Consider the following 230,686-nt stretch of genomic DNA (forward strand, 5'->3'; position numbering starts at 1 on the left):
CATTAGCTTTTTTAGGAGCTAATCCCGCTATCCGTTACAATCTTTCGTGCCGAACCCCGGCACAAAAGGATTTTCACTACTATCGGGGCTAAAAAACACCAGGCTATGTACGAATTACTTTTTTGGAGATATTTAGAAGAGGTTTACCTAAACCATCAGGAAGTTTATGAAGCTCTTGTAGAAAAAGAACACGTTGAAGGTCTTGAAACGCTTCCGGTTGAGGTGATCATGAACAGAATCGCTTCGGTATTCTCTAAATGGGAAAAAGTCGATGAAAACAGCTGGCAAAATACTTCAGGAAAAGGCGCTTTTCAGGTAATCACAACACCTCAAAGTGTCAAAATCGACTGTTACGGAACCGAAGGCAAAACCATGAATAAATTGGTAGAGGTGATGGAAGAATTCAAATGTCCGTTATATGATCCGCAAGTTCCCGAGCGTTATGATGAAATGAGTGAATAAGTAATCTTGATATTATACTATTTGTAAATTGATAAAAAAAACACTCGTATTTATAACTTCTATTTTCCTGAGTATTATCATTGCAATGTTTTATGGTGCAATTCACAATCAATTTACATATTCTGTTTCTAATGAGTTTTTTACAGAAGTATTGTTTGAAAGATTTGGCTTTGTTCAATATGGTCAGGACACTCCGCGATTAACAGCTTCAATAATTGGTGCCTGGTCAACTTGGTGGATGGGATTAATCTCAGGTCTTGTATTTACCATTATAAGCTTATTTTATTCAAATATCAGGCAAATGATAAAAAGCATAAAACAGGCAACTTTAGTTATCTTAGGGACATCAATTACATTTGGTTTGATAGGATTATGTTATGGGTTTCTTGGTTTTTCAAGATTATATTCGACTTGCTGTTTTCCACTTCAAATTCATAATGTAAAAAGTTTTATTGCAGTTTCTGAGATGCATAGTTTTAGTTATTTAGGAGGCGCAGTGGGATTATTTCTGGGAATCCTTTGGCAAATTAAAGGCATTAAGGATAATAAACGATTTCATTAATTTGATGTATAACTTTACGAATCTTTGAGTATTTTTTTTGATATTAGTGAAATAGTTATAATACATAACATAAATATTTTATAGATTAGTAAGTGTAGTCCCTACGGGACAATTTTACGGATCCTCCTTTTGTTTTCTACCAATATATAACTCCTATCGGAGTAAGTATTTTGTTAAAGAAAATATCAGGTAATTAAATTTAAATTAGATCCACGAATATGTCAATAAAAGTAAACATATTGTAGAAATTAGATGTCGCTAAATCTAGATCAACGAAATATACCAAACAAAATAATTATATCTTAGAGATTAGATATTGGGAGATGTAAATCAACGAAATATGACAATCAAAGTAAAATATATCGTAGACATTAGATGTTGTGGAGATGTAGATCAACGAAATATACCAAGCAAAATAATTATCTCGTAGAGATTAAATATTGGTAGAAACATATTTTACGAATTCCTCATTTGTCCCGTAGGGACAACATTAGTAAACCAGAAAACACTAACATTAAAGTTTTTTTTAATCTTTAAAATCAATTTTATCTGTCGCAAAAAATAAAAAAATGAATATAAATTTCAATTTCTCAGACAATATAATCCTGGAAGACGAACAAGTTTTATTACGTCCATTACAAGAATCCGATGTCTATAATCTATTAGAAATTTCGATCAATGAACCCGAAACCTGGAAATATTCATTAGTTGGAGCAGACGGAAAAGAAAATCTGATCAAATACATTCAATCGGCAATAAAAAACCGAGAAGATAAAAGAGAATTTCCGTTTATTGTCTTCGATAAAAAAACTCAAAAATACGCGGGTTCAACGCGATTTTACGATATGAATCTGGAGTTCAAAACCCTTCAGTTAGGATTTACCTGGTATGGTTCAGCTTTTAGAGGAACCGGACTCAACAAACATTGCAAATATTTATTACTTCAATTTGCTTTCGAAACACTTGGAATGGAACGCGTAGAATTTCGTGCTGATAACGCTAACGAACGAAGTATTGCCGCCATGAAAAGTATTGGCTGTAAAGTCGAAGGCGTTCTAAGAAATCATATGCCAACAATAAATAAAGAAATACGCCGTGATTCGATCGTTTTAAGTATTCTTAGAAACGAGTGGTTCGATGAGGTAAAAGAAAACCTAAAACAAAAACTCTAACAAAGAACCGCAGCTTCGATCCATATTATAGGGCTGGACTTTAGTCCAGTTTAGATATAAATAATAAATAATGATTTGGCCATTCCCATTCCCATTTCCATTCCCATTCCCATTCCCATTTTGGAATTTGGAATTTGGAATTAAAAAAATTGAAATTTAATCTTTGCTATCCATCCTGCAAAATAAGACCTTGTTCTTTTCTTATTTTTACAACTAAATTATCAATGTGGGTTTTTATTTTTTGAGGTAATAAATTCCAGTCTTTATCTTTTTTGAAATTTCTGCAGTAATCCAGGTCACATTCTACAGCCCGTATTACATATTTTTTGTTTTTATAGACAGTAATAATTTTAACGCGTCTTATTCCTCCATACTCCGTTTTTGTTCCGTACACAATTACAGGATCTATGTAGCCATCGCCATCAAGATCTTTTGTGTTGCAATATTTTGTCCAGAACCAAATCGTAGTTTCTTTTGGATCAGTGGGTTCAAGCAGATCGTTGATTCTCCATTTTTCAAGAAAACCCCCATGATCAGCCATGACACATATTGCCTGAATTTTAGTGTTTAAAGTGTCATTTTGAGTAATATTCTTTTTGTTTTCACACAAAAGCAATTCATACACACCACTTTTATCATCTAATTCAAATGCTTTATAAATCGGGAAATCAGAAAGTTGATTGAGCTCCTTTTGATTGATTTCTTGTTTTGTCAATCTGTAACTGTCTGTTTTTTGCGAAAAACCAAATGTAGTATAAGAAAGCATTAGAAATAAAATGTAATTTTTCATATATAAATGATGTTTTTGAATAGTTCAAAGATATTTAAAAGCATTTTAGTCTGGAACAATTTATATTTTTTAAAAAGCATATTTTATTGTAATTTTCTATCCTGAAATTATTGGTAAATCGTTTTAGTAAATATCTGATACAGCTTTTAGGCAAAAAACAATGATTAAAAAATATCTTATGAATAGAATAAATTGCAAAAGTTTTCTTTTTGGATTGTCATTTTTGATGTTTGGTTATGGTGCAAATGCACAGAAAAAAACAATCGGGAAACGCAATCTGATTCAGTACGTTGATCCCATGATTGGCACGGCAAAAATGGGGCACACTTACCCTGGAGCAACGGTTCCGTTTGGGAGTGTGCAGTTAAGTCCGGAAACCGATACGATTGCTTACAGTTTAAACGGAAAATACAATGGCGATGTCTATAAATTTTGTGCGGGATATCAATACGAAGACAAAACGATTGTGGGATTTAGTCACACCCATTTTAGCGGAACAGGACATTCTGATTTAGGAGATTTTTTGATTATGCCCACAACCGGAAAACTGCAATTGAATCCGGGAGTAGCTTCAAAACCATTATCGGGTTATCGATCTGCGTTTTCACATACAACCGAAAAAGCAGAGCCTGCATATTACAGCGTCTTTCTTGAAGATCATAAAATTAAGGCTGAACTTACGGCAACAACGCGAGTTGGAATGCATCAATATACGTTTCCAAAGTCAGATGAAGCGCATATTATTCTCGATTTGACCTCCGGAATTTACAATTACGATAAAAAGAATGTCTGGACATTTGTTCGCGTTGAGAACGATACTCTGATTACAGGATATCGCCAGACTAATGGTTGGGCGAGAACCAGAACAGTTTATTTTGCCATGTCTTTTAGTAAGCCAATTAAAAGCTACGGACAAGCGCCTCTTGAAAAAAGTGTCTACAAAGGTTTTTGGGGAAGGTTTGATCAAACCAAAAACTTTCCAGAAATGGCAGGTCAGAACCTGAAATTGTTTTTTGATTTTAATACTGAAGAAGGAGAGAAAATCAAAATAAAAATGGCTTTATCTCCTGTAAGTTCTGCCGGAGCATTGGAGAATATGAAAAAGGAAGTTCCGGGTTGGGATTTTGAAAAGGTAAAAAAACAAAGTCAGGAAGTTTGGAATAACGAATTGAATAAAATTCAGATTGAAACTATTCAGAAAGAAGATTTAGTCAATTTCTATACATCAATGTATCATGCCTTTTTGGGTCCAACAGAATACATGGATTTAGACGGAAACTATAAAGGTCTGGATATGAACGTTCATAAGGCGGAGAACTTTAAAAATTATACGAGTTATTCTTTGTGGGATACTTATAGAGCTTTACATCCTTTATTTAATTTGGTTCAGCCCGCCCGAAACTCAGATATGATCAGTTCGATGTTGGCGCATTCAGATCAAAGTGTGCACAAAATGCTGCCAATCTGGTCGCATTATGCCAATGAGAATTGGTGCATGATTGGTTATCATTCTGTTTCAGTAATTGCTGATGCGATTGTAAAAGGGAATGGAAATTTTGACAGAGAAAAAGCACTTCAGGCTTGTGTTAATACGGCTAAAGTGCCTTATTATGACGGGTTAGAGTATTATATGAAAATGGGGTATGTTCCGGAAGATAAAAACGGATCTTCGGTTTCTAAAACCTTAGAATATGCTTATGATGATTGGGCGATTGCTCAGGCAGCAAAAAAGTTAGGGAAAACCGATGTTTATAACGAATTCATCGAAAGATCTAAAAATTATAAGAACGTTTACGATTCTAAAACTGGTTTTATGCGTCCTAAATTAAATGACGGAACTTTCAAAAAAGAGTTTGATCCATTAGACACGCACGGACAAGGTTTTATCGAAGGAAATTCATGGAATTATAGTTTGTATGTTCCGCAGGATCCTACCGAAATGATCAAAATGATGGGAGGAAATGATAAGTTTAACGTAAGATTAGATTCTTTGTTCAGTATGCATTTGCCGGATAAATATTTTGAAAACACAGAAGATATTACAAGAGAAGGAATCATTGGGAACTATGTTCACGGAAATGAGCCTTCGCATCATGTAGTTTATTTATACAATTGGACAAATTCGCCCTGGAAAGCACAAGACAAAATCAGAATGATCCTGAAAAAAATGTACCGAAATGGTGCTGACGGTTTAGGCGGAAATGACGATTTTGGGCAAATGAGTGCCTGGTATATTTTTAGCAGTTTAGGATTTTACCCAGTTGCGCCGGGTTCTGATGAATATGCATTGGGAAGTCCGTTGGTAAAGAAAGCTGTTTTTAATTTAGATAACGGAAAAACTTATGAAGTTGAAACCGTAAATCAATCGGATAAAAATGTGTTTGTGAGTAAAGTACTTTTGAACGGAAAACAATTAGACAAACCTTTCTTAAAACATGCAGATGTTATTAATGGTGGGAAAATTACGTTTTATATGAGTGCCAAACCGAATAAGAAGAATTATTAAAATTAAAGTTTGCCCACGGATTTATCGGGCTAAACGGATTTATACTGATTTCATTTTAGTGTCACCCTGTTCATTCGGCCATTTAGAATTATTAGCAAGTTAAATTTTGATATGAAAAAGAACATAATAATTGAAAATGTAGGTGTTTGTATGGATGGTGGGACTCTTATATTAGAAATAAAAAAGAATCAATCAACCTTTTATGAAGTTCAATTTGTACAAAAAGTTATTTTTTCAAGTCGGGCTTTGAGGGAGCAATTACCAGGCAGTCTGGTTTTGAATGAAAAGGAGGTTGAAATAAGATCAGAATTGGAAAAAGAAATACTTTCAGAGATTAAATCTGCTGAATTTGGAACAAAGATATCTGAAAAAGAAAGAGGTTCTTTAAAACAAATAATTTCAGAGCACATAGATTTTGTTGAATCTGAAGATTATATAAAAGTTGCTAAAAAAGTTGGACGAATAAAATAACAATATAATTCGTAATTAAGTTTTTTAGTTTTAGAATAATTGATAAAAAGTAAACAATATGGTTTAGTTTGCAAAAACTTCCCGAAATTTGCACTTTAAATAAAAGTAAATATGAAAATAAATCTAAAATCAGGAATTGATAAATTGCTTTTCGGAATGAAGCAAAATGATGTAACGGCTGCTTTGGGAAAACCGGACAAAAATTATGTAGACGAAGATGACAATGTGATTTTTGTATACAATGCACACAAAATCAGATTGACATTTTATCAGGAAGAAGACTTGAAATTAGGTTATTTAGTAGCTTCAAGCAATGATCTTGAAGTTTTCGGGTTCAAGTTAATCGGAAGAAAAATTGCGGATGTAAAGAAAGATTTGGCAACAAAAGAAATTACAAAATACACTCAGGAAACTTTTGATACTTTCGAGAACTATTTCAATGAAGACAATTGGTTTATTCTTCAAACAGAATTCGACGAAGTGGTAAAGTTCGAAATCGGTGCGATTATCAACGGTAAAGACGAGTTTGACTGGAAGTTTCCGGTGAAGAAATAAGCATGATTTTGTCAGAGTGAGCGAAGGGAGAAATCACACGCGTAAATCGACAAAGATTGGCGAACTACTTTGCGGAATTTCTAGTGTGATTTCTCCCTTCGGTCGAAATGACAAATAGGACTTAAATAAACAAAAAAAACCGACAATCACTTGTCGGTTTTTTTATGTTCAGATGAAAAGAAATTATCCTTTTAACCATGCATTTTTAAGTTTCTCTTTTGAAGCATCAGTTGCTTTAAAAGTTTCTTTTTCTTCAAATGGTACTTTCACGGTTCCTTTTACAGTTTCTTCTTTACCATTACGTTTTATTTTAAGCGTAATCGGATCGTTTTCTTTCCAGTTTTCACTTTCAGAAATCAAGTCGTAAATGTTATCTAAGTTGTATGTTTTTCCGTTTACAGCAACGATTACATCGCCGGCTTTAAGCTTTAAGTTCGTAAAGAATACATTCAGGTCAACATCAGGACGTACGCTTATTATTTTAGTCGCCGGATCAACACCAATATAAGGAGTTTGTCCTTTGATGAAAATTGATGCCGGAACTTTTTCAGACGCTTTTGTAACGCCCACTTTTGCCAAATAAAAATCGTATGGAATTGGCGTTGTTCCTGCTACATATTTATTTAAGAATTCGCCAACTTCAGGATAAGTCAATTCTGTAATTTTAGCAAAAAGTTCATTGTCATTAAATGGTTTTTCAACACCATATTCGTTTGCTAATTTATGCATCAGGTCCAGAATACCTCGTTCGCCATTACTTTTTTCTCTGATGATAATGTCAATACACATCCCAATTAAAGCTCCTTTTTGATACACATTTAAGTATTGGTCTTTGTAAGGCTGTACCAATACGTTTGCACTCATTTTGGTAAATGACATGGTATCGTTTAACGTTTTTGCTTCTTCGATTTTGCCTGCAATACGGGTATAGAATTCGTTTTCATCAATTAAACCCTGATTGATTTGAAAAAGATTCGCAAAATATTCTGTTACACCTTCATACATCCATAAATGCTCAGACATTTTTGGTGCGTTATAATCAAAATACTGAATCTCTTTTGAGTGCACAGTAAGTGGAGTCACAATATGAAAAAACTCATGAGAAACGACATCTTTCATCGATTCTATCAGTTTTTCTTTTGGCATAGATTCCGGCAGAACAACTGTAGTTGCTGTAGGATGTTCAAGAGCTCCAAAACCGTGTGCATCATCTTTTGCCATACTTGACAAATACAATAAAACGGTATATTTTTTAGTTGCATTTACTTTGCCTAAAAAGTTTTTTTGCGCCGTCATTATGGTTTTCATTTCCGGGGTAATACTTTCAGCAGTAAATTTTCCGGTAGGAGAGTAAACAGCGATCAGGATATCCATCCCGTTTACGTTAAAAGTGGTGTAATCCGGTTTAGAATACATGATTGGGTTTTCGACCAGAACTGCATAACGAGGTGTCGTAAAAACGTCGCTTGTATTGCTGGCATCTTCATCTGTCATTGAAGTTGCTCCCCAAAGTGTTTCAGGGTGGGTAATGGTAACTTTGTACGGAATATCTAATTTATCCTGAAAGTAACCTACAAAACCGTGTGTATTGATCATGAAGTTAATTCCTGCATTAATGTTGGTTCCGGCTGGCGAAAAAATATCGTCATTACCAAATCCCGTTCCTTTTTCAGTATCAAAAGTATCATTTACTAAGTAAGTGATTTTTTTTAATTTTTTTGCATCAGAAATCGACCATGAATTATCATCGATTCTTTTTACTGTCAAAGGATTTTCTTTAGCATCAAAAGCTTTAAAATCTTCTGAATTTTTACCGTAGTTATCTGTAGAATAGGTGCCCGGAACTGTTTTAGGGATACTATAAATTATTTCGTCGGTTTTGATTTGTGGAGGCGTAACAGTTACCAAAACTTTATCGTCTTTTACATCGATAAGATTAATGGTAACATCTACAACATTGCTTTTTGCAGCGCCGGATGAACTTCCTGTTTTACAGCTCCAAAGTGTTACTGCAAGAACCAAGGTATAAAGTATTTTTTTCATTTGTTTGCGTTTAGTTATTTGTATTTGACTTGTAATGTCTGAAAAAGTTACATTGACATTAAAAATATAAAAAAAACTCCTGAATTTCAGGAGTTCTGTCTTAGTCTAGTTTGTTTTTTATATAATATTTACCATCCAAATCTTCATCAAAATCATCTATTTTAACGGGTTTTGGTTTTGGTTTATTTGCAACTGCCTTCTTTTTCCACATCTCAAATTTTTCAAGTGGCATCTTCTTTTTCATGATTTCCAGAACTTCTTTTTCTGCCAATCCAAATTCCTTTTTAATGATCTCAAATGGATTTTTTTCTTCTAAGGCTAACGAAACAAGTTTTTCGGTTTGTTCCCAATTCAATTCTTTACGGTTACTCTTTTTCATCACGTGAAAATTAATTCAAAATAGGTGTTAATGATTAATAGATTGATTTTCAATTTAAGTATCAATATTAATAAAAAAAATAATTAGTTGGTGCGATGTGGGAGTTTTTTTTTAATGATTTTAACTGTTTTTTATGGATCTTGATTTTTGAAACGGAATTTGCAATAAATTTTTCAATTTATTGTTCTCTTCGGCTGTCATGTGAGTGTCTAATCCATAAATTAATTCTTCTTTTGGCAAGGTGGTAAAAGTGCCAAAAAGACGATCCCAAACCGAAAAAATATTTCCGTAATTGCTATCTGTGTAGGGCAGCACATAATGATGATGAACTTTATGCATATTGGGAGAAATGATAAAATAACTTAAAAAAATATCTAATTTATTGGGTAAAGAAATATTCGCATGATTGAACTGCGAAAAAATAACAGATAAACTTTGATATAAGAATACCATCCACATTGGGCTTCCTACTATTAATACACCCAGAGTTGTAAAAACGAAACGAATGACACTTTCTCCGGGATGATGTCTGTTGGCAGTTGTTGTATCAATCCAGGTATCAGTATGATGTACAATATGAAACCTCCATAAAAATTTTATCTTGTGCTGAACAAGATGTGCTAAATAAGCTCCAATCAGGTCTAATAAAAGTAATCCGATAATGATGTAAAGCCATATTGGTATTTGAGGCAGCCAATTCAGGATTCCAAAATGATTTTTAGTTGCCCAATTTGCAGTTTGAATCAGGATGAAAGCAAGAACAAAATTGACAATTATAGTGGTAAATGTCAGAAAGAAGTTAATTCCTGCGTGCTGCCACTTTTGATATTTCATTTGAAACAATGGGAAAGTGTTTTCTATTAACCAAAACACAGTGATTCCGCCAACCAAAATTAAGCTTCGGTGCAAAGACGGGATCGTACTAAAATATGCTGTAATATCATTCATAAATTAAAAAAATTAGATTAATAAAGTTTTAATCTGTTTGTTATGAGTAGATTGTTCTGAATTATTGGCATATAAAAAAGAGAAAACCAAATATAAATATATTCGATTTTCTCTTTAAAATGTAAATTATAGTGTGAAATATTTTATGATTTTTTAATGAGGCTTATTATAAACAATAATACCCAGGCGCCTCCAACAGCAATTAAAATTTGCCAAAGAAGACCTCCGCCTCCAATACCAAGATTACCGGCGATCCAGCCACCAATAACTCCGCCAACAATTCCAACAATAATATTACCCAGCAGTCCAAATCCTGCTCCTTTCCAGATCTGACCAGCCAGCCATCCGGAAATTGCTCCTATAAGTAAAAAATACAAGAATGCCATATGATTTTTTTTTAAGTTACAAGTAGATTTGATTAAGCCGGATCGTGATTCTGTAATAATGTTTTATACAGAAAACCGGCTACAATTGCTCCTAAAATTGGTGCAACCCAAAATAACCAGACTTGAGACAATGGTTGTCCACCAGCAAATATCGCTTGCGATAAAGATCTTGCAGGGTTTACAGAAGTATTCGTGATTGGAATACTGATTAAGTGAATTAAAGTTAGTGCTAAACCAATTGCAATACCGGCAAATTTGCCATTAGCAAACTTATCTGTAGCACCAAGAATGACCAATAAGAAAAATAAAGTAAGCACAAATTCAGCTATAAAAGCAGATTGCAATGAATAGCCATCAGGAGAAAAATCTCCGTATCCGTTCGAGGCAAAGACTCCGGCTTTTGTATTGTCGATTGCATGGCCAGCTTTACCTGTCCAGATAATAAATAACGTTCCGGCAGCAGCAAGAGCGCCAATACACTGCGAAATAATATAAGGTAACAAATCTTTTGCAGGAAATCTTCCTCCGGCCCATAAACCAAATGATACGGCAGGATTAAAATGTCCGCCCGAAATGTGTCCAACGGCATATGCCATTGTTAAAACAGTTAAACCAAAAGCCAGCGCAACACCAGCATATCCAATTCCTAACGTAGGAACTCCAGCGGCAAAAAGAGCGCTTCCACAACCTCCAAAAACTAGCCAATAAGTTCCAAAAAACTCTGCAAATAATTTTTTCATAATAAAATAATTTTAATTAATAGTTGATTGTTAAAGGGTATATTGGTATGCCCAAAAAATCAAAACGATCTGTAGGGGCAAGCGTACAAATAAAATCCACTTTGGTAAACTAAAACTTGCTTTTTTATTTTGATACATGAAAAGATTGGCAGGAAATACAGCAATTAACAATGCTATAATTCCCCATGCAGCAAAATGCATAGTAAAGGGAACAATTAAAAGGATGCCTAATATAAATTCGGCACCTCCGCTTAAAATATTTATTAATTTGGGGTTTGAAAAAAAAGGCGGAATGATTTTTATGTACATTCCGGGGTTTCGAAAATGATTTAGTCCGGCAATAATATAGAGCAGTGCCATTAAATATAAATGCCAGGGTAAATTCATGATATGTAATTGTTTATCACGAATTTATAAAAAAATTAACAATTATTACATTACAAGTAGTTTTTTTTTAACAACACATAAAATAAGTTAATTTTTACGCTTGAAATTTACATTCATAATAATGATGGCAAGAATAATTAAAACGATCCCAATCCATTGAGAAAGAATTACTTGTTCATCTAATAATACATAAGCCATCATTACAGAAACAGGAAGTTCAAGTGCAGAAACGATACTTCCCAATCCAATTCCGGTTAAGGGAAAACCTGCAGTCATTAACATTGGAGGAATAATAGTTCCGAATAAGGCAAGGATAATTCCCCATTTCATAAAAATCTCAAAGTTAAAAGGAGTAACCTGAGTAGCAATTGCAAACGAAAATACAATTATGGAACCTCCTAAAAGCATGTATAAACTTCTTTGTGCAGACGAAATCTCTGTAGCAACGCTATTTGCAGTAAACATAGTTGTAGTAAAAGATGCAGCTGCCAAAACTCCCCATGCAAGGCCGCGCCAGTCCAGAACTACATCATTATGAATGATATTGGTGGCTAAAACGGTACCAACAAGCACTATAAGTACAGCAATTACTTTTTGTTTAGAAGGCAGTTTCTTTTCTAAAATCATTTCAAGTAATACACCCATCCAAACGGTTTGCATTAATAAAACGATACCAATCGAAACCGGAATATATTTTACGGCTAAGTAATAAAACAAACTTGTCATTCCTAACGAAGTTCCTGCAATCATTAAGCTTAAAATATTTTTTTTGGTTGCTTTTTTAACTTTGTCTTTGTGTTTAATTTTCTGGAATGCATTGATTATTAAAATACCAATGATTCCTAATATGAATTGAGATGTAGTTACTTCGGCAGTGGTGTATCCTTCTGTATAGGCCATTTTTACAAAAGTGGCTAACATTCCGTAAGTTGTAGCGCCTATTGCTACTAAAAATACTCCCTTTAATACGTTGTTTTGTGACATCTTAACTTGTTTGATTAAAAAATTAAAGCCGGCAAAGGTAAGTTATTTTGTTTAGGATTTAATAAAATATGAGTACAAACATTATTATGCATTTAGTTTTATACTTGATTTCTATTGTATAATTATGAATTTGACAGGATTACATGAAAATAAGAAACCCATCAAAAAATTATATTTTGATGGGTTTGACTTTCTATGATAAGGTAAAAAAACTATTTTGCGGCAGGTTGAGTCTGATATGTTTCGATTTCGAAAATCAAAGTCGAATTTGGCGGAATTACACCTCCGGCACCTTTTTCTCCGTAAGCTAAGTTTGAAGGAAGAAAGAAAATTGCTTTTTCTCCGTCAGTCATCATATCTAATGCTTCGATAAAACCAGGAATCATTCCGTCTTTTTTACCTACAGAAAACGGAAAAGCCTGATATCCTTTTTGGGCATCACGGTTTGCATCGTATTTACCATAAGCTTTTGCTACGCTTGCTATACTGCTGTCAAAAAGATTTCCATCTTCAAAATATCCTGCATAGTGAAAATAAATGTTTGATCCTTCAGCTCCTTTTATACCAGTTCCTTTTTTAGTAATTACATATTTTAAACCAGATGCAGTTGTTGTAGCTTTAGCTTTATTAGCAGCAAAATAAGCAAGTTTTTCAGTCACTACTTTTTGAGAATCAGCTTTTTTAGCTTCTTGTTTTTTTGCATCATCTGCTAAAACTTTTACGGCATTGAATTTTTTAGCGGCATCACCTTTTCTGGTAATGGTAATTTTTGTCATAATATCATCCTGCACAATTTTGTTTACATTGTCCATTCCTGAAACTACATGACCAAAAATAGTATGTTTTCCGTTTAACCATGGGGTTTCTTTGTGCGTGATGAAAAACTGGCTGCCGTTTGTAGCAGGCCCTGAATTTGCCATAGCAAGAACGCCTCCTTTTTCAAATTTAAGTTCTTCTACGAATTCATCTTTAAAAGCAAATCCCGGGCCTCCTGAACCATTTCCGTCCGGATCTCCACCCTGAATCATAAAATCATTGATTACCCTATGAAATTTTAAACCGTCATAAAAAGGCTTGCCTTTAAGTTTTTCTACTTTTACATTAGGATTATTTCCTTCTGCCAAAGAGATAAAGTTAGCAACGGTTACAGGAGTTTTTACATACTCTAAAGATAAAACGATGTCGCCTTTTGTAGTTGATATCGTGGCAAAAATACCATCGTTAGGATTTGTAGCAGGTGCTGCTTTTGCTGCAGTTTTAGCTGCCGGAGCCTTTGGTTTTGCCACAGGCTTTTTTGTCTGAGCCTGAATATTTACTACTGCCAGGCAAAATAAAAATAAAAATTTAAACTTCATTATGTTAAGGATTTACGTTTATGTTAATCTTTTATATATAATTATTGTGGCTTTTCTAATAATTGTATTTCGAAAATAATGTTCGCATTTGGCGGGATAACTCCTCCGGCTCCGGTTGTTCCGTAAGCTAAATGAGAAGGAATAAAAAGAATCGCTTTATCTCCAAATGAAAGTTGTTCGATTCCTTCAATAAATCCGGGAATCATACCGTCTTTACGGCCTGCCTGAAACGGTATTGGCTGGTAACCGTGTTGTTCTGCTCTTGCTGCATCAAATTTTCCAAAAGCTTTATTAACGTCTTCAACGCTAGAGTCAAACAAAGTACCATCTTCAAGAAAACCTGAATAGTTAATGTATAATTGAGCTCCTGCAGCAGGTTTTTTACCTGTTCCTTTTTCGGTAATTAAATATTCTAAACCTGAACTTGTTTTAGTTGTTTTTGGTTTCACAGAAGCAAAATAGGCTACTTTTTCTTTTTGAGCTCCGCTATATTTACCTTTTTCTTTAGCAATTTCTGAAAAATAATCGCTAAATACTTTTACTGAATCAAACTTTTTAGCAGCTTCTCCATTTCTTATAATAGTTACGGCAACAATAGTATCACCTTGTTTTACCTGATTTACAACTTCCTGACCTTTTTCTACAACATGGCCAAAAATCGTATGTTTTCCGTCTAACCACGGAGTCTCAACATGTGTGATAAAGAATTGACTGCTGTTGGTTCCCGGACCATTATTAGCCATTGCTAAAACACCCGCTTTGTCAAATTTTAAATCTGTAATCTCATCTTTAAACTTATATCCTGTATCTCCTGAACCAGTTCCTTCTGGATCTCCGGTCTGAATCATGAAATCCTCGATAACTCTATGAAATTTTAGTCCGTTATAAAAAGGTTTATTTTTTAAGTAATCCTTTGCAACAAACTCATTTTTACCTTCGGCCAAGGTTACAAAATTGGCCACTGTTACAGGTGCTTTTTTATAATCTAATTCTACAATAATATGTCCTTTATTAGTTTCAATATCAGCATATAAACCATCAGGTAAGTTGCTGTGCTCGTCCTTACAAGAATATAATGAGCTAACAGTAACAGCTAGTAATAATAAAATACTCTTTTTCATTTTTAAAATGTTGTTTTTATGGGTTTATTGTATCTTTTTTCGTTGGGGCTGCAGCTTTTGGAGCTACGGTTTTTGGTGCTGAATTTTGAACTTGTCCTGTTGCAGGTGCAGTTTTTGCTGTTGGGTCCGGTACAAAATTACGAAGCGTAACAGTACAGATCAAAGACTGATTTGGACCTATTTTTTTGTTATCTCCATGATATCCGTAAGCAATATGCGAAGGAAACAGGAATGTTACAGTTTCATTTTTATGCATCATTTTAATACCATCACGTAATCCCATCATGATATCTTGCTTGTCTACATAATAAGTCTGCGGACCAAGATCAGCTTCAGAGTAAATAATTTTACCGTTTATGTCTTTTACTTCCAGATTAAAATAAGCGATATCTCCTTTTCTTGGTGTTGCAGTATCTGTCGTATTTTGTTCGTCATAATACAGCCAATATCCCTTTCTTGTGGCGTAATATTTTATCTTGGGATTACTTTTGATTATTTTTTTAATCACATCCTCTTCATTGGCTACCAGTTTTTTATTACGGTCAGCCGATTTTTTCATAAAAGTACCGGAAGCTTGAGAAATAGGGCGTCTCGCTTCTTCGTGTTGTTTACAGCTTACCAATAAAACAGCAAAAAACAGGGTATAGATGCTTCGTTTTAAGTAGTTCATATGAGGTTATATTTTTAGTTTATTTACTAAATCTTCAAACTTCTTCAGGGTTTCTTCCATCGAAACTTCTGATCTTCCACCAGCAGCATTGCTATGTCCGCCACCATTAAAGTGATCTCTTGCAAATTGGTTTACATCAAAACCTCCTTGCGAACGGAAAGAAATCTTGATGATCTTTTCGTCTTTATTTTCGATAAAAATAGCAGTAAAAACAATACCTTTTATACTAAGGCCATAATTTACGATGCCTTCAGTATCACCTTTTACATAATTAAATGAATCCAGTTCTGCCTGAGTAAGCGACATATATGAAGTTTTATGTGCTTCCAGCACTTTCATATTCTGTAATGCGCGACCCAATAATTGCAAACGGCTGTATGAACTGTTATCGAATAATAAAATTGGAATCTGTGTATTTTCAACTCCCAGATCAATTAATTCAGCAATGATCCTATGCGTGTTTCCCGTTGTTCCCGGAAAACGAAATGAACCAGAATCAGTTAATATTCCAGTATAAATGCATGTTGCAATAGTTTTGTCGATATCTTCTTTTTTTCCTAAAAAAGAAATGAAGTTATAAACCATCTCGCAAGTCGATCCAAATGAAGTATCAGAATACGTATAGGCAGCATAATCATCCGGTTTTTGATGATGATCGATCATAATAAACGGAGCCGTAAGCTTCGTTAAAGTATGTTCCATTTCACCCGTACGATGAAAAGCATTAAAGTCGAGTGTAAAGATTAACTCAGCTTCTTCTAATATTTTGGTACAGTTTTCAGTGTCTTTTTCAAAGATTTTTACCGTTTCAGAACCTGGTAGCCAGGCTAAAAAATCAGGGAAATCGTTTGGCGCAATCACAGTTGGATGATGATTGTTTTTTAATAAAAAATGGTATAAACCTAAGGTTGAACCCATAGCATCACCGTCAGGACCTCTATGCGGAATTATGGCGATTTTCTTTGGGGTTGCGAGTAACAATTGTATCGCTTGAATATCTTGTATTTTCATAGTGTGCGAATTTACATTTTTTTAATGTAATGTTGAAATCATTTTACAGATTAACACACTTTTATGTCGGTTGTGAATTGTAAGATGTAAATTGTAGGTTTTGAAATTTTATTTTGCAGAGATTCTCAAAGAAATCGCAGAGATTCAAAAAAGAAATGGAAAGAAGATTAATTTGGTTTCTTTTGGAATTTGGAATTTAATTTTTGGAATTTAAATTGGTACGCGGATGAAACAGATTCGCTAAAGCAAAAACGCAGATTTAAACGGATTTTTTAGTGCTGGATTTATTTTGTTAGAAAATTATAAATCCAAAATATTCAATTGATTGTTTGGTGTTTAATGTGTTGAAAATATAAAATGATTCGTTGAGTTTGCACTGAAAACTGAGACTGTAACTATGACTAAGAAAGAGACTGAGACTGAAAACTGAAAACTGCGGCTAAAAAACTATATTAAAACCATTTCTGGTACAACTTATATTTTGCTCCCTTAACAATTTGTGATTTATAAATTCCCACAGAACCTGAAGAAAAATAAGCGATTGTACAAGCGATAGCAATGAAAATCCCGGGTTGAATGCCAAAAAGTTCCATACCCATAATCGTGCAGGCGATAGGAGTGTGGGTAGCTCCTGAAAAGACAGCTACAAAGCCTAAACCAGCCAGGAATGCAATTGGCAGCGGAATAATTAATGACAAAGCACTTCCTAAAGTAGCACCTACAAAAAATAAAGGAGTTACTTCTCCGCCCTTAAAACCTGCTCCTAAAGTAAATCCGGTAAACAAAATCTTAAGCAGGAAATCATACCATGGGTTGGCATTTGAAAAGGAATCTACAATTACCGGAACGCCTAATCCGGCGAATTTTGTAAACCCAAAACCTGCAATCGCAATCGCTAAAATAATTCCGCCAATAAATGGGCGTAATGGGGGATATTTAATGTTTTTTGAAAAAATAGAACTCCAAAAGTGAGTACTTCTCGAAAAGAGCAAAGCGGCCAAACCAGATAAAAAGCCAATTATAATCACATAAAATAAAGTGGTCGGGCTAATTTCTGGAACGACAGGAATGCTGTAATGCGTATGTTTTATCTGCCAGAATTCGACAGTAAAATAAGCTGTGTACGCCACCAGAAAAGATAAGATAATACTTTTTAGATTGATTTTGCTGAAATATAAAACTTCTAAGGCAAAAATAGCTCCAGCGATAGGAGTTCCAAAAACGGATGCGAAACCAGCACTGATTCCAAGGATAATTAAAATTTTGCGTTCAGCATTGTCTAAATTAAAAAGTCTGGTAAACTGGTCAGCAATTGCGCCGCCCATTTGTACGGCAGTTCCTTCACGACCTGCAGAACCTCCAAATAAATGTGTGAGTAAGGTTCCTAAAAGTACCAGAGGAGCCATCTTAAACGGAATAACTTTTTTGGGCGTTTCATATTCTTCCAATAATAAATTATTTCCCTTTACAACAGATTCGCCCCAATAATAGTAACTCAGCCCCACTAATAATCCTCCAAAAGGTAAAAGCCAGATAATCCAGTCGTGGTGAATTCTAAATTGTGTAACCCATTCCAGGGCAACTAAGAAAAACGCAGACGCAGATCCTGAAAAAACACCTATAAAAATGCATATCAAAATCCATTTGAAAGTGGTCAGGAATATATCTTTTAGTTTTGAAAATACCATTAATTGTAAAAAGTTTTTTGCCACGAATTTCACGAATTTTCACGAATTTTCACGAATTAAAGCCTCTTAATTAAAAAAAAACCAAAAAATATTTTTAAATCTTTTAATCTGTGGCAAAAAAATATTCGCAGCAAAAAAAAAATTATCCCTGCACTACAGCTGTAAATTCAATTTCAACTAAATATTCAGGTGCCACCAGTTTACTGATTTCATAAAAACCCGTTGTAGGTTTTATATCTTTAAAAAATGAAGCGTGAGCTCTTGCCACTTCTTCAAAAGAAGTGATATCCGTTGTAAAGATTCTGGTTCTGATGACATCTTTCATTCCAACATTCAGATCTTCCAAAACTTTTTCAACACGTTCCAGGATGTTATAGGTTTGAGCATAAGCATCGTCAGCTTTTACTTTTTCGCCATCAACAATTGCTACAGTTCCAGAAACTTCGATGATATTGCCAATTCTTACCGCACGGCAATATCCCATTTTGTCTTCCCAAGGTGATCCTGTTAAGATATTTTCTCTTTTCATTTCTTCTATTTTATAGAATTTGTTTTATTTCTTTAAAATCAAATTCAGGTTAGTTAATTTCGCTGCAATTTATAAAATATGAGGATGAAAAGGAGTACGATTCATTTGAAATCCCTTCGTAAATCATTCTTTTTTGTGATATTTTTTGGGGACAGAATTATTTTTCTTCGCCTGTTGAGCGTAATGCTAAAAAAATGTTTTAACACATAGAAATATAGATATAACGCCTCTTTTACACCAACAATAGCTATGTTTCTATGTGTTAAAATTAATTTGAACAAAATATCTTCCTTATTCTATTTGATAGTGTTCATAAAGGCGAAGTTTATTTTGAGTAGCTGTAAGATTTTGTTGCAGGACTTCGATTTTATTTAATAAGTTGGCGATCGCGTCAATACCTTCTAAGTTAATTTTAAGATCATAATGAAGGCGGATCATTTTCTCGACAGCTGGCAATTGTTCAGGTTGTAGATATTCGTCTTCTTCGAGAATAATAATTTGCACCAACCCATAATTGTGTAAATCTGTTATAAACGTATTGTCAATTTCGTGATACAGACAAAACTGTTTTATTTGAATTAAGTTTTTACTATTCATGATTTCTTAATTTAGCTAATTCCTGGAATAATTCTTTTTCTTTTGCGGATAAGTTTGTTGGGATTTTTATGGTATACGTGATGTATAAATCTCCAAATTGATTTTCTTTTTTATAAATAGGAAAACCTTTTCCCTTCAATTTAACCTTCGTTCCCGGCTGAGTTTCCGGAACTACTTTTATTTTTACTTTTCCATCAAAAGTATTTACATAGATTTCTCCACCTAATATTGCGGTGTATAGATCAAGATCAACATCGGCGTATAAATTATTGCCTTCTCGTTTAAAATCGGAGTTATTTTCAATTGAAAAAGTAATGTATAAATCGCCATTAGGTCCGCCGTTTGCTCCCGGTGCACCATGATTTGGAATTTTTATAATTTGCCCGTTTTCAACTCCTGCCGGAATTGTAATTCGGATATTTTTACCGTTTACAGTCAGGTTTTGTTTGTGAGTTGTATAAGCAGCTGTAAGATCTAATTGTAATTCGGCATTAAAATCCTGTCCTCTGTATTTTGCCTGTCCTCTTGAGCTCCTTCCTGCAGAACCATACATAGAATTGAAGAAATCAGAAAAATCGCCACCGGCAAAATCGCCTCCAAAATCTGAATAACTCTGACCTCCGTCTTGTTGTTGTGTTGAATATTGTTGCTGGTTAGGATCGTAACCAGCTTTTTCGAACTCATCAGCATGTTTCCAGTCTTTTCCGTATTTATCGTATTTTTTGCGATTTTCAGGATTACTCAAAACTTCATTTGCTTCATTTATTTCCTTGAATTTTTTCTCGGCTTCCTTATCATTCGGATTCAAATCAGGATGATATTTGCGGGCTAATTTTCGATATGCTTTTTTGATCTCAGCTTCTGTAGCTGATTTCGTGATTCCTAATGCTTTATAATAGTCAATGTAATCCATTTGCTTGTGTTTTAATAAAGATAAATTAAAGCCTTGAAGTTAAGGAATAAGTTGCTAATTATCAAAATCATGAAGCTCTTTTTAATATAAAAAATCGGATAAAAAAATCGGATGCTGTTTTTGGTAATATTTGATTTTAATTTGGGCTTCTTGTTTTTTGGCAGGTTTTTTGATTCCAAAAAATTGCCTAATATATTGTTATAATAGTCTTAAAGTTGTAGAGCCAAACTAAATTATGCTATTTTTGTGATGCTATACTTTGATTTTATAAAAATTATAAAAGCCGATTCGATAATACTTTTTCAATGAAGCACATTTTATTTTTCATATTATTTTTTACAGCTGTCACCGTATCAGCTCAAACTGAATTTAGTACTAAATTCAAGAGTATTCCGGCACCTAAGTTTAGTGCAAAACCCAAAAAAGTGCCTTTGCCGGAAGTCAAAGATCCTCAGGCTGATAATATGGATATGCCAAGTATTAAGACGCCAAATGTTTTTGAACATACCAGTATTACTCCCAAATCTCAATTGCAGGTAGGAGCAGAGAAAAGTAAATTTACCATGTCTACAGAAACTGAATTTGCCAATCCGGGAGATCGTTTTGTACCTAAAATGGAGAAAGATCTGGACAAAGCATTAAAAGATGCCGGACTAAAAGAAGGTCGTGGACAATTGGTGAGGCGAAATATTTCGTTAGGAGATTTTAGAACAAAATCGAAATTTTTTATTGTGAAACTAAGGGATTTTGGTGCAATCGATGGTGACCTGGTAAAAGTATCTTCTAATGATAAAGTGATTAAAGACCAGATATTTTTAGAATCCAATTTTAAAGAAGTCAAGATTATGCTGGACAACGGCTTTAATAAATTAGATTTTGAAGCGTTAAATATTGGTTCCCTTGGTGGAAATACTGCCGAAATCAGGGTTTATGATGACAAAGGACAATTGGTTACCAATGATTATTGGGACAATCTTGCAGCAGGTTTTAAAGCTTCGATAGTAGTTACTAAAGAAGAATAAAACAGCTAATTGCTTTTACATAAAAAAAACATAGTCCCTGGGCTTTGGTCAATGTCATTAATTTAAGCTTTTTTAAGGCAATTATCACCAACCAATTTTCAAACAAATAGTCGCTTGATTTTTAATCGTTTAGTTTATTTACTAGTATTGAATACGCGTAATAAGATGGCTTTAGCCAAATCAAGTATTTTTGGTTAAAGCCATTCAGATTGATATTATATTAACTCCAGCTAAAGCTGGAGCCAATTCAAAAAAAACTTAACTTAATGAAATCGAACGTCGGGATGGGATGTATTATAAATAAGCGAATCGTCTGGTTTTGGGTTTCAAATAGCTATGTTTCTATGTGTTTCAATTGTATTTTCTGTCTCTTGCTTATTCTTTTGCAATGACAAGTTCATTTTTCTCTTCACCGGTTTCTTTCAGCATAAAACTTACTATAACAGCAATTGAGATTCCTATAATCCAGAATAAACCTGCTTGCTGAAAATGAAGCGTTTTATCAAGATTACTTGCAAGGGTTTTGCCAAATAGGTGACTGAATAATGGACTTAAAAGTGTTGTAACTCCAAAAGTTATAAAGTTAATAGCTCCTGTAGCACTTCCTTTTACATGATCGGGATTCGCTTCTTTGATTATAGAATAGGGAATCATTGCGGCTCCGGAAGCGACGCCTAATAAAAACATACTGATTTTTACAGGAAGCACGTCCGGGAAATACAATAGCTGGACGAAACTTAAAATCATCATTACTGCACCAAATATTAAGACGGGTTTTCGTTTTTTTATCTTATCTGTAATATATCCCAATAGCGGACATCCGAATACCCAGCCAAAAGCTACCATTGCACTAGAAATTGTTGCCGTATGAAAATCTAAAGCTCTGTCTTTCTGAAAAAAGTCAACGGCCCACGTCATGGCAAAGATAGTTGTAGGCGCAAATAATAATCCTGAAACTATACCGCATAACCATGATTGCGGATTACTAAAAACAATTTTGTAAGGACTTAATATGCCTCGTTTCTTTTGATCGGGTACTGTCTTTTCTTCAATTCTGTTTGCAGGAGTTATAAACCAAAGTCCAAAAGCAACAATGATAGTAAAGATTCCAACGGATAACCAAAAGGTATTAATATCCATTCCTTTTTCAATCAAAGGCCCTACAACAAATTGTCCTGCTGAGCCTCCAAGCATTCCAAAACATTGTGTAAATCCAATTGCAGTCGCCAAAGATTTTGCCGAAAAACCTTTACTGGCAAGATATACACAACCGGGAAACGCAAAGGCACATCCGGCGCCCTGAAATAATCGTCCTGTTACACCACTAAATTGACTTGAAATCATGAATAGTAAACATCCACTTCCTAAAATAAGCGCTCCGGCAAAAAGCGAGTATTTTGCTCCAAAACGATCCAAAGCAATTCCTGCAATTAAACTACAGGTAGAATAGGTGTAATAATAAGTTCCAATTATGGTTACCAGTCTTATCTCACTGACAGAAAAACTATGAGAAAGCTCCGGGAGCATTACTGCAGGAGCAGAGCGTATTACATAATCTAAAAAATAGAAAACCAAACCAAATACCCATGCGATCACGTAATATTTGGTGTATGATTTATTAGTATTGATATCCATAAAATATATTTCTTTTTATTTGAGGTGTAGGTATTAAAATGAACACGAATTTCATGAATTTGCACAAAACTAAATGGAGAAATTTTGTTTGTGAAATTAATTCTACAAATTGAATTTCACAAATTGAATAAGTGAAAATTAGTGAAATTCGTGTTTAAATCTGTTTTTAAATGCCTTCTTTCAGGTGTTTGTAATTGGATTTAACAGTGTCGAAAACTTCATCCATTTTGCCGCCAAGCATTAATCTCGTCATTGATTTTGCCATACCTACCACTTGTTCCCATTCTACTTTTGGAGGCATTGCAAGGGCATTTGGATTAGTAAAGATATTCAGTAAAACAGGACCGTTATGCAGGAATGCATTTTCAATTGCTCCCTGAACCTCTTCGGGTTTGTGAACATTTACACCCTGAAAACCCATTGCCTGAGCAATCAGTCCAAAATCAGGATTGACCATATCAGTTTCGTTATCTGGCAGTCCGCCAACTTCCATCTCCAGTTTTACCATCCCCAAAGCACGATTATTAAAGACAATAATTTTAATGGGAATATTATATTGTTTAATGGTTGCTAAATCTCCTAAAAGCATCGACAAGCCGCCATCACCACACATAGCAATAACTTGTCTTTCAGGGTGTGCGAGTGCTGCACCAATCGCCATTGGCATTGCATTGGCCATCGATCCGTGATTAAACGAGCCCAGCATTGTTCGTTCTCCTGTGCCTTTTATAAAACGGGCTCCCCAAACGCAGGTCATTCCGGTATCAACCGTAAAAATGGCATCTTTAGTTGCTAATTTATCGATAATATGTGCCACATATTCCGGTTGAATGGTGTCTTCTCCGCCGTTATCTTTAATATAGATGTTCATGTTTTCTTTTACACTGGCATAAAATTTAAGTTGTGCCTGTAAAAAACTATCATCTGTTTTGTTTTCTAATAATGGTAATAAAGCTTCAATGGTATCGCCCACATCACCGCATAATCCCATATAGAGATTGGCTCTTCGTCCTAAACGTTCCGTGCTGGTGTCGATTTGAATGATTTTATTATCTGTAGGCATGAATTTATCATAGGGAAAATCAGTTCCTAATAATAAAACCAAATGAGACTCATGCATGCTGTGATAAGCAGAAGGCTGCCCGAGTAAACCTGTCATTCCTATTTCGTTAGGATTATTGGGTTGGATGCTCATTTTTCCTCTAAAAGAATATCCTACAGGCGCTTTGATATGTTGTGATAATTGTACGACCTGATCGTGTGCTTTGTCAGAACCAATTCCGCAGAATAAAGTGATTTTTGTACTTTCGTTTATAGCTTTTGCTAAATGTTGTAATTCCTGATCAGAAGGTCGGATAACGGGATTACAATGAAAATACTGAGTCGAAATATTGCTTTCAACCGCTTTTAACTCAGAAACATCTCCGGGTAAACCAATAACAGCGACACCTTTTTTGCCTAATGCATGTTGTATGGCGGTTTGTATAATTCGCGGGGCTTGCTCAGCAGTCATAATCATTTGATTATAGTAACTGCAATCGTCAAAAAGTTTGATTGTGTTTGTTTCCTGAAAATAATCCATACCCATTTCGTGGGTATTTATGGTGGATGCGATGGCTAACAAAGGCACATGTGAGCGATGTGCATCGTATAAACCATTTATTAAATGAACATGTCCGGGACCGCAACTTCCGGCGCAAACCGCAAAACCATCCAATTCAGCTTCGGCAGCTGCGGCATAAGCGCCAACTTCTTCATGCCGAACATGAATCCATTTTATCTTTCCGTTTCTTCGTATTGCATCATTAAAATGATTTAAACTATCGCCGGTAACCGCATAAACGCGTTTTACACCAGCTTCTACCAACATGTCAACTAATTGTTCTGCAACTATTTTACTCATGGATTATATTTTTAAAATTAATATTAGATCGTATAAACATTGGTTATGGTTTACTTTCTTAATGATTACTTTTTAAGATAAACTGGGTTATGATGTAAAAATGATTTGGTATGGTCTTATAAATTTAAGGATTTTTTTTGAAGATTCTGAGAGACTAAGGTTCTAAGTTACTAAGTTTTTTTTTGAAGGCACAAAGCGACAAAGGTTCAAAGGGACAAAGTTTTTTTTTTAGGTTCAAAGCAACAGAGGTTCAAAGGGACAAAGTTTTTGCACTTTGTTTACCTCTGTCCCTAAACTTCGGGATTGTTGCTTTGCAACTCAGTCCCTACGGGCAATGTCATTAAGTTAAGGGGGAATCTATAAAATTATTTAACAGTTTAATCAAGAAAATAATTAGAAAAATCCGTTTTTACCAGCGTTTTCGCTTTAGCGAATCAGTAAAATCAGCGTCTAATTTTGACGCGGATAAGAGAGATTTACTTCGTAAAAACGCGGATAAAAACGGATTTGAGCTGCAATAATTTTATTAAAAGCTTAACCTTAGCAACTCATTCCCGAAGCCTCGGGATAGCAGCTTTTAGAAAGGATCTGCCGTTACTCTGAACTTCATATCTGCTTTTACGGTTACATCTTTCGTAAGGGTTTCTTTTAGGGTAACTTTTGTTCTTATTTTATATTTATCAGCTTTAATGTATTGATCTAATCGGGCATCGGTACAAATTAAGTCAATTGTATTCGTGCTGGAATTGATATTGTCCTGATAAGCCAGTTCTATTTCATCAGAATCTGTTGTTGAGATGTATAAATGTATGGACTTTAAAAATGTAAATGTTTTATCTGAAGGATCAGTGATTGATAATTTAAGCGATTTTATTTTGACATCTTTTACTAAACCTGCCTTGGTTTTATTGTTTTGAAATTCGGCTGAAGAATTTGTCGTAACATCTGGTGTAATAATCTCTGATGGCAGATTGACAGGAAAAGTGCTTTGAATTTTAATCGAGGTTGAGTTAGAAATATTAAAACTCAATAGGTCATCAACGGTACTGCAAGAATTTAAAAATAAAGACAATAAAAGGGTAATGACAATTAATTTTGATTTCATAGGTATGGTTTTTTCTTAAATACGATTTTTGGCGAGTTATGGTTTTTTTTGAAGGTACTAAGATTTGAAGGTTCTAAGGGATTAAGTTTTTCTTTTTTTAGGTTCAAAGCGGCAATCCCGAAGCTTCGGGATAAAAGAATAAAGAAAAGACTTAATAAAATTGTAGATTCTAAACCTCTGAACCTTTGTCCCTTTGAATATTTATACCTAAAAATCGGAACAATGAAAAAAAATATTATTTTTTCACAGTTCCGATTTTTCATTTTGGAATATAAAAAGTATTTTTGCGCATGCAACACAACGTACTTATTTTAGATTTCGGATCGCAATATACTCAGCTTATTGCGCGTAGAGTTCGCGAATTAAATATATTCTGCGAAATTTTCCCTTACAATCACTTTCCTAGTGATTTATCACCTTATAAAGCCGTAATTTTAGGAGGAAGCCCATTTTCTGTTCGCGGAGAAGATGCTCCACATCCTGATTTATCTCAAATTCGAGGCAAGCTTCCCTTATTGGCAGTTTGTTACGGAGCACAATACCTGGCCCACTTTAGCGGTGGAGAAGTAGCGGCTTCGAATACCAGAGAATATGGCAGAGCTAATTTGTCTTATATTAAGGAAGGAGAAACTTTCTTTAACGGAGTTTCAGAAAACAGCCAGGTTTGGATGAGTCATAGCGATAGTATCAAGGCTTTACCAACAAATGCAGTAAAATTGGCAAGTACTCACGATGTAGAATTTGCAGCTTACAAAATTGAAGGAGAAACGACATATGCTATTCAGTATCATCCGGAAGTTTTCCATTCTACAGATGGATCAAAAATGCTGAAAAACTTTCTTGTAGATATTGCCGAAGTTCCTCAAAACTTTACACCAGGTGCTTTCGTAGAAGAAATGGTGGGAGAATTAAAAGAGAAATTAGGAAACGATAAAGTGGTTTTAGGACTTTCTGGCGGAGTAGATTCTACTGTTGCGGCAGTTTTATTGCACCAGGCTATCGGTAAAAACTTGTATTGTATTTTTGTAAATAACGGTTTATTACGTAAAAATGAATTCCAAAATGTATTAGATCAATACAAAGGAATGGGATTGAACGTAAAAGGAGTAGATGCCGGAGATCGTTTTTTAGGTGAATTAGCCGGAATTAGTGATCCTGAAACCAAACGTAAAACAATTGGTCGTGTATTTATCGAAGTTTTTGATGATGAATCACACTTAATCGAAGACGTAAAATGGTTGGCACAAGGAACTATTTATCCAGACGTAATCGAATCTGTATCTGTAAAAGGACCATCGGCAACAATTAAATCGCACCATAACGTGGGTGGATTGCCGGATTATATGAAATTAAAAATTGTAGAACCACTTAGAATGTTGTTTAAAGACGAAGTTCGAAGAGTTGGGGCTACTTTAGGAATAGATCCTGAATTATTAGGACGACACCCTTTCCCGGGACCAGGATTATCAATTAGAATTTTAGGAGATATTACTCCTGAGAAAGTTCAAATCCTTCAAGATGTTGATGCCGTTTTTATCGACGGATTAAAATCTTGGGGACTTTATGACAAAGTTTGGCAGGCCGGAGCAATTTTACTTCCGGTAAATAGTGTTGGTGTGATGGGCGATGAGCGTACTTACGAAAAAGTAGTAGCGCTTAGAGCTGTAGAATCTACTGACGGTATGACTGCTGACTGGGTTCATTTGCCTTATGATTTCTTAATGAAGGTGTCTAATGACATCATCAATAAAGTAAAAGGGGTAAATCGTGTGGTTTACGATATCAGTTCAAAACCGCCAGCAACAATTGAGTGGGAATAAACTATATTTCAAATTAAGGCGTTACATTTGTAACGCCTTAATTTTTTATAACCTACTATTTATGAGAGAACTTTTAAAGATTTCTCTTGTGCTTATTTTGTCTTTTAATAAGATAATTGCGCAAGATTCGATAATTGAACACAAAATTCAAAAGGGAGAAACTGCTTATTTTATTGCCCAAAAATATAAGGTTTCTATTGATGAAATTTACAAACTCAACCCTGAGTCGCAAAACGGAATCAAAGACAATCAAATTATTAAGATTCCCGTTCACTTCGTAGAAAAAGAAAATTCAAACCAGCAAATTACCCATATTGTTGGTGCAAAAGAAACTCTTTTTGGCTTATCAAAACAATACAATGTTTCGGTTGAAACCCTTCAGAATACAAATCCGGTTCTTGCCAACGGACTTCAGATTGGTCAGGAATTAATTATTCCTAGTGCAGTAAATCTTCCAAAAACTGAAATTATAACTTCTTCAAAGGCAATTCATCAGGTTGTTGCCAAGGAATCCTTATTTAGTATTGCGAGACAATATAACGTTTCTGTTCAGGATTTAGAAAATTTAAACAAAGACCTTCTTATTAACGGATTGCAGATTGGTCAGGCAATTTCAATTCCAAACAAAAGAAAAACTTTAGACGGAAGAGTTCGCGTGATTAATCAGGAAACTATTTTTCATGTGGTTGTACCTAAGGAGACCAAATTTTCGATTGCTAAAAAATACGGTATCTCAATCGATCAGTTAGAATCTCAGAATCCTGAAATTGTAAACGGACTCATTGTTGGCAATAAATTAGCGATCAATACTAAGGAAGTAAAACCGGCAAATGAAGGTGAAGAACTGATGCTGGCTCTTGCAGAAAAACAAGTTGTAGTTGAAAAAGGTAAAGCCAAGACAGTTGAACTTGAAGATCTAAAGGACCGATTGGTGGTTCAGAAAGAAATGAACCAGAAAATTATAAAGATTAATGATTTAAAATTGAATCTGAATGATATGAACGGTTCGAGAGAAAATTCAGTCGAAAAATTGCGATTGGTTCTCGAAGCGAATAAAAATGTGCAGGATATTTTAATGGCAAAATTAGATTCGTTAGTCAACACAATGAATAATGATTTAGTTGATTTAAAAAGAATGGATATTTTGAATGTGGATGAATCAAAGAGATTAGAGAAACAATCTTATCAAAGCATTGGAAAAACAAGTGAATTATCTTCTCAATTAAAGAAAGAACTGGCTGAAAACCGAAAGGTATACGCTGGCTTAATGAATAAAGTAGAAAAAATTGCGCTTGAAGAGAATCAGGAATACAAGAAGAAAATTAGGGAAAACGAAAAGAATAATAATGTAGCATCTTTACAGCAACGTCTTTCGCTGGAAGATGTAAAGCGGTATAAAATACAGCAGGAGCAAGGCGATGCACAAAATCAAATTTTGATTGCCAAAATCGATTCGCTGGATACTCAAAAAACAATTGAAATAAAACGTCATATTAGTAAAGCCACCTATTATAGTATGGAAGCACGAAAGTTTGATGATAAATTAGCCTTGCTAAAATTGAAAAAGTATCAGGATGAGGCGATTAAAAATCAGGATAAAACCAAGTCAGCAGAAAATTCAAAACAAGTTTCACTGGAAGAAATGCAGCGCGAGCTAAAAGAAAATCCGCTTAGAGCCGATAAAACGGTTAAGGTTGAAGTTTATGATAATCTTAGAGAAGTTTCAAACGGCTATTACTTAGTTTTAGGTATATTTACAGACTCTTCTTTAAGAGATAAGTTCATTATGAAACTCATTGATTCTGGTGATTTTAACGCTAGTTTCTTCTTTAATATAAACAGCCTTTCGTACTATGTTTACTCAGATAAGTACCAAAATATGGAAGAAGTGCTCTATAAATGCAAGAAAAAAGAAGAAGATGAGTTATATAAAGAGATAATTATTGCTAAGGTAGAAATTGATCTTAGATAATAATTTGCGCAGAATTAACAAGTGGCAGGAATCTTGCTTTTAAGAAAAATTAGTAACTTGTTTTTGAATTAAAAATTAAATTGTTTTAAGTCTTATTTATGAAATATTATTCAACATTATTATTTCTTGTTTTTTTTGTAACATTTTCTGCTTTCTCACAAGAGAAGGTCATTAAATATACCGTTGCGAATGGAGAAACTATTAACCAAATTGCTGTAAAATTTAAGGTTACACCTTATGATATTTATGCACTAAATCCAGATGCGAGAAGAGGGATTTCAGCCAATACAGTTTTGATGATTCCAGCCAGTAGTACAAAATCTGCTGCGGTTAAGCCTGAAACAGCTGTGGCAAAATCGGTTAATAATACAAAAGAAATAATTCATGAGGTACAACCAAAGGAGACTTTTTACAGTATCGAAAAAAAATATGGTATCTCTGACGGAGCTCTGAAAGCTGCAAATCCTTTTTTAGAAAAAACTGGTGTTCAGATTGGACAGAAACTGGTGATTCCTGCAAAAGGATCAACTGCGAAACCTGTATCAGCAACTGAAAAAACGGTTAAAGAGAAAGTTCAGGAAAAATATGTATATCATGATGTTGTAGCAAAAGAAACTAAGTTTTCGATCGCAAAACAATACGGAATAACAATTGAAGAATTAGAAAAACGCAATCCTGAAATTGTTTCTAATTTGCCAATTGGTTACCGATTAACGATAAAAGGAAAAGCTCCTAAAGCTGAAACATCAGTTCCGGCAGTTACCAATGCTGTAAAACCGGCTGAAACTTCTAAAAAAGCGACTAGCTATATGGAGTATCAGGTAAAACCAAAAGAAACTTTTTATAGTTTAGGAAGAACATTTCATATTACTCAGGAAGAACTGACGGCATTAAACCCGGCGCTTGCTGAAGGTGTAAAAGAAGGAATGGTTTTAAAAGTTCCTGCAGGATATTTAGCACCATCTCCAATTATTGCACAACAGCAACCTGTAGCACCAGCAATTGAAAAACAAGCAGAAAATACCGGAGGTGGTATACAAATAGTAGATCGTGTAAAATCTGAAACAGTTTCTGCTAATCCAGAAGTGGTGGAGCTGACTAAAAAGAGAGGTGAAAACGAACGTAAAAAATTAGTTTTATTATTGCCATTCAATTTAGCTAAAATGCAAAATGATACAACAAGTACAGCTACACGTATTAAAAATGATAAGTTTTTGAATATGACTCTTGACTTTTATTCAGGAGCAATGATGGCAATTGATTCTGCAAAAACTTTAAAATTACCAATTGATGTTGCGATTTATGATTCTCAGGAAACTAAAACGACATCGAATGTTTCGAATTTAATCTCTCAAAACAAATTGCAGGATGCCAATGCGATTATCGGACCATTTTATCAAAACAATGCAGAGGCTACAGCCAATTCATTACGTATGTATAATGTTCCTGTAATTTCTCCATTGTCTAAAGATAAGGCAAATCCAATCGATAATTTGTACCAGACAATCCCTTCGAATGATGTTGTAAGAAATGCCATTTTTGATTATATGCGTTCTAAAAACGGAAACATAGTGGCTGTTGTAGATAAAAAGAAAGAATCAGTAATTAGTTATATCAAACAAAACCAAAAAGGAGTTGTTTTTGCTGCTTTGACAGAAACAGGCGGTTTGGATGTAGCCAATCTAAAAAGTTTGCTGTTACCAAACAGAATGAACTATGTAGTAATGGAAACAGGAAATACTGCTATGGTAAAAGCGACTATAAAAGCGCTGATTGATGCTAAAAAAACATGTCAGGTACAACTGGTTATTTTAGAGCCAAACAGTACGCTTGATACGGATGAAATTAGTTTTGATAATTTAGTACAACTAAAATTAATGTATCCTTCTGTAACCCGCGAAAGTGATGAGCCAGGAGTTTTAATTTTTGATAAAGAATACAGATTAAAAAATAAAGTGAACCCTAATACATATGCAACACGCGGATTTGATGTGACTTTTGATACGATGATGCGTTTGGTACAAGGAAAAACATATCAGGAAACAGCAGATTTAATGACAACGGAACAGGTTGACAATAAATTTCAATTTTATAAAAAAGAAGATGGCGGACACGCCAATAAAGGAGTATACATTTTATATTACGATACCGACTTAACTTTAAAAGTAGCAAATTAATGACATCAAAAGTAACCTATTTAGGAGATTTAAGAACAAAATCAATTCATGTGCAATCAGGAAGCGAAATCATCTCTGATGCACCATTAGATAATAACGGAAAAGGAGAAGCTTTTTCGCCAACAGATACAGTTGCAAATGCTTTAGCAAGTTGCATGATGACGATCATGGGAATTAAAGCTCGTGATTTAAATGTAGATTTTATTGGTTCGACTGCCGAAGTAACGAAAATAATGAATGCTGAACCAAGAAGAATTGGGGCAATCGAAATTGTTTTTGACATGCAGGGTGTTGACGATGAAAAAAACAAAACTATCTTAGAAAGAGCAGCAATGACTTGTCCGGTGTTTTTAAGTTTAAGCTCAGAAATTGAAAAGAAAATTACTTTTAACTGGAAGTAGTTTTAAGAATTAAATATATCAAAAAGCCATTCGACATCGAATGGCTTTTTGATTTAATTTATAAACCTTTTTCAGGTTTTAGATCTTCCAGGATAGGAGTAAGGATCGACTTTACAATTTTCTGAATGGTTTCATTTTTTTGTTCAAAAATCACAATAGTGTTTTTGCCTTTTTTAAGCCAGCATCCCGGTAAGTATAATGTTTGCTGAGGACCAACACTCCAATATCTGCCAATGTTTATTCCGTTTATAAAAACAATTCCTTTGCCCCAATCCCGCATGTCCAGAAATGTATCTCCGGTTTTAGCAAGATTAAATGAGCCTTGGTATAAAGTGGGACGGTTGGGTTTCGCAGAGTTTTTATAAGACGTTAGATCAGGCGCGTCAGTCATAGGTAATTTATACATCTTCCAGTCTCCGGTAATTGTTTCTCCGTTAATAATTACAGGGCTGATAATTCCTTTATTGTTGTCATTAATTTGTGAACCATAATTAATACGGCCCATATTTTCAACTACAATATCCAGAGTAGCATTAAAGGGAACCTCAATTTCACAATCGTACTTTTTATAGTAACGATTCAATTCAGCCACTTTTTTTCCGTTAACATAAACGATGGCATAATCACGTAATCCTTTTAATTCTAATTTTCCGCTAATAGGCTGTGTGAATTTTTTACTATACCAAACATAACCGTCACCTTGATTTAATTGTTCAAATGTTAGTAGGTTGGCCTCAATTACCGGAGTTATTTTTGATTTTAAATCAGCTAAATCAACGGCACTTGTTAATGTAATATTCGGAATTGTAATTACGGGTATTTTTGCGGGAACATTTGGCGTTTTATCTGTTTTTAAGATTTCTCTTAAAGCATTGTATTTAGGAGTTGCCCATCCGGCCTCACTAATTGGAGCATCATAATCGTAAGAAGTCATGTCAGGCTGAATGTCGTGTTCTTTATCATAGTTTGCACCTGATGTAAAGCCAAAGTTTGTTCCTCCGTGCACCATATAATAATTAAAAGAAACCTGATTGTCTAAATATTTCTTTGTCTGGCGCACTGTTTCTTCTGGAGTTTGTGTTGGGAAAGGTTCTGCCCAATGATCCAGCCAGCCCGGATAAAATTCAGCAACCATATAGGGTCCCTGACCATTATTGAATTTATTGACAACTTCTTTTAGTTTGGTGATATCACTTTCGCCATTGGCAGTTGGTAAAGCACCGGGAAGAGCCCCGCCTTCAAACAACCAACTTCCGTCTGAAGTAAAGAAAGGAACTTCAAAACCAATATCTTTTAACTGCTGAAAAACGGCTGCGCTGTATTTTTTGTGGTCAGCCAACGCAATATCTTTACGTTGCGCAACATAAGAACCAAATTCATTTTCGCCCTGCACCATAATAATAGGTCCGCCTTTGGTAATTTGTAAAGCTGCGACCTGATTATATAGTTCGGTAAAATAGGCTTTTGTAGCGGCTAAATATGCTGCATTGTTGCCGCGAATAACCATGTTGGGCACATTTTGTAAAAACCACGGATAACCGCCAAATTCCCATTCGGCACATACATACGGACCCGGACGAAGAATGACAAATAAACCTTCTTCCTGCGCTGTTTTGATATATTCAGCTAAGTTTTTATTTCCGGTTTTAAAATCCCAAACTCCCGGAGCTATTTCGTGATAATTCCAGAAAACATAGGTTGCAACGGCATTTAACCCCATTGCTTTCATCATTTTTAAGCGATGACGCCAGTAAGGCTGAGGAATTCTTGAATAATGCATTTCACCGGAATGAATTTGAACCGGTTTTCCATCCAGTAAAAAATTTCCATCTTTTATAGCAAAAGTTTGCTTTTGCTGTGCCGATACAGCGAATAAAAGAAAGAAAGTAAAAAGGAAGGCAAGGTAAACTTTTTTCATTTTTTATTATTTTAAGTATTACTTGGGCAATTTGTATAACTAAAGAAGAGAGCGCTCAGAATTGCGCTCTCTTAGTGCTACTAACTAACCAATAAATATTTACTCTGAAAACTCTAATTTTTGCGTTTAGTTTTTTGTGTTTAGGTTGAAAGTTGTAAGGAATTATTCTTTTTTTGAAAGTACCTCTCTAATGAACCAGATAAGAGAGGGCTTCAAAAAACAAACAATATTTAAAAAATACTAATTGCAAGACAACCTTACTTGACTCTAAAGTTGCCTAATATTTTTGGTTGTTAAATTTTTTAATGATTGGATTTACATGATTTTTTGTATCCTCATCTAATGCCGCTAAAGCTTTGTCAGCTTCGTCAGTTGAGAATTTTGATAATCCGCAGATTCCGGCAGCAATTACATTATACGATTGATTTTTGGTACTTTCAATTATTAATGTTTTATATGAATTATCATTTGTCGAAGCTAATTTTATAATTGCAGCTGCTCGTGCAATTGTCTTTTTATCGTTTTTAGCAATGTTCAGCAAGGTTTTTATTGCAGCATCTTTTATTTGATTATCCCCTAAGTCAATTGCTTTAATACTAAGTACTCTCAAATCATCTTGTTGATCTTCTAAACCTGCCAATACTATCAATTGTGCTTCATGGCTTTTATCTTTTGAAGCAAATTTTATAGCTTCAATTCGATTATAATACGATGGGACCTTTTTGTATTGATACCAATAATCGGCTACTTTTTTGTTATCGATAACCTGACCAACCAAAATTTTGTCAGGATCAAGATCTATAAAATCCGGTTGTGACGGAATGTCATAACTGAAATTTTGTTCGCGTTTTTCAATCAAAATATCTTTTCTGATTTTAGTTCCGTTTACATAAAAATCAACTTTAAGAGGAAGTGTAAAGGTCTGAACCGAATTATCCTGAACTTGTTTTACCGCAATTGTAGCTTTTCCGTTGGCATATCCGTATTCAATATTCAGGATTGGATTTCCTCCCTGATAATACCATTGGTTAAAATAAGGACTCCAGTCTTTTCCGGTTATTTCTTCCATTGATAAACGCAATTGATGTGTTTCTCCTGATTTATAAGCGTTAGTGGTCAAATAATGATTAAGTGATTTGAAAAACGCTGCATCGCCCATTTGGTTTTTTGCTGCATATAATATGATAGAACCTTTTGAGTAGCTGATATTATCAAACATATCATCTCTGTTTTTATAATGAAAACGAGCTAAAGGCGGACTTATTCCATCTTTGGATGAACGCAAACAGTTTTGTAGTTTTTCATAACGAGATCGGTCTTCTGCATCTTGTCCTGCATCATGACCATGCCAAAGTACTTCTCCAAAAGTGGCAAACGATTCGTTCATGGTCAAGTTCGACCAGGATTCAGCGGTTACATAATCTCCAAACCATTGGTGAAAAAGTTCATGTGCAACAGTACTTTCCTGATTATCATCCAATAATTCCCTTTCAGTTTTCTGTACATATTCCCCGTGTAAAGTGGCAGAAGTATTTTCCATTGCACCCGAGAAATAATCTCTGCAAACAATTTGTGCGTATTTTGCCCAAGGATATTCTACGTCTAACATTTTGCTATAGAAGTTCATCATATCTGGAGTTTTTCCGAAGATCTGTTTGGCGTAAGGCGCATATTTTGGCTCCAGATAATAATTTACTTCTTTACCATTATAAGAGTCTTTGTAGATTTTGAAATCTCCAACAGCCATCATAAATAAGTACGGAGCGTTGGGTTGTTCCATTTTCCAGATATCCGTTCTGGTTCCGTTTTTATTGTCTTTTTGCGAAGCCAATTTACCGTTAGATAAAGTCGTGTATTTAGATTGGACTGTCATTGCAATCTCAGATGTTGTTTTCTGGTTCGGTTTGTCAATCGTAGGAAACCAGCACGAAGAAGCTTCAGTTTCGCCTTGCGTCCAGATTTGTACCGGTTTATCGCCTTTTCCGTCAGGATTTACAAAATACAATCCTTTTGAATCCGTGATAGATTCACCGCCTTTTGTTTTTAGTTCCTCTGGTTTTGCGGTATAATTAATGAAAAGTGTATACTTTTCTGTGCTTTTGTATTTTCTGTTTAAAGTGATAAAAAGCTGTTCGTTATCATACGTATATTTTAACGGAATAGTTTTTTTTCCATCGATAATAGCAATTTCTTTAAAGTCCATTCCTTTGGCGTCTAAAGTAAGAGAATCGGTTTCGTAAAAGTGAGGTTTTAGCGTCAGCCACTCTTTTCCGTACAAATAGCGTTTGCCATAATCAAAAGAGACTTCTAGTTTGGTGTGAACTAAATCATTCACTTTTAATGCCGTAACTCTATAAATAGATAATGGATCTTTGATTTGGTCTGCACTTTGAGCCATTGTTTTTTGACCTATCAGGCAGATAAGGCTAAAAAAGGAATATTTTATAAATAGCTTGTTCATTTTATTTTTTTGTAAAGTTTATTTTTTCGGTAAGTGTATTTTTTAAACACATAGCTATATGTGATTTATTTTGAGTGAAACATCTTTTTAAAATGCTATAAACTATGTTTCTATGCGTTTAAATAGTATGCTCAACAGCGCTTAAAGTTTTTCGATAATTCGTACTTCACCATCTTTTTCATCCGCAGTTAAAATATCTGATGGTTGTTTCGTGTAAACCAATAAACTCCATTGAACAATTTTATTGTCCGGATATAATTTAGCCTGATTTTGGAGCCATTCTTTTGCTTTTTGTGCTGACGAAGTTTTCTCGATCGCCCAGGCAGAAACCAATTGATTTGCCGGTAAAAAATTCAATACAGTGTTGTCTAGTTTTGGCTCAAAAGAAACAATTTTTTGTAATGATTCCGTTGCCTTGTTATTATTACCAAGACTTGTATAACAGAGATAATCCATCCAGTTTTCCATTCTTTCGTCGATATCCTGCTCATATGGTTTTCCTACCCCTAAGTTTTGAGGCCACAACTTCGCATCAGCAATAAATTGCAAAGCTTTTTTGTATTGCTTGTTTTTCATTTCTGCCAAAGCCTGCATTAATTTCGCTTCATGATGTAATTGTCTTCCTGCTGTGGCTCCTTCAAATGGGAGAATTTCCAGTTTGGTAAGGAAAGCATCTGCAGCAGCATATTTTTTATTCAATAACAATGTTTTAGCATACAACATTCCCAGTAAATAATTCTCTTTATGTTTTTTGTAAAATGGTTCCGTAACAGCCAATGCTTTATCATATTGTTTTTGGATAATATAATGTTCTGCCAATAATTTATAATACCTCCAACCTTGATTGTCTAGTTTAATGGCTTGCTGAAGACTGGAAATTACCAATTGAGAATCATCTTTGAACAAGGAAGCTTTCGCAGCATAAAATGCAGGATCGTTTGGCTGATTAGCGCATTGTAAAAACAAATCTTTCGCCTTTACAATATTATTACGATTCCATTCGATCAATCCCAGATGGTATTTTAATTGCCATTGCTTATTTTTTGTAATTAAGTCTTCAAGAATAACAGCCGTTTCTCCTCGGAAAGGAAAACTAATTCCGGGTTGAATTTTGCTCAAATCAACTGCTTTATTTTCCAGAAATGCTTTCCAATATATGATTTCAGGATTTGGAGCTGCAAGAGAAAAAACTTTTAAAGCTTCCTCTTTACGTCCTAATTGCTCGTACCAAATTCCTAATTCAAGATAGGTTTGTTCCGGCATTTCATTTTTTATTAAAGAAGCGAAATGTTCTTTTGATGCATCTGATTTGTCCCAAAGAAACTTTTCAAAACCAACAAAATGATTTAGAGGATCAACAGTATTAATCTTATTTAGAGTTTCGGTTGCTTTTGATGTGTTATTTTGCAGGCGATAGATTACGGCTAATAATTGCAAACTTTCTAAATTATATTGATTGCTCAACAGACTTTTCTCCGCATATTCAAGAGCTTTTGTCTGATCATTTTCACTAAAATAAATTTTACTTAAAGCCGTAAAAGCCGGACTGCGAAATTCAACACTTGAGGCAGCAATATCAAAACCATCTTTTGCATCGATGCTGTTTCCTAAATGTAAATTTGCAAGACCATAATAATAATTGGCGGCAGGATCGTAAGTATTTATTGCCAAAGCTTTGCTTGCCGAAACAACTGCTTCTTTATATTGCAATTTGCGAATTTGTAAAGAGGCAAGATCTGACAGAGCAGGAGCATAGTTTGAATCTTTTTTAAGACATTCGTTTAACTTTTCTTCTGCTTTTATATAGTCTTTAAAGGCAATATAATTTTTTCCCTGAAGGTATAATCCATAAACCGAATTGTTGTCAAAATCTTTAGGGATTTCTACCGGACGATTCAGGTTTCCATCTTCGGGAGCTGAATTCCAAACCAGTTTATTTTCGCCAAGTGTTAATCTTAATTTATTCTCGTCAACCGTAACCTGAATCGAATCTTTGAATAATTGCAGGGTATTAACCGAAATATCTTTAGAATAAATTTTCTTTCCGTCATCAAAAATTTCCAGTTTTTCATTTAGTTTCTGAAGTGGAGAAAAATAAATTTTCAACCAGCCATTTTCATTTTTTACGTTTACGGCACCATAATTATTGGCTTTTACAAAACCCTTAGTTTGTTTTACCGGAAACCAATATTCAGTCCAGGAATCCGTTTGATAAGGGGCGAAAGAGCGTTGTTTGAATGGGGTGTAAATGCTGTTTTCGCTCGCCTGATTGAACAATCTTCCGCTTTGTACTTCTACATATTGACCATCAGTATCAGTTAATAATTTTTCCCAAATCATGCCTTGTTGTGACAATCCCCAGATCCATATTTTTTTACCGGGTTTGTCATCGTGATTGCCATATCGTCCCATCCCAAAATCTTCGTCGTGATAATATCCGCCAAAGAAATCATCATACTTAGCAAATACGTGATAGGATTTGTAACCGCCAAAATCATTGTTTTTATAAAATGACAAATCTTTGCCATTTTCTTTATCAATTGGCCAAGGCTTATGCTCGCCGTTATGACCAATATAACTTTGACCTGGATAAATAAATTGTAAATCGTTTGAAGCTTTAATTCCTGTGTTCATCCAGGTATAATAAGGCTGTTCTGCTTCTGTTGAGTTGAACCAAAATGAATTTGTAGTAAAATAAGCTTTGTCTTTTGGTAAATTGATGTCTAGTTTCCACGAAGTTCGGGTCAATAAATCTAACACTCCAATCACGCAACTTACACTTCCGTCTTCTCTGGTGATGGTGGTATAATCTACCGGAGTAGCGCAATTAGGCGTGTGTCCAATAATACCATAATTGCCTTCAACACCACCGCTTGTCCACGGACCTCGCATTGCGATATCCCTAAATTTGATGACATGATTGTTGTAGACAAAATCTTTTCCGGTAGACTTTTCTATCGCCGACCAGACTTTTCCACCAATTTCAGGAAGAATCGTTAATTTGATATAATCGTTTTCTAATTCGATTACTTTCCATTCCTTCTGAACCGGTTTATCTGTAAAACCATCAAAACGGAAATACGGATAGGTTTTGGTATCTGGTTTAGGAATTGGATCCGGATCTGAAAATGGATAGGTGGTGAATACTTTTTTGTATTCCTTTATGGTTGGTTTATTTTGTGCGTTGACAAACAGGCTTCCAAAGAGCAAAATGGATATAAATGGTTTTAGTTTCATATGGAGCTATTTTTGGTTTTTTAGATAGTATGAAGTCCCAGCGGGACGTTATATTTATAGAAATAAAAATTTATTTCAGTTAAACCCCCATCGGGGGTGACATATTTTTGGCAATTATAATAAAAGCCTATATATCGCTGCGCTGGAGCTTTTGACTCAACCGTATAAATTTGGCTATAAATATTACGCTCCGCCGGAGCTAATAAAAAAAATAATTTGTGCTAATTAGCGGAATTTGTGTTATTAAATTCCACTAATGATTTATTATTAATATGAATCAAGATTTGAAATGTGCCTTTAGGTACTAAATTTTGGTAGAAAAAATGAATTGAGATAAATTTAGCGTGCCGTAGGTACGAAATGATTATCGTTTTGTCGCGTACCTACGACACGCCTACGTATTCGAATCGAATTTTTTCTACCAACATTTAGTGCCTAACGGCACAAAAAATATACATTCAATTCTTCATTACTTAACAATCAATAACCACCCTTTTCCTTTTGTTACCGGTATTTCGTCCGTTGCAGTAAATGTTTGAGCAGGTTGGAACTTTGTAATTTCAGGAGCTATGATTGTTGCTTTTGCAGGATTGATACCTAGTTTTTTCCAATCGATATTCAGTTTTACTTTTACATCAGTATCTGCCCAGCTTGCAATAGAAATTAAAGCCGTTCCGTTCTTTCTGTAAACTGTTGCTAATACTTTATCATTAGAAGTTTTTACAGGACAATTTTCACTCCAATAACCAATCATTTCAGAACCTTTGATTCCAAAAGTGTCCCATAATTTCCAGATGGCTCTTGGATCTGCGTTACCGCTCCATGGTAATCTGTTTGTCATTCCGTAAACCATTCCTCTCCAGGGATTTCCTCCGTCTTGCAGCATTTCGCCCATTAACCCAAACGGGATTCCGCTTACTTCCGTTAAGAAAAAGTCAGGTTGGCCTTTTTCATAATCAAAATATTCTCCAAACCATAGTTTATTTACATAAGGAAAGTGTTCCATATATAAATTGGCACTATTATTAAATCCGTCACTTTTGTTGTACTGATTTGCACTGTGTAAATCGATAATTCCCGGATGTCCGTCTTTTGTTAATACTCTTTTTACACGTTTCATTGTGATCCTGTCAAAAGCAACATCATCAAGATAAATACCGTCAATACCAACGTTTTGAGTCAGCCAGTTCATTCCTTCAACATAATAATTGTGCCAACGGTTCATACCGCTATTTACGATTGCTGCATCTTTTATTTCGGGAACAAACCAGGCTGCGATATAATCATCGCCAACATGTTCCTGTAACCATGAGAATCCGCCGCCTTTTCCAGGAGAATAAATTTCATGACCTAAACTTCTTAAAGCAAAAGTTTCATAAGCTTTATTAGAAACTTCTCTAACGGTATTGTAAATCTTAACTTTTAATCCTTTTTCATGTGCTTCATCGATATAACTTTTCATCTTTTTAAATTCAATAAAAGGATAATTAATATAAGGATTAATCGCGTTTGCATGGTGTATATTGATTACGGTTGCACCAGTTTGAGCAATAGAATCGATTGGGCTGTATTTGTGATAGAATTTAGTATCCCATTGAAAATCTGTGTTTATAGTATGGAATGGTGTAATTAGCAATGTAAAGTTGTAATACAAAATATCTCCTTTTTTCATGCTTCGGGCTCCACTATACGCATTTACCAAAACTGATTTTTGGTTGGGTGTAATCGTGATTCCGCCTTTGTTATCGTTACCCCAGGAAGTTGGTAATAATAAAGGTTTTTGCAAATAGAAATTGGTGTTTAACGGACGGCTGTATTTTTCGTCTCTTAAAGAAAATTGCAATCCTGAGTTTACATTTCCAATCCATGCACCATCTTGATTCTTGTGTGCTACATCCCATTTCCAGTCAAAAGCTGCAGGACGATCGCCTCCTTTTTGACCTAGTCCCATCATGTATTTTGCAGAGGAAGGCTGAAATGGCATTTGAAAATTAATATCATTAAAAGCTGCATCTTCAAGAGCTGTAATTTTTACTGTATAATGTAAAAAACCATCAAATTCAATTGAAGCATTTACATCCATTTGAAGTGATTGAGAGGTAGAAGTACTTTCCCACGAAACAGTTCCTGCTTCTTTTTTAGTGAATTTGATTCCTGTATTTTTCCATTTTAAAGTTTCTTTTCCTGCAGCATCTATAAAATGAAATACTATTGGCGCACTCAAAATATCATTTGCTTTTGTACTTGTAGTAGTCATTTCAGGAGTAAAGAAAGTTTGAATCTGGGTTGGAAAACCATTCGTTCCTAAAATCAATTTTCTGCCTAATAAAGATATTTCGCTATCTTTTACGATTAATGGGGTATAAGGTGCAATTACTGTATTTTCCTGGGCTAAAGTTGAGTTTAACCATTTAAGGCGTGTCATTTTTTCCGGAGAATCGATTCCTCCGTTTTTAGTAACCTCATTTTTTACAGTTATCTTAAGTGTAATTGCGGTAGATTTTCCATCAGCGGTAACGGTCGCTTTTCCTGTATAATTTCCTGCAGCAGCAGTTTGGGGAACATCGATTCCGCACCACAATGCCTGTACTTTTCCTTTTGAAACGGCAACGTTTGCAGCAAAAAGATTTCCATCATATTTTACTCCATCTGTATTAATACAATTGATATTTTTTGATGAAATGGTTTCTCCGTTACTACTTTTTAAATCCGAAAAAGTAACTTTTACATCTTTTAAATCCTGCAAAGCATAAACACCTAATTGAAATGCCAGATATTCGCCTTTTAATGCCGTATCTGAAAAAGTGCTTTGAACTCCTTTTTGAATCCATCTTTGTGGTAAATCATTTTTCATTCGGATAGAAAACAATCTGTCTTCCGGAAAAACAAGAAATGTGTTGCTGCTGTTTTTAGCAATAAGATCTTTAGTTTCAGCCGCAGTTGCAATTACTTCCATAGGATAAAAACTATTGAAAGCATTTATACTCTGAATTTCTGTAACGGTACAATTATCAGCTGCATTTGATTTTATTTTAGACAACCATTGTGCATCTGCTTTATTTTCTGGTTTGGCATAAACTCCTTTAGGATAATTAGCATCACCTTCGTCAATATAGGGCATATAATACACGTAATAAGTTCCTTTTCCTGAAACAGGTTCAAAGAAAATCGTTCCGTTTTCTCGATTGATATTCTCTGTTTTTGTATTAAGGATTTCTTTACCTGTAGCATCCTGAACAATAATTTTTTTGAGTTCCGGATTTTCATCCCTTCTGCGCCATTCGATTGTAGTTTTGGCAACATTTCCTGTACCGGAAAATGCGACTACAACACGATGATTTCCTAACATATTAGGATTCCAGCTGTCATTGCCATCCGTGTATTTGATTTGTGCAGCCAATGGAATACTGACAATGCAAAGGCACATAATCAAAAGTCTACTTAAAATTGGCGTGTTTTTTAGATTTGCTTTCATTTTATATAATGTTCAAGTTAAGTGTATGCTTATTTTTAAAAAATTTAGTAAACGGCTTTCCATCCATTTTTTTTCCAATAGGCGATAATAGGTTTGTATGGACCGTATTTATGTTGCTCTTCAGAAAAATTATCATTAAAAGGGCTGTGTGCATAATCAATTGGTTTACCCATTTTATTAGGATAGTCAAATGTTTTGGGATTTGGCCTTGAGTGTATCGCATCATCATTTACATAAGCAGCAATATCAAGTGCTTCAATATCTGTAAGGTATGGTTTTCCTGGTGTTACTTTATCATAAGGCATATTGCTTTTCAGCCACTGTGCCTGTTTGATTACTCTGTGCATGCTCGAACCCGGCTGGTATCCATATTCGCCCCAAAGCGGAGGATAAGTATAGCCTGATTTGTCAGCATTATATTGTCCTTCGCCATTATTTCCGTGGCAGCGGGCACAATTTTCAACAAACAAAGCTTTTCCTCTTTCGGGACTTGCGGCTACATCAGGAAATTCTATTTCTAAGTTTTTAGCCCCTTTAAAATCACCATCTTTTGGAACAAATTTGCTGATCCATTTAAAATAAGATAAAAAAGCGACCATTTCTTTTCCGTCAAGCGGAAGTGGTTTTCCGGAGTGCGGACGCATAATGCAATTGTTAACGCGTTCTGCAAGTGTGAGAACCTTATTTTCACGTCCGCGATATTGCGGATAATTATCGTGAGACGACATTAAATTGAAAGCATAGGGTTTTGTACCCGCATCCTGATGACAATTGGTACAATTCATTTTATTGCCTAAATATTTTCCTTTTATGCCATTTGGACCAATATAATAAGCTGTTTTTAGCATCAATTCTTTTCCGTAACGTACTGATTCTCCAAATTCGTCATTCGAAATTTTCGATGTATCAATAGTGATATACGAATCATCATCGGCAGTTTTTGCCGCCAATGTTTGTGAATTTGAAGTATGGCAGGAATTGAAAACAACAATTGGCAATGCTGAAAATAGACCAATAAGAATTATTTTTTTCATGTTTACTATTTTTAATCTATGTTGTATCCTAAGAGGTTTTCAAAACCTGTTAGGTATTTTTTTATATTGTTATACCCACAATTTTTTGAAACGTAAAAGGTATTTATGCAAATCAAAAGTAAAATGTGCCTTTAGGTACGCAATACCTATCATTTTGTTGTGTACCTGCGGCACGCTTAAAATTATTCAATTCATATTTTCTACCAACACTTAGTGCCTAACGGCACATATTTATCTAATTGAAAAGAAATGGTTTCATCTTTTCTTCCGGAATAAACTCTACGCGATATGGCGGAATTTCAGATTCTAAGGCCCAGATTAAAACACCTTGTTTATTAGTCAAAACAGTAATATGTCGTTTTGAACAACAAACTAAAATGGTTTCTTTGTCAATCATATAAGCACTTCCCATTCTGTCATTGTAAATATCTTTTGGTAGTTTTATCTGGAAATCGAGCTTTACTGATTTTTCTTTTTCATCTACTTTTAAGGCAAAGACAGAGGATTGTTTTTTATCGACGCCATTATCAAAAAACAGCAAACTTCCTTCGGGATCTATGTGTGCGGCATGTGCCTGAGAAAAATTACTATCGTCAGACATTTTCATATTTCCTCCTTTACCTAATTTCCAAAGAACTTTTCCGGTTTTAGAATCGACTTTCCAAATTTGACCGTTGTTATAAAAAGAGATCAGAAAATTTCCGTCTTTATCATAATTCAGGCTGTTCGCATGCGTCCAGTCCTTTTTTGTTTTTAGTAAATTTTTATCTTTCATTGGATCTAAATCATCAAAAACGCTCCATTTCCAGAGTTGTTTTCCTTTTTTATCCAAAATTAAAATTCCGTCGCCGTTGATCGTATCGTTCTTTTTTCCTCCAATAGAACTTAAATCCATTATCTTTTGATCTACGGTTATCGTAACAATTTCGTTAGCTGATTTTTTTATGATTTCATGATGAATCACTTGTTTAAAATCACCTTGTCCTTTTTTAATATGGGTTAACGTATCACCTTGCAAATTGATTTCAAGAATCTCGCTTCCGTAACTTGTTGGTTCATCATTTTTTCCTAAAATGGCAATAATGCTTTGCTCTTTTGTAAAATGAGTAACTTTAAATCCTGTTCCTTCGACAGTATGGTACCATCTTAAATTTCCTTTATAATCTACAATGTAAGCAACTCCCGGAGTTTCTCTTTTCGCCAAAAGCATAAAGCCTTTTTTGAAATTCTCAGGTAATAATTTGGGTTTAGGGCAATTTGCCTTGAATTGTTTTTGCAACCATTCTGGTAATTTTCGAGACTTAAAAGTGTATACTTTACTTGTATTTTTCTCTTGGTTCTCGATAGTAATCAATTGATAACTATAATTTGTTTCCGGTCTAATATTACAAAGTACCAAAGAGTGGAAGAGACCTGTTTTTGAAACCGGACTTGTTATCTTATTTTTTATTCCTTCTTGATCAGACCAATATTCTGCAAATACCTGAACATTGTCATTCGTAGTAACATCAATCTGAATCTTCAATTCGTTGTTGCTATGAGTTCCAATCGTAATATTTTTGATAAGATTGCCCTGATTCTTAGAACAGCTTACAAATGCAAGCAGTACCAAAATAAAACTCCACTTTATTATAAATTTTTTGATCATCTGAAAGGCATCTTTATGAAAAAGAAAAGTACTTTTTTTTATAAATAATCAAGAATAGACAGCTTTAAAAGTCTGCCTATTCCTGATTGGACTTTTTTTATTGTCTGTCGGCGTTACTTAATTTAGGATTAAGATCGACCTGACTTTGCGGATAAGTATAATACTTATTTTGCGGCATTTTGACTTGTGCTGCTTCACCCACTCTTAGGTGATACGCATTGACAAGAACATCATATTTGTTCATTCTGATTAAATCCTGACGGCGTTTTCCTTCAAAGAAAAATTCCCATCCTCTTTCTTGTAAAATAGCATCTCTTAATGATGATTGCGTGTAATCTGATAGAACTAAAAGTTTAGCATGTGATCTTGCTTTTACTTTATTGATAAGATCTATCGCTTCTGTTGTTGGTCCGCTAATTTCGTTCAAAGCTTCGGCTCTGCTTAATAATACATCAGCATAACGCAATATGTTTACACTATGACCATCATAATAAGTAGTAGTTTCATCATCTGCGTATTTTCTGGTTGATACATCCGGCATATAAAGTTCGCCTTTTGGTGGTTGAGCGCCTAACGTAGGTGCTTGTTTGTGCAGTAAACCATCGCTGCCCATAAACTCAGGAAAAAAGCATTCTTTTCTTTCGTCTTCATTACCAAACGTGTTGAAGAAATCCCAGTTTACAGTATAATATTGCCATCTGTTTTGAACAACCGGATGATCCGTTGGCCCAAAGTGATTCAACAATTCCGTTCCGTTTGTATTGGCATCACTCAATGAAGAAAATATGTTTTCGCTGCACCATTTATTACTTTCTTTAAACAAACCTAAATAAGTAGGGAAAAGGCTGTACTCGTTTAGATTCATTACTTGTTGTGTCAAAGTAGCTACTTTAGGCCAATCATGACTGCGCAGATATAGTTTTGCCAATAAGGTAAGAGATGCACCTTTTGTAGCGCGTCCTACATCATTAGTTCCATAAATAGCATTTTCTTTGTAGTTAACAGGTAATACATCGGCAGCTTCAGTCAATTCTTTTATAATAAAAGTATCAATTTCTTCTACAGATGTTGGAGGTGTTTGATCTAAATAATTAGGATTTCCCAAATTAGCTTCGGTGATTAGAATTACCGGACCCCATGCATCCGTTAAATCCATATAAGCTGATGCTCTTAAGAACTTTGCTTCGGCTATAAATTGAGCTTTTTCGGCGGCTGTAATTCCACTCATTTTTGTAATGTTGAAGATCGCAAAGTTGGCATTGGCAATCAACTTATACATTGATTTCCAATCTTCCAGAAGTAAGCCGTTTGTCGAACTCCATGTACCTAAAGACAATTGTCCCGGATCTCCACCAAATTGACAATGTCCTAAATCTGTTGCAATATCTGTCAAAGCGAAGTGTCTTGTAGCCCAATACGAAAAGTTATCTCCCACAGATGGTCCTTTTAATCTGCCATAAATAGAATTGATCGACGCAATGGCATCTGATTTAGTTTGAAAACCATTGGTATTGGTCAAATTACTATACACCGTAGGCTCAAGATCCTGATTGCACGAAAATTGTGCACCGGCGGTAAGTAAAAGCAATAGTATTGTATATTTTTTCATTTTAATAAATTTAATGTTACTAAAAAAGCTTTTTAGACTAGTGAATTGCGACTTTTATTCCTAAAATAAACGTTCTTGAAGCCGGGAATGAGTTAAAATCGATTCCTCCGCCTAAGTTTTGTTTTGTAATATCAGTAGCAGAAAAATGCCCATTTACCTCAGGATCATTTCCAGAATACTTAGTAATCGTTAGTAAATTCTGACCTATAGCATACAATCTTATACTATCTATAAACTTCGCTTGTTTTAGTACACTTTCCGGAATAGAATATCCAATAGAAACATTTTTCAGACGGATATAAGAAGCATCTTCAACAAATTTTGAATTCACATAACTTCCGTATTTACTTTTGTAGTAACCATCTCTCGGAATGTCTGTGTTTTCATTTGTACCGGCAACCCAACGATTCAAAGCATCTGTACTTGTAGAGGATTCACCTACCATTTTAGTCATATTATAAACAGAATAATCGAAAGCTCCCTGAAAGAAAATATTCAAATCAAAGTTTCCAAATCTAAAATCATTGTTTAATCCGGCAGTGTAATGTGGCGTAGAATTTCCCAAATATGTTCTGTCATCCGCATTTATAACTCCGTCGCCATTAACATCTACATATTTTGGATCTCCAGCTACAGAAAGAGGCTGAGCGGCATAAGTTTCTCCGGTTTTGATTACTCCCGCATATTTATAGCCGTATAGTTCACCCATTTCTTTTCCGGGTACCAATCTTGTAAATTCCTGACCGGAAACAGTACCGCTTGGGTTAGAAGTATTGGCACTAATAATTTTAACATTGTCAGCAAGCGATATAATTTCCTGCTTATTATAGGCAACATTTAAGGATGTTGTCCAGGTAAATTTATCATTTCTGAAATTTGTACTGCTAATACCCAATTCGATTCCTCGGTTTTGTATTGTTCCTGAGTTGACTCTTTGAACATCAAATCCCCACCATCCTCCAACAGGAACATTTAAAAGGGCATCAGTCGTTCTTTTTTCGTAAACATCTATTGTTGCGGTAAGTTTGTCGTTGAAGAATCCCATATCCAGACCAAAGTTGGTTTGAGCAGTTTGTTCCCATTTCAAATCCGGGTTTGCCAGGTTATTTGGTTCTGTACCACCAACAAAATTGCCCGGACCAATTGTTACTCCCCAAGAGGTTAGTCTGTTCATATAAGCATAATCTCCAATACCGTCATTTCCTGTAATACCATAACTGGCTCTTAACTTAAGCTCAGAGAAAGTATTTAATTTTTGAATAAACGATTCATTTGTCATTTTCCAGGCAATGGCTCCTGAAGGGAAAATTCCGAATTTATTGTTTGGACCAAAACGGGAAGATCCATCTTTTCTAATCGTAAACGAAAGTAAATACTTATCATCAAAAGCATAATTTAATCTACTAAAGTATGAAGTAAGTTTAGTCTCTGTTTTTTCAGTTTCAGGTTTCAAATAAACCGCTGCACCCTGAAGGTTATAGTACGTCAACAAATCGTTAGAAAAACCGGAACCCGAAGCTTTCATTCGCTCATAAGTATCTTTTTGGTTTGATGTTCCTATCATTGCAGAGAAAGAATGTTGCTCTTTTATATTGAATTTATAGGTTAAATATTGTTCAGTACTCCATCTAAAATAGGTTTTGTTCTCCTCAGATCCGGTTCCGTTTAGAGCAGCTCCGGCAACCAGTGTTCTGGGAGTATATTTTCCCTGAATGTTTTCCTGCCATTCAGCACCTGCTCCAAAATGATACGTTAGACCTTTAATGATTTCGTAATCCAAAAACATATTTCCGTTCACCAATCTGTTGATAGTATGATCTGTTGGTTCCAATAAAAGTGCTAATGCATTGTCTTTTCCCTGATATTTATAGTACGATCCGTCGGCATTATAAATAGGAAGATTAGGAGCAGCAGTTTGGATAGAATACATTGGAGATAAAATATTGTCCCCAAAGTCACTATTATGACCTTCACTTGAAGCGCCATATACATTGACCCCCATATTTAATTTTTCGTTAAATCTTTTCTCGCTACCCATTCTCACAGTATATCGGGTAAAATCTGTATTCTCTAAAGCACCTGTTTGTTTTAAATAATTTCCGGAAAGAAAAAATTTAGAAGTTTTATCGCTTCCGCTAAAAGTAATCGTTCTGTTGATTACTTCTCCCGGACGGGTTGCCGCCTTAAACCAGTTGGTATTTGCAACAGGAAAACTTGATGGAAAAACCGGAGGTCTGCCGTTTTCAACTGCAATTGCATTCTGGATATCGGCATATTGTTGTCCGTTTAATAAAGAGGGTTCCTTGATTATACTCTGAAAACCATCTGAAATTTCCGCTTCAACCTGCATTTTACCTGATTTTCCTTTTTTAGTTGTAATTAAAATTACCCCATTTCCACCTCGTGCACCATAAATAGCGGTAGACGAAGCATCTTTTAAGATCTGGATGTTTTCAATATCATTTGGACTAATTTGTGCACCTGTACTTGTAATAAATCCGTCAACAACATACAATGGCGCATTAGAAGTATTCAGTGAGTTTCCTCCTCTAATCACAATCGACGGGCTGCTTCCCGGAGCATAACTGTTTTGTTGTACCTGAACTCCAGAGGCACGACCTTGCAAAGCCTGACCAACATTAGAAATTGTTCCGCCTAAGTTTAAATTGTCTTTACCAATAGAACTTACAGAACCTGTTAAATCTTTTTTCTTTGCTTTACCGTAACCTACGACAACTTCTTCTAATTTTTGTCCCACTTCTTTTAGTACAACTTTTAGAGGAGCGCTTCCAATGGTTACTTCCTGATCTTCCATACCAATGTATGTTACGATCAGTTTAGTCACATTATCAGCAACCGTAATGGCAAAGCTTCCGTCAACATCTGTTTGCACACCATTGGCGCTGCCTTTTACAATAACGTTTGCACCGGCAATAGGTAATCCGTTTTGATCCGTTACTTTTCCTTTTACGGTTTTTTCAAAAAATATCGAAGTACTGTTTTTGTATGATGTATTTATTGATGTAGCCGCTGAAGCTTGAAATGTAAAAGCTAATAAGGAAAGAAGTGTGAGTTTGATTTCTTTACCAGCCAGATTGTTAATCCGAAAATCTCTAGGTTTTTTTTGGGTTAATAATTTCATACTTTAAATGGTTTTGGTTAATGATTAATTTGTTCTTTTTGTTTGTAAGTTTTAGATTTCTTTTTTTACTGGAAAATTCATTTTGTGTGTTATTTGGTTTTTAATAAAATTGTTCCTTCTTATAAAATTGCGACTTCGTTTTCTGAATCTAATTGTTGGTTATTTTTTCTGTTTTTATTTGTTTTCGAAGTGCAAAATCCTCCTTAAAAATTTCTTAATTAACTTAGTTTTAAGATTAATACCTGACGAAACTATCGATTATATTTTTATTAAACAAGAAAAAACAATAAAAATGTGCTCGAACACACAAAATTAATGTTCTCGAGCACATAAAATTATGTAAAACGTTTTTTTTGACTTAAAATCGTACGATTCGTTTAGAATATTTTAGAAATAAAAGACCTTCTGGATTTGAGGTTTTTTTATGCTAAATTGTTATTTGGTTTTATTGTAATTGAATTTTATGTAAAACATTATGAATTTCGCAACTATAGAATTGAATGATTCATAATTAAAAGGTTTTTCTTATAGGTTTATTTGGCAGTAAAATGACCTTTATCAGATTTTATTAAAGGGATTGTTAAGCTTAATTTTCATTAATACGAAACCTCCTAAAAATTGACCAGAAAAAGGATGGTTTTTTAGATGATATTCAGAATTTTGAAAATTAAATAATCATAAAAATTAAGATTAAAAAAGAAGGGTAAAGGGTAAGTCATTTTAGGAGAGAAAGGATCCCAAAATTCTAAATTTAATTTGGGGGATATGAAGTAAATTAATAACCGGTTTTTTGTTTTTATTTCGCTTTTTAAAAAAAAGGTATTTAAAAATCTCATTGTTGATTATCAAAGAAATAGACAAAAAAAGGGAAAGGATACTTATTCAAGTATCCTTTCCCTGCTTGTGTGCCCAGCATGGGCGATAACTCTAGGGTGTAAGTCCCGAACACACCTTTACAGTGGGAAGTGTTAGCTGAATGCAAGGGTGTCCATCGCGAGGTGGAATCTGAAGGAAGCAATAGGCAAACTCTTGGCCTGACGGAGAGAAACTATATACAAGGCCAGAAATGTTGGATAAAGTTGCAAGCCAAACTGAAGTCCCAAACTGTACGGAAGCATGATGGTAAATATAGCAGGCATATGAGAGGAAAGTTATCGTTCTTACCTGGGGAGGTCTTATAGACATAGGGAAGTTTTTTTTTTACAGCACTATGGATTAACAATTGCTATAAGAAGTCAGCAGAGGTCATAGTAGGTACTGGAAATGAGTACTGAAGGACTGAACTTAATTAAGTGAGTAGTAAATGAATGTTACCCATGAAGGAACGAATGCAGAAAATATCAAAGAATTTTGATAACTGTCTTGGGAAGGATAGGACGGAATCCGACAGCTACCAGGGAGTGCAGACCTTTATTGGGATAGCTGAAAACAACCTCACAGAAGTACATTTAGGTCAGGGGAAACTCTTAGAGCTAATCCTAAGTTCCCCCAATATGAATCTGGCTTATAAAAGAGTCAGATCCAATAAAGGAAGTTTTGGAATAGACAAGTTGTCCACTGAGAATTTATTAGAATGGCTCTTAGAACATAAAGAGTTGTTGATTGAATCGCTAGAGAACGGGAAATACAAACCTCAGGCCGTTCGAAGAGTTGAGATACCTAAAGAGGGAGGTAAAACAAGGTCACTTGGTATCCCTAGTGTTGTAGACCGCCTAGTCCAACAAAGTATTGCCCAAATCCTAACCCCTATTTACGAACAAGAATTCCTTACAAGCAGCCATGGCTTTAGACCTAAAAGAGGTTGCCATACTGCTTTGAAAGAAGTAGAAAATCACCTCAATGATAAGTACAGTTATGTAGTGGATCTAGACTTAGAGAAATTCTTTGACACTGTGAATCACAGTAGGCTTATAGAACTACTATCAAAGAAAGTCAAAGACCCACGAGTGATATCACTTATCCATAAATATCTCAGAGCTGGTGTTGTTGTGGGGAACAAATTCGAAGAAAGTGTACTGGGTGTTCCTCAAGGCGGTCCATTAAGTCCATTGTTGAGCAATATAATGCTTCACGAATTGGATAAAGAGCTGGCTAGACGCGGACATCGATTTGTACGTTATGCAGATGATTGCTTAATCTTCTGTAAAAGCAAGAGAGCATGTCTTCGTGTCAAAGAAAGTATAACTGCGTTTATTGAAAGCGTATTATACTTAAGGGTAAACAAGGAGAAAACTACGGTTGGGTATATAAAAGGAAAGAAATTCCTTGGATATAGCTTCTATAACAAAAGTAAAGGGAAATGGGGGCTATGTGTACATCCAAAGAGTTATAGTAAACTCAAAGACAGGTTAAAGGAAATTACTAACCGCAGTAATGGTATGGGGTATCAAAAGACCAAAGAACTCTTACGATATTACTTGCAGGGTTGGGTATCCTATTTTAAACTAGCCGATATGTCAGGCAAGATTAAACGTATAGATGAATGGCTTCGATTTAGAATACGAATGTTGATATGGAAAAGCTGGAAGAAGATAAGTACTAAATACAACAATCTTCGAAAGATTGGAGTTAAAGACAATCAGGCTTATCAATGGGCTAATACTCGAAAGGGATATTGTCGAACTGCGCTGAGTCCAATTCTACAAACAACTCTATCAACACGAACACTAAGCAAAGCAGGATATACGTTCCTGACTGACATGTACCTAAAATGTATCGTAAATTAAGAACCGCCTTGGTACGGATCCGTATGCCAGGTGGTGTGGAAGGTCACCTAGGGAACTAATCCCTAGGTTCCTATCCGATTGCTAACCACCAAAATATTTACTCTGAAAACTCTAATTTTTGTAATTTATTCCAGCCTCCACGAGTGAAATCAGGAATTTCTACAGGAACAGAACCTTTATCCAGAGAAATTTCTGTTAACGGACCTAAACAAGACCATTCTGCAAGATCGTAAACATCCATATCAAGCGGAAGTCCTTTTTGCAGGCAGTGAATTAATCTGTAATCCATTACGAAATCCATTCCGCCGTGACCGCCTACTTTTTTAGCCTGCTCTTCAATGTCTTTAACGATCGGATGTTTGTATTTTGCCATTAGTGCTTTTTTAACCTCTTCAGGAACAAAAGAGTGTGCGCTTAGTTTTTCGTGATTTGGTTTTACATCATCGCCTAATGCTGCACCATCTAAGGCATAACCTTCTAACGGATATTTGTTTGCAAAACCTTTCGTTCCGCTTAACTGATACATTCTGCTGTATGGTCGGGGAGAAGTAACGTCATGCTGAATTTGGATTGTTTTTCCGTTTTCGGTACGAATCATTGTCATAGTGTGATCTCCGTTTCTAAAATCTTTAATTTCCTGTCCCGATTTTTCTTTGATATAGGCAGGATTTCCAACTGCTTTTGTATCCATAGAAACCAGGAAATTCATTTTGTCACCACGATGAATATTCAATGCCTGACACGCTGGCCCCATCCCATGAGTCGCATAAACATCACCGCGGTGTTTAATGTTGTAATCCATTCTCCAGTTGTTCCAGTATTCGCCCCAAAAAGGCTGAAGTCCGTGAATGTATGATCCTTCGGCATGAAGAATTTCTCCAAATAATCCTTGCTGTGCCATATTTAATGTCGTCAATTCGAAGAAATCGTAAACGCAATTTTCAAGCTGCATACAGTGTTTACGTGTTTTCTCAGAAGTATCAATAAGATCCCAGATTTCTTTCATGGTCATTGCTCCCGGAACTTCAATGGCAACGTGTTTACCGTCTTTCATTGCCTGAACTCCAATTAATGCATGGTGTTTCCAATCTGTAGCGATATAGACTAAATCTACGTTTGGTAATGCCGTTACTTTTTTCCAGGCATTTTCATCTCCAAAAAATTCCTGTGCTTTAGGAAGTCCTTGTTTGGTTAAAATCTCATTGGCTGATTGTGTATTTTTTTCTGACATATCACAAAGTGCAACTATTTCTACACCAGGAATATGTGTCATGCGTTCTACTGCTCCCGGGCCACGCATTCCTAAACCAATAAAAGCCACACGAACTGTTGGAATTGGTGCTGTAGCCAAACGCAAAACATCTTGCTGACCTTTAGGGCGGGTTGGTGTTTTGGTCTTAATCATTTGTGCCGATGCAATTGTTCCTGCAAACAAAATGCAAACGACTAACATGAATTTTAAAATAGTAGTTCTCATAATTTAATTAATTTGATTTGAAATAATGATAATCTGAATACAAATTATCAGGCAAAATTGTTTTTTGTTATTGTTATTGTTTCGTTTTTAGAATCTCTCTTTTTAAGGTAAATTCGAAAAATTTATTTCTGGTTTTTTATGGTTTAAAGGTCTTGTGAAAGTAGTTTTTGGTGTGGTGTAATTATTGAAAAAGCCTCCGTTTTTTAAATAAAAGTAATCCTTATCAAGTCCGCCGGCAAAATCCATTCGATATCCTTTTGTACCAGTATTATCTGTTGTAAAACGTACTGAATTTATTTCGACCCAAATATCTTTATCATCGCAAACCCATTGATTGTTGAATAGTACTTTACGCGATAAATCGCCTTGTTCCGGAATAAAATTTTCTAAAAACGAATGAAACCTTTTAAGATAAGTACTGGTTTCAGGACGATTAAAACTCGCTATTAACAGCCATTTCTGCAGTTCTGGTGCATAAAAATAGGCAGTGTAAGTAGTTGTATTATTGTTTTGAGGAAACCCTTGTAATAAAAACTTATAAGTCGTTCCTGCTTTCCAATTGTACTTGAGGTAGCTTTGACCTCCTGAGCCTTCATTACCAAATTCTCCGGTGTGTACATTATCGCCTTTTTTTAGCATTTTAATCTTGTGGGTTTCCGGAATACTTGCGGGATCATCTGTTGTAAATGGACTCCAGACAGAGAATAAAACTCTTCTTTCTGAGGCTGAATTTACCTGGATGCCAAAATACCCTTCGCCAAAACCATTCGCCATAAAATAGGAACCTATTTTGTCTTCGTTTTCGGGAACGGTAAGTTCGTTATAATACCACTTTGCTTTTATATTTTCAGGAACCTGATAGTTTAAATGAACTGATGGTCCGCGGCGTCCCCAATGATAAAAGTTGCCTTCGTTGTTGGGTACATAAGATATTTTTACGTTATCATCACTTGAAATTGTTAAGCGGTCAATAGACGGAAATTGTTCTCCGGTTTTATTAATTCCTTTTATTTTTAGCGCAACGTAACCTTCCTTATTTATCTTCCAGGATCCTATTGCAATCGCTTTTTTTGAGGCGGTAAATTTTACTTTTTTCGATTCATTATTGATCGAAAATTCCAATTCTGATTTTCCAAAAACCTGTACAGATTCTTCTACAGTAATTTGAAATGTTCCCGCTTTAGAAACTCTGAAATAAACGGTAAAAAACTCTTCAGGATTTTTCCAGTTTTCAATGCCATTATCAGTAACAGTATTGTTTTCGTCCTCGTGTTTAGAGCTGTAAGCATTGCCGGCAAGTGGCAGCGAAATTTTGACTTTTGGATTTTCTATGTTCATTGTTTTTATCACCTTTTCTTTGCCTGAAGCAACAGAAAAGAACATTAAAAAAGACGCAAGATAGAGATAGAATATTTTTTTCATTTTACAGGGAATTAAGTTTTTTTTGAAATTCCTCTCTAATCAAACCAAATTAGAGAGGCTTCAAAAAACAAAACTACTTCTAAACAATTATGGGTTTTGAGTCAGAGTTCCCGGATAGGCATTAATTTCTGACTGCGGAATATATTGTACGACTCTTAAGCTTGAAGCTGGCCAGTCGATCATTGGTAAATGTGGACCAGGATAATGACGTGTCATAGTCTGACCATTTCTGTACACATCATAACCTCTATGTGCTTCAAATGCGAGTTCTAACTGACGTTCTTCATCTACTCGCTGTACAGCATTTGTATTGTCTAATGATGTATAACCTCCACCAACAATCGATCTTTCTCGAATAATGTTTAAGTTGGCTAAAGCGCTATTATAATCTCCTTTTTTTACATAGGCTTCCGCCATATTCAAATACATCTCGGCCAATCTTGAAATAGAAGGAGAGTAAAGGTGAGAGTCATTATTTTGCAAAGAACACTTAGTAATGTAATACATAGGATATACACGATTTAATAACATCATATAATCTTTTTCTCCTGTATAGGTTTTGCCTTCATATAGAATCGAATATTGATTTTCGGCTGCGTTTACTGGGGTTAAGTTATAATCAACAGTTCCTATTGTGATATAAAATGTACCATTAGAATTTGTTTTCAAAGGCTGTTGCATATAGTTATAACCAGTTTGTGTGCCGCCGGTATTCTTGATGTCATAAATAAAACGGAATGCCTGAGTTTTGTTTCCTGCATCGTCTGTTGTGTACTGAGGATCGATAAAAGCCCAACGAGCATCTTTTTTTAAACCTGATTTTCTTAATAAATCCAGGTATTTTGCACTCGCATACATTTCGCCCCAGCCCTGGCCTTGAATATTAGCATACATACCACCAATTCCGTAATAATGATCGTAGCCTGAAAATTCTGACGCTACTCTTTTAACGGCAAAAATAGTTTCGGTTTGTTCATTAGAATCCGGTGCATAAGTATTGAATTTCATAAAACTGTCGCGGTTTAGTAATTTATACTTTCCGCTTGTAATTACTTTATTAGCATATTCAATAGATTGTGTTGCATATTCCTGATTCGGATTTTCATAGGTACCACTCATATATAAGTATACCCTGGAGAGCATTGCCTGAGCAGCTTCCTTACCGGCATACGATGCTGATTTGTCAACGGTCATTAGAGATTCAGCTTTTTTTAAATCGCTGATGGCTTGTGCGTAAGTATCTTTTACTGTTGATCTGTCAGGTAGCGTTAGATTGATTAAGTCTGCCGGTAAACCATTTACAATTGGCACTCCTAAATTAGTTTCAGGAGATTGTGAGTAAGGTCTCCCGTAAGTACGGCAGAGGTAAAAATAAATCATACCTCTTAAATAATAGGCTTCACCAAGCTGTTGGTTAACAGCAGGACTTTCTCCCTCTGACATCATTTTGATCAAATCACTTGATTGCGAAACAATTTTATAGCTGTTATTCCAGAAAACAGATAATCTGTCATTGTTAGGAATATGTTGATAGGAGATAAATGAGTAAAATGAATCTGTAGAAGTTCCTCTAATCATGATATTATCGCCAGGATATTCTCCAAGTCTGTGCATAACATCAGACCATCCTTTTAATTGCGCGTAACAGCCATTTAATAAAACCTCTACAGCCGCTACTTTATCTTGTTCTATTTTGTCTTTTGTGTATGCATTAAAAGGTTCTCTGTCTAAATCACATGAGGACAGGAAACTAATTGCCATACATAATATAAATATCTTTTTCATGATTTTGTTTTAAAGAGTTAAGTTAAGTCCCAATACAATTTTGCGAGTTGAAGGATACACATGCGTTGCAACACCAGAAATAATATATTGCTGTGTTGTACTATTGTAAGTAGGAGGAAGCTCAGGATCTACACCGGAATAATGACTAATGGTAAAAAGATTCTCTCCGGCGATGTACAATCTCAGGTTTGAGATATGAAGGCGTTGAATAGGTACATTATATCCAAAAGTAATACTTCGCATTTTTAAGTACGTTCCGGTTTCTAAGAAACGTGAAGAAGCTTTGTTAGACTGACTATTGTTGTCATAAAGTGCCTGTGGATGTGTTGCGATATCACCCGGTTTTTCCCAACGGCTCCATCCGCTATGCAGTTTCATTTGGTTTCTGTCATTATAAGCACCATCTGAATCAAATTCGGCTCTGGCATAATTATAAATTTCGCCCCCAACAGAATAGCTAAAAATCGCCGAAAAATCGAAATTCTTATAATTTAAGCTGGTAGAGAACCCTCCAAAAAAGTCCGGAGTATACGTTCCTATTGCTTTTTGATTTTTAGAAGCCTCACCGTAATTGCTCGTTTTTATACGCTCTCCGGCAGCATCTGTAGTGTACCATTGTGGTTTTCCGTTTGTGGGATCAACACCAGCCCATTCTGTTAAGTACCAACTGTCAACATCTTTTCCGGGAGTTAATAATTTGCTTGCTGAACCGGCAACACCGCTGCCATCTCCTACAATAATTTGTTGTTTGTCTCCGTACAGATTTGTTACCTTGTTTTTATTGGTACCGATATTAGCATCTACAGACCAGTTAAAATTATCGCCTTTAATGATATCAACATTAACCGAAGCTTCAAAACCTCGATTGTTTACCGCACCTACATTTCTCCAGATACCCGTAACCCCAATAACTCCCGGAAGCGGTACATAGTATAATAGATCAGAAGTATTTTTATTGTAATAGTCCAAAGTAATGTTTACTCGTTTAAAGAAGCTTACATCTAAACCAACTCCGCTTGTAAAAGTTTTTTCCCAGCTCAAATCAGGATTAGCCAATTGCGAGATTAAAGCTCCCGGGGTTTCATTATAACTATTTTTCGAAAAAGAGTACAAAGGTAGATGAGGATACAAACTTTCTGGTCGATTTCCTACAGAGCCATAACTGGCTCTAAGTTTTAAGTTATTGATATAGCCCGCGTGAAAGAAAGCTTCGTTATGAATGTTCCATCCGCCACTTATAGAGTAAAAGTTACCATATTGTGCATTTTTACCAAAGTTAGATGCTCCGTCACGACGAAAAGACACCTGCGCCAAATAACGATTATCATACGAATAATTTACATTCGATAATAAAGATTGCACCGCCCATTGTTGTCTTCCGCCGCCTACTTTTTCAGGAACAGCGGCAGCATCAGGAGCTATAATTCCGGGAGGAATTCCAGTAGCTACTCCTTGAGTAAATTTTCGGTTATATTCATTCCACTCATAACCGGCAACAGCGTTAAAAGTATGTTTGCCAAATGATTTATTGAATTTTAATAATTGATTGGTATAGATTCTATTGTAATTATCCACGTTATCTTCGATCCTGCCTTTCACAGCTAAACCGTTAGAAGATCTGGGATCTGTATAAGCAGTTGAGTTTGAATTGCTAAAAATGTAATTGTTTACAGAAGAGAAAGTCAGCCAGCTTGTGAATTTAAGGTCGAAATCAAGATTCGCTCTCACTAAATAGGTTTCAGATTCAGCATAATTCCATTGCAAATCATACAAATAATTTGATCCGGTGGTGTTTACCCAAGTTGGGTTTGGAGCATTTCCCACCAAAGAACCATCTTCCAGATAAGGACTATCCCAAGGCATATTTCCGTACAAAGCTCCAACGCTATGTTGTTTATCATTAGTTGATTCTCTGGTTAGATTAATTTGTGGTCTTAAGGCAAACCAACTGATTGGTTTATACTCAAATTTCATAAGGCCATTGTACTTTTTGTAATCATAACCTTTAATAGCTCCGGTTTCTTTATATACACCAACAGATACGTAACTTTTAAAGTTTTCACTTCCGCCACTTATCGATAAGTTATAATCTTCTGCAATACCAGTTTGAGTAGCATTGTCCCACCAGTCAAAGTTTTTATTTCTTAATTCAGGATTCCACCACCAAACATTTTGAAAAACTTCTTTGTTTTCAAATGAATCATATAAATCATATAATTCAGCCCCATTCATGATTTTAAAATTTCCGTTGTTTAAAGTCGTCATGGCTGTTTTGGCAGAAAAACTAATAACAGCTTTTCCGGATTTTCCGCTTTTAGTCGTCACGAGAATTACACCGTTTGCACCCTGCGAACCATAAACCGCTGTAGAAGCCGCATCTTTAAGAACCGTCAACGTTTCAATATCAGATGGATTCATGTTAGCAGAGCTATTCCCCACAATAACACCATCAATTACCCATAAAGGATCTGTACTTCCGTTAACGGTGGTTTTTCCTCTAATGACTATTTTGGCTACTGCTCCCGGCTGACCTCCACCCGTGTTTACGTATACTCCGGACGCTTTACCAGCCAGCATGTTTTCGACAGAAGGAGTAGTTACATCAACAATTTTTTTACTGTCTAAGGTTTGTAATGATCCTGTTAAGCTTTCTTTTTTGATTTTGCTGTAACCTACAATAACAACCTCATTCATTTGTTCGCCGGCCTCTTTCATAACGATATTAAGATTCCCTTTTCCCGCTGCTATTTCCTGATTTTCCATCCCAAGAAACGAAAAGATCAGCACAGCACCTTCACTTAGAACTTCAATAGCAAAACTCCCGTCCATATCAGTTTGTACTCCTTTTGTTGTGCCCTTTATGATAACATTTACTCCGGGAATCGGAATGCCTTTTTGATCGACAACCTTACCCTTTACTATTTTTTGAAATACAGATAAATTGGTTTCGTTTACCGGAATCTTATCAGATGGTGCAGCTGTAGAAATTTGAAAACTTAAAGACATTACTGAAAGTAATGTTACTTTAAAACTTTTTTCAAGTACAGCATGTAACCTTAAATTTCCGGTTTTTTTTGAGAATGCTTTTTTCATACTCTTCGTTTGGTTTTGGTTAATGAATGTGTTTCAGTTCAGTTTCTTAAAAAAATACCACTTTACTTTTTGTATATAATTTTCTTCTGTTATAAAGACTAAAAATGAGATTAATAGGGTTAAAAAGAAGAAATAAAAGCGTAGAATATTTTTATAATACGACGAAACTATTGATTATATTTTTACTAAACAAGAAAAAAACAAAAAAATGTGCTCGAACACATATATTTTATGTTCTCGAGCACATAAAATTATACATCCTATATTTTTAAACATAAATTATTGATTTTTTTTCTAAAACAAGACACAAAAAGCACATTCCTGTATTTTATGCTTAGTTACGGGTATTTTGATTTATTTTTAAATATTGAAAAATACTGGTTTATATTTGTATGAATATCGTAATTAGTATTCGATTTAATTGATAATACATCAAAGTTTATTATTTTATAAATAGTAGGTTTTTTCTTTGTTTTAGTTGTTGTTGCAAAATAAAAGAACAGAAAAAAACAAGCAATTTTTCAAATAAAAGGATCTCTTATATTAGTACTTAAAAAAAGAACAAAAATGGAAGTGGTTTTTTGTTGTTTTTTAATTTTAAAAATTATCTTTTACCTATTTTTATATCAATTAAATTTTCTTAAAATTATGAGCTTAATTTCTAAAGATTATCAACTGTATTTCATTAATAAAAATGGAAATAAAAATGCTGACTTTTCTAATTTGTCTTTTTGGAAAGATGCTAATTGTTTGACTGATTTTTCTTCTCCCTGGGAAAATGATTCGTTTTCAAAAATTGAATTTAGGGCGCTTCACGATCTTGAAAATTTCTACTTTAAGTTCAGGGTTTTTGATACTGATATCTACATTGATAAAAAAGATGATAGTTTTGAAAGTATAGGAAACTCAGATCGTGTAGAGTTGTTCTTTAGAACAAATGAATCTCTCAATCCTTACTATTGCTTAGAAATTGATACATCTGGAAGAATAATGGATTTTAAAGCGCGCCCAAACAAGGATTTTGATTTTAATTGGAAATGGCCTAAGAATGATATAGAAGTAAAAACGTCTAAAGATGAAACTTCCTTTATTGTTTCAGGACGAATTAGTATTCAATCCTTAAAAGATTTGAACTTAATTCATAATAATACAATTGAAACAGGAGTTTTCAGTGCAAAATTTTCTCTGGTCGAAAATCTGCAATACAAACCAACCTGGATTTCATGGGTAAACCCAAATACTGAAACACCTAATTTTCATATAGCTTCTTCGTTTGGAAGATTTATTTTGAGCCCACTGATTTAGCGGATTTAAGCTGGTCTTCGCTGACTTCAATTTGTGGAATTTTTAAAAGAATCTGCTCGATCTGTTCAATCTGTGAGCTAAAAAAATTACCCACAGATTTAGCGGATTTAAACGGATTTTCGCTGATTTATTGTGCGGAATTTACAACCCGTGGGCAATCTTACGATATGTAAAATGAAGCATTCTCCGCATTGATAATATCAATAGGCAATAAAATAGTTTCCGGGATATCTTTCCTGAATAAAAAATGCTCTATCAAAGTACTAACACCTAAATAAGCTTGTCTTTTTTGATTTTGATGAATTAGAAAATGAACCAATCCCTGATTCAGGAAGTTCACATTTTTTTCGACTAAGTCATAACCAATAAGTGCAATTTTTTTATTTTTTAATGGAGATAGAATAGAGGCAATCTGATAGGCTTTTGAAGTCGTGATGAAGATTCCTTTTAAGTGTGGGTTTTCTTCTAAAAAGGCAGAAAACTTACTTTCGACATTTGGATGTTTTAATTTTAGAGTAGTTAAAGAAAATCCTGCGATCTTTTTTTCGTCAAAATAATTTCTAAAGCCTTTTTCCTTTTCCTGCATATGGACTGCATTTTTCAGGCTTTCATCAATATGGATAATTGCAATTTGACCTTCGCTTAGAATCAGGTTCATTAAACTTGCTGCGACACGTCCGCTTTTATACAAATCCTGTCCAACAAAACCCTTAATAGATTCTCCTTCGATTTGATTATTAAAAGTATTCACTATAATTTCCAACTCGTCGTATTGTTTTACAATTTCCAGTGTTTCCTTATGAAATAACGGAGCGATCAAAACAGCATCAGGAGATTGTTTGATTATGGTTTCATTAGTATTCATAAACGATTTCGTGCTTTCAGGATTAAAGTAATGAGTCTCGATAATCACACTATAGGCTTTAAATTCTGTTATAGCTTCCTGAATCCCGTTAACACAAGGAAGCCAGTAAGGATCAATTTCCGGATCCGGAAGTAAAACGCAAATACGGTAAACTTTGGTGTTTTTTAAATTTCGGGCAATTAAGTTCGGCTCATAATCAATGACATTTAAAACCTCATTTATTTTATCCAGAGCCGTTGGAGATACTTTTCCTCTATTATGCAATACCCTGTCTACAGTTCCTTTCGAAACTCCAGCCATTTTTGCTATATCCTTAATTGTGTACTTTTTATCCATATGAGCAAATATAGAAACTTTGATTTAATAATTTAAAAAATGTTGTAAGAATTATTTAGTGTGCTCGAGAACATTTTATTAGTGTGTTCGAGCACATTTTTAGTTTTTTTCTTGTTTTATAAAAATATAATATATAGTTTCGTAGAATCAAAACCAAAAATTTAAAATAAATCCTTAACCAAAAATCATTGTAAACTTCTGTTTTGTAGTGATTTATTACAATATCTTTTAAGTGAAAAAAATTACTTCCTTAGCCCCGGGTCGGACATGTCTCTTTGGAGATCATCAGGATTATTTAGGATTGCCGGTTATAGCCTGTGCAATCGATCGAAATATAAAATTAACCGCAACAGAGAATCAGACCAATACATTTATTCTTAATATGATTGATATTGGCGAAATCCGTAGCATTAATATTGATGCAACTTTCGACAAATTAGAGCCTCGTGATTATTTTGCCTCTTCATTGCGCGTACTGCGCAGATATGGCTGTGTGCCCAATGTGGGGTATACGATAACCATTACAGGAGATATTCCAATTAATTCAGGAACATCAAGTTCATCCGCTTTATTAATGGCGTGGATTCGTTTTTTAATTTCGGCTTTTGGCGTTGATCAGGAAGTTACGCCTGAATTTATTTCGAAAGTAGGATATGAATCCGAAGTATTGGAACACGGAGAACCTGGAGGAATGATGGATCATTTTAGTATTGGAGCAGGAAATATTGTTTATATAAATACAAAAGATCCTTTCTCTTATAAAATTATCGGAACAGAATTAAAAGGTTTAATTACCGGAGTTTCCGGTGTTCCAAAAGAAACAATAGGATTGCTTGGCGAAGTAAAAGGAAATGCCTTGATCGCAATTGATATTGTGAAGCAGAATTTTCCGGATTTTGATCTAAATCTTTCTAAAATTGAGGATTTAGACCGCTATAGAAATTGTTTGCCAGACCGATTAATGCCTTATTTTGATGCCGCACTAAAAAATTTCCATTATACAAAAGAAGCTTTAAAAGAGTTTGAAAAACCAGTTTTAGATCTTCAAAAAATAGGCGCATTAATGAATCTGCATCACGAAGTTTTGCGTGATTTATTAAAAATTACAGTTCCGCGAATTGATGATATGATCGATGCCGCTTTACGAGCAGGAGCTTACGGAGCTAAAATTGTGGGTTCCGGAGGTGGCGGCAGTATTGTAGTTATTGCGAATCCTGAAAAAGAGGATGTGATAATCGAAGCCATTCTTAAAGCTGGAGCTCAGGAAGCATATGCCGTTACGGTAGATCCGGGCGTTAGAATTATTGAAAATATTGAAATTTAAAAAATAAATATGCACAACAATTTAGTTATTCTTGCGGGTGGAGCATCATCCCGCATGAAAAAAGAAGCCGTTCTTGATAATTTATCTCCCGAAGAAATTACACAGGCAAACGAAAGAAGCAAAGGTTTAATTGGTGTAGGAGCAAGCGGAAGACCTTTGTTAGATTATCTTTTATTGAATGCTAAAAAAGCGGGATATAAAAACATCTACATTATTATTGGCGAACAAGGAAATTTATTCAAGGAGTTTTACGGAACTCAAAATACAAATAATAATTTTCACGGACTCAATATTTCTTTTGCGGTACAATATATTCCCGAAGGACGAATAAAACCCTTTGGTACAGCAGATGCTTTGTTTCAGGCAGTCGAACAGTTTCCGGAGTTAAATACACAACAATACTCCGTTTGTAATAGTGATAATTTATATTCGGCAGCAGCCTTACTAGCATTGAGAGAAACCGATAGTCCAAATGCATTTATTGCTTACGATCGTGATGCTCTGGAATTTCCTTCTGAAAGGATTTCGCGTTTTGCTATTGCCAAATTGGATAAAAACAACCAATTACTTGATATTTTAGAAAAACCATCTGCTGCTGTTTTGCAGGATTATAAAGATGTCCAAGGTAAAATAAGAGTTAGTATGAATGCTTTTAAGTTTAACGGAAGCACTTTGTATACCCATCTTAAAAATTGTCCGGTTCATCCGGAAAGAGATGAGAAAGAATTACCAACAGTACTTTTAAATGCTGTAAAAGAACATCCAAATACCACCTTAGGAATTCCGTTTTCAGAACATGTTCCCGATCTAACAGCCAAAGAAGATATCGCTGATGTAAAAGAATATTTACAGCAGTTTTATCCGGTTTTAGACTGGGATGCTTAAGAAAAATTAACAAAAAATTGATATCTAATTTACAAATAAGTACAACTTATTAGACTACTTTTGTTTTAAAATTGCAAAAAAAATGCATTTAATTGCATTTCAATTGCAATATATTTGCAAAAAAAAGTTGATGTTATTTTAGATAGAAAAAAACTAATCTATTAACAATCAACCAAAAGTATTATGTCAAACATTGAAAGTGCATTACAAATAGAAAAAAGGAGTACTATTATTCCGATGGTCATTTTAACCGCATTATTTTTTATTTTGGGTTTTGTTACCTGGCTTAACGGACCTTTGATTCCATTTTTTCAGTTGGCGTGTGAGTTGACCTCTTCACAGGCTTATTTTGTAACTTTTGCTTTTTACATTGCTTATTTTGTAATGGCAATTCCGTCATCGTGGGTGATTGAAAAAGTAGGCTATAAAAACGGAATTTCACTAGGATTATTGATCATTGCTGCGGGTGCATTTATGTTTTATCCTGCTGCTGAAAGCCGAACTTTTTTACTGTTTTTAATTGCATTATTTGTCATGGGAACAGGTTTGGCAATTTTGCAGACAGCATCAAATCCTTATGTAGTCGTAATTGGCCCAAGGGAAAGTGCTGCGGCAAGAATCAGCGTGTTGGGAATTGCAAATAAACTGGCCGGATTTGTGGCGCCATTGATATTGACAGCTTTGGTTTTGTCTAATATGCAGGAGTTTACAGCAGATAAAATTGCGTTGTTAGATTCAGTTTCAAAATCAAACGCTTTAAATTCTCTTGCATTGCAATTGCAAAGACCTTACCTTTATATGGGATTAATTATAATGGTTCTGGCACTTTTTGTAAAGTTGTCGCCATTGCCGGAAATTGATTTGGATGAAGACGGAAATGTAACGCATTTGAGTATTTTTAAGCAAATCAGAAATGCATTCAGACGACCACAATTGGTTTTAGGCGTAATTACTTTAATGCTGTATTTGGCTGCTGAAGTTTTAGCCGGAGATTCTATTGGAGCTTTCGGAAAAGAATTAGGAGTATATGGAACCGAAGGAAATTTTTATTTAAAATTAACTTCCTTTACCATGTCTGCAATGGTGGTGGGATATATATTAGGGATAACATTAATACCTAAATACCTTTCGCAGGTTACAGCTTTAAAAGCATCAGGAGTTTTGGGTATAATTTTGGTAATGGCCATCGTTTTGATTTCGCCTAAAATTATGGTTCAGTTGCCTGGAATTCCAAATTTACCAGTAGTAATTCTGCTAGTAGCATTATTGGGTTTAGCAAATGCATTGTGTTGGCCGGCGATTTGGCCAATGGCGTTAGAAGATTTAGGAGGATATACTAAAATAGGAAGTGCAATTTTGATCATGGGTATCATTGGAGGAGCAATTTTTCCTTTGTTATACGGATTGATCACAGAAAATATAAATGCGTCAAATATTGCAAACGGAACCGCAGAGATATCAAAAAGCGGAAATCAAATTGCTTATTTAATGTTGTTACCATCTTATATAATGATACTTTTTTATGCTATAAAAGGTCATAAATATCGAAGTTGGAAAATGTAACGAGAGGAATTAAAAAAAACTATATCATGTTAAAAAGTAAAATAGACAAGGCAACAGGTTTCGAAAAGAGATTTGAAAACATCAATACGGTGGTTTTCGAAAATTCTGGTGAAGCATCAAAAGCAGTAGCGCAGGAAATTGCGGCTTTAATTCAATCCAAGCAAAAAGAAAACAAACCTTGTATATTAGGTCTTGCAACAGGATCTTCTCCAAAAGGATTATATGCTGAGTTAGTGCGTTTGCATAAAGAGGAAGGTTTGAGTTTTAAAAACGTAATCAGTTTTAATTTGGATGAATATTATCCGATGGAACCAAACTCAATCAACAGTTACGTTCGCTTTATGAAAGAATTACTGTTTGATCATGTTGATATTTTACCTGAAAATGCTCATGTTCCTAACGGACTTTTGACTAAAGAACAAATTGCAGATTATTGTACAGATTATGAAGCAAAAATTGAAGCTTTGGGAGGAATCGATCTTCAGGTTTTGGGAATTGGGGGTAACGGACATATTGGTTTTAATGAATCCGGTTCATTACAAAACTCTAAAACTCGTTTAGTAGCTTTAGATCATATTACGAGAGTAGCGGCAAGCAAGGATTTCTTCGGATTAAGTAATACGCCGAGAACTGCAATCACGCTTGGAGTAAAAAAAATCATGGAAGCTAAAAGAGTAATCTTATTAGCTTGGGGAGAAGGAAAAGCAAATGTTGTAAAAAGATCTGTAGAAGATGAAGTTACGAATAGAGTACCTGCTTCATTTTTGCAAGAACACAATAATGCTGTTTTTGTTTTAGATAAGGAAGCTTCTTCAAAATTAACGAGAATCAACAAGCCTTGGTTGGTAGAAAAAGTAATCTGGACAGATAAATTAACGCGTAAAGCAGTTTTAGGATTGGCGCTTCAGCTTAAAAAACCAATTTTAATGTTGACTGATGCTGATTATATCGAACACGGAATGAGTGATTTATTAGCTGATTCTGGTCCGGCATACGACATAAATATTAAGATATTTAATAAATTACAGAATACAATCACAGGCTGGCCAGGTGGAAAACCAAATGCAGACGACTCAAACCGTCCGGAAAGAGCAGAACCAGCCAGAAAACGTGTATTGATTTTTAGCCCGCATCCTGATGATGATATCATTAGTATGGGAGGAACTTTTATGCGTTTGCAAGAGCAGGGACATGACGTGCATGTGGCTTACCAAACGTCTGGAAATATTGCAGTTGCAGATGATGAAGCGTTGCGTTTTGCAAGATTTGTAATTGATTACAACGAAAAATTTGGAATCAAAAGTCCGGAAGCAGATGATATTTACAAAAAAGCACAAACTTTTTTAGAGAATAAAAAGAACAGTGAAATTGATATTCCGGAAGTTCGTTACATAAAAGGATTAATCAGAAAAGGAGAGGCGAGAGCAACAAGTCATTTTGTTGGATTAACCGATGATCAGATTCATTTTATGGAATTGCCATTTTATGAAACCGGAACAATTGAGAAAAAACCAATCGGCAAAGAAGACATTCAATTGACGATGGATTTAATCGAGAACATTAAACCACATCAAATATATGCAGCAGGAGATTTAGCAGATCCACACGGAACACACAAGGTTTGTCTGGATGCTATTTTTGAAGCAGTAAAAGCTTTAAAACCAAAATCTTTCATGGATGATTGTTGGTTATGGTTGTATCGTGGAGCTTGGCAGGAATGGGGAATTGACGAAGTCGAAATGGCGGTACCAATGAGCCCGGATCAGGTTTTGGCAAAACGTCACGGAATCTTCAAACACCAATCACAAAAAGATGGGGTTGTTTTTCAGGGAACTGACGCAAGGGAATTTTGGCAAAGAGCCGAAGACAGAAACGCAGAAACAGCTGCTTTGTACCAGGAATTAGGTCTGGCAACGTACGCAGCGATGGAAGCTTTCGTGAGATGGCACTATTAAAAAGTTGCTAAGGTTCTGAGAAACTAAGTTCCTGAGTTTTTTATCCTTTAAAATATTCGCCATAAATTCACGAATTAATTTAAAACTAATTTGTGAATTCGTGGCGATTTCTTTTTAATCTATGATTTTTTGAATAGGGTATTACGAGTTTTTAAGTCTCAGTTTTCAGCTGTTAAACTGTTAATCACGACTGAAAACTGAAATCTGCGACCGCAAACTATTTTAAAATCTGTGGCTAAAAAAATAAAAAATAGCAATAGCTTTGCATCAACAAGAAGCAAGAAAGAGAATAAGACTATATTCTATTTTCTTGCTTCTTTCTTCTTTAAAAAAATATGGAACCAGACAAAAAACTTCTCATAAAATTAGCCCATACAAAAATGCCTTTCGGAAAATACGAAGGACGATTTTTAATTGAATTACCGGAATATTATGTGGTTTGGTACCATAATAAAGGTTTTCCTAATGGTGAATTGGGGCAACAACTGGCACTTGTCTATGAATTGAAACTTAATGGACTCGAAGAATTAATCAGGAATATTAAGAAACAATATCCCAAACCAATTAAATAGTAAGAAAAATCTTTTGCTGTATCGTTTTTTTTATTTAAGTTTGATCTATAAAAATATTACAATTTTTAAAACTAATTGATACCACAAATTCAAGCCTGAATGTGTAAATGTGTACAAGTCAATATTTTAAAATTATAATATTTAATACATAAAAATATTATAATTTTTTAAAACAAATTGATACCACAGAATTCAAGCCTGAATTTTTAGATGTGTACAAGTCAATATTTTTTAAAATTATAATATTTTTTTTATGTTAAAAATTACTGCAATTGCAAGTATTACTTGCTAGTACGGGAAATATCCATGGTACCTTCCTTATTTCATACATTCCTGCTCTTTTAATCCTACGGTTGATTTCTATATTATTACTGATAATACAGATAACATTTGAAGATACAATGAGCAAAGAAGAAATGAAATGTATAATGGGGTAGGTCTGGTTCAGGTATGATCGGAGGTGATTACTTAGGAGGTTCCTTAGCTTATGGAGGAAGTAACCGGCCTGCCTACAGCGGTTCTGGAGGGTATTATGGAGATACTCAAGGATGGGAGTCGGGATTTAATACTGGAGGAAGTTCATCTAGCGGAGGAAGAAGTTGTCAAATACTTATACTCCTTGTTATACTCAATCGAATGGAGGAATAGTAACAAGCGATCCAACTATTATTAAGCGAATAGTAATAGAGAGTCTATCTAGAATTTTTCAGAATTTTGGAAATTTTCTTACTGTTGGAGGTGATGTTTATACTCAACTTTTCAGTAAGAGAGCAGGTGCTGTTGTCTTGATAATGCAATGGTAGAAATGTATGCTTTTGCTTCTGATAGATGGTTCGATTATATGGGTACAGTGCGTAAATAGAATATGATGAACAAATATGAGCATTTGATAATTTATTTTTTCGGGATACTTTTTTTTGTTGTCTTTTGGGTTATACGCTTTAAGAAGGTTCATAATCCAAAAGATTTTTGTAAAAAAGATTATTATTCAAAAAGTTTAAGTTTTAGATTTTATTTAAGTTCTCTTATAGTATTAGGTATGATCTTTGCCTTGGTGCGAGATTTTATTAAATTATACAATGAATAGAAGAGTTATGATTATAAAATATTTAATTTAAATGTAATATAGCCTGCCTTTCTTACGTCATTTATGTTTGGATATTTCAAATCCCCTTTAAATTTATTTGTTAGTAACTTTGAAATGTTCTCTATTGTTCTCCTAAGTGTTTTTCTATTTTTGTAATAATTAAGATGAAAAAAACTAAATGGGAAACAATATTAAAACCTCGAGTTCAGGTGAAAATTTTAGCATTGCAGCTTTAGTTTTAGGAATAATTTCTAATATAGTAGCTTTCATTCCTTGTATAAATGTGGTGGCGCTGGTTACTTCACTCCTCACTATAATTTTTGCTGTAGTTGGTTTGTACAGAGCAAAAAATGCAAATTCTTCAGCTTTGTTGGCTAAAATAAGTTTGGTTTTGGGAATCGTTGTATTGGTGTTCTCAATAATTCTCGTACTAGTTTATGGCTTTATTATTGGTGCTTTATCATTTTGGGATTAGTAATAAGGATGTGATTGGTGAACAAGGTGTGAAAAATAATTATGAATACTAAAAATAACAAGAAATACCCTTTTAATTTATTTGTTAATAACTTTGATGCATTCTATAGTGTTCACGTAAGTGTTTTTCTATTTTTGTAATAATTAACATAAAACACTATATGGAAGAGTATAAACAACGGTCAAATGCAGGTTTAGGAATGGGTATTACCGCTTTAGTATTAGGAATATTAGCTGTTATAGCTTCTTTTATACCTTGCTTTGGTTTCTTTGCAGTTCTTTTTGGAGTACTAGCAATTATTTTTGGAGCAATTGGTTTGTCCCAGGCAAAAAAAGAAAATGCGCCTACTGCATTGCCGTTATCAGGTTTGATATTAGGAATTGTTGCAAGTGCATTTGTTATTTTAAGAACATTATTTTTTGTAGGTGCTGTTGGATCAGCTATAATGTCTTCGAAAGATGAAATAAACCAAGCAATAGATTCTGCAACTGCTGAATCAATAAAAGTACAGGATTCTCTAAATGCGATCGAAATAACAACTGATACTGTAAAGGTGGAAGTAACAAAATAATAAATCTCTTTTGTGGAAATAAAATCTTCTTACGAAATTGATTCTTATAAAAAGATAAACATGATTTTTATTGTAATAATCATGTTTATCTTTTTTTATTGCTTTATAGTTCCTTTTTTAGGTTTTGGGTTTCCTTCTTCTTGCGAAGGAATGCCTTTAAGTTATTGTAAAAGCCGCGGTTTGACCAGAGCTTTTTCTCAAATACTAAGATTTAACTTTAGCGAAGCAATTGCTTATAATCCCTATAGTATAAAGATTTTTTTGTTTTTTCTAATTCAATTGGCTACACGGTTTGTTATCAATAAGATAATTCGGTTATCGAATTTAAAAAGAATATTGACTTGTGATATTTTTTTTAGTGTAGTATTCTTTATTTTTTCATTTTACAATCTTGTAGTAATGTGAAAAAGGGAAAAGAACCGAGTATTATTCAAAAAAATATCTAATTAAAAGTTAAAATTATCGATTACGGAAACATGTAATCGTTCTATTTAAAAATTTGCAAATTATCTCATTCTCTAATTGATAAATTATCTAATTAAATTTGTACTTTTGCCAAGTTTTTTACACAACTACAATACAAACAACAACAGAATGAATCAAACGAAATATATTTTTGTTACAGGCGGTGTGACTTCTTCATTAGGAAAAGGGATTATCGCGGCATCTTTAGCAAAATTGTTACAAGGAAGAGGGTATCGTACAACAATTCAAAAATTTGATCCATATATCAATGTGGATCCGGGTACGTTGAATCCATACGAGCATGGAGAATGTTATGTAACAGATGATGGTGCAGAAACAGATTTAGATTTAGGTCATTACGAGCGTTTTCTAAACGTTCCTACTTCTCAGGCGAATAACGTTACTACAGGAAGAGTTTATCTTTCGGTTATCGAAAAAGAAAGAAGAGGGGAGTTTTTAGGAAAAACAGTTCAGGTTGTTCCTCATATTACAAACGAAATCAAAGACAGAATGCAATTGTTGGGTAAATCCGGCGATTATGATATTGTAATTACTGAAATTGGTGGAACTGTTGGTGATATCGAATCACTACCTTATATAGAGTCTGTTCGTCAGTTGGTTTGGGAATTGGGAGAAAATAACGGAATTGTTATTCATTTAACCTTAGTTCCTTATTTAGCTGCTGCAGGAGAGTTAAAAACAAAACCTACACAACACTCTGTAAAAACATTGATGGAAAGCGGTATTAAAGCTGATATTCTGGTTTGTAGAACAGAGCACGAACTTTCAGATGAGTTGCGTAATAAATTAGCATTGTTTTGTAATGTAAAAAGAGAAGCAGTTATTCAGTCTATTGATGCTTCGACAATATATGAAGTTCCTAATTTAATGCTTGAAGAAGGATTAGATGTTGTGGCTTTAAAGAAATTAGATTTACCTAAAAAAGCAGCTCCGGACTTAAAAAACTGGAATACTTTTTTACGCAGATTAAAAAATCCAAAACATACCGTAAATATCGGTTTGATAGGAAAATATGTAGAAATGCAGGATTGTTACAAATCTATTTTAGAGGCGTTTATTCATGCAGGAGCTTCAAATGAAACTAAAGTAAATTTAATTTCTATACACTCAGAACACATTAATAGTGATAATATAGAAGAGAAATTAGGAACTCTTGACGGAGTTTTGGTTGCTCCTGGTTTTGGAGAAAGAGGTATTGAAGGAAAAATCGAAGCAGTTCGTTTTGCACGTGAAAATAATATTCCGTTTTTCGGAATCTGTTTAGGAATGCAAATGTCAGTTATTGAGTATTCAAGAAATATTTTAGGTTATGCTGATGCCAATTCTACAGAGATGAATGAGAAAACTCCTCATCCGGTTGTAAATTTAATGGAAGAGCAAAAAACAGTTACAGATAAAGGTGGTACAATGCGTCTTGGAGCTTGGAAATGTGATATTAAACCAAACACTTTAGCGCACAAAATATACGGACAAAAGTCGATTTCAGAGCGTCACCGTCACCGTTATGAGTACAACAATAAATATGCTGATGAATTGCAAAAAGCAGGATTGATTGCTTCAGGAGTAAATCCTGATACAGGTTTGGTAGAAATTATTGAGCTTGAAAATCACCCGTTTTTTATTGGAGTACAATACCATCCTGAATATAAAAGTACCGTTGCAAACCCACATCCAATTTTTGTACACTTTGTGGCTGCAGCAGTAAATAAGCATGTAAATACGCATAAAAAATAATAATGCTAATGAATTAAGCCAAAGTGAAAACTTGAAACTTGAAACATTGAAACTTTGAACAAAAATAAGTAATGGAAGAAAAAAAATTTGATCTTAATTCAATCATTGGTTTTGTATTGATATTTGGAATTTTGATTTGGATTATGTACCAAAATCAACCTTCTGATAAGGAGATTGCTGCTGAAAAAGCCAAGAAAGAATTAGTTGCCAAACAAGAAGCACAAGCTCAGGCTGATAAAGCTAAAACAGCTGTTTTGCCAGTTGCAGCAGCTACTGCTCCCGGAGATACAGTTCAGTTGGCACAATTGCAAAAAACATTAGGAAGTTTTGCTTATTCAGCTACACTTCCTTCTGCTAAAGAAGGTTATACAACTATCGAAAACGAAAAGATGATACTAAAAATCGCCAATAAAGGTGGTTATATAGTGGAAGCTACGTTGAAAGAATTCAAAAAGTTTGAAAAGAATTCAGGACAATTAGTAGAATTAATTAAAGACAATAATTCGAATCTAAATATTCAATTACAAACAACGGACAACAGAACTTTAAATACTAAAGATTTATATTTTGAGCCAACGTTGACTAAAAACGGAGCAGATCAAATTCTGACCATGCGATTGAAAGCCGGAGCTAATGAATTCTTAGAATACAAATATGTATTAAAAGCAAACGATTATTTAGTTGGTTTTGATGTTCGTTCTCAAGGTTTGAATAAAGTTTTAAATTCTGGTAAACCATTAGATTTAGTTTGGGATTTAAAATCATATAGAAACGAGAAAGGTATTTCTATTGAGAAGCGTTATGCGCAACTGGAATATGAGTATGGTGATAAAAAATATAATTACGTAAGTGATGGAGTAGGTAAAGAAGATACTCCGGAAAAAGTGAGTTATATCGCTTTTAAGCAGCACTTTTTTACCGCTATTTTAGCGACAGATAAACCATTCGAAAAATCGAAACTGCAATCTGATGCATTAATAAAAGATGAAAGTATCGACACAACATTTGTAAAGCAATTCAAGGCAACCGTTCCATTGGCTTTTACAAATGGAGAAGTTGATTATAAAATGAGCTGGTATTTTGGACCATCAGATTATAAAACTTTAAAATCATACGATAAAAACTTCGAAAAAATTATTCCATTAGGTTGGGGAATTTTTGGTTGGATCAACCAATGGATTTTTATTCCGTTGTTCGGATTCTTAAGTTCAACAATGGGATTATCATTAGGAATTGCGATTATCATCTTTACGATTATCATCAAAATTGCGATGTCGCCAATTACATACAAGTCATTCCTGTCTCAGGCAAAAATGAAAGTTTTGCGTCCGGAGATTACAGAGTTGGGAGAAAAATTCAAAAAAGACCCAATGAAGAAACAACAGGAAACGATGAAACTGTACAACAAAGCAGGAGTAAACCCAATGGCAGGATGTATTCCGGCATTGATTCAGCTTCCTTTTATGTATGCGTCATTCCAGTTCTTCCCGTCAGCTTTTGAGTTAAGACAAAAAAGTTTTCTTTGGGCAGACGATTTATCGTCATTTGATGCAGTAGTAAAATTACCATTCCACATTCCGTTATACGGAGATCATATCAGTTTGTTTCCAATTTTGGCAGCAGTTGCAATTTTCTTCTATATGAAAATGACTTCAGGAGATCAACAAATGGCAGCGCCTCAGCAAGAAGGTATGCCGGATATGGCAAAAATGATGAAAATCATGATTTATGTTTCGCCATTAATGATGTTAATTTTCTTCAATAGTTATGGTGCTGGTTTGAGTTTGTATAACTTTATCTCTAACTTAATTACAATCGGAATTATGTTTGTAATTAAAAATTACATTGTAGATACAGATAAAATTCATGCTCAGATTCAGGAGAATAAATTAAAAGAGCCTAAAAAGCAAAGTAAGTTTCAACAACGTCTTCAGGAAGTGATGGAACAACAAGAGGCTACTAAGAAACAGAATAAAAAATAATTAGAATATTAAAAAAATCCCGATTACTCGGGATTTTTTTATATCCGGGAACTTCTTAAATTTGAAGTTTATTAAACTAAATTCTATAAATTTAAAAAGGATAAAACATACTTTATAAGTATCGTTTTCGTTATAGTTTAAAATTGAATTACAATGATTTATAAAAAAATAATAGTAGGGTTACTTTTCTTAAACACGGTTTTAGTATCGGCACAGGATTTTAATAAATCAGATGCCAGCGGAAAAAAAGATGGAGTTTGGAAAGGAACTTATGAAGTTTCTAAACGTCCTCGTTACGAAGGGACTTTTAATCACGGAAAAGAGACTGGTATATTTAATTTTTTTGATGATACCAAAAAAGGTGATGTTATTGCTACTCGGGATTTTACTGCAAATGACGGAAGCTCGTATACTATTTTTTATGATCAGAGTAAAAATAAAGTAAGCGAAGGAAAAGAAATAGGTAAAGCACGCGAAGGCGAATGGAAATATTATCATAAAGCTTCGAAAGTGCTTATGACGCTAGAAAACTACAAAAAAGGTACCTTACAAGGTGTAAAGACCGTTTATTATCCGAACGCTAAAATTGCCGAGGAAATGAATTATGTAAACGGTCTGAAAGATGGTATTTATAAAAAGTACGGACAAAATGGAACTCTTTTAGAGCAAACTACTTATAAAAATAATGAATACAATGGAGATGCCGTTTTTTATGACGCTGATGGAGTTGTAGCTTCCAAAGGAAAATTTGTAAACGGAAAGAAAGCAAATATATGGCAGTTTTACTTAAAAGGAAAACTAACCAAAGAAGTAAATATGAGTGATCCAAAAAGTAGTTATCAGGCAGACTCAAAACCAAAGATGAATTAGATTTTAGATTTATAAACTATTATTTAATTTAAATACTTAAGTTGATAAACTAAAAACCGACCTCTATGAAAATTAAAACTTTACTATTATTTTTATTTTTTTCCGGTGCTTATGCACAAAATTCAGCAGATGCTAAAAAACTTGTAAATGAAGGTATTGATCTTCATGATAAAGGAGATTATGCCGGTGCCATAGATAAATATAGTAAGGCTTTAGAGGTAGACAAAGACAACTTGCTTGCGTTGACAGAAAAAGCAATGTCATTGAATGCAGCAGGTAAGTATGACGATGCGATTAATGTTTCTAAACATGCCATTTCAGTTCATTCAAATGAAGAGTTAGAAAATGTATACGTAAGTTATGCTAATTCCTTAGATCATCTAAAAAAGACTGATGAAGCGCTAAAAATCTATGATGAGGGAATTCAGAAGTTTCCAAATTATTATCAATTGTATTTTAATAAAGGTATTTGTTTCGCAAATAGTAATAAGCAAGAAGAAGCCATTCTGTGCTTTCAGAAATCTATTTTGCTTAGTCCAAAACATGCAAGTTCTCTAAATGCTATTGGAATCCTGGAAATGAATGATCATAGAATTCCTTCCATTTTATCTTTTTCAAGATTTTTAATTGTCGAACCGCAAACATCGCGATCTAAGAAGAATCTGGAAAATTTAAAATCATTAATGAATCAGGGGGTTACGAAAACTGGAGAAAAAGCGATTAATATTACTGTTAACGCTAACATGCTTTCTGATACTACAGGTATAAAAAAAGAGAATGATTTTTCGCAGACAGATTTAATTTTATCAATGGCATCAGGTTTAGACTATGATAAAAAAAATAGTAAGAAAACAGAAGTCGAAAATTTTATTAGAAAATTTGAGGTTATTTGTGCTTCGCTTGAAGAAACAAAAAAAGATAATTTTGGTTTTTACTGGGAATACTTTACTCCTTATTTTATTGAAATGAAAAATAAAAAATTCATTGAAGCTTTTGCTTACATCGCATTTGTAGATTCAAATAGCGAAGATGTTGCAAAATGGCATAAAAAAAATCAAGGTGAACTCGATAAATTTTATGATTGGTCAAAAAACTATAATTGGAAAAACAAGTAAAATAATAGGTTCTTCTGCTTCGGGAAATACTGTACATCATAATTACCTAAAATTAGTGAAATTCGTACCCAACTATTTTTTACATTTGATTTGCTAATAATTTGATTCAATGGATTTAAACGAGCTTTCAGGTAGATTTTTTTTATTGTTTTTTTCGATTTTGATTTTATATTTTTTCTCTAACAGAAAAGATAATGAAACCATTAATCCGTTGATGGTAATTGTTGGTCTTTGTACTTTTTCGCTTTGTTATTTGTTTACAAAAATCGAAATTGGAGTAGGGATTGGATTTGGGTTGTTTGCTATTTTCTCGATATTAAGATTCAGGACACAATCATTTACCGTAAACGCAATTATTTTTCTCTTTGCAACAATTACGCTTTCGATTCTGGATATTATGTATCCGTATGAAAAGATTGAGGTTTTATTATTTTTTCAATTGATTATTATTGGTTCCTATATATTGGCCTCTGTTATTGTAAATAAAAAAGCATCTAAATACTTGAATACTGTCGATGCTAAAATAGCTATTGAAGCCAATTTTTCTTTGGATAATAAAAGTATCAGAGAATCTATTCGGCGTAAAATGAATATTGATGATTTCGATTTTAAAATTATCAATATTAATACCGTTTCAAACGAAATAGACGTTTTAATATTCTATTGATTATTCGTTAAACGGCCTGACTTGTTTAATATATAGATCTCTGTTTTCTCCAACAATTTTAAATTCAATATCGACTGGATGATAGCTGTTTTTTCGCCAATAACGGTACATTTTTTGTTCAATTTTTTGACTGACAAGAAAAAGCCTGCTCATTTCTTTTCGGCTTAATAAAGGTTCGTTGTTGTTTAAATTGGAGTTCGAAGTATAATCAACATCAAAATCAGCATCATTAGTTCCCATGTTAAAATGATAGGCGATAAATTGTTCGCAAATTTCTCCTTTTTCAGGTTTTACAACAGAGTTTTCTCCTTTTTGAATATTCACTGTAATACCCGGAAAGTTTTTTCTGAAAATATTTTTAGTGATGATAACGCCATTTGCGAGTTCATCCGGAAAAGAACGATGAACTAAAACTCCCATAGCGATACTTTGCTGATCAATACCAAAAAGTTCCCGTTCACCATAAGAAGCTTCGTTCCAAACGCTCGCCCAGACTTGTTTAATCGCTTTTTCGAAAGTTTTTATACTATCTCCTTTAATTCCTGTTTTAGAGTCATACAAACCTGCGCCATTAAAATCATCTAAATCTTCAGCATTCGTAGAAGATCGAAATCTGAAGTTTTTAAAAGAAGCATTTTTAAAGGTTTCATTTAATTTTGCTATTAATTGAGGATCAATAGGTTCTTTTTTAATCGCATCCCGTATTTTTTTTAATTGATGATTTACCCATACTGTTGAGTCTTTATGCTGATAATTTAAAAGTTGTGTGATTAACGGCGAGATTGATGCCTTTTGAATGTGTTGTGTATAATAGTAAAACGGAATAGCATGTGCATTTTCGGGAGTTTTAAACGAAATATCTTTTGAGATGGCAATCAGGTAAGACATATTTTGTGCTTTAGAACCAATATAGCCAATTCCGTTTTTAGGTATTTTACTTAAATCAACCAGATCAGTAATGCTATTATTTATGATTAATTTTTTCTTTTTGGAAATGACCTTTGCAACTATTTTTTTTGTGCTTTCCCTGATATAAAAAGTGTCCGTTTGAATTTTTAGCTCTACTTTTTTCGAAAGTAATTTTTTGATATTATCATCCTTAAAAGCATTTGTATAAGCCATGATAGGAATCTTTCTGTTTTTGCCCAAAAGAACTAAATGGCTTAATGGAGTCTGAAGTTCATTGACTATAATTCCTCTTACGTTAGGCAAGATATCAGGCGTTCCGTCTAAAACTATAATTTCGTCAGGATTTGGTTTTGTATTGGCAAGATCCTTTACTTTATATTGCTTCAAAATACCAATAGTACTTCCGGAAACAACCTCCTGATAGGTAAGTTCATTGAAAATGTAATTTGATTTGACACACGGAATTTTAAATAGATTTTGTTGAAACCATTCCATTTGCTCCGGATTATTCAAATAGAATTTCAAATTAGAACCAATAAAAGACGATTGTACGATTAAATTATAAAAGCGTTCAATTAAAGCAACAGGCATATGGTCAGATGCAGCCAACTCGAAAATCCATTTATCAGTTCCTTTAATGTGGTTCAGGTTTCCTAGTAAATAATTTCTATTTTTTTCAGTATCACTATAATTATCATTATTAAAAACTTCGACATCCTGAGTATATCCTAAATATCCTGTGGCAAAATCATAATGCAGCGGAATCAAAGTACTATCGAAGTAATACATTTTTTGTTTTCTGAGGTCGTAAACAATTTTTACTGATTCGATATTCGAAAATTTATCTGACAAAGGTTTTCCTCTAAAAGCTTTATAGGCGCTGTAATTAGACAAAGTCGCACTGTATCTTTGTGCGCTCAAAGAAGTTAAGATAAAAAAGAAAATAAAACTACAGATGTATTTTTGCATGGTATTTTTATTGAGGATTAAATGTAATTAAAAAAAGCAATAAGTTTTATCTACCACGGCATTATATAAACTAATCAAAACTAATACAATTATCAAAAATAGGGCTTATCTTTGCACCCTTGTAAAAATATAAACGATTTAGAATGAAACGTGTAGTTGTTGGACTTTCCGGTGGAGTAGATTCGAGTGTTGCTGCTTATTTATTGCAACAACAAGGATACGAAGTTATAGGCCTTTTTATGAAAAATTGGCACGATGACTCCGTTACTATTTCTAATGAATGTCCTTGGTTAGAGGATAGTAATGATGCTTTATTGGTAGCTGAAAAACTCGGAATACCGTTTCAAACTGTTGATTTAAGCGAGGAATACAAAGAAAAAATCGTTGATTATATGTTCAACGAATACGAAAAAGGGAGAACTCCAAATCCTGATGTGCTTTGTAATCGCGAAATCAAATTTGATGTTTTCATGAAAATTGCTTTAAGTCTTGGTGCTGATTATGTGGCAACAGGTCATTATTGTCAAAAAAATGAAATTGAAGTTGATGGAAAGCCAGTGTATCAATTGATTGCGGGTGAAGACAACAACAAAGACCAATCGTATTTTTTATGTCAATTGTCACAAGAGCAATTGGCAAAATCTTTATTCCCAATTGGAGCTTTAACCAAACCGGAAGTACGCGAAATCGCTGCTGAAATGGATTTGGTAACCGCTGAAAAGAAAGATTCTCAAGGATTATGTTTTATCGGAAAAGTACGTTTACCGGAATTCCTGCAACAAAAATTGCAGCCTAAAGAAGGTATAATTGTTCAGATTGATAAAAATGATCCAATTTATGCTGTCGAAAAACCAGTTGGAGCTTCGTTGGTAGAAGAATTGAAATTAGAAGCTAAAAAGCGTGATTACCTTCCAACGATGGGTAAAGTAGTTGGTAAACATCAAGGGGCGCATTATTTTACTACAGGACAACGAAAAGGATTGAATGTAGGCGGAACAACAGATCCGCTATTTATTATTGCTACAGATGTTGAAACCAATACCATTTATACCGGTTTAACAAGTCTGCATCCTGGTTTGTTTAAAAAAGCTTTATTTATCGAAAAATCCGAAGTACACTGGATTCGTACTGATATGACTTTAAAAGTGGGTGAAACTATGCAAGTAATGGCGAGAATTCGTTACCGCCAGCCTTTGCAAAAAGCAACTTTACACCAATTTGAAGACGGAATGTACATTCAGTTTGATGAACCGCAATCGGCAATTACAGAAGGTCAGTTTGCAGCCTGGTATTTAGATAATGAATTAGTTGGTTCCGGAGTAATTTCTTAGTTTTATACTTTTTACAAAGGTTTTGCCTTTGAAAAAAGTAAACTATGAAGCCTTATTTTACGTTTCTTTTATTGGTATTTTCTTCTGTGATGTTTTCGCAAAAATATGTATGGGTTTATTTTAAAGACAAACCTAATGCACAAACTTATCTTGATGTTTCGTTAAAGATGCTTTTCGTATGTGTGTTAGAGCGCCAACCAATCAAAAAATACCTTTAGATTTGAAATCAATATCATTTGTAGATAAAGTAGTTTTTGCAAATAAAACGCTAAATAAAACTTCTAATAAGGTTATGGATACTCATGTTTAAAAAGTAAATTCTATTTTTATACTTTTGATGCTGATCGCGTGCACAAAACAGGAAAGATAATCAACAATAATAGCATTTTTGATGAATAAAATCACAAAACTTTTTAATATAAAATATCCAATTATTCAAGGCGGAATGATTTGGAACAGCGGTTACAAATTGGCTTCTGCGGTAAGTAGTGCCGGAGGACTGGGACTTATTGGTGCAGGATCAATGTACCCGGAAGTATTGCGGGAACATATCCAGAAATGTAAAAAAGCGACTGATAAACCTTTTGGGGTTAACATCCCGATGTTGTATCCTAATATCGAAGAGATCATGAATATTGTGATTGATGAAGGGGTGAAAATCGTTTTTACATCAGCGGGAAATCCTAAAACATGGACTTCTTTTTTAAAAGAAAAAGGAATTACGGTTGTACATGTGGTAAGCAGCAGTGTTTTTGCTTTAAAAGCGCAAGAAGCCGGAGTCGATGCAATTGTGGCCGAAGGCTTTGAAGCGGGCGGACATAACGGACGTGATGAAACGACAACACTGACTTTGATCCCAATGGTGAAAGAAAAGATTCAGATCCCGATTATTGCTGCCGGAGGAATTGCAACCGGACGCGGAATGCTTGCTGCAATGGTTCTTGGTGCAGATGGTGTTCAGGTTGGAAGCCGTTTTGCAGCATCTCTGGAATCCTCTTCGCATGATAATTTTAAACAAAAAATTGTTGATGTAAAAGAAGGTGATACGCAATTGACATTGAAAGAATTGGCTCCCGTGCGCCTGATTAAAAATAAGTTCTACAATGACGTTCAGGATTTATATGAAAAATGTCCTTCAAAAGAAGATTTAGTACAACTTTTAGGCAGGGCAAGAGCTAAAAAAGGAATGTTTGAAGGAGATCTTGAAGAAGGTGAACTCGAAATTGGGCAAATTGCAGGATTAATCCATGAAATTTTGCCAGTAAAGCAAATTGTTCAAGAAATGATGACCGATTTTGAAATTGCTTGTCAGGAAAAGTCTAAATTTGAGTTTTAATTATCTGCATCAATAGTATATGAATTCTCTACGTACCTACTTACTAGTATTTTTTTTAGGACTTGGTTTGCACCAAAGTTATAGCCAGACTTATCAATTTAAAACATCAGGTTTTAGTGTTTTAGAAAAAAATGAAAGAGGAAAATGGGGCGAATGGTCGAGCCTTGATTTAGTCAAGCTATCTGTAATCCTGGATACCAATAAACACAGAATTGTGGTGTACTCGCAGGAAATACAGCTTTTTAATATTCAGGATTATATCGAACGCGAAGAAAATGATACAGATATCGTGTACTCTTTTATGTGCAAGGACAATGATGGCAAAGAATGTAAACTATCTATAATTACTCGTAAAAAGCAAGACTATCGCAAACAGCTTTATATTAATTATGACGATCATATTATTTTATATAATATTTTTAGTGTATAAGCAAAATTCTTAAGAATCCTTTTTTAATTTATCATAATTTTTATATTAATCAATAGTTACTTTTTCTTATCAATGTATTTTACATTGATGAAATATTATTTTTAATGTTACCCGTTTTTTGCATAAGACTAATTTTCAAAATGATGTAAATTTGAATTATAGAGATATTCTATAACGTGAGTTTATTAACATTTAATTTGTAGTATTTTGAGAAAATTAATTAAAAAATTAATTAAAGGTTATTTTGTTTTGATTATTATAATGTTTTCTGGATCGACAGTAGCATTTCTTTTTAACTCTTGTTCAAACGAAAGTTATTATGACGAGGAGAATGCTATAGACCATACGGTTGAGCTAAATAATTTTAGAAAATCAATGGAAATTGCAGGTAAAGATTTTAAAAATCAAGGGTTTACGAACAGGAATTTTGATTTCGAGCCTAATAACGAAGAACAGGCAGAACAATTTGTCCAACAAATTTCAGGCGACGCATTAACACTAATTAAGTCTTATGGTGTTACTGAGCAAGAACTGATAAATCAGTTTGGTAGTCTTGACCCCGTAAGGATTTCTATGACAGCACAATTAATCATGGCAGAGGAGGATCTACTTGATGAAGGGAAAACATTATCAATTTTTACGCAAGATGATTATCAAATATCCTCTTTGTCCCTTTTTGGAATAAATTCCACATATGCAGGTGGCGGTACAACTGTTGGCGGCTGTCTTTTGGAAGCTATAGGTGTAAAAGCTGTTGTTAATCTTTTGGTGGGAGATTTAGCAGCACTTGGAACTGCAGGGGTCTTAAAAATTGTAAGTAATGTAGCAACTAAATATGCAGGGGTTATTGGTGGTGCGGTTATGGTGTATCAATTTGCTGATTGTATGGGATGGTTTGACAAAATTGGATCTGGAGGATCTGGAGGTGTCTCAAGTTATAATGATTTAGTACTTATAAAACCAGTTAAAGGCTACTATAATCAAAATTATATTTACATATCTAAGAAAGATTTAAATTATGTGTCTATTTCAAATTTTTCTATTGATCAAAATTTTATGTATCCAATATATATTGTTCGGGCAGATGGTCCTATCACGATCGATGGTTTTGATGGAACCTATTCTTTTTCAAGTAAGGAGAGGATAAGTGGCAGAGAATTAGATGCTTCAACCATTATAGAGGTCAATGGATTATAATAACAATTAAATTTGATTTAGTAATTTCTGAAAACTAAAAGTTAAAGTATGATTTGGAGTAATTTGTTAATAGGGCTTTATGTGTTGATATTAGTATACAATGGATATACATGGTATAAATACGACAAAAAAGCTTCTGCAGAGCAAAAAAAGAAAGAAGGCTGGGTCAATTATTACCGACTTGCCACAATTTTTATTTTGATACTTTTATTTCAAAAAATTGGAATATAAAAAAATAAAGACCTAAAAAATAACCCGACAAATTTTTAAAAACTTGTCGGGTTAGTTATATAAAAACTTAGCGGCTTAGTAACTCAGAACCTTTTAAGAATCAATATCCTTAATAAAATCATCATATTCAAGATAGAACATCTCTAAAGCATTCATTTTTTCGAAAAAGAAATCAAAAATAGTATCCCAGTTATTGCGGTTGCTAAAACCTACACCTTGTATTTCTGTCCAGATACGGCTAATAGTTTTTCCACTTTCGAGCGTATAGTTTTTTTCGAAAACCAAATCTTTAATAAACTCCTCCTCTAGAATATTTTTTAAAGCTTCTAATTTTTCAAAATAAGCATTTCGTTTTTCATCGCTTCGTTGTTCGATATCAATTAAAACCTGTGCTTTTTTATTGTCTACGTAGAATTTAAAAGAGAAGTCCTTGATCTTCGTGTCATAAAGAACCCATTTGCGTGGATATTTTTCGGCGAAAGCCACCCAAAATTCTCTTTTTATTTTTTGTGATTCTTCTTTACTGTACATTTTTATGGCTTTGGCTTTAGAAAGCTTGTAGATACGCGTTTTCTAAACTATATTTATATTTTATTTATTTGAAAGTACAAAAATAAACTTTGATTATGGATTTTCAAGATTTTTTGCAATATGTTCCTAATTTAATTCCGGTTGAACTCCCGGCAGTTGCGGCACATATAAAAATGGCTCCAAAAGAACGCATTGAAGCTTTGAAAAATCTGGATTTAAAAATAGAAAATCCCAGAATTGCTGCTGTCATGATGTTGTTTTATCCAAAAGACGGGAAAGCCCATTTGGTTTTAATAGTCCGTAATGCTTACAACGGTGTCCATTCGTCGCAAATTGCTTTCCCGGGAGGAAAGTATGAAACTACAGATGCTGATTATGAAGAAACAGCTCTTAGAGAAACGCATGAAGAAGTAGGAGTTCCTCCTGAAAAAATAAAAGTCATCAAACATTTTACTCCAATGTATATTCCGCCGAGTAATTTTTTGGTACATCCGTATTTAGGAATTTCAAAAGAAGAACTTTCATTTTATCCTGATATTAGAGAGGTAGCTGATATTATAGAGCTGCCGCTTTCTGTTTTTTTAGATGATGAAATTATTGTCGAAGCCACATTGTCAACTTCTTACGCTAATAATATTCTGGTTCCGGCATTTAATATTCAAAACCACATTGTTTGGGGCGCGACTGCCATGATTTTAAGCGAATTGAGAGATGTTTTGAAAACAACTTTTGAAGGAAAATCATAAAAGCAAAAAAATAACAATTTGATATTCATTATAATAACAATTTCTTTCCCAAATTGCTTTATAGTACGGCTAAAAGAATAATTTTTGTATGTTTGCGTCATAACAAAAAATACAATACACAGCTATGGGATTGTTTAAACGAAATCCTTTTGGACATATATTATTCATTAAGAAATGGTTAATCCGTATTTTGGGCGCCATGACTCATAGAAGATACAGAGGTTTTAATGAATTACAGATTGAAGGATCTGAAATTATTAAAACACTTCCGGATACTAATGTTTTGTTTATATCTAATCATCAGACTTATTTTGCTGATGTTGTTGCTATGTTTCATGTGTTTAACGCAAGTTTAAGCGGACGTCAGGATACTATTAAGAATATTGGGTACTTGTGGCAGCCAAAAATGAATATTTATTATGTAGCGGCAAAAGAAACCATGCAGGCAGGTTTGTTGCCAAGAATTTTAGCTTATGTTGGTGCCATTACGGTTGAAAGAACATGGCGTGCAAAAGGTGTTGATGTTACAGAAAAAAGGGACGTGAACCCAAATGATACAGAAAATATTAGAATTGCGCTTGAAGACGGTTGGGTAATTACGTTTCCGCAGGGAACTACAAAGTCTTTTAAACCAGTTCGTAAGGGAACAGCACATATTATTAAACAACATAAACCAATTGTAATTCCTATTGTTATTGACGGTTTCCGCCGTTCATTTGATAAAAAAGGATTACGAATGAAGAAAAAAGGAATTCTGCAATCTTTTATCATCAAAGAACCTCTTGATATTGATTATGAAAACGATACCATCGAAGAAATCGTCGAAAAAGTAGAATATGCTATAGAACAGCATCCATCATTCCTGAAAGTTATTCCAGCCGAAGAAATCAAAGTAGAGGAAGAACTTAATAAATTAAGAAGATGGGAGTATTAGATTTAGAAATTAAAAAAGTTTAAGTTTTAGGTTTCAGGTTTTTCTAATTCGTATTTGAAAAAACAAATGCATTCCCAATATTCTCATGGTTTTATGACTTGATAAGAAAATCTCTGAACCTTTGCTACTTGAGCCTTGCCTTCTTTTTAAAAATCAATTTTCTTTAATTCTTTATAATTAGCATACAATCTGCGTAATAAAGTTCCGTACAGTAATCTGTAAAAGCACCAGAAGATCCCAAAGAAACCTAGTATTATCAGAATTAAAATTCCCGCAGATACCAACATTGTTTTCCCATTGGCAGCTAATTTTTCTCTTAAAAATGCCATATCAGGATTGTAGACAAAACCAACAAAGAAACTTAAGATGGTCGATACTATAATCATTCCTAAATTGTACCATACATAATATTGTACCGTTTTTCGGGTTTTTAAAATAGCACCCATCAACGACTTTGTAGCTACAGTAGTCGAAATAGTTCTGTAATTTTTATAAAAAACAAAAATAAAAATCAGTACAACGATATAATTGATATAGGTTAAATACTCCAGGATCAATACAATTTCAGGATGATTCATTTTTTTCAAAACATCATCTGTATTAATGAATAAATTTGAAAATGTCCAAAGTAGAACCTCTAAAATGCTAATAATCAAAATCCATCTTACAATAGAAGATGATTTTTTATGTATCATTTTATAGATGTCCTTTTCAGAAATTTGTTCAAAAGAATTTTCATTCTTTTTCCAGTCTTTTTTTAGTAAATCCAGTTCTTTCATAATAATTTTTAAGGATTTAGTATTTTTTTAAGTTTCCCTTTAATTCTGTTCATTTTCACACGTGCATTCACTTCGCTGATCCCTAAGGTTTCAGCTATTTCCTGATAATCTTTGTCTTCTAAATACATAAAAACTAATGCTTTTTCGATGTCATTAAGCTGATAAACGGCTTTGTACATCAATTTTATCTGTTCTTCTTCTTCATAATTGTAATCAACATCTTTTACAAAATGCTGATGACTTTCATACTCAACGGTTGATATGGTTCGTTTGGTTTTTCGATATAAGGTAATCGCAGTATTTAATGCGACACGATACGTCCAGGTCGAAAATTTACTATCGCCCCTAAATTTAGGATAAGCTTTCCATAACTGAATGGTGATTTCCTGAAACAAGTCTTTGTGAGCATCTTCGCCAGCAGTATATAATCTACAAATCTTGTGGATTATATTCTGATTTGCCTGCAACTGCACAACAAATGACTGTTCTAGATTTTCGCTCATAATGTATTAGTAGTAATCAAAGCTATTTTGTTACAATATATTTTTTTTTAAGCGAGAATTTTCCAAATTGTGGCTTGGATATTAGCTCGTGGAGTATTTTAAAATTTTAATTTAATTATAACAATCCGTAATAATTCGCGGCAAACTTTATAGAGGTCTTGTTTTATAATAATTCACCATCAAATCAACAAATTTACTATAGCCTTCCATACCATCCTTTTGATTGTTTGTTTTTAAGAAATTATCATAAAAAATATGAAAGCCTTTATCAATAAAAGTATCATATTGTTTCCAGAAATCCTGACTTTCCTGATAGTTTTTTAGGATACCAATATGAACGGTTTTCTTTAATTGGTTAAATACCTTTTCGTCTTTTGCTTGCCAAATCCCTAAGCAATAGCGAAGGGCAAAACTGTATCCGGAATACTGATAGTATAAATTTTGATTTTTTACAGTAGCCAGAACACCAATAAAATTGCATTCGCTTTCGCTGGCATAACCCATTTGATGTGCCATTTCGTGGCAGCTCGTAACAGGAAAATTGTACATGGGTAATAAATCATTAACCTGAGCTTCGTTTGTAAAAGGATTGAGGTAACCACCAAAACCCATATAAGTCAGAGGCAGGCTAAAAAGTGATTTTTTGATGCTTATTATTTCGTATTTAAAGTAAGGATATTCGTTTGCCAGATTTTCATAACCACTTAAATTCATCTGGAAAGCCTGATTTTGAGAGTAGGGAAAAACTATTTTTGAACTGTCTTTTTTTGTAATCTGAAACTGAATTTCGTTTGTTTTTGCAATTAGTTTTTTTGTAAAAGCGAGCAATTCAGCGTCAGTATATTCTCTTTGGATTTTCATTTTTTCAAAAAGCGGTTCCCTGTAATAATTGAATGCCCAAAGTAAATGAAAGAAAAAATAAAATATAGAAAGGACACTAAGGGCTTTTAAAAGATTGTCTTTCCATTGTGATTTCCATGTTTTTCTTGTTTTCCAAATCCATCGAATCAAAAACAAAATCAAAATAGAATAGATGCAGTCGCCCACTGAAAATGGAATTTTGCCCAAAACGATTCTTGAAAAATGTGAGGTTTTAAGATACAATCCGTTACTGTAAAAGCGTTCTGTGAATTCCGGAAAATACGGAAGAATCTTTAAAAGGATGATTTGTACGAGAAGTAATAATGGTAAAATATATTTTGATTTCACAATTTTAATTTTGGATAGGTAAATATAAATACAATTAAAAAGAGTTAGCCACGAATTCCACGAATTTTCACGAATTGATGATTTTTTTCTTAGGTTACAAAATAATAATGATTCGTGTTATCCAGTTTTACTGACATTATAACTTGTGCTAATTAGTGAAATTCGCGGCAGAAAAATTTAAGTACTTTACCCATAAAACGAGTTTAAACTTTGTAACTTTGGAGCTCTTAATTGTTAAACTTCAAACAAAATATAATGAGTCAGGAAATAAGAAATCTGGAGCCTAAAGCGCTATGGAATAAGTTTGCAGATTTAAATGCAGTTCCACGTCCGTCAAAGAAAGAAGAACGCGTGATCGAGTTTATGAAAAACTTTGGAAACAGCTTAGGTTTAGAAACTTTTGAAGACGATATTCGAAATGTAATTATCAGAAAACCGGCAACTCCGGGAATGGAAAACCGTAAAGCAATTGTTATGCAGGGGCATCTGGATATGGTGCACCAAAAAAATGCTGATACTGTTTTTGATTTTGATACTCAGGGAATCGACATGTATGTTGATGGAGACTGGGTTCGTGCCCGCGGTACAACGCTTGGTGCTGATAATGGATTAGGAGTAGCTACAATTATGGCTGTTTTAGAAAGTAAAGACGTTCCGCATCCTGCAATCGAAGCCTTGTTTACAATTGATGAGGAAACGGGAATGACCGGAGCTTTAAATTTAAAAGGAGGAATTCTTCAAGGTCAGATTCTTTTGAATTTAGATACTGAAGAAGATGATGAAATTGATATTGGTTGTGCTGGTGGAATTGATGTAACGGCTACAAGAGCATATAATGAAGAAGAAGTTCCGGAAGGTTCTGTTGGACATATTATTACCGTAAAAGGTCTAAAAGGTGGTCATTCAGGAATGGATATTCACAAAGGTTTAGGAAACGCGAATAAAATCATGAACCGTTTGTTGTTTGATGCTTTTGAAAACTTTGGTTTGCAGGTAGCAGAGATCAATGGAGGAAGTTTAAGAAATGCAATTCCGAGAGAAAGTGTTGCAAAAGTAATTATTTCTGAAATGTTTGATGAAGCGTATATTTTTGATATGCAGGAAATCATCAATGATATAAAAACTGAATATAAAACGACTGAGCCAAACTTATCTATTGAAATCGTAAAATGTGATACGCCTTCAAAAGTAATGGATTTAGGTGTTCAGGAAGGAATTATTCGTGCTGTTTATGCTGCGCACAATGGTGTTTACAGAATGAGTGCTGATATGGCTGACCTGGTAGAAACTTCAAATAATATTGCAAGGGTTATCGTAAAAGATGGTGAAATATCTATTGGATGTTTAACACGTTCTTCTGTTGAAACTTCTAAATTTGATTTGGCTAATGCGTTGCGTTCAGCTTTTGAATTGGTAGGTTGCGAAGTAGAACTTTCTGGTTCTTATCCGGGATGGACGCCAAATGTAAACTCTGAAATATTAGATACTTTGGTAGGAATCTACGAGAAACAAAACAACGAAAAACCTAAGGTAGTGGCTTGTCACGCTGGTTTAGAATGTGGAATTCTGGGAACAAATTATCCTGAAATGGATATGATTTCTTTTGGACCAACAATTCACGGTGCGCATTCTCCGGATGAAAGAGCAAGTATTTCTTCGGCTCAAAAATATTGGAAATTTATATTAGAAATTCTTTCTAATATTCCGGTTAAATAGTCACAGTATTCAGTCGCAGTCTCAGTATTCAGTTTCAAAAAACTGTAAACTGAGACTGTAAACTGAGACTGAAAACTAATCTCTTTTAGGAGCATTTTTCTTTTCTCTCTTTTCTTCTTTTTTTTCTTTAGCCGTTTTTAACGGTTCTTTTTTTGCTGTTTTCTTAGCATCCTGACTCTTTGCCATAATATTTCAATTTAGATAGTTAACTTATTTTTAAAGTAAATATAGGTTCTATTTTTGAGTTTATATTAATTATTTTGTTGATATACCTCAATAGAATCTTTTTCAAGTCTTGTTTTTAGCCACATTTTCATTTTTTGTTTCATTTCTAAATCAACTTTTTTCTTGCTCTGAAAAAGAATAACGGGAATAATTTTTGATTTATTTGTTTCGCTTTCTACAGTATAATTTCCAATGGTAAGAGAGGTAACGGCAGGAAAAAGTATTTTAGCTTCATTACTAATCTGGTTGTTATTGAATTGATATTGGGCCAATTGATTCCGTAAATTATTTATTAAAATATCCTTTTGATCGACAACACTTTGATTATTATTGATTTGATCCATAATGTCTTTTCTTAAATTAACAGTATCCTGTCTGATAATTAATTTTGTGTTTGGAAGATTGTAGTTTACCAGTTTTTTATTAAGATTGATGATCTCAGTATCACTAAATTTTTTTGCTAAAAAGGCCAATTCAATTCTTTTTGGATCAGTATTATATCTTATTTTTTTATAAATAATGGGATAGTCATTGTCCAGGAATTCTTTCTGGATGAAAATTTCTGTTCTTGAATTATAATTTTTTTGAACATATAACTGGTAAGCAAAATATATACTAGGAACAATTAAAAGTAAAATAAGAATTGTAATACCGTATTTTACCCTTTTCTGATGTCTTAAATCCAGTTGCTGTGCAATTGGATAATTCAAATATTTTACAATCACAAAAGTAGCAATACAAATAAACACACAATTGATAGTATAAAGATACAGTGCACCAAAAAAATAGAGATAATTACCAAGAGCCAAACCATAACCAGCCGTACAAAGTGGCGGCATCAATGCAGTTGCAATAGCTACGCCGGGAATTGGATTTCCTTTTTCTACACGTGTTACGGCTATTACACCAACTAAACCTCCAAAAAACGCAATTAAAATATCGTAAATATTTGGAGAAGTTCTGGCTAATAATTCAGATTGTGCTTCCTTAAAAGGGCTAATATAGAAATATAAAGTAGAAGTAGCCAGACTCACTAGTGTTGCGATCAACAGATTTTTTATTGATTTTTTTAAAAGCTCAAAATCATACATTCCTAATCCAAAACCAGCGCCAACAATTGGTCCCATTAAAGGAGAAATTAGCATTGCACCAATAATTACAGCTGTCGAATTAACATTTAAACCTACAGATGCAATAATAATTGCACAAGCCAAAATCCATATATTTGAACCTCTGAACGATATAGCGCCTGTTATATTTTCGATAACTGATTTTTTATTCTCTTCGCCTTTGTGAAGATCAATAAAATTTAAAACTTTTTGAGTTATATCCTTCATGAGCTTATAATTGAGTTGAGATTGTAGATTAATTGGATAGGAGTATAGAAGTCTAATTTAATCAAAAAAAGCACTAAAACCTACCTTTGTAAGATAAAGTACTGCAAAAGGTAGGGTAAATTAATTCTATTGCTTTTTTAGAAAACAAAAAAATCCCCAATTTTAGAAATTGAGGATTTGAGTTGTAGTTATAAGATGTAACTTAATTTCGTTTTAGTACTTTATATTGTTCATAACAACCGTTAATTGCATCCATAATCTGTAAATCATTTGCAGACTGTATAAAGGATTCAGAGTAATTGCAACGTTGCAAAATTTCAGGAATTTCGTCTTTACTAACGCCTAAAAGTACAGAAACAGTTTCACGGTCATATTTAGATTCCAGAAGATTTCGAACGGTATCATCTTTTCTCATTTCTTTTAATTTCTTAAGTTCTTTGGCGTTTTTACCAAAGAAACCATAAAGTACATCGGCAGGATTAAAAATAGAACCTAATACTTTTCCAAAAGCATTTGGAGAATATTCACCAGCTTCATAACCCTGGGTAAGACCTGAGATACTGTAACGGTAATTTTCTTTTGTTGGAATCAATTTTGAATCGACTTCAAGATATCCGGTTAAACTAAAAGGAGCAATGATCACTTCTTCAAGGGCAATTGCTTTTTCAGTAAGCTGTATTCTGGTCACTTTATTTTTTATCCAGTCATTTGTTACCCTAATTCTTAAAGATTGAAATCCTAAAATCGAAAAGTGAATAGTGTCATTTAATTGTACATCGATCTCAAAATATCCTTTAGCATCAGACTTTGCACCACGAACTTTGTTGGTGTTGATGATATTTACATTAGCAAGCGGTTGTTTAGTATTATCGTTGATAATGTAACCAGATACTCTTTGCGGTACTGTAGATTCAACATCTTGTGCAAAACTAATAGTAGTAGATAGTAGTGTAAAAAAGAAAACTGCGAAATATTTCATATCCTTATTTAAAGCACTAAAAGTACTAAATCAGGATTAAATATTTCGCAGTCTTCGAATATAATTATCAGAAAATTAACAAAGGTCGTAGTGGAGCTTTTAGTATTTAAATAAAATGAGATAAAGAAGATTTAGGTTACATAGTTTTGGATTCTAAATTTTTTTTATCGGGAATAACATTATTAAAGTAAAAAAAAATCCCAAATTCCAGTTGTATTTGGAATTTGGGATTTTGTATTTCAAGATATTAAAATATTAATCTCTTCTTGGTCTTCTTGGTCTTGGTGAATCACCAAAGCTTTCAGAACGTCTTGGAGCTCTGTCTGAACCACCTTCAGTTCTTGGAGCTGAGTTTCTAAAGCCACCTTCTCTTGGAGCAGAGTTTCTGTCGCTTCTGAAACCACCTTCTCTAGGAGCAGAGTTTCTGTCGCTTCTAAAACCTCCACCACCAGAACCTTCACGTCTTGGTCCGAAACTTCCTCCGCCAGAACCTTCTCTTCTTGGTCCGCCAGAACTTCTTCCACCACCAGAACGTCCGTTATGGTCACGTCTTCCGCCACCATCATTTTTAGAAATTTCAACATTAATACGACGTCCTTCTAATTGTACGTTGTTTAATACTTCCATTACTTTATCAGTATGCTCAGGATCAGTGTTAAAGAAAGAGAAACCTTCTTTTACGTCTACTTTGAAAACGTCATCACGACCTAAGTCTAATGTTTCTTTCAGGTAGTCTTTAAGTGTCATCCAATCAAAATTATCTCTTGAACCAATGTTTACAAAATAACGAACTGCTCCGTTATTATTGAATTCTCTTGGCTCAGAATCACTTCTTTCGCGTCTTTCAGAACCTGAAGACTGATTAGAAATGTCTCTGTTTTTCTTGTAGTAAGCAATAAAACGGTTAAATTCTACTGAAACCATTTTCTTGATCAGCTCTTCTTTAGATAAGCCTTCAAGAACATTGTTGATAGCTGGTAAATAGTTGTCAATTTCGTGATCAACCTCAGTATCTTTAATTTTGTTTGCTAAGTGCAATAGTTGAATCTCACAAATTTCGATTCCAGATGGGATCGTTTTTTCTTCAAACTTTTGTTTGATGATTCTTTCGATAGAAGAAATTTTACGCAACTCACTTTTTGTAACAATTACAATAGAAGTTCCTAATTTTCCAGCTCTACCGGTACGTCCGGAACGGTGATTGTAAGTTTCGATTTCGTCAGGTAGTTGGTAGTTCACTACGTGAGTAATGTTGTCTACGTCAATACCACGTGCAGCAACGTCAGTTGCAACAAGCATCTGAATTTGTCTTCCACGGAAAGATTTCATTACACCATCACGTTGCGCCTGAGATAAATCTCCGTGCAATGCAGCAGCGCTGTATCCATCTTCAATTAATTTTTCGGCAACAGCCTGTGTATCTCTTTTAGTACGACAGAAAACCACAGAGAAAATGTCTGGATTTGCATCGGCTAAACGTTTCAAAGCTTCGTAACGATCACGTGCATTTACTAAGTAAAATTCGTGAGAAACGGTAGCTGAACCTGAGTTTTTAGCACCTACTGTAATTTCTAAAGGCTCGTGCATGAATTGTTTCGCAATTCTTGCAACCTCTTGTGGCATAGTTGCAGAGAACAACCATGTGCTTTTTTCGTCTGGAGAAGTTGAAAGAATGTTTACGATATCTTCGTAGAATCCCATGTTCAACATTTCGTCAGCCTCATCAAGAACACAATAGTTGATTTGAGAAATGTTTACCAATCCTCTGTTAATCATATCTTGCATTCTACCTGGAGTAGCTACAATAATTTGTGCTCCTCTTTTAATGTCTCTTGCTTGCTCTGTAATGCTAGCTCCACCGTAAACTGCTACCACATTAATACCTTTTTCGTATTTAGAGTAGTTTTTAATTTCGTTGGTAATCTGCAAACATAGTTCGCGTGTTGGAGATAAAATTAATGCTTGTGTATTTCTGTTGTTGGCATCAATTTTTTGAATTAGCGGAAAACCAAAAGCTGCCGTTTTCCCTGTCCCTGTCTGAGCCAACGCAACCATATCTGTGTCTTTTTCCAATAATAGGGGAATCGCTTTCTCCTGTACTTCGGTCGGATTTTCAAATCCTAGATCTAAAATCGCCTTCAGTAACGATTCACTCAATCCTAATTGTTCAAATTTGTTCATATGTATTTTTAAAATAGGGTGCAAAATTACTGTTAATTATTCAGATAAACTAATGCTATTTTAAGAATTATGTATTTGTTATGATTTGATTATCAAAAAGTTATGTTTAATGTAAAATCATTTTGTTGAGATATTGAAGAATTTTCTGCAAAATTACGTCGTGAAATATAAAATTTAGACTTTAAAATGTTGTATTTAAAACAATTATTTGATTGTGTTCAGAAAATCAATTAGTTGATTAGTAGCTTTTGCACGATGGCTAATTTTATTCTTTATCTCTGAAGATATTTCGGCAAATGTTTCGTCGTAATTTTCTGGCTTAAAAATAGGATCATAACCAAAACCCTTATCTCCTTTTTTCTCCAGAACTATATGTCCTTTTGCGATTCCGGTAAATAAATGCTGTTCTCCTTTTATATTTAATGCGATAACGGTCTTAAACTGAGCACTGCGATCTTCCTTATCTGATAAAGAGTTTAGAAGTTTATCCATATTATCATTAGAATCGCGTTGTTCTCCTGCATATCTTGCTGAATATACGCCCGGTTCTCCATTTAAGGCTTTAACCTCTAAACCGGTATCATCTGCAAAACAATCATAACCAAATTTTTCAGTTACATAATTCGCCTTCAAAATTGCATTTCCTTCAATTGTGTCAGCAGTTTCAGGAATGTCTTCGTTACAGCCAATGTCTTCCAGACTTAATAATTGGATAGATCCTTTTAAGATACTTTGGATTTCTTTGATTTTATTAAGGTTGTTTGAAGCGAAAACCAGTTGCATAAGAATTTGTTTTTATCTGTTGTTGAATATATAAACACAAATTTAGAATTCTTATATTTGATATGTGACGAAAAATTAAAATAAATGAAGATTTCTTTACTATATAAAAAAATAACCCCTTTTGTTAAGCCTTACAGAAAAATGGTTATTGCGACTTTATTGCTAACTTTTCTGGGATCGTTTGCCGCTCAGGTCAATGCATTAATATTAAAGTATACAGTAGATTCAATTAGTAATTTAATGGTTGCTCACGAACCATTATCAAAAGGTTTTCATTTATTAGAGATTATTAGTATTGTTTTACTTTCTAAAGAATTGGTTTATTCAGTAGTGCAATTTGGTCAAAAGTTTTACGGCGAAAAATTGCGCATCTTCATAACCCGTGATATTTCGCAGGCAATAGTCGAAAAAATCTTAAGCTATCGAATGGAATTTTATACGTCTGGCGAAAATGAAAGCGGAAAACTTCAAACCAGAATAGATTTAGGAATAAGCAGTTTAACACGATTGGTCCAGAATTTTTTTATTGATATCCTGCCTTTGTTTGCAAATGCTTTTGTTGCATTGGCAATTATGTTCTATGCTAATGTATATGTAGGTTTGGTGAGTCTGTGTATTATTCCCATTTATTTTTATATCAGTCAATTGCAGGCAACTAAATTAAGTGGGTTTAGGCGAAGAATGCGTAATTATCGCGAGACAAAAAATAACGGAATCATTAGTTTGATTGAATCCATAACTGTGATTAAATCATTTGTGCGCGAACCAATGGAAGCAGATCGACATAAGGATATTCAGTTTGAAATGACCGAAAATCAATTAGCAACCAGAAAGACCAGTTTCATTTTTGAAAGTATTAAAGGTTTTGTAGAACAGATAGGAGTAGTAATTATCATTATTCTGACCGCGTATTTTGTTTTGAATAATACGATGACAATTGGAGCAATCATGTTTCATATTATGTTGTTTAATAATGTCTCTGCACCAATCAGGCAATTGCACCGAATTTATGATGAAGTAAATGATGCTTTGATTTATTCTGAAGGATTTTTTGATATTCTAGAATCCGATAATGAAAAAGAAGTAAGTGGCGATTATATCCCTGAAAAAATTGTGGGACTTATCGAGGTTAAAAATGTTGACTTTGTTTATCCAAACGGAACAAAGGCTCTTTTTGGAATTGATTTTACAATAAAACCTAACGAAACCACAGCTTTAGTAGGGTTAAGTGGTGCCGGAAAAAGTACGATCATTAATTTACTAGATAAGTTTTATTTACCTACATCGGGAAAAATCTATTTGGATGGAGTAGATTTAAATGATTATAATACTGATTTTCTAAGAAAAAACATTGGATTGGTATTGCAGAAAAATCATATTTTTAAAGGTACAATAGCCGAAAATATTTTATACGGAAAACCAGATGCTTCACAATCTGAAATTATAGAGGCAGCTCAACAAGCTTATATTCACGAACAAGTAATGCAATTGCCTAAAGGTTATGATTCTGATGCACATTTACTTTCAGGCGGACAACAACAGCGAATTGCAATTGCAAGATTGTTTTTGAAAAATCCTCCAATTATTTTCCTGGATGAACCTACGGCAAGTCTGGATGCCATAGCAACAGAACAAATTAAAAAGTCTCTGGATGCCATAAAAAAAGACCGAACAGTAATTATCATTTCGCACAGTATTTCTCAAATTATTGATGCAGCAAATATCATAGTGCTGGAACAAGGAAGATGTATCGAAAAAGGAACTCATGACGAATTATACGAAAATAAATCAACCTATTATCAAATATTTACCGCAATGGCAAATAGTCTGAATCTGGATAAGATTACTCAAACACTGGATTAGTTTAAAAGTTTATCTGCGTATTTTTGTCATTCCGAGGCACGAGGAATCTCATCAAGTAGCTCGACAATTTAGGGAAAATACTTTGTGTTAGTTTCGTGGTGAGATTCCTCGTGCCTCGGGATGACAGTGATAAAAGAGGGCTAAATCGTTAAAATTTACGTTTCAAAACAATCCTTTCGATCCCAAAAGCCAATAAGATTCCCATAGTATATGCCAGAATATCTGTCCATAGAAAACCTTGACCCAGAGTATATTTTCCTAAAAGAGTATTTCTAAGTTCGTCAATCCAATTTGCATGGTAGAGCTGCGAAAATTCAATTCCGTAGCAAATTAATAAAGAGGTAATTATGATTTGAATGCCTTTTTTATCGATCATTAGTATGCGAATAAAAACATACATCATGACAGCATAAAGAAAATCTCCTGTAGATAATGGAATAAGATCCGTTTTTCGTGACATGATTCCCAGAAAAATAATTACAAGAAGTAAAATAAAATAATAAGGTCTGTGTTTTTTCAAATTTTGATTTTTGGCGGTATCATTAGTACTTTTTTGGGTAAACAAAAATACAAAGATTCGGTTACGTCTGCTTTATTTTATAAATTTATCGATTGCAAAAAAATGTAAAATAACTTTCTGTCTAAAATTAAAATAACCACATGAATACAAGATTTACGACTCTTATTTTTGCTTTATTCCTATTAGGGAATATTAGCTATTCTCAAAAAAAGAATTCATTTAATATCAAAAAGCAATTTGAATATTGTGCAGCACAAGCTTCGAAAACTTTAGCTGTAATCCCGGATGACGGAACATCGCCAAGAACTGTCCCAAATGGAAGCAAAGAATGGAAGTTTGTTGATTATAAAGATTGGACAAGCGGTTTCTGGCCTGGAGAATTATGGTATTTATATGAAGCAACAGGGGATAAAAAATGGGAAAAAGAAGCAGATAAATTCAGTCGGTTTCTAAAGCCTTTATCGGTGAGTAAGGCGAATGATCATGATTTGGGTTTTCAGATTTTTAATAGTTTTGGAAATGGATATCGTTTGACAAAAAATCCTGCCTACAAAGATATTATTCTTAAATCTGCCGATACTTTGGCAACGCTTTTTAATCCAAAAGTAGGAACGATCTTATCCTGGCCGCATCATAAATATGAAGGACACAATACAATTATCGATAATATGATGAATTTAGAACTGCTTTTTTGGGCCTCTAAAAACGGAGGGAATAAAAAGCTCTACGACATTGCTGTAAAACATGCCGAAACTACAATGAATAATCATTTCAGACCAGATTACAGTTCGTATCATGTTGTAATTTATGATTATGAAACGGGTAAGAAAATAAAAGGAATGACTGCGCAAGGTTATAGTGATGACAGTATGTGGGCGAGAGGTCAGGCGTGGTCAATTTATGGATTTACAATGGTGTACAGAGAAACAAAAGATCCTAAATTTTTAGATTTTGCACATAAAGTAGCGCGTGTATATTTGGACAGATTAACAACAGAAGACTTGATACCGTATTGGGATTTTAATGCGCCCGGGATTCCAAATGAACCTAGAGATGCTTCGGCAGCGGCAATTGTATCTTCGGCACTTATCGAATTGAGTTCTTATACCAAAGACACAAAATTAAAAAATGAATACCTGACAAAGTCTAAAAAAATGATTGTCTCACTTTCAGACCATTATCAAAGTCACAATGTAAATTCAGCTTTTTTGCTTCATTCAACCGGTCATAAACCTGCCGGAAGCGAAATAGATTGTTCGATAAATTATGCAGATTATTATTATCTTGAAGCTCTTTTAAGATTGCAAAAACTAAAAAACTAAAAGTTATGATCAAAAGAATTATTCAAATTTCATTTACAGTTGCTTTAGTATTGCTGATAGTAAGTTGTAAAAACACGAAACAAAAACTTCAGGAATATGTAAAAACGTATAATAGTACTGCCGTAAATTTTAAAGCAGATGATGTTACTCTTACGACTGCCAGAGGTTATATAAATGACAACAAAATCGAATTGCGATTTGAAACTAGTTTAGAGCTCAATGATTCTAATAAAGTAAAAGCAAACACATCGTTTCCGAAGCTCTTGAAAGAAATGATCAATACAAATCAAATTCCTAAAGAACTTATAGAAGAAGGAGTTCAATTTGATACTTATTTTTTAGCTAATGACAATACTGTTCTTGTAAAAGAAATAATAAACAAAGAATCTGTAGGTGAGTTATTGAAATAACTAAATTTTACTACTGTCAAAAAGCCGCTTTAATTGTTTTTAAAGCGGCTTTTTATGTTGTTTTATTGGTAGATTTCATGAAAAAATTTCCTTGTTCTTTATCCGTTTTTGTTGTTTTATTTTGGATAATCAAGTTGTAGTCAAATAATTACAGTATTTCTTTTTGTGTTTTGAAGTTGCTTTTGTTTAAAAAGATCATTATGTTTGAGTTAAAAAATAACCATAAACCTAAAAAATTATGAAAAAAATTACCCAAATCGCATTTTGTCTTATTATTGCATTGTTATTGGTAAGTTGTAAAAATACCAAGCAACGAATCCAGGAACATGTGAGTACCTACAACACTTCGTCATCAATCAAGGGAAGCGGGATTACAAGTACGAGTGCCAAAGCATTTTTGAATGACAATAAGATTGAAATCAGAATTGAAACCAATCTGGAAGAGAATGAATCAAACAAATTAACCTACAAAGATTCGTTTCCGGACTTGTTGAAGGAAATGATTAAGAACGATCAAATTTCAAGAGCGTTAATCGAAGAAGGAGTAAAATTTGATGTTTATTTCTTAGCTTATAATAATGCTATTCTTGCTCAGCGCGTAGTTGATAAAGAAGAACTGGCAGTTTTAGAAAATACTGATGGCGGTAAAGAAGAGAAAGTAACTGCTGCGAAACTCTAGTTTAAGAAATAAAGTAAATAAAAAAAGCCTCTTTGTAAAATTTCAAAGAGGCTTTTGTTTTTATCATTTCGTGACATTAGTTAAGATGTCCGGGAAATAAGAATCTGACAGATGACCAAATTCATCACCGCGCATGAAAATATTACTATCAACATCGGCATAGCTTTTTTTGCCTGCCGCTGCTAAAAGTTCATTAGCGGCATGTAATGTGTTTTTATGAAAATGGTAGACACGATCTGATTTATCTGTAACAACCAAACCTTTCATCAGCATTTTATTTTGGGTGGCAACACCAGTAGGGCATTCATTATTATGACAACGCAATGCTTGTATGCAGCCCAATGAGAACATGAAACCACGAGCGCTATTGCACATATCTGCGCCTAAAGCTATTGCATGTAAAATAGAATAACCAGATATGATTTTTCCACTGCCGATAACTCGTATTTTATCACGAATATTTAATCCAATTAAAGTTTTGTTTACAAATATCAAAGCAGGTTCAAAAGGCATCCCAACTCCATCAGCAAATTCTAACGGAGCAGCTCCGGTTCCCCCTTCAGCACCATCGATAGTTATAAAATCAGGATAAATATCCTCAGCAATCATTTCGTGGCAAATAGCTTCAAATTCGGCTGTATTTCCAATACATAATTTAAATCCAACAGGTTTTCCGTTTGATAATTGACGTAATTGAGCAATAAAATGTATAAGTCCCTTACTGTCTGAAAAAGCATGATGTCCAGGAGGAGAAAGAATCATAGTATGTGGTTCAACACCTCTTATTTTAGCAATTTGTTCTGTATTTTTAGCAGCAGGAAGTACACCTCCATGACCTGGTTTAGCACCTTGCGAAAGTTTAATTTCGATCATTTTAACGTTAGGAAGATTCGCTTTTTCTGAGAATTTTTCAGGATTAAAATTTCCTTCATTATCACGACAGCCAAAATATCCTGTACCTATTTGCCAGGTAATATCACCACCTCCGGCCAGATGAAATTCGGTTAAACCACCTTCTCCCGTATTTTGGTAGAAGTTTCCTTTTTTTGCACCAATATTGATGGCACGAACAGCATTTTCGCTTAATGAACCAAAGCTCATAGCAGAAACATTAAATAAAGAAGCTAAATAAGGTTGTTTACAATCTTTTCCGCCAACAAGCACACGAGGTAATTCCTCGTTAACTTTGGCCGGAAAAATAGAGTGTTTTATTCCTTCATAGCTATCATGATTTAAGTTTTGCTGTGTTCCAAAAGGCGTACTTGAATCAATATTTTTTGCTCTTTGATACACTAAAGATCTTTGATTTCGTGAGAAAGGTCGTCCGTCAGTAGATCTTTCGATAAAATATTGCTGAATTTCAGGTGCAATCATTTCAAATAAATACCTGAAATAGCCTAGCACAGGAAAGTTCCTTAAAATAGCATGCTTTTTTTGAAGTGTATTATAAAAGCCAACAACCAATAATACCGGTATAATAATAACGAGTAAAAAACCACGCTCAGTTTTAAGATAGATTGCAAGAACAACTAGAAACAATAAGATTCCATATATAAAGAATTTTTTTCTCATGTTTTTAAAATTTAAAAAGTAATGTTTAATAATTAATTGAATCGCAGGCGCACATATACATGTTTGATTCCTTTTTTGTCAGATTCTCTTTCATCAATTTCAAGAATATCCGTTAGCGATTTAAGCATAGGTGTAAGCTTGGAAAAACCATAATTTCTTGGGTCAAATTCAGGTTTTTTCTTTACAATAAGATTTCCAACATCACCAAGAAATGCCCAGCCATCGTCATCTTCAATGTCTTCTATGGTGGCTTCGATAAGCTCAATGGTTTGTTTGTCTATTTTATGTAACGCCTTTTCAGCAGGTTTTTCGATAACCTTTTTGGCATCAGTTGCAGAAGTTGCCGCAGTTGTTTTAGGTTTTTTCTTTTGGATTGCCCCGTCTAAAACTTCAATATAAATAAATCGGTCACAGGCAACAATAAAAGAATTTGGTGTTTTCTTCTCGCCAATACCAATTACTTTCATGCCGGATTCTCTTAGTCTGATAGCTAAACGAGTAAAATCACTATCGCTCGAAACAATACAAAATCCGTCCAGTTTTCCTGAATAAAGCAAATCCATAGCATCGATAATCAAAGCAGAATCTGATGAATTTTTTCCTACCGTATAACTGTATTGCTGGATTGGAGTAATTGCATGTTCTAGTAAAACAGCTTTCCAGCCATTAGAATTAGGTTTAGTCCAGTCAGCATATATACGTTTTGTAGTGGGTGTGCCAAATTTTGTTATTTCTTCCATCATGCCTTTTACATTACTGTAAGGTACATTATCGGCATCAATAAGAACGGCTAATTTGAGGTCTTTTGAGTTGCTTAAAGCCATTATTTAGGTGTTAGAAAAATTAGTACTTCCAAAGGTAAAATTAAAATTGGTTTTTATTTGAATTTGATCCCGAATAAGTGTTTTGTCCTTTACTAATTATTTTGGTTATAAATAAGGGATTTACTTATAAAATTAATTAAGGATAAATTTGTCTTTTATGATGCGCTTCATTATATTTGTATGGAATTAATTAATCAATATATGTTTTCAAAAGCGTGTGAGTACGGAATTAGGGCTTCTATTTTTATTGCAACAAAATCTTCCAAAGGAATTAGGGTTGGAATAAAGGATGTCGCTAAAGAAATTGATTCGCCGGAGCCATTTACTGCCAAGATTATGCAGATTTTGACTAAAAACGGAATTATTCATTCGGCCAAAGGAGTAGGTGGAGGTTTTGAAGTTTCGAATGAAGCATTAAAAGCAATAAAATTAATTCAGATTGTAGATGCAATTGATGGGGATAAAATTTATAGAGGTTGTGGCATTGGCCTTAAAGAATGCTCAGAAGAGCGTCCTTGTCCTGTACATTTTGAGTTTAAAAAAATCAGAGGACTTCTTTTAGAAATGCTTACAACAACAACTTTAGAACAGCTTGCTTTAGGAGTAAAATCAGGTGATTTTTTCCTAAAAGGTATAAATACAAACGATTAACATTTAAATAATTATTTTAAAATGAATGCAAAAACCAAAATTTCGGTATTAGTCCTAATGGGATTCTTAGCAATAACTTCTTGCGGGAAAAAAGAAACTACTCCAGTTGAAGCAACAGAAGTAAATGAAACTTCGACAGAAGGTGAAGCAGCTCCGGCGGCGGCAGAAAATGTATTAGTTATTGAAGGAAATGACCAAATGCAGTTTAATAAAAATGAGCTAAGAGCTGTTGCAGGAAAACCAATCAAATTAACTTTAAAACATGTAGGTAAAATTCCTAAAGAAGCAATGGGGCATAATTTAGTTATTCTTCAGGAAGGAACTGATGAAGCAGCTTTTGCAGTAAAAGCGATTGCAGCAAAAGATACGGATTATATTCCGGCTTCAGAAAAAGCTTCGATTATTGCTCATACTAAATTACTGGGCGGAGGTGAAGAAGATACTATCGAATTTACAATTGATAAAAAAGGAACTTATAACTTCTTGTGTACTTTTCCCGGTCATGTGGCTATGATGAAAGGTGTTTTAATTGTAGAATAAATACAAGAACTCCTAATCTTAATAAAGGTTTGGAGTTTTTTTAAGAACCAATAAAGGATAAAATAGTCCTTTATTGAATGGTCCTAAAATAGAAGAATAATTATCATAAGAAGGATGTGCATTATAAGAGATTCGATGATCTGAATAGGAATTATAACTAGGGCGTGGTTTGTATTTGATTTGACATTAAAAAAATAGAAAAAACAATAACAATAATAATTAAGGGATTATGGAAAATTTTCAAAATAAAACAATAGGAACATTTGTGGCTGAGGATTTTAGAACTGCGGCAGTATTCTCAAAATATAAGATCGATTTTTGCTGTAAAGGAAACAGAACGATCGATGAAGTTTGTGAAAAACAAGAAATTGATCCTAAAGTGCTGCTAAAAAAAATTCAGGAAGCTTTATCAGGAGAGAATGGTAATACAATCGATTTTAATTCGTGGCCATTAGATTTATTAGCAGATTATATCGAAAAAACACACCACCGTTATGTCGAAGAAAAATCAGTTATTATCATGCAGTTTTTAAATAAACTTTGTAGTGTTCATGGCGCAAATCATCCTGAATTGTTCAAAATAAATGTGTTGTTTACGGAATGTGCAGGTGAGCTGGCGCAGCACATGAAAAAAGAAGAATTGATGTTGTTTCCTTTCGTAAAAAAAATGGTAAATGGCAAAGAAGCAGGCGAGGCTTTGGCACAGCCACCTTTCGGAACTGTTTCTAATCCAATTGCAATGATGATGCACGAGCATGATGCCGAAGGAGACCGCTTTCGCGAAATTGCCAGTTTAACGAATGATTATAAGGCTCCAAGTGATGGATGTACGACTTACAAAGTAACATTCGCCATGCTGAAGGAATTTGAAGAAAATTTACATACACATATTCATTTAGAGAATAATATTTTGTTTCCTAAATCAATGGTACTGGAAAAAGAATTTGCTTAAATAAAATAAGAATGTATAATTAATTCAAGTTGCTAGTTTTTAACAATTCAGTAAATGAACTGGTTAATATATGAAAGTATACTCCCTACGGGATATTTTTATTTGGTAGCTGTCTTGTTACCAATATTTAAATCCTAACGTATTATCTATGGTCAGTCCTGTTTACAAGATTCCTTTTTCATAATAGATAAATACCGAAAATTATATCTCGTAGAGATTACATATTGGTAACAAATAATTGGAAGAACAAGATTGTCCCTTAGGGGGGACTACAGATGATTAAGTAGCAACTTGAATTAATTAATTAAAAGAGTGCACCGATAGATTAATTTACATCGGTGCTTTTTTATTTCTCATAAACTCCTTGGTTACAATTATTTTAGTATCAATTCTAAAAACTGTCGAGATAGAAAAAAAACACCACGGAGAACGCAAAGTTTTTAAATAGGATAAGTTTAGTAAAAACACAAAGTTCACAAAGTGTTGTGTGCTTGAATTGTGTAAACACAACTTGAGTTCTAGTGAACTCTGCGAAAAATCTTCGCGCTCTCTGTAACAAAAAATAGTGACTTAGTATATTTTTTTATGTTTCCTCGCAATATTCAGCGTTGATTGTATTTTAATCCATATTCCTAAGGCTTCGGTATAGATGTTTTGAGATCAGGACTAGCTATGTGAAAAAAATGAGTTTCTTTTTGTATTCTTTTTCTACACATAAAATCTATGTTTGGATGTCTTTAAACTCAAGTTTTACAACCCAAGCGAACAGATGACGTAATTAACCCGGGATATTTTTTTAATAATAATATAGGATTGTTTTGAACTACTTGAATTTAAATAAAAATGAAATTGTTATCTAAAATGAGTTCGCAAAAAAGTTGGATGATATGTTGTTTCCTTAATTTTTTGATCGCTTCAGTTATTGGGTTACTAATGCGTTATGTCTATCTGTTTCCGCTAAACATAAACTATGCTTTTTTGCTTCATGCGCATTCACATGTAGCGATGTTGGGTTGGGCTTATTTGATGATTTATGTTTTAATTGTTCGTTTTTTTATACCAGAAGAAAAAAAAGAAAAACCAGTTTACAATCGGTTATTTTGGCTGACAGAATTTTCGGTTATCGGTATGATGATTAGTTTTCCTATTCAGGGATATGCATTGTTTTCTATCATTTTTTCGACCATGCATATTGTATTAAGTTATGTTTTTTGCAGATTGTTATGGAAGGATATTCCTAAGGAAAAAACTCCGGCAGAAATACTTTTACGGGCTTCTGTTTTATTTGTGGTTTTCTCGACTTTTGGAGTTTGGTGTTTAGGTCCGGCAGTAGGTATGTTGGGAAAGGAAAGTGTTTTTTACCAAATTGCAATTCAGTTTTTCTTGCATTTCCAGTTCAATGGCTGGTTTTTATTTGCCGTTTTAGCTTTATTCCTAAAACAATTTGAAGATAAAATCGACACAAAATCCTTTAAAACATTCTTCATTTTATTGATCACAGCCACTTTTTTGACATTTGCTTTTCCTGTAAGTTGGTTTATCAAGAGTAGTTTTTTAAGCGGTATTAACACTTTTGGAGTTATTGTGCAATTGATTGCTTTTGTCTTTTTTTATAAAATGCTAAGGCCACAAATAAGGACGTTTAAAGCTACTTTAGATCCAAGCGCCAAAAGAGTTTACGGTTTGGCCTTGGGTTCTTTGTTTTTGAAAATCAGCATACAATTATTAGTTCTGATACCTAATCTGGCCGAAGTGTCGCATCAGGTACGAAACTTTGTTATTGGATTTATCCATTTAACAACTTTAGGAATAATTACAGGTTTTTTGATTGGAATATTAATTCAGAATAAATTGCTTTCACCTCAATCTTATTTACTTCGGACAGGACTAAAAAGTTTTATTTTTGGCTATATAGGGACAGAATTATTCTTGTTTCTCCAGGGTGGATTTATTTATTTCAGAAACGAGGCACTTTTTGGGTATCGTGAGGGAGTTTTTGTAATGAGCTTTCTTATTGTTATTGGGTTAATCTTGATTGTGGCATCAATATTTAAAAAGATTTTAAAGCTTTGTCTGTAAAGTGACGCGGATTAAACTGATTCGCTAAGGCGAAAACGCGGGTAGAAACGGATTTTCTTTTTATTGTTTTATAATCCGTTTTTATCCGTGTCTTTACTTTTGTAAATCAGTTTAATCCGCGTTCTTTTTTTGCACCACCAATATAGCTATTGGGATAAAAGTATTTTATACTTTGCACCACTTGCGGTTAATTCTCCTGCTTACTATAAAACAAAAAACAAGAGTCGATTAATTGAAATCTTCCCTTGTTCTTTTACGAATTAATTAACCTAATTTAAATTTTGTCGGCTTCCAGATTTATTCTGTCTACCGTTTTATCATTGTTCACCCCCAAACCTTCTTGTTGGTAAATCAATTCTCCATCTGGATTAAAAACACTTATAATATTAGAGTGTGAGAAATCTATAGGAGATATTTTTTTATAATTGACGGCAAGTACTGCTGCAAATTCCCGGGTATTATCTTCAGTCGAGCGCAAGAAAATCCATGGATCATTTTCCATTTTATTAGCAATAGCAAATGCTTTTAATTTTTCAGGAGTATCTGTTTCCGGGTCAATGCTTACCAGAATCAGTTTTACATTTTTCTTGGTTTTTTCATTTAGCCGTGATTCTATATTTCTCATATCGGCGACCAATCGCGGGCAGGCAGCTTTGCAGGTTGTGTAAATCATTACCATGACCAGCACATTTCCTTTCAGGCTTTTCAGTTCAATATTTTTTCCATCTTGATTCGTCCATTGAGACGGCAAATTATAAAGAGATAAATCGCTGATTGGTTTTTCTTTTCCGGCTAATGAACTGTCTTCTTTTTTAGATTCTTTGCAACTTTGCAGAACAAAAAGAAGAATGAAAATTGCTATTATTGTTTTTCTCATTTTAAATCATTTAAAATTATAGTTTAGTTGTGCTGGCACATCTAAAACCCAGATTTCTGGTCGAGTATTGCGCTTTAAGACTGCCTCTAAAAGCATATCGCATAAAAGCGGCATAATCCATCAGGTCAGTTGCATTAACTGATGCGCCTCCGCAAAAAAGGTTTTTATCATCACTTTTGTCCTTTCTTGATTCTCCGGATAAAAAGATGCTGTTAAAATCTGCTGTCCATTCCCAAACCAATCCATGCATATCATAAACACCCCAATAATTTTTGAATGTTTTGCCAATAGGGTTTTCGAATGTTTTAGATTTTTCATACCATGACAAAATGTATTTGTTAAATTCAGCTTTAGTTCTGGCATCAATCCTTTTTTCATCTGCCATCGCCACATATTCCCATTCATCCATTGTAGGTAAACGTTTTCCCTGGCATTCACAATATTTTTTGGCTGCAAACCACGAAACATTCGTTACGGGAGCTTTAGGATTTGAATTTCCAAAATCAAAATCAGTTTTCCAATATAACAGATAACTTTTGTCAGCAAAAATTCCTTTAATTTTAGATTTGCTGTAAGTTGGATTTTTTTTAATAAAGCTCAGAAACGCATTATTTGTAACCGGATAAACATCTATAAAAAAAGGTTTTACAACTACAGGTTTTTTTACTGTAGCCCCGTAAAGAGGGACAAATGAACCCTCTTTTATCGGAACCATTTTCGATTCTTGTGCTCTAATCATTCCCATGTGAGCCAAGAAAAGAATAATAATGAAAATGCTTTTTTGCATCATATTTAATGTTGTTATCTTAGTGTTTTTACCATTTCAGGAGTAATATCTGTTTTGTTATTTCCCCAACTATTATATATATAAGTCATAACATTTGCTATCTCATCATCAGATAAATTCTGGCTTGGCATAATATTATTGTATTTTTTGCCATTTACAGTTACTTCGCCGCTTAAACCATGCAAGATTGTTTTAATTGCTCGTTTAGGATCAGCATTAAGATAATCAGATTTTGCAAGAGGAGGGAATGCGCTGGCAATTCCTTGTCCTTCAGATTGATGGCAGGCAAAACAAGTTGTGCCAAAAATCTCTTTTCCAATTTTTATTTTATCAGCTACAGTTCTCTTAGGAGTTACGGTTTTAGCAGCTTCAGTAGTAGGCATTTTTTGAATAGTTCCTCCCTCGGGTAAATAAATCCCTTCCTGAATAGTTCCTGAATACACTTTTTTATTCTCAGGCCCTTCAACTTTTAAGATTCCCAATGCACCTTTGTTAAAAGCTCTAAAAATAGAGTGGTCAACGATGATAAAATTACCGGGAGTTTCTACTTTAAAATCAACTATAGATGCTCCACCGGCAGGAATTAGCGTAGTCTGTACATTTTTATTAATCAGAGTTCCACCTTCTATATGCACATTGTCAAATATTTCGCCAATAACGTGAAAAGAAGATACCAGGTTTGGTCCTCCATTTCCAACGAATAAACGAACAGTTTCTCCTACCTTTGCCGTAAGTTCACCTCCATTTGTCAGCGAACCCACTCTTCCGTTAAACACAACATAGTCAGGAGTTTCTTTTACTGCTTTATTCATGTCAAAAGGCTGAAGTCCTTTAGCTCCATATTCACCCTGAGTATAAAAATCACCCTGCATAACATAGTATTCCTTATCTACCGGAGGAAGTCCGCCCGCAGGTTCTACCAAAATCAAACCGTACATTCCGTTTGCAATGTGCATTCCAACCGGAGCCGTGGCACAATGGTAAACATACAGTCCCGGATTTATTACCTTGAAACTAAATACTTTTTCATGTCCCGGAGCTACCAATGATGATGTCGCTCCGCCTCCTGGTCCGGTTACGGCATGTAAATCAATATTATGCGGTAATTTATTATCCGGATGGTTTCTTAAGTGAAATTCGACTTCATCACCAACACGTGTTCTGATAAAACTTCCCGGAACAGAACCGCCAAATGTCCAGTATGTGTATTTTACGCCGTCAGTCATGGTGCCTTCCTGCTCTTTTATTTCCATATTAACCTTTAGCTTCATTGCAGGTCGGTTTCCAATAGGTTTAGGTACCATTGGCGGAGCTGTAAGTTCAGCCTCCATTTCTCCATCAGTAGCAATAGCTGTATAGTCAGTTGATTCTTCTCCTTTTTTACATGATGTAAACAATAGCATTGTAAAAGCTACACAAAAAACAGCTTTTAATTTCAGGGGCATTTTAAATCTTTTTCTCATAACAAGTTTGGTTAATTTTAGTTTTAAATCTATAAGCAAATCTAAAAGACAAAGAAGTCTTTTATTATGATAAAAGTCATGTAAGCAAATAAAATGTAATTTAATTCTGATACTAAAAATAGGGGTTAATCTTGTTAAAGTGAGAGCTTTAAAATGTGCTTTATTTTTTAAATATTGATATTCAGATTATTTTTCGATAAAAATAATTGGCAAACTCAATTTTAGAATAATAATCATTATTTTTGCACCCTGTATAAATTAAAATTATTACTTCAAAATATATTTATGGTAAAAGATTTATTCGAAAGAATTCAGAACAATAAAGGACCATTAGGAAAATGGGCTTCACAAGCTGAGGGATATTTTGTGTTCCCTAAATTAGAAGGTGAACTTGGTCCTAGAATGAAATTTGGTGGAAAAGATATTTTAAATTGGAGTTTGAATGACTATTTAGGTCTTGCAAATCACCCGGAAGTTCGTCAGGCAGATATTGATGCAGCAACTCAGTTTGGTGCAGCTTACCCAATGGGAGCCCGTATGATGTCAGGACATACTAAATATCATGAGCAATTAGAAAATGAATTGGCTGAGTTTGTAATGAAACCGGCTGCTTATTTATTGAATTTTGGTTATCAGGGAATGGTTTCGACTATTGACGCTTTAGTAACTAAAAACGATATCATTGTTTATGATGTAGATTCTCATGCCTGTATTATTGATGGTGTTCGTTTGCACATGGGTAAACGTTTTACATACAAACACAATGATCTTGAAAGTATGGAAAAAAACCTGCAGCGTGCTACTAAAATGGCAACTGAAACAGGTGGTGGAATTTTATTTATTACCGAAGGTGTTTTTGGAATGCGTGGACAACAAGGTAAACTTAAAGAAATTGTAGCCTTAAAAGAAAAATATAATTTCCGTTTATTGGTAGATGATGCACACGGTTTTGGTACTCTTGGTAAAACAGGAGCCGGAGCAGGTGAGGAGCAGGGAGTTCAGGACGGTATTGACGTTTACTTCTCGACTTTTGCAAAATCAATGGCTAATATTGGTGCCTTTTTAGCAGCTGATAAAGACATTATCGATTACTTAAAATACAATTTACGTTCTCAAATGTTTGCAAAAGCATTGCCAATGATTCAAACAATTGGTTCTTTGAAACGTTTAGAGTTATTGCGTAATCATCCTGAATTGAAAGATAAACTGTGGGAAAATGTAAATGCATTACAAAACGGTTTACGTTCAAGAAACTTTAATATTGGAGATACAAATACTTGTGTAACACCAGTTTATTTAGAAGGAAGTGTGCCGGAAGCAATGGTAATGGTAAATGATTTAAGAGAAAACTACGGTATTTTCTTGTCGATTGTAATTTATCCGGTAATTCCAAAAGGAATTATTTTGTTAAGAATGATCCCGACAACTTCTCATACATTATCTGATATTGATGAAACGTTAGTTGCATTTGAAGCAATTCGTGAAAAATTAGAAAATGGAACTTACAAAGAAATAGCAAGCAGAACTAAAGTTGATTTAGACGCTTAATTTCTTGAAAAATAAATTCCTAATATGGGAATTATGTAAAAAATCCATTCGTTATGCGAATGGATTTTTTTTTATTTAAAGTAACTTTATTGTACTAACCCAGTAAAAATAAATAATATGAAAAAAGTACTAGCAATTACGATTGTTGTTTTAAGCATCTTTGCTTCCTGTAAAAAGGATCAGGTAGCTGAACCTGTAGAAATTCCTGCAGGCGCACCAAAAGAAGCCGAAATAGTTGAACCTGCCGGTGATCAGTGTTACGCGTCATCTGCTGTAAAGATGAGCTTTAATGTCAATTCACATCAGGAAGTAAATGGTAAATTGAGCTATAATATAGCTGGAAAAGATAAAAATGAAGGAACGTTGATTGGCAACATGAAAGGAGATACTCTAATCGCAGATTATACTTTTATGTCTGAAGGAGTTTCATCAGTTAGAGAAGTTGCTTTTCTAAAACAAGAAGGAACTTTTGTTGAAGGTTATGGAGATGTTGCAGAAGCAAACGGAAAAGTTTCTTTTAAAAATAAAAAACTATTAAAATTTGATCAGAAAAATGTTCTGACAAAAGTTGATTGTACTGCAGAATAATTGAAGCTGAATATAAATAATGAAGAATGAAAAAATCCATTCGTTTGGGGGCGAATGGATTTTTTATTTTTTATTTTTAATTTTATTTAAATAGTCGGTAGAATTTCCATTCCAGTAACATTTTAGACAACGCAGATTATCGAATTCGTGTTTACAATTTTCATATCCGTATAAAATACTGGAAGATTCAGGACATAAATTTTCCATTACTGATTTATCTTTGTAAAATTCACTTTTGCATTCGTCACAAATTTTTATATCTGACATTTCTGTACTTGTATTATTCTGTTAGCTGAAAATGAAAACGGAATACTTCTTTAAAGGTCTTTTGAATACGTTTTTCTTTGACAGTGAATTTTTGGATCAAAATTTTTCCATAATAAATGAATAGCTGTATTCTCTGCTAATTCTGGTGTTCTGATACAATTTTTAATTCCTTTTTCAGAAAAAGTTTTAAAATACTCATCAAAAATAATTGCTGTAACACCTTTATTCTGATAATCAGGATGAACTCCGATGAGGTAGAAAACAACATCTTTACTCTTTTTTCGGGCTCTTAATAAATGAATAAACCCAAACGGAAAAAGCTTTCCTTTTGCTTTTTGCAAAGCTTCAGAAAAACTTGGCATTACGATACTAAAAGCAACTAAATTATCATCTTTATCGACCACAAACTTGATGTATTCCGGATTGATAAAACTGATGTATTTTTTCTTGAAATATTCTTTCTGAACGTCTGAAATGGCAACAAATGAAGATAATTTTGCATACGAATCGTTAAACAAATCAAACATTTTGTCTACATGAGGCATAATGTCTTTTGTTTTAGTAAAAGTAAGCGATCTTAGGCCGTATCTTTTTTTGATTAATTCCTGTGCTTTCAGAAAAAACTCAGGTTTAACATTTGAAAACGGAAAAATACTTTCGATATATTCTTTCTCAACTTTAAAACCCAATTGCTCAAAATGAGTTACATAGTAAGGGTGATTGTACCAGGTAATCATCGTTCCCATTTGGTCGTAACCTTCAGTAAGAACGCCAACTTTATCTAAATTAGAAAAACCCATTGGGCCTTCAACATGCTCCAGATTGTTTTGTTTTCCAAGTTCGTATACTTTTTCTAATAAAGCTTTGGTAACTTCAACATCATCAATAACATCAAACCAGCCAAAACGAACTTTTCTTTTGTGCTGATTATTTACCTCAGACCAATTAATGATAGCCGTAATGCGGCCTACGATTTCATTGTCTTTATAAGCCAGATAAAAATAAGCTTCGGCATTATCAAAAGCAGGATTTTTTGTTTTGTCAAAAGACTCTAATTCATCCGCAATAATAGGAGGAACCCAATATGGATTGTCTTTGTAGAGTGAAAATGGAAATTTGATATAGTCTGTTAATTCCTTTTTTGATTTGGCTTCTTTAATTGTAATCATTAAGATCGTATTTGTTTTAAGAATATTCCAGGTAAAATTACTCATAGAATTGATGGCAACGAATATAGTTATCTTTAGTAAAAGAAAAAAGAATGATATAAAAAAAGCCCAAATAAATGGGCTTAATTTTTTATCATGATACTTTATATCGATCTTTTATTAATGTCTTTTTTATTTTTTGTAGGCTGCCAAAATTAGCCCATTGATTGTTTTAGCCAGATAAAAATTGTTAGAGTTTATTCAGGAACTAACACTAAATGTGTTCTTTTATATCTGAATTTTCCTGATTCCTTTTATTCGTACTTAGCTTTACGTTTTCTTTCTTTTGCCTGATAATCAATTTCTCTTTGTTCCATCTGATTATCTTTATTCTTTTTGGCTTTATCCTTCGCTTTAAATTCCATTTGTTTCTCTTTATAACTTCCGTCATAACGCCATGAAACACCAACTCCGCCATATAAAACAGAAGGTGTGTTTTTAAAATTGGTACTTACAGAAGCATCCACTTGTAAATTTGAATTGATCAGATAAGCGGCTCCTCCACGAGCAATTGCATCGCTATATAAATCACTTTTGTAACCTTGATTTTCAACAAAACCAGACCATTTGTCATTAAATCCATGAGTTAGGGTTAGAACATAGCCATAACTAGGGTAGTCAGTTGTAACATAATCTGCAATAATATTGGTAACAAAAACCCATTTTCCGCCACCAAATAAATTTTGAGTAATCAACATTACTTTTGGCGAAATGCTAAATTGAGATGATGAATACTGCGAATGAGAACCAAATGCGTAGGGATTATCAGCGCCAACAAAATTTGCTCCTGCAAAAACAGAAACAGCAGGAATCAATTCGTGCCAGTTAAAGCTACGATTGGCTTTGTAACTGTAGATATTCGCTTCTTTTTTGTAATTTCTATAAGGATCATAAATCAAATATTTAGCTCCTAAAACAGTTTGTTTAAAATTATTCTTTTTATAACTGGTATATGGAGTATCAAAATTTTCTGTTTGATATTGCAAATCCACAATAAACTCTAATTGCTCTAAAAAAGCACCATAACGCAAAGTCAGATCTGTACCAAAGCCACTTGCGTCATAATCTAATAAATCATGTTTTTCTTTGATACCATAAACGCCAAGTTCAGCCTGGATAACTGATTTTCCTACTGCATAAGCAGACATCGTTTCACCCGGACGATTTGAATTAATAATATCTGTATATTGTGCAAAGAAAAATTGTGGAACCAAACAAAAGGCTGCAATAAGTAAGTTTTTATTTTTTAACATGAATGTTTTTTTAGATTAAAAAGTAATAACGCATTTCAAATGTACTATATTTTATTATTTATTTAAGATTGATATTTTAATTTTAAAGAATTGATTTATTAATTTTGGGGAAAAATTATACAATTATGCAAGAAGCATCTTTTTCAGGTTTAATAAAAGCTATATTTTATATGATAGCATTTTATTATATTTTTAAATTTTTGGCTAGAATCTTTTTGCCGGTATTGGTTAAAAAAGCAGTTCAGAAAGCAGGACAGAATTTTCAGAGACAACAACAATATAGCCAGAGTGATTCGTGGCAGCAAACGCGTACAAAAAACGATGAGATAATCATTGACACTACAAATGCAAAAAAACCTCGCGAAACCAAAAAGGTGGGCGATTACGTTGATTACGAAGAAATAGATTAAGTTTGTGTCCTAGAGTTAACAGGATTCATCATTTAACCCAAACCAGCCTAAATTGAAAATAGTAAGTAAGTTCTATCCGCATGCCCTTGTTATAATGGGGTTTATTCTCGTTTCGTTAATTTATTTTTACCCGGTTTTACAAGGAAAACAGATTTTCCAGTCGGATATTGCTCAATATACCGGAATGGCAAAAGAGCAAAATGATTTTAGAGCGACAGAACATTCAGAGCCATATTGGACAAATTCTGCGTTTGGCGGTATGCCAACTTATCAGTTGGGAGCTAATTATCCAAATGATTTTGTGGGACATTTAGATGATGTTTTACGTTTCTTGCCTCGTCCTGCTGATTATTTATTTTTATATTTCTTAGGCTTTTACGGATTATTGTTAGTATTAAAAACAGATCCTTTAAAGGCATTTATAGGGGCACTCGCATTTGGTTTTTCTACCTATTTAATTATTATTCTGGGCGTTGGTCATAATGCAAAAGCACATGCAATTGCCTATATGCCGCTTGTTATCGCCGGATTTATATTGGTTTTCCAGAAAAAATATATTTGGGGAGGTTTGCTCACCATGTTTGCGGTTGCGTTAGAAATTAACGCGAACCACTTTCAAATGACCTATTATTTATTGATATTCTTATTGATACTATCGGGTTATTTTGCTTTCAATTTCATCAAAGAAAAAGATTATAAGCCTCTTTTGAGAGCTATTGGGGTTTTGGCTGTTGCGGGAATTTTTGCCATTGGTGCAAATGCAGCCAACTTAATGGCGACCAGCGAGTATGCTAAATTTAGTACACGCAGCAATAGCGAATTAACGTTTAATCCTGACGGATCTAAAAAGGTTAATGAAAATGCTTTAAGCCGTGAATATATAACAGAATACAGTTACGGAATTCCTGAAAGTTTTAATTTAATTGCACCAAGGCTTTTTGGAGGTTCAAATCATGAAAATGTAGGTACGGATAGCCGTATGTATGCTTTTATGCTTGAACAGGGAGTTCCATCAGAACAAGCTCAGGATTTTGTATCCGGAATGCCAACGTATTGGGGAGATCAGCCTATTGTGGCTGCGCCGGCTTACATTGGTGTTGTTGTTTTCTTTTTGGGAGTTTTAGCATTGTTTATCGATGATCGAAAAATAAAATACGTATTCCTTTCAGGAGCATTAGTTTCTTTAGTGCTTTCATGGGGTAAAAATTTCCCATTGTTAACAGACTTTTTTATTGATTACATTCCAATGTATGATAAGTTCAGAGCAGTATCCTCTATTCAGGTTATTCTTGAGTTATGTTTTCCTGTTTTGGCTGTTATGGGGTTACAATCGTTTTTTAAAGCTAAAGACGAACCTAAATTACAGCAAAAGGCATTAATTCAAACAGGTACTTTTGGTATAGGAATTATTATAATTTTAGTATTTGCCAAAGGAATGTTTCATTTTACAGGAAGCAGTGATAATTATTTTTTAGAAACTTACGGACCGGCTTTCGTTGACGCTTTAAAAGAAGACAGAAAGAGTTTATATTCTGCAGATTTATTGCGTTCAGGCTTTTTTATTGTACTGACTTTTGGAATTTTATGGTTGTATATCAAAAATAAACTAGCTCAACAAACGACTTTGATTATCGTAGGTCTTTTAATGATTTTCGATTTGTTTTTTGTAGATAAAAAATACGTTTCTGCTAAAGATTTTGTGAGCCCTGCACAGATTGCGGCTCCTTTTCAGGAAACGCCTTCTGATGCTCAGATTTTAAAAGATACAACACATTACAGGGTTTTCGAAGTAAACGGAAATATGTCAAGTGCGCGTGCATCTTATTTTCACCATTCGCTTGGAGGATATCATGCTGCAAAACCTAGAAGAATTCAACAGTTATTCGATTACCAGATTGCAAAAAATAATATGGAAGTTTTGGATATGTTGAATGTTAAGTACATTATCCAAACTGATAAACAAGGAAAAGAATTTCCGACAGTAAATCCAAATGCAAATGGAAATGCTTGGTTCGTTAGTGCCGTAAAATTGGTAAATAAGCCGGACGATGTAATGAAAACTTTGGATCATATTGATACTAAAAGCGTAGCTGTTTTTAATGTTCGTGAGAATGAAGCTAAGTTTAAAAGTGCCCGTTTAAAGAAACAATGGGATACTACAGGAACGATTAAAGTAGTAGAGTACAAGCCAAACTATATCAAGTATAAATCTGATAATGCAAAAGATGGCCTGGCTGTTTTTTCTGAGATTTATTACAAAAATGGTTGGAATGCCTATATCGATGGTCAACTGACAAATCATTTCCCGGTTAATTATGTTTTAAGAGCAATGGAAATTCCGGGAGGACAACACACTATAGAGTTTAAATTTGAACCTCAGGTTATAAAAACAGGAGGTATAATTAATTTGGTAAGCTCAATAGGGATGTTATTGCTTTTGATTGGAGGAATTTATTTCGAAAGATTCTTTCGTAAAGATTCACAAAAAAGTTACAAAGAGACTCCAAAAAATAGTTAAAAATCTTTGCAAAACTTCGCGAATTTTCATGAACGAAAGAAGGTGAAAATTAAAAAGGAGACTCAAGGGGTATTCTAATTAGGAATTAGGATCATTTAGTATCTTTGCTAATACATGTTAAGGGCTAGACAATGAAAAAAAATGTATTAAGTTTTGGTACTCCAAAAGAATTGGAAGCTAATAGAATAGCTGAAATACAATCGCTTTCGTATTTAGAAAAATTAATGGCAATTATCGAAGTTTCTTATATGCTGAAAACGGCAAAAGTAATTCAATCTAAAAAACGATGAATGAACAAATAGTAGCTATTTGGAATAGTTTTTTGAAAACAAAGAAATATATAACTATTGGAAGATTTGCAGTAAATATATATGGTTATAATAGAAATACAGGTCATATTGATATTTACTTGGAAGATACTAACTTGGCAAGGCCAATAATAGAGCAGAATAATATACTTAAACTGATATTTTCAGAAATTGAATAAACTTGGAACAAAAAAAACTCTTAATTATTACCTATTATTTCCCACCGGCAGGAGGACCTGGTGTACAGCGTTGGTTGAAATTTGTAAAGTATTTGCCTGAATTTGGTGTTCAGCCTATTGTTTATGTTCCTGAGAATCCAACTTACCCAATAGTCGATGAAGGTTTGGTGAGCCAGATCTCTGATAAAGTGATTGTTTTAAAGAACAAAATTTGGGAACCTTATCAATTGGCTTCTGTTTTTTCTAAAAACAAAACCAAGAAAATTAGTTCCGGAATTTTTCCTCACAAGAAAAAGCAAACCTTTTTAGATAAAACATTTCTCTGGATCAGGGGAAATCTTTTTATTCCGGATGCCCGTGTTTTTTGGGTAAAGCCTTCTGTGACTTATCTTGAAAAGTACATTAAGGAGAATAATATCGATACGATTGTAACTTCCGGGCCACCACATAGTTTGCATTTAATAGGTTTAGAACTCAAAGAAAAATTAAATGTAAAATGGTTTGCAGATTTTCGCGATCCATGGACAACGATTGGATACCATAAAGCATTGCGATTATCAGCTTATGCTGCAAAAAAGCACAAAACTCTTGAGAGTAAAGTACTAAATACTGCAGATACCATTATTGTAACCAGTAAAACTACAAAAACCGAGTTTCAGGCGATTACCAATAAACCTATTTCGGTTATTACAAATGGTTATGATATCGAAAATGTAGAGAAACAAACTCTCGATACAAAATTTACTTTAGCACATATTGGATCATTTTTATCAGATAGAAACCCTGAATTTTTATGGGAATGTCTGGTAGAATTACTTCGGGAAATAGAAAGCTTTAAATCACATTTAGAAATTAAATTGATTGGGGCGGTAAGTCAGGAAGTTCTTGATTCGATTGCAGAATTTCAGTTAAATGACTATTTGAATCTTCTGGGATATGTTTCGCATCACGAAGCAATTGCACATCAAAAAAAATCTCAGGTTTTACTTTTAATAGAGATTAATTCTGAAGATACTAAAAGTATAATTCCCGGTAAATTGTTTGAATATATGGTGTCAAACCGTCCAATAATTGCCATTGGGCCAAAGGGTTCTGATTTTGCCGACATTATTACAGATACAAATACGGGAGTATTTTTTGATTATTCTGAAAAAGCGAAATTAAAAAGTGTAATTTTGGACTTTTATAATCAATTTTTGGAGGGGAAATTACAAGCCAATGGTGTTGGTTTACAACAATATTCAAGAAAAAACCTGACCAAACAATTGGCACAATTGATTAACGAATCTTAAGATTGCAATAATCTGAAATCAAACCCGATAGCTATCGGTACTAAAATCTAAAATCCAAAAATGGGTATTGTTTTAAATCAGTCTTTCAAAAATACAATTATTACATATATAGGTTTCGCTATTGGGGCTGTTAATACACTTTACCTGTACCCAATTTATCTGGGAGCAACATATTATGCATTGACAAACTATATTTTGTCTGCTGCAAATGTTATTATGCCATTGTTTGCTATTGGAATGCAAAATACATTAGTCAAATTTTATTCCCAGTATAAAACCGAAGAAGAAAGAGAGCAGTTTTTGTCTTTTACAGCCTTGTTTCCTATCCTGATGTGTATTCCGTTAGGGATTATCGGGATTTTCTTTTTTGATGATATTACAGCCTTTGTAACCAAGAAAAATCCTGTTGTAAAAGAGTTTATGTTCTTAATTCCATTTATTGGAATCTGTATGGCCTATTTTGAGATTTTCTATGCCTGGGCAAGAGTTCATATGCATTCTGTTTTTGGAAATTTTATAAAGGAAGTAGGTTTGCGTTTGGTTTCTACTATCGCTTTGGTAGGATTATATTTTAATTGGATGAGCCTAGTTCAGTTTGTGTATTTTACGGCAGCTATTTATTTTGTAGCATTTTTGATTACGATGTTTTATGCCTTTTATATCAAAAAGCCTAAGTTTCAAATCAGTATTCCTGTGAATGTAAAAAGTGTAATGGAATATACTTTTTTTATAATTCTCTCAGGAAGTGTAGCCAATTTACTTTTAGATGGTGATAAGCTGATCCTGAATCAATATATGAAGATTGAGAATATTGCTTATTATTCAGTAGCTACGTATATTGCTTTAGTTATTTCGGTTCCAAGTCGTGCGATGCATCAGATTGTATATCCAATTACCGCCAGATTAATGCACGAAAACAAACATGATGAACTAAATAGTTTGTATAAAAAAACCTCAATAAATCTTCAGATTGTGGGAGGATTTGTAATGTTGTGTATTTTTGTTAATATCGATCAGCTGTACGAAATTGTTCCCGAAGATTACAGAGGCGGTATTCCTGTAGTTTTTATGATTGGTTTATCAAAGTATTTTGATCTTATCTTAGGTAATAATAATGCGATCATCTTCAATACAAAATACTATCGTACGGTATTGTTTTTGGGATTGGCTTTAGTTGTTGCGACCTTTGTTTTAAATATAATTTTCATACCAATTATGGGTATTATAGGATCTGCATTTGCGACATTATTGTCCATAACCCTATACAGTTTAGCCAAGCTGCTGTTTGTGGTTAAGAAGCTTGACTTATATCCGTTTACAAAGCAAAATCTCCATTCACTGGCCGTTACAGGCGCTTTGTTTTTGATGTTTTATTTTTGGGAGTTTCCTGTTTATCCATTAATTGGAATTGCCTTAAAATCAGTTTTAGTAACGATTTTATATGTTTACCTGAATTACAAGTTTAATATCTCTCCTGATATTAATAAAGTGATCGATATGCTTTTTCGAAAAATAGGAATTAAAATTTAGTACGATTTTATTGGGAAAAGCAAAGTAATTTAGATTTGGACCTATTTTGTTTTTATATTTGTTGCAAGGATAATCAATTAATTGCCGGCAGATATGAAAAAGAAAATACTTTGTTTTTTAGTGTTCTTCATTACTTTGTTTTCTACATTGGTTTTTGCCCAAAAAGATAGTATACAAACATCAAAAACGGCGATTCCTGAATTAAAGCAAAAAAAATATCCTGTTGCTCCTTTTAAAGACACACTTTTTTATGTCTACAATAAAGTAGGTTCTTTCTCTGCCGAAAGCAGGGCAAATGCTATTACCGAAAAAATCAGAAAACTTTACGAAGATTCTTTTTTTCAGGAAGATTCTATTTCAGTCGTGCCTTCAGACATATCTCAGGATATTATGTATAAGAACGATTTTGTGATCATGTCTATTTTAGATATCGATGCAATGGCCGAAAATCAAACAGCCGCTTATATCGCCAAACGAAATTTAGGTTTGATTAAAAAAGCAATCATTTATCAAAATGAAAACTATTCAATGCTTCCTAAAAGGTTAGGATATACAGCTTTGTTAATTTTAATTATAGGTATAGTTTTGTATTTTGTAGGCAAAGCTTTTAATCGCATAAAGCTACATATCCTAAAAAACAGCGATAAATATTTTAAAGGATTTACCTATAATAATATAAAAATCCTGTCACCGCAAAAGCAGCAATTTCTTTTAATGCGTTTGTACAGCTTTGTAAAAGGTATTACGCTCATTTTAATTGTTTATTTGTCATTGCCTATACTGTTTAGTATTTTTCCGGCTACAGAAGCTTATACAACAACTTTATTGCGATGGATCCTTACTCCTGCAAAATTAGCTGTGATGGGATTTGTCGATTTCCTGCCAAGTTTGGTTACAATCGTAGTAATCGTCTTTATTTTTAAATACACCATAAGAGTAATCCGATTCTTTTTTGATGAAATTAAAAAAGAAAATATAAAAATTGATGGCTTTTATAGTGACTGGGCAATGCCAACATTTAATATTATACGATTTCTATTGCTGGCTTTTATGGTCGTTATTATTTTTCCCTATTTGCCAGGATCAGATTCTCCAATTTTCAAAGGAGTTTCAGTGTTCGTAGGTATTTTATTCTCACTAGGTTCTTCTAATGCGATTGCAAATATGGTTGCAGGATTGGTGATTACTTATATGCGTCCGTTTAAGATAGGAGATTTTATAAAAATAGGAGATGTAAGTGGTGAAGTTATCGAAAAAACAGCTTTGGTTACCCGTATCAGAACGCCAAAATTTGAAGATATTACTATACCAAATGCTACGGTTTTGTCAAGTACATCTACAAATTATTCTTCGAATACAAAGCAGGTCAACAATGGTTTGCTAATTCATACCACAGTCTCAATAGGTTATGATGTACCCTGGGCAGCAATTCATAAAGCTTTGATAGAAGCTGCATTAAAAACAGAAATGATGGAGAAAACCCCACAGCCTTTTGTTTTGCAAACCAGTTTAGATGATTTTTACGTTTCGTACCAGATTAATGTTTATACCAAACAACCCACAAAACAGCCATTAATTTATTCGTCGCTTCATCAAAATATTCAGGATTCGTTTAATGCTGCAGGAATCGAGATTATGTCGCCGCACTATAATGCAGTACGTGACGGAAACAATACTACTATTCCTGAAAATTATTTGAAAAAGGATTATGAAGCGCCTTCTTTTAATATTAAAAAGAAAGACTAAAATATCGATAATCTGATAAAACTTAAAAAAATTAACAGTGGTTTGTTTTGCAGTTAATTTTATAAAATATAATTTTATGTGAGAATTTGGCAACACTTCGCTTTTTGAGATAAAAAATATCTGACTTAAGGCAATAAAAGTGAAGGTTGTGCTGTTTTTAGGATTGTAACAATTGTTACAAAATTAAAATATACAAAGTAATTGTAGTAGTATTTGGATTAATTTATTAATGAATGATTATGAAAAAGAATGAACTCAGTCAGGAGCAAAGCTTACAAGTATTTTCTAATATGATATCAAACAAAGTTCATAATGGATTTACATTAGAAGAGAGAAATGACGAATTTCTTTTTGCAGTTCTTTCCAAAGGCGGAAAAGTGGTAAATCATGGTTTGAATTTCATTATTTTTTGCCTGACTTTAGGATTGTGGTCATTTGCATGGCTTTATCTAACCATTGAGGCCTCAAAGCAAAAAAAAGTATTAGTTGCCATTGATGAAGATGGATTTCCCTTTGAGGAAAGATGTTTAGTAGCTTAACGATTTAAATTTTTAAAACAGAAAAGCCATAAATTACAGTAAATAATTATTGTAATTTATGGCTTAATTATTTTTATTTGTCTGTCCGGCTAAGCGAAGTCGAAGCTTTACGTGATGCCCTTCGACCACTTTGCGGTAAATGTTATTTTATATTATTTTTTTTAGAATAAAATTATACCTCAGGGTAATAGTATCACAGTAAGTTCAGTCTGAAAAACTTAGAACAACCTTAGAGACTTAGTAGCTTTTTTTACAATTTATCTTTCAAATAAATCCCTGTAATTGATTTTTTCTCTTTTACAATATCTTCCGGCGTTCCCACGGCTAATAAATGCCCACCGTTTTCTCCACCTTCAGGACCTAAATCAATAATCCAATCTGCACATTTTATCAGGTCAAGATTGTGTTCGATTACAATTATCGAATGTCCCTTTTCTATCAAAGCATCAAAAGAAGCTAATAGTTTTTTGATGTCATGAAAGTGTAAACCTGTTGTAGGTTCATCAAATACAAATAAAGCTTTGTCTTTCGTGGCCCCTTTTACTAAAAACGAGGCTAATTTGATACGTTGTGCTTCACCACCGGAAAGTGTCGATGAAGATTGTCCTAATTGTACATAACCCAAACCTACATCCTGAAGCGGCTGTAATTTTTGAGTAATTTTTGTTTGTTTGTTTTTATTAAAAAAAGCAATTGCATCATCGATAGTCATAGTTAGAATATCGTTGATATTTTTATTGTCAAAAGTAATCTCTAAAACTTCTTTTTTGAATCGTTTTCCTCCACAAGTTTCACAAGGCAATGATACATCGGCCATAAAGACCATTTCGACATTTATAGAGCCTTCTCCTTTACAAGTTTCACAACGGCCTCCATCAACATTAAAAGAGAAGTGTTTCGCCTGATATCCTCTTATTTTTGATAATTTTTCTTTGGCATACAGATCACGAATTTCATCGTAAGCCTTGATATAAGTTACCGGATTTGATCTTGAACTTCTTCCAATTGGGTTTTGATCAACATATTCGATATGTTTGATCTGCGAAAAAGAACCTTTTATTTCGCTAAACTGACCTGCTTTTTCAGATGCATTTTCCAGCTTTTTCTGCATCGCCGGAAATAGGATTTTCTTAATCAATGTACTTTTCCCACTTCCCGAAACTCCCGTAATTACAGTTAAAACGTCTAAAGGAAACGTAACATTAATATTTTTTAAGTTATTTTCTCTGGCACCAACAATATCAATATGATTTTTGAATTTTCGTCTCTTTTTAGGAACTGAAATTTCTAAATCGCCATTGAGGTATTTTGCTGTTAATGAATCTGATTTTAATATTTCTTCATAAGTTCCCTGAGCGACTAAATGACCACCAAAAGTTCCTGCTTCAGGACCAATATCTATAATCATATCAGCAGCTTTCATGATATCTTCATCATGCTCAACAACAATCACTGTATTTCCTAAATCACGAAGCGAAAGCAAAACCTTAATTAATCGCTCTGAATCTTTTGGGTGCAAACCAATACTTGGCTCATCGAGAATATACATAGAACCCACCAAACTGCTTCCTAATGATGTAGCAAGGTTAATACGTTGCGATTCTCCTCCGGAAAGGGTTGCCGAATTTCGATTTAAAGTAAGGTAATCCAGACCAACTTCTGTCAGGAAAGACAAACGATTATTGATTTCGACCATTAAACGTTTGGCAATTTGCTGTTCGTAAACATTAAGATCGATGTTTTTGAAAAAAGTAACCAAATGTTTAATCGGTAAATCAACTAAATCAGAAACCGTTTTACCATTTATTTTTACGTACGAAGCCTCTTCACGTAAACGTTTTCCGCGACAAGCGTGGCATTTTGTTTTTCCGCGATAACGGGACAGCATCACACGATTTTGAATCTTATAATTTTTTTCTTCCAGTTCTTTAAAGAAACCGTTCAGACCCTGAAAATAGCCATTCCCTTTCCATATTAAATCCTTTTGCTCTTCAGAAAGTTCAAAGTAAGGTTTATGAATAGGGAAATCAAATTTGTAAGCATGTTTGACCAATTCATCCTTGTACCAACTCATGCTGTCACCTCTCCACGGGTATATTGCATTTTCGAAAACAGATAAAGAAGTATTAGGAACAACCAAATCAGCATCAATACCAATAATATTTCCGTAACCTTCGCAAACTGGGCAAGCTCCGTAAGGATTATTAAAACTGAACAAATGAACATTTGGCTCCAGGAATGTGATTCCATCCAATTCAAAATTATTCGAATACGTAAATCTTTTATCTGAGTTTAACTCCTGTAGGTAGCAAATTCCTTTTCCTTCAAAAAAAGCAGTTTGTACAGCATCTGCCAATCGATTATAAAACTCTTCTTCGTCTTTGACAACAATCCTGTCAATGATTAGTAAAATATCTTTATTGTCTAATTTGTGTAAATCTGTAGGCGTAAAATCATCCAGACGCACCATTTCGTTATTGACCAAAATACGGGCAAAACCTTGTTGCAGCAAAACTTTTAGTTTATCTTCTAATTGTCTTCCTTCTTCTAAATGAATAGGAGCAAGCAACATCCATTTGCTGTCTAATTCCAATGTTTTTACATCGGCAACAACATCAGTAACCGTGTTTTTTTTAACTTCCAATCCTGAAATTGGCGAATAAGTACGTCCAATTCTTGCGAATAAAAGTTTAACGTAATCGTATATTTCAGTCGAAGTTCCAACAGTCGAACGTGCATTCGTTGTATTTACTTTTTGCTCAATGGCAATTGCAGGTGCAATACCTTTTATGTATTCTACTTTTGGTTTGTCTAAACGCCCTAAAAACTGACGCGCGTATGATGATAAACTTTCAACATAGCGGCGTTGTCCTTCGGCATACAAAGTGTCAAAAGCCAAACTTGATTTACCTGATCCTGAAAGACCTGTAATAACGACAAGTTTATTTCTTGGAATCGCAACATCTACATTTTTTAAATTATGTACCTGCGCTCCTTTAATTATAATATTATGTTTTGGGTCGAGTGTAGAAAGATCAATTTGCATAAAAAAAGTCAATTTTTACAAAAGTAATCAATTTTGAATTGAGTTTTGTTAATGAGATTGTTACAAATTTTAACAGATTTACATTGAAGGAAAATGGTTTTAGGATTGATTTTTTTTTTACTAAAAACTTGTTGGTTCATTATAAAATAAGCTATTTTAGAACTGTTTTTGTAATAAATTAATACCACGGCTAAAATTGAAGACTAAATTTACTATGCTGCTTTTTTTAATGAGTTTTCTCTTGTTTTCTCAGGAATTTCCGCCCATTGTCAAGTATTCATCAGCTGTTTATGGCGCCGGAAATCAGAGTTGGATGATTGCTCAGGACGATCAAAACTATATGTATTTTGCTAATAATGACGGGCTTTTAGAATACAATGGTACAAATTGGCAGTTATATCCTACAGCCAACGAAACTATTATGCGATCTGTAAAAGTAATTGGGAACAAAATTTATACAGGCTGTTACATGAATTTTGGGTATTGGACAAGACAAGCAAATGGCAAATTAAAATATACTTCGCTTAGTGATACTATCAAAAATAAAATTTTAGATGACGAGCAATTCTGGAACATTCTTAAGTATGATCATTGGATTTTGTTTCAATCCTTAAACCGAATTTATATCTATGATACAAAAAACGGAAAATTTAAAATAATTGCACCTAAAAATGGTGTGGTAAAGTCGTTTGCATCTAAAAATGCCATTTATTTTCAAACGCTTAATGAAGGGCTTTTTGAGATCGAAAGCGGAATAGCTAAATTGGTTTCTGATGATCCGATTCTTAAAAGGTTTACGATCGTTAATATGTTTACGACAGAAGATGGTTTGCAGATTCAAACACAATTAGACGGGATTTATAAATTGGCAGGAAAAACTTTGACACGTTTTACTACGGATGTTGATGCGGAATTAAAATCGAGTTTTGTTTACAGCAGCCAGCTTTTGCAGGACGGAAGTTTTGCATTGGGAACGGTTTCTAACGGAATCTTTATTTTATCTGATAACGGAAAATTGAAATATCATATTTCGCAAAGTAAAGGGTTGAGCAACAATACTGCTTTATCACTTTTTGAAGATAAGGATCAGAATTTGTGGGCTGGACTTGATAATGGCATCAATTGTATCAATATCAATTCGCCGGTACATAGTTTTACAGATGATACCGGGGTTTTAGGAACAGTTTATGCTTCGGCCACTTTTAATGGTTTGTTGTATGTGGGAACAAATCAGGGATTATTTTGTAAAAACATTCAAAGTAACTCTGAGTTTAAATTCATCAATGGAACAAAAGGTCAGGTTTGGTCTCTTTTTATATTTGACAACACGCTTTTTTGCGGGCATGATTCGGGAACTTTTATTGTGACAAATGATTCCGCCAGAAGTATATTTTCAGGATCGGGAACCTGGAAATTTGAACAGGTTCCAAATTCGAAGACCCAATTGCTTCAGGGAAATTATTACGGAATTTCGGTTTTAGAAAAGGTAAACAATCAATGGAGATTCAGAAACAAAATTCAGGGGTTTGATTATTCTTCCCGTTATTTTGAAATCACGGATAATTATGATGTTTATCTAAGTCACGAGTACAAAGGAGTTTTTAGATTAAAATTAGATCAGTCGTTGTTGAAAACTCAAGGTTTCTATGCTTATAAATCTCCCAATAAAGGAAAAAATGCAAGTTTGACCAAATTTAATAATCAAATTTATTATGCTTATAAAGGCGGTATTTTTAAATTAAATCCAAAAACAAAACAGTTTGAGAAAGACAATCTGCTCAGTTCTATTTTTGAGAAAGACGAATATACATCCGGTAAATTAATTGTTGATAATTCTAATAAAATCTGGTTATTCTCTAAAAATTACATTCATTATTTTTCTGCCAGTAAATTGAGCAATCAATTAAAACAGAATATAATCCCAATTCCGTCATCGTTAACCAATTCGATGCTGGGTTTTGAGAACATTACTCAAATCTCAAAAACGACTTACTTAATAGGTACTACTGATGGCTATTATACATTGAATATTGAAGATCTGAGTTTTAAAAATTATACTGTTTTTATAACGGATATCAGCATTAATAAACAAAATGAAATTTTAAAAAATGTAGCAATCAGCAGTGAAGGAAGTTTTCATGCCAATGAAAATAATATCACATTAAACTATACAGTTCCGGAATATAATAAGTACATCAACTCAGAATATCAATATTGTCTCGAGGGGTTCCAGAACGAATGGAGCGAATGGAGTACAAAGGCGACTGTGAATTTTAAAAATCTTTCTCCGGGAAAATATACATTTAAAGTAAGGGCAAAATATGCCAATACTATCTTGCAAAATACAGCCACTTATACCTTTGTTATTTTAAAACCCTGGTATCTGACAAATCTGGCCTGGTTTATTTATTTTCTTTTAATGTGTGTACTGGCTTATTTTATCAATAAATCATACAGAAGTTATTATCAGAAACAAGAAAAGAAGTTAATTGAAGAAAATAACCTTTTATTGGAAATTAAAGAACTAGAAAACGAGCAGCAATTAATGAAACTTCGCAATGAGCAGCTGTCTCAGGATGTTGATAATAAAAATAGGGAACTGGCAGTTTCGACAATGAGTTTAAACAGCAAAAATGAATTGCTTGCGTTTATAAAAGAGGATTTAAAGAAAACAAATCAAAACGACAGTAATAACATAAAATCTGTAATAAGCACCATTAACAAAAATATTACCGAGGAAGATTCGTGGAATGTTTTTAAGGAAGCATTTGATAACGCCGATAAAGATTTCCTTAAAAGAATCAAACAACTTCATCCCGTATTAACCCCAAATGACCTGCGACTTTGTGCGTACCTGAGATTGAACCTTTCATCTAAAGAAATTGCTCCATTGTTTAATATTTCAGTTCGAAGCGTAGAGATAAAAAGGTATCGTTTGCGTAAAAAAATGGATTTACAGCACGAAATCGGTTTAGTCGAATACATTCTGGCTGTATAGTACATCAACAAACGACTCAAAAAAACTATACATTACCTCAACATTAACTATTTGTTGTGAATTCACTACAAATATGTTAAATAAATTAACATTCATGATTTATAGTTAAATAAGGGTATTTTTTAAGAAATGTTAAATGTACACAGGCTTTTTTTATGATGTATGTTTTTTGTTGTGGTTAATTTTGTTGTTTTCCTAAAGAGTTATGATAAATTTATCTTTCAATAAAAACTAACTAATTATGAAATCCAAATTATTACTAACCGTACTAATTCTGTTTACATCTTATGCGTTTTCGCAGTCCCTTGATGTAAGCGGAACAGTACTAGATGGCTCAGGATTATCACTTCCTGGCGTAAATGTAAAAGTTAAGAGTTCTTCGCAAAGTACAACCACAGACTTCGACGGATCTTTTAAATTATTAGATGTTCCAAAAGGAACAACAATTGTTTTCAGTTATATAGGTTTCAGAACACAAGAAGTTGTGGTTTCAGGAACCAAGATAACAGTAAAAATGAGCGACGATGCAAGATCTCTTGATGAAGTCGTAGTTATAGGTTACGGAACTCAAAAGAAAAGAGAAGTAACCGGAGCTGTTTCTGTAGTAGACAGCAAAACGCTTGATATCCTGAAACCAGCAAGAATCGAGCAAGCACTGCAAGGAACAATTTCAGGTGTAAATGTTACGACACAATCAGGATCGCCGGGCGCAGCTCTGGATGTTCGTATTCGTGGTATAGCTACAAATGGTCAAAACGGACCCACTGCTATTATCGATGGTTATGTGGGAGATTTAAGTATACTGAATCCAAATGATATCGAAACGATTACTGTATTAAAAGATGCGCAAGCGGCTATTTATGGTACTATTGGTGCAAACGGAATCATTTTGATTACCACTAAAATGGGTAAAAAAAATTCGAAAACAAAAATATCTTTTAATAGTTATACCGGATTTCAGGAAGCTTCAAGAAAGTTACCAATGCTAGATGCTACTGAATATGCTTTGTTACTAAATGAAAGTTATGCCAATGGCGGGAAAGCACTTCCTTATCCAAACGTAAGCGGTTTGGGCAAGGGAACGGACTGGCAGAAAGAAGTTTTAGGCAAAGGTGTTCCAATATTAAATAGTGATCTGACTATTTCAGGAGGTTCTGATAAAATTACCTATTCAATCAGTGGTTCCCATTTAGATCAGGAAGGTATTGTAGGCGAAGGTAAATCGGGTTATTTAAGAAATACTGCCAGACTAGCATTAGGAGCTGACTTGAGCGATAAGTTTAAAGTAAAAACAAATGTTATCTATACTTATTTCAATAGAAAAACAATTAACGAAAATGGATTAGGATCTGTTTTATTTAATGCTTTAAATGTACCTGCAACTCTTACACCTTATGATGCAAATGGCAATTTTACATTAGTGCCAAGCACAACAGGATTAGGAACAGAAATAATCAATCCGTTAGCACAAGTTGCGAATACGTACAACGATTACAATTATAAAAAACTAAATGGAAATTTTGGACTTGATTATAAAATTTTCAAAGGATTTGTATTAACAAGTTCAATTGGTTTTAATACTGCCAATAGCGAAGGTAAAAACTTTAGCCCACAAATAAGTTATGGCGGAAAAGTGTTTGATGTACAGAGAAGTTTTGTAACTCAAAGAACAGTAAATGACAATGATTATTCTTTTGACCTTTACGGAACTTATACTGCAAAAATAGCAGAAAATCATAATATTACGGCGACAGTAGGAAATACCATTTATAAACAATGGGGAAATTCAGCAGTTGCAACAGGTTTTGATGTTCCTAATAATTCCTGGGATTATGCAGATCTTTCTTTAACAAAAGGAATCTCGACAGCTCTTAATACCGGAGGTTATGTTTACGATCAAAGAAGACTTTCTTATTTTGGAAGAGCACAATATGATTATAAAGGAAAGTATCTTTTTTCAGCAATGATCAGACGTGATTCTTCGACAAAATTTGGCCCAGGCAATAAAGTGGGATATTTCCCTTCTTTTACCGGAGGTTGGGTAGTTTCTGATGAAGGCTTCTTTGGAGAATCAAAAACATTTAATTTCTTAAAATTAAGAGCCAGTTATGGTACATTAGGAAATGATCAGATTAAAAATAATGGTTTTTTAAGTATTCTGGACGGAGAAGCTACTTATGTTTTTGACGGGGTTTTAGTAAATGGAATGGCGACAGGACAAATTCCTAACCCGGATTTGAAATGGGAAGAAGCCAGAAAGTTTGATGTTGGTTTAGATTTAAGATTAATCAACGATAAAGTTTCGATTGTAGCAGATTATTTTATTGATACACGAAAAGATTTATTAATACCAGGTATACCGGTTTCAGGAATTGTAGGAATTGGTGCTCCTGGAGCAAGTGCCCCAACAATGAATGCGGGAACAGTTAGAAACTCAGGATTAGAATTTGCAATAGATTACAAAGAGAAATTTTCAGATTCTTTTTCTATGAGCGTTGGTTATAATGTAACCTTTCTTAAAAACGAAGTGCTGGAAGTAAATAACGGAACTGGATTTATTGAGCAAGGTGGTTTTGGAGTAGGACAACCGGCAGCTTCAAGAATGGAAGCCGGAAAACCAATAGGATATTTTTACGGATATAAAACAGATGGTATTTTTCAGAATCAGGCAGAAGTTGACGCTCATCCATCGCAATTAGCTTTGGGAGCAAATGGCTCACCCGGCGATATTCGTTATGTAGATGTAAATGGCGATGGCGTAATCGACACTAAGGACAGGACCAATATTGGAGATCCGATTCCTAATGCCACAATGGGATTCAATATACAGCTGAATTATAAAAACCTTGATTTTGCACTTTATAGTTTTGCCTCAATAGGAAACGATATGGTACGTAATTACGAAAGAGTCCTTTCTGATGCCAATCGACTCGATTATGTTTTAGACAGATGGACAGGTGAGGGAACAAGTAATTCTGTGCCAAGAGTAACCACAGGAGCAACAGCAAATAATGTTCTTTCAGATTATTATGTTGAAGACGCTTCTTATTTTAGAATTCAAAACATACAAGTGGGATATACAATTAACCCAAAGGTGACTCAAAAAGCAGGGATTACGAAACTAAGACTTTATACGGGAGTAAACAACCTGTACACTTTTACCAAATATAAAGGTTTCGATCCGGGTGCTTCATTTGGACCTACAAACCAGGATGGAGTTTCTCAGTCGCCAATAGGTGCCGGAATCGATTACGGGTTTTATCCTGTTCCAAGAACCTATTTATTAGGTCTAAACATTAATTTTTAATTTCAATTAAAATGAAAAAATATTTATTTACAACCATTATAACGCTAACTCTGTTCTCGACAATAAGTATTTCTTGTTCAGATGAGTTTGTTGATCCAAAACCGAAATATTCTATAGATTCTGAAAACTATTTCAATTCTAAAGAAGATTATGAGCAGGCACTAATTGCAGCTTATGACTTGTTGCAATCTACTTATGCAAATGTTATTTTAGGAGAAATTGCTTCAGACAATACATTGGCCGGAGGAGAAAGCCCAACAGACGTAATTGGCTGGCAGCAAGTAGACGATATGATTCATACACCGATAAACAGCAATGTAAGAGACATCTGGAATTGGATGTTTGCAGGAGTTCAAAGAGCGAATTATATTCTTGAATTTAAAGATAAAACAGATTTTGAGGGAAAAAACCAACTGCTTGCAGAAACTCGTTTTCTAAGAGCATATTACCAGTTTGAGTTAGTGAAATGGTTTGGTGGAATCCCGATGAAAGCAGATGCCAGATTTAAAGTTGGAGATGAAAAAACAACACCGCGCTCATCAATTGCTGAAGTTTATGCCTCAATCGAAGCTGATTTAATTTTTGCGTCGGCTAATTTATCTCCAACAGCATCTCAAAAAGGGAGAGTTACAAAAGGTGCTGCTCAGGCATTACTAGGAAAAGCATATTTGTATCAAAATAAATATGTACAAGCCGCAGCATCTCTTGATGCCGTTATAGGTTCAGGAAAGTATGCATTACAAACAGATTTTGATGCCATGTTTGAATTAGCCGGAGAAAACGGACCGGAGTCTGTTTTTGAAGTACAGTATACAGATGTAGAAGGAGCAGCTTTTACTTGTTTGCAATGTAGCGAAGGGAATGTTGCAGTAGGTTTTAGCGGAATCAGAAATTATTCCGGCCCATTATTTTCTTCCGGATTTAGTTTTAATATTCCAACCCAGGAAGGCGCTGATGCTTTTGAAGCGGGCGACAAACGTAAAGATGTTACGATATTGGATATCGCAGCATGGGCAGCAGCAAATACAGCTTATGATAATGGAAAAGGAGTAACATTTGGAAAAGGAAATGAAGACACCGGTTATTTTAACAGAAAGTATTTGCCTAGAAAAAGAAGTGCAGAAGCACAAGGAGATTTAAATCTGACAAATCCAAACAACTACAGAGCAATCCGTTATGCCGATGTGTTATTAATGGCAGCAGAAGCCTATAACCGCGGTGGAATTGATGATACAAAAGCAAAAAATTACCTAAATCAGGTAAGACGCCGTGCTTTTGGAGATCTTAATCACGATATCTCAGCTTCAGGAGCAGCACTTACAGATTTTATTTTAGCCGAAAGAAGAGTAGAGCTTTTTGGCGAAGGACATCGTTTCTTTGATTTAGTAAGAACCGGAAAAGCAGTTGGGAAAATACCGGGTTTTAAAGCGAACAAAAACGAATTATTCCCATTGCCAATCGAAGAAATTCAATTTGCAAGCGGAAACTGGCAGCAAAATCCTGGATACTAAAAAAACACTATTATGAAAAAATTACATTTTATTATAAGCATTTTCGTTTTTACAATTCTTCTGAGTTGTTCAAGCGACGACAGCAATCTTGATTTAGAGGGGTTAAGTGCACCAACAAACATAGCTGTTTTGACTACTGTAACTCAGGATAATTCAGGTAAGGTAACTTTTACGCCAACCGGAGAAGGAGTTACCCAATACAAAATAAACTACGGAGACGGATCTCCTGATTCAGATTATTTTTCGACAGGAGCAACTACAACCCATACCTATAAAGAAGGCGTTTATAAATCTAAGATTATAGCAATGGGAGTTACAGGAAAAACAACCGAAATCAATAAAGATGTTATTGTTTCGTTTAAATCTCCTGAAAATCTTGTTGTAGTAATTACAAATGATGTATCAGTTTCTAAAAAAATAACTGTTAAAGCAACGGCCGATTTCGCTTTGTTTTATGATGTTTATTTTGGAGAACCGGGCACAACAACTCCAGTTTCAGTCAACAATGGCGAGTCAGTTTCATTTACGTATAAAGAAGCCGGAACATACACAGTTCGTATAGTTTCAAAAAGTGCTGCCATTAAAACCGTTGAACATACAGAGCAGATTACAGCAATATTAATAGTTAATCCAACTGCTTCAGCTCCAACTCCTCCAAATAGACTGGATGCCAATGTAATTTCTATCTACAGTTCGAAATATAAAGATGTAGAAGGAACTGATTTTAATCCAAATTGGGGACAATCAGGGACTTTGTCAGAATTTGAATTGGCGGGTGATAAAATGCTGAATTATACCAACCTAAATTATCAGGGAATTGAACTAAAAGGTGTGACAGTTGATGTTTCAGCAATGGATTATATTCATATGGATATTTGGACAGCAGATTTAGAGAAACTGGATATATTTTTAATTAGTAAAACGAATGGAGAAAAAGCGGTTAGTAAAAATCTAACAGCGAATCAATGGACAAGTGTTGATATTCCGATTTCGGCTTTTACAAGTCAGGGATTAACGGTGGCTGATATTTTTCAACTAAAACTAGTTGGAACTCCTGCAGGTAAAAATGTATTTATAGACAATATTTATTTTTATAAACTGCCAGCTCAATCTGTATCATTACCTCTTGATTTTGAATCTGCTGATTTAACTTTTGGCTGGGGCGGATTTGGTAATGTAGATGCTTCTGTAGTAACAAATCCTAATAAAACCGGAACGAATGTATCTGATAAAGTAGTTAAGATAGATAAAAAATCACAAGCAGAAACCTGGGGAGGAGCAAGTTTAAATCTTGAAAGTACGCCTGATTTTAGTAAAGGAACAAAAATAAAAGTAAACGTTTGGTCGCCAAAAGCAGGAGTTGATATATTGTACAAAATGGAAGTTTCGACCTCGCCAAAAGACGGGAATGGTAATCCAACAGTATTTATAGAAGTACATGCAACAACAACAGTTGCCAATGCCTGGAATGTTTTGACATTTGATCTTACGAGTGCGGCTGATTTTAGTGCTAATAATAAATACGACAGAGTAATTTTATTTCCGGACTTTGGAAAAGCAGGAACAGGAGATACTTATTACTTTGATGATATAAAACAATCCAATTAAAATAAAAAATCATGAGCAAAAAAATAATTATAAATATCGTATTACTTTTTGCACTGGTGTTAGCAATAAGTTGTCAAAATGACGATCATTCTTTTGGAGATTTGTCAGCACCAGCGAATCTGAAGATTACGGCTGAAATCATAGGGAAAACTGCCGCTGCTCCCAACGGAGACGGATCAGGAATGGTAAAGTTTACTGCAAAAGGAGACAATACCGTTTCGTATAAATATGCCTTTAGCGATGGTACATCAGAGAATTCTCCAAGCGGTATATTTACAAAACGTTTTACAAAAACAGGATTAAATAAATATACAGTTACCGTAATCGCTTCAGGAAGAGGTGGTGTAGCCACCAATATAACGACAGAAGTCGAAGTATTGAGTAACTTTAGAGATGATGAAGCCGTTCAGCTTTTAACTGACGGAACTTCTAAAAAATGGTATTGGTCAGCTTCTGAGCCGGGACATTTGGGAGTAGGTCAAAATAATGGAGATGCTACCAAAAATTATTTTCCAAATTATTATTCAGCAGGAGTTTGGGAAAAAGCAGCATCGCCGGCAAGCAGCTGTTTGTACGATAATGTATTGACATTCTCTAAGGATGGTGACGCATTAAAATTTGAGTTAGATAATGGTGGTTCAACATTCTTTAATGCTGCTTTTGCGAGTGTAGCAGGAGGAAGCTCGCCAAGTGATATTTGTCTGGCATATAATGCGACTGGTAAAAAAACAGTTTCATTAAGCCCTTCAGAGTCAGTTGTAATGGCAAATCCAAATCACGCAACACAAACCAGAGGTACAACAATGAGTTTCTCTGATGGCGGATTTATGGGTTACTATATTGGTCAGAATTCCTATGAGATCCTGTCTATTACAGCCAATAGAATGGTCGTAAGAGCAGTTATGGGCGGTGATCCTTCATTAGCCTGGTATCATATCTTTACTACTGTAAAACCTAGTCAGGCACCTCCTGCAGAATATACAAAATTAGTATGGTTTGATGAGTTTAACACAGACGGTGCTCCGGATCCTGCTAAATGGACTTATGATTTGGGTAAAGGTGACAGCGGTTGGGGAAATAATGAGAAACAAAATTATACCAACTCAGCAACAAATGTGATTGTTCAGGGCGGAAGTTTAAAAATTACAGCTAAAAAAGAAGCTTCTGGCGGAGCTGATTATTCGTCGGCAAGATTAAAAACTGATGGTAAATTTAAATTTACTTACGGTAAAGTCGAGATAAAAGCTAAACTTCCAATTGGTGTAGGAACATGGCCGGCAATTTGGATGTTGGGATCAAACTATGCGACAAAACCCTGGCCAGCCTGTGGTGAGATCGATATAATGGAACATGTTGGAAAAAATCAGAATGTTATTCTAAGTACACTTCATTATCCTGGACATTCAGGAGGAGACGGTAATACAGGTTCTAAAACAATACCAAATGTTTCGACAGAATTTCATGTTTATAAAACAGTTTGGAGTCCTGCATCCGTACAAACGTTTGCAGATGATGTTCTAATTCATTCCGTTCCTAATGACGGCACTTTGCCTTTTAACAGCGACTTTTTCTTAATCCTGAATGTTGCTATGGGAGGCAATCTGGGTGGTATTATTGATCCTGCCTTTACACAATCTTCTATGGAGGTTGATTATGTGAGAGTATATCAATAATTTAGATTAATTAGTAAGAATGAAGTGAGAAGGTCAGTTAAGGCTGGCCTTCTTATTTTTTTTTCGAAATTTTAAAAGAAGACAATGAAAAAAGTAATTACACTATTAATGATTTCCAGTTTTTGTTTTGCACAAGAAGTAAAAAGGAAATTAGTTTGGGAAGAGAATTTTAATAAAAAAGAAGTTAACGAAGCTTTTTGGAATTTCGAAGTTGGTGATGGTTGTCCGGACCTATGTGGTTATGGCAATAATGAAAGACAGATTTATACCAAAACAAATCACGAAATCAAAGATGGAAATTTAATTATCGAAGCCAGAAAAGAAGGCAGCAAATATACATCGACTAAAATAACAACTAAAGGCAAAAAAGAATTTAGATATGGCCGAATCGAAGCCAAGGCAAAACTGCCTGTTGGTCATGGTCTATGGCCTGCATTCTGGATGTTAGGCGCTAATATTGATCAGGTAAAATGGCCAAAAACCGGAGAAATAGACATTTTAGAATATATAGGCAGAGATCCGCATATGGTGTACACCACTTTGCATACCCAAGACAGCCATGGTAATACCATTAATACAAAAAGAACTCCTTTTCCTAATATAGAAGAAGGATATCATGTATACGCAATTGAATGGACAAAAGATAAAATTGATTTTTTTGTAGATACTACACTCGTTTACACCTTTAATCCCGAAGTAAAAAACGAAGACACCTGGCCATTTGATAAACCATTTTATATTATAGTCAATTTAGCGATAGGAGGAAATTTTGGAGGTCCGGAAGTAGATGATACTGTACTGCCTCAAAAATACTATGTCGATTATGTTCGTGTTTATCAATAAAAGAATGTTCGACTGAAAAACTGTAATTAAATCAGATATGAACGTCTTAATTGTTTTATTATTAGGTGTTTATATCTGTTTTTTTGTATTAAAAAAAGAAGGTGAATGAAGCTTTTTTAGCAATATGAGGTCTGAAATCATGTTTGTACAACAAAAATTAACGTTTTATTGTTAATTATTGTTCCACTTGTTTGCTTTTTAAAATAATAATTTGTTAAATTTGGTCAGAATATTAACATAACCACATAAACCCAAAAGAGACGCCTATTTTATAAAACTACTTTTTAGAAAATTACTCCAAATTTTAAACAGAAAACTAAAAAAGTAGTACTATGGCTGATCTGCATATTCCAGACGCTCTATTAGTGAAAAATTATGTCGATGGCAACGAAAACGCCCTTTCGACATTAATTAAAAGACACGAGTCTAAGATATATGGATTTATATATTCGAAGATTGCTGATAGAGATATTTCAAATGATATTTTTCAAGATACTTTTATTAAGGTCATTAAAACCTTAAAAAGTAATTCCTATAACGAAGAAGGTAAATTCCTGCCTTGGGTAATGCGTATTTCCCACAACTTAATCGTAGATCATTTTCGTAAAACCAAAAAAATGCCAATGTACAGAGAAACCGAAGAATTTTCGATTTTTTCTGTAATGTCTGACGATTCTTTGACTATCGAGAACAAAATGATATTCGATCAGGTCGAAGTAGACCTGAAAAAGATAATTGAAGAGCTCCCGTCAGATCAAAAAGAAGTTTTGGTAATGCGTATGTATCAGGATATGAGTTTTAAGGAAATATCTGAAATTACGGGTGTTAGCATTAATACAGCATTAGGAAGAATGCGTTATGCACTAATGAATTTAAGAAAAATAATTGATAAACATCAAATTATTTTAACCAACTAATACTATTTTAAGTAATAGCCCGTTATACTATAATAAAAACATTTTGATAGTATGGCAAAAATTTACTCTAAAAAGGCATTAGCTTCTAAAGATTTAAAACCTAAAAAAGAAGTTGTTTCTTTTTTACTTAATTATTCACAAGCATTAACAGTTGTGAAAATTGAGAATAAGAGTTTTGAAATTATAGCTAATTAAACAGCCCACTATATTTGTCGGATGTTTATTTCGAAAGAAAAACCAAGTGGTCGTTTTGGTTAAAAAGCTCACTATTTGTATGCAAATACAGATAGTGAGTTTTTTTATGCGCTTAAGGCATCCCTTTACTTTTTAATAGTTCATAAAACCATTACATCAATTTAACAATGAATTGGTATATAGGTTTGTGAAGAGTGTTTTGTTAAAGTTTAATATTTTTATCTAATATCAAATATTTATTTTATATTTAGCTTTATTTTAGTTAAAAAACAATTTTTTATTTAATTAAATGGATGTATAAGTACAGTTTATGTATTAAAAAACTTTCAATATGTATAAAGCCAAATTGTTCTAATAAAAATAATAGTTTAACCAAAACCAAATCATCTATGACCAAAAACTACCCTAACCCTGTTTTGTTTGTTGTCTATTTTAATATTTCGTAAAGAATATTAGAAAAGAGAGTGTTTATTAAATATTGATAAGTAGTAAAGGTGAAAACTTTCAACCTTTTAAATCCATGTTTATAATAAGCACTCCATAAGTAGTACCCTTAATCTATTTAACAACCAAACCTAACAGAAAATGAAAAAGAGCCTTAAAACCTTATTAGTGCTACTATTGCTAAATACCGGAGCACATGCTCAAAAAGAAGAAATTAAAGAAGCACAATCCTATTTAGCCAAAGGAAAAACTCAGGAAGCAGTAGCTATTTTAAAAAAAATAGAATATCTCGTCATCAATGCCCCCGTTGAGGTAAAGTCAGACTTCTACTTTACAAAAGGAAATGTTTACAAAGACTTAGCAACTAAAAATATAGATGCTGCAACTAATTTTGCTTTAGCAGTAGGAGCTTATCAGGATGTATTATTATACGAGAACGATTCTCAAATTTATAAATATGCCTTCAAGGCAAGTGTAGCACTAAAAGAGATGAAATCTAAATTGGTAGATGGCGCTTACAACGATTTTAAAGCAGAGAAATTCAAAGAAAGTGCAGACAAAAGTTATGAAGTTTACCTGTTCGACAAAAAAGATATCAGAAATTTATTTAATGCAGCCTCAGCTTCTTTATCAGCCAAAGATTATAAATCAGCCATTAAATATTTCGAGGAACTTAGAAAGCTAAATTATACCGGTGAAGGAGTTCTTTTTTATGCAACCAATAAAAAAACAAAAACAGAAGAAGCTTTTGTTTCAATGAGCGCCCGGGAAGCAGGTATTCAGGAAGGATTATATGAAAAACCAAGAAATGTAAATCCACCCTCAAAAAAGGAGGAAATTATGACTTCTTTAGCCTTCTCTTATATGGAAACTAATGATTATTGCAGTGCTGAAAAATATTTTGAAGATGGCTTACAAGTCAATCAAAATTGCATAACCTGTTATATTAATCTGGCTTATATAAAAATAGAGTTCAAAAAAGAATTACTTGATTTGATGGGCACCTTAGGAAACAGCCCTAATGAAATGCAGCAATATGATAAGTTAGATGCCCAAAAAGATGATATTGTAAAGAGCGCCATTCCGTATCTTAAAAAGGCACTAACAATCGAACCAAAAAACGAAAATGCTGCAAAATCACTACTCGGTATCTATAGATCGCTCAATATGACCAGCGAATACAATACACTCAAAAGCAGTATGTAAAAACGAAATAGAAGCTACTTAACAATCTTTTTAGTAGCTTCTTCCTTTTTAGTTGCTTCTTCGATCAATGATTTTTTTCCAACAGTTCTCGTAATAATATCTTTCTCTAAACTCCAGCCTCTTGCAGGCGAATACTCACGTCCGTACCAGATAATTTGTAAATGTAAATCATTCCATAATTCTCTCGGGAATAATCTTTTAGCATCTTTCTCAGTCTGCACCACGTTTTTGCCATTCGATAGATTCCATCTGAGCATCAGCCTGTGAATATGCGTATCAACCGGAAAAGCAGGAACACCAAAAGCCTGAGACATCACCACACTGGCAGTTTTGTGGCCTACAGCAGGTAATTCTTCAAGAGCTTCAAAACTCTGCGGAACCTTTCCGTCATGTTTGTCAATCAAAATATGCGATAAACCGTGAATTCCTTTCGATTTCATAGGCGACAAACCACAAGGACGAATAATTTCCTTTATTTCTTCGACGGACATTTTAATCATATCATACGGATTATCAGCCTTTGCAAAAAGTATAGGCGTAATCTGGTTCACACGTACATCCGTACATTGAGCCGAAAGTAAAACCGCAATCAACAGTGTATAAGGATCTTTATGATCTAATGGAATGGGTATAGTAGGGTAGAGTTCTTTTAACGTATTTATAACAAATTGTATGCGAGCTTCTTTATTCATTTCCGTATTTTTAATCTCGTAAAAATAGTATAATTTTAATGATGTGCCTAATCCAGTTTTTCGTTACAACTCCTCGTTGTGGCAATAACATTTTTAAGCATTCGCAAGAGCTTCCGTTGGTCGCTTTGCCAATACAAAAAATGTAAATTACCGCAACTCCGGGGTTTTCACTGCAATCTGGGGCATGAAAAAAAGTTGTAAGTAAAAAGTTAAAGGTTCAAAGGTATTGACTAAATTAAATCTCTAGTGTACTTATTTAAAATCTATGTTCTATATTCTTTTTTCTAAAATCTAATAATCTAAATAAATGACAACATTAAAAGCAGGTGATAAAGCTCCTAATTTTTCAGGAGTAGATCAGGACGGAAAAACACATAAACTAGCAGATTACGCCGGAAAAAAATTGGTAGTTTTCTTTTATCCAAAAGCAAGTACGCCAGGATGTACAGCAGAAGCATGTGACTTAAGAGATAATTTCGAACGTTTTAAAGCCAATAATTACGAACTTCTGGGAGTAAGTGCTGACAGTCAGAAAGCGCAGCTAAAATTCAAAGACAAATATGAATTTCCTTTTCCTTTATTAGCAGATGAAGATAAAGCTGTAATCAACGCATTCGGAGTTTGGGGACCTAAAAAATTCATGGGAAAAGAATATGACGGAATCCACAGAACAACCTTCGTAATAGACGAAAACGGAATTATTGATGAGGTTATCGAAAAAGTAAAAACAAAAGAACACGCAGCCCAGATTTTGAAGTAGAAATTTTTGTTTCAGGTTTCAGGTTGCAATTTTGACGTGTAATTTTGGTATGGTTTTACCGCAAAGTACGCTAAGTTTTTTTGTTCCTAGTTTTATGAAAAGTAAAGTTCGCAAAGCTTTGTGTTGAAAAAGCTTTGCGAACTTTACTTTTTTTTTAAGCTTACGCATACAAAATTTAGCGTGCTTTGCGGTAAAATTTTTATTCATTCAGAGCCTTAAACAAAAAAAGTCCCTAAATAAGGTAGTAGTGGTCGGAAGAAATTCCGGCCACTTATGTTTTAAAGACTTTTGAAGGATCTCCCCCGGAGAGTGTTACCATTATTGCTGTAATTAGCTCTCTTAATTCCATAACAAACCTTCTTTTAGCTGTTTTATAACCAAGGTTGTTTGCTTTCTTGTAAATTAAAACTAACATCGCTACAATTAGAGTCATATAAATCATGACTTGTATTCCATTTTTGCTGAGTGATACAAGATGACTAACATTGAGCTCTTGTTTTATAAACCTGAAAAAGACTTCAATATCCCATCTTCTTCTATAATAATCAGCAACTTCTTTGGCTGTAAGTTCAAAATCATTAGTTATAAACCAAAATTCTTTTTCTGGATTTTGTTTGTTTTTTACAATGACCAATCTGAATTTAGTTTCAACTATTTCTTCTCTATAATGTGTGTTTCCTCGTTTGTTTTTAATTGGAGTTCCTGTATAGAGATTGATAATGCTGTCTTTTATTAAGAGGTTTTCTCCGATATCTAAATCTTGATTTTCTTTGATTAGGGATTCTAACTCTTCATGCTTACGATTTTCTCTGGCTCTGATTACAAATTTGACATTCTTTTGGTCAAAATCCTTCATAGTACGGGTGGATTGAATACCTCTGTCAATAATATAAATATTAGGATGTTGAGCATCTTTTTCGACCTGCTTTAAAATAGCCTCGGGGAGTGCAATATCCTCAGATGAATAACTCTGAGTATTAAACACTTCTGCACCTGCCGGAAGAATCCCATCAAAGGAAACACTATATTTCACAAGCTTTTTACCGGTCTTTTGGTCAATACCTTCTCTGAGTTTTCCCACAGCTTCTGAAACAATTGTACTGTCAACGCGTATTAAATTGTACTTGTCTCTTTCTGCTTGATTATAATTCTCTGAGAAACGATCATACATGTATTCAAAAATTTCTTTGAAATAACCCGCATCAATCTTCGATAATCTCTCAGAAATAGAACTTCTCCTGACTGTTTCAGATTCCTCTAGATTGAAAATAGTTTTAAAACCGGAATAATTAAAAGTATCTTCTAATGTGCGCTGACTGAGTTTCTCATTGTCTAGAATAGCATACAGAAGTAGGTAAAATACTTTTTTACCATGAAGTACTTTTGAATAATGGTCTACTTTTGTACTAGTAGAGAGATGTGACAAGAGTGCTTCAGGAATAAAACCTAGCAGCTCATTAACGCATACTTTGTGATCTTTAAAATTTGCCATAAATTACTGATTTACGGCAATAAATATACAAACAAGATTAATCCTGTTAAGAATAATTTGTTAAGAACAAGACAAAAAAAAGTCGGAAGAAAAATCTTCCGACCATGACTACTAAATAAGGGACTTTTTTCTTTAAGTATTTTGTTCTAATTCTTTCTGCGGATGATATCCAAAAAGATGATGTTCTTTTATAATTTCGGCAATACCAGACGGAAGCATCGGTTCCCAACCTGGTTTTCCCTGATTGATCATTTTTAAAACCTCGCGGGAGAAAACTTCTAAATTGTGCGGATCATAATCAGCAATATCAACCACTTTTCCGTTGAATTTAAAGAATTTATACAATTCTTTCATTCTAGGATGTACCTTTAAGTTGTTAGAGTCCATCAAAACGCCATTGTCATCTAACATCGGATATAAGAAAACTTTCATATCTCTATAGAAAAGTTTTCCAAAGGCTTCCAGGATTCCACCGCTTAAATGACGGTAGTACTTCTCATCAAAAATATCAACTAAATTGTTTACACCCATTGCCAATCCCATTCTGGCCTTAGTATAATTAGCAAAGTATTCAACCACTTTATAATATTCCTGAAAGTTTGAGATCATTACAGTCTGGCCTAGTGAACAAAGCAATTCGGCCCTGTCCATAAAATCACGTTCATCAATTTCACCATCAGAACGTAAATTCGAAAGTGTAATTTCAAAAATAACCAGTGTATTATCTTTCTCAACCTTATTTTCCTCAAGAAACATTTTAAGCGATTTCTCGTACATGTCCATGTTTACTTTTGTAACCGGACGAAAACTTCCTCTAAGAGCAAGAAGGTTCTTTTTGTATAAGATAGAAGCCGGCAGAATGTTTTTTCCTTCAGGATTGAACATTACCGCATCAGTCATTCCGTTTTTGACCAATTGCAAACTAACCAAACGATTGTCAACATCTGCAAAACGAGGTCCTGAGAAGTTAATAGTGTCAATTTCGAGTTGGTCTTTGTCTAAGTGATCGTATAGGTAGCGAAGTAATCGTTTAGGATCGTTGTATTTGTAAAAAGCACCGTAAATAAGGTTTACTCCTAAGATCCCCAGTGTTTCTTGTTGTAGTCTGGCGTCAGTTTCTTTAAAACGAATGTGTAGAATAATTTCGTTGTAAGCTTCATCAGGTTCAATTTGGTATCTGATTCCAACCCAACCGTGGCCTTTAAATTGTTTGGCAAAATCTATAGTTGCAACAGTATTGGCATAACTAAAAAAGAGTTTGGTAGGATGTTTTTCTCTGCTTAATCGTTCTTCGATTATTTGACCTTCAAGAGTCAGCATTTTTTTTAATCGCTCTTCCGTTACATAGCGGCCATCACTTTCAACTCCATAAACGGCATCACTGAAATCTTTGTCATAGGCAGACATTGCTTTTGCAATTGTTCCCGATGAACCTCCGGATCTGAAAAAATGCCTGACCGTCTCTTGTCCGGCGCCAATTTCAGCAAATGTTCCGTAAATATTCTCGTTTAAATTAATGCGTAACGCTTTGTCTTTTATGGAAGGAATCTGTTCGATGACCTTGTCACCTTTGAGTTTTATTTCTGTACCCATTTTATTTTAAATAGATTTGTTACAAAGTTAGCAAATTAGGCTTCTAATGAAAGAGAAATAATCCTATTTTTGTAAAAAAAATAAGTTCAATTGAAGGTATATTTTTTAGGTACAGGTACTTCCCAAGGCATTCCGATCATCGGAGTCGATCATCCTGTTTGCAAAAGCACTGATGCTAAGGACAAAAGGCTTCGCGTATCCATCTGGATTACGTGGGGCGAACATTCGTATGTAATAGATTGTGGACCCGATTTCAGGCAGCAAATGCTTTCGTGTGGCTGCAGACATCTTGATGCAATCCTGTTTACACACGAACATGCAGATCACACGGCAGGTTTAGACGATATTCGCCCGTTTAATTTCAGGCAAGGCGAAATTCCCGTTTATGCACATCAGCGAGTGATCGATAATCTAAAACGACGTTTTGATTATGTTTTCGAAACCGTAAACAAATATCCGGGCGCTCCAAGCGTTAAAACGATAGAGGTAACAAATAACCAACCTTTTGCCGTTGGCGATAAAATAGCTATTCCGGTCAATGTAATGCACGGCGATTTACAGGTTTTTGGTTATCGTATTGATGATTTCGCTTATCTCACCGATGTTAAAACAATTCACGAAACGGAAGTCGAAAAACTAAAAAATCTTAAAGTTTTAGTGGTAAATGCTTTGCGTGTAGAGCCACACGATACACACTTTAATTTGCAGGAAGCACTGGATTTTATCAATTTAGTAAAACCTGAAAAAGCTTATTTAACCCACATTAGCCACGTTTTAGGCTTTCATGAAGAAGTACAAAAACAATTACCTAAAAACGTATTCCTGGCTTACGATAACTTAGAAATTACAATTTAATTATACCATAAAAATGAAAAAATCCTTAATGCTTTATCTTTTTATCCTTGCGATACTTATGAATGTCTTTACTTATATGTTTTACAGCAGAGAAGTAAAATTTGGGCAGGAAAGATATGATAAAACGACTAAGAAACTAAGAGACAGTATTAATTTAGTAACAACGCAGTTGGCTGATGCTAATTATTTTTCTCTGGAACACAATGAAAATGCACAAAATTATTTTGATAATACCGCTTCAGGAGGAAAAGTAATTTTATACGAAAAATTGATTCCCGTGGTAACAGAAAAGTTATTGGATTTGAATGCGAACCCAAACGGAAACCCTTATACAGGTCAGGATAAAATAGGCCCAAACAAGTTTATCATTAATAAAGTAAAGATTTTAAACCACAGATGGATTATAGCTGATTATAGCAATGGTGAATTATGGGGAGAAGTCTTATTAAAGTATTTTGTTGATAACGATGATAAGATTACTTTTGAAGTAAATCAAACCTGGTTGTATCAGAAATAGTATTTAGAAGGCTATTTTTTATCACCACTTTTAAAAAATAGAGTTTATGAAAAAGATATTTTTATTTTCGATTATTATTGGTCTTTCATTTTCTTGCGCTAAGAAAGTTTCAGAAGAAAGTAAAACGCCAAAAGAACAAGAACCAAAACCAGCTGTAGTAGTTGGTGGAGATTCAGATGCTCATGGTTGCAAAGCTTCTGCAGGTTATACATGGTCAACGCTCAAAAATGAATGTGTACGTCTTTTTGAAGTGGGTACCAAATTAGCTCATGCTGAAGATGGAAAAAAATATTCGACAGTTGCCTACGTAATTTTTGACGGGAATAAAGCCGAGCTTTTCCTTGATACTCAAAAAGAGCCCATTCTTTTAGAAAGAAAATCAGAAGGTGATTCCTGGCTTAAAGACGATTATCAATTGATTCCCTGGAAAGGTTATGTGCTGAAAAAAGCAGATAAAATTATTTATACCGGAGAATAATTAGTTTACAGTATTCAGTCGCAATTTTCAGTTTGAAGATTGCGGCTTTTTTGTTGTGTGCCCAGCATGGGCGATAACTCTAGGGTGTAAGTCCCGAACACGCCTTTACAGTGGGAAGTGTTAGCTGAATGCAAGGGTGTCCATCGCGAGGTGGAATCTGAAGGAAGCAGTAGGCAAACTCTTGACCTGACGAACAGAAACTATATAAAAGGCCAAAGATGTTGGATAAGGTTGCAACACAAACTGAAGTCCAAAACTGTACGGAAACATCATGGTAAATATAGCAGGTATATGAGAGGAAAGTTGTCGTTCTTACCTGGGGAGGTCTTATAGACATAGGGGGAGTTTTTTTTTTTTTTTAAGAAAAGCACTTATGGATAACAATTGCTATAAGAAGTCAGCAGAGGTCATAGTAGGTACTGTAAATGAGTACCGAAGGACTGAACTTAATTAAGTGAGTAGTAAATGAATGTTACCTATGAAGGCACGAATGCAGAAAATATCAAGTAATTTGATAACTACCTTGGGAAGGATAGGACGGAATCCGACAGCTACCAGGGAGTGCAGACCTTTATTGGGATAACTGAAAACAACCTCACGGAAGTACTTTAGGTTAGGTATCTATCTTAAAATGTATCGTAAATTAAGAACCGCCTTGGTACGGATCCGTATGCCGGGTGGTGTGGAAGGTCGCCTAGGGAATTAATCCCTAGGCTCCTATCCGATTTAGGAAAAATATATTGTCATGAAAATGATGGCATAAATCCAAAAGTTGTAAAGGATTGTAAAACTGAATCCGTACAATGTACTATTTAAATAATTGCCTTTGCACTTGCCTGATTTCTTAAAAACCAGTCTCAATGCCCTAAAGAAAATCCAATAGAGCATAGCGATAAAAGTTAAGATAGAAAACCACAATATTGCACCAAAAGCCCAGCACAAATAGCTAATTACAATAGCCATAATAAACCATAAAATTAGGCTTATTATAATTCCGAAAATTCCTTCGCCCCCATCTGGTAGATCGTCAATACTTCGATCTGCAACGGCTTCTCTTATAAATTCAATTTTTGATGCATCAAAACGATCTGTTATTTGGCCAAGATTATCTTTTATTTTAATTCCCTTAAATAATCCAATAGATATAAATAAAAAGAATGCCGTAGATAAAATTGTTGTTGATAATAGCGAATTTTCAAAAAAAGAGCTATGATCGCCAAGTCCAAAAAGCCAAACAGTTAAAATAGTTAGGGATATAACAATGAGCGTAATTACAAATATATTCCTGGAGTTCAGAATTTTATAGTTGCTCATTTTGCTTAATTGATTGAAGATTAAATTATTATTTAATTGACTTAAAAACTGAGAACGAGACTCAATACTGCGAGTAAGTACTAAAACTACTCAGCCAGCCAATTTTTAAAATCAAAGAAATTTTGAGGAGCAACACCATGACCAACAGGATATTCCTTATAAGTCACGGGAATATTTAGTTTTTCAAGAATAGCAGGAGTTTTTCTTGCCCAATCAATCGGGATTACTTGATCTACAGTTCCGTGTGACGCAAATATTTTCAGGTTTTTAAAGTTATTTTTCTCAAAACCTTCTTTAATGATTTCTTCATTAAAATAACCGCTCATAGCCACTACTCTCTGAATTTTTTCAGGATAAGAAAGTGCGACAGCGTAACTCAAAATCGAACCTTGACTAAAGCCAACCAAATTCACATTGTTAGCATCGATAGGGTAATTGGTAACTAATTCATCAACAAAAGCAGCAATTGCATCACGGGAAGTTTTTGCTTGTTCGTTATCCGAAAATTTATTCTGATCGGCATCAAAATTAATCGCGTACCAGGCATATGCACCATATTGCAAATCATAAGGCGCACGAGCAGAAATAATGTAGTAGTTATCAGGAAGTTCAGTAGCAAACGAAAACAAATCGGCTTCGTTGCTGCCGTATCCGTGTAACAAAAGTAAAACAGGATTTTTATCTAAGATTACTTTTGGCTCTTGTATTTTATATTCTAAAGATAGATTCATTTTATATTAGTTTTCAGTCGCAGTCTCAGTTTTCACTTAAGCTTCGACAAAGTTTATTTTGAATTTCTGCTTTGTCAAAGTTTTAAATTTTGATAAAGCTTGTTGAGATTGTTATAATAAGATTTGTTTTTATCTGCGTTTTAGTTTGCAAATCAGCGTCATCTGTGTTCTAAATTTACACGCTGATAAAACAGGTTCACTAACGCAAAAACGCGGATTGTAACGGTTTCTTTTTGGAATTTGGATTTTTAAAAATTTAGAATTTCTACCCGATAGATTTAAACCATTTCTGAAATAAATTTCCAACCAACGGTATTGGTCTCATTTGTCCCTGAATAGCACTAAAAATACCATAAGTCCATAATATAGAAATACAAATCCACATAGGGAAAGTAATCATAAAGCTGTCGAAATTGCTGATAATCGCTCCAAAAGAGATAAAAGCAAGCGATAATCCTAAAGCCTGACGAATATGAAAAGAGGCAAAACTATTTTTATTTTCAGAGTTCATAGACATTGCGATCAAAACACCAATAATTAAAATATAACTGGTAATAGCGATTGATTTTCCTTCTTCGATTGAATTATTCATTGTAATTATTTAGTGATAACAAGTTGATTTTGATTTAAAATTCCGTACACAGAACCTTTTATTTCGGTTCCTAAAAAAGCAGAATTTTTAGATTTCGAAAGAATATTTGCTTTCGTAAAAGTTGATTTTCCTTCAGGATTAAAGAAAGTAAAGTTAGCTTTAGAACCTTCGGCAATCGAATTATTTTCAATTCCGAAAATAGCTTTTCCTGAGGTTAATTTTTCAATTATAGTTTCGATTGGTAAGACGGTGTGTAAAGCTCCAAAAGCACTTTCTAGTCCAATAGTTCCATTTTTAGCCGTGTCGAATTCCATTTTTTTGAATTCAATATCAATTGGGTTATGGTCTGATGTAATAATATCAATAGTTCCGTCCGTAACTCCGTTTAATAATGCTTGTCTGTCAGTTTCCGTTCTTAGTGGTGGCGTAACTTTAAAACGCGTATCAAAACCTTCTAATTTTTCGTCGGTCAAAACCAAGTGATGCACAGCAACGCTCGTAGTTACTTGTAATCCTTTTGCTTTAGCTTCTCTAATTAACTCAACTGATTTAGCTGTAGAAATTGTCGGAATATGAAGTTTTCCACCGGTATATTCTAATAGAAATAAGTTTCTGGCGATTTGTAATTCTTCTGCTAAATTCGGAATTCCTTTCAGGCCTAATCCGGTCGAAACGATTCCTTCATTCGCAACACCATTTCCTTTTAGATTAGCATCTTGTGTGTATGTAATTACCAATCCGTCAAAATCCTGTACATATTGCAAAGCTATTTTCAAAAGATTAGCATTGTCGATACTTTTATTGTAATCTCCAAAAGCAACAGCTCCGGACTTTTTCATGTCAAACAATTCTGCCATATCTTTTCCTTCGCTTGCTTTGGTTAAAGCACCAATTGGGAAAAGTTCCGTGGCAAAACCATTTGCTTTATTTTTTACAAAATTTACTTGTGACTGATTGTCGATAACAGGGAAGGAGTTGGGTTGCAGGGCAATTGCCGTAAAGCCGCTTTTTGCAGCAACATTCAATCCGTTTGCGATAGTTTCTCTGTCTTCATAACCTGGTTCTCCAAAAGAAACGCTGCTGTCAAACCAACCTTGCGACAGATGTAAGTTCTCCAACTTTACTTCGGTTGTGTCCTGGATATCAAGAATCGAAGTTCCTATTTTTTCTATTAAACCATCTGCAATTAAAAGATCAACCGTCTGATTATGAAACGGACTTTTTGAATCTATAATTTTGGCGCTTCTGATGATTATTTTCATATGTAGATAAATTTATTTTGTATACAAATAGTATTTTATAGCGTTCTATTTGTCATTTCGACGAAGCAGAAATCACATCCAATATTCTATGCAGTGCGTTCTCAGCGCATGTGATTTCTCCTTCGTCGAAATGATAATCTGTGTGTATGTCGTATTTCAACTTTATAAACTTAATCTCTTAATGGTTCAAAAAAGAAAACTTTAAGTTTATTTCACAAACTTGATAATTGCCATTTCTAATGCTAAAAATAACAGTGCAAAGATAACAAACCATTTCCAAATTTGGCTGTCAGTTCGTTCAGTTTGTAGCGTATTAAAAATGGTCGAAATCGTATCAGCAGTTTTAAAATCAGAAACCACGTTGGTATTCACCTGACTTAAATCGCTTTCGCTTCGTTTGTAATTGAAGCTCAGGTTTTCTACCCATTCTTTTTTATCAAAAACCCCATAATTCCCAGCTGTTTCAGGGAAATCATTGAAGATTAATTTTACTTTATTATTCATTATTTGCTGAATCGGAATAAAAGAATCTTCAGTTCCTCTGACTTCCAGAATGGCGTCTTTTGTCAATAAAACATCTGTAAAATAAGGTTGATTATTTCCAATGGTCAATGCATTAACACCGGTTTTCTGATTGTTTTGCCCCATTTTATAAAACAAAGGAACAATCAAAGGCGATTGCTGAAAGTTCGAATTTGTTGTATTTATTGGTGCTGAAAAAACAGTAATTCCTGAAACCGGATTCTGAATCGCTGTTACAAAAACACTTTGGTCTTCATACGATAAAACTGCCGGATATGGACTCGAAATATTAAATGAACTGTTTGTTTTTGGATATTGAAAATTAGTAATTTTATTCTCGAAAACGCCTGAAAACAAAGGATGATCAAAATTGATTTTGGTAATTAACTTATTTTTATTTTCAAGATCCTTAAACTGAATTTTTCCAAAATTCCCCAGAAAAGTATTCAGATTTGAAACAGAACTTTTTTCAGAAGGAATAACGACTAAATTTCCACCTTTAGAAACAAATGCTTTTAAGGTGGTTTGCAAAGCCTGAGGAATTTCAATTAATTCATTCAGGATAATAGTGTTTTGTTTTTCTAAACTATTATAATCTAAAGTACTAATAGAGTAATTGTTATAATTGAATTCAGCTGAAGTATAGATTCGGGATAAGAAATTACTTTTCTCCGGTTCTCCAATACTAATAACATTCGTTTTTTTGTTTTTCGAAATGCTAAAATAAAGTGTGTTGTCATACGTCAAACCATTGTCTTCGATAGTTACATAACCATGAAAGGCTTCTTTTGGAATCGTAAAATTGACTTTCTTTTTCTTTGCATCAAATTTGATAATGGTTTTTGCAATCAATTTGTTTTGATTGTATAATGCCATCGTTACTGGTTTTAAATCCTCTCCGTAAGCGGATAGATTTACGCTGATTTCATAGAAATTCTCCAAAGTCTGATTGATAAAAACACTATCAATTGCGACATTATTTTTTTGCTCGGCTTGCGGAATAATAAAATACGGTTTCTCTTCTCTATCAATGTTTTTTACATCTTTTTCTGCGAGACCAACAGCATCTGTAATAATAACAATATCTTTTTTATAAGCCGATTTATGCGCTTTGATTTTTGCCATTATTGACGAAAGCTCAAAAGGAGTGGCACTGTATTTTAGATTTTGTAAAGCGCTTTTTGATGATTTTATATCCGTATTCCAGTAGTTTTCAGTGTTGGTTAATAACGAAAACTGAGTTGTTTCAGGAGTATTTTCGAGTAATTCCTGAACAGCACGTTTTAGTAATTCTCCTTTTTTACCTTTAGCCTGCATACTAAACGAATTGTCCAGAATAATATACATTTCGTTAGTTGCATTTTTACTATCCTTAGCTTCAAAAAAAGGTTGTGCGAAAGCAAAAATAATACAAGTCAGCAATAGTAAACGAGTCGCTAATAAAAGTCTCTTTTTGATTTTAGAACTTTTTCGGGTTTGTATCGAAAGTTCTTTTAAGAAGCGAACATTGGTAAAATAGGATATTTTAAAACGTCGTAATTGAAATAAATGAACCAAAATTGGAACGATCAATAAAAACAGAAAGTATAGAATTTCGGGATGTTTAAAATGCATTCTGGCTTAGATTTATTTCACTACGTTTTGTAGCTGCTGGTCAAAAATACAAATTTTTAGTCAAACCATATAGGTAATAGTATTTAAACCATATAAGTAATATACCGGATACAAGCTAGATTCGAATTTTGCAAAAGTTAAATGAACTTATCGTACTTGTATGGTTTAAAAATAGCAAAACAGAGTTTGAATAATGTAACTTATGTAATTTCTTTTATAACAAAAAATAACTTTCCGAAAGGTATTATTGATTATTTTAGCCTATTCAAAAAACAAATGAAAACTATGAAAAGATTATATATAGTTCTTTTTTCGACTTTAGCTTTTACAGCTTCACAAGCTCAGAATAAATTCAATTTATTGGTGGGAACTTACACCAATACTTGCGAAAGTAAAGGAATTTACGTTTACGAATTTGATGCAGCTTCGGGTAATTTTAAATTAAAGAATTCTACCGAAAATGTAGTAAGTCCTAGTTATGTATCCGTTTCGACAAATAATAAATTTGTTTATGCGGTAAACGAAAACGGAACACAAAGTGCTGTAACGGCATTAGCATATGACGCGCCAACAGGTAAACTTAAGGTATTAAATACGCACTCTTCTCTGGGAGCGGATCCTTGTCATCTAATAAACGATGATAAAAACGTGATTGTTGCTAATTATTCCGGAGGAAGTATTGCAGTTTTTAAGAAAAATGCTGACGGGAGCATCACAGAAGGTCAACAAATGATTCAGCATGAAGGAAAAGGACCAAATGCTGCGCGTCAGGAAAAGGCACATGTGCATCAAGTTGTTTTTTCTCCGGACAAAAAGTTTGTTTTATCGAATGATTTGGGGCAGGATAAAGTTTTTATTTATAAATACAATCCGGGTGCGAGCCATGAAGTTTTAACTTTAAAAGGAACTGTAGATGTAAAAAAAGGAAGTGGCCCAAGGCATTTAACCTTTAGTAAAGACGGGAAATTTGTGTACATGGTTCAGGAATTAGATGCGACTCTTACTACTTTTAGTTATGATAAATCAGGAAATTTAAAACTTCTTGCCGAAACGAGTATTTTACCAAAAGGATTTACTGGAGGAACTGGCGCAGCAGCGATTAAAATTTCGCCTGACGGAAAATTTTTATACGTAACAGATCGTGTGGATGCCAATAATATTTCAGTTTATAAAATTCAGAAAGACGGAAGCATTAAGTTTGTAGAGCAGGAAAGTACTTTAGGAAAAGGCCCAAGAGATTTTGCCATTGATCCAACAGGAAATTACCTTTTGGTAGGTCATCAATATACAAATGATATCGTTATTTTTAAAAGAGATAAAACCACAGGAAAGCTTACCAATACCGGAAAAAAGATTGAATTGTGTTCTCCGGTTGGATTGGTTTTTACGAAGATATAGTTTTCTTAAAAGGTACTAAGGCTCTAAGTTGCTAAGGTTTTGAGTTAAAATAAAAAATCCTAAAGATTGTATCAATCTTTAGGATTTTTTATTTTATATCGTCTAAAAAGAAAGCCTTAGCTACTTAGAACCTTTAAAAATCTATTTATTCTTATCTTTTCTCTTCTTGTCTCTCGTTTTCAACATATTTCGATTGACAGATCCGTGGGTTTTCTTTTTGGTTTTAGAAGGTCCTCCAAGATTTACTTTTTTATTCTTTTTATCTTTTTCATGAAAAGCACCATCACCGGAAAGTTTTTGTTTTTTCATTAAAAACTTAATCGGCTGTTTGTCTTTTTCAGGCTCAATTAATTTTAATGAAATTTCAACTTCTTCAGGAAAATCTGCAATTGCAAGTTCTTGATTCATCAATACTTCAACTTCGACTTTAAATTCTTCTTCACGAGGCGTGATAAAACTAATCGCGGTTCCTGTTGCATCTGCACGACCTGTACGACCAATTCTGTGCATGTACAATTCAGGAAATTCAGGAAGTTCAAAGTTAATAACGTGAGAGATATTCGAAATATCCAAACCTCTCGCCATAATATCAGTGGTGATCAATCCGCGAAGATTTCCTTCCTGGAATTCTGCCATGGTACTCAAACGATAATTTTGAGATTTGTTCGAGTGAATTACTCCAAACTGACCTTCAAAATCTTCTTCGATTCTGGTATGAAGCATGTCTGAAATCTTTTTATTATTCACAAAAACCAAAACACGTTCCATGCTTTCGTTTGTTTCTAATAAATGTTTCAACAGGTTTACTTTTGTATTAAAGTTAGGAACATTGTATGTAACCTGAGTAATGTTTTCAAGCGGAGTTCCGGAAGCGGCAAGTGTAACTTCTTCAGGGAAATCAAAAAAGTCATTCAAAACAGCATCAACTTCATCAGTCATGGTTGCAGAGAAAAGAATGTTTTGACGTTTGGTTTTCATCATCGCCAAAAGCGCTGTCAATTGTGTACGGAAACCAAGATTCAGCATTTCGTCAAACTCATCGATTACTAATTTTTGAGTTTCATCAAAACGAATAACAGCATCAAGCGCTAAATCCATTGTACGACCCGGCGTTCCAACAAGAATGTCGACACCTTCGTAAACAGCTTTCTTTTGTGTATTGATATTTACTCCACCAAAGATACCAAGTGTACTAACTGACATGTATTTGGTTAATTTCTCGACTTCTTCTACAACCTGAACTACTAATTCGCGGGTTGGAACCAGAATTACGATTTTAGGCGTATTGGTTGGTGTAAATTTATATAATTTTAAAAGAGGTAGTAAGTAAGCAAATGTTTTACCGGTACCGGTTTGCGCAATTCCCATCATATCACGGCCAGACATAATCACAGCAAAGGATTTTTCCTGAATAGGTGTAGGCGTAACAAAGCCTAATTCGTCGATTGCTTTTTGTACTGATTTTGGAAGATTGAATTTTTCGAAAGTGCTCATTTACATTAAATTTTGTGCAAATGTACGTTAAATTCATGGTTTTTTGTTAGATTTTATGTTTTTGATAGCGATGTATCACCCTGAGCGAAGTCGAAGGGCATGCCAATTGCAACTTTGGCTTCGACTTCGCTCAACCTGACATTTATGGAAACCAGTATGATATTTGTTGAGATCAGCTTTGATGTACGCTATTTTTAAAACTTTAAAACCCTTCAAAAACTCCCAGTCCAAACAGGGCAAAATCGTATTTTACAGGATCTTGAGCATCCATTTTTCTAAGCTTAAGATCCAATTCTGTCAAAGCTTTTCCGTCATTTTGTTTTCGGGTAAGAATTCCAAGTTTTCGTGCAACATTACCGGAATGTACATCTAGCGGACAAGATAATGCAGATGGCGAAATGGTTTTCCAAATTCCTAAATCGACTCCTTTTGTGTCCTGACGCACCATCCAGCGCAAATACATGTTGATTCTTTTTGCTGCCGAATTATTTAATGGATCTGAAATGTGTTTTTGAGTTCTTGGCAAATGATCTATTTCGAAGAATATTTTTTTAAACTCGTGAATGCTTTTTTGCAAACTGTCCTTTTCCTGATGTTTAGCAAAAACAGCTTCTAAACCATTATGGTTTTGATAGATGTGTTGTAGGCCTTTTATAAAGCCACCAAAATCTTTTCCGTTAAAGGTTCTGTGAACGAAATTTTCTAAACTCAACAAGTCTTCCTCAGAATGGGACATCACAAAATCATAAGGTGTATTGCCCATTAATTCCATCATTTGATGGGAATTTTTGATGATCATTTTGCGATTTCCCCAGGCAATTGTAGCACTCAGGAAACCGGCAATTTCAATGTCTTCTTTTTGAGAAAATAAATGCGGAATCTGTACAGGATCACTGTCAATAAAATCCTGATTATTATATTGAATGACTTTTTCGTCGAGGAATTCTTTAAGCTCTTTTTGGGTCATGATTGAAATGAAAATTCTTGTTATTCGGGTGTTCTGATGTGAACATATTAATGTTATGAAAATAAGAACACTAATTTCGCAAATTGACACTAATTTTAGTGCTTAACTTATTTCGTGTAATTAATTAAACAAACCAATCTGTGACAATTCGTGAAATTAGTGTTTACTTATTCGGGTTTCTTTGTTAGGAAGAGATAATATTGGCATACAGCAGTAAATAGCTCCTTATTCTAATTACTAATTAAACCATCGACCATTACTAATTTTCGATCCGCCATATTTGCCAGTTCTTCGTTATGTGTTACGATAACAAAAGTTTGCCCAAATTCGTCGCGAAGCTGAAAGAATAACTGATGTAAATTTTCGGCCGAAAGCGTGTCTAAGTTCCCTGAAGGTTCATCGGCAAAAATAACGTCCGGTTTATTGATTAAAGCCCTCGCAACGGCAACCCTTTGTTGTTCTCCTCCGGATAACTCGTTTGGTTTATGATGTATTCTGTGAGATAGACCAAGATATTCTAAGATTCGTTTGGCTTCTTTTTCCGTTTCGGCTTTTGGTTTATTAGCCATAAATGCGGGAATACAAACATTTTCTAAAGCTGTGAATTCAGGTAATAATTGATGAAACTGGAATATAAAACCAAGATTTAAATTGCGAAAACTCGACAATACTTTGTCTTGTTTGCTTTTCTTTTTAAAATAACGGTTCATATAAATTACAAATAACAAAACAGGCAAAATTAAAATGCCAACGGTGATGTTTCTTACTAAATCATCAAGAATTATATGCTTGAAAAAGAATGCGAAAATTACTAAAGCAATGGTATAAACAGCACCAATCCAGGATATCCATTTAAAAGCTTTTTCTTGTTTTGTATTGTCAGTTTCAACATCCTGTAATTTCAATACATTTTCACCGTTAATAGTCAGAGATGATTCAGTGTTTATTTCAGGCTTGTCCAGCGTTCCCAGAATTTGCAAAAGCGTAGTTTTTCCGGCACCTGAAGCACCAACAATCGAAACAATTTCTCCTTTTTTGATGTGCAAGTCAACTCCTTTTAAAACCTCTAATTTATCGTAGAACTTATGTATGTTTTTTGCGTGTATCATTTTTGAAACTGTTTCTACAAAGAAACAAAGATTCTGCCGATATAAAAATGTGTTGTAACAGAAATTTAAGAAGATGGCTATTTAAATAAGTATTAAAAATTTATTTTACATTTATCATAAATATTTTAAAAAGATGAAAATAAAAATTGGTCTGGTAATCTTTATAATTGCGCTTGCAGGAATATTTGTAAATGCAAAAATATATGCTGATGATCAATTTTTAGTATACAAAGTCGATCTTAAGAAACAAGATTTAAAATTATACTGGAAGGATGATAAGGATCAAAATTTCGGAAGTATTCAGAATTTAAAAGCTTGGTTAGAGGGTAATAATAAAACTCTTGATTTTGCGATGAATGCCGGAATGTACAAAAAAGACAATTCGCCTCAGGGACTTTATATTGAAAAGCAAAAAATATTATCGCCTTTAGATACCATAAAAGCGGCAGGGAATTTTTATTTAAAACCCAATGGTGTATTTTATTTAACGACGGAAAAAACGGCTGCAATATGTACGACCCAGGATTTTCGAAATAACGGAAAAATAGAATATGCGACTCAATCAGGTCCAATGTTGATTATTGACGGGCAAATTCATCCGGAATTAAAAAAGGGATCCAGTAATTTGAACATTCGAAATGGAGTAGGGATTTTGCCTGATGGAAAAATAGTCTTCATATTATCTAAAAAAGAAATTAATTTTTATGATTTCGCAAGTTATTTTAAAAGCTTAGGCTGCAAAAATGCTTTGTATCTGGACGGATTTGTATCACGTGCATTTGTCCCGTCTGAAAATTGGATTCAGACAGATGGAAACTTTGGTGTGTTATTTGCAGTATCGAGATCTAAGAAATAATGAAAAGTGTTTTAACCGGATGATTATATGGTAATTAAGAAATAAAATTATGCTTAGACATAATTTTAATTTGACTAATTCTTTATAAATTCGAATAATATCTAATTTGAAATAACATGCAGGAAGTAAAAATGATAAACGAAGACGAGAGAACCAGAAAGCTGCTTTTAGGCTTGCTTTTGGATGCGATTGGAATGGTTTCCTTTACAATTCCGTTAGTTGGAGAATTTACGGACGTTATCTGGGCGCCGGTCGCCGCTTTTATAATGACTAGAATGTATAAAGGCCGAGTAGGGCGTGTTGCGGGTATTTTGACCTTTGTTGAAGAGATATTACCTTTTACAGATGTAATTCCATCCTTTACACTTACGTGGATTTATACTTATTATTTTCAAAGAAATAATAATGACGCTTAATTTTTATCTTTGAATAAAAATCCTAGTCCCATATTTTTGAGCATTTTTTTTTCGAAATTCCAAAAGAATCGAAATTGCCCAAAAATAGTTCCTATGGCAACCAGTAAAACCTGATATATAGGAAAAATAATCAACAATCGGATTAAAGTAAACCAGCCACCAAAATCTTCTTTGGTGATGCCTAATAAAACGCAAAAAGGTCTAGACAACCATGCAGATGCCGATCCTGTGATGGCAAAAACAACAATTATAATGATGGCTTGTAGATTTGAGGTAATTCCCCAACGTTTCTTTAATCTGTTCATTTTTATATGCAATGATTACAAATATAAGAACATTATCTTATAGGAACATGGCCCGCGAGCTTTTGTTTGTATGTATTTTGAAAATAAATCATATAATTATAAATCAAATAATTTACTTCATATCCGTAATGAATATTTGGTCTGTAATCAATAGTCATTTCGTATAAATTAGGACTATATCTTTGTGGTTGTAAAACGCGATTATTCCATTCTGTAACGTATAGATAATTCTTGTTTTCAAGGTAAGATAAAGAATAGTAATTTCGAGGAAGCGCTGTAGAGGCTAACCAGGTACTAAAACCATTGTCGATAATAATTACTTCATATTCTAAAGAATCATTCGCAATTCGTACCGTATCATTTACTGCAAGACTTGTTTTAGTTGAAGGATTTACGGCAACAGTATTTTTAGAAGTTGTAGAACATGCTACTATTGTAAGCAAAAGAACTAATGAGGAAAGTATTTTTTTCATAATTTTTAATTTCAAACTTTAATTTACAGCTAGGGCAGCTTGCTATTTTATTGCTTAACAGCAGCATTGTGATTCTTGGCTGTAGATTTAAGTTTATTTATAAATTGAAATACTAAAATCTTGCCATTATTAGTTTTTAACTAAAAAAAAGCCATTTACACTAAAGTAAACAGCTTAGGATATTTTATGTCTTTGCATTTAATATGCAGAACCTTAGTGGTTTATTGGTTATTTATTTGCTGCCAAATATTTTTCCAATAAATCCTGCAATTCCACCTTTGCTTTTGGTAACTATCAGAACATCGGCAACATCGACTTTTCCATCATTGTTTTGATCTAAACCAAATTGCATTCCGTATTTATTAATAGTTTCCATAATTCCGGAAGCTTGTCCGCCATTTCCTGTAATTGAACTAATAATATCCGAAAGCTGAAAACCGCTGTCATTAGGATCCTTCGTCTTATTTACCAGTGAACTTAAAATTTGAGGAATCATCCCTGAAGCGACACCGGCTGAAGCCTCGCTGCTTAATCCAAATTTTTCACCAAGATTTCCGGACAATTGTTGTGTTATTTGTTGCACAACAGGATTAGAACTGTCGATAGGAGTTTTTCCACTAAATAAACTGGCTAATTGTTCGCCTCCGCCTTCTGAAGCAATCTTTTGCAATCCTGCAAATATTGACGTACTGGTTTCAGTTATGACAGCTTCATTATGCTCATTTGGGACAGCAGCGTTGTTTACTACAGCGTTGCCTCCGTATTGTTGTACTAATTGTGTTAATTGTTCAAACATAATTTAAAGAATTTAGATTAGAACTCAAATTTAATCAAAAAAAGAAAGAAATTTATTAAACAATGTTAATAAATTTCTTCTAACCGATTTAATTATAATTAATTAGCCCAATAAATTCTAAAAAATATTTATCCCTTATTTATATGGTTTTGAATTAAAGCTGTGCAGGGTTTGGTACTTTTACACCACACCACGTAGTTATATCTTCAGGATCAAATCCCAGGCAATTATTAATGTTCTTTTTAGGAAAGAATAAAACATCGTTAGTAAACGTACTTAGGTTGAAATAATAATTGGTAAAATCTTCCCCGTATCTCCACACATCACTTGAACCCTCATTTTGAACAGTTTCATTAAAAGTAAAAATTGATGATTGCTTTGGGATAAAATATTCTTTTTCGATAACAAGCGAAAAGATATTTCCAAATATAGAGGTACAGAATAGAGCAATTACAGCAATAAATAGTATAAAAATAATGATCCACTTACGACCAGAACTTTTTTTATCTGTTTTCATATTCTAGCTTAATTATGGTGTAAAAATATAAAAAAAGAAAGGGATTTACTACGGTTGAGTAGCAAATCCCTTTAATTGATTTTAATCTTTTTTTAATTGATTAGCTCAACAAAGTAATAATTTGTGATGCTAATTCAGTACCAATTCTATCTTGTGCTTCTCCCGTTGCAGCTCCAATATGTGGAGTCAAAGAGATTTTAGTATGCATTAAAATTGCCATTTCCGGTTTTGGTTCGCTTTCAAAAACATCCAATCCTGCAAAAGCAACTTTTCCAGAATCTAAAGCTTTTACTAAAGCTACTTCATCAATAACACCACCACGAGCACAGTTTACGATTCCAACACCGTCTTTCATGATTGCAAATTCTTTTTCACCAACGATGTAACCATCCTGAGCAGGAACGTGTAATGTAATGAAATCAGCTTCTTTGAATAAAGACTCTAATGACTGAGAAACGATTGTTGTAGTGATTGACTGACCATCAAAAAACTCCACTTTAATGTCTATAGACGGAATAAAACTATCTGCAGCAATTACTTTCATACCTAAACCAAGAGCCATTTTTGCAGTAGCTTGTCCGATACGGCCAATACCAACAATACCAAGAGTTTTACCTCTTAATTCAACTCCGTTAGCATAAGCTTTTTTCAAACCATCAAAGTTTGAATCCCCTTCAAGAGGCATATTTCTGTTAGAATCATGCAAGAAACGAACACCAGAAAATAAGTGTCCAAATACCAATTCAGCAACAGATTCTGATGATGAAGCAGGTGTATTAATTACGTGAATTCCTTTGCTTTTTGCGTAATCAACATCAATATTATCCATACCAACACCACCACGACCAATAATTTTTAATCCCGGGCAAGCATCAATAATATCTTTACGAACTTTAGTTGCGCTACGCACTAAAACTACGTCTACATTGTTTTCGTTTACAAAATTAGCTACTTGTTCCTGAGCTACTTTTGTAGTTATAACTTCAAATCCACCTTTTTCTAAGGCAAGAATTCCACTTTTAGAAATTCCGTCATTTGCTAATACTTTCATTTTAGTTTATGTGTTTATTTGTTTTATCGTTTAATCGTATAGATTAGATGATAAACATAATATTATATTTTTTCTTTTTTGATTTAGGAGCTAATCCCGCTATTCGTTACAATCTTTTATTTTTTTAAAGAAAAAAAATAAAAGGATTTCCACTTCTATCGGGGCTAGAAACCCAGTTTGCAGTCTCAGTTTTCAGTAATAGTAAGACTGAAAACTGAGACTGCAAACTGAAAACTAAACTTTACCTTCCAATGCTTTCATTACATCAACCAATACCTGAACACTTTCGATAGGCATAGCATTGTAAATAGAAGCTCTGTAACCACCAACAGAACGGTGTCCTGGCAATCCTGAAATTCCTGCTTCTTTCCATAAAGCATCAAACGCAGCAGTATGATCCGCGTTGTTTAATAAGAAAGTAACATTCATTTTAGAACGATCTTCAACAGCTGCAGCACCTTTGAAAAGTGGGTTTCTGTCAATTTCAGTATAAATTAAATCAGCTTTTGCGTCGTTTAATTTTTCAACAGCAGCAACTCCGCCTTTTTCTTTGATCCATTGTAAAGTCAATAACGAAACATAAACAGCAAAAACAGGAGGAGTATTATACATACTTTCTGCTTTGATATGTTTAGCATAATCTAACATACTAGGGATAGTTCTTCCGCTTTTCTCCAAGATATCTTCTTTAACAACTACCAAAGTAGTTCCTGCAGGACCCATATTTTTTTGAGCTCCGGCGTAGATTAAGTCAAATTTAGAGAAATCTAAATTGCGTGAAAAAATATCAGAACTCATATCGCAAACAACAGGAACGTTAGTTGCAGGGAATTCTTTCATTTGAGTTCCAAAAATGGTGTTGTTACTTGTACAGTGAAAATAATCAGCATCACTAGGTATTTCGTATCCTTTTGGAATATGATTGTAATTTTGTTCTTTTGAAGAAGCTACAACAATAGTTTCTCCAAAATATTTTGCTTCTTTTATTGCGGCAGTTGCCCATGTTCCTGAATCTAAATAAGCCGCTTTTCCGCCTTCTTTCAATAAATTATATGGAGCCATTAAGAATGCTGTACTTGCACCACCTTGTAAAAATAGTGCCTGATATCCTTTTCCTGTAAGACCTAGTAATTCTAACGCAAGGGAACGAGCTTCATCCATAACGGCAACGAAATCTTTGCTTCGGTGCGAAATTTCAAGAATAGAAAGTCCTGAATCATTAAAATTTAATATAGCTTTTGATGCTTTTTCAAAAACCTCTTGAGGTAAGATACTTGGTCCTGCGCTGTAGTTGTGTTTTTTCATGGTTGTTGTTAAAAGTCGAAAATTTTAAAGAGGCAAATTTCGGCAATAGGAGCTTAAAAAGCGATAAATTATTCGAAATAATTAAACATATTTTTACTTTGTTGTTAACAAAAACGTTATAGTATCTACGTTATCTGCATAATCCCACAATTGAGGATTTTGCGTTTGACCAAACGGTATGCTGTTTTTGATCAAATCGTTGCTAACAATGCACTGAATTTGTTCAGCATCAGCTTCAAGGCGAGCCTGTAAATCTTCGATGCTTTCGTAAAACTCATAAAAAACGCTGGAAATAGGAGAGGCGTAACTTGAATCTTCTTTCAAAGTCAAAAAGCCATTATCCAGCAACTTGAAATTGCTCATTAAAAAAACCGCTTTATTATAGTCGTAATTATTGGCGTACTTCTCATAATGTATAACATCCTGATATTTGAAAATAGCTTCAAAAAAAGCAACAAATGAGTAATCTTTCGGAACAAAAAGTTTCGAAACGTTACGGCATCCTAAACCAAAATACCTGAAAATATCTTCGCCTAAAGCTTCTAATTCTTCGTGCGTTTCTTTTCCGTTTAAAACGGCTACCGAATTTCTGTTTTTTCGGATGATTGAAGGCTTATCTTTAAAGTAATATTCAAAATATCGGGCAGTATTGTTGCTTCCGGTGGCGATTACGGTATCAAAGTTTTTCAGTTTTCCATCTACGAAAGTAATCCTGTTTTTTAAGCTTTCATCAGCGAAAATCAAATATTTGGCTAAAAATGGTAATAAATGCTGATCGTTTGAGGATGTTTTTATTAATGCTTTATTTCCTGTGATTAATACTGATAAAAAGTCATGAAAACCAACTAACGGAATATTTCCGGCTAATATTAATGCTACATTTTTTTGATTTTTTTCTTCATGAGAAAAGTCAAATGAATACTCAGAAAGCCATTTGTCAATATTTTCTTGAGTTAGAGCATTCGCCCATGATTGTATTGCAAAGTACACTTGTTCAGGTGTATACCATCCGTTGTGTGATTGCGAAAGGGCTATCAGTTTTATAAAATCATTAAAAAACAAGTCATTACCTAAAACCGATTCATTTCGTGTGTTTTCTCGTTCAGAAAACTGACTTAAAAATCGACCTAGTGCTATAAAAGATTGTTTTTTTTCGTTTTGTAACATAAGTAATTTGTTTATGAAAGGTTTTGATTGTAATTTTGCACAAAAATAAGCTATATTAAGTTATAAGGCAAAGCCGATTATAATGTTTGACATTTTTAACGCATAACCTATAGCTTTTAACTCGTAACCAAGAACAAAAATGGCAATAATTATAACTGACGAATGCATAAACTGTGGGGCTTGTGAACCAGAGTGCCCAAATACAGCAATTTATGAAGGCGCTGATGATTGGAGATATAAGGATGGAACTAAACTTTCTGGGAAAATAATTTTACCTGACGGAACTGAGGTTGATGCTGATGATGCACAAACGCCAATTTCTGATGAAGTATATTATATTGTTCCTGGAAAATGTACTGAATGTAAGGGTTTTCATGATGAACCTCAATGTGCTGCCGTATGTCCTGTTGATTGTTGTGTGCCTGATGATAATCACGTAGAAGATGAAGAAACCTTGTTGAACAGACAAGCGTTTTTGCATGGTGATGAATAAAATATTATTTAAATTTAGATAAGTAAAAAATCCTGAGTCAACGCTCAGGATTTTTTTGTAATTAACTTTTTTTTGTATTGTCTAGGATTTTAATGTTTTATTTGTAGTTTTATAGTGGTTAATTTTGTATTAGCAACTATCTATGAGGAGATTACTACTTTTGTCTATTGTGTTTTTTAGCGTTAGTGTTTTTGCACAAAACACAGAATATTCTATTGTTGTTAAGGATATAGAAACTCAATTGCCTATAGAAAATGCGACAGTACTTATCATGAAAACGAAGCAAGTTTTGTTAACTAATGAAGAAGGTAAGGTTGGTTTTGTATTAAATGGTGCGTCGAACATTCAGGTTTCGGATATTGACTATGAAAATCTGACAATTCGTTGGGGGACTTTAAAAGACAATGATTTTGTGGTTTATCTAAAGAATAAGAATAAATTGGATGAAATTGTTGTGTCCAGAGAAAATCCGCAGAAAACACTACAAAAAATTGTTTCTAATTCGATCAAAAAACTCTCAACACCTTATCGTCTGAAGGTGTATGTGAGAGAGTTTTTTATGCTGGATAATAAATACTCCTATTATAATGACGGTCTTGTGAATTTTCAGTTTTCGGGAAACGAGAAAAAAATAAAAACAACATTACTGGTAGAACAAAATAGGTCGTACGGTTTATTAGAAACCGATATAAGTACTGATCTTAGAGGATATAATTTGAATAATATTATGGAAAATTATTCTAACCTTAAATATTTTGATCCTGTTTTAGATTCAAAAAAGAAGAAAGAATATGATTTCATAGTAAAAGGGCATCCTAATAATAGGAATTATCATGTAATGAAAATTACTCCTTTGGACTCTTCTAAAAAAGAACTCGAGAATTTTGAAATTATCTACGATCCGGAGAAAAAAGTAATTATAGAATTTATAATTAGCACGACTCCACAAAATTTTGATAAAATAGAAGTGAAACCCATTGTTGGATCTAAAAATATTACAAGATCATTTGTAAAAGTAGATTATAGATTAGATGGTGAAAATTATTATTTACTCAATTCAAATGAAGAAATTGCTTATAATATTATTTTAAAAGATAAGGTCAAAAATATTCAGGTTCGCAATAGTTTTATAACGACCAACTTTAATAAACAAAAATTTACTTATCGTGAAAGTGATGTTTTTAAAGAAAAAACACTTTTTAATAAACAGAATAAAATTCTGACGAACTATTGGGATATTTCCGGTTTTACAGCCACAGATCAGGAAAAAGCCATTATAAGTGCATTGGATTTTAAGATGTAACTTTTAGAAATGAGTATAAAATGAAAAGAATTCTAAATGTTTGAACCAAGGATTTTTTGTTTTATAATGTTGAGTAAAAGAGCTGTTTTTTAATAAAATTTTGAATGTATTTTAAAGAAGATGTTTTAAAATACATTAATCGTCATTTTTACTTCACTTACCAGCTATTAAATCTTATATTTGCAAAATTTTAAAGCCAAAAAATATCATTTTGGCAGAAGCAAAAAGCAAAGACACAAATAAAGATCATTAAAATAATTGCCTTTATATTAAGGTAAATTTATTAATGATAAGGCCTGAGAGATCAGGATCACATAAAAAATAAATAGAAACAACAAATGAAAGCAGGAATTGTAGGATTACCAAATGTTGGAAAATCAACATTATTTAATTGTTTATCTAATGCAAAAGCGCAAAGTGCCAACTTTCCGTTTTGTACAATCGAACCTAATATTGGTGTTGTAAACGTTCCGGATCCAAGAATCAATAAGTTAGAAGAATTGGTAAAACCAGAGCGCGTACAAATGGCAACAGTTGATATTGTTGATATCGCAGGTTTGGTAAAAGGTGCAAGTAAAGGTGAAGGTCTTGGAAACCAATTTTTAGGAAACATTAGAGAGTGTAATGCTATTATTCACGTTGTACGTTGTTTTGATAACGATAACATTGTTCACGTTGACGGAAATGTAAATCCAATTCGTGATAAAGAAACAATTGATATCGAATTACAGTTAAAAGACTTAGAAACGATAGACAAACGTTTAGAAAAAGTAAAACGTGCTGCAAAAACAGGAAATAAAGAAGCACAGACAGAAGAAGCTTTGTTAAACCGAATCAGAGAAGCATTATTACAGGCAAAATCGGCGAGAACAATTATTCCTCAAAATAATGACGAAGAAATTTTAATGGAAGCTTTCCAGTTAATTACTTCAAAACCGGTTTTATATGTTTGTAATGTTGACGAAAGTTCAGCTGTAAACGGAAACAAATACGTAGATCAGATTCGTGAATTAGTAAAAGATGAAGGTGCTGAAGTTATTATACTTTCAGTAGGAGCAGAGGCTGATATTACAGAGTTAGAAAGCTACGAAGAGCGTCAGGTTTTTCTTGAAGATATGGGATTGACTGAGCCAGGAGCATCAGTTTTAATTCGTGCAGCTTACAAATTACTAAAACAACAAACTTATTTTACAGCAGGTGTAAAAGAAGTTCGTGCCTGGACCATCAATATTGGTTCAACAGCGCCACAAGCAGCCGGAGTTATCCATACTGATTTCGAAAAAGGATTCATTCGTGCCGAAGTTATCTCATACGAAGATTACGTTCAATACGGTTCAGAAGCAAAAGCAAAAGAAGCAGGGAAATTCAAAGTCGAAGGAAAAGAATATATCGTAAAAGACGGTGATGTAATGCACTTTCGTTTCAACGTATAGATTTCTGGAGAATAAAGAATAAAGAATAAAGAGAATAGGCTAAACTGCTGGAGAGATTCAGCAGTTTTTTTATGCGCAAAAAACAATCAGCAGGTAGTGTGTTATTCTGAGTGTTATTACTTCGTATCTTCGTTATCGCTGCGGTCTTCGTTCGGTCGAAATTGACAAAAAATGTGAATAAAATCTGCTCAATCTACTTGAAACAAAAAACAGGCGACATAAAAAAAACCATACAAATCTGCGTTTTCGCTTTAGCAAATCCGTGTCATCCGCGTTCCATTTTAAGAATTTGGAATATTCATATTCAATATGGTAAAAATGTAAAATTTCCTCAAAAAGCGAGAATTAAAAGTTTTTAAATTTTTCTTAAATTTGAGAGAACATCTAAAACCAGAAATATCGTGAAAATCAAAAAATTATTCTCCAAGTCATGGTTTCTGCTCAAGAACACCTTTTTAGAATTTAATGATGACAATGCTATTAAATTGAGTGCTGCATTATCCTATTATACCATATTTGCCTTACCGCCTTTGTTGATTATCATCATCACTGTATGCGGATTTTTCTTTGGTGAAGATGCTGTAACAGGACAACTTTACGGGCAAATAAATGGTTTGGTTGGTAATGGCGCTGCAATCCAGATTCAGGAAGCAATAAAAAATGTGCAATTGTCAGGAGATAATGTTTTTGCCACCATATTTGGAGTTGCAATGTTGTTAATTGGAGCATCGGGAGTTTTTGCCGAGATACAAAGTTCTATAAACTTTATATGGGGTTTACGAGCAAAACCTGATAAAGGAATTAAAAAATTCATTCAAAATCGCTTAATGTCATTTTCAATGATCGCTTCAGTTGGTTTTTTAATGCTTGTCAGTCTTTTTATAAGTACCACATTAGATTTAATGAGTGCTCGTTTAAAAATGTATTTCCCGGAAAGTACCGTCTATTTATTTTATATAGTCAATATAGTGATCGTTCTTGCAAGTATTACGCTTCTTTTTGCAATTATTTTCAAGACATTACCTGATGGAAAAATTAGATGGAAAGACGCTTTTATTGGTTCCGGAGTTACAGCAATACTTTTTATGATTGGTAAATTTGCAATTGGTTTTTATTTAGGAAGCTCTACAGTTGCTTCAGTCTATGGCGCAGCAGGTTCTGTAATAATTATTTTGGTTTGGGTCTATTATTCGGCAATTATTCTGTATTTTGGAGCAGAATTTACCAAAGTATATGCAAAGTCATACGGAGGTAAAATCGAACCTAATGAATACTCTGTTGAAATTCAAAAGGAGATTTACGAAATAAAAGATCCAACAGAAAAAGAACCGTTAAAAAAAGCATCTTTATGAAAATTATAGCCTTTGGAGGAAGTAACAGTCAACATTCAATCAACAAACATTTTGCGACTTACGCAGCAAGCTTATTTGAAAATGCTGATGTTGAAGTTTTGGATTTGAATGATTTTGCTATGCCTTTGTTTAGTGTCGATGTTGAAAAAGAAATTGGTCAGCACGAAACGGCAAAAGCATTTTTGGCGAAAATTGGAACAGCAGATCTTCTTGTTGTTTCCTTAGCGGAGAATAATGGTAATTATTCCGTTGCTTTCAAAAATATTTTTGACTGGAGTTCCAGAATCACCAAAGAAGTTTTTCAGCAAAAGTCAATGTTGTTATTGGCAACATCGCCAGGCACAAGAGGTGGAGCTTCTGTGTTAGAAATTGCTAATAATGCATTGCCACGATACGGCGCACAAATAAAAGCTACATTTTCATTACCAGCATTTAATGCTAATTTTGATCTGGAACAAAATAAAATTTCAAATGCCGAGTTAGATATAGAATTAAAAGACATAATAAAGTCTGGTTTTTAATCGATGATAATAAAAAAGATTACTGTTATATTCCTTCTCCTGAATTTTGTTTTTATAAATTCATCTTACTCACAAAAAGATAGTGATGTAGACAGGATAGTACTAAAATACCCAAAACATTTTAGTTCTACAGAGGATTTAGCAGAAAGAATTCAAAAAGATTTTACTTCAGAACACGACAAGGCAAGAGCTATTTACAGTTGGATTGCCTTTAATGTAAAATATGATTATGCGGTATATTTAAATCCACCGCGAACACAAGGGTTTAGTTATTCTACTGAAGCTGAAAAGCAAAGAAAAATTCAACAAATCAATGATAAATTGATTGAAAAGAGTTTTAGTTCTCAAAAGGCAGTTTGTGAGGGTTTTACAGCTTTATATCAGCATTTGTCCGGATTGGTAGGGCTTAAATCAGAAATAATCAGAGGAGATTCAAAGATAAGATTAGCAGATATTGGCCGAAAAAAACTTTCTTCAAATCATGCCTGGAACATTGTTTTAATTGATAAAAAATGGCGACTGATTGATGTTACATGGGGTCAGGGATATTATGACAATAGTAAAGGAAAAATGGTCAATGACTTCACATCCATTTATTTTGATACAGATCCTGAATATTTTTTTGCTAAACATTTTCCGGATTCCGGTTCTTATTTAGGAAACAGATTAAGTAAGGAAGATTTTCTTAATGGACCTTTAATTTATAATAAAACAATCGAAGGCGATTATAAAATTAAAGCACCGGATTCCGGAATAGTGGAAGCGAAATATGGAGATAAAATTACTTTTGAAATTAAAAACGTTTCAAAATCAGATTTACTCTTCTATTTAAATAAAAAAAATCAGCCAGTAAAAATTCAAAACTCTAAAGCGAAACGCGGAGGTATAGAATTTGATATTACTTATGACAAAAATATAAGCGATTACATTACTATTTATCTGGATACATTTAGCATCGTTTCATTTAAAATAATTCCGAAATAAAGATATTTTGCATCTTTGTTTAAACGTTTTTCTTCTTTTATAGAATTGACGTATCTTAGCGATAAAGAGATGAATTTAATGATAGCAGTCAATAAAACTGTTGAAATGCAACCAAGGCTATGGAAACTACTTTCCTGAAATCTATTTTAGATAATGATTTCTATAAATTTACAATGCAGCATGCTGTAATTAAGCTTTTTCCAAAGGCAAAAGTGCGTTATGGTTTTATCAATAGAGGCAAACATATTTTTCCTCCCGGTTTTGGTGATTTACTTCGACGATCTGTTGATGCCATGGCTGATTTGCGTCTGACTAAAGACGAAAAAAATTATTTAGCCCACTTTTGTCCGTATCTTGATCCTACATATTTAGATTTTTTACAAGGATATAATTATGATCCGTCAGAAGTCCACATTACTCAGGAAGGATCAGAAATAAAAGTCACAATCGAAGGATTTTGGTATCGAACTATTTTGTGGGAAGTTCCTTTGATGGCTTTAATCTCAGAACTTTTTTATAAGGCGAATCACTTAATTCGGCTGAATGATGATGCGATAAAAAAATTAACAAAAGATAAAATTGATAACTATAATAAATTAGGGGTTTCAATTTTGGAATTTGGAACAAGACGTCGCCATTCTTATGATGTACATGTTTTGATCAACGATACTTTGCAGACTTTTGGTTCTGAAAGTTTTATTGGTACAAGTAATGTGCATTTTGCAATGGTCAATAATAAAAGACCCTTAGGAACGCATGCACATGAATGGTTTATGTTTCATGCGGCTCAGTTTGGTTTTAAAATGGCCAATTTAATTAGCCTGGAAAATTGGACACAAGTTTACGGAGGTGATCTCGGGATCGCTTTAACGGATACTTATACAACAGATATTTTTTTCGAACAATTTGATAAAAAATATTCTAAACTTTTTGACGGAGTCCGTCATGATAGTGGAGATCCCATCGAATTTGCGCAAAAGGTACTTTCGCATTATACAAAAATGGGGATTGATCCAAGATCGAAAGTGATTGTTTTTTCGGATTCGCTGAATTATGATAAAGTAAAAAGTATCACTGATTTTTGTAAAAATAAAATTAAAATGTCGTTTGGTATCGGAACCAATTTTAGTAATGACGTAGGTTTGCCGCCTATGAATATGGTTATAAAATTGACCGAAGTTAAACTGGATAATACACATTGGCAAGGCGTTGTTAAGCTTTCTGATGAAAAAAATAAAAATACGGGAACGCCCGAAATGATTGCTTTAGCAAAAGAAGTACTGGGAATCAAATAGCATTTTTTGGTTAAAAACATGATTTTTTTTATTTTTGACACCTGTATTATTTTAAAATCAATTTAAATAGGATTTAAAGCTGTTATTAATCATAACAAAAAAAAAATACGCTTTCATTTTTTGACTATAAATGGTACATTAGCCAAAAATCCAATTCACTTTATGCTAGAGCAAAATCAATATACCGAAGATAACATTCGATCACTCGATTGGAAAGAACATATTCGTATGCGTCCCGGAATGTATATCGGGAAACTAGGAGATGGTTCTTCACCGGATGATGGTATTTATATTCTTTTAAAAGAGGTTTTAGACAACTGTATCGATGAGTTCGTGATGGGGTCAGGAAAGACTATTGAGGTGACTATCAGGGATAAAACGGTTACGGTTCGTGATTACGGACGTGGAATTCCGTTAGGAAAGGTAGTTGATGTAGTTTCGAAAATGAATACAGGAGGAAAGTATGATTCTAAAGCTTTCCAGAAATCAGTAGGTTTAAATGGTGTAGGAACAAAAGCAGTAAATGCACTTTCGAATTACTTTCGTGTAGAATCAGTTCGTGATGATAAACAAAAAGGAGCTGAATTTTCTGCTGGAAATTTAGTTTTAGAAGAAGATATAATCGAGACGACAAAGCGAAAAGGAACAAAAGTAACCTTTACGCCGGATGAATCGATCTTTAAAAATTACAAATTCCGTATGGAATATGTCATTAAAATGGTCAAAAACTATTGTTACCTAAACAATGGTTTGACGATTATTTTTAATGGAGAAAAATACATTTCTGAAAATGGTCTTAGAGATTTATTAGAAGAAACAATTAGTGCGGATGATCTTGAATATCCAATTATTCACCTGAAAGATCATGATATCGAGATCGCTTTAACGCACAGTAAAACACAATACAGCGAAGAGTATCACTCTTTTGTCAACGGACAGAATACAACTCAGGGAGGAACGCACTTAGCGGCTTACAGAGAAGCAATTGTAAAAACCATTCGTGAGTTTTACAATAAAAACTTCGAAGCTTCTGACGTTCGTAAATCGATTGTGAGTGCGATTAGTATTAAAGTTATGGAGCCGGTTTTTGAGTCTCAGACCAAAACCAAATTAGGTTCTACAGATATGGGTTCTGACGATGGAACGCCTGCTGTATCTGTTCGTACTTTTGTAAATGATTTTGTTAAAAATAAATTAGACAATTATTTACACAAAAATCCTCCAACTGCAGATGCTTTATTGCGTAAAATTTTACAGGCAGAGCGTGAGCGAAAAGAATTATCCGGAATTAGAAAGCTGGCAACGGATCGTGCTAAGAAAGCCAATCTTCATAATAAAAAATTAAGAGATTGCCGCGCGCACCTTCCAGATACAAAAAACCCGAGAAACTTAGAAAGTACGCTTTTTATTACCGAGGGAGATTCGGCTTCCGGATCGATCACAAAGTCACGTGACGTAAATACACAAGCCGTATTTAGTTTACGTGGTAAGCCTTTGAACTCGTACGGAATGACGAAGAAGATTGTATATGAGAATGAAGAATTCAACTTATTACAAGCAGCTTTAGATATCGAAGACGGACTGGAAAAATTGCGTTACAACAATATCGTAATTGCAACCGATGCCGATGTCGATGGAATGCACATTCGTTTGTTGTTGATTACTTTCTTTCTTCAGTTTTTTCCTGAATTAATCAAAGAAGGACATTTGTATATTTTGCAAACGCCACTTTTCAGGGTTCGAAATAAAAAGGAAACCATCTATTGTTATTCAGAAGAAGAGAGAAGAGATGCGATCGAAAAACTAAAACCAAAACCGGAAATCACCCGATTTAAGGGTTTGGGAGAGATTTCGCCGGATGAGTTCAAAAACTTCATTGGAGAAACCATTCGCCTTGATCCAATTATGATGGATAAAAATACTTCGATTGAACAATTGTTATCTTTCTATATGGGGAAAAATACTCCGGACAGACAAGAATTTATCATCAAGAATTTGAAGGTGGAATTGGATGCTGTTGAAGCTGAAGTTTAGAAAGAAAATAAAAATATGAAAACCTCAGTCAATGACTGGGGTTTTTGAAATATAAAATTCTGCGACAGTGTTGCTGAATTTATAATTTGAATTTCGTTATAAGTGTCGATGAATTTTTAAGTTAGCACACTAGATAATTTTGCCAGTAAATATAAAACCGTTTTACCAAGTGAGTCAGATTTAAAACGACTTTTGGAGAATAAATAATATCAAATTTATAATTTCGAATATAAATAAATGAAAGACGAAGAAGACGATAACATAATTCCAAACGACGACGAGAATAATTCTGAAGAGAACCAGATTGATGAAAATCAGGATGGAGATGATTCTGAGGAAATTATAAACGTAGATGCTAAGAATTTTGAAGGAAAGCATTTTTACGAAAACCAGGAAGAAGAAGGAGACGACGTTATTACAAAAGTAACGGGAATGTACAAAGACTGGTTTCTGGATTATGCTTCATACGTAATTCTGGAACGTGCAGTTCCGGCGATTGAAGATGGTTTTAAACCTGTTCAGCGTCGTATTATGCACTCTTTAAAGGAGTTGGATGACGGTCGTTATAATAAAGTTGCCAATGTTGTTGGTCACACCATGCAGTATCACCCACACGGAGATGCCAGTATTGGTGATGCGATGGTACAAATTGGTCAAAAAGATTTACTAATTGATTGCCAGGGAAACTGGGGAAATATCTTAACAGGCGATGGAGCTGCGGCTTCTCGTTATATCGAGGCACGTTTGTCTAAATTTGCTTTGGAGGTTTTGTATTCTCCAAAAATTACCGATTGGGGTGTTTCTTATGATGGTCGTCGTGCAGAACCCAACAATCTTCCGGTAAAGTTTCCGTTACTTTTGGCACAAGGAGCAGAGGGAATTGCGGTTGGTCTTTCGACTAAAGTTCTGCCTCACAACTTCAATGAATTAATTGATGCTTCGATCAAGATTTTAAAAGGAAAACCATTTACATTATATCCTGATTTCATGACACAAGGTATTGCTGATGTGTCGAATTATCATGATGGACTTCGTGGCGGACGTGTGCGTGTGCGTGCTAAAATTGCCCAATTAGACAAGAACACGTTGGTAATTACGCAAATTCCGTTTTCGACCAATACCACAACTTTGATTGACAGTATTTTGAAAGCCAATGATAAAGGTAAAATCAAAATCAAGAAAATTGAAGATAATACAGCGGCAGATGTTGAGATTTTAATTCATCTTTTTCCGGGTGTTTCTCCAGACAAAACTATTGATGCTTTGTTTGCTTTTACAGCCTGCGAAACTTCTGTAGCGCCTTTAGGTTGTGTTATTGAAGATAATAAGCCGTTGTTTATTGGAGTTTCTGAAATGTTGAAAATTTCGACTCACAGAACCGAAGATTTACTTCGCCAGGAACTAGAAATTCAATTAGAAGAATTAAAAAATAAATGGCATTTCTCTACTTTAGAGAAAATCTTCATTCGTGAAGAAATGTACATTGATTTCAAATTGTATTCAGATAGAGAATCGCTGTATAAGTATTTGTATGACAGATTTGAGATTTTCAAAAAATCATTCGTTAGAGAAATCAATGATGATGATTTGCAAAGACTAACTCAGATCCCAATGATTCGTATTACTCGTTTTGACTCTGATAAAGCAGATGATTTTATCTCTAAGTTAGAAGACGAGATGAAAGAAGTAGAGCATCATTTAGCAAATTTGACAGATTTCGCAATTGCTTATTTTACGAAATTAAAAGAGAAATACGGAAAAGGCCGCGAACGCCAGACGGAACTTCGTGTATTTGATAATGTCGAAGCTACCAAAGTAGTTTTGCGTAACACAAAATTATACGTAAACCGTGAAGAAGGATTCGTAGGAACCAGCCTTAAAAAAGATGAATATCTTACAGATTGTTCTGATATCGATGATGTAATCGTGTTTTTACGTGACGGAAAAATGCTGGTAACAAAGGTAGATTCCAAAACATTTGTGGGTAAAGATATTATTCATGTCGCTATTTTTGATAAGAGTGATAAACGTACGATTTACAACATGATGTATCGTGACGGAAAATCAGGTCCATCCTATATCAAACGTTTTAATGTTTCTGGTGTAACACGTGATAAACCTTATGACTTGACGAATGAAACGAATGGTTCACAAGTAGTTTATTTTTCGCATAACCCGAATGGGGAAGCAGAAGTCATTACGATCTTATTGCGTCAGGTGGGAACGATCAAGAAATTGAAATTTGATATTGATTTTGCCAAATTAGCGATTAAAGGACGTGCTTCAAAAGGAAATTTGGTAACCAAATATCCAATCAAGAAAATTGAATTAAAAGAGAAAGGAATTTCGACTTTATTACCAAGAAAAGTTTGGTTTGATGATACCGTAAAACGCTTAAATGTTGATGCAAGAGGTGAATTATTAGGTGAATTTAAGCCAAGTGATAAAATCTTAATCATCAATCAAAGTGGTAAATTAAAAGTAATCATTCCGGAATTATCGACTCATTTTGAGGAAGATATGATCGTATTGGAGAAGTTTAATCCTAAAAAACCAGTTTCGGCAATTTATTTTGACGGAGAAAAAGAACGTTACTATTTAAAACGTTTTCTCGTAGAGACTGATAAAGAAGAATGCTTTATTACAGAACATCCAAATTCGCAATTAGAGATTGTATCAACAGATTATCGTCCGGTGGCACAACTTATTTTCGCAAAAGTAAAAGGAGTTCAGAAAGAGGATTTACATATAGATGTTGAAGATTTTATTGCTGTAAAAGGCTTTAAAGCATTAGGAAATCAGTTGACAGCGGATAAAATAAAACAAGTAAATTTACTTGATCCTTTACCTTATGAAGAACCTGTCGAAGAAGTTCCTGAAAAACCTGAATTATCAGATGATGATTCAGTCGAAACAGAATTAGACGACGACGGCCAGATTGGTTTGGTCTTAGATTAATATAAAAATAAAGAGGTTGTCTGAAAAGACGACCTCTTTCTTTTATTATACTAGTAAATTTACAGAGTGTTTCTTGAAAAATGTAAATTTGGGCTAAAATGGTCTTCTATAAACTTTTCTAAAGCTTCTACGAGATCAAAAATGAGGTTAAAATTGCCCAAACGGATTTTAGCGATCCATTTAGAAAAGTTGTGAGCAATAGCAATCAGGCCAAATTCAGTATTTACTTTGGCTGTTTTGGTAAGTGTAAATCTTTTAAATCCTTTGTTTTGCTTGATGTTACCAAAAACCGGCTCTGGTTCAATACATCTTTTACTATAAATTTCCCTGCCCAATTCACTTTCTAAATTCTCTCTTGCCTTGAATTTCAGTCTTTGAAGATTGTGATTAATTTCTATCCGTCTGTTCCCCTTAGCTTTAAAGCATTGCCCCCGCAGAGGACATCCTGCGCAATTTAAAGCCTCATATACCGAATGATACTGTTCAAAACCAGTTGTAGTTTTTGATTTCTTAGTAAAGATACGAGGCATTTGCTGCCCCATTGGACAAACCAAAAAGTCTTGCTCATTATTATGAAACAGGTTTTGTGCGTGGAATAAATTGTTTTTATGCTTACGGGTCTCTTCGATACGGTACATGTTGTAGGGAACAAAAAAATCAATTTCTTTGTCTTCAAGGAGTTGATAATTTTCCTCACTTCCATAGCCCGCATCGGCTATAACTTTTGCAGATTGTTTGCCGTAGTTGCTTTTGAATCCTTCTAAGTGAGTCTTTAATGTGGTAAAATCAGTAGAAGTCTGGTGGGTGGAGTAATGTGTAATAATTTGATTTTCTGTAGAAATCTGAATATTATAACCCGCTTTTAATTGTCCGTTGCCCATATGATCTTCTTTCATGCGCATAAAAGTAGCATCGGTATCGGTTTTCGAATAACTGTTTCTATCCCCCAGAATTTCGAGATGTTTCTCATATTCTTTAAGTTTTACAAGCTGTTCTTTCTCGAGTTTTTGAAGTGATTTGTTCTGCTGTTTACTCAGCTTCTGCTTTTTTTCACTTTGGTTGATCTCGTGTATTTTTTCTTCTAATTTCTTACTGTCTACCTTGGTATCAGTTTGGTTATCAGTATGCATAATGTCTGACTCGATAGCCTGACCAATATCTGCCAGAACAGCATCGATTTTTCCCTGAAGCCTGTCTTTATGTTTTTCAACTGCTTTCTTCCACACAAAGCTGTATTTATGTGCGTTGGCTTCTATTTTAGTACCATCAATAAATTGTCTCTCCAGGCTAATGAGCTCTAAATCTACCATCATCAGAACGACCTGGCTGAAAAGTTTTTCGATATTCCCTTTTAATTTTTTTCCTCTAAAGTCATTGATAGTTCTAAAATCCGGCTGAAGTCCTCCCGAGAGCCACATAAAATATATATTCTCCTTCACGGCTCTAGCCAGCTTTCGGCTGGAATAGGTATTATTGAGATATCCGTAAAACAATATTTTCAATAACATCTTAGGATGGTAGCTGGATCTTCCACCGCCTTTAAACTGTGATATAATCTCGGAAATTTCCAACTGTTCAACAACACTGTCTATTAATCGGGCAGAATGATTCTCTGGGATCAGATCATTTAAATTCAATGGAAAAAGATCTTGCTGGTGAACCGAATGAGGCTTAAAAACTGGCTGCATAATCATTGATTTTAGTACTTAAATATAAGAAAAATCAATGTGTAAAACAAAAAAAAACTGCCCGAAATTACTTTTCGGACAGCCTCTTTTATATGATTGTTTTTCTAAAAATAATGCCCTATTTAATGATTAACGCAAACCTGATTGTTACTTAAACAGCGAATTCAAATTAACGTGTTTCTTCTCTTTTAGTTTTTTTATAATTTTCAAAAAGGCAATTGCGGTAATATAAGCATCTCCCAAAGCAGTATGTCTGTCCTTTTTAGAAATGTCAAATTTATCGGCAAGATCGTCAAGAGTATAATGATCTTTTCGCTCGAACAAATGCGATTGGATGAGTGTCTTTTTGTATAAAATAGCAGTATCTAATCGTTTATTAGTCAATTCAGGATCACCATTTCGTTCTAACGCTTTATTGATCATTGTAACATCAAAAACAGTATGATGCGCAATAATAATCGAATCACCCAGAAAAGCTAAAAATTGTTCTAAAGCCTCTTTTTCACTTGGTCGTTGAACAACGAAAGCCTTTAAAATACCATGAATCTGAGCCGTCGATTTGTCGTAATGATCTTGTTGTATATAAACTTCAAAACTATCCTGAACAGAGATAACCCCATTTTGTAAAACTAATGCTCCAATGCACAATATACGGTCGTTATCGTAATCAAAACCAGTTGTTTCTGTGTCCAGAACGACAAAACGAGTTTCTTCAATAGTGATGTTTTCATCAAAGAGATCTTCTTCTTTTTTCCAAAAATTAAATAAACTCATAGTTATACCAGATTTGAAACATTAAAACGTACCGAAATTAATTCCTGAAGTTCCTTGATGGTTTTAAAAGTGCGTTTCAGTTTTATCTTCTCCATTTTAGATAATGTTTCCAATGCAATAAATTGTCCTGAATCATTGTGTAGAAGTCCTTGTTTGGTTCTGAATTTCAATAAAGCCTTAAACGAGTACGAACAGGAAAGATATAATTCTCTATTGTTAGGTTCTAGATCTGCAAGTTTTTCGAATCGCTCAGCTGTATTACTGATACCTTTTATAGAATGTGATAATATCAAAACCCTTGCCGCATCTGTCAATGGCATTAAAGCCCTTCTTTTAATGTCAAAATGATCTTTATTCGCCCCATCTTGTTCTACTAAAAATTGCCTGAAAAATCCTGTTGGAGAAGGGCTTTGCAAAGCACCGCTAACTAAATGAACATAAAAAATAGGATTTGCTTTTACATTCTCAAAAATAAAATCAGACAGTTCATTTGTAATCGCGGCATCACCATAAGTTAAGCTATAATCGAAGAAAATAAAAGATAGTAAAACCTCATTCTTTCCTGGATTTGTGATCCAGTGATGTACCTGATTTTTCCATTCATCCAGACTCATGCACCATTTTGGGTTTGAGGCCATCATTTCGGCAGGGCAATAATCATAGCCAATTTCAAAAAGTCCCTTGTTGACAAGTGTGGCAAATTTTAGGAAATATATTTTTGTTTCCTCTTTAAAAACATCCGAAACATTTTCATAAACAATGGCATTATCCTGATCCGTATGAAGCATTTGTTCACTTCGTCCCTGGCTTCCTAACGCCAGCCATGCAAATTTTACAGGTGGCGGACTGCTCATTTTTTCTAATGATATTTCGATAACCCTGGTGATGCACGCTTCGTTTAGCTCAGTAATGATCTTAGAAATTAAAGTCATTGGTATATTTTGATCCAGATACCCTTGAAGCAATTGCATGATTCTGGCTCGAATAGGTTTAATCTCTTTGGCTTTTTTAGTTCTTTTAAGTGCTTTTATTAAAACGGCAGGATTATTTCCTAAAGCCACCATTACATCATGTTTGGATAAAATCCCAACGGCTTTAGTATTCGTTGTTCCGTCTTTTGTCAGGCATAAATAACTGATGTTACTTTTCATCATCGCCATTTGAGCCTCAGTAACTGTCATTTTTTTAGGATACGTAATAACGGGTTTCGTCATTATGGTTTCGGCAGTTGTGAGGATCGAATAATCGCCTGTAACAATTTTATTGCGTAAATCTTTGTCAGTAATAATTCCTATAGGCAGCATTTCGTCTACAATTAATATGGCGCCAACTTTATTCTTTGTCATGATTTTTGCAATATCCCGAGCCGTGGTCGACGGACTGCAAGTGACAATTTTCTTGGAATATTTTATGGGTTGTAAGTCAAAAGAATCTCTTTCAGAATGGTGGTTTTCATGCAGTAGATCATCGCCATATAATTTGTCTTTGTGAATATCAGAGTAAGGATTACGGGTGTTAGACGCATAACTTTCGATCAGGAAATTTCCAACATTTCTATTTTCAAGCGCATAAGGTTTAAAAACAGCAATAGGAACGGCATATAGGATGGTTTCTTCATACGCAACAGCCTCCATAATATAATTTTCCTGCGCCAAAAGCGGGCGCAATCCAAAAATATCACCTTCGTCGCACATATCTAAAACGGTATTTTTTGGACTTTTTTTAAGCGCAACAGCACCTTTATGAACGACATAAAAAGAGTCGTGAGTTTTGTCGTTTTCTGCAAAGATTACAGCATCTTTATCTTTATAAACAATAGAAATTTGTTCAGATAGTTTTTCTAAATCCTTTTGATGTAAAAAACTAAAAGGAGGGAAGTTCTTTAAAAAGTCAGCAACTCTTTGCGAAATAGTATTTTTCATACGTAAGATTTAGGTTCTAATGTAATACTTAAAATAGAAATGTAAAAGAAACACGCTTAAACTTTTTTGTTCTTGCTACAAAGTCACAAACGCACGAAGATTTGTTTATTCTTTGTATTTTTTAAAAGATGTTACAAATGAGTTTTTGTTTTCTGAGAAATGGTGGTATAAAAAAAGTTCCAATAGGAACTTTTAAATTATGATTTAAGATTGTCTCTTTCGAACCCGCATATTTATAAACTCTACAGCCAATGAAAACGTAATGGCAAAATACAAATATCCTTTTGGTACTGCGCCAATGTGTTCTCCCAAAAGTGCAGCATTCGATAAATGCATACTTTCAGTAATCAGCATAAAACCAATCAGGATTAAAAACGAAAGTCCGAGTATTTGAATTGAAGGGTTTTTATTGACAAAATTTCCCACCGGAACCGCAAATAACATCATAACCAAAACTGAAATGATAACAGCCGTAATCATAATTGTTAAGGCACCGTGAACACCGTTTGTCATACCAACTGCCGTTAGAATCGAATCGACAGAAAATATTAAATCGATTAGTAAAATCTGGACAATAACATTCGAAAATGATTTTTTTGCAGCATTGCCAATCGTCTTTTCCTCATCGCCCTTATGATCTACTTTTTCGCTAATTTCCTTCGTACTTTTATAAATCAGAAATAAACCTCCAAGAAATAAAATCAATGCCTGACCAGTAAAGTCGCCTTCAAACCAACCCCAGTGAATACTGAAAATGGTGGCTTTCATGGCAATCAGATACGAAATACCCATCAATAAGGCGATACGCATAAACATAGCCAGAAACAAACCGATTCGGGTTGCTTTTTTACGATCTTCTTCAGGCAATTTGCCAGTTACGATCGATATAAAAATAATATTATCAATTCCTAAAACAATTTCAAGAAAAGTCAGAGTCAATAAAGCGATCCATGCATCGGGATTCAAAAATACTTCCATACTAAAAATTGTTTAGTTAGATTAATTATTCCAATTTTACTACTGTTCCGCGTTGTTTCTGATCAGAACCCACCATTCCAAATTCAAACGTATAAGAATCTTTAGAAGTTGTTAAAATCTTCATATTGATAGCTTTTTCTTCTGCCATGTTTTTTGGGTGTTTCTTTTGCAGGATATATTCACAATCACTTACCCAACGTACTGTCGATGTATCTGTTTTACCTTCAAAAGTTTCGATTTCTATCCCATCTTTACGTTCAAAGACTGTCGTTTTTTTTACGCCGTTTACATCAAACTCAAATTTGAATTTTCCGGTTTTAAAATCTTTGCAATTATGTTCTGCATCATAACAAGATACTAAGGTAAGTAACGGAAGTAAGAATACTATTTTTTTCATTTTAAATAATTTGTTTTTTAAGGAGCTATTCCTGCTTTTTACTTCAATCTTTTTGTTTTTAAAGAAAAAACAAAAAGGATTTCCATTACAATCAGGGCTAGGGCAATCGTTTTCATCACACTAAATGAAGTTGAAAGAATTTGTTCGGTTTATTAGGGCTTCGACTCCGCTCAGCCTGACAAACAGATCATTTTAATCTTTCTAATTCATCATCGGTAAAGTTCTTGATTTCTTTTTCCTTGGCAAACTTTTCGGCGTTATAATTTCCGGAATTATTTCTGGGAATCGATAAACTATTCCAGGAAGCATTTTTTAATTGTTTCGCATAAAATACAATTTGTCCCACATGATATGGATAATGTGCTAATTGACGATTTATGGCTTCGATAACAGTGTGACCTTCATTACGAATGTAAATAATATCCGAAAGTTGTTCTGGTTTTAAGCTGTTTAAGGTATTGAGAAAGCAATCCCATCCTTTGTTCCAGACGATTAAAACTTCCTCTTTGGATTGTAAATCATTATCAAATTCGGCGTCTCGATTGCGCCATTCTTTTTCGCCATCAGAAGTTAAGAAATCGGACCATCTTGAAAGCATGTTTCCCGAAATGTGCTTAATTATAGTTGCAATACTATTAGTGTCTTCGTTTACAGTAACAAAAAGCTGTTGAGGCTCTAATTGGTCTATGGCTTTTTCGCCCAGTGTTTTGTAATATAAAAATTGCTTTTTAACACTTTCTAAATAAGATTCTGTTGCTTCCATAATTATTTTATTTGTTGCCACGAATTTGCTTCGCCTGTTCGCTATCGCTCAAGTCACGAATTTATAAGTCTGCAAAAAAAAACAATTCGTGCTAATTCGTGAAATTTGTGGCTTTTATTTTAAAATTATTAATATTAGATGTTAGACAATTTTAATATCGTATTTATCTAAAAGACCCACAATTCCATCATTAGAAAATTGCGCTTTTTTCATTGGGTTAAATTCCGGATCAATTTTATAATTGTATGCCGTCTTAAAATTAACAGCAGCCAATTGGGTATCGTTAAAAATAGCACCTTCGAGATTACAATTATCAAAAACCGAACTCGTTAAGTTGGTTCCTATAAAAGTAACTTCTCTAACTGAGCAATTAATAAATTTGGTTTTGGCCATTTTTTTATTTGAAAAAATGGCATAATCTAAAGTGCTTTCCTCAAAATAAACCTGAAATAAAAAATCGTCACATTCGTTGAAAGCAATTCCAAGAAGTTTGCAGTTTTTGAAACTTACATTTTTTAAACTTGTACCTGATAAACTCGTCATCGACAAATTGCAATCAATGAATTCGCAGTCTAAAAAGGTATTGTATGCAAAGTTACTGTTCGAGAAATCACAATTTTTAAAATCACAATCTTCAAACTCCCGATTGTTTATTTTTTTATCAATATAAGTGACTTTCTCGAAGGTTTTCTGAATGTGAATTAGACTTTCCATATTTTAATTATATTGGATATTTTTTTAGTAATGATGCTAAACCCGGGCGTGTAATTTAGTCGTTAAACAAACCTTTCATAATAATTTTCAATCCGTAAAAAATTAAAAACATTGCACTCAGACAAGCTACAATTCCAATTCCTAAAACTAAATAATGCCAATTGGTATGCTGATTCATAAAAGCATTGTAAATCAATGAAGGACCAATAAATAAAAGTGGTAATGAACCTGACATATATTTAATTCCTTTTCCTAATAATTCTTTATTTGTTGACATAATTTCTTGTTTGATTTGCAAAGTTTCCGGTTTCAGGTTTCTTTTAGTTTCAGGTTTATCGCAACCTTGTCATTTCGACGCAAGGCGAAATCACACAAGAAACTCCCAATATATATCTTCAATCTTTGTCGATTTGCGAGTGTAATTTCGCCTTGCATCGAAATGAATATTGTGTTGTAAAAAGATATTGCTTATTCACAAAAGCTTTTACTTTTTATAATTATCAACAGCATTTCGTACGCTGCCGTATTTTTTTAATAATTCTGAACCTTCTTCATACGAAACAGGAATTTCGCCCATAATCATTTTCACGCCGCGATCTACCAATTTAATATTACTTAATTGCATATCGACCATTTTGTTGCCTTTTACTTTTCCCAACTGAATCATTGCAGCTGTAGAAATCATATTCAGAACTAGCTTTTGAGCTGTTCCGGCTTTCATTCTGGAACTTCCGGTAATAAATTCAGGTCCTACAACTACTTCTACAGGAAATTGAGCTGTTAATGCTAGCGGGCTTCCCTCATTATTAGTAATACAGCCGGTAAGAATATTATTTTGATTACAGGTTGTTAAGCCGCCAATAACATAAGGAGTTGTTCCGGAAGCAGCGATACCAATCACGACATCATTCGCACCTATATTATTGTTTTGCAAATCGATCCAGGCTTGGGTGGCATTGTCTTCGGCATTTTCTACGGCACGACGAATAGCAGAATCTCCACCGGCAATAATTCCGTTTACTAAATCAAAAGGAACGCCAAAAGTGGGAGGACATTCTGAGGCGTCTACAACACCTAAACGTCCGGATGTTCCGGCTCCAATATAAAACAATCTCCCGCCCAATTTTAGTTTAGCGACCACTTGCGCAACCAGTGCCTCTATTTGTGGTATTGCTTTTTCAACTGCATTAGGAACGGTTTTATCTTCCTGATTGATGTTGGTAAGCAATTCATGCAGAGACATTATTTCTAAATGTTCGTATTTTGAAGATTGTTCTGTAGTTTTGGTAAATGCCATTTTTTCGTGTTAATTAAGCCGGCTCAAAATTAATCTTTTTTATTGCAATCCCGAAATTTAGAACGTAAAGTAGCGAAGATTAAAAAAACTTTTTTCTTTTAATTCTTACACGGCGATTGCTTTACTGAATCTTCGGGTGAATGATGTTTTTTAGTCAATTAGAAAATTTAAATTAAAACATAAATAAAGGTATGTGTATTCTAACAAGTTTTTAAAACCTGTTAGGTGTTTTTTTATGCAAAGTTTTTGCGTGAGGGATAGGGGTCAATGTCATTAATTTAAATTTTTTTGATCATAATTTTTCTCTCAATCCCGAAACTTCGGGACGGCGCTACAAATAAAGCATGCCTCTGGAATTTTAGAAAGAGTTCAGGAGGAACAAAATATATTGTAGGGATGGATTTTAATCCATTATTCGCAAAGTTTAAACGCAATCTTGTCATCCCAAGGAACGAGGGATCACACTAGTATTTCCGTTCAGATATTCGCCAATCTTTGTCGAGTTTCTTGTGTGATCTTTCCTTCGTCGAGATGACAAGATTGCGGATTCTGATAGAGGTATTGATAAAGAAATAGTTAATCCGTATTCAAAAATCTCTTAACTTAATGACATTGGGATAGGAGATCCGTCACGGAGGAAAGGATAGTCCGACTGGATTTGCGAAAGGTGCATGTAAGTGGTTTGTTAAATAACGCCTTTTGTGAATTTGGTCACGCCCGGATTATAACATAAATGCCAGTAAAATTCCCAGAACAATCATAGAAACTTTGGCAATATTGAACTTATGTCCTTCGCTGCTTTCGAAAATAATTGTGGATGAAATATGAAATAAAATCCCAATTACGATCGCAGTGATTTCAGTATAATATTCATTTAAAAAAGGCAAATATTCGGATGCAACCGTACCAAGCGGCGTCATAAGTGCAAAAGTAAGCATGAAAACAAAAATGGCTTTCTTGTCAAGATTTGCATTGATAAAAAAGGTTGTTAAAATCACTGCAATTGGCAAATGGTGAATTGCTATACCAAGTGCTAAATCGTGATGATGACTTACGGGGAAACCTTCTAAAAAAGCATGAATGCACAAGCTTATAAAAAGCAACCACGGAATCTGACTCATTTGTGCATGTCCGTGTACGTGACCATGCTCAGCTCCTTTAGAGAAAAACTCTAAGATGATCTGGAATAAAATTCCAACCATAATAAAGATACCAATATTATGATTGTGTGTTTCGTAAACTTCCGGAAGCAAATGCATTACGGTTAACGACAATAAAAATGAACCGCTAAAAGCAAGCAATAATTTTAGATTGGTCTTATTTTTTGGTTTTAAAAACAAAGCCAGAATATAACCTAAAAGTACAGAAAATAAGGGTAAAAGATAATTCATTTTTTATTGTTTAATCGTTGATTTGTTTAATCTGTTAATTGTTTATTCGACTAAACGGTTTAAACAATTAACGATTCACCAATTTTACTTAAAAATCATGATTAATCGTTCGCTTTCGGTTTTATGAAACTTTTTGAGTTTATAATCTCCAAAAATATCCAATAGAAAAATTCCGGCTTCTTCCATTAAATCTTCAAAATCTTTTAGGGTTAAAGCTTTTACTTTTTCGGTAAAATGATATTGACGCCCTTGGTCTTCAAAATCTATTTCCTTAAAAATATGTCCGTCCTGAACATATCTTTTGATTTTAAAATCGATATCGTCAACGGTTTTTACTTCTTCCGGAACTAAAGTTTCAATTACATTGGCCACATTCATAAAATCGATTACGGCAAAACCATATTCAGATAAACTTTCTTTAATGGCTTTTAGCGTTGTTAGATTGTCATCATCGTTTTCGAAATAACCAAAGCTCGTAAACAAATTAAAAATGGCATCAAATTTTTCATCAAAAGGTTCACGCATATCGTGCACTTTAAAATGCAGGGTTTCGTTGCTGTTTTTGCTGGCTTCGGCAATGCTGTTTTCAGACAAATCAGCACCAAGAACATTAAAGCCTAATTGATTCAAATAAATAGAATGGCGCCCTTTTCCGCACGCTAAATCCAGCACTTTTGCTTTTTCAGGCAAGTTTAGATAATGTGTAAGGTTATCCATAAAAATCTGTGCCTCGCGGTAATTTCTATCTTTATAAAGTATGTGGTAATAAGGAGTGTCAAACCATGATGTAAACCAATTTTCGGTATTACGCTCCTGATTTGGTGTTGATGAGTTTGGTGCTTCAGACATTTATTCTATTTCAATTAATTCAAAGTCCCGCAAATTTAGTGTATTTTTGCCGAAAAATAACTATTTCGCGACGATACCTGAATAATCAGATTTGTGTCTGCGATCGGAGTTTTTTTTAATACAAAAATAAAGATGGAAGAAAATTTTAGAATGATTGCCAAATGTTTTTTTGGTTTTGAAGAAATATTAGAGAAAGAATTAAAAGACCTTGGTGCTCAGGACGTCGAAAAAGGGGTGAGAATGGTAAGCTTTAAAGGTGATAAAGGTTTTATGTATAAAGCTAATTTATCGTTGCGTACTGCGCTTAAGGTTTTAAAACCTATTTACTCGTTCAGGGCTAATAATGAACAAGCATTATATAAAGGGATTTCTGGTGTAAACTGGTCAAAACTTTTAAATGCAAACCAGACTTTTGTGATTGATGCAACGGTGCATTCGACTTATTTTAATCATTCTGAGTTTGTTTCTCAAAAATGTAAAGATGCAATTGTAGATCAGTTTAGAGAAAGAACGGGACAGCGCCCAAGTATTGATAAAGCTTTTCCTGATTTACGAATCAACGTTCATATCGATAAAGACCAGGTTTCGGTTGCTTTAGATACTTCCGGAAATTCATTGCACCAGCGTGGATACAGAACGGCTACGAATATTGCGCCTATCAACGAAGTTTTGGCAGCAGGAATTTTGTTGTTATCAGGCTGGGAAGGACAAAGCCACTTTTTGGACCCAATGTGTGGTTCAGGAACTTTCCTTGCAGAAGCGGCGATGATTGCTTGTAATATTCCGGCAAATATAAATCGTAAAGAATTTGCTTTTGAAAAATGGAAAGACTGGGATAATGATTTGTTCGAACAGATTATAAACAGTTTGATGAAGAAAACAAAAGAGTTTCATTATACTATAAAAGGTTTTGATAAAGCGCCAAGTGCTGTAAACAAAGCCAAAGATAATATCAGGAATGCTAATCTTGAAGATTACGTTTCGATTGAAGAAAATAACTTTTTTGATACTGAAAAATCAGTAGAAGGAAAATTGCATATGGTTTTTAATCCGCCTTATGATGAGCGTCTGGATATTCATATGGAAGAGTTTTACAAAAATATTGGTGATACTTTAAAGAAAAGCTATCCGGGAACAAATGCCTGGTTTATTACAGCAAATCTTGAAGCATTGAAATTTGTAGGTTTAAAACCTTCTCGTAAAATCAAACTTTTCAACGCAAGCCTTGAAGCGCGTTTGGTAAAATACGAAATGTACGAAGGAAGTAAGAGAACGAAATTTCAAGTTTCTGAATAAAGCTTCTAAGATGCTAAGTTTCTAAGTTAATAAGAAGTTTGGCTGAGAATAAAATATAATTTTAGGTTAAAGAAACTAAGTTATAAAGAGAAAATCTTAGAAACTTAGTACCTCAGGACCTTAGCAACTTAAAAAGAAATGACAAAATTACAAGTAAGAGCTTTTTTATACCAATTGGGGTGTTTCGCAATTTTATTTATTGCAGGAAGGTATGTAGTAGCGATGTATACAGGATTAACAGGACTTTGGATTCCGATGACTGCTTTTATTATAGCAACTTTGATTTCGCCTAAATTTCAGGCAGTAAAAACTAAGGATGGCGAAAAGCTTTTTATGAAATGGATTTTCATGAAGGGTATCAGAGAAATAGGATAGATCAGTTTTATGAAGATAATTGGGCTTATAGGCGGGATTAGTTGGGTTTCTACCGGTGATTACTACAAACTTATAAATCAGGGTATAAATGATAAATTGAGAGGGTTAAACTTCTCGGAGTGTTTGATTTACTCTTTTAATTATGCTGATATAAAAAGGAATAACGAAAACAACGATTGGGATTCTACTTTTAATATGCTTTTAAAAGGATGTCAATTCTTAAAGCAGGGCGGGGCAGAAGCAATTGTATTGTGTGCAAATACGATGCATTTTATCGCTGACAGACTTGAAGCGGCAATAGATTTACCTATTATTCATATTGCAACAGTAACATCGATCGAAATTCAGAAACAAGAATTGAAAAAGGTTGGTTTGTTGGGGACTAAGTTTACAATGGAACTCGATTTTTTTAAAGATAAACTTATCGATAAAGGAATAGAAGTTTTGATTCAGAATAATGATGACGATAGGGATTTTCTTCATACTACAATTTTTGAAGAACTAGGAAGAGGAATTGTAACCGCAGCAACTAAAAAACGTTATTTGGAAATTGCCAATCAATTAATAAAAGAAGGAGCGGAAGGAATTATTTTAGGATGTACCGAAATTCCTTTAGTGATACAAGCAGAAGATCTTTTGGTACCCATTTTTGATACTGCTTTGATACATTCAAATGCAGCTGTTGAATTTCAGCTCTCTTAAGATTAGAACGTAAATAGAAAAGCCATGAATTTAAATTAATTAAGTTCATGGCTTTTTTTATTTTTAGAAGAGACTATTTTTTAGGGGCTTCTTTGGTATTGGTCAATACGGGGATAATTGTTTTTTTCTTATAAAGCGGAATAAAATAGGAAACGGTATAATTGAATCCTACTCCAAAATTACCATCATAAGTCCTGTTAAAGCCCGGAATGTATAGGTTGTCAAAACCAGATGGTTTTGAGTTGGCTACTAACATTTTTAACTGAACGCCAAACCCAACAAATACATTATTAAAAACCTTTGCTTTTAGTCCCATGGCAACTTCGATCCATCCGGCTGTAAGGCCAGTATATTTTTGACCATCAACAATTGGGGGTTGTTCTCCCCAATACGGATTTGCGTTGTAGATTTTGTAGCTGTTTAACTGTTGGCTAAAAGTACTAAAACCACCACGCATACCTATTGTAATTAAGTTTTCCATGTCCATCCAGTTTTCATATAAATTATAGTCAAAACCTCCTTTAATATAAGTTCCTGTAGCTGTTGAATTTAATCTGGTATCATCTGTAGTTTTGTCTTCAAAACCAAGTTCGGCAGCGATATAGTATTTTTTCGTTAAACGAAAATCACCCACAACTTCAATTCCTTTATAATCTTTATCATAAAGACCACGGGTTAACTTGTATAAATCAACTCCTACACGAAGGCCATAGCGATCTGTTTTGATGCTGTCTTTTTTTACTTCCTGGATTTCAGGTTTTGCGGCTCCGGTTTTAGGTTTTTCCTGAGTGGTACCTTTTGTTATTGTTTTAGTCGATGTTTCCTGGGCTTGAGCCAAAAACATTGAAAACAATAAGCAAAAACTAAAATAATACTTTAATATGTGTTTCATTTTCAGAATCGACTTTAGGTTGTAATACGATAACTCTTTGCATCCAGAGTCCATCATTGTTTGGGTCCGTTTGCTCGAAAGGGCTTGATACTGGATCAGCAAGCGATAGTGGGTCTAACTGAAAAATCGTTTTAAAACCACAAGCTCTGGATACATATACGTTTTCACGTGTATAGTTGAATTTTATTACATCTGTATTTATTGCAGCGGGATTAGGATTTCCTGAATCCAGAATAAAACTATAGGTAACTGAATTTTCATTTGTTTTTAACGGTATAGAAATAGTATTAGCACTGGTTCGATACTTTGTGATGGAGTCGCCACTTTTATTGAAAATAATTCCATTAGACTGATCTTTACCAATTACTTTTAAGTTGGTAACATTTTTAGCTAAGCTAGGAGTCTTGACTTCATAAAAGGAAATCACTAATCGGGGAGTAGTGGGCGTATTTGCATCACAAATATCATCTTTCTCACAGCTGGATAAACCAAAGGTAAAGACTAAGAAAAGACAGATTATTTTTTTCATTTAAATTTTATTAGCGAAGTTCTAAAAGTACAACATTTTCGACATGATGCGTTTGTGGAAACATATCAACAGGTCTTACACGTGTTACCTTATATTTTTCGTCCATCAAAGCCAAATCACGTGCTTGTGTAGCTGAATTACAACTTACATAAACTACTTTTTTAGGTGCGATTTTTAGAATTTGATCGATAACTGCCGCATGCATACCATCTCTTGGAGGATCTGTAATAATAACATCCGGTTTTCCGTGTTCTGCAATGAAGCTTTCGTTAAAAACGACTTTCATATCACCTACAAAAAACTCACAATTCGTTATATTATTGCGTTCTGCATTTGCTTTAGCGTCTAAAATAGCTTCAGGTACACTTTCTACACCAATTACTTTTTTTGCTTTTTTAGAAACAAACTGTGCAATAGTTCCAGTTCCTGTATATAAGTCATAAACAGTTTCGTCTCCGGTAAGTCCTGCAAAATCACGTGTTATTTTGTATAATTCGTAAGCTTGGTCAGAGTTGGTTTGGTAAAAAGATTTAGCGTTGATGCTAAATTTTAAACCTTCCATTTCTTCAAGGATATAATCCCTGCCTTTGTACAGCTTAATATTCTGATCGTAGATAGTATCGTTTTGTTTTGAGTTTACGACATATTGTAATGAAGTAATTTGCGGGAACTTCTCGTAAAGGTGATCTAAAAGAAGCTCACGATTTTTCTTGTCATTTTCGTAAAACTGAATCAAAACCATGATTTCGCCAGTAGAAGCTGTACGAATCATAAAAGTTCTTAATAAACCAGATTGTTCTCTTGGATTAAAAAAAGCTAAATTATGTTCGTTAGCAAAATCCCTGATTTCGTTTCTGATTGCATTAGATGGATCTTCCTGTAAGTAACATTTTTGAATGTCAAGGATTTTGTCCCACATCTTAGGGATATGAAAACCTAACGCATTTCTGTTTCCTAAATCTTCAGTGCTTTCAATTTCTTTTTCAGTTAACCAACGGCTGTTAGAAAACGAAAATTCCATTTTATTTCTGTAGAAAAACTGTTTTTCTGAACCCAAAATAGTTTCGAATTCAGGAAGTTCAACTTTTCCTATACGCTGTAAATGATTTTTTACCTCGTTTTGTTTGTAATACAGCTGTTGGCTGTATTTCATATTTTGCCATTTACATCCACCACAAACTCCAAAATGATCGCAAATAGGTTCAATGCGATGCTCTGATAATTCATGAAATTTTACGGCTTTACCTTCATAGTAGGCTTTCCTTTTTTTGAAAGTTTGTACGTCAACTACATCACCCGGAACCACGTTCGGTATAAAGATTACTTTTCCGTCAGGAGCCTTTGCTACTGATACTCCTTTTGCCCCGGCATCAAGAACTTGAATTTGATGAAAGACAACTTTGTCTGTATTTTTTCTTCCCATAGCGCAAAAATAAGTGTTTGTAAACTTTTTCAAATTTAAATTTCAAAATATTTTATCAAATTGTTTAATTTATTATTTTAATTGACTTTAAAAGTTAACTTTGTTTTTAACAATTTGCCCAAATCCTCCTTTTTTTAACCTAGATTATTGTTGTTTTTTATGAAGTTGTATCATAATCTTTCACAAATTGGCTTTTTGAAAAAAAGTTATGCGTTCAAGTTTTTATTTGTTGCCTTTGTTGGTATACATATCCCTTTGATCGGAATTTTATTTTTTGTGCTTTATTACAATCACAGTGTTTCGCCTACTTCAATATTGGTTTTCTCATTAATAATGACTTTGCTGGCTACCGTACTAACGCTAATAGTGCTCAATCAATTGATTAAGCCAATATCAATTGCATCGAAAGCATTAGACGATTATAGAAATAATAGAAAATTATCTGTTTTGCCAACTGAATATAGTGATGAAGCCGGTTTGTTAATGGCTAATATTCAGGAATCTATTTATGAAGCTGAAAGTTTTATAAACGAAAAGCAGGATTTGATTTACATGCTTTCGCACGATTTAAAAAATTTTGCAGGAAACCCGCAAGGTTTGGCTAATTTAATTATAACCGAAAATCCTTCTGAATCAATACGCCAATTGGCAGAGTTAATTCGTGAATCGACAAATTTACAATTTCGATACATCGAAAATTTTATCAAATTACTGCAAGAGCAGGATCGTGTTGTAAAAGGAAATCTGGAACTAAGAACGATTTTGTTTCCCGGTATTTTACCTTTTATTAACGAACAGGTAGAACAGCGTTTGGTAGATAAAAATATAAAATTGAGTTTAGATTTAGGACTTACTGAAGCTAAACTTAGAATTGATGAAGGTTTGTTGATTCAGGTTATAGTCAATTTAATAAGTAATGCTATTAAATTCTCTTATTTTGATAGCGAAATTAAGGTTAGAATTTATAATGATAATTCAAAATTTGTCATAACGGTAACTGATGCGGGAATTGGCTTTGATAAAAGTCAGATTGATGAATTGTTCAAGAAGTTTACAAAAATGAGCCGATTAGGAACCGCAAATGAATCCTCGACAGGAATTGGATTGTATTTGTGTAAAAAAATCATCGAAAAAAATAAGGGGACTCTTAATGCAACCAGCGAAGGTAGAAATAAAGGTGCCGAATTTAGAATTGAGTTTGATGTATAGGTTTCTACTTAATTTCTATATTTTCATTGCCTTCATCATCTTCTTCTAAAAAAAGTTTCCATTTTAGTTTTTTTGCAATATCTAAAAAAGTATTCTGATAAATTTGCTGATCTATATTTTTTCCTTTAGAACAAACTATCGCGATTAGTTCACATGGAAATTTTCTTTCTGTGACGAATGAAAATTTCCATCTGAAGTTTCAACTAAAATTATGTCTGTCCACGGAAAAACTTCTTTATTGTTGAGACATTGGTGATTTTTCTTTATAAAGAGATTGGTTTCAATAAAAACCTGCATTGCTTTTTTTATATGTACTTTTTGACTAAAATTCTCATCGCTTTGAATATTGTAGTAACTATATCTGTCGCTCCACATTTCTTTTATGAGTTTATATTTTAAAGAGGTCAAAAACTTAGAACCTCAGCACCTTAGAATCTTAGTACTTTTTAAGTTACCATAACTGATGTACAGAAGGTTTTATATGCTCTTCATAAATTTTATTCATTGCCGAAATTTTCTCAGGAGTTAATTCAGGAAAGTCATAAACAGATAAGTTAGACAGTACATGATTAGCTGTTGAAGCCCCCGGAATGATGCAGCTGATATCTTTAAAACTCAAAATCCATTGTAGTGCGATAGGCGCCAGGTTAGTTGTTTTGGGAAATAAAGCCTTTAGTTTTTCAACCGCTTTTAATCCCAATTCGTAATCGATGCCTGAAAAAGTTTCGCCTTTATCAAAAGCATCTCCGTTACGATTGAAATTACGGTGATCTTGTGTATCAAAAGTTGTCTTTGCATCAAATTTACCAGTCAAAAGACCGCTTGCTAAAGGTACTCTCGCAATAATCCCGATATCTTTCTTTCTGGCCTCAGAGAAAAATAATTCTGAAGGACGTTGGCGAAACAGATTAAAAATAATCTGAACCGTAGTTACATTCGAAAATTCAATTGCTTTTAGCGCTTCTTCGACTTTTTCGACACTAACACCCAGATTTAGGATTTTCCCCTGATCTTTTAATCGATCAAAAAGTTCAAAAATTTCAGGTCGGTAAAAAACTTCAGTAGGAGGACAGTGCAGCTGAATTAAATCTATAGTTTCTAATCCCATTCTTTTCAAACTGTCTTCAACGAATTTCTGAAGTACTTTTGGCTGATAGCCTTCACTCACATGAGGATTTATATGGCGGCCGCATTTTGTGGCAACATAAATACGTTCCGATCTTGAACGCACTACACGTCCAACAGCAGTTTCGCTCAATCCGTTTTCATAAACATCAGCAGTGTCAATAAAATTCACACCGTTGTCAATTGCAGTATTTATCAGTTCGTCTGCAGTTTTATCATTAAATCCTGATCCCCATTTTCCTCCAACTTGCCAGGTTCCAAGTGAGATTTCAGAGATATTAAAATTCGTTTTTCCTAGTTTTCTATAGTTCATTTTTTTGAGGTGCTAAGTTGATAAGGTTCTGAGTTGCTAAGTTTTCTTTAAGATATTCTCTAAACAAATCTTAGCAACTTAGTAACTCAGAACCTTAGTGTCTTTATTCTTTAATCAAATAAATCCGATGATAAATATCGATCGCCACGATCACAAATAATTGCTACGATAACTCCGGATTCTAATTGTTCTGCAATTTTTAAGGCAACAGCAACAGAACCTCCGCTGCTCATTCCTGCAAAAACACCTTCTTCGAGAGCTAATCGTTTTGTCATAACACGCGCTTCCTCTTCGCTTATATCTACAACCGTGTCTACTTTTGAAGCATCAAATATTTTAGGTAAATATTCTTGTGGCCATTTACGGATTCCCGGAATCTGAGAGCCGTCGCTTGGTTGCGCACCTATAATCTGAATTCCAGGATTTTTTTCCTTCAAATAAGTCGAAGTTCCAATGATAGTTCCCGTTGTGCCCATAGCCGAAACAAAGTGAGTTACAGTTCCGTCAGTATCGTTCCAGATTTCAGGACCAGTGGTTTTGTAATGCGCTTTCCAGTTATCATCATTTGCAAATTGATTTAGCATGATGTAACCACCTTCTGCTACCTTTTTGTCGGCATAGTCGCGTGAACCAATAATTCCTTCGCTAGCGGGCGTTAAAATCACTGTAGCGCCATAAGCTCGCATAGTTTGAGTTCTTTCTTTTGTAGAATCTTCCGGTAATACCAATTCGATCTCAATTTGAAACAATTGTGCGATCATTGCAAGAGCAATTCCCGTATTGCCACTTGTGGCTTCAATAAGCTTGTCGCCTTTTTTAATATCACCTCTTTCAAGAGCAGCAGCGATCATGTTATATGCCGCTCTGTCTTTTACGCTTCCGCCCGGATTATTTCCTTCCAGCTTCAGTAAAAGTTTTACATTTTTATTCTTAACCAAATTGACAGTTTCCATCAAAGGAGTATTTCCAATTAGGTTTAGCAATTTCTGTGCGTTCATTTTTTTTCTTTTATTTTAACTTCAGTTGTAGTAGTGTTGGTTACGATAGAATCTTCAGGAATCGATTTGGTTACCCAGGCATTTCCTCCCACAATACTATTTTTGCCAATAATAGTTTCACCTCCCAGAATAGTAGCGTTCGCATAAATGCAAACATTCGCTTCGACGGTTGGATGTCTTTTTGCATTTTTCATTTCCTTGCTTACGCTCAAAGCGCCCAAAGTAACACCCTGATATATTTTTACGTGTTTTTTAATCACAGTCGTTTCACCAATAACAATTCCGGTGGCGTGGTCAATAAAAAACGGAGAATCAATATTTGCACCCGCATGGATATCCGTTCCCGTAATTCTGTGGGCATATTCGCTCATTAATCTCGAAAACAATAATAAGTCCAGATGATACAATTCATGACTTAAGCGATAAATAGCAATCGCATAAAAGCCGGGATAGCCCAAATAAACTTCATCGATACTATTTGATGCCGGATCGTTTTCTAAAATATATTCAGCATCCTGATTTAGTTTTTCTAAAACTCCCGGTAGCTTTTCTAAAAACCGGTCCCAGATCGATTCGCATAAGTTTTCAGGTTTTTTGCAAGCCAGTACAGCAATTTCTTTAAATCGTATTTCGAGCTCGTCAATACTTTGAGCCAATGCTGCATTCGAGTCAAAAAGGGTATAAAAAAGCTTTTCGGTAAAATCTTCAGTTTTGGTTTTGATACCGTAATTTATATTAGAATGGCTTTTTAGAGCTTTTATATTCTGTATGATAGTGTCTTTTGTCACAATTGAATAATTGAGTGGATTTTTTAAAACGTTAAAAGTAATGCGTTTTTTGTAAATAAAGGCACGAATTATATAAAGAAATTTTGTTTTGAGAATTGTATTTGTGATAAATAAAAGAAATATAAAGGAACATTTTTTATATGATTCTAAAGAAGTTAAATGCGTAAATTAGCCCGTAAAATTTATAAAAAAAATGAAAAACAATTCGACCTTTAAGAGTGCTATATCTAATCTTTCTTTTCCTGAAAAGGAGAAAATTTGGGGCAAATCTATTCATGACCCAATTCTGGGACTTATTGTTAAAGACCATCCCTCTTTTAGCGAGGATGATTGTATTGCAGTAAAAGAGCTAAATCTATACCGTCAAAAATACATTTCGAATTATTTGTCTACCGAAATCGGAACGCTTTCCGATCTTGAAAAAAGTGTTATCGATTCTCTGAAAGAGGATAAATCAATAGTGAGTATTGTCGAAGATGAACAGGAGCTAAGAAGTTTTGGTCAAAAGATAGCCGATAAAGTTGCTGACTTTGGCGGAAGCTGGACTTTTATTATTTCCTTTTTACTTTTTATCGTAGTCTGGATTGGTGCCAATGTTTACATTTTGGTCAATAAAGGTTTTGATCCGTATCCGTTTATTTTGCTTAATTTAATTTTATCCTGTATTGCTGCTTTGCAAGCTCCGGTAATTATGATGAGTCAAAATCGTCAGGAAGAAAAAGATAGAAATCGTGCCAAGAAAGATTATATGATCAACCTGAAATCTGAATTAGAGATCAGAATGATTCACGATAAAATTGATCACTTGATTATGCATCAGCAACAAGAATTAATCGAAATTCAGAAAGTTCAAATCGAGATGATGAATGATATTCTGAACCAGATTAAAAAATAATTTCTGAAGGTTTTCAACTCAGAAAAATCAGATTTCGAAGTGTTGTAAAAAACTCTTTCCGATATAAAAAAGAAGGTTTAAGAGGGGGAAAAGAAAAGTACATTTTTGACGTTTTCGTGATGATTGAAAAAAAAAACAGAGTCATGAAAATGAAAATATAAACGATGAAATTGATACTGGAATTTGATCCGAAAGTCTGTTTTAAAAAGTAAGAATAAATCAGGATGGTAGTAGGTTTCTAATATTCGATTTTGGGTCGTGTTTTTAAATTCGAAGAAGGTTGTTTTTTGTGATTAATTCGGTATTGTCATTTTGTGCAATTTTGAAAAAAAATAGAGGATAAGATTTTAGGAGTGATGAACTTCTATTTTAAAGTTTCTTACTTTTGAATTCTTATACATGAAAATATGAAAGCTTTTAAAATTTTAATAATGATCCTTGCAATTTCGGTTGCGTTATATGAGCAGGTATCAGCAGAAAAAAATATCTATATTATGGTAATTGCGATTGCAGTTTTCATGTATGGAATGATGCAGTTGAGTGCAAAAACACCGAGTAAAAATCAAGATAAAGAGGAACAAGATGCTGACTAAAGGAGATAAAGTTTCAGTCTTAGACGAAGCAATAAACGGAACAGTGGTTTCGGTGAAAAACAATGAGGTTTTGATCGAAACTGAAGATGGATTCATGATGACATTTTTTGTCAATGAGTTGATTAAAAATCAGGAAACCAGTAATTTAATGAATTCTATTAGAAGAATTGATTTAGATGAAATTTCGAGAGAGAAAACAGAGCCAAAACCAAGGAGTTTTGTTAAAGAAAAGAAAGATAAGCGTGAAATTTCGGCTCCGGAATTTGATTTGCATATCGAAAAATTGGTTCCAAATAAACGCGGAATGTCGAATTATGATATCCTGACTTTACAGACTGAAACGGCAAAAAGACATATTGAATTTGCGATTCGAAATCGCATTCCCAAGATTGTTTTTATTCATGGTGTTGGTGAAGGAATTCTAAAATCCGAGCTTGATTTTTTATTGGGTCGTTACGACGGAATTGATTTTCAGGATGCTAATTATCAGAAATATGGCTTAGGTGCAACCGAAGTTTATTTTAGACAAAACAATAAGTAAGTTATTTTTTAGCGTTAAAACTGTTCGTTTTAGTGCATAAAAAAAACGTCCGTTTTCTTTCTAATTCTGTAATAAGATTAGTTTGAAAATGGACGTTTTTTTTGTAAGAATAAAAAAAAGGTTTTTCTAATAAAAAGAGCTTTATTTTTTACTAAGGCAGTATAATAGTTACGGTACCTAAAACGAAATTATCTCCTAGTTTAAAAGTAGTATTTCCTTTTTGTAATGTTGCTTTTTTAAGCACTATTGTATGTTTATATACCTTAAGAGAATGAGTGGTAGTTACCTGTATTATACCACTTACATCAGCAAGTCCGTCCTTACCAAACCATGTGTCTAATACAGCAGGTGATGCAGGTGTTTGGCTGTTACAAAAGTAAGTACTTGCATTTACAGGCAATACCCCGGCATAGGTTCTGTAATATAATTTATTAAAAGAGTTTAAGTTGATTGCACTTTCTCTTGGTTCTCCTGTTGGGGTATCTTCATTCACAATTATATTGTCACTTAAGTTTTCCAGAACAAGAGAAGATGTCGTGTTTTCGATATAAACTTTCTTTTGATCGGGACAATATTGAGCGGTTTGAGCGCTAAAATCTACAACTACCGGAGTAACTGTTGTTACGAAATTTCCAAAATCAAATACGTCATTCACCTGGTCTATTCCGGATGGTTTAGCAAAAGTGATATTGTTAAAAACAATATTATGGGTGTAACCTGTAATTTTACTACTTCCTGTAGCATCATCTATTACTTCGTTTTGTGTCGTACTAATTACAATTTTTCCTGCTTTGGCTTGCCATTCTTCTGTTACACTTGGTGATGTTGGTGGTATTGTACCACAAATGTTGGCTGTCTCAACTTTACCGTTATAAGCTCTGTAAACGACACGGTATAAATTGTTGTCAATATTATAGATTACTGGAGCTCCAGGTAATGTTACATCGTTTATAATCATATTGTCCGGTAACTGTATCAATAAAGATTCCTGACTCTTAAGCCTGTATACTAAGCTGTTCGTTAATGTATTGCAGGTTTGAGATGAAATAGTAGGGTCATCAAAATCAATAGTGTCAACTGTTAAATCACCGTCATCGCAACCGTTTAATAAGAGTGCGAATACTAGAAGGCATGCATATTTTTTCATCGTAATTTTATTTGACGTCAAAAATAGTGAAAAATTTGGCAAATGATATTTAAGAATAGACAATTGATATTTCATAACTTTGCAATAATGAAAAAAGTATACCTCGATAACGCCTCTACAACTGCTATGCGTCCTGAAGTTATTCAGGAAATGACAAAAGTTATGACAGAAGATTTTGGTAATCCTTCTTCTACACATAGTTTTGGAAGAAACGGAAAGACTATTTTGGAGCTTTCCAGAAAGAGTATAGCCAAATATCTAAATTGTTCTGCACAAGAAATTATTTTTACTTCAGGAGGAACTGAGGCTGATAACTGGATACTTCGTTCTGCAGTTGAAGATCTTAAAATAGAACGTATCATTACCACTAAAGTAGAGCATCATGCTGTTTTGCATACTGTTTTGGTTCTGGAATCTGAATATAATGTTCAGGTTGATTACGTAAATATGAATCCCGACGGAAGTATCGATTTAACCCATTTGTCTAATTTACTGGCTCAGGAAAAAAAGACAATTGTGAGTCTGATGCATGTAAATAACGAAACAGGGGCCATTTTAGACCTGAACAGGGTTGGTGTAATCTGTAAGCAATATGGTGTTTTATTTCATTCAGATACCGTTCAGTCTGTGGGTAAAACTGAAATTGATTTGCAGAAAACCCCGGTCGATTTTATTATTGCCAGCGCACATAAATTTCATGGGCCAAAAGGAGCTGGATTCGCTTTTATTAGAAAGAATTCTGGATTACAACCCTTAATTTTTGGTGGAGAACAGGAAAAAGGACTTCGTGCAGGAACTGAAGCAGTGCATCAAATTGCAGGAATGGCAAAAGCTTTATCTCTTTCGTATGAGAATTTAGATCATGAAAGAATATATATAACAGAGTTGAAAATGTATCTTATTGATCAGCTTGAAATTCATTTTCCGGGATTTAGAATCAATGGTAAAAGAGATGATTTTTATAATATTATCAATATTATTTTACCTTTTTCTGCTGATAAAACTTCGATGCTTTTGTTTAGTTTAGATATGAAAGGAATCGCTGTTTCAAGAGGAAGTGCATGCCAGTCCGGAAGTATAAAGCCTTCGCATGTTTTAAAAGAAATGCTTTCAGAAACAGATTTAAAATTACCAAACCTGAGAATTTCGTTCAGTCATTATAATACAAAAGAAGATATAGATTGGCTAATTGAAAGCCTGAAAAGCGTTTAACTAGGTTCAGAGCTTCAAGTTTCAGGTTATTTAACCAGAAACTTGAAACCTGAAAAAAAACTATTTTCTAATTACCTTAACCTGTGCGTCCTTTGTTAATTTTATGATTGTTGAAGGCTTTCCTGCAACTTTATCATGATATAGATTAACCACATAATCAACGCCTTTAATGATTTCAGGACTAATATCCTTGAAAGCAATAGGAGTAGGCTGTCCCGAAATATTAGCCGAAGTTGAAACCAAAGGTTTTTTCATTCTTTCTAATAATTTAAAGCAAAAAGGCTCTTTTACCAAACGAATTCCAAGTGAATTGTCTGCTGCAATAATATTTGGAGCAACATTTCTTGGTTCATCCAGAATCAAAGTTGTAGGTTTTTCAGATAAATCTAAAATCTGCCAGGCAACTTCAGGGATGTTTTTAAATACGTTATACATCATTTTCTCGCCGTTCATCAGTACAATCATGCTTTGTGTTTCTGCACGTTGCTTGAGTTTGTAGATCTTGGCAACAGCTTCAGGATTTGTAGCATCGCAACCAATTCCCCAAACGGTATCAGTAGGATAAAGTATAATTCCGCCCTCTTTGATGACTTCGTATGCTTTTAAAATTTCTTCGTTCATTCTATAATTATATACTTGTTTTGTACGCTTGCTTAAGCTGCAAAGGTATAAATAAAAAGAAGATGAATTATTTGTACCGCACGATCAAATAATCAGCTGTTATGATTTTTTTGTTTTATTTCTCTTAGATATCGACATCAAGGGTAATTCGATATACTTAAAAGTAAGCTGACAAATCAGTATCAGAGGAAAAACAGAAGCTGTAATAACAAGCCAAAACTCAGTATTAGTTAGTGTTTTTGCTCTTTCAAGACCAATTATAAAATAGAATATTATGAATAATAAAATACCGTGCAACAGATACAAACTGTATGTTATTTGTCCGAATTTGCGTGAAAAAGCACTTGATAAAATACCAAAGAAGTTATTTCCTGAAGCAATAATCAAAAATACAACGGATGATATTACAATCTGAATTGGTTTTCTGCCACCATTGAAAAAGTAGACTGAAATTGATAATAGAAGTATAGCTAGAAGAGTATATTTTTTCTGCTTTAAGATCCCTTCAAACTTTTTAGTATTGAGTAAGATGGCAACAATTATACCGCCTACAAAAGGCATAAAATGTCTCAAAGACGATTTGTTAATGATCATGATTACTGCAGCCGCAGCCGTAAAAGCCAATACAGCTTTTAGATTTACTTTTATTTTAAACCATAAAGCGATAAGCGGTAACAAAAAGTAAAACGTCCATTCGTAAGGTAATGTCCAGGTTATTCCGGAATTCAGTATAAAGGTATCTTCTAATCCGTTTAGGTTTGAATTTTTTCTCACGTTAAAAAATAACCACGAAAGTGTACTTTTTAAATTTTCGATAAACGGAACCCTTATTGTAAACTGGGTCAAATAGGCAACTAAAAAAAAGATGATAATTACCGAGAAAAAATACATTGGAAAAAGTCTGAAAAACCTTGATTTAAGATAGTCTGACCAATCGATTACCCCAGTTTTATTATTGAATAATTTAGTAGTAAATAAAAAGGCAGTAATTATAAAAAAGAAAACAACAGTCGTTTCTCCAAATTGATTAAATAAGTTCGATGCAGGATCTTCCCAGTTTTTTGTTTTTAAAAATACCTGCCAGATGTAACTGTGATGCAAGAAAACGAAAAAAGCTAAATATCCTCTCAATCCGTCAATTTCAGGATATCGAATTTCACTTAAATCAGTTTTTATAAGCCTGTTTACAAGTAAAACAGATATAATCAGCACAACTAATATAGGAAGCAGAAAGGCGTAAATGGTAAAATTCATTTTTTTATGTGATTGAATAGTACCATGTTACCATTGTTTTTAAAATAGTTTAGTGGTATTTAAATTTTTTGCAAACATACTGAATGATACATATAATTGAAACAATATGATTGTAAAAGTGATGTTTTTTTGTAGTGAACAAATTATTAATGAAATCTTAAATAGATTCGATGATTCGGCAAAATACTTTTCGCAGATTTAATTGCGGGAAGTTATTTTTAGAATCTTATTTTTTGAGAATAACGTTATCGACCCAACCTTCTAAAGTGTATTTATAAAAAATGTGATCAGGGATCTTTTCATATTCATTTTCGAAAAAATCTACCGGTATAACAGGATTTTTTTCGTCTATTATAAGGATGTTATTAGGATTATAAAAATCGTAATTTTTTATATCAGAATTCGTTGTAATCAATTTTTTTTCTAACCCCAGACTTTCAAAAACCCTGAATGTTAAGCCAATCTGACCAATTCTGTTGATGTCTAATAATACTTTTGAACGGTTTATATAATCGTTGACTTCAGACAAAGGCATATGTTTGTTGATATACGTAATAGTAGAATCTGTTGGCTTGTGTTTTTTATCATAAATAATAAATTTAAAATTTATTTCTTTAGATTTTAATTCTGCTGCTATTCGTTCTAATATAGGTAACCTTTTATCAATAGAGCTAATATTGAAAACATCATACTCAAAAGTATTATCCTCGTTTAAAGGCACATTTTTATTGTAGATCCAGTTAGGGGCAAATTTTAGATTAAAGTTTTCGCAATCGTCTTTTTCGAACGAATAAACTTCATCAAAGCAATGTAAGACTCTTTTGATTTTATGACAACGATAAATATTATCATTAAAAAAGCCTACAGATTTTTTAGTATATTTCTTAAATTCAAGAATGCTTTCAGGATCAATAAAATCCCCTTTTATGGTCAGGATAACATCCTGGATTTCTTTGTTTTCTTGTAATTGCTTTATAATTTCTTTTCCATAATGCAAGTGTTTTAAGTTCGTTTTAAAGAACGCCTTTAGTATAAAATTATAAGCCTTATGTAATACAGATGGATATTTATACTTAAAAACATTAAAATCAATATGCTTTACAGTATGACCTTGTTTCTCGAGAGTTGAAGCAATATTTGTATTGAGTCCCCAATTATCGAGGCTTATTAAGGTAATATTCATTTGATATTTTATTATAAAGTTGTGGCGAAATTAGTAAATAAATAGCAATTATATTTGCTTTCATTATCTTATACGCAGATCCGGATAGCGATGATAGATTTATATGTACCGACGTCATTGATATACAAGTTAAGAATTTCTAATATAGATGAGTGATTTTAGTAATAGATTAGCTTTGTTAGACAATTCGTTAATGGCGCCTGGTATATGTTTTTCAGAAGTACTTAGCGCTTTTAAATGATGGGGAAACATTTGTTTTTGATAGATTATGAGCTTTACTATCCCATTTTTATTTTATTAAAGAACTAAAAGATAATGTAGTTATAGACCTTTTTCTAAAACGGTATTATGGATCAAATAAGATTATTTTAAATTTATTTTATTTAAGATTAAACCTTTTTGCTTTCTGAAAGTCTTAATACGAAACATATATGTTTCGTATTAATTTGTTGCAATTGATATAAAAAGAATAAGCTTCTTTTTTGTTGAAAGTCAGACGTTTTTTTACTGAATTATATGTTTTGATCTGTTAAAATAAATAAACCCCAAATCCGGTAAATTAGTGTAGTTATTACAGTTAAATTCTTATGAATTGATAATATTAATTTGAAGTGTTGTATTCTATGCGTATTTTTGTCGTTTATAAAAAAAAAGTAAATGAATTTTAAAGTAAATCCCATTTTTATCAAAAGCAGTTCGTCTATTCAGAATATTATTGAATCGTTTAGTGATTCAGGTACTATTTTTGGCGATGGACAACGTAATATTATAAAGTTATTTGATTTTGATGGAAAAACAATTAATATTAAATCATTTAAAATTCCCAACTTAGTAAATAAGATTGCCTATAACTATTTTAGAAAATCTAAAGCAAGACGATCTTTCGAATATGCTACAATTTTGTTAGAGAAAGGCATAGGTACACCACAGCCAATAGCATATCTTGAAAATTTTAATTGGTTAGGTTTGCGAGACAGTTATTATGCAAGCGAACATTTAGTTACTGAATTAACGTATAGAGAATTGGTAGAAATTCCGGACTATCCGGATCACGAGAATATATTAAGACAGTTTACAAAATTTAGTTTTGAACTTCACGAAAAAGGAATTGAGTTTCTCGATCATTCACCGGGAAATACACTGATTAAAAAGAAAGCCGATGGAAATTATGAATTCTTTTTGGTCGATTTAAACCGAATGGTATTTCATAAGTCGATGACTTTTGAAATGAGAATGAAAAATTTGTGTCGTTTAACTCCTTTAAAAGAAATGGTTGCAATAATGAGCAATGAGTATTCGAAATTATACGGAGAATCTGAGCAAAAAACATACGATACTTTATGGAAATTTACTGCTGATTTTCAGGAGCAATTTTATAGAAAGAGACGTTTGAAGAAGAAACTTAAATTCTGGAAAAAATAATAATAAAAAAAGGATAAAAAACATAAGTGAAATTGTTTTTTATCCTTTTTTTATTTGTCTTTCAGTACCAATGACCTGAACGCTTTAGTTTTTATATTCCTTGAAATAAGTTTCTAATTTTTCGAGCATCAGAGGCAAAGGATATTCAGCATAAAAGTCAAAAGTATGCTCTTTGATATATTGCTCGGTATGTTGTTCATATATTTCAGGTTTTAAATCTTTTAAGTGAATAGAAGCGTTTTTTGCTTCATTTTCAAATAATTGCCATGTTTCCTTTCTAACCGAAGGAGTAAATATTGAGAAAGTAGGAATATCAAGTGCTTTTGCCATATTTACAGCTCCGCCTTCGTTGCCTATCAACATTTCACATTGCGAAAGTAAAGCTAAAAACGGCCTTAGCTCAGTACAATATAAATCAAACACAATATGTTTTTTGGTTTCTTCAGAACAATAATTATATACTTCCAGAGCTTGTTCTTTTTGATTCGGAATATAATTAAAGATGATAGTGGCGTTAGTTTTGGCTACTGTAAAATCTATAATTTTTGCCATTCCTTCTAATGGATAGGTTTTGTAAACTTCACTTCCTAAAATTCCAAACATAATAAGCGGCTTTTCAGCATCTATATTGTAGCTCTTTAAAAGTTGTTTTGCTTCGTTAATTTCGGATTCTTTTAGGAATATTTTGGGTTTTACATCAGTAATTTTTTCTGAAATAAAAGGCCTAAGAAGCAGTAATCTGTTTTCGATTGCTAGTCCGTGTTCAGATGCGATAGCGTCAAAACGTTCGTAGGTGTAATTGTAAAATATTTTGGTATACCATTTATGATATGAAACTTTATATTTTGCACCGGAAAATGCGGTGATTAAGTTGGTTTCTAATTTCGAGTATACATCAATTACGGCATTGTATTTTTTTCTGCGTATTTCAAATATAAATTTGAATAAAGAAGGATAAGATTTTCGGATCTTATTTGACAGCGGAATTATGTTGTCAATATTAGGATTTTCTAACAGCACATCGACAGAATTTGGATAGCACATATAGTCTATCACCGCGTCAGGAAACTTGGTTTTTAAGTTATTACAGATTATTGTACTGGTTAATACGTCTCCAATTCTTTTTTGCTGAATGACTAATATTCTCATTTATTTTAAATTCAATTTTAAGTACAAAACTACAAACTATTTTATGAAAAGAGGGATTTTAATGACATTAAACTAAATAAAAGGATTATTTTTGTAGTCAATACATAAAATTTTGCAATGGATATAAGTGGCCTGGTTATTACTTACAACGAAGAAAAAAATATAGGAGAATGCATCGATGCTTTACTGAAAATTTGTAACGAAGTAATTATAGTAGATTCTTTTAGTCGGGATCGTACAGTTGAAATTGCTAAAGCAAAAGGAGCAATAGTTCTTCAGCAAGATTTTTTAGGAGATGGTCCACAACGTACACATGGCATCCCGTATTGTAAAAATGACTGGATTTTGAATCTTGATGCTGATGAGTTTTTGGATAAAGATGCAGAAGATTTTATAGTAAACAAAAAATACCTTGAAGGAAATCATGATGCTTTTAGTTTTAGGGTAAAAAACTTTTTGGCTGATAAACTAATTGATTTCTCAGGATGGTATCCCGATCATAAAGTTCGTTTTTTTAATAAGCAAACAGCTCATCCTTCAGAAGCAATAGTGCATCAAAAAATAGTATCACAAAATGAGAAAAGAGTACCGGTACATATATTACATTATGGTTGGGATTCTTTAGATCAGATTATTGCTAAAAAAAATCAATACTCCGGTTGGCATGCACAACAATTATTTGATAATAATAGAAGAGTAAATTCTTTTAAGCCTATTCTAAACGGAACAGTATCTTTTGTTCGTTGCTATTTTTTCAAGAAAGGTATCTTTAATGGTTTAGACGGATTGTCAATTGCAATGATTCAGGCATTCTTTTCTTATATGAAATATGCAAAGCTTTTAAAACTTCAAAAGAAGAAATAAAAAGAAATAAAAAGAAATAAATAGAAAAGGCAGGATAGAAAACTATTCTGCCTTTCTTAATTTTATAATAGTAATTATTTTGATCTAAAATAATTAAGTTCGTTCATTTTATTGATGCTGATTTAAGAAAAAGTTAAGTTTATCTTTAAACAGTTCAGGATTGAATTCGTTGTACAAAGAAGATATAATTGTTTTTATTTCTTTAGTTGCAAGTCCATTTATTGATTCAGGTTTGTAATCGCTGAGATGTACAGAGATGTTTTGTAAGCCATCTTCAAAAGTAGCCCAGTCTTTTTTATCAACATGTGGAGAGAAAATTGTAAATGAAGGTTTTCCCAGTGCTTTTGCCATATTTACAGCACCTCCGTCGTTTCCTATAATAAAATCACACTGATCCATTATAGCAATAAATGATCTTACATCATTACCAAGTAAGTCAAATGATACTTTTTCCTGAGTACTTTTTGAGCATAAATCAAGTATCTTTTTAGCCTCTTCAATTTGGCTGGGGAAATAATTAAAAAGAATATCAATGTCTCTGTTATCAGCTACATAGTCGATAACCCTTGCCATATATTCAGAAGGATAGGTTTTTGATTTTTCGCTTCCTAATAAACTGATCATTACAATTTTTTTGTCGCTGCTTATTTTATGTTCAGCAAAAAGGGCAGTAGCGTCCTGGTTTTCTTTTTGACTTACAAATAATTTTGGATGAGGGTCTATTGTTTTGTCAGCAAGTTTTAGCGGATTTAATAATAAAAGCCGATTGTCTATCGCTTGTCCGTATTTTGCAGGTTCCTCTTTTTGTAATCGCTTTATATTGTGGTTATAAAGTAAAGCAGAGTACCATTTATAGTAAGATATTTTAGTTTTCGAACCAGAAAACAGGGTAATTAGATTGGTTTCTAATTTTCCGTAAATGTCAATTAATACATCGTATTTCTGAGATCTGATTTCAAAGAAAAACTTAAATAAGGATAAATACGATTTACGGGTTATTTCCGGAAGTATAATTACAGTATCTATATTTGGATTGCCAATCAAAACATCTTTGCAATGAGCATAACACATAAAATCTATAACAGAATCCGGATATTGTTTTTTAAGAGAATTACATAAAATACTGCTTACGAGAACATCGCCAATTCTTTTTTGCTGTATAACTAATATTTTCATTTATAAATAGAGTTTATAGGACGTGATAATCTGGAGTTTTAATTTTTATAGAGAAACAATCTAAAAAATCAATCCATATTGCGATATAATAACCATAGCATAAAGTATCGTTTTAAAACAGAAAAAGAACTTATGTAAGCTAGAATGAATCCTTCCCGACCATTTATAAATCCTAATTTTAGGAAATATTGATTGATAAAAAGAAAAAAGGGCTTCATGAAAAAATGATAAATATTTGGTTTTTTATTTTTTTGAAACAAAACCAAAGCTTCTTCTTTTCTAATTAAATTTAGTCTGCTATTAAAGTCTTCAAAATTTTTATATGAAAAAGAATTTATCTTGTTCTTGAAAAGTGTGAGTTTTTTAGGCGGGTAACGATTAAAAACTTCTGAGTAAGAGAATCTTGTTTTATCAAAAAGCAAAAGTTTCTTTTTGTTTAAAAACACACCATATTTTATGGTTTTGCCAAAGAAAAATAAAGTTTGTCCGGCAAAATAAGACGAAGCAGTTTTTTGCTTATGAGCTTCTGTAGTTAATTCGTTTATAAGTTCTTCAGACAGATAATCAGTAGTGTTAATTACTATTACCCAATTGTTTTTCAGAGAATCAATTGTCGATTTTATAATATCGGCTCGTTTGGTATCTTTTTGATGAAGTATAGTTACTCCTAATTCCTCTGCAATCAAAACACTTTTATCAGTGCTGTTATTATCGATTAAAATAATCTCATCAGCAAACGATAAATTATCAATATGCTTTTTTATATAGATCTCATCATTAAAGCAAAGTGAGATCACGCTTATGTTTTTGATTGACACGATTTCTGATTTTTTCATCAAAAATAATCTTAAAATAAATAACTTTGTTGAAAATAAATTAAAATGTCCAAATTACCAATTTTAATGTATCATAACGTATGTCAATCTGAATCAGGTAGTAATAAGTTGACAATTTCGGTACATAATTTAGAAAGACAATTTCAATATCTGACAGATAACGGTTATAAAACGTTTCATTTTTCTGAGCTGGAGAAAATGAAAACCATTCCTGAAAAAAGTATTATCCTGACATTTGATGACGTTACAGAAAATCAGTTGATTTATGCTTTACCTTTATTGGAAAAATTCAAACTAAAAGCCAGTTTTTTTATTCCTTTCAAGTATATAGCGAAAACTGATTTATGGAATGAAGGTACAGAAGAACCACAAAAAATCATGACCATTGAGCAATTAAAAAAATTGCCAACAGATATAATCGAATTGGGCTATCATTCTTATGAGCACAATAAATACCAAATGTTAAGTCCTGCACAAATACAGAATGATTTTTTGAAATGCGAAGAAGAAATTAAAAATCATAATCTTACTGTATATCCTGCTCTCGCTTATCCTTACGGAAATTACCCTAAAGAAAGTGCTGAGAAAGCAAACTTCAAGATATTGCTTAGTGAAAACAAGATGAAATTTGGATTAAAGATTGGTAATCGCCCAAATAGATTTCCGTTTAAGGATAATTATGAAATAAAACGCATAGACATTAAAGGTTTGGATAATTTAGTAGTTTTTCGATTGAAAATAAAATTCGGTAAATTAAAATTATTCTAACTTTTTTTCCAGTAATATTATCTTGGCATATCTGGAGAAAACACCATAAGCATCGATTGCAGCCGCTGCTAATCCGGGAACTCCGTCAAGATAAACTCTCTTTATAAAATAAGTATGAAAAAAACGGTAGAAAGGTTTGAACATCAATAAAAACAGAGTTGCTTTTTTTCCTTTTTCAAATGACATTTGTGCCTGAAACCAAGCATATTTATCTTTTTTGCTTATAAAATGAAATAGGTTTTTATAAGTATAATGAATCATATGATTTTTTAATACAGGAGGTTTTGATTTTAGGACCAATTTTTCATGTACTTCATTTTCAAAACGAATATTATCGTTTTTAATCAAACGTGTTACTTTATCAGTATAATGAAATAAGAAACGATCCATAAAAAAGTGAGGAAACCAAATTCTGAAAGCATCACAATTGTTCAGGTTAATACAGTCCAGGATCTCATGTTTAAGTTTTTCAGAAACCCTTTCGTCAGCATCGAGAAATAAAACCCATTCTCCGGTTGCAGATTCAATAGCATGATTTCTTTGATTGCTATAATTGTCAAATTTTCTAAAAATAAGTGTTGCTCCCAGATTTGAAACAATTTCGGCAGTAGCGTCGGTACTATTCGAATCTAAAACAATTATTTCGTCAGCAAATTCAACAGATCGAATAGCGTCGGCGATGTAGAATTCTTCATTGTAAGTTAATATAATTACAGATAATTTTTTACCTTCTTTAAACATGAGCAGTAGTTTAGAATTCTATTTTTTTTCCTTTTTTCTCTTTCTTCTTTTGATTAAATATTTGGCTTGTAAAAACGATGCAATAGTATACTTTTTTTTCCTGATTTTGAACAAAAAAATCCATTCTTTCTAATAATAAGAAAGAATGGATTTTTTAATTTTTTTTATGTAAGATTATATCACATTACACTGCAACATCATATTCGCGAAGTGCGTTATTTAATGAAGTTTTAAGATCTGTAGATGCTTTACGTGTACCAATGATTAAAGCACATGGAACCTGAAATTCACCTGCAGCGAATTTTTTAGTATAACTTCCAGGGATTACAACTGAACGTGCAGGAACAAAACCTTTCATTTCAACAGGTTCGTCACCAGTTACATCGATAATTTTTGTTGAAGCAGTCAAACAAACGTTAGCACCAAGAACAGCTTCTTTACCAACATGAACTCCTTCTACAACAATACAACGAGAACCAATAAAAGCACCATCTTCAATAATTACCGGAGCAGCCTGCAAAGGTTCTAAAACCCCGCCAATACCAACACCACCGCTTAAGTGAACATTTTTACCAATTTGTGCACAACTACCAACAGTTGCCCAAGTGTCAACCATTGTTCCTTCGTCTACATAAGCACCAATGTTTACATAACTTGGCATCAAAATTACGCCACTTGAAATATAAGCTCCGTAACGTGCAACAGCGTTAGGTACAACACGAATTCCTTTTTCAGCATATCCTCTTTTTAGCAACATCTTGTCGTGATATTCGAAAATACCAGATTCCCATGTTTCCATTTTTTGAATTGGGAAATACATTACAACAGCTTTCTTTACCCATTCGTTTACTTGCCACTTGTCACCAACCGGTTCAGCACAACGTAATTTTCCTGCATCAACCAATTCGATTACTTCTCTAATGGCATCAGTTGTAGTAGTTTCTTGTAGTAAAGCTCTGTTTTCCCAAGCTTGTTCAATTATAGTCTGTAAAGAATTCATAAGTTTTAATTTTTGGCAAAGATAACCTATTTGTGCAAATGCAAAAAAGTAAAACCTTTTGAAAATGTTACAGAAATAACATTTTGTTTTTAATTTGATAAATTAATTTTTGCTCATATATGGATTTTTATTTGTCTTGATGTCCTCTAAAAGTTTTTTTAGTATCATAATATGACAAAAATCAGGTTCTGCGTTTTTTGTTCGAATTAATTTTGCACCACTAATTTCTTTAGATAATACAGGAATTAGAAAATACCATTCCAAAAATAAACATATAAGCAGCAAGACATGAATCAGGAAAATCAGCCTCAGGGACCAAGAACTATTATCGATAAAGAAGTCTCATGGGACAAAACTCAGGTTATTATGAGTAAAACAAATGCATTTGGTATAATTGAGTATGCCAATGAGAATTTTGTTAATGTTTCAGGATATGAAGATTATGAATTAATGGGACAGCCACATAATATTATCCGCCACCCTGATATGCCAAGAGTCATTTTTAAAGTGCTTTGGGAAAATCTTAAAAAAGGAAAGAATTTTCATGCCATTGTAAAAAATTTAGCGAAGTCAGGAAGATATTATTGGGTAATTACTGATTTTGAAATTTCAGTAGATGAGAACGATGTGATTGTTAATTATTTTGGAAGAAGACAAGCTGTGCCACAAGAAGTTATTGCATTGCATATCGAACCACTTTATAAAAAATTGCTGCAGATTGAGGCAACAAGCGGAATTGAGTTTAGCGAAAAATACCTTATTGGTTTCTTAGAAGAAAGAAAGAGATCTTATGTTGAATATATTAAGGAACTAGTTTTTGAGCATGAAAGAGGGCAGGCGAAATTTGCTCAATATGAAGAAAAAGTAAATGCAGAAGAAGATGAGGAAGAAGAAAAAGGTTTCTTCAGAAGACTTTTTAATAGATAGAGTTTTTTTTTAAAAGTTTTGAATATTTGGATGAGTCCGTTTCGATTTCGAGGCGGATTTTTTTTTGTATTAAAAAGCTAATTTATTATTGGTAATTCGTTCATTAAAAGATTGGATATATGCTTTTAGGAATTTTTCATATTCCTTGACTCTCGATTTGTCTTGATGCATTAGATTGTTTTTTAGTAAAAGGTCTTTTTTCCAATTGTACAAACCAATAGTTTGATTGTTTGCAAACACCAAATAATAATCATCTTGAATGTAATGATACGTTCCCTGAAGGTAGTATACAACAAAGTTTTCCGGTGATTTGTAGCTTTTTCCAAAACTAACCATTTCAGTTTTTATATTTAGATAATCCAAAATGCTTGGCATAACATCAATTTGCTGAAAGTTTTTTTCGTTTACACCTGTAAACTCGGGATTTGAAGGATCGAAGAATAAAATAGGAATTCTGAATTTTCCAATATTTGTTTTGTCAATATCTAGATCTCCTCCGGAAGAAGTATGATCAGCAGAAATCACAAAAAGAGTATTATTGTACCAATTTTGTTTTTTGGCGGTTTTAAAAAATTCTCTTAATGCAAAATCAGTATAAGCGATGCTTTCCTGAATAGTTGTAGTGCCTTTGGGGAATTTTCCCTTATATTTTTCTGGTATCGTATAAGGATTGTGCGAAGAAATTGTGAATAGGGAGCTGAAAAAGGGCTGTTTAAAAGAGGTGAGCTTTGTTGCATAAAATTGTAAAAATTCTTCGTCAAAAATTCCCCAGGTTCCGTCGAAAGCTTCCTTACCCTCATATTGATCTTTACCAAAATAGTGTTCAAAACCTGCAATTTTTGCATATTGATCAAAGTTTTGACTGCCATTAAAAGCACCGTGAAAGAAAGAAGTATTATATCCTTCCTTCTTAAAAATTTTTGGCAGGCCATTTATTTTGTTCAATGAGAAACTAGATGAAATAAATGAATTATTCATTAAGCTCGGAATACTTGAAAGTAAAGACGGAACGGCATCTATGGATACTTTTCCGTTTGCAAATGCATTTTTAAAATAATAGGATTTTGTAATCAGGGAATCTAAAAAAGGAGTTTGTCCCCGCTCAATATTTTCATTACCAAAACTTTCTAAAATTAAAATAACTACATTTTTTTTAGTTGGAGGTTTGTCTGATTGTAATGAAATAACAGGATTGTAAATTGATTTTAATTCTTTTGCATTATAATAATTAACGTTGTCGATATCATCTTTTTTTGCGATCGTTTTTAAAATAGTAAACGGAGTATTTAAGACCAAAGCAGTATTACTTAAAGCCCCATATTTAATTCCGTCGACAATTTTTATAGGTTTCTTTTGAAAACCTCCGCGTCCCATAATCAATAATATAGTTATTGAGATGATAAGAGCAGTGAATTTTATAAAATAATCACTTTTGGTTAAATGTTTAGTTAGTAGGTTTTTGCTTAGATCAGGTAGTAGCTTCCAAAATAATACACTTATAATTAAGAAAATAATGCCAATAGCAGAACTCTCTTAAAAATGAAGGAATTAGTCCAAGAACTTCATGTTCCATTCCTTTTGCAGTAATCATTTTATAAGTACTTCTTCTTCCTGTAAATCGATAATAGATAATATCAATAAAATTGGTTGCAATGAATATCAGATTAACGCAATAGAAACTTATTTTTAATATCAGTTGATAGCGAATACTATACTTGAAATTACCGGGAACTATATGGGCAATAATAAACGGAATATTTAAATAACTAATAGCTGCAAAGTCAAATAAAAGACCGCCCAGAAAAGTTTGAATCGTAAACGAATCAAATAAATTTAGATTTAAAAAATAGAATAAAAGTCTGGATAATTGGTAAATAGCAACAACTAAAAGAAATCTTTTTAAGAACAGAGTAATACATTTTTTATAATTATTCATGTAAGATTTAAAGTTGTATTTAGGCTTTAAATGATTTGAATAATTAATTTAAAACTGTAATAAAATTCATTGTAAAATAACTCGTATTTTTATTGAAAAGATTACCGGAAAAAATATAATTATGATAAGATAAGACATATTTTTACATCCTGATTTCAGGCAAAAAAAGAATAAAGAACCTGTATACTTTTCTTTGAATATTGAAATGGTTATCTTTGTATTGTAAATGAAAGTAGTATGGAAAGTCCATATTGATCTTCAGGCAGTTTCTGTTTTTGCATTCATAAAATACAAAGATTCTCTTTAGTTTTATGGCTTTTCCTCCCTATCTTTGACAAAAAATACAAAATGCCAAGAATCCTCTCTATAGATTACGGACAAAAACGTACTGGAATTGCTGTTACTGATGAAATGCAGATCATAGCATCCGGTCTAACAACGATTCCAACAAATACTTTAATTGATTTTTTAAGGGATTATTTTTTGAAAGAAAAAGTAGAGACGGTTTTAATCGGGGAACCGAAACAAATGAACGGAGAGCCATCTGAAAGTGCCTCTGTAATTAAAGGTTTCGTAACTCATTTTTCTAATATTTTCCCGGATATGAAAGTGGTTCGTGTTGATGAACGTTTTACTTCAAAAATGGCATTTCAAACGATGATCGATAGCGGATTGAGTAAAAAGAAGCGTCAGGATAAAGGGTTAATCGACGAAATTTCGGCAACAATTATGCTTCAGGATTATCTTTCTTCAAAACGTTTTTAGTTTTTTTCTCCTTCCGTCTTATAAAATCCTTTCTTTTTAGTAAAAACATAACTTTTATCATGTGTTTTTAGTTTTTTTTTTGCAATTATAAAAAGTACCTTTGCACTTTAAAAACAAATTACTGTTATGCCTGACAATACAATACGTTCCAATAGTGAAGTAGTGCTTATTGGAGCTGGAATTATGAGCGCAACTCTTGGATTAATTTTAAAAGAGCTGCAACCGGATATAAAAATTGAAATTTACGAAAGATTAGATGTTGCTGCTGCCGAAAGCTCTGATGCTTGGAACAATGCAGGAACAGGACACTCCGCTTTTTGTGAGCTAAATTACACACCAGAAAAGGCAGATGGTAGTATTGATCCTAAAAAAGCAATAAGTATTGCAGAATCGTTTGAGATGTCCCGACAGTTCTGGTCCTACTTAGTGCAAGAAAAGAAAGTTCCCTCTCCTGATAATTTTATTAAAAGTGTTCCTCACATGAGTTTTGTTTGGGGAGAAAAAAACGTAGAATATCTTAAAAAGAGATTCGAAGCATTGCAAAGCAATCCAATTTTTTCTCAAATGGAATTTAGTTCTGATTTTGAAAAACTTACAGAATGGATGCCGCTTGTAATGGAAGGCAGAGATGCCAACGAAAAATTAGCAGCAACCCATATGGAAATTGGTACAGATGTTAATTTTGGAGCCTTAACCAGAAGTATGTTTAATTATTTAGAAAAACTTGACGGTGTTTCTTTATTTTTTAATCATGAGGTAAAAAAATTAAAACAGCGTGAGGATAAATCTTGGAGAATAAAGATTACTGATTTAACAACTGATAAAACAAGAAAAGCATATACCAAATTTGTATTTATTGGAGCTGGTGGAGGTTCGTTGCCATTGCTTGAAAAAGCGAATGTTCCTGAAGGAAATGGTTACGGAGGTTTCCCGGTAAGCGGTCAGTGGTTAAAATGTACAAATCCTGAGGTAATTGCCAAACATCAGGCAAAAGTATACGGAAAAGCAAGTGTTGGAGCACCTCCAATGTCAGTTCCTCATATTGATACCCGTGTAATTGATGGCGAAAAAGCTTTGCTTTTTGGGCCTTTCGCAGGATTTTCGACTCGTTTCCTTAAAAATGGTTCTTATTTAGATTTACCATTATCTATAAAAGCAAATAATCTAATTCCGATGTTATCAGCGGGATTCCATAATATTCCATTAACAAGATATTTAATTGAGCAGGTTCGTCAATCTCCAAAAGACAGAATGACGGCTTTACGTGAATATTTGCCAACAGCAAGATCTAAAGACTGGAAACTCGAGAAAGCCGGACAACGTGTTCAGGTGATTAAAAAGGATGAGAAAGAAGGTGGGGTTTTAGAATTTGGTACAGAAGTTATCAATACGCATGACGGAACATTGGCGGTATTATTAGGAGCTTCTCCCGGAGCATCGACCGCAGTTGCGATTATGGTTGATTTAATTGGCAGATGTTTTACTGATCAGGCTAAAACACCGGAATGGCAAGCGAAAATGAAAACGATGATTCCTTCTTACGGACAAACTTTAAATGATAAACCGGAGCTTTTATCAGAGCTTAGAAAACATACTTCTGAAGTTTTGAAACTAAATAATTAAGCTCAGTTTTTATATAAAATAAATACAAATCCAGATGAATTAATCTGGATTTGTTGCTTTAAATTCTTCCGTAATTTTCAAAATCTTTTCAGCCAGATTACTCATCCAGATCAATTGTTCAATTACCATTTGAGCTTCCTGCATCTTAGCCTGACGCGTTTCTTTGTTTAATTCGTCATCTTTAATCAAACGAGTAAAATTAACGCGTTTAAGTTCTTCAAATTGCAAAGTTACATCCTCCTTGTCAAAAAAAGTATCCGTTATAATCGTTTCATTTCTTAAAATTGAAATCGAATGATCTAAGTTTGAAAGTATCGTTTTTATAATATAATTAAACGATTCTGAGGCCGAAGTCGTTTGATGAGATTGAATATAGGTAGATAATGAAGCTAAAGCAGACAATATCGAATGATTTAAAACCACAAGTTTATTGACTAAAGGCATCGTTTTTTGTTTTGATTTTGGTTCCTGCATCATTCGCTGAAACGAAGTCATCAGATTGCCAATTTCAACAAAAGCATTTTTTCTCGCCAATCGGTATGAAGTCGGGATTTCTCCTTTTTTATTATAGAAATCAGCAATTTCTTTAAGGTAATTTCTATTGGCACGAATCGAATTTTCAATATGAATTGGCGTATTGATAAATTCCCAGGCCGGCCACAAAAACTGATTTGCCAAAAAGGCTAAAGTTGCTCCGGCTAATGTATCTAAAACACGAAACTGAATGACTTCAACCACATCAGGAGTTAAAATGCCATAAATAAAAACCACATACATAGTGACAAAAGTGGCGCTTATTTTATAATTAATTTGAGTAAATGAGATTCCAAGAAGCATACATATAATAGATAATATACTCAATGCAACATGATTCTGAATAACAGATACAATCCCAAAAGCCAGTAAACCTCCTAAAATGGTTCCGAAAATTCTATTATAAGAGCGTTCCTTTGTTAAGCCGTAACCCGGGCGCATGATGACAACAATCGTTAATAATATCCAATAGACATTTTGAAAAGCTAAAAATTGCCCGATAGTGAAACCAATTAAAATTGTAATGGTTAATCGCACTGAATGTCTGAAAATAGAAGAAGAGAAACTTAAATTTTCAATCAAAGTACGTAAGGGATAATATTGTGGTGTCAGGAATTTTTCAAGTTCCTTATCCTTATCTTTCAGTTTAAAAGACTGCATGGCAAGTGAAAAAGCACGTTGGATAATTTTGATTTTTCCAACCTGATTTTTAGCATATTTCAGCATATTGGTCAACATCAAAACACCTTCGGCAGCTTCCTCTTTACCTAAAGTTTTTTCATAGTCAAAAATGGCAGATTCAAAAGCATCAAGTTCATTTTTTAAGTCATTTTTATCAACATACACACTAATATTATGCACGTTTTTAGAAAGTTTCTTTAGAGTCGATGCCAGTTTGTAAGCTACATTTTGATACGTTCTAAGGACTTCAGGATGTTTGGCAAATTTTTCATGTAGCTTGCTGTGGTCAAATGATGTATATAAAGCAAGTTCCTGAATCTCTACCAAAGTGATAAAAACAAGCAGCATTTTTCGGTTTTGGCTTGTTGTTGCAGATGCATTCTGGTTGCCAATAAGCATTCTTCTCAAATCCTCGTGAATCAAATTCAGATCAACCTGAACACTCAGCTGCTTCTCGATTATAGCCTCTCTATTAGCCTCGGGACTCCATAAATCTCCTCTTAATTTTAAATATTTTGCAGTTAATTTTATGCCTTCAGCAATTTGTAACTCGACGTATTTATAAGGTTGTACAAAATGAAAGACAAGTGAAACAATTAAGTATAAGATACCTCCAATAAAAATAAATCCTGAATATTCAAAGGCTTTCCAACCATCATGTAAATGGCCAAATGATAGTGAAATGGACAGTAAGGCAGAGAATGATACCAAAGTAGCGCGCTGACCGTAAACAGAAATCATTGAACATATAAAAAGCAAAAAACCTAAAAAAGGATAAAATAAAATGGGGTATGGATAAGCAAGATTTACTAATAAATTTACACCCGATACAATAAAAGAAGCAACAATAAGACCTTTTATTTTATGACTTAAGGAGCTTGGAATGTCACTGGGATAGGTGTAGAAGGCTCCCAGAGCAATTACAAAACCAATATCGAAAAGATCGTAATAATTCAAAACTAATACAGGAACAACAGAAGCGATAGTTACTTTAGAGGCGTTTAAAAAAGAAGTACTGTTAGTAAATTTCGAGATACGATCAAACATAGAATGAGGTTTACAAACAAAAGTACGAATTGTACGAATTAATTTGGCATAATTATGGATGAGTTTTTGTGAAGCAAGCAAAAAAAGTGATATAATATATGATTAGAATTATTCATTGACTATTTTTTACTATTTTTGCCAGCTGAATTATGAGAACTAAATTCAGGAGTTTTCATTAGATAATACATTAAAATAATACAAATGATTTTACCAATTGTAGGATATGGAGATCCTGTTTTAAGAAAAGTGGGTGAGGTAATTACGCCGGAATATCCAAACTTAAAAGAAACAATCGCTAATATGTACGAGACGATGTACAATGCTTACGGAGTAGGACTTGCTGCACCGCAAGTTGGTATGCCAATTCGTTTGTTTGTTATTGATACAACTCCTTTTAGTGATGACGATGATTTACCTTCAGAAGAGCAAAAAGATTTAAAAGGATTTAAAAAGACTTTTATCAACGCAAAGATCCTTAAAGAAGAAGGCGAGGAGTGGAGTTTTAACGAAGGTTGCCTAAGTATTCCTGACGTTCGCGAAGATGTATATAGAAAACCAACCGTTACAATAGAATATTGCGAAGAAGATTTTGTAATGAAAACAGAAGTTTTTGATGGTTTGATTGCAAGAGTTATTCAACATGAATACGACCATATTGAAGGCGTTTTATTTACAGATAAAATATCATCTTTGAAAAAACGTTTGATTCAGAAGAAATTAAAAAATATTACCGAAGGCAAAACGTTTCAGGAATACAGAATGAAATTTGCTGCGGCTAAAAAAGGGAGATAATTGAACTAAGAAATTAGCATCAATAAAATATAATAAATCAAATTCTTAATACTAATTTTAATAAACATGAATTTAGAGAAAATTTTAGCCATTTCTGGGAAACCAGGTTTATATGTATTGAAAGTGCAAACTCGTACAGGTTTTGTGGCAGAATCATTGACAGACGGAAAAAAAATTACTGTTAACTTAAAAAGTAACGTAAGTTTATTATCTGAGATTTCAATTTATACTTACGAAGGAGAAAAACCATTGACAGAAGTAATGCAGCGTATCGCTGTTAAAGAAAACAAAGGTCAGGCTATTTCTCATAAAGAAGATAATGCTACATTAGCAGCTTATTTCAAAGAGATTTTACCTGAGTATGATGAAGAAAGAGTATATCCTTCAGATATAAAAAAAGTATTAAACTGGTACAACACGCTTGAGGCAAAAGGTTTAGTAACTGATTTAGCTCCTGCTCCTGCTGAAACTCCAGAGGAAACTCCGGTTGTTGAAGAGAAGCCAAAAAAAGCTCCGGCTGCTAAAAAAGAAAAAGCTAAAAAAGAAGAATAGCAGTTTACTGCATTCAAATATATTAATCCTGTTAAGATGTTTTCTTGACAGGATTTTTTACTTTTACAATATTAGATTACAACTCGATAAAACTTCATAAAATGAGCAAGGAACTTCAACTTAAGGCTTTCGAAAGATTACTAATTATCATGGATGAACTTCGTGAACAATGTCCGTGGGATAAAAAGCAAACTTTGCAAACCCTAAGACATCTTACTATCGAAGAAACATATGAATTGGGTGATGCTATTTTGGATAATGATCTAAATGAAGTAAAAAAAGAGTTAGGAGATCTCTTGCTGCATATTGTTTTTTATGCGAAAATTGGTTCTGAAACAAACGATTTTGATATAGCTGATGTTTGTAATGAAATTTGTGAAAAGTTAATTCATCGTCATCCTCATATTTATAGTGATACTGTAGTAAAAGATGAAGAAGAAGTAAAACAAAATTGGGAAAAATTAAAGCTTAAAGAAGGTAAAAAATCAGTTTTAGAAGGCGTGCCAAAAAGTTTACCGGCTTTGGTAAAGGCAAGCCGAATTCAGGATAAAGTAAAAGGCGTGGGTTTTGACTGGGAAGAACCACACCAGGTTTGGGATAAAGTACAAGAAGAATTAGAAGAGTTACAAATAGAAGTTCAATCAGGAGATCAGGATAAAATTGAAGCTGAATTTGGAGACGTTTTATTCTCTATGATAAATTATGCCCGCTTTTTAAACGTAAATCCTGAAGATGCTTTAGAACGTACCAATAAAAAATTTATTAAGCGTTTTCAGTATCTTGAAAGCAAAGCTGGCGAATTAGGGAAACCCTTAATGGATATGACTTTGGCAGAAATGGATGTATTTTGGAACGAAGCTAAAAAGCTCTGATTACTCGGCCATTTTTTTTAATGCCCTGATATCTTTAAGCATAATTTTTTTACCCACTAATTCAATTAAATCCAGTTTATTAAAATCTGATAATAACCTGATACAGCTTTCGGTAGCAGTCCCAATAATACCTGCTAATTCTTCTCTTGTAAGTTGAACTTTTAGGGTTTTATCTGCATTTTCTCCAAAAGAATCGTGTAACTGCAATAAGGTTTCGGCTAAACGTTGTTTAACTGTTTTTTGAACTAAAGCAATTTTATTGTTTTCAGATTCTTTTAGATCTTCGCAAACAGATTGCATCAAATTCATCGAGAACTTATTGTTGTTATTAAAAAAGTGTAAGATTTCAGTTTTAGGAATAAAGCAAACCTCCATATCAGCAACTGCTTTTGCAGATAGGTTTGCCGGTTCATTACTAATCATAGAGCGTTGCCCTAAAAGTTCACCTGATTGTACCAGTTTTACGATCTGATCTTTTCCGTTTGCGCTTAATTTAGAAAGTTTACCAACCCCATCTTTTATACAAAATACACCATTGGTTACTTCGCCTTCTTCAAAAATGGCTTCTCCTTTTTTAATCTTATAAGTAGTTTTGCTGTTGGCCAATTTTACAACTTCATCTTTATTGAGTGCTTTAAGAGAAGAAAGCTGTCGTACGATGCATTGATCACATTTATTCATGGCAATAATATTTGTTGCAAAATTAACTAATATTCGCATTGAAAAGTGTTATTCTTCCTGAAAATACACAGAAAAAAACTATTATTTCAATTTGCCAGTTTTATTTCGCTAAATTTAGAATCCGATTTAATTATAACATGATAAATATCATTTTTATAATCTCTTGATTTTTTAACATTTGTTGCATCAAAAAAAACAAATTTTATGAGTGAGCAGAATTGTTTTCATTGCGGGTTAACGATTGCTAAAAATGAAGAAATCAATTTTGATGAAAAAAAGTTTTGTTGTAATGGATGTAAAACCGTTTATGAAATTTTTAGTCTTCATGATTTAACCTGTTATTATGATTTTGAAAAATCGCCAGGTGCCACTCCGCAAGATATTCACGGAAAATATGATTTTTTGGACAATGAAGCAATTTTGTCAAAAGTCTTAGAATTTCAAGAAGGAAACACCTCAATTGTTTCATTAAATATACCTCATATACATTGCAGTTCTTGTATTTGGATTCTTGAAAATCTAAATAGAATACAACCCGGAATAAGCATTTCACAAGTTAATTTTCCTGAGAAAAGAGTCCGAATTACTTTCAATTCAGATCTTGTTTCGCTAAAGACTATTGTTTATATGCTAAGTTCAATTGGTTATGAGCCTTATATTAGCTTAGAAAACTACGAAACAGGCAAAACAAATGTAGATCGAACTTTGACCTATAAATTAGGCGTTGCGTTTTTCTGCTTCGGAAATATTATGCTGTTATCTTTTCCCGAATATTTCGAGATCAAAGAGTTTTGGTTAGATAATTATAAACCATTTTTCAGGATTCTAATTTTTGTTCTGGCGTTACCCAGTTTTTTATATTCCGCAAGCGGTTATTATGTTTCTGCCTATAAAAGTATAAAGTCAGGCATGCTAAATATAGATATTCCCATTGCTTTAGGAATTATCGTGATGTTTGTTCGCAGTACTTTTGATATTGTAATGAACTACGGGTCAGGTTTTTTTGATAGTCTCACAGGGTTAGTTTTCTTCATGCTGCTCGGAAAAATGTTCCAGATTAAAACCTATAGTTTTTTAAGTTTCGAAAGAGATTTTAAATCGTATTTTCCAATTGCGGTGACCAGAATCAATACAGATACATCAGAAGAAAGCGTTCCTGTTTATGATGTTTTAAAAGGAGACCGATTGCTGATCAGAAATCAGGAATTAATTCCGGTCGATGGTATTTTGATTAGTGAAAAAGCTGAAATAGATTATAGTTTTGTTACCGGAGAAGCTGTTCCTATTACAAAAGTATCCGGAGATAAAGTTTTTGCCGGCGGTAAGCAAATTGGCAAAGTAGTCGAAATAGAAGTGCTGCACTCAGTTTCGCAAAGTTACCTGACACAATTGTGGAGTAATGAGATCTTTCAGAAAAAAGTACTTCAAAAGCATAAAACAATTACAGATACTATAAGTCGTTATTTTACTCCTATATTATTACTTATTGCTTTTGCAGGTTTTGGTTATTGGATATTTTTTGATGCCAATACAGCTTTTAATGTTTTTACGGCAGTTCTAATTGTTGCTTGTCCTTGTGCATTAGCGCTTACAGCACCATTTACCTTCGGAAATATTCTGAGAATTATGGGAAAACAGAAAATGTATCTTAAAAATGCACTAGTAATCGAACAATTGGCTAAAGTTGATACAATAGTCTTTGATAAAACCGGGACAATTACCACCAATAAAAAATCTAATATACTATATGAAGGAAATCCTCTTTCTGATCAAAATTATGTTCTGATCAAAAATGTTCTGCGTGGTTCAAATCATCCTTTAAGCCGAATGTTATATGATTTTTTAAAGGAAACAAATAAAATTAAAATTGATGATTTTCAGGAAATAACAGGAAAAGGAATTCAGGCTTCCATCGAAAATCATACCATCAGGATTGGCTCTGCAGAGTTTGTAGGCAATCTGGTTTCTGATTCGTCAGATATCGAAAAGACAGCGCTTCATATTAAAATTAATGAGCAGTATCTTGGCAAGTTTGTTTTTCAGAATCAATACAGAGAAGGTCTTGAAAAGTTATTCTCCACACTTAGTAAAAATTACGAAATCAAAATACTTTCCGGTGATAATGATGGCGAAAGAGCAAATCTTGAAAGTATCCTGCCAAAAGGGATAGAATTAATTTTTAACCAGAAGCCGGAACAAAAACTGGATTTCATCAAAAATCTACAGGAAAAAGGCAAGAACGTTATGATGGTGGGAGACGGGCTGAATGATGCCGGAGCTTTGGCGCAAAGTAATGTGGGAATTTCTATCTCTGAGAATGTGAATGTTTTCTCACCTGCTTGTGATGCAATTCTCGATGCTTCGGAATTTTCCAGATTGGATTATTTCTTAAAATTATCTCAGAAATCGATTACAATAATTAAAATGAGTTTCGTTTTGTCTCTTCTTTACAATATTGTAGGACTTTCTTTTGCAGTTACCGGCAACTTACTTCCTTTGGTAGCAGCTATTATCATGCCTTTAAGTACAATTACAATCGTAAGTTTTGTGACTTTGATGTCTAACTATTTCAGCAAGAGTAGTTTAAAGAGGTTATAGATAATACAGTCCCTTTTTTTTATAAATTTAACATATGTCTCCAATTATGATAATTATCATATTTTATCCGCCCATTACTTAGTAATTTTGTTAACATATATTTAAGGTATGAGTGTCATTTATCTATTAATTTCAGTAAGTATTTTTGTAGCAATAGGTTTCTTTATTGCTTTTATTGTCGCTGTCAGATCCGGACAATATGACGATGATTATACCCCCTCAGTCAGAATGCTTTTTGACGATGAGACAAAAATTACTCCCCACAATAACAATTCAACAACAGAAGAAAAACAAGTATAATTATGGAAATGGAACAGTTTTATTACGACAACAAAATTGTAAAAAAATTCATTTACGCCACTATTCTCTTTGGAGTAGTAGGTATGTTAGTAGGGCTAACCTTAGCGGTTATGTACCTTTATCCCAACATCACAGATGGAATTTCGTGGCTTAGCTACGGTCGATTAAGACCTTTGCATACCAATGCTGTTATTTTTGCTTTTGTTGGTAATGCCTTTTTTGCGGGTATGTATTATTCGCTTCAGCGTTTGCTGAAAGCCAGAATGTTCAGTGATTTTTTAAGTAATTTACATTTTTGGGGTTGGCAGCTTATTATTGTTGCTGCGGCAATTACACTTCCTTTAGGATATACTTCTTCAAAAGAATATGCTGAATTAGAATGGCCTATTGATATCGCTATCGCCGTAATCTGGGTGGTTATGGGTATTAATATGATAGGTACAATGCTTCGTCGTAGAGAGCGTCACTTATATGTTGCAATTTGGTTTTATCTGGCAACATTTGTTACAGTAGCAGTTTTACATATTTTTAATAATATCGAAATTCCGGTATCAGCCTTAAAAAGTTATTCGGTTTATGCAGGAGTTCAGGATGCTTTAGTACAATGGTGGTACGGACATAATGCAGTTGCATTTTTCCTTACAACTCCATTTTTAGGATTAATGTATTACTTTGTACCAAAAGTAGCCAATCGTCCTGTTTATTCTTATAGACTATCAATTATTCACTTTTGGTCCTTGATTTTTATTTACATCTGGGCAGGTCCTCACCACTTATTATACTCAGCATTACCAAACTGGGCTCAAAATTTAGGTGTTGCATTTTCAGTAATGCTTATCGCTCCATCTTGGGGAGGTATGATCAACGGACTTTTAACGTTAAGAGGTGCCTGGGATAAAGTTCGTGAAGAACCAGTTCTAAAATTCTTTGTGGTAGCCATAACAGGTTACGGAATGGCAACTTTTGAAGGACCAATGCTTTCGCTGAAAAATGTAAATGCTATTGCACATTATACTGACTGGATTATTGCACACGTTCACGTAGGAGCTTTAGCATGGAATGGTTTTATGTCTTTTGGTATTATCTATTGGTTAATTCCCCGAATGACGAAGAGTACATTATTCTCTAAAAAATTAGCCAACTTCCATTTCTGGATAGGTACTTTAGGAATTATTTTATACACTTTGCCTATGTATGTTGCTGGTTTTCAGCAAGCATCAATGTGGAAACAATTTAACCCAGACGGAACATTAACTTACGGAAATTTCCTTGAAACAGTTACTGCAATTATGCCACTGTACTGGATGAGAGCCATTGGAGGTACATTGTATTTAATTGGAATGTTTACGTTGGTTTACAACATTATAATGACCGTTAGAGCAGGTGATACTATTGAGGATGAATTAGCTCAGGCTCCGGCATTACAAAGAATAAGCAATAGCAGATTAAAAGGAGAAAAATTCCATAGTTGGTTAGAAAGAAAACCAATTCAGTTAACCATTTTAGCAACAATTGCTATTTTAATTGGAGGTATAATTCAAATTGTGCCAACAATTATGGTCAAATCGAATATTCCGACAATTTCAAGTGTTAAGCCTTATTCACCTTTAGAACTTGAAGGACGTGATTTATATATAAGAGAAGGCTGCGTAGGCTGTCACTCACAATCAGTTCGTCCGTTTAGAAGTGAAGTAGAACGTTACGGGCCACAATCAAAAGCAGGAGAATTTGTTTACGATCATCCATTTCTTTGGGGATCAAAACGTACAGGTCCTGATTTAT

The 230,686-nt window shown here is 33.6% G+C and carries 195 protein-coding genes and 3 pseudogenes (1 of these 198 only partly in view); 99 read left to right on the plus strand and 99 right to left on the minus strand.

Annotation, left to right across the window (positions count from 1 at the left end):
• Positions 1-105: 105 nt before the first annotated feature.
• From QLQ94_RS12135 to QLQ94_RS12145, 3 genes are all read left to right on the plus strand, one after another.
• Positions 106-462 carry a hypothetical protein gene (locus tag QLQ94_RS12135; protein WP_271337071.1) on the plus strand — a complete coding sequence of 119 codons (357 nt, stop codon included), beginning with the start codon at positions 106-108 and terminating at the stop codon, positions 460-462.
• Positions 463-490: 28 nt separating this feature from the next.
• Complete coding sequence (locus QLQ94_RS12140) at positions 491-1,024, plus strand: hypothetical protein (protein ID WP_427403003.1); 534 nt, start codon at positions 491-493, stop codon at positions 1,022-1,024.
• A gap of 569 nt (positions 1,025-1,593) precedes the next feature.
• Entirely contained in the window at positions 1,594-2,196 is a 603-nt protein-coding gene (locus QLQ94_RS12145; protein WP_427403004.1) for a GNAT family N-acetyltransferase, read from the plus strand.
• Between the two features lie 166 nt (positions 2,197-2,362).
• On the opposite strand, the gene QLQ94_RS12150 is transcribed toward QLQ94_RS12145, so the two are convergent.
• Positions 2,363-2,986, minus strand: coding sequence for a M949_RS01915 family surface polysaccharide biosynthesis protein (locus QLQ94_RS12150; RefSeq protein WP_482499897.1), 624 nt, complete (start codon positions 2,984-2,986; stop codon positions 2,363-2,365).
• A 178-nt stretch (positions 2,987-3,164) separates the two neighbouring features.
• On the opposite strand from QLQ94_RS12150, the gene QLQ94_RS12155 reads away from it, so the two are divergent.
• The 3 genes from QLQ94_RS12155 (at position 3,165) to QLQ94_RS12165 (ending at position 6,518) form a co-directional block, all read left to right on the plus strand.
• A complete protein-coding gene (locus QLQ94_RS12155) occupies positions 3,165-5,492 on the plus strand; it encodes a GH92 family glycosyl hydrolase (RefSeq protein WP_427403005.1) in 2,328 nt (775 codons plus the stop codon).
• 111 nt (positions 5,493-5,603) lie between these two features.
• Entirely contained in the window at positions 5,604-5,963 is a 360-nt protein-coding gene (locus QLQ94_RS12160; protein WP_271337076.1) for a hypothetical protein, read from the plus strand.
• A gap of 111 nt (positions 5,964-6,074) precedes the next feature.
• Positions 6,075-6,518, plus strand: a complete 444-nt coding sequence (locus QLQ94_RS12165; RefSeq protein WP_271337077.1) for a hypothetical protein — start codon at positions 6,075-6,077, stop codon at positions 6,516-6,518.
• A gap of 183 nt (positions 6,519-6,701) precedes the next feature.
• On the opposite strand, the gene QLQ94_RS12170 is transcribed toward QLQ94_RS12165, so the two are convergent.
• From QLQ94_RS12170 to QLQ94_RS12240, 15 genes are all read right to left on the minus strand, one after another.
• Positions 6,702-8,561 carry a M61 family metallopeptidase gene (locus tag QLQ94_RS12170; protein WP_482499899.1) on the minus strand — a complete coding sequence of 620 codons (1,860 nt, stop codon included), beginning with the start codon at positions 8,559-8,561 and terminating at the stop codon, positions 6,702-6,704.
• A gap of 100 nt (positions 8,562-8,661) precedes the next feature.
• Entirely contained in the window at positions 8,662-8,940 is a 279-nt protein-coding gene (locus QLQ94_RS12175) for a DUF2805 domain-containing protein (protein WP_213297686.1), read from the minus strand.
• Positions 8,941-9,060: 120 nt separating this feature from the next.
• On the minus strand, positions 9,061-9,888 hold the full coding sequence (locus QLQ94_RS12180; protein WP_271337079.1) for a sterol desaturase family protein: 828 nt from the start codon (positions 9,886-9,888) through the stop codon (positions 9,061-9,063).
• A 143-nt stretch (positions 9,889-10,031) separates the two neighbouring features.
• Complete coding sequence (locus tag QLQ94_RS12185; RefSeq protein WP_271337080.1) at positions 10,032-10,274, minus strand: GlsB/YeaQ/YmgE family stress response membrane protein; 243 nt, start codon at positions 10,272-10,274, stop codon at positions 10,032-10,034.
• A 32-nt stretch (positions 10,275-10,306) separates the two neighbouring features.
• Entirely contained in the window at positions 10,307-11,014 is a 708-nt protein-coding gene (gene aqpZ, locus QLQ94_RS12190; RefSeq protein ID WP_271337081.1) for an aquaporin Z, read from the minus strand.
• A gap of 30 nt (positions 11,015-11,044) precedes the next feature.
• Positions 11,045-11,401: a DoxX family protein gene (locus tag QLQ94_RS12195; RefSeq protein ID WP_271337082.1), complete on the minus strand. Its 357-nt coding sequence runs from the start codon at positions 11,399-11,401 to the stop codon at positions 11,045-11,047.
• Positions 11,402-11,488: 87 nt separating this feature from the next.
• The gene (locus QLQ94_RS12200; RefSeq protein ID WP_271337083.1) at positions 11,489-12,385 is read right to left on the minus strand and encodes an EamA family transporter; all 897 of its coding nucleotides are present in this window, start codon (positions 12,383-12,385) and stop codon (positions 11,489-11,491) included.
• A gap of 212 nt (positions 12,386-12,597) precedes the next feature.
• Complete coding sequence (locus QLQ94_RS12205) at positions 12,598-13,740, minus strand: peptidylprolyl isomerase (protein ID WP_271337084.1); 1,143 nt, start codon at positions 13,738-13,740, stop codon at positions 12,598-12,600.
• A gap of 41 nt (positions 13,741-13,781) precedes the next feature.
• Positions 13,782-14,861 carry a peptidylprolyl isomerase gene (locus QLQ94_RS12210; RefSeq protein WP_271337085.1) on the minus strand — a complete coding sequence of 360 codons (1,080 nt, stop codon included), beginning with the start codon at positions 14,859-14,861 and terminating at the stop codon, positions 13,782-13,784.
• A gap of 16 nt (positions 14,862-14,877) precedes the next feature.
• Positions 14,878-15,531 (minus strand): gliding motility-associated peptidyl-prolyl isomerase GldI, encoded by a 654-nt coding sequence (gene gldI / locus QLQ94_RS12215; protein WP_427402865.1) that lies wholly within the window; start codon positions 15,529-15,531, stop codon positions 14,878-14,880.
• Between the two features lie 6 nt (positions 15,532-15,537).
• A complete protein-coding gene (locus QLQ94_RS12220; protein WP_271337087.1) occupies positions 15,538-16,542 on the minus strand; it encodes a DHH family phosphoesterase in 1,005 nt (334 codons plus the stop codon).
• A gap of 452 nt (positions 16,543-16,994) precedes the next feature.
• Positions 16,995-18,230, minus strand: a complete 1,236-nt coding sequence (locus QLQ94_RS12225; protein ID WP_271337107.1) for a voltage-gated chloride channel family protein — start codon at positions 18,228-18,230, stop codon at positions 16,995-16,997.
• 142 nt (positions 18,231-18,372) lie between these two features.
• Positions 18,373-18,759, minus strand: a complete 387-nt coding sequence (locus tag QLQ94_RS12230) for a RidA family protein (protein WP_271337088.1) — start codon at positions 18,757-18,759, stop codon at positions 18,373-18,375.
• Positions 18,760-19,050: 291 nt separating this feature from the next.
• Positions 19,051-19,356 carry a chaperone modulator CbpM gene (locus tag QLQ94_RS12235; RefSeq protein ID WP_271337089.1) on the minus strand — a complete coding sequence of 102 codons (306 nt, stop codon included), beginning with the start codon at positions 19,354-19,356 and terminating at the stop codon, positions 19,051-19,053.
• A complete protein-coding gene (locus tag QLQ94_RS12240) occupies positions 19,349-20,269 on the minus strand; it encodes a DnaJ C-terminal domain-containing protein (protein ID WP_427402866.1) in 921 nt (306 codons plus the stop codon). Before QLQ94_RS12240 ends, QLQ94_RS12235 begins: the two co-directional genes overlap by 8 nt.
• Positions 20,270-20,574: 305 nt before the next feature.
• Between QLQ94_RS12240 and QLQ94_RS12245 the strand changes: the two genes are divergently transcribed.
• Positions 20,575-21,291, plus strand: coding sequence for a hypothetical protein (locus tag QLQ94_RS12245; RefSeq protein ID WP_271337091.1), 717 nt, complete (start codon positions 20,575-20,577; stop codon positions 21,289-21,291).
• 375 nt (positions 21,292-21,666) lie between these two features.
• Here QLQ94_RS12245 and QLQ94_RS12250 read toward each other — a convergent pair whose 3' ends face one another.
• From QLQ94_RS12250 to QLQ94_RS12260, 3 genes are all read right to left on the minus strand, one after another.
• Positions 21,667-22,926 carry an MFS transporter gene (locus QLQ94_RS12250; RefSeq protein ID WP_482499903.1) on the minus strand — a complete coding sequence of 420 codons (1,260 nt, stop codon included), beginning with the start codon at positions 22,924-22,926 and terminating at the stop codon, positions 21,667-21,669.
• Between the two features lie 166 nt (positions 22,927-23,092).
• Positions 23,093-24,829, minus strand: coding sequence for a thiamine pyrophosphate-dependent enzyme (locus QLQ94_RS12255; protein ID WP_271337093.1), 1,737 nt, complete (start codon positions 24,827-24,829; stop codon positions 23,093-23,095).
• A gap of 577 nt (positions 24,830-25,406) precedes the next feature.
• Positions 25,407-25,934: a hypothetical protein gene (locus QLQ94_RS12260; protein ID WP_271337094.1), complete on the minus strand. Its 528-nt coding sequence runs from the start codon at positions 25,932-25,934 to the stop codon at positions 25,407-25,409.
• 290 nt (positions 25,935-26,224) lie between these two features.
• On the opposite strand from QLQ94_RS12260, the gene guaA reads away from it, so the two are divergent.
• From guaA to QLQ94_RS12280, 4 genes are all read left to right on the plus strand, one after another.
• The gene (gene guaA / locus QLQ94_RS12265; protein WP_271337095.1) at positions 26,225-27,754 is read left to right on the plus strand and encodes a glutamine-hydrolyzing GMP synthase; all 1,530 of its coding nucleotides are present in this window, start codon (positions 26,225-26,227) and stop codon (positions 27,752-27,754) included.
• A gap of 61 nt (positions 27,755-27,815) precedes the next feature.
• The gene (locus QLQ94_RS12270; RefSeq protein WP_271337096.1) at positions 27,816-29,726 is read left to right on the plus strand and encodes a lytic transglycosylase; all 1,911 of its coding nucleotides are present in this window, start codon (positions 27,816-27,818) and stop codon (positions 29,724-29,726) included.
• A 98-nt stretch (positions 29,727-29,824) separates the two neighbouring features.
• Positions 29,825-31,903 (plus strand): LysM peptidoglycan-binding domain-containing protein, encoded by a 2,079-nt coding sequence (locus tag QLQ94_RS12275; protein WP_482499904.1) that lies wholly within the window; start codon positions 29,825-29,827, stop codon positions 31,901-31,903.
• Entirely contained in the window at positions 31,903-32,304 is a 402-nt protein-coding gene (locus QLQ94_RS12280; protein WP_427402868.1) for an OsmC family protein, read from the plus strand. The genes QLQ94_RS12275 and QLQ94_RS12280 overlap by 1 nt, the downstream gene beginning before the upstream one ends.
• 58 nt (positions 32,305-32,362) lie before the next feature.
• Here QLQ94_RS12280 and QLQ94_RS12285 read toward each other — a convergent pair whose 3' ends face one another.
• The 8 genes from QLQ94_RS12285 to QLQ94_RS12320 form a co-directional block, all read right to left on the minus strand.
• Positions 32,363-34,222: a glycoside hydrolase family 35 protein gene (locus QLQ94_RS12285; protein WP_271337099.1), complete on the minus strand. Its 1,860-nt coding sequence runs from the start codon at positions 34,220-34,222 to the stop codon at positions 32,363-32,365.
• A gap of 277 nt (positions 34,223-34,499) precedes the next feature.
• Positions 34,500-36,620 carry a M1 family metallopeptidase gene (locus QLQ94_RS12290; protein ID WP_271337100.1) on the minus strand — a complete coding sequence of 707 codons (2,121 nt, stop codon included), beginning with the start codon at positions 36,618-36,620 and terminating at the stop codon, positions 34,500-34,502.
• A 204-nt stretch (positions 36,621-36,824) separates the two neighbouring features.
• Positions 36,825-39,920 (minus strand): DUF5107 domain-containing protein, encoded by a 3,096-nt coding sequence (locus tag QLQ94_RS12295; RefSeq protein WP_482499906.1) that lies wholly within the window; start codon positions 39,918-39,920, stop codon positions 36,825-36,827.
• Positions 39,921-40,389: 469 nt separating this feature from the next.
• Entirely contained in the window at positions 40,390-43,395 is a 3,006-nt protein-coding gene (locus tag QLQ94_RS12300) for a glycoside hydrolase domain-containing protein (protein WP_427402871.1), read from the minus strand.
• Between the two features lie 44 nt (positions 43,396-43,439).
• Entirely contained in the window at positions 43,440-44,429 is a 990-nt protein-coding gene (locus QLQ94_RS12305; protein ID WP_427402872.1) for a c-type cytochrome, read from the minus strand.
• A 235-nt stretch (positions 44,430-44,664) separates the two neighbouring features.
• Entirely contained in the window at positions 44,665-46,077 is a 1,413-nt protein-coding gene (locus tag QLQ94_RS12310) for an aryl-sulfate sulfotransferase (protein WP_271337104.1), read from the minus strand.
• A gap of 97 nt (positions 46,078-46,174) precedes the next feature.
• Positions 46,175-47,686, minus strand: coding sequence for a RagB/SusD family nutrient uptake outer membrane protein (locus QLQ94_RS12315; RefSeq protein WP_271337105.1), 1,512 nt, complete (start codon positions 47,684-47,686; stop codon positions 46,175-46,177).
• Between the two features lie 37 nt (positions 47,687-47,723).
• A complete protein-coding gene (locus QLQ94_RS12320) occupies positions 47,724-50,828 on the minus strand; it encodes a SusC/RagA family TonB-linked outer membrane protein (RefSeq protein WP_271337106.1) in 3,105 nt (1,034 codons plus the stop codon).
• Positions 50,829-52,321: 1,493 nt separating this feature from the next.
• Here QLQ94_RS12320 and ltrA point away from each other — a divergent pair.
• Complete coding sequence (gene ltrA, locus QLQ94_RS12325) at positions 52,322-53,554, plus strand: group II intron reverse transcriptase/maturase (protein WP_482499971.1); 1,233 nt, start codon at positions 52,322-52,324, stop codon at positions 53,552-53,554.
• Positions 53,555-53,651: 97 nt separating this feature from the next.
• On the opposite strand, the gene QLQ94_RS12330 is transcribed toward ltrA, so the two are convergent.
• From QLQ94_RS12330 to QLQ94_RS12345, 4 genes are all read right to left on the minus strand, one after another.
• A complete protein-coding gene (locus QLQ94_RS12330; protein ID WP_271336437.1) occupies positions 53,652-55,007 on the minus strand; it encodes a Gfo/Idh/MocA family protein in 1,356 nt (451 codons plus the stop codon).
• A 126-nt stretch (positions 55,008-55,133) separates the two neighbouring features.
• Positions 55,134-56,453, minus strand: coding sequence for a DUF3472 domain-containing protein (locus tag QLQ94_RS12335; protein WP_271336364.1), 1,320 nt, complete (start codon positions 56,451-56,453; stop codon positions 55,134-55,136).
• Between the two features lie 87 nt (positions 56,454-56,540).
• A complete protein-coding gene (locus QLQ94_RS12340) occupies positions 56,541-58,238 on the minus strand; it encodes a RagB/SusD family nutrient uptake outer membrane protein (protein ID WP_271336365.1) in 1,698 nt (565 codons plus the stop codon).
• Positions 58,239-58,247: 9 nt separating this feature from the next.
• Positions 58,248-61,331, minus strand: coding sequence for a SusC/RagA family TonB-linked outer membrane protein (locus QLQ94_RS12345; RefSeq protein ID WP_271336366.1), 3,084 nt, complete (start codon positions 61,329-61,331; stop codon positions 58,248-58,250).
• Between the two features lie 648 nt (positions 61,332-61,979).
• Between QLQ94_RS12345 and QLQ94_RS12350 the strand changes: the two genes are divergently transcribed.
• On the plus strand, positions 61,980-62,636 hold the full coding sequence (locus QLQ94_RS12350; RefSeq protein ID WP_271336367.1) for a sugar-binding protein: 657 nt from the start codon (positions 61,980-61,982) through the stop codon (positions 62,634-62,636).
• A 160-nt stretch (positions 62,637-62,796) separates the two neighbouring features.
• Here the strand turns inward: QLQ94_RS12350 and QLQ94_RS12355 are convergent, their stop codons facing one another.
• Entirely contained in the window at positions 62,797-63,837 is a 1,041-nt protein-coding gene (locus tag QLQ94_RS12355; RefSeq protein ID WP_427402516.1) for a LacI family DNA-binding transcriptional regulator, read from the minus strand.
• A gap of 232 nt (positions 63,838-64,069) precedes the next feature.
• On the opposite strand from QLQ94_RS12355, the gene QLQ94_RS12360 reads away from it, so the two are divergent.
• The 15 genes and pseudogenes from QLQ94_RS12360 to QLQ94_RS12430 all read left to right on the plus strand — a co-directional run bounded on the left by QLQ94_RS12360 (position 64,070) and on the right by QLQ94_RS12430 (position 79,123).
• Positions 64,070-65,161, plus strand: coding sequence for a mevalonate kinase family protein (locus tag QLQ94_RS12360; RefSeq protein WP_271336369.1), 1,092 nt, complete (start codon positions 64,070-64,072; stop codon positions 65,159-65,161).
• Positions 65,162-65,170: 9 nt separating this feature from the next.
• The gene (locus QLQ94_RS12365) at positions 65,171-66,046 is read left to right on the plus strand and encodes a sugar phosphate nucleotidyltransferase (protein WP_271336370.1); all 876 of its coding nucleotides are present in this window, start codon (positions 65,171-65,173) and stop codon (positions 66,044-66,046) included.
• Between the two features lie 183 nt (positions 66,047-66,229).
• On the plus strand, positions 66,230-67,609 hold the full coding sequence (locus QLQ94_RS12370; RefSeq protein ID WP_271336371.1) for a sugar MFS transporter: 1,380 nt from the start codon (positions 66,230-66,232) through the stop codon (positions 67,607-67,609).
• A 26-nt stretch (positions 67,610-67,635) separates the two neighbouring features.
• Complete coding sequence (gene nagB / locus QLQ94_RS12375) at positions 67,636-69,564, plus strand: glucosamine-6-phosphate deaminase (RefSeq protein ID WP_271336372.1); 1,929 nt, start codon at positions 67,636-67,638, stop codon at positions 69,562-69,564.
• 335 nt (positions 69,565-69,899) lie between these two features.
• The gene (locus QLQ94_RS12380; RefSeq protein ID WP_271336373.1) at positions 69,900-70,136 is read left to right on the plus strand and encodes a DUF3820 family protein; all 237 of its coding nucleotides are present in this window, start codon (positions 69,900-69,902) and stop codon (positions 70,134-70,136) included.
• Between the two features lie 304 nt (positions 70,137-70,440).
• A pseudogene (locus QLQ94_RS12385) lies at positions 70,441-70,530 on the plus strand (DUF6625 family protein); the annotation flags it as partial.
• Between the two features lie 56 nt (positions 70,531-70,586).
• Positions 70,587-70,784, plus strand: coding sequence for a hypothetical protein (locus QLQ94_RS12390; protein ID WP_482499912.1), 198 nt, complete (start codon positions 70,587-70,589; stop codon positions 70,782-70,784).
• Between the two features lie 617 nt (positions 70,785-71,401).
• Positions 71,402-71,698, plus strand: coding sequence for a hypothetical protein (locus tag QLQ94_RS12395; RefSeq protein WP_482499913.1), 297 nt, complete (start codon positions 71,402-71,404; stop codon positions 71,696-71,698).
• Between the two features lie 160 nt (positions 71,699-71,858).
• On the plus strand, positions 71,859-72,269 hold the full coding sequence (locus tag QLQ94_RS12400; protein WP_482499914.1) for a hypothetical protein: 411 nt from the start codon (positions 71,859-71,861) through the stop codon (positions 72,267-72,269).
• Positions 72,270-72,419: 150 nt separating this feature from the next.
• On the plus strand, positions 72,420-72,674 hold the full coding sequence (locus tag QLQ94_RS12405; RefSeq protein ID WP_414655393.1) for a DUF2752 domain-containing protein: 255 nt from the start codon (positions 72,420-72,422) through the stop codon (positions 72,672-72,674).
• Positions 72,675-72,863: 189 nt separating this feature from the next.
• Positions 72,864-74,489: a CTP synthase gene (locus QLQ94_RS12410; RefSeq protein ID WP_482499915.1), complete on the plus strand. Its 1,626-nt coding sequence runs from the start codon at positions 72,864-72,866 to the stop codon at positions 74,487-74,489.
• Between the two features lie 71 nt (positions 74,490-74,560).
• Complete coding sequence (yidC, locus tag QLQ94_RS12415) at positions 74,561-76,471, plus strand: membrane protein insertase YidC (RefSeq protein ID WP_482499916.1); 1,911 nt, start codon at positions 74,561-74,563, stop codon at positions 76,469-76,471.
• Positions 76,472-76,624: 153 nt separating this feature from the next.
• Complete coding sequence (locus QLQ94_RS12420; protein WP_482499918.1) at positions 76,625-77,341, plus strand: toxin-antitoxin system YwqK family antitoxin; 717 nt, start codon at positions 76,625-76,627, stop codon at positions 77,339-77,341.
• Positions 77,342-77,406: 65 nt separating this feature from the next.
• Entirely contained in the window at positions 77,407-78,456 is a 1,050-nt protein-coding gene (locus QLQ94_RS12425; RefSeq protein WP_482499919.1) for a tetratricopeptide repeat protein, read from the plus strand.
• Between the two features lie 109 nt (positions 78,457-78,565).
• Entirely contained in the window at positions 78,566-79,123 is a 558-nt protein-coding gene (locus QLQ94_RS12430) for a DUF4956 domain-containing protein (RefSeq protein ID WP_482499920.1), read from the plus strand.
• On the opposite strand, the gene QLQ94_RS12435 is transcribed toward QLQ94_RS12430, so the two are convergent.
• Positions 79,124-81,001, minus strand: coding sequence for a PEP/pyruvate-binding domain-containing protein (locus tag QLQ94_RS12435; RefSeq protein ID WP_482499921.1), 1,878 nt, complete (start codon positions 80,999-81,001; stop codon positions 79,124-79,126).
• A 143-nt stretch (positions 81,002-81,144) separates the two neighbouring features.
• On the opposite strand from QLQ94_RS12435, the gene mnmA reads away from it, so the two are divergent.
• From mnmA to QLQ94_RS12460, 5 genes are all read left to right on the plus strand, one after another.
• Positions 81,145-82,332, plus strand: a complete 1,188-nt coding sequence (gene mnmA / locus QLQ94_RS12440) for a tRNA 2-thiouridine(34) synthase MnmA (protein WP_482499923.1) — start codon at positions 81,145-81,147, stop codon at positions 82,330-82,332.
• Between the two features lie 391 nt (positions 82,333-82,723).
• Positions 82,724-83,668 (plus strand): NAD(P)H-dependent flavin oxidoreductase, encoded by a 945-nt coding sequence (locus QLQ94_RS12445; RefSeq protein ID WP_482499924.1) that lies wholly within the window; start codon positions 82,724-82,726, stop codon positions 83,666-83,668.
• Between the two features lie 19 nt (positions 83,669-83,687).
• On the plus strand, positions 83,688-84,098 hold the full coding sequence (locus tag QLQ94_RS12450; protein ID WP_482499926.1) for a hypothetical protein: 411 nt from the start codon (positions 83,688-83,690) through the stop codon (positions 84,096-84,098).
• A gap of 207 nt (positions 84,099-84,305) precedes the next feature.
• Positions 84,306-85,295 (plus strand): hypothetical protein, encoded by a 990-nt coding sequence (locus QLQ94_RS12455; protein ID WP_482499927.1) that lies wholly within the window; start codon positions 84,306-84,308, stop codon positions 85,293-85,295.
• Between the two features lie 48 nt (positions 85,296-85,343).
• The gene (locus QLQ94_RS12460; protein ID WP_482499928.1) at positions 85,344-85,526 is read left to right on the plus strand and encodes a hypothetical protein; all 183 of its coding nucleotides are present in this window, start codon (positions 85,344-85,346) and stop codon (positions 85,524-85,526) included.
• A 93-nt stretch (positions 85,527-85,619) separates the two neighbouring features.
• Here the strand turns inward: QLQ94_RS12460 and QLQ94_RS12465 are convergent, their stop codons facing one another.
• The gene (locus QLQ94_RS12465) at positions 85,620-86,057 is read right to left on the minus strand and encodes a DUF4268 domain-containing protein (RefSeq protein WP_271336386.1); all 438 of its coding nucleotides are present in this window, start codon (positions 86,055-86,057) and stop codon (positions 85,620-85,622) included.
• Between the two features lie 95 nt (positions 86,058-86,152).
• Between QLQ94_RS12465 and QLQ94_RS12470 the strand changes: the two genes are divergently transcribed.
• Together QLQ94_RS12470 and QLQ94_RS12475 are read left to right on the plus strand one after the other, a co-directional pair.
• Complete coding sequence (locus QLQ94_RS12470; RefSeq protein WP_271336387.1) at positions 86,153-86,803, plus strand: NUDIX hydrolase; 651 nt, start codon at positions 86,153-86,155, stop codon at positions 86,801-86,803.
• Between the two features lie 124 nt (positions 86,804-86,927).
• On the plus strand, positions 86,928-87,737 hold the full coding sequence (locus QLQ94_RS12475; RefSeq protein ID WP_271336388.1) for a lysophospholipid acyltransferase family protein: 810 nt from the start codon (positions 86,928-86,930) through the stop codon (positions 87,735-87,737).
• A 146-nt stretch (positions 87,738-87,883) separates the two neighbouring features.
• Here QLQ94_RS12475 and QLQ94_RS12480 read toward each other — a convergent pair whose 3' ends face one another.
• The 3 genes from QLQ94_RS12480 to QLQ94_RS12490 all read right to left on the minus strand — a co-directional run bounded on the left by QLQ94_RS12480 (position 87,884) and on the right by QLQ94_RS12490 (position 90,228).
• A complete protein-coding gene (locus QLQ94_RS12480) occupies positions 87,884-88,516 on the minus strand; it encodes a hypothetical protein (RefSeq protein WP_271336389.1) in 633 nt (210 codons plus the stop codon).
• Between the two features lie 8 nt (positions 88,517-88,524).
• Positions 88,525-89,019, minus strand: coding sequence for an RNA polymerase sigma factor (locus QLQ94_RS12485; RefSeq protein WP_072956102.1), 495 nt, complete (start codon positions 89,017-89,019; stop codon positions 88,525-88,527).
• Positions 89,020-89,166: 147 nt separating this feature from the next.
• Positions 89,167-90,228 carry a DUF3810 domain-containing protein gene (locus tag QLQ94_RS12490; RefSeq protein WP_482499931.1) on the minus strand — a complete coding sequence of 354 codons (1,062 nt, stop codon included), beginning with the start codon at positions 90,226-90,228 and terminating at the stop codon, positions 89,167-89,169.
• 255 nt (positions 90,229-90,483) lie between these two features.
• On the opposite strand from QLQ94_RS12490, the gene QLQ94_RS12495 reads away from it, so the two are divergent.
• Positions 90,484-91,944 carry an aminoacyl-histidine dipeptidase gene (locus tag QLQ94_RS12495; protein WP_482499933.1) on the plus strand — a complete coding sequence of 487 codons (1,461 nt, stop codon included), beginning with the start codon at positions 90,484-90,486 and terminating at the stop codon, positions 91,942-91,944.
• Positions 91,945-92,195: 251 nt separating this feature from the next.
• Here the strand turns inward: QLQ94_RS12495 and QLQ94_RS12500 are convergent, their stop codons facing one another.
• The 4 genes from QLQ94_RS12500 to QLQ94_RS12515 all read right to left on the minus strand — a co-directional run bounded on the left by QLQ94_RS12500 (position 92,196) and on the right by QLQ94_RS12515 (position 97,449).
• On the minus strand, positions 92,196-93,506 hold the full coding sequence (locus QLQ94_RS12500; RefSeq protein ID WP_271336394.1) for a DUF389 domain-containing protein: 1,311 nt from the start codon (positions 93,504-93,506) through the stop codon (positions 92,196-92,198).
• Between the two features lie 202 nt (positions 93,507-93,708).
• Entirely contained in the window at positions 93,709-94,485 is a 777-nt protein-coding gene (locus QLQ94_RS12505; RefSeq protein ID WP_271336395.1) for a carboxypeptidase-like regulatory domain-containing protein, read from the minus strand.
• Positions 94,486-94,740: 255 nt separating this feature from the next.
• Positions 94,741-96,666 carry a DEAD/DEAH box helicase gene (locus QLQ94_RS12510; protein WP_271336396.1) on the minus strand — a complete coding sequence of 642 codons (1,926 nt, stop codon included), beginning with the start codon at positions 96,664-96,666 and terminating at the stop codon, positions 94,741-94,743.
• Between the two features lie 204 nt (positions 96,667-96,870).
• A complete protein-coding gene (locus tag QLQ94_RS12515; RefSeq protein WP_482497347.1) occupies positions 96,871-97,449 on the minus strand; it encodes a non-canonical purine NTP diphosphatase in 579 nt (192 codons plus the stop codon).
• Between the two features lie 84 nt (positions 97,450-97,533).
• Here QLQ94_RS12515 and QLQ94_RS12520 point away from each other — a divergent pair, with 84 nt between their 5' ends.
• Positions 97,534-99,312 (plus strand): ABC transporter ATP-binding protein, encoded by a 1,779-nt coding sequence (locus tag QLQ94_RS12520; RefSeq protein WP_271336398.1) that lies wholly within the window; start codon positions 97,534-97,536, stop codon positions 99,310-99,312.
• Between the two features lie 148 nt (positions 99,313-99,460).
• Here QLQ94_RS12520 and QLQ94_RS12525 read toward each other — a convergent pair whose 3' ends face one another.
• Positions 99,461-99,832 carry a ribosomal maturation YjgA family protein gene (locus QLQ94_RS12525; RefSeq protein ID WP_271336399.1) on the minus strand — a complete coding sequence of 124 codons (372 nt, stop codon included), beginning with the start codon at positions 99,830-99,832 and terminating at the stop codon, positions 99,461-99,463.
• A 140-nt stretch (positions 99,833-99,972) separates the two neighbouring features.
• Between QLQ94_RS12525 and QLQ94_RS12530 the strand changes: the two genes are divergently transcribed.
• The 3 genes from QLQ94_RS12530 (at position 99,973) to QLQ94_RS12540 (ending at position 102,243) form a co-directional block, all read left to right on the plus strand.
• Positions 99,973-101,154 (plus strand): glycoside hydrolase family 88 protein, encoded by a 1,182-nt coding sequence (locus QLQ94_RS12530; RefSeq protein ID WP_482497349.1) that lies wholly within the window; start codon positions 99,973-99,975, stop codon positions 101,152-101,154.
• Between the two features lie 5 nt (positions 101,155-101,159).
• The gene (locus QLQ94_RS12535) at positions 101,160-101,564 is read left to right on the plus strand and encodes a hypothetical protein (protein ID WP_271336402.1); all 405 of its coding nucleotides are present in this window, start codon (positions 101,160-101,162) and stop codon (positions 101,562-101,564) included.
• A gap of 238 nt (positions 101,565-101,802) precedes the next feature.
• Complete coding sequence (locus tag QLQ94_RS12540; protein WP_271336403.1) at positions 101,803-102,243, plus strand: hypothetical protein; 441 nt, start codon at positions 101,803-101,805, stop codon at positions 102,241-102,243.
• Between the two features lie 63 nt (positions 102,244-102,306).
• Here QLQ94_RS12540 and QLQ94_RS12545 read toward each other — a convergent pair whose 3' ends face one another.
• A complete protein-coding gene (locus QLQ94_RS12545) occupies positions 102,307-103,815 on the minus strand; it encodes an FMN-binding glutamate synthase family protein (protein ID WP_271336404.1) in 1,509 nt (502 codons plus the stop codon).
• Positions 103,816-103,847: 32 nt separating this feature from the next.
• Positions 103,848-104,639 (minus strand): NYN domain-containing protein, encoded by a 792-nt coding sequence (locus tag QLQ94_RS12550; protein ID WP_271336405.1) that lies wholly within the window; start codon positions 104,637-104,639, stop codon positions 103,848-103,850.
• A 201-nt stretch (positions 104,640-104,840) separates the two neighbouring features.
• Here QLQ94_RS12550 and QLQ94_RS12555 point away from each other — a divergent pair, with 201 nt between their 5' ends.
• The 4 genes from QLQ94_RS12555 to QLQ94_RS12570 all read left to right on the plus strand — a co-directional run bounded on the left by QLQ94_RS12555 (position 104,841) and on the right by QLQ94_RS12570 (position 108,861).
• Positions 104,841-105,290 carry an RrF2 family transcriptional regulator gene (locus QLQ94_RS12555; RefSeq protein ID WP_271336438.1) on the plus strand — a complete coding sequence of 150 codons (450 nt, stop codon included), beginning with the start codon at positions 104,841-104,843 and terminating at the stop codon, positions 105,288-105,290.
• A 21-nt stretch (positions 105,291-105,311) separates the two neighbouring features.
• A complete protein-coding gene (gene azu, locus QLQ94_RS12560) occupies positions 105,312-105,830 on the plus strand; it encodes an azurin (protein WP_271336406.1) in 519 nt (172 codons plus the stop codon).
• A gap of 229 nt (positions 105,831-106,059) precedes the next feature.
• Entirely contained in the window at positions 106,060-106,782 is a 723-nt protein-coding gene (gene ric / locus QLQ94_RS12565) for an iron-sulfur cluster repair di-iron protein (RefSeq protein WP_271336407.1), read from the plus strand.
• Positions 106,783-107,625: 843 nt separating this feature from the next.
• The gene (locus QLQ94_RS12570; protein ID WP_482497352.1) at positions 107,626-108,861 is read left to right on the plus strand and encodes a hypothetical protein; all 1,236 of its coding nucleotides are present in this window, start codon (positions 107,626-107,628) and stop codon (positions 108,859-108,861) included.
• 274 nt (positions 108,862-109,135) lie between these two features.
• Here QLQ94_RS12570 and QLQ94_RS12575 read toward each other — a convergent pair whose 3' ends face one another.
• From QLQ94_RS12575 to nirK, 3 genes are read right to left on the minus strand one after another with little or no spacing between them, the layout of a single operon-like run.
• Complete coding sequence (locus tag QLQ94_RS12575) at positions 109,136-109,738, minus strand: SCO family protein (RefSeq protein WP_427402532.1); 603 nt, start codon at positions 109,736-109,738, stop codon at positions 109,136-109,138.
• A gap of 16 nt (positions 109,739-109,754) precedes the next feature.
• The gene (locus tag QLQ94_RS12580; protein WP_482499974.1) at positions 109,755-110,525 is read right to left on the minus strand and encodes a formylglycine-generating enzyme family protein; all 771 of its coding nucleotides are present in this window, start codon (positions 110,523-110,525) and stop codon (positions 109,755-109,757) included.
• 14 nt (positions 110,526-110,539) lie between these two features.
• Positions 110,540-111,928, minus strand: coding sequence for a copper-containing nitrite reductase (nirK, locus tag QLQ94_RS12585; protein ID WP_482499976.1), 1,389 nt, complete (start codon positions 111,926-111,928; stop codon positions 110,540-110,542).
• 345 nt (positions 111,929-112,273) lie between these two features.
• On the opposite strand from nirK, the gene capB reads away from it, so the two are divergent.
• Together capB and QLQ94_RS12595 are read left to right on the plus strand one after the other, a co-directional pair.
• Positions 112,274-113,536 carry a cysteate-C-fatty acyltransferase gene (capB, locus tag QLQ94_RS12590; protein WP_271336410.1) on the plus strand — a complete coding sequence of 421 codons (1,263 nt, stop codon included), beginning with the start codon at positions 112,274-112,276 and terminating at the stop codon, positions 113,534-113,536.
• A 117-nt stretch (positions 113,537-113,653) separates the two neighbouring features.
• Positions 113,654-114,124, plus strand: a complete 471-nt coding sequence (locus QLQ94_RS12595; RefSeq protein ID WP_271336411.1) for a hypothetical protein — start codon at positions 113,654-113,656, stop codon at positions 114,122-114,124.
• 317 nt (positions 114,125-114,441) lie between these two features.
• On the opposite strand, the gene QLQ94_RS12600 is transcribed toward QLQ94_RS12595, so the two are convergent.
• Both QLQ94_RS12600 and QLQ94_RS12605 read right to left on the minus strand, forming a co-directional pair.
• Positions 114,442-115,560, minus strand: coding sequence for a GNAT family N-acetyltransferase (locus QLQ94_RS12600; RefSeq protein ID WP_271336412.1), 1,119 nt, complete (start codon positions 115,558-115,560; stop codon positions 114,442-114,444).
• Between the two features lie 293 nt (positions 115,561-115,853).
• Positions 115,854-116,852: a transporter gene (locus tag QLQ94_RS12605; RefSeq protein ID WP_427402533.1), complete on the minus strand. Its 999-nt coding sequence runs from the start codon at positions 116,850-116,852 to the stop codon at positions 115,854-115,856.
• A gap of 170 nt (positions 116,853-117,022) precedes the next feature.
• On the opposite strand from QLQ94_RS12605, the gene QLQ94_RS12610 reads away from it, so the two are divergent.
• From QLQ94_RS12610 to QLQ94_RS12645, 8 genes are all read left to right on the plus strand, one after another.
• Positions 117,023-117,262: a DUF4834 family protein gene (locus tag QLQ94_RS12610; RefSeq protein WP_479686999.1), complete on the plus strand. Its 240-nt coding sequence runs from the start codon at positions 117,023-117,025 to the stop codon at positions 117,260-117,262.
• 52 nt (positions 117,263-117,314) lie between these two features.
• Positions 117,315-119,780 (plus strand): YfhO family protein, encoded by a 2,466-nt coding sequence (locus QLQ94_RS12615; protein ID WP_427402534.1) that lies wholly within the window; start codon positions 117,315-117,317, stop codon positions 119,778-119,780.
• Between the two features lie 131 nt (positions 119,781-119,911).
• Positions 119,912-120,070 (plus strand): hypothetical protein, encoded by a 159-nt coding sequence (locus tag QLQ94_RS12620; protein WP_271336416.1) that lies wholly within the window; start codon positions 119,912-119,914, stop codon positions 120,068-120,070.
• Positions 120,067-120,267: a hypothetical protein gene (locus tag QLQ94_RS12625; protein WP_271336418.1), complete on the plus strand. Its 201-nt coding sequence runs from the start codon at positions 120,067-120,069 to the stop codon at positions 120,265-120,267. Before QLQ94_RS12620 ends, QLQ94_RS12625 begins: the two co-directional genes overlap by 4 nt.
• Before the next feature lie 2 nt (positions 120,268-120,269).
• Positions 120,270-121,559 (plus strand): glycosyltransferase family 4 protein, encoded by a 1,290-nt coding sequence (locus QLQ94_RS12630; protein ID WP_271336419.1) that lies wholly within the window; start codon positions 120,270-120,272, stop codon positions 121,557-121,559.
• 60 nt (positions 121,560-121,619) lie between these two features.
• A complete protein-coding gene (locus QLQ94_RS12635; RefSeq protein ID WP_271336420.1) occupies positions 121,620-123,089 on the plus strand; it encodes a lipopolysaccharide biosynthesis protein in 1,470 nt (489 codons plus the stop codon).
• Positions 123,090-123,182: 93 nt separating this feature from the next.
• The gene (locus QLQ94_RS12640; RefSeq protein WP_482497355.1) at positions 123,183-124,835 is read left to right on the plus strand and encodes a mechanosensitive ion channel family protein; all 1,653 of its coding nucleotides are present in this window, start codon (positions 123,183-123,185) and stop codon (positions 124,833-124,835) included.
• 239 nt (positions 124,836-125,074) lie between these two features.
• Positions 125,075-125,374: a hypothetical protein gene (locus QLQ94_RS12645; RefSeq protein ID WP_072956831.1), complete on the plus strand. Its 300-nt coding sequence runs from the start codon at positions 125,075-125,077 to the stop codon at positions 125,372-125,374.
• Positions 125,375-125,624: 250 nt separating this feature from the next.
• On the opposite strand, the gene uvrA is transcribed toward QLQ94_RS12645, so the two are convergent.
• Positions 125,625-128,420 (minus strand): excinuclease ABC subunit UvrA, encoded by a 2,796-nt coding sequence (gene uvrA / locus QLQ94_RS12650; RefSeq protein WP_271336422.1) that lies wholly within the window; start codon positions 128,418-128,420, stop codon positions 125,625-125,627.
• A 196-nt stretch (positions 128,421-128,616) separates the two neighbouring features.
• Here uvrA and QLQ94_RS12655 point away from each other — a divergent pair, with 196 nt between their 5' ends.
• The 9 genes from QLQ94_RS12655 (at position 128,617) to QLQ94_RS12695 (ending at position 143,122) form a co-directional block, all read left to right on the plus strand.
• Entirely contained in the window at positions 128,617-131,418 is a 2,802-nt protein-coding gene (locus QLQ94_RS12655; RefSeq protein ID WP_338083386.1) for a triple tyrosine motif-containing protein, read from the plus strand.
• 241 nt (positions 131,419-131,659) lie between these two features.
• Entirely contained in the window at positions 131,660-134,725 is a 3,066-nt protein-coding gene (locus tag QLQ94_RS12660) for a SusC/RagA family TonB-linked outer membrane protein (RefSeq protein WP_482497358.1), read from the plus strand.
• A gap of 11 nt (positions 134,726-134,736) precedes the next feature.
• Positions 134,737-136,236, plus strand: coding sequence for a RagB/SusD family nutrient uptake outer membrane protein (locus QLQ94_RS12665; RefSeq protein ID WP_271336424.1), 1,500 nt, complete (start codon positions 134,737-134,739; stop codon positions 136,234-136,236).
• Between the two features lie 12 nt (positions 136,237-136,248).
• Positions 136,249-137,844: a hypothetical protein gene (locus tag QLQ94_RS12670; RefSeq protein WP_427402537.1), complete on the plus strand. Its 1,596-nt coding sequence runs from the start codon at positions 136,249-136,251 to the stop codon at positions 137,842-137,844.
• Positions 137,845-137,855: 11 nt separating this feature from the next.
• Positions 137,856-139,517 (plus strand): family 16 glycosylhydrolase, encoded by a 1,662-nt coding sequence (locus QLQ94_RS12675; protein WP_427402538.1) that lies wholly within the window; start codon positions 137,856-137,858, stop codon positions 139,515-139,517.
• 84 nt (positions 139,518-139,601) lie between these two features.
• Positions 139,602-140,360: a glycoside hydrolase family 16 protein gene (locus tag QLQ94_RS12680; RefSeq protein WP_271336427.1), complete on the plus strand. Its 759-nt coding sequence runs from the start codon at positions 139,602-139,604 to the stop codon at positions 140,358-140,360.
• A 332-nt stretch (positions 140,361-140,692) separates the two neighbouring features.
• Positions 140,693-141,277: an RNA polymerase sigma factor gene (locus tag QLQ94_RS12685; RefSeq protein ID WP_271336428.1), complete on the plus strand. Its 585-nt coding sequence runs from the start codon at positions 140,693-140,695 to the stop codon at positions 141,275-141,277.
• Between the two features lie 51 nt (positions 141,278-141,328).
• Positions 141,329-141,472 carry a hypothetical protein gene (locus tag QLQ94_RS12690; RefSeq protein WP_167443809.1) on the plus strand — a complete coding sequence of 48 codons (144 nt, stop codon included), beginning with the start codon at positions 141,329-141,331 and terminating at the stop codon, positions 141,470-141,472.
• Positions 141,473-142,057: 585 nt separating this feature from the next.
• Positions 142,058-143,122, plus strand: coding sequence for a tetratricopeptide repeat protein (locus QLQ94_RS12695; protein ID WP_482497361.1), 1,065 nt, complete (start codon positions 142,058-142,060; stop codon positions 143,120-143,122).
• Positions 143,123-143,136: 14 nt separating this feature from the next.
• On the opposite strand, the gene QLQ94_RS12700 is transcribed toward QLQ94_RS12695, so the two are convergent.
• Entirely contained in the window at positions 143,137-143,814 is a 678-nt protein-coding gene (locus QLQ94_RS12700) for an endonuclease III domain-containing protein (protein ID WP_271336431.1), read from the minus strand.
• A 307-nt stretch (positions 143,815-144,121) separates the two neighbouring features.
• Between QLQ94_RS12700 and bcp the strand changes: the two genes are divergently transcribed.
• Positions 144,122-144,574 carry a thioredoxin-dependent thiol peroxidase gene (gene bcp, locus QLQ94_RS12705; RefSeq protein WP_271336432.1) on the plus strand — a complete coding sequence of 151 codons (453 nt, stop codon included), beginning with the start codon at positions 144,122-144,124 and terminating at the stop codon, positions 144,572-144,574.
• Between the two features lie 271 nt (positions 144,575-144,845).
• Here bcp and QLQ94_RS12710 read toward each other — a convergent pair whose 3' ends face one another.
• Together QLQ94_RS12710 and QLQ94_RS12715 are read right to left on the minus strand one after the other, a co-directional pair.
• The gene (locus QLQ94_RS12710) at positions 144,846-146,066 is read right to left on the minus strand and encodes an IS4 family transposase (protein ID WP_482497362.1); all 1,221 of its coding nucleotides are present in this window, start codon (positions 146,064-146,066) and stop codon (positions 144,846-144,848) included.
• A gap of 132 nt (positions 146,067-146,198) precedes the next feature.
• Positions 146,199-147,659 carry a TonB-dependent receptor gene (locus QLQ94_RS12715; protein WP_271336433.1) on the minus strand — a complete coding sequence of 487 codons (1,461 nt, stop codon included), beginning with the start codon at positions 147,657-147,659 and terminating at the stop codon, positions 146,199-146,201.
• 90 nt (positions 147,660-147,749) lie between these two features.
• Between QLQ94_RS12715 and QLQ94_RS12720 the strand changes: the two genes are divergently transcribed.
• The 3 genes from QLQ94_RS12720 to QLQ94_RS12730 are packed head-to-tail and all read left to right on the plus strand — an operon-like array spanning position 147,750 to position 149,509.
• Positions 147,750-148,514, plus strand: coding sequence for an MBL fold metallo-hydrolase (locus tag QLQ94_RS12720; protein WP_271336434.1), 765 nt, complete (start codon positions 147,750-147,752; stop codon positions 148,512-148,514).
• 13 nt (positions 148,515-148,527) lie between these two features.
• Positions 148,528-149,031 (plus strand): hypothetical protein, encoded by a 504-nt coding sequence (locus tag QLQ94_RS12725; RefSeq protein ID WP_271336435.1) that lies wholly within the window; start codon positions 148,528-148,530, stop codon positions 149,029-149,031.
• A 46-nt stretch (positions 149,032-149,077) separates the two neighbouring features.
• Positions 149,078-149,509: a hypothetical protein gene (locus QLQ94_RS12730; protein WP_427402541.1), complete on the plus strand. Its 432-nt coding sequence runs from the start codon at positions 149,078-149,080 to the stop codon at positions 149,507-149,509.
• Positions 149,510-150,235: 726 nt separating this feature from the next.
• On the opposite strand, the gene QLQ94_RS12735 is transcribed toward QLQ94_RS12730, so the two are convergent.
• The 5 genes from QLQ94_RS12735 to QLQ94_RS12755 all read right to left on the minus strand — a co-directional run bounded on the left by QLQ94_RS12735 (position 150,236) and on the right by QLQ94_RS12755 (position 155,544).
• Complete coding sequence (locus tag QLQ94_RS12735; RefSeq protein ID WP_271335535.1) at positions 150,236-150,823, minus strand: hypothetical protein; 588 nt, start codon at positions 150,821-150,823, stop codon at positions 150,236-150,238.
• Between the two features lie 86 nt (positions 150,824-150,909).
• Positions 150,910-151,554 carry an alpha/beta hydrolase gene (locus QLQ94_RS12740; protein WP_482497365.1) on the minus strand — a complete coding sequence of 215 codons (645 nt, stop codon included), beginning with the start codon at positions 151,552-151,554 and terminating at the stop codon, positions 150,910-150,912.
• Positions 151,555-151,819: 265 nt separating this feature from the next.
• Positions 151,820-152,146: a membrane protein gene (locus QLQ94_RS12745; RefSeq protein WP_042564123.1), complete on the minus strand. Its 327-nt coding sequence runs from the start codon at positions 152,144-152,146 to the stop codon at positions 151,820-151,822.
• A 5-nt stretch (positions 152,147-152,151) separates the two neighbouring features.
• The gene (locus QLQ94_RS12750) at positions 152,152-153,408 is read right to left on the minus strand and encodes a dihydroorotase (RefSeq protein WP_271335537.1); all 1,257 of its coding nucleotides are present in this window, start codon (positions 153,406-153,408) and stop codon (positions 152,152-152,154) included.
• Positions 153,409-153,615: 207 nt separating this feature from the next.
• A complete protein-coding gene (locus tag QLQ94_RS12755) occupies positions 153,616-155,544 on the minus strand; it encodes a BatA domain-containing protein (RefSeq protein WP_482497367.1) in 1,929 nt (642 codons plus the stop codon).
• Positions 155,545-155,829: 285 nt separating this feature from the next.
• Here QLQ94_RS12755 and QLQ94_RS12760 point away from each other — a divergent pair, with 285 nt between their 5' ends.
• Positions 155,830-156,942, plus strand: a complete 1,113-nt coding sequence (locus QLQ94_RS12760; RefSeq protein ID WP_271335539.1) for a lactonase family protein — start codon at positions 155,830-155,832, stop codon at positions 156,940-156,942.
• Between the two features lie 141 nt (positions 156,943-157,083).
• On the opposite strand, the gene QLQ94_RS12765 is transcribed toward QLQ94_RS12760, so the two are convergent.
• The 4 genes and pseudogenes from QLQ94_RS12765 to QLQ94_RS12780 all read right to left on the minus strand — a co-directional run.
• Positions 157,084-158,436 carry a DEAD/DEAH box helicase gene (locus QLQ94_RS12765; RefSeq protein ID WP_271335540.1) on the minus strand — a complete coding sequence of 451 codons (1,353 nt, stop codon included), beginning with the start codon at positions 158,434-158,436 and terminating at the stop codon, positions 157,084-157,086.
• Positions 158,437-158,638: 202 nt separating this feature from the next.
• A complete protein-coding gene (locus QLQ94_RS12770) occupies positions 158,639-159,403 on the minus strand; it encodes a TIGR02757 family protein (RefSeq protein ID WP_271335541.1) in 765 nt (254 codons plus the stop codon).
• A gap of 230 nt (positions 159,404-159,633) precedes the next feature.
• Positions 159,634-160,083: pseudogene (locus QLQ94_RS12775) on the minus strand (ABC transporter ATP-binding protein); the annotation flags it as partial.
• A gap of 216 nt (positions 160,084-160,299) precedes the next feature.
• Positions 160,300-160,512 (minus strand): annotated as a pseudogene (locus tag QLQ94_RS12780) (ATP-binding cassette domain-containing protein); the annotation flags it as partial.
• A 133-nt stretch (positions 160,513-160,645) separates the two neighbouring features.
• On the opposite strand from QLQ94_RS12780, the gene QLQ94_RS12785 reads away from it, so the two are divergent.
• Both QLQ94_RS12785 and QLQ94_RS12790 read left to right on the plus strand, forming a co-directional pair.
• A complete protein-coding gene (locus QLQ94_RS12785) occupies positions 160,646-161,368 on the plus strand; it encodes a phosphodiester glycosidase family protein (protein ID WP_482497369.1) in 723 nt (240 codons plus the stop codon).
• A 116-nt stretch (positions 161,369-161,484) separates the two neighbouring features.
• Entirely contained in the window at positions 161,485-161,784 is a 300-nt protein-coding gene (locus QLQ94_RS12790) for a hypothetical protein (protein WP_271335543.1), read from the plus strand.
• Here QLQ94_RS12790 and QLQ94_RS12795 read toward each other — a convergent pair.
• The 7 genes from QLQ94_RS12795 to QLQ94_RS12825 all read right to left on the minus strand — a co-directional run bounded on the left by QLQ94_RS12795 (position 161,781) and on the right by QLQ94_RS12825 (position 167,398).
• Positions 161,781-162,089, minus strand: a complete 309-nt coding sequence (locus QLQ94_RS12795) for a DUF6787 family protein (RefSeq protein ID WP_271335544.1) — start codon at positions 162,087-162,089, stop codon at positions 161,781-161,783. The genes QLQ94_RS12790 and QLQ94_RS12795 overlap by 4 nt on opposite strands.
• A 32-nt stretch (positions 162,090-162,121) precedes the next feature.
• Entirely contained in the window at positions 162,122-162,562 is a 441-nt protein-coding gene (locus QLQ94_RS12800) for a DUF6146 family protein (RefSeq protein ID WP_271335545.1), read from the minus strand.
• Positions 162,563-162,794: 232 nt separating this feature from the next.
• The gene (locus QLQ94_RS12805) at positions 162,795-163,358 is read right to left on the minus strand and encodes a hypothetical protein (RefSeq protein ID WP_271335546.1); all 564 of its coding nucleotides are present in this window, start codon (positions 163,356-163,358) and stop codon (positions 162,795-162,797) included.
• A 154-nt stretch (positions 163,359-163,512) separates the two neighbouring features.
• A complete protein-coding gene (locus tag QLQ94_RS12810) occupies positions 163,513-163,875 on the minus strand; it encodes a hypothetical protein (protein WP_271335547.1) in 363 nt (120 codons plus the stop codon).
• Positions 163,876-163,975: 100 nt separating this feature from the next.
• The gene (locus QLQ94_RS12815) at positions 163,976-164,926 is read right to left on the minus strand and encodes a D-2-hydroxyacid dehydrogenase (protein ID WP_271335548.1); all 951 of its coding nucleotides are present in this window, start codon (positions 164,924-164,926) and stop codon (positions 163,976-163,978) included.
• A 234-nt stretch (positions 164,927-165,160) separates the two neighbouring features.
• The gene (gene serC / locus QLQ94_RS12820) at positions 165,161-166,231 is read right to left on the minus strand and encodes a 3-phosphoserine/phosphohydroxythreonine transaminase (RefSeq protein ID WP_271335549.1); all 1,071 of its coding nucleotides are present in this window, start codon (positions 166,229-166,231) and stop codon (positions 165,161-165,163) included.
• A 93-nt stretch (positions 166,232-166,324) separates the two neighbouring features.
• Entirely contained in the window at positions 166,325-167,398 is a 1,074-nt protein-coding gene (locus QLQ94_RS12825) for an acyl-CoA reductase (RefSeq protein ID WP_482497372.1), read from the minus strand.
• A 139-nt stretch (positions 167,399-167,537) separates the two neighbouring features.
• On the opposite strand from QLQ94_RS12825, the gene QLQ94_RS12830 reads away from it, so the two are divergent.
• From QLQ94_RS12830 to QLQ94_RS12870, 9 genes are all read left to right on the plus strand, one after another.
• The gene (locus QLQ94_RS12830) at positions 167,538-167,891 is read left to right on the plus strand and encodes a 4Fe-4S dicluster domain-containing protein (RefSeq protein WP_271335551.1); all 354 of its coding nucleotides are present in this window, start codon (positions 167,538-167,540) and stop codon (positions 167,889-167,891) included.
• Positions 167,892-168,033: 142 nt separating this feature from the next.
• Complete coding sequence (locus QLQ94_RS12835; RefSeq protein ID WP_271335552.1) at positions 168,034-169,194, plus strand: hypothetical protein; 1,161 nt, start codon at positions 168,034-168,036, stop codon at positions 169,192-169,194.
• Positions 169,195-169,532: 338 nt separating this feature from the next.
• A complete protein-coding gene (gene ychF, locus QLQ94_RS12840) occupies positions 169,533-170,627 on the plus strand; it encodes a redox-regulated ATPase YchF (RefSeq protein WP_271335553.1) in 1,095 nt (364 codons plus the stop codon).
• A 407-nt stretch (positions 170,628-171,034) separates the two neighbouring features.
• A complete protein-coding gene (locus QLQ94_RS12845; protein ID WP_414655390.1) occupies positions 171,035-171,979 on the plus strand; it encodes a YihY/virulence factor BrkB family protein in 945 nt (314 codons plus the stop codon).
• The gene (locus QLQ94_RS12850) at positions 171,976-172,500 is read left to right on the plus strand and encodes an NADPH-dependent FMN reductase (protein ID WP_271335555.1); all 525 of its coding nucleotides are present in this window, start codon (positions 171,976-171,978) and stop codon (positions 172,498-172,500) included. Before QLQ94_RS12845 ends, QLQ94_RS12850 begins: the two co-directional genes overlap by 4 nt.
• 3 nt (positions 172,501-172,503) lie before the next feature.
• Complete coding sequence (locus QLQ94_RS12855) at positions 172,504-173,484, plus strand: transglutaminase domain-containing protein (RefSeq protein ID WP_271335556.1); 981 nt, start codon at positions 172,504-172,506, stop codon at positions 173,482-173,484.
• Positions 173,485-173,603: 119 nt separating this feature from the next.
• Entirely contained in the window at positions 173,604-174,779 is a 1,176-nt protein-coding gene (gene pncB, locus QLQ94_RS12860; RefSeq protein WP_271335557.1) for a nicotinate phosphoribosyltransferase, read from the plus strand.
• Between the two features lie 162 nt (positions 174,780-174,941).
• Positions 174,942-176,813 (plus strand): DNA topoisomerase IV subunit B, encoded by a 1,872-nt coding sequence (locus tag QLQ94_RS12865; RefSeq protein WP_271335558.1) that lies wholly within the window; start codon positions 174,942-174,944, stop codon positions 176,811-176,813.
• Between the two features lie 237 nt (positions 176,814-177,050).
• The gene (locus QLQ94_RS12870) at positions 177,051-179,771 is read left to right on the plus strand and encodes a DNA gyrase/topoisomerase IV subunit A (protein WP_271335559.1); all 2,721 of its coding nucleotides are present in this window, start codon (positions 177,051-177,053) and stop codon (positions 179,769-179,771) included.
• Positions 179,772-179,830: 59 nt separating this feature from the next.
• On the opposite strand, the gene QLQ94_RS12875 is transcribed toward QLQ94_RS12870, so the two are convergent.
• The 11 genes from QLQ94_RS12875 to QLQ94_RS12925 all read right to left on the minus strand — a co-directional run bounded on the left by QLQ94_RS12875 (position 179,831) and on the right by QLQ94_RS12925 (position 190,544).
• Complete coding sequence (locus QLQ94_RS12875) at positions 179,831-181,465, minus strand: IS1182 family transposase (protein ID WP_072959494.1); 1,635 nt, start codon at positions 181,463-181,465, stop codon at positions 179,831-179,833.
• A gap of 141 nt (positions 181,466-181,606) precedes the next feature.
• Positions 181,607-182,233 carry a 3'-5' exonuclease gene (locus tag QLQ94_RS12880; RefSeq protein ID WP_271335560.1) on the minus strand — a complete coding sequence of 209 codons (627 nt, stop codon included), beginning with the start codon at positions 182,231-182,233 and terminating at the stop codon, positions 181,607-181,609.
• Between the two features lie 2 nt (positions 182,234-182,235).
• Complete coding sequence (locus QLQ94_RS12885) at positions 182,236-184,155, minus strand: DUF294 nucleotidyltransferase-like domain-containing protein (RefSeq protein WP_271335561.1); 1,920 nt, start codon at positions 184,153-184,155, stop codon at positions 182,236-182,238.
• Between the two features lie 204 nt (positions 184,156-184,359).
• Positions 184,360-185,133 (minus strand): TerC family protein, encoded by a 774-nt coding sequence (locus QLQ94_RS12890; RefSeq protein ID WP_427402552.1) that lies wholly within the window; start codon positions 185,131-185,133, stop codon positions 184,360-184,362.
• A gap of 25 nt (positions 185,134-185,158) precedes the next feature.
• Positions 185,159-185,530: a DNA topoisomerase IV gene (locus tag QLQ94_RS12895; protein ID WP_271335563.1), complete on the minus strand. Its 372-nt coding sequence runs from the start codon at positions 185,528-185,530 to the stop codon at positions 185,159-185,161.
• Between the two features lie 187 nt (positions 185,531-185,717).
• Positions 185,718-186,293, minus strand: a complete 576-nt coding sequence (locus tag QLQ94_RS12900; RefSeq protein WP_427402553.1) for a DUF1572 family protein — start codon at positions 186,291-186,293, stop codon at positions 185,718-185,720.
• A 141-nt stretch (positions 186,294-186,434) separates the two neighbouring features.
• A complete protein-coding gene (locus tag QLQ94_RS12905; RefSeq protein ID WP_271335565.1) occupies positions 186,435-187,007 on the minus strand; it encodes a pentapeptide repeat-containing protein in 573 nt (190 codons plus the stop codon).
• 55 nt (positions 187,008-187,062) lie between these two features.
• On the minus strand, positions 187,063-187,284 hold the full coding sequence (locus QLQ94_RS12910; RefSeq protein WP_271335566.1) for a DUF6095 family protein: 222 nt from the start codon (positions 187,282-187,284) through the stop codon (positions 187,063-187,065).
• A gap of 207 nt (positions 187,285-187,491) precedes the next feature.
• The gene (gene murQ / locus QLQ94_RS12915) at positions 187,492-188,304 is read right to left on the minus strand and encodes an N-acetylmuramic acid 6-phosphate etherase (protein ID WP_271335567.1); all 813 of its coding nucleotides are present in this window, start codon (positions 188,302-188,304) and stop codon (positions 187,492-187,494) included.
• A gap of 722 nt (positions 188,305-189,026) precedes the next feature.
• On the minus strand, positions 189,027-189,695 hold the full coding sequence (locus QLQ94_RS12920; protein WP_271335568.1) for a ZIP family metal transporter: 669 nt from the start codon (positions 189,693-189,695) through the stop codon (positions 189,027-189,029).
• 84 nt (positions 189,696-189,779) lie between these two features.
• Positions 189,780-190,544: a class I SAM-dependent methyltransferase gene (locus tag QLQ94_RS12925; RefSeq protein WP_271335569.1), complete on the minus strand. Its 765-nt coding sequence runs from the start codon at positions 190,542-190,544 to the stop codon at positions 189,780-189,782.
• 132 nt (positions 190,545-190,676) lie between these two features.
• Here QLQ94_RS12925 and QLQ94_RS12930 point away from each other — a divergent pair, with 132 nt between their 5' ends.
• The 3 genes from QLQ94_RS12930 (at position 190,677) to QLQ94_RS12940 (ending at position 192,917) form a co-directional block, all read left to right on the plus strand.
• Positions 190,677-191,840 (plus strand): THUMP domain-containing class I SAM-dependent RNA methyltransferase, encoded by a 1,164-nt coding sequence (locus tag QLQ94_RS12930; protein WP_271335570.1) that lies wholly within the window; start codon positions 190,677-190,679, stop codon positions 191,838-191,840.
• Positions 191,841-191,978: 138 nt separating this feature from the next.
• The gene (locus tag QLQ94_RS12935; RefSeq protein WP_271335571.1) at positions 191,979-192,215 is read left to right on the plus strand and encodes a hypothetical protein; all 237 of its coding nucleotides are present in this window, start codon (positions 191,979-191,981) and stop codon (positions 192,213-192,215) included.
• A gap of 9 nt (positions 192,216-192,224) precedes the next feature.
• Positions 192,225-192,917, plus strand: a complete 693-nt coding sequence (locus tag QLQ94_RS12940) for an aspartate/glutamate racemase family protein (RefSeq protein ID WP_482497379.1) — start codon at positions 192,225-192,227, stop codon at positions 192,915-192,917.
• Between the two features lie 73 nt (positions 192,918-192,990).
• On the opposite strand, the gene QLQ94_RS12945 is transcribed toward QLQ94_RS12940, so the two are convergent.
• The 3 genes from QLQ94_RS12945 to rlmD are packed head-to-tail and all read right to left on the minus strand — an operon-like array spanning position 192,991 to position 195,761.
• The gene (locus tag QLQ94_RS12945) at positions 192,991-193,809 is read right to left on the minus strand and encodes a DUF6048 family protein (protein WP_271335573.1); all 819 of its coding nucleotides are present in this window, start codon (positions 193,807-193,809) and stop codon (positions 192,991-192,993) included.
• A complete protein-coding gene (locus QLQ94_RS12950; RefSeq protein ID WP_271335574.1) occupies positions 193,781-194,338 on the minus strand; it encodes a DUF6452 family protein in 558 nt (185 codons plus the stop codon). Before QLQ94_RS12950 ends, QLQ94_RS12945 begins: the two co-directional genes overlap by 29 nt.
• A gap of 10 nt (positions 194,339-194,348) precedes the next feature.
• The gene (gene rlmD, locus QLQ94_RS12955; RefSeq protein WP_271335663.1) at positions 194,349-195,761 is read right to left on the minus strand and encodes a 23S rRNA (uracil(1939)-C(5))-methyltransferase RlmD; all 1,413 of its coding nucleotides are present in this window, start codon (positions 195,759-195,761) and stop codon (positions 194,349-194,351) included.
• 195 nt (positions 195,762-195,956) lie between these two features.
• Here rlmD and QLQ94_RS12960 point away from each other — a divergent pair, with 195 nt between their 5' ends.
• Positions 195,957-196,970, plus strand: coding sequence for a sensor histidine kinase (locus QLQ94_RS12960; RefSeq protein ID WP_427402555.1), 1,014 nt, complete (start codon positions 195,957-195,959; stop codon positions 196,968-196,970).
• 451 nt (positions 196,971-197,421) lie between these two features.
• On the opposite strand, the gene QLQ94_RS12965 is transcribed toward QLQ94_RS12960, so the two are convergent.
• The 3 genes from QLQ94_RS12965 to epsC form a co-directional block, all read right to left on the minus strand.
• Positions 197,422-198,408: an aldo/keto reductase gene (locus QLQ94_RS12965; protein ID WP_427402556.1), complete on the minus strand. Its 987-nt coding sequence runs from the start codon at positions 198,406-198,408 to the stop codon at positions 197,422-197,424.
• Between the two features lie 110 nt (positions 198,409-198,518).
• Positions 198,519-199,406, minus strand: coding sequence for a cysteine synthase CysM (gene cysM / locus QLQ94_RS12970; RefSeq protein ID WP_427402557.1), 888 nt, complete (start codon positions 199,404-199,406; stop codon positions 198,519-198,521).
• Entirely contained in the window at positions 199,403-200,194 is a 792-nt protein-coding gene (epsC, locus tag QLQ94_RS12975) for a serine O-acetyltransferase EpsC (protein ID WP_427402558.1), read from the minus strand. Before epsC ends, cysM begins: the two co-directional genes overlap by 4 nt.
• Positions 200,195-200,387: 193 nt before the next feature.
• Here epsC and QLQ94_RS12980 point away from each other — a divergent pair, with 193 nt between their 5' ends.
• The 3 genes from QLQ94_RS12980 (at position 200,388) to QLQ94_RS12990 (ending at position 202,223) form a co-directional block, all read left to right on the plus strand.
• A complete protein-coding gene (locus tag QLQ94_RS12980) occupies positions 200,388-201,089 on the plus strand; it encodes a DUF1003 domain-containing protein (RefSeq protein ID WP_271335579.1) in 702 nt (233 codons plus the stop codon).
• A 407-nt stretch (positions 201,090-201,496) separates the two neighbouring features.
• A complete protein-coding gene (locus QLQ94_RS12985; RefSeq protein ID WP_427402559.1) occupies positions 201,497-201,682 on the plus strand; it encodes a hypothetical protein in 186 nt (61 codons plus the stop codon).
• Positions 201,672-202,223 (plus strand): Smr/MutS family protein, encoded by a 552-nt coding sequence (locus QLQ94_RS12990; RefSeq protein ID WP_271335581.1) that lies wholly within the window; start codon positions 201,672-201,674, stop codon positions 202,221-202,223. Before QLQ94_RS12985 ends, QLQ94_RS12990 begins: the two co-directional genes overlap by 11 nt.
• Positions 202,224-202,374: 151 nt before the next feature.
• Here the strand turns inward: QLQ94_RS12990 and QLQ94_RS12995 are convergent, their stop codons facing one another.
• The gene (locus QLQ94_RS12995) at positions 202,375-203,370 is read right to left on the minus strand and encodes a hypothetical protein (RefSeq protein WP_427402560.1); all 996 of its coding nucleotides are present in this window, start codon (positions 203,368-203,370) and stop codon (positions 202,375-202,377) included.
• A gap of 87 nt (positions 203,371-203,457) precedes the next feature.
• Between QLQ94_RS12995 and QLQ94_RS13000 the strand changes: the two genes are divergently transcribed.
• Positions 203,458-204,582: a cysteine desulfurase family protein gene (locus tag QLQ94_RS13000; RefSeq protein ID WP_427402561.1), complete on the plus strand. Its 1,125-nt coding sequence runs from the start codon at positions 203,458-203,460 to the stop codon at positions 204,580-204,582.
• Between the two features lie 60 nt (positions 204,583-204,642).
• Here QLQ94_RS13000 and QLQ94_RS13005 read toward each other — a convergent pair whose 3' ends face one another.
• The 3 genes from QLQ94_RS13005 to QLQ94_RS13015 all read right to left on the minus strand — a co-directional run bounded on the left by QLQ94_RS13005 (position 204,643) and on the right by QLQ94_RS13015 (position 207,640).
• Entirely contained in the window at positions 204,643-205,203 is a 561-nt protein-coding gene (locus QLQ94_RS13005; RefSeq protein WP_271335584.1) for an L-threonylcarbamoyladenylate synthase, read from the minus strand.
• Positions 205,204-205,302: 99 nt separating this feature from the next.
• Positions 205,303-206,457 (minus strand): acyltransferase family protein, encoded by a 1,155-nt coding sequence (locus QLQ94_RS13010; protein WP_482497384.1) that lies wholly within the window; start codon positions 206,455-206,457, stop codon positions 205,303-205,305.
• Positions 206,458-206,683: 226 nt separating this feature from the next.
• The gene (locus QLQ94_RS13015; RefSeq protein WP_482497386.1) at positions 206,684-207,640 is read right to left on the minus strand and encodes a WaaS/CpsH family glycosyltransferase; all 957 of its coding nucleotides are present in this window, start codon (positions 207,638-207,640) and stop codon (positions 206,684-206,686) included.
• Between the two features lie 657 nt (positions 207,641-208,297).
• Between QLQ94_RS13015 and QLQ94_RS13020 the strand changes: the two genes are divergently transcribed.
• The gene (locus tag QLQ94_RS13020) at positions 208,298-209,062 is read left to right on the plus strand and encodes a Kdo domain containing protein (RefSeq protein ID WP_427402564.1); all 765 of its coding nucleotides are present in this window, start codon (positions 208,298-208,300) and stop codon (positions 209,060-209,062) included.
• An 84-nt stretch (positions 209,063-209,146) separates the two neighbouring features.
• Here QLQ94_RS13020 and QLQ94_RS13025 read toward each other — a convergent pair whose 3' ends face one another.
• Entirely contained in the window at positions 209,147-210,211 is a 1,065-nt protein-coding gene (locus QLQ94_RS13025; RefSeq protein WP_427402565.1) for a glycosyltransferase family 9 protein, read from the minus strand.
• A gap of 117 nt (positions 210,212-210,328) precedes the next feature.
• On the opposite strand from QLQ94_RS13025, the gene QLQ94_RS13030 reads away from it, so the two are divergent.
• A complete protein-coding gene (locus tag QLQ94_RS13030; RefSeq protein ID WP_271335589.1) occupies positions 210,329-211,075 on the plus strand; it encodes a glycosyltransferase family 2 protein in 747 nt (248 codons plus the stop codon).
• 108 nt (positions 211,076-211,183) lie between these two features.
• On the opposite strand, the gene QLQ94_RS13035 is transcribed toward QLQ94_RS13030, so the two are convergent.
• Both QLQ94_RS13035 and QLQ94_RS13040 read right to left on the minus strand, forming a co-directional pair.
• On the minus strand, positions 211,184-212,251 hold the full coding sequence (locus QLQ94_RS13035; protein WP_427402566.1) for a glycosyltransferase family 9 protein: 1,068 nt from the start codon (positions 212,249-212,251) through the stop codon (positions 211,184-211,186).
• A gap of 68 nt (positions 212,252-212,319) precedes the next feature.
• Positions 212,320-213,087, minus strand: coding sequence for a glycosyltransferase (locus tag QLQ94_RS13040; protein ID WP_271335591.1), 768 nt, complete (start codon positions 213,085-213,087; stop codon positions 212,320-212,322).
• 45 nt (positions 213,088-213,132) lie between these two features.
• Between QLQ94_RS13040 and QLQ94_RS13045 the strand changes: the two genes are divergently transcribed.
• On the plus strand, positions 213,133-213,855 hold the full coding sequence (locus QLQ94_RS13045) for a polysaccharide deacetylase family protein (protein WP_427402567.1): 723 nt from the start codon (positions 213,133-213,135) through the stop codon (positions 213,853-213,855).
• Here the strand turns inward: QLQ94_RS13045 and QLQ94_RS13050 are convergent.
• Positions 213,847-214,596 carry a glycosyltransferase family 2 protein gene (locus QLQ94_RS13050; RefSeq protein ID WP_271335593.1) on the minus strand — a complete coding sequence of 250 codons (750 nt, stop codon included), beginning with the start codon at positions 214,594-214,596 and terminating at the stop codon, positions 213,847-213,849. The genes QLQ94_RS13045 and QLQ94_RS13050 overlap by 9 nt on opposite strands.
• Positions 214,597-214,780: 184 nt before the next feature.
• The gene (locus tag QLQ94_RS13055; RefSeq protein ID WP_271335594.1) at positions 214,781-215,596 is read right to left on the minus strand and encodes a 2,3,4,5-tetrahydropyridine-2,6-dicarboxylate N-succinyltransferase; all 816 of its coding nucleotides are present in this window, start codon (positions 215,594-215,596) and stop codon (positions 214,781-214,783) included.
• Between the two features lie 288 nt (positions 215,597-215,884).
• Between QLQ94_RS13055 and QLQ94_RS13060 the strand changes: the two genes are divergently transcribed.
• Complete coding sequence (locus QLQ94_RS13060; protein WP_427402568.1) at positions 215,885-216,523, plus strand: PAS domain-containing protein; 639 nt, start codon at positions 215,885-215,887, stop codon at positions 216,521-216,523.
• Positions 216,524-216,592: 69 nt separating this feature from the next.
• On the opposite strand, the gene QLQ94_RS13065 is transcribed toward QLQ94_RS13060, so the two are convergent.
• Both QLQ94_RS13065 and QLQ94_RS13070 read right to left on the minus strand, forming a co-directional pair.
• Complete coding sequence (locus tag QLQ94_RS13065) at positions 216,593-217,897, minus strand: LTA synthase family protein (RefSeq protein WP_482497390.1); 1,305 nt, start codon at positions 217,895-217,897, stop codon at positions 216,593-216,595.
• Positions 217,898-217,991: 94 nt separating this feature from the next.
• A complete protein-coding gene (locus QLQ94_RS13070; RefSeq protein ID WP_482497392.1) occupies positions 217,992-218,459 on the minus strand; it encodes a hypothetical protein in 468 nt (155 codons plus the stop codon).
• A gap of 348 nt (positions 218,460-218,807) precedes the next feature.
• On the opposite strand from QLQ94_RS13070, the gene ruvX reads away from it, so the two are divergent.
• Positions 218,808-219,224 carry a Holliday junction resolvase RuvX gene (gene ruvX, locus QLQ94_RS13075; protein WP_271335598.1) on the plus strand — a complete coding sequence of 139 codons (417 nt, stop codon included), beginning with the start codon at positions 218,808-218,810 and terminating at the stop codon, positions 219,222-219,224.
• 126 nt (positions 219,225-219,350) lie between these two features.
• Complete coding sequence (locus QLQ94_RS13080; protein ID WP_427402571.1) at positions 219,351-220,847, plus strand: malate:quinone oxidoreductase; 1,497 nt, start codon at positions 219,351-219,353, stop codon at positions 220,845-220,847.
• Positions 220,848-220,886: 39 nt separating this feature from the next.
• Here QLQ94_RS13080 and QLQ94_RS13085 read toward each other — a convergent pair whose 3' ends face one another.
• Positions 220,887-223,109 carry an FUSC family protein gene (locus QLQ94_RS13085; RefSeq protein ID WP_482497394.1) on the minus strand — a complete coding sequence of 741 codons (2,223 nt, stop codon included), beginning with the start codon at positions 223,107-223,109 and terminating at the stop codon, positions 220,887-220,889.
• A gap of 201 nt (positions 223,110-223,310) precedes the next feature.
• On the opposite strand from QLQ94_RS13085, the gene def reads away from it, so the two are divergent.
• The 3 genes from def (at position 223,311) to mazG (ending at position 225,325) form a co-directional block, all read left to right on the plus strand.
• Entirely contained in the window at positions 223,311-223,901 is a 591-nt protein-coding gene (gene def / locus QLQ94_RS13090) for a peptide deformylase (protein WP_271335603.1), read from the plus strand.
• Positions 223,902-223,967: 66 nt separating this feature from the next.
• The gene (locus tag QLQ94_RS13095) at positions 223,968-224,453 is read left to right on the plus strand and encodes a DUF5606 family protein (protein ID WP_271335604.1); all 486 of its coding nucleotides are present in this window, start codon (positions 223,968-223,970) and stop codon (positions 224,451-224,453) included.
• Positions 224,454-224,554: 101 nt separating this feature from the next.
• Entirely contained in the window at positions 224,555-225,325 is a 771-nt protein-coding gene (gene mazG / locus QLQ94_RS13100; protein ID WP_271335605.1) for a nucleoside triphosphate pyrophosphohydrolase, read from the plus strand.
• On the opposite strand, the gene QLQ94_RS13105 is transcribed toward mazG, so the two are convergent.
• Positions 225,326-226,006: a Crp/Fnr family transcriptional regulator gene (locus tag QLQ94_RS13105; RefSeq protein WP_482499977.1), complete on the minus strand. Its 681-nt coding sequence runs from the start codon at positions 226,004-226,006 to the stop codon at positions 225,326-225,328.
• 204 nt (positions 226,007-226,210) lie between these two features.
• Here QLQ94_RS13105 and QLQ94_RS13110 point away from each other — a divergent pair, with 204 nt between their 5' ends.
• From QLQ94_RS13110 to ccoN, 3 genes are all read left to right on the plus strand, one after another.
• A complete protein-coding gene (locus QLQ94_RS13110; RefSeq protein ID WP_482497396.1) occupies positions 226,211-228,604 on the plus strand; it encodes a heavy metal translocating P-type ATPase in 2,394 nt (797 codons plus the stop codon).
• Positions 228,605-228,712: 108 nt separating this feature from the next.
• Positions 228,713-228,904, plus strand: a complete 192-nt coding sequence (gene ccoS / locus QLQ94_RS13115; RefSeq protein WP_271335608.1) for a cbb3-type cytochrome oxidase assembly protein CcoS — start codon at positions 228,713-228,715, stop codon at positions 228,902-228,904.
• A gap of 2 nt (positions 228,905-228,906) precedes the next feature.
• Positions 228,907-230,686, plus strand: the 5' portion of a protein-coding gene (ccoN, locus tag QLQ94_RS13120; protein WP_271335609.1) for a cytochrome-c oxidase, cbb3-type subunit I. It continues 407 nt past the right edge of the window; 1,780 of the gene's 2,187 nt are visible here — the first part of the coding sequence; it begins with the start codon at positions 228,907-228,909; its stop codon lies off the right edge, out of view.

This window comes from Flavobacterium sp. B114r (assembly GCF_056824125.1).

What these genes read in the sequence shown, in the direction of transcription:
- QLQ94_RS13015 (WP_482497386.1), bottom strand. Translation starts at nt 207,640, where the DNA reads ATGAATATTACCTTAATAAGCCTCGATAATTGGGGACTCAATACAAAT.
- QLQ94_RS12320 (WP_271337106.1), bottom strand. Translation starts at nt 50,828, where the DNA reads ATGAAATTATTAACCCAAAAAAAACCTAGAGATTTTCGGATTAACAAT.
- rlmD (WP_271335663.1), bottom strand. Translation starts at nt 195,761, where the DNA reads ATGGGAAGAAAAAATACAGACAAAGTTGTCTTTCATCAAATTCAAGTT.
- ltrA (WP_482499971.1), top strand. Translation starts at nt 52,322, where the DNA reads ATGAATCTGGCTTATAAAAGAGTCAGATCCAATAAAGGAAGTTTTGGA.
- QLQ94_RS12880 (WP_271335560.1), bottom strand. Translation starts at nt 182,233, where the DNA reads ATGAGTTTATTTAATTTTTGGAAAAAAGAAGAAGATCTCTTTGATGAA.
- QLQ94_RS12625 (WP_271336418.1), top strand. Translation starts at nt 120,067, where the DNA reads ATGAATGAACAAATAGTAGCTATTTGGAATAGTTTTTTGAAAACAAAG.
- QLQ94_RS12905 (WP_271335565.1), bottom strand. Translation starts at nt 187,007, where the DNA reads ATGGAAAGTCTAATTCACATTCAGAAAACCTTCGAGAAAGTCACTTAT.
- QLQ94_RS12815 (WP_271335548.1), bottom strand. Translation starts at nt 164,926, where the DNA reads ATGAAAGTATTAGCAAATGACGGAATTTCTAAAAGTGGAATTCTTGCC.
- QLQ94_RS12200 (WP_271337083.1), bottom strand. Translation starts at nt 12,385, where the DNA reads ATGTCACAAAACAACGTATTAAAGGGAGTATTTTTAGTAGCAATAGGC.
- QLQ94_RS13095 (WP_271335604.1), top strand. Translation starts at nt 223,968, where the DNA reads ATGAATTTAGAGAAAATTTTAGCCATTTCTGGGAAACCAGGTTTATAT.
- QLQ94_RS12730 (WP_427402541.1), top strand. Translation starts at nt 149,078, where the DNA reads ATGAAAAAGATATTTTTATTTTCGATTATTATTGGTCTTTCATTTTCT.
- QLQ94_RS12685 (WP_271336428.1), top strand. Translation starts at nt 140,693, where the DNA reads ATGGCTGATCTGCATATTCCAGACGCTCTATTAGTGAAAAATTATGTC.
- QLQ94_RS12670 (WP_427402537.1), top strand. Translation starts at nt 136,249, where the DNA reads ATGAAAAAATTACATTTTATTATAAGCATTTTCGTTTTTACAATTCTT.
- QLQ94_RS12990 (WP_271335581.1), top strand. Translation starts at nt 201,672, where the DNA reads ATGCTGACTAAAGGAGATAAAGTTTCAGTCTTAGACGAAGCAATAAAC.
- QLQ94_RS12665 (WP_271336424.1), top strand. Translation starts at nt 134,737, where the DNA reads ATGAAAAAATATTTATTTACAACCATTATAACGCTAACTCTGTTCTCG.
- QLQ94_RS13020 (WP_427402564.1), top strand. Translation starts at nt 208,298, where the DNA reads ATGAATTTTAAAGTAAATCCCATTTTTATCAAAAGCAGTTCGTCTATT.
- QLQ94_RS13050 (WP_271335593.1), bottom strand. Translation starts at nt 214,596, where the DNA reads ATGTTTAAAGAAGGTAAAAAATTATCTGTAATTATATTAACTTACAAT.
- QLQ94_RS12865 (WP_271335558.1), top strand. Translation starts at nt 174,942, where the DNA reads ATGCTAGAGCAAAATCAATATACCGAAGATAACATTCGATCACTCGAT.
- azu (WP_271336406.1), top strand. Translation starts at nt 105,312, where the DNA reads ATGAATGCAAAAACCAAAATTTCGGTATTAGTCCTAATGGGATTCTTA.
- QLQ94_RS12770 (WP_271335541.1), bottom strand. Translation starts at nt 159,403, where the DNA reads ATGACCCAAAAAGAGCTTAAAGAATTCCTCGACGAAAAAGTCATTCAA.
- QLQ94_RS12580 (WP_482499974.1), bottom strand. Translation starts at nt 110,525, where the DNA reads ATGCAAAAAAGCATTTTCATTATTATTCTTTTCTTGGCTCACATGGGA.
- QLQ94_RS12245 (WP_271337091.1), top strand. Translation starts at nt 20,575, where the DNA reads ATGAAGCACATTTTATTTTTCATATTATTTTTTACAGCTGTCACCGTA.
- QLQ94_RS12185 (WP_271337080.1), bottom strand. Translation starts at nt 10,274, where the DNA reads ATGGCATTCTTGTATTTTTTACTTATAGGAGCAATTTCCGGATGGCTG.
- ychF (WP_271335553.1), top strand. Translation starts at nt 169,533, where the DNA reads ATGAAAGCAGGAATTGTAGGATTACCAAATGTTGGAAAATCAACATTA.
- QLQ94_RS12390 (WP_482499912.1), top strand. Translation starts at nt 70,587, where the DNA reads ATGATCGGAGGTGATTACTTAGGAGGTTCCTTAGCTTATGGAGGAAGT.
- QLQ94_RS12135 (WP_271337071.1), top strand. Translation starts at nt 106, where the DNA reads ATGTACGAATTACTTTTTTGGAGATATTTAGAAGAGGTTTACCTAAAC.
- QLQ94_RS12150 (WP_482499897.1), bottom strand. Translation starts at nt 2,986, where the DNA reads ATGAAAAATTACATTTTATTTCTAATGCTTTCTTATACTACATTTGGT.
- QLQ94_RS12395 (WP_482499913.1), top strand. Translation starts at nt 71,402, where the DNA reads ATGGGAAACAATATTAAAACCTCGAGTTCAGGTGAAAATTTTAGCATT.
- murQ (WP_271335567.1), bottom strand. Translation starts at nt 188,304, where the DNA reads ATGGCATTTACCAAAACTACAGAACAATCTTCAAAATACGAACATTTA.
- QLQ94_RS12425 (WP_482499919.1), top strand. Translation starts at nt 77,407, where the DNA reads ATGAAAATTAAAACTTTACTATTATTTTTATTTTTTTCCGGTGCTTAT.
- QLQ94_RS12335 (WP_271336364.1), bottom strand. Translation starts at nt 56,453, where the DNA reads ATGAAAAAAATATTCTATCTCTATCTTGCGTCTTTTTTAATGTTCTTT.
- QLQ94_RS12530 (WP_482497349.1), top strand. Translation starts at nt 99,973, where the DNA reads ATGAATACAAGATTTACGACTCTTATTTTTGCTTTATTCCTATTAGGG.
- QLQ94_RS12400 (WP_482499914.1), top strand. Translation starts at nt 71,859, where the DNA reads ATGGAAGAGTATAAACAACGGTCAAATGCAGGTTTAGGAATGGGTATT.
- QLQ94_RS12305 (WP_427402872.1), bottom strand. Translation starts at nt 44,429, where the DNA reads ATGAAAAAAATAATTCTTATTGGTCTATTTTCAGCATTGCCAATTGTT.
- yidC (WP_482499916.1), top strand. Translation starts at nt 74,561, where the DNA reads ATGGAAGAAAAAAAATTTGATCTTAATTCAATCATTGGTTTTGTATTG.
- QLQ94_RS12520 (WP_271336398.1), top strand. Translation starts at nt 97,534, where the DNA reads ATGAAGATTTCTTTACTATATAAAAAAATAACCCCTTTTGTTAAGCCT.
- bcp (WP_271336432.1), top strand. Translation starts at nt 144,122, where the DNA reads ATGACAACATTAAAAGCAGGTGATAAAGCTCCTAATTTTTCAGGAGTA.
- QLQ94_RS12355 (WP_427402516.1), bottom strand. Translation starts at nt 63,837, where the DNA reads ATGGATAAAAAGTACACAATTAAGGATATAGCAAAAATGGCTGGAGTT.
- QLQ94_RS12765 (WP_271335540.1), bottom strand. Translation starts at nt 158,436, where the DNA reads ATGAGCACTTTCGAAAAATTCAATCTTCCAAAATCAGTACAAAAAGCA.
- QLQ94_RS12240 (WP_427402866.1), bottom strand. Translation starts at nt 20,269, where the DNA reads ATGGATTACATTGACTATTATAAAGCATTAGGAATCACGAAATCAGCT.
- QLQ94_RS12785 (WP_482497369.1), top strand. Translation starts at nt 160,646, where the DNA reads ATGAAAATAAAAATTGGTCTGGTAATCTTTATAATTGCGCTTGCAGGA.
- QLQ94_RS12230 (WP_271337088.1), bottom strand. Translation starts at nt 18,759, where the DNA reads ATGAAAAGAGAAAATATCTTAACAGGATCACCTTGGGAAGACAAAATG.
- QLQ94_RS12735 (WP_271335535.1), bottom strand. Translation starts at nt 150,823, where the DNA reads ATGAGCAACTATAAAATTCTGAACTCCAGGAATATATTTGTAATTACG.
- QLQ94_RS12850 (WP_271335555.1), top strand. Translation starts at nt 171,976, where the DNA reads ATGAAAATTATAGCCTTTGGAGGAAGTAACAGTCAACATTCAATCAAC.
- QLQ94_RS12160 (WP_271337076.1), top strand. Translation starts at nt 5,604, where the DNA reads ATGAAAAAGAACATAATAATTGAAAATGTAGGTGTTTGTATGGATGGT.
- QLQ94_RS12645 (WP_072956831.1), top strand. Translation starts at nt 125,075, where the DNA reads ATGAAAAAGAATGAACTCAGTCAGGAGCAAAGCTTACAAGTATTTTCT.
- mnmA (WP_482499923.1), top strand. Translation starts at nt 81,145, where the DNA reads ATGAAACGTGTAGTTGTTGGACTTTCCGGTGGAGTAGATTCGAGTGTT.
- QLQ94_RS12380 (WP_271336373.1), top strand. Translation starts at nt 69,900, where the DNA reads ATGGAACCAGACAAAAAACTTCTCATAAAATTAGCCCATACAAAAATG.
- QLQ94_RS12330 (WP_271336437.1), bottom strand. Translation starts at nt 55,007, where the DNA reads ATGTTAGTCGTTTGCATTTTGTTTGCAGGAACAATTGCATCGGCACAA.
- QLQ94_RS12480 (WP_271336389.1), bottom strand. Translation starts at nt 88,516, where the DNA reads ATGAAAGAACTGGATTTACTAAAAAAAGACTGGAAAAAGAATGAAAAT.
- QLQ94_RS12690 (WP_167443809.1), top strand. Translation starts at nt 141,329, where the DNA reads ATGGCAAAAATTTACTCTAAAAAGGCATTAGCTTCTAAAGATTTAAAA.
- QLQ94_RS12715 (WP_271336433.1), bottom strand. Translation starts at nt 147,659, where the DNA reads ATGGGTACAGAAATAAAACTCAAAGGTGACAAGGTCATCGAACAGATT.
- QLQ94_RS12570 (WP_482497352.1), top strand. Translation starts at nt 107,626, where the DNA reads ATGAAATTGTTATCTAAAATGAGTTCGCAAAAAAGTTGGATGATATGT.
- QLQ94_RS12460 (WP_482499928.1), top strand. Translation starts at nt 85,344, where the DNA reads ATGATTTGGAGTAATTTGTTAATAGGGCTTTATGTGTTGATATTAGTA.
- QLQ94_RS12545 (WP_271336404.1), bottom strand. Translation starts at nt 103,815, where the DNA reads ATGAGAAAAAAATTCTTTATATATGGAATCTTATTGTTTCTAGTTGTT.
- ric (WP_271336407.1), top strand. Translation starts at nt 106,060, where the DNA reads ATGGAAAATTTTCAAAATAAAACAATAGGAACATTTGTGGCTGAGGAT.
- guaA (WP_271337095.1), top strand. Translation starts at nt 26,225, where the DNA reads ATGCAACACAACGTACTTATTTTAGATTTCGGATCGCAATATACTCAG.
- QLQ94_RS12610 (WP_479686999.1), top strand. Translation starts at nt 117,023, where the DNA reads ATGATAGCATTTTATTATATTTTTAAATTTTTGGCTAGAATCTTTTTG.
- QLQ94_RS12260 (WP_271337094.1), bottom strand. Translation starts at nt 25,934, where the DNA reads ATGAAATCAAAATTAATTGTCATTACCCTTTTATTGTCTTTATTTTTA.
- QLQ94_RS12475 (WP_271336388.1), top strand. Translation starts at nt 86,928, where the DNA reads ATGGGATTGTTTAAACGAAATCCTTTTGGACATATATTATTCATTAAG.
- QLQ94_RS12805 (WP_271335546.1), bottom strand. Translation starts at nt 163,358, where the DNA reads ATGTTTGAACAATTAACACAATTAGTACAACAATACGGAGGCAACGCT.
- QLQ94_RS12595 (WP_271336411.1), top strand. Translation starts at nt 113,654, where the DNA reads ATGAAAAAAGTACTAGCAATTACGATTGTTGTTTTAAGCATCTTTGCT.
- QLQ94_RS12700 (WP_271336431.1), bottom strand. Translation starts at nt 143,814, where the DNA reads ATGAATAAAGAAGCTCGCATACAATTTGTTATAAATACGTTAAAAGAA.
- def (WP_271335603.1), top strand. Translation starts at nt 223,311, where the DNA reads ATGATTTTACCAATTGTAGGATATGGAGATCCTGTTTTAAGAAAAGTG.
- QLQ94_RS12810 (WP_271335547.1), bottom strand. Translation starts at nt 163,875, where the DNA reads ATGAAAACAGATAAAAAAAGTTCTGGTCGTAAGTGGATCATTATTTTT.
- QLQ94_RS13000 (WP_427402561.1), top strand. Translation starts at nt 203,458, where the DNA reads ATGAAAAAAGTATACCTCGATAACGCCTCTACAACTGCTATGCGTCCT.
- QLQ94_RS12895 (WP_271335563.1), bottom strand. Translation starts at nt 185,530, where the DNA reads ATGAAAAAAATAGTATTCTTACTTCCGTTACTTACCTTAGTATCTTGT.
- QLQ94_RS13035 (WP_427402566.1), bottom strand. Translation starts at nt 212,251, where the DNA reads ATGAAAATATTAGTTATACAGCAAAAAAGAATTGGCGATGTTCTCGTA.
- QLQ94_RS12635 (WP_271336420.1), top strand. Translation starts at nt 121,620, where the DNA reads ATGGGTATTGTTTTAAATCAGTCTTTCAAAAATACAATTATTACATAT.
- QLQ94_RS12410 (WP_482499915.1), top strand. Translation starts at nt 72,864, where the DNA reads ATGAATCAAACGAAATATATTTTTGTTACAGGCGGTGTGACTTCTTCA.
- QLQ94_RS12680 (WP_271336427.1), top strand. Translation starts at nt 139,602, where the DNA reads ATGAAAAAAGTAATTACACTATTAATGATTTCCAGTTTTTGTTTTGCA.
- aqpZ (WP_271337081.1), bottom strand. Translation starts at nt 11,014, where the DNA reads ATGAAAAAATTATTTGCAGAGTTTTTTGGAACTTATTGGCTAGTTTTT.
- QLQ94_RS12485 (WP_072956102.1), bottom strand. Translation starts at nt 89,019, where the DNA reads ATGAGCGAAAATCTAGAACAGTCATTTGTTGTGCAGTTGCAGGCAAAT.
- QLQ94_RS12710 (WP_482497362.1), bottom strand. Translation starts at nt 146,066, where the DNA reads ATGGCAAATTTTAAAGATCACAAAGTATGCGTTAATGAGCTGCTAGGT.
- QLQ94_RS13060 (WP_427402568.1), top strand. Translation starts at nt 215,885, where the DNA reads ATGAATCAGGAAAATCAGCCTCAGGGACCAAGAACTATTATCGATAAA.
- QLQ94_RS12790 (WP_271335543.1), top strand. Translation starts at nt 161,485, where the DNA reads ATGCAGGAAGTAAAAATGATAAACGAAGACGAGAGAACCAGAAAGCTG.
- QLQ94_RS12255 (WP_271337093.1), bottom strand. Translation starts at nt 24,829, where the DNA reads ATGAGTAAAATAGTTGCAGAACAATTAGTTGACATGTTGGTAGAAGCT.
- QLQ94_RS12930 (WP_271335570.1), top strand. Translation starts at nt 190,677, where the DNA reads ATGGAAGAAAATTTTAGAATGATTGCCAAATGTTTTTTTGGTTTTGAA.
- QLQ94_RS12995 (WP_427402560.1), bottom strand. Translation starts at nt 203,370, where the DNA reads ATGAAAAAATATGCATGCCTTCTAGTATTCGCACTCTTATTAAACGGT.
- QLQ94_RS12965 (WP_427402556.1), bottom strand. Translation starts at nt 198,408, where the DNA reads ATGAACTATAGAAAACTAGGAAAAACGAATTTTAATATCTCTGAAATC.
- QLQ94_RS12220 (WP_271337087.1), bottom strand. Translation starts at nt 16,542, where the DNA reads ATGAAAATACAAGATATTCAAGCGATACAATTGTTACTCGCAACCCCA.
- QLQ94_RS13025 (WP_427402565.1), bottom strand. Translation starts at nt 210,211, where the DNA reads ATGAGAATATTAGTCATTCAGCAAAAAAGAATTGGAGACGTATTAACC.
- QLQ94_RS12145 (WP_427403004.1), top strand. Translation starts at nt 1,594, where the DNA reads ATGAATATAAATTTCAATTTCTCAGACAATATAATCCTGGAAGACGAA.
- QLQ94_RS12350 (WP_271336367.1), top strand. Translation starts at nt 61,980, where the DNA reads ATGAGCTTAATTTCTAAAGATTATCAACTGTATTTCATTAATAAAAAT.
- QLQ94_RS12175 (WP_213297686.1), bottom strand. Translation starts at nt 8,940, where the DNA reads ATGAAAAAGAGTAACCGTAAAGAATTGAATTGGGAACAAACCGAAAAA.
- nirK (WP_482499976.1), bottom strand. Translation starts at nt 111,928, where the DNA reads ATGCTATTGTTTACATCATGTAAAAAAGGAGAAGAATCAACTGACTAT.
- QLQ94_RS12555 (WP_271336438.1), top strand. Translation starts at nt 104,841, where the DNA reads ATGTTTTCAAAAGCGTGTGAGTACGGAATTAGGGCTTCTATTTTTATT.
- QLQ94_RS12575 (WP_427402532.1), bottom strand. Translation starts at nt 109,738, where the DNA reads ATGAGAAAAACAATAATAGCAATTTTCATTCTTCTTTTTGTTCTGCAA.
- QLQ94_RS12500 (WP_271336394.1), bottom strand. Translation starts at nt 93,506, where the DNA reads ATGAAGGATATAACTCAAAAAGTTTTAAATTTTATTGATCTTCACAAA.
- QLQ94_RS12695 (WP_482497361.1), top strand. Translation starts at nt 142,058, where the DNA reads ATGAAAAAGAGCCTTAAAACCTTATTAGTGCTACTATTGCTAAATACC.
- QLQ94_RS12235 (WP_271337089.1), bottom strand. Translation starts at nt 19,356, where the DNA reads ATGAATAGTAAAAACTTAATTCAAATAAAACAGTTTTGTCTGTATCAC.
- QLQ94_RS12740 (WP_482497365.1), bottom strand. Translation starts at nt 151,554, where the DNA reads ATGAATCTATCTTTAGAATATAAAATACAAGAGCCAAAAGTAATCTTA.
- QLQ94_RS13110 (WP_482497396.1), top strand. Translation starts at nt 226,211, where the DNA reads ATGAGTGAGCAGAATTGTTTTCATTGCGGGTTAACGATTGCTAAAAAT.
- QLQ94_RS12430 (WP_482499920.1), top strand. Translation starts at nt 78,566, where the DNA reads ATGGATTTAAACGAGCTTTCAGGTAGATTTTTTTTATTGTTTTTTTCG.
- QLQ94_RS12660 (WP_482497358.1), top strand. Translation starts at nt 131,660, where the DNA reads ATGAAATCCAAATTATTACTAACCGTACTAATTCTGTTTACATCTTAT.
- QLQ94_RS12250 (WP_482499903.1), bottom strand. Translation starts at nt 22,926, where the DNA reads ATGGATATCAATACTAATAAATCATACACCAAATATTACGTGATCGCA.
- mazG (WP_271335605.1), top strand. Translation starts at nt 224,555, where the DNA reads ATGAGCAAGGAACTTCAACTTAAGGCTTTCGAAAGATTACTAATTATC.
- QLQ94_RS12180 (WP_271337079.1), bottom strand. Translation starts at nt 9,888, where the DNA reads ATGAATGATATTACAGCATATTTTAGTACGATCCCGTCTTTGCACCGA.
- QLQ94_RS12210 (WP_271337085.1), bottom strand. Translation starts at nt 14,861, where the DNA reads ATGAAAAAGAGTATTTTATTATTACTAGCTGTTACTGTTAGCTCATTA.
- QLQ94_RS12795 (WP_271335544.1), bottom strand. Translation starts at nt 162,089, where the DNA reads ATGAACAGATTAAAGAAACGTTGGGGAATTACCTCAAATCTACAAGCC.
- QLQ94_RS12295 (WP_482499906.1), bottom strand. Translation starts at nt 39,920, where the DNA reads ATGAAACTAAAACCATTTATATCCATTTTGCTCTTTGGAAGCCTGTTT.
- QLQ94_RS12605 (WP_427402533.1), bottom strand. Translation starts at nt 116,852, where the DNA reads ATGTTAAAAAATAAAAACTTACTTATTGCAGCCTTTTGTTTGGTTCCA.
- cysM (WP_427402557.1), bottom strand. Translation starts at nt 199,406, where the DNA reads ATGAACGCACAGAAATTGCTAAACCTAATTGGAAATACTCCTTTGATG.
- QLQ94_RS12550 (WP_271336405.1), bottom strand. Translation starts at nt 104,639, where the DNA reads ATGGCTTTAAGCAACTCAAAAGACCTCAAATTAGCCGTTCTTATTGAT.
- pncB (WP_271335557.1), top strand. Translation starts at nt 173,604, where the DNA reads ATGGAAACTACTTTCCTGAAATCTATTTTAGATAATGATTTCTATAAA.
- QLQ94_RS12405 (WP_414655393.1), top strand. Translation starts at nt 72,420, where the DNA reads ATGCCTTTAAGTTATTGTAAAAGCCGCGGTTTGACCAGAGCTTTTTCT.
- QLQ94_RS12345 (WP_271336366.1), bottom strand. Translation starts at nt 61,331, where the DNA reads ATGAAAAAAGCATTCTCAAAAAAAACCGGAAATTTAAGGTTACATGCT.
- QLQ94_RS12755 (WP_482497367.1), bottom strand. Translation starts at nt 155,544, where the DNA reads ATGCATTTTAAACATCCCGAAATTCTATACTTTCTGTTTTTATTGATC.
- QLQ94_RS12935 (WP_271335571.1), top strand. Translation starts at nt 191,979, where the DNA reads ATGACAAAATTACAAGTAAGAGCTTTTTTATACCAATTGGGGTGTTTC.
- QLQ94_RS12855 (WP_271335556.1), top strand. Translation starts at nt 172,504, where the DNA reads ATGATAATAAAAAAGATTACTGTTATATTCCTTCTCCTGAATTTTGTT.
- ccoS (WP_271335608.1), top strand. Translation starts at nt 228,713, where the DNA reads ATGAGTGTCATTTATCTATTAATTTCAGTAAGTATTTTTGTAGCAATA.
- QLQ94_RS12800 (WP_271335545.1), bottom strand. Translation starts at nt 162,562, where the DNA reads ATGAAAAAAATACTTTCCTCATTAGTTCTTTTGCTTACAATAGTAGCA.
- QLQ94_RS12890 (WP_427402552.1), bottom strand. Translation starts at nt 185,133, where the DNA reads ATGGAAGTATTTTTGAATCCCGATGCATGGATCGCTTTATTGACTCTG.
- QLQ94_RS12170 (WP_482499899.1), bottom strand. Translation starts at nt 8,561, where the DNA reads ATGAAAAAAATACTTTATACCTTGGTTCTTGCAGTAACACTTTGGAGC.
- QLQ94_RS12620 (WP_271336416.1), top strand. Translation starts at nt 119,912, where the DNA reads ATGAAAAAAAATGTATTAAGTTTTGGTACTCCAAAAGAATTGGAAGCT.
- QLQ94_RS12365 (WP_271336370.1), top strand. Translation starts at nt 65,171, where the DNA reads ATGCACAACAATTTAGTTATTCTTGCGGGTGGAGCATCATCCCGCATG.
- QLQ94_RS12465 (WP_271336386.1), bottom strand. Translation starts at nt 86,057, where the DNA reads ATGTACAGTAAAGAAGAATCACAAAAAATAAAAAGAGAATTTTGGGTG.
- QLQ94_RS12885 (WP_271335561.1), bottom strand. Translation starts at nt 184,155, where the DNA reads ATGAAAAATACTATTTCGCAAAGAGTTGCTGACTTTTTAAAGAACTTC.
- QLQ94_RS12315 (WP_271337105.1), bottom strand. Translation starts at nt 47,686, where the DNA reads ATGAAAAAATATACAATACTATTGCTTTTACTTACCGCCGGTGCACAA.
- QLQ94_RS13070 (WP_482497392.1), bottom strand. Translation starts at nt 218,459, where the DNA reads ATGAATAATTATAAAAAATGTATTACTCTGTTCTTAAAAAGATTTCTT.
- QLQ94_RS13055 (WP_271335594.1), bottom strand. Translation starts at nt 215,596, where the DNA reads ATGAATTCTTTACAGACTATAATTGAACAAGCTTGGGAAAACAGAGCT.
- QLQ94_RS12290 (WP_271337100.1), bottom strand. Translation starts at nt 36,620, where the DNA reads ATGGCTCAAAGTGCAGACCAAATCAAAGATCCATTATCTATTTATAGA.
- QLQ94_RS12155 (WP_427403005.1), top strand. Translation starts at nt 3,165, where the DNA reads ATGAATAGAATAAATTGCAAAAGTTTTCTTTTTGGATTGTCATTTTTG.
- gldI (WP_427402865.1), bottom strand. Translation starts at nt 15,531, where the DNA reads ATGAACTACTTAAAACGAAGCATCTATACCCTGTTTTTTGCTGTTTTA.
- QLQ94_RS13005 (WP_271335584.1), bottom strand. Translation starts at nt 205,203, where the DNA reads ATGAACGAAGAAATTTTAAAAGCATACGAAGTCATCAAAGAGGGCGGA.
- ruvX (WP_271335598.1), top strand. Translation starts at nt 218,808, where the DNA reads ATGCCAAGAATCCTCTCTATAGATTACGGACAAAAACGTACTGGAATT.
- QLQ94_RS12420 (WP_482499918.1), top strand. Translation starts at nt 76,625, where the DNA reads ATGATTTATAAAAAAATAATAGTAGGGTTACTTTTCTTAAACACGGTT.
- QLQ94_RS13080 (WP_427402571.1), top strand. Translation starts at nt 219,351, where the DNA reads ATGCCTGACAATACAATACGTTCCAATAGTGAAGTAGTGCTTATTGGA.
- QLQ94_RS12825 (WP_482497372.1), bottom strand. Translation starts at nt 167,398, where the DNA reads ATGTTACAAAACGAAAAAAAACAATCTTTTATAGCACTAGGTCGATTT.
- QLQ94_RS12920 (WP_271335568.1), bottom strand. Translation starts at nt 189,695, where the DNA reads ATGAATTATCTTTTACCCTTATTTTCTGTACTTTTAGGTTATATTCTG.
- QLQ94_RS13040 (WP_271335591.1), bottom strand. Translation starts at nt 213,087, where the DNA reads ATGAAAAAATCAGAAATCGTGTCAATCAAAAACATAAGCGTGATCTCA.
- QLQ94_RS12225 (WP_271337107.1), bottom strand. Translation starts at nt 18,230, where the DNA reads ATGGTATTTTCAAAACTAAAAGATATATTCCTGACCACTTTCAAATGG.
- QLQ94_RS12370 (WP_271336371.1), top strand. Translation starts at nt 66,230, where the DNA reads ATGTCAAACATTGAAAGTGCATTACAAATAGAAAAAAGGAGTACTATT.
- nagB (WP_271336372.1), top strand. Translation starts at nt 67,636, where the DNA reads ATGTTAAAAAGTAAAATAGACAAGGCAACAGGTTTCGAAAAGAGATTT.
- uvrA (WP_271336422.1), bottom strand. Translation starts at nt 128,420, where the DNA reads ATGCAAATTGATCTTTCTACACTCGACCCAAAACATAATATTATAATT.
- QLQ94_RS12310 (WP_271337104.1), bottom strand. Translation starts at nt 46,077, where the DNA reads ATGATCAAAAAATTTATAATAAAGTGGAGTTTTATTTTGGTACTGCTT.
- QLQ94_RS12980 (WP_271335579.1), top strand. Translation starts at nt 200,388, where the DNA reads ATGAAAAACAATTCGACCTTTAAGAGTGCTATATCTAATCTTTCTTTT.
- QLQ94_RS12600 (WP_271336412.1), bottom strand. Translation starts at nt 115,560, where the DNA reads ATGATTACAATTAAAGAAGCCAAATCAAAAAAGGAATTAACAGACTAT.
- QLQ94_RS12450 (WP_482499926.1), top strand. Translation starts at nt 83,688, where the DNA reads ATGAATTCTCTACGTACCTACTTACTAGTATTTTTTTTAGGACTTGGT.
- QLQ94_RS12925 (WP_271335569.1), bottom strand. Translation starts at nt 190,544, where the DNA reads ATGTCTGAAGCACCAAACTCATCAACACCAAATCAGGAGCGTAATACC.
- QLQ94_RS12445 (WP_482499924.1), top strand. Translation starts at nt 82,724, where the DNA reads ATGAATAAAATCACAAAACTTTTTAATATAAAATATCCAATTATTCAA.
- QLQ94_RS12515 (WP_482497347.1), bottom strand. Translation starts at nt 97,449, where the DNA reads ATGCAACTGGTTTTCGCTTCAAACAACCTTAATAAAATCAAAGAAATC.
- QLQ94_RS12940 (WP_482497379.1), top strand. Translation starts at nt 192,225, where the DNA reads ATGAAGATAATTGGGCTTATAGGCGGGATTAGTTGGGTTTCTACCGGT.
- QLQ94_RS12340 (WP_271336365.1), bottom strand. Translation starts at nt 58,238, where the DNA reads ATGAAAAAGATATTTATATTATGTATGGCAATTAGTTTCCTGTCCTCA.
- serC (WP_271335549.1), bottom strand. Translation starts at nt 166,231, where the DNA reads ATGAAAAAACACAACTACAGCGCAGGACCAAGTATCTTACCTCAAGAG.
- QLQ94_RS12285 (WP_271337099.1), bottom strand. Translation starts at nt 34,222, where the DNA reads ATGAAAAAAGTTTACCTTGCCTTCCTTTTTACTTTCTTTCTTTTATTC.
- QLQ94_RS13010 (WP_482497384.1), bottom strand. Translation starts at nt 206,457, where the DNA reads ATGAATTTTACCATTTACGCCTTTCTGCTTCCTATATTAGTTGTGCTG.
- QLQ94_RS12495 (WP_482499933.1), top strand. Translation starts at nt 90,484, where the DNA reads ATGAGTCAGGAAATAAGAAATCTGGAGCCTAAAGCGCTATGGAATAAG.
- QLQ94_RS12535 (WP_271336402.1), top strand. Translation starts at nt 101,160, where the DNA reads ATGATCAAAAGAATTATTCAAATTTCATTTACAGTTGCTTTAGTATTG.
- QLQ94_RS13105 (WP_482499977.1), bottom strand. Translation starts at nt 226,006, where the DNA reads ATGAATAAATGTGATCAATGCATCGTACGACAGCTTTCTTCTCTTAAA.
- QLQ94_RS12300 (WP_427402871.1), bottom strand. Translation starts at nt 43,395, where the DNA reads ATGAAAGCAAATCTAAAAAACACGCCAATTTTAAGTAGACTTTTGATT.
- QLQ94_RS12675 (WP_427402538.1), top strand. Translation starts at nt 137,856, where the DNA reads ATGAGCAAAAAAATAATTATAAATATCGTATTACTTTTTGCACTGGTG.
- QLQ94_RS12945 (WP_271335573.1), bottom strand. Translation starts at nt 193,809, where the DNA reads ATGAAACACATATTAAAGTATTATTTTAGTTTTTGCTTATTGTTTTCA.
- QLQ94_RS13045 (WP_427402567.1), top strand. Translation starts at nt 213,133, where the DNA reads ATGTCCAAATTACCAATTTTAATGTATCATAACGTATGTCAATCTGAA.
- QLQ94_RS12270 (WP_271337096.1), top strand. Translation starts at nt 27,816, where the DNA reads ATGAGAGAACTTTTAAAGATTTCTCTTGTGCTTATTTTGTCTTTTAAT.
- QLQ94_RS12950 (WP_271335574.1), bottom strand. Translation starts at nt 194,338, where the DNA reads ATGAAAAAAATAATCTGTCTTTTCTTAGTCTTTACCTTTGGTTTATCC.
- QLQ94_RS12640 (WP_482497355.1), top strand. Translation starts at nt 123,183, where the DNA reads ATGAAAAAGAAAATACTTTGTTTTTTAGTGTTCTTCATTACTTTGTTT.
- QLQ94_RS12875 (WP_072959494.1), bottom strand. Translation starts at nt 181,465, where the DNA reads ATGATTATGCAGCCAGTTTTTAAGCCTCATTCGGTTCACCAGCAAGAT.
- QLQ94_RS12830 (WP_271335551.1), top strand. Translation starts at nt 167,538, where the DNA reads ATGGCAATAATTATAACTGACGAATGCATAAACTGTGGGGCTTGTGAA.
- QLQ94_RS12745 (WP_042564123.1), bottom strand. Translation starts at nt 152,146, where the DNA reads ATGAATAATTCAATCGAAGAAGGAAAATCAATCGCTATTACCAGTTAT.
- QLQ94_RS12725 (WP_271336435.1), top strand. Translation starts at nt 148,528, where the DNA reads ATGAAAAAATCCTTAATGCTTTATCTTTTTATCCTTGCGATACTTATG.
- QLQ94_RS12835 (WP_271335552.1), top strand. Translation starts at nt 168,034, where the DNA reads ATGAGGAGATTACTACTTTTGTCTATTGTGTTTTTTAGCGTTAGTGTT.
- QLQ94_RS12540 (WP_271336403.1), top strand. Translation starts at nt 101,803, where the DNA reads ATGAAAAAAATTACCCAAATCGCATTTTGTCTTATTATTGCATTGTTA.
- capB (WP_271336410.1), top strand. Translation starts at nt 112,274, where the DNA reads ATGGTAAAAGATTTATTCGAAAGAATTCAGAACAATAAAGGACCATTA.
- QLQ94_RS12750 (WP_271335537.1), bottom strand. Translation starts at nt 153,408, where the DNA reads ATGAAAATAATCATCAGAAGCGCCAAAATTATAGATTCAAAAAGTCCG.
- QLQ94_RS12510 (WP_271336396.1), bottom strand. Translation starts at nt 96,666, where the DNA reads ATGAACAAATTTGAACAATTAGGATTGAGTGAATCGTTACTGAAGGCG.
- QLQ94_RS12435 (WP_482499921.1), bottom strand. Translation starts at nt 81,001, where the DNA reads ATGCAAAAATACATCTGTAGTTTTATTTTCTTTTTTATCTTAACTTCT.
- QLQ94_RS12280 (WP_427402868.1), top strand. Translation starts at nt 31,903, where the DNA reads ATGACATCAAAAGTAACCTATTTAGGAGATTTAAGAACAAAATCAATT.
- QLQ94_RS12910 (WP_271335566.1), bottom strand. Translation starts at nt 187,284, where the DNA reads ATGTCAACAAATAAAGAATTATTAGGAAAAGGAATTAAATATATGTCA.
- QLQ94_RS12870 (WP_271335559.1), top strand. Translation starts at nt 177,051, where the DNA reads ATGAAAGACGAAGAAGACGATAACATAATTCCAAACGACGACGAGAAT.
- QLQ94_RS12205 (WP_271337084.1), bottom strand. Translation starts at nt 13,740, where the DNA reads ATGAAGTTTAAATTTTTATTTTTATTTTGCCTGGCAGTAGTAAATATT.
- QLQ94_RS12985 (WP_427402559.1), top strand. Translation starts at nt 201,497, where the DNA reads ATGAAAGCTTTTAAAATTTTAATAATGATCCTTGCAATTTCGGTTGCG.
- QLQ94_RS12195 (WP_271337082.1), bottom strand. Translation starts at nt 11,401, where the DNA reads ATGAATTTACCCTGGCATTTATATTTAATGGCACTGCTCTATATTATT.
- QLQ94_RS12470 (WP_271336387.1), top strand. Translation starts at nt 86,153, where the DNA reads ATGGATTTTCAAGATTTTTTGCAATATGTTCCTAATTTAATTCCGGTT.
- QLQ94_RS12505 (WP_271336395.1), bottom strand. Translation starts at nt 94,485, where the DNA reads ATGAAATATTTCGCAGTTTTCTTTTTTACACTACTATCTACTACTATT.
- QLQ94_RS13030 (WP_271335589.1), top strand. Translation starts at nt 210,329, where the DNA reads ATGGATATAAGTGGCCTGGTTATTACTTACAACGAAGAAAAAAATATA.
- QLQ94_RS12275 (WP_482499904.1), top strand. Translation starts at nt 29,825, where the DNA reads ATGAAATATTATTCAACATTATTATTTCTTGTTTTTTTTGTAACATTT.
- QLQ94_RS12165 (WP_271337077.1), top strand. Translation starts at nt 6,075, where the DNA reads ATGAAAATAAATCTAAAATCAGGAATTGATAAATTGCTTTTCGGAATG.
- QLQ94_RS13065 (WP_482497390.1), bottom strand. Translation starts at nt 217,897, where the DNA reads ATGGGACGCGGAGGTTTTCAAAAGAAACCTATAAAAATTGTCGACGGA.
- QLQ94_RS12900 (WP_427402553.1), bottom strand. Translation starts at nt 186,293, where the DNA reads ATGGAAGCAACAGAATCTTATTTAGAAAGTGTTAAAAAGCAATTTTTA.
- QLQ94_RS12760 (WP_271335539.1), top strand. Translation starts at nt 155,830, where the DNA reads ATGAAAAGATTATATATAGTTCTTTTTTCGACTTTAGCTTTTACAGCT.
- QLQ94_RS13085 (WP_482497394.1), bottom strand. Translation starts at nt 223,109, where the DNA reads ATGTTTGATCGTATCTCGAAATTTACTAACAGTACTTCTTTTTTAAAC.